This window comes from Nocardioides sp. TRM66260-LWL (genome assembly GCF_020075545.1).
GTDB lineage: Bacteria > Actinomycetota > Actinomycetes > Propionibacteriales > Nocardioidaceae > Nocardioides.
This window is the reverse complement of the sequence record NZ_JAIQZK010000003.1, coordinates 168195-375244: the sequence shown is the minus strand read 5'-3', so window position 1 is coordinate 375244 and position 207050 is coordinate 168195. Positions and strand designations below refer to the sequence as shown.

Below are 207050 nucleotides of genomic sequence, written 5' to 3'. Positions count from 1 at the left end.
GGGGAAACTGGACGTTGTCAGGCGAAACTTCCCCTGACAACGTCCGGTTTCCCCGGATATCCGGGGAAACCTGCGCGAACCACGCACCCCACCTACCCCTCCAGCACCACGACGGCGGACGCGATGCCGGCGTCGTGGCTCAGCGAGACGTGCGCCGAGACCACGCCGAGGGCGTCGGCCGCGGCGCGCACGGTGCCGCGCAGCTCGAGCCGCGGGCGTCCGGACGGCTCGGTGACCACCTCGGCGTCCAGCCAGGACAGCCCCGGAGGGGCGCCGAGCGCCTTGGCGAGCGCCTCCTTGGCGGCGAACCGCGCGGCCAGCGACTCCACCGGACGCGTCGCCTCGCCGGGGCGGAACAGGCGAGCGCGCAGCTCGGGCGTCCGCTCCAGCGAGGCGGCGAAGCGGGCGACGTCGCACACGTCGTGGCCGACGCCGAGGATCGCCATGACGCGGCTACTCGACGGTGACGGACTTGGCGAGGTTGCGCGGCTGGTCGACGTCGTGGCCGAGCCGCGTGGCGAGCTCGCAGGAGAACAGCTGCAGCGGGATCACCGACACCAGCGGCTGCAGGAGCACGGGCACGCGCGGCAGCCGGACGACGTGGTCGGCGTACGGCTCGATGCGGGCGTCGCCCTCCTCGGCCAGGCAGAGGGTGCGGGCGCCGCGGGCGCGCACCTCCTGGATGCCGGAGAGCATCTTGTCGTGCAGCTGGTCGCGGCCCTGCGGGGGCACGATGCAGAAGACCGGCAGCCCGTCGTCGATCAGCGCGATCGGGCCGTGCTTGAGCTCGCCGGCCGCGAACCCCTCGGCGTGCAGGTAGGCGAGCTCCTTGAGCTTCAGCGCCCCCTCCAGCGCGACGGGGAACCCCGCGTGACGGCCCAGGAAGATGAACGACGACGACGTGCGGTACTCCTCGGCCAGCGCGTACACCTCGTCGGCCCGCTCGAGCACCTCGGTGATCGCGGCCGGGATCTGCTCCAGCTGCGCCATGATCTGGGCGATCTCGTCGCCGTACCGGGTGCCCTTGACCTGCGCGAGGTAGAGCGCGAGCAGGTAGCAGGCGACGAGCTGGGTCGTGTAGCCCTTGGTCGAGGCGACGCCGATCTCGGGCCCGGCGTGGGTGTAGATGACGGCGTCCGACTCACGCGGGATGGTCGAGCCGTTGGTGTTGCAGATGGCCAGCACCTTCGAGCGCTGGGTGCGGGCGTGGCGGATGGCCTGCAGGGTGTCGGCGGTCTCGCCGGACTGGCTGATCGCGACGACGAGGGTCGAGTAGTCGAGGATGGGGTCGCGGTAGCGGAACTCGCTGGAGAGCTCGACCTCGACCGGGATGCGGCACCAGTGCTCGATCGCGTACTTGGCCACCATGCCGGCGTAGAAGGACGTGCCCGCCGCGATGATGATGATCTTGTCGATGTCGCGCAGCTCCTGGTCGGAGAGGCGCATCTCGTCCAGCTGCAGCAGGCCGTTGCGGCCGCGGCGGCCGAGCAGGGAGTCGGCGACCGCGCGCGGCTGCTCGAAGATCTCCTTGCGCATGAACCAGTCGTGGCCGTCCTTCTCGGCGGCCGAGAGGTCCCAGTCGACGTGGTACGGGCGGCCCTCGGCGGGCGTGCCGTCGAAGCCCGAGACGCTCACGCCCTCGCGGGTGATCGTGACGACCTGGTCCTGGTCGAGCTCGAGGGCGTCGCGGGTGAACTCGATGAACGCCGCGACGTCGGAGCCGAGGAAGTTCTCGCCCTCGCCCAGGCCCACCACCAGCGGCGAGTTGCGCCGCGCGGCGACGACCCGCTCGGGGTCGGCGGCGTCGACCGCGACGAGGGTGAACGCGCCCTCCAGCACCCGGCAGACGTTCTGCATGGCCGTGGTGAGGTCGGCGCCGGCCAGCACCTCGCGCTCGAGCAGGTGCGCGGTGACCTCGGTGTCGGTCTCCGAGAGCAGGTCGTGGCCCTCGGCCTCCAGGCCGGCGCGCAGCTCGGCGAAGTTCTCGATGATGCCGTTGTGGACGACGCCGACCCGCCGCTGCTCGCCCAGGTGCGGGTGGGCGTTGCGGTCGTTCGGGGCGCCGTGGGTGGCCCAGCGGGTGTGTCCGATGCCGGTGGTGGCCGACGGCAGCGGCGTCTCGTCGATCGCCTTCTCGAGGTTGGCCAGCTTGCCGGCCCGCTTGTCGACGGCGAGCGCGTCGGCGTGCACGAGCGCGATGCCGGCGGAGTCGTAGCCGCGGTACTCCATCCGGCGCAGGCCCTCGATGACGACGTCCTGCGCGGACCGGTTCCCGACGTATCCCACGATGCCGCACATGGCGAGCGAGTCTAACGACCCGTGGGCCCGTCCCCGACATGCGCGCCGGGGCTGCAAGAATCCCGGCCATGAGCGAGGACCCGCGTCCGGCCGCGGACGGCGGACCCCCGCACGCGCCGCACGCCGACCACCCGGCCCACGCGCCCCACGGGTCGCACGGGTCGCACGGGTCGCACCGCGAGACCTCGCCGTACGTCGAGCTCGATCGCGCCGCCTGGGCGGCGCTGGCCCGCGAGACCCGCAACCCGCTCTCGGCCGAGGAGATCTCGCGCCTGCGCGGCCTCGGCGACTCCCTGGACCTCGAGGAGGTCGAGCAGGTCTACCTGCCGCTCTCCCGGCTGCTCAGCCTCTACGTCAGCGCCGCGCGCCAGCTGCACCGCGACCAGGAGAGCTTCCTGCACGACCGCACCCCGCCGCGCACCCCGTTCGTCATCGGCCTGGCCGGCTCGGTGGCCGTCGGCAAGTCGACGACGGCCCGCGTGCTGCAGCACATGCTCGCCCACTGGCCCGAGCACCCCAACGTCGCGCTGGTCACCACCGACGGCTTCCTCCACCCCAACGCCGAGCTGGAGCGCCGCGGCCTGCTCCAGCGCAAGGGCTTCCCGGAGTCCTACGACCGCCGCGCGCTGCTGCGCTTCGTCGTCGACATCAAGTCGGGCAAGGACGAGGTCGAGGCGCCCATCTACTCCCACCTCGTCTACGACGTCGTGCCGGACGAGAAGGTCGTCGTCCGCTCCCCCGACATCGTCATCGTCGAGGGGCTCAACGTCCTGCAGCCCGCCCGGGCCCGCGAGGACGGTCGCACCGGGCTGGCGGTCAGCGACTTCTTCGACTTCTCCGTCTACGTCGACGCCGGCACCAGCCACATCCGCCAGTGGTACGTCGAGCGGTTCCTGCGGCTGCGCGAGACGGCGTTCCGCGATCCCGGCTCCTACTTCCGCAAGTACGCCTCGTTGACGCACGACGAGGCGGTCGCCGAGGCGGGCCGCATCTGGGACACCATCAACGGCCCGAACCTCGCCGACAACGTGCTGCCGACGCGCTCGCGGGCCACGCTGGTGCTGCGCAAGGACGCCGACCACTCGGTGCGCTACGTCCGACTGCGCAAGCTCTGACGCCCGCGTCCGCGGCGACGTCGCTCAGAGCGCCAGCCGCTCCCGGACGACCTCGGCGAGCCGCTCGGCGACGTCGCGCGCCTCGGTGGTGGTGGGCGCCTCGACCATGACCCGGACGAGCGGCTCGGTGCCGCTGGGCCGCAGCAGGATGCGTCCGCGCTCGCCCAGGCCCGCGGTCTCGGCGGCGACGGCGGCGGCGAGGCCCTCGTCGGTGGCCGAGCGGTCGCGGTCGACGCCGCCGACGTTCACCAGCACCTGCGGCAGTCGGGTGACGACCCCCGCGAGGTCGGCGAGGGTGCGCCCCGTCGCGGCCATGCGGTGCATGACGTGCAGCGCGGTGAGGATGCCGTCGCCGGTGGTGGCGTGCTCGGCCATGATCACGTGGCCGGACTGCTCGCCGCCGAGGCTGTAGCCGCCGGCGCCCATCTCCTCGAGCACGTACCGGTCGCCGACCGCGCTCTGCCGCACGGCGACGCCCGCGGCGGACATCGCCTGCAGCAGGCCGAGGTTGCTCATGACCGTGACGACGAGGGTGTCGTCGTGCAGGCGCCCGGCGTCGCGCAGCGCGAGGGCCAGGACGGCCAGGATCTGGTCGCCGTCGACGACCACGCCGTGGTGGTCGACGGCCAGGCAGCGGTCGGCGTCGCCGTCGAGGGCGAAGCCGGCGTCGGCGCCGTGCTCGAGCACCGCGCGACGCAGCGGGTCGAGGTGCGTGGAGCCGCAGCCGTCGTTGATGTTGAGGCCGTCGGGGGTGGCGTTGATGACGACCACCTCGGCGCCCGCCTCGCGGAGCGCGCGGGGCCCGGCCTCCGAGGCCGCGCCGTGGGCGCAGTCGAGGACGACCCGCAGGCCCGCCAGCGGGCGGCCGGCGGCGGGGTCGCCCCCGCCGGGCAGGGTGCCGACGAGGTGCGCGACGTACTCGCCGACCGCGGTCGGGTAGGCGGTGACGCGACCGACGTCGCCGCCGGTGGGACGCTCGGGGCGCGCCGACTCGTCGTCGAAGAGCGCCTCGATGCGGGCCTCGAGCTCGTCGGGCAGCTTCGTGCCGCCGCGGGCGAGGAACTTGATGCCGTTGTCGGGCATGGCGTTGTGCGACGCCGAGATGACCACGCCGAGATCGGCGTCGAGGGCGTCGGTGAGGAACGCGACGCCGGGCGTCGGCACCACGCCGAGCCGGACGACGTCGACGCCGGCGGCCGCGAGGCCGGCGATCACCGCGTGCTCGAGGAACTCGCCGGACACGCGGGTGTCGCGGCCGACGACGGCGCGCGGGCGTCCCCCGCCGCGGCGGGTGTCGGCGCCGAGCACCAGGGCGGCACATGAGGAGAGGTCCAGGGCCAGACCCGCGGTCAACCGACCGTTGGCCAGGCCCCGGACCCCGTCCGTGCCGAAGAGGCGACCCAAAGCGTCAGCGCTTGCTGAACTGGGGAGCCTTGCGGGCCTTCTTGAGACCGGCCTTCTTGCGCTCGATGACGCGGGCGTCGCGCGTGAGCAGCCCGGCCTTCTTCAGCGTCGGGCGGTTGGCCTCGACGTCGACGGCGTTGAGGCAGCGGGCCAGGCCCAGGCGCAGGGCGCCCGCCTGGCCGGTGATGCCGCCGCCGTGCACGCGGGCGATGACGTCGAAGCGGCCCTGCAGCTCGAGGCTGGCGAAGGGCTCGTTGACGACCTGCTGGTGCAGCTTGTTCGGGAAGTAGCTCTCCAGCGTGCGGCCGTTGATCGTCCACTGGCCGGTGCCGGGGACGACGCGGACGCGGGCCACGGCCTCCTTGCGGCGGCCGGTGGCCGCGGCGGGGGCGATGGTCGCGGGACGGGCGGCGACGGCCTCCGCGGAGGGGGTGCTCTCCGAGGTGTAGGCGACGCCGGCCTCGTTGGTCTCGAAGGTCTCCTCGACCTCGGTGGTCTCGGTGGTGCCGGTGGTCTCAGCCACGATGATCCTCTGCGCTCTCGTCGACGATTACTGGGAGATCTGGCTGATCTCGAACGGGACGGCCTTCTGGGCCTGGTGCGGGTGGTTCGGGCCGCTGTAGACCTTGAGCTTCTTCAGCATCTGCCGACCCAGCTTGTTCTTGGGGAGCATGCCCCACACGGCCTTCTCGACGGCCTTGCGGGCGTCCTTCTCGAGCAGCTCGCCGATGGGCGTCGCGGAGAGACCGCCCGGGTAGCCGGAGTGGCGGTAGGCCATCTTCGTGGTGCGCTTGGTGCCCGAGAGGGCGACCTTCTCGGCGTTGATGATGATGACGAAGTCGCCGGTGTCGGCGTTGGGCGCGAAGATCGGCTTGTGCTTGCCGCGGAGGAGGTTCGCGGACTGCACGGCGAGACGGCCGAGCACGATGTCGGTGGCGTCGATGACGTACCACTCGCGCTGGATGTCACCCGGCTTGGGGGCGTACGTACGCACGGCTGATTCACTTTCTCGTTCGTGAGATCCGGGGCGACGGCGCCGCCCGGATGGTGCTCACGCCCTCTGACGAACACGGCCCGGCTCGGGGGCCGGCCGGACGACCGGCGGGCCCCGTCCGGGACTGCCAGGGCCTCTCAGCGGAAAGGCACCAGGCGGCAGGGGACGCGACCGGCAAGACTACGGGCGTCCGAGCGGGCCGGTCAAAACCGTCGCGCCCGACTATCACCCCGCCCGGCGTTCCTCCGCCGCGACGCGCCCACTAGGTTGTCGGACGTGACTGAATCTCTGACCGTCCGCGACAACCGCACGGGCCAGGAGTACGAGGTCCCGATCGTCGACGGCACCATCAAGGCCGCCGACCTCGGGAAGATCACGGCCGGCGAGGACGCTCCCGGTCTCGCGGTCTACGACCCCGGCTTCGTCAACACGGCGTCGTGCCGCTCCGCGGTGACCTTCATCGACGGCGAGAAGGGGGTCCTGGAGTACCGGGGCTACCCCATCGAGCAGCTCGCCGAGAAGTCCTCGTTCCTCGAGGTCGCCTACCTGCTGATCCACGGCTCGCTGCCCACCAAGGCCGAGTACGAGACCTGGGTGCACGAGATCACGTACCACACGTTCGTGCACGAGAACATCAAGGAGTTCATGCAGGGGTTCCGCTACGACGCGCACCCCATGGGCATGCTGATGGCCTCGGTCGGCGCGCTCTCGACCTTCTACCCCGACGCCCGCCACATCTCGGAGGCCGACAACCGGCACATCCAGATGGTCCGCATGATCGCGAAGATGCCGACGCTGGGCGCCTGGTCGTTCCGCCACGCGCAGGGCAAGCCGTTCGTCTACCCCGACAACGACCTCAGCTACACCGCGAACTTCCTCTCGATGCTGTTCAAGATGAGCGAGTCGAAGTACGAGGCCGACGAGCGGCTGGTCAAGGCGCTCGACGTGCTGTTCATCCTGCACGCCGACCACGAGCAGAACTGCTCCACCAACGCCGTGCGCTCGGTCGGCTCCTCGCAGGTCGACCCGTACTCGGCGGTCGCGGCCGGCGTCGGCGCGCTCTACGGCCCGCTGCACGGCGGCGCCAACGAGGCGGTGCTGCGGATGCTGCGCCGCATCGGCAGCGTCGAGAACATCCCGTCGTTCATCGAGGGCGTCAAGGCCGGCAACGAGCGGCTGATGGGCTTCGGCCACCGGGTCTACAAGAACTTCGACCCGCGCGCCACGATCATCAAGAAGGCCTGCGACGACGTCTTCGAGGTCACCGGCGTCAACCCGCTGCTGAAGATCGCCCAGGAGCTCGAGCGCATCGCGCTGGAGGACGAGTACTTCGTCAAGCGCAAGCTCTATCCGAACGTCGACTTTTACTCCGGGCTCATCTACGAGGCCTTCCAGTTCCCGCCGGAGATGTTCACCGTGCTGTTCGCGATCGGCCGCACGCCGGGCTGGCTGGCCCAGTGGAACGAGCTGGTGCAGGACAAGGAGCAGAAGATCGCGCGGCCGAAGCAGATCTACACCGGCGACCGCGGGCTCACCTTCGTCCCCGCGTCCGAGCGCTGGAGCTGACGCCCCGCCCCACCGCACGTCTCGACGCCCCGCACCGGTTCGCCGGTGCGGGGCGTCGTGCATGACGGGCTGCCGTGGGGACGGGCCCGGGCCTCGGGGTCCGGTTCGCTCAGTTTCAGGGGCCTCAGGAGTACTGCGGTTTCCCCGGGCGCCCGGGGAAACCGACGCTCCGTGACGTCCACGGCACCTCTCACTGGCCCTCACGGTGCTGTGCGCGTCACGCAACGCCGCGCGAAGCGGCCGCCCGTCGGCGCAGCGCCACTCTTGCCCCACCAGCCCCGCGCGTCCCGCTGGCCTCAGGAGTGGTGCAGGTTTCCCCGGATATCCGGGGAAACCTGCACTTCGTGACGCCCACGGCACCTCTCGCCGCCCGCCACGGTGCCGTACGCGTCACGGAACGGCCGGCGGACGAGCGGCCGGCCCGCGCGGCAGGTCGACGCCCCGCGCACAGGCGGAGCCGGGCGAGGCCGCCGTCAGGACGCCGGCGGCAGGTCGGGCAGGTCGGTGTCGTGCAGCCAGGGACGCAGCAGACCGGTGACGTCGTGGCCGGTGCGGGCGTCGGCGAAGGAGAGCAGGGCGTCGGTGGTGACCGACGTGCCGAGGTGCTCCCCGACCCAGCCGCGGAGGAGGTCGAAGAAGGCCTCGTCGCCGAGCGTCAACCGCACCGCGTGGAGGGCGAGCGCGCCGCGCTTGTAGACGCGGTCGTCGAACATGAGCTCCGGGCCGGGGTCGGCGAGCAGCAGGTCCTGGTCGAGGTCGGCGAGCCGGGCGTGGTGCTCGCGCGCGTGCTCGTCGGTCGGACGTCCGCCCGCCGCCTGCGACCACAGCCACTCGGCGTAGCAGGCGAAGCCCTCGTGCAGCCAGATGTCGCGCCAGCCGGCGACCGTGACGGCGTTGCCGAACCACTGGTGCGCCAGCTCGTGGGCGATCAGCCGCACCTGGGCCCAGTCGGGGTCGGCGTGGTTGCGCCCGAACGTCGAGAGGCTCTGGCTCTCGAGCGGGATCTCCAGGTCGTCGTCGGTGACGACGGCCGTGTACGCCGCGAACGGATACGGGCCGAAGAGGTCGGCGAACGCCTCGAGCATGGCCGGCTGCAGGGCGAGGCTGCCGTCGAGGTCCAGGCCGGCGGGCGCGGCGGTGCGCACCGCCACCCCCGCGACCTCGCCGTGCTCGGTCGTCTCGTAGCGCCCGATCTGGACGGTCGCCAGGTACGGCGCCATCGGCACGTCCATCTCGTGCACCCAGGTCTCGCTGCTGCCGCGGCGCCGGCGCGAGGTCAGCTCGCCGTTGGCGACCACCCGGTAACCGGCCGGGGCGGTGATCGCGATCCGGTAGGCGGCCTTGTCGTCGGGCCGGTCGTTGCAGGGGAACCAGGTCGGCGCGCCGTGCGGCTGCGCCGCGACGATGACGCCGTCGGCCAGCTCCTCCCAGCCGGCGTCGCCGAGATGGCGGGCGCGCAGCGGACGCGGGCTGCCGGAGTACCGCACCCAGACGACGAGCTCGGCGCCGACGTCGGCCGGCTCCCCCAGCGTCAGCACCAGGCGGTGCCCGCGGTGACGGTGCCGGGCGAGGCGGGCGCCGTCGACCCGCACCTTCTCGACGCCCAGGTGGGCGAGGTCGAGCACCAGCCGATCGGTGCGCTCGAGCACCTCGACGTCGAGCACCGCCTCGCCGGCGAGCCGGTTGCCCTCGACGCCGTAGGCGAGCTCGAGGTCGTAGCGGCGCACCGCGTACGAGCGGTCCCCGTGGTCGGGGACGTACGGGTCGGCGGTCGGCAGGCTCATGCGGTCACGTCCGCGGGGACGGCGGCCGTCACGACGGGACGCACGCGCGCGGCGTCCTCGCTCCACGGCCCGATCGGGTTGCCGATCCAGATGGTCCGGTCGGGCACCGACTCGCCCCTCATCACCAACGACACCGGGCCGACCGTAGCGTGTCGGCCGATCGTCGCCGACGGCAGCACCACCGAGTTGGGGCCGAGGGTGCCGCCGCGCTCCACGCGCACCTCGTCCATGGCCAGCACCCGGTCGTGGAACAGGTGGGTCTGCACGACGCTGCCCTGGTTGACGCAGGCGCCGTCGCCGAGCACGACCAGGTCGGTCTCCGGCAGCCAGTGGCTCTCGCACCACACGCCGCGGCCGATCCGCGCGCCGAGCAGCCGGAACCAGGCGACGAGGACGGGCGTGCCCGTGACGTGCTGGGTGAACCACGGCGCGGCGAGCGTCTCGACGAAGGTGTCGGCCAGCTCGTTGCGCCACACGAACGAACTCCACAGCGGACGCGAGCCGGCCCGGTGGCGTCCGACCAGGATCCACTTCGCGGCCGCGGCCAGCAGCGCGGCCACGGCCCCCGCGAGCACAAGGGCGACGCCGACCGCCAGCGTCGCCAGCAGCCCGCCGAGCGGCCCGTCGACGGTGGCGAGCACCTCCGCGCCCACCAGCCCGACGCCCAGCGGCAGCAGCACGGCCAGGGCCATCGGCACCAGCCGGGCCACCTCCCAGGCGGCCCGCGCCACCTTCAGCCGGCGCGCGGGCGCGTAGGTGCGGGCGTCGTCGCCCTCGCCGTCGGGACGCCGCAGCGGCGCCGGGGGGCTGCCGAGCCACGAGACGCCCGCCTTGGCGACCTTGCGCGCCGGCGCCGCGGAGAGCACCGCCACCAGGGAGCGCTTCGGGATGCGCCGACCGGGCGCGGCCATGCCGGAGTTGCCGAGGAACGAGCGCTTGCCGATCTTGACCCGCTCGACCCGCAGCCAGCCGCCGCCGAGCTCGTAGCCGCCGACCAGGGTGTCGTCGGCAAGGAACGCCAGCTCGCCGACGGTGGTCAGGCTCGGGACCATCAGCACGGTCGAGGCCTCGACGTCCGCGCCGATCCGCGCGCCGAGCAGCCGCAGCCAGGCCGGGGTCAGCTGCGAGGAGTACAGCGGGAAGAGCCAGGTGCGGGCCTCGTCGAGCACCCGCATCGTGGCCCAGACCTGCAGCGCGACCCGGCCGCGCACCGGGTGGACGCCGGGCTCCAGGCCCACCCCGGCGAGCCGGACGACGGCCGCCACCAGGACGGCGAGCACGACGGATCCGAGCAGCGCCGCGAGCAGGGCCAGCGGCACCAGCCACGGGACGAGACGGCCCGCCGCCTCGGCCGTGCCGTCGACCGGGACCTCCGGCGCGATGCCGAGCGGCCCGGCGAGGGCGAGCAGCACCAGCGCCGTGACGCCGATCGCCACGGCCGGCAGCGAGGCGAGCACCAGCCCGACGGCGCCGTAGAGCAGCGACCAGCCGCGGCGGGAGTCCGGACGCGCCGACCACGGGCCGCGGGCCGACGAGCTCGCCAGCGCCGCCGGCGCGCCGGACCAGAACTCGCCGTCCGGCACCGCCCCGACGACCGCCGAGCCGGGCGCGACCTCGGCCTCGTCGCCGACCACGGCGCCCGGGCACAGCGTCGAGCGCGTGCCGACCCGGGCGCGCCGACCGACGCTGAGCGCGCCGAGGTGCAGCAGGTCGCCGTCGATCCAGTAGCCCGAGAGGTCGACCTCGGGCTCGATCGAGCAGCCGTCCCCGAGCCGCAGGAAGCCGGTGACCGGCGGCAGCGTGTGCAGGTCGACCTCGCGGCCGACCGTCGCGCCCAGCAGGCGGGCGTACCAGGTCATCAGCGCCGCGCCGGCCAGCGTCGTCGCGCCGAGCTGGTCGACCGAGCGCTCGGCGGCCCACAGCCGCAGGTGCACGCGGCCGCCGCGGGGGTGGTCGCCGGGCACCACGCCGGCCAGCCACAGGCGGGCGACGCCGGCGGCGAGCAGCATCCGACCCGGCGGGCTGACGAACACCAGGAGCGCCGGCACCAGCCAGGCCCAGCCGACCGCCGGCAGCGCGTCGGTCAGGGTCGCGGCTCCGACGGCGGGGCCGAGGTCGTGCGCGAGCCGGGCGGCGAGCGCCGTCCAGGTGAGCGCCCGCGGCGCGGCCAGCAGCCGCAGCCCCAGCGCGGCGGCCACCTGGGCGCTCTGGGTCTTCAGCGGGGTCGGACGGATCGTCCGGTCGCGCGCCGCTCCCCCGCCCTCGGAGTCGGCCGCCAGCTCCTCCAGGAAGGCCGCGAGCGAGCCGAGGGTGGGATGGTCGTAGAGGTCGCCGACGGCGAGCTCGGGGTGCTCGGGACGCAGCCGGGTCAGCACCTGCGCCGCGCTGAGGCTGCCGCCGCCGAGGTCGAAGAAGTCGTCGTCGGGGCCGCGGCCGCCGGTGCCGAGCACCTCGCGCCACACCTCGGCGACCCGGGCGGCCATGCCGCTGAGCTCGGCGCCGGCGGGGTCGTCGGGCAGCGGCCACGGCAGCGCGTCGCGGTCGACCTTGCCGGAGGTCCGCGTGGGCAGCTCCGCGACGACGGCCAGCCGCGGGACGAGGGCCGCGGGGAGGTCGCGCCGCAGCGTCGCCAGGGCGGACGCGCCGTCGTAGCCGGCGCCGACCGTCAGGTAGCCGACGAGGAGCGGGTTGCCGGCCGGCGTGCGGCGCACCGCGGCCGCCGCGGAGACCACGCCCGGCAGCGCGAGCAGCGCGGAGTCGATCTCGCCGAGCTCGATGCGGCGTCCGCCGACCTTCACCTGGTCGTCGGCGCGGCCGGCGAAGAGCAGGCCCTCGGGGTCGTGCACCACCCGGTCGCCGGAGCGGTAGGCCCGCTCCCAGCCGAGCGTCGGCATCGGCGCGTAGGCGACGGCGTCCTTCGCGTCGTCGAGGTAGCGCGCGAGCCCGACGCCGCCGATGATCAGCTCGCCGGTCTCGCCCGGCGCCACCTCGTGGCCCTGCTCGTCGACGACGGCGAGGTCCCAGCCGGCCAGCGGCAGGCCGATGCGCACCGGCCCGTCGCCGTCGACCCGAGCGCCGCAGGCGACGACGGTGGCCTCGGTGGGCCCGTAGGTGTTCCACACCTCGCGGCGCCGGCCGTCGCGCGTGGTGCCGACCAGCCGGGCGGCGACCTCCGGCGGGAGCGCCTCGCCCCCGAGGATCAGCAGCCGCAGCCGGGCCAGCGCCGACTCCGGCCACAGGCTCACCAGCGTGGGCACCGTGGAGACCACCGTCACCCGGTTCGCCTCGAGCCACGGCGCGACGTCGAGCCCGCTGCGGACGAGCGCGCGCGGCGCAGGCACCAGGCAGCCGCCGTGCCGCCAGGCCAGCCACATCTCCTCGCACGAGGCGTCGAAGGCCACCGAGAGTCCCGCCATGACGCGGTCGTCGGGGCCGAGCGGGTCCTCGGCGAGGAACAGCGCGGCCTCGGCGTCGACGAACGCCGCGGCGCTGCGGTGGCTCACCGCGACGCCCTTGGGCGTGCCGGTGGAGCCGGAGGTGAAGATGATCCAGCAGTCGTCCTGCGGAGAGGGGTCGACGTGCTCGACCGACTCGCGCCCCGCGGCGCCGCGCGGCTCGATCCGCAGCTCGGCGCCGACGACCGCTGCGACGTCGGCCTCGCCGAAGACGACGCGGGCGCGCTCCTCGGGGTCGTCCGCGTCGACCGGCACGTAGGCGGCGCCGGCCAGCAGCGTGCCGAGGATGGCGATGTAGAGCTCGAGCGTGCCGCTGGGCACCCGCACGCCCACCCGGTCGCCGCGCCCGACGCCGAGCGCGTGCAGCTCCTCGGCGAACGCCCCGGCCGCCTCGGCCAGGCCCTCGTAGGTGAGCTGCTCGACCCCGTTGTCCAGGGCCATCGCGTCCGGGTGGGCGGCCACGGTGGCGCGCAGGACGTCGACGAGGGTGCGGGGCGGCGGGGCGGCGGCGGCGCGGCGCAGGGGACTCGTCACGCCCGACATCCAACCGGGCGCAGGTGAACGGCAGGCGCCCGGTCCGCGTCAGCCGACGGCGCGCTCCTCCCGCGTCCAGTAGGGCGCCCGCAGCTCGCGCTTGAGGATCTTGCCCGTCGGGTTGCGCGGCAGCGCCGGCACGAGGTCGACGCTGCGGGGGCACTTGTAGTGGGCCAGGTGCTCGCGGCAGTGGGCGATCAGCTCCTCCGCGGTGGCCACGGCCCCCTCGCGCAGCGCCACGACGGCCTTGACCGACTCGCCCCAGCGCTCGTCCGGCACGCCGATGATCGCGACCTCGAGCACCGCCGGGTGCTCGGCGAGCACCCGCTCGACCTCGGGGCTGTAGATGTTCTCGCCGCCGCTGATGATCATGTCCTTGAGCCGGTCCTCGACGAAGAGGAACCCGCCGTCGTCGAGCCGGCCGATGTCGCCGGTGCGGAACCAGCCGTCGGCGGTGATCACCTCGGCGGTGGCCTCCGGCCGGTTCAGGTAGCCCTTCATCAGCTGCGGCGTGCGCAGCCAGACCTCGCCGGGCGCTCCCTCGGCGACGTCGTCGAGCGTCCCGGGATCGACGATGCGCACCTCGACGCCCGGCACCGCGCGACCGGCCGAGCCGAGGCGCTCGGGACGGGCGGCGTCCCGGTGGTCCTCCGGCAGCAGGTGGGTGGCGACGCCGGAGACCTCGGTGAGCCCGTAGACCTGCATGAACTCGGTCTGCGGCCAGGCCTCCATCGCCGCGCGCAGCAGCGGCGCCGGCATCGGGGCCGCGCCGTAGGTGTAGGTCTTGAGCGCGCCGAAGAGCCGGATCGCGTCCGCCCCGGCCCCCAGCACCTGCTGGAGCACGGCCGGGACGAGGAACGTCCGGTTGGCCCCGGCGAGGATCGCGCGGGCCAGCGAGCCGCCGTCGGGGTCGCGGGTCATCACGGTGCGGACGCCGTCGTGCAGGCCGAAGAGCACGTAGGAGGAGCCGCCGACGTGGAAGAGCGGCATCGAGACCATCGAGGCGTCGCCGGGCTCGAACGTCCAGCCGTCGTGGCTGTGGACGGTGTGGGCCACGAGGTTGGCGTGGCTGAGCATGACGCCCTTCGGCCGCCCGGTCGTGCCCGACGAGTAGAGCACCAGGTAGGTGTCGTCGGGGTCGGTGCCGGGCTCCCGGTCGCGCGGCTCGGCCTCGGCGAGGAGCCGCTCGTAGGCGTCGCCGTCGGCACCGTCGGGCGTCACCTCGACGACGTGGCGCACGTGCGGGAGCGCGTCGCGGATGCGCTCGATCGCCGGCAGCAGCTCGCTGCCGACCACCAGCACCGACGCGCCGGAGTCGTTGACGACGTAGTCGAGCTCGTCCGCGGCGAGCCGGAAGTTGACGATGGCGGTCGCGGCGCCGAGCAGGCCCGCGCCGAGCGACACCTCGACGCCCGCCGGGTGGTTCTTGTCCAGGAAGGCGACGACGTCGCCGCGTCCGACGCCGAGGCCGGCCAGGGCGCCCGCAGCCCGGCGCACGCGGTCGTGCCACTCACTCCACGTCCAGGCGCGCTCGCCCTCGGCCGGCAGGTAGCGGAAGCACTCCTCGTCGGGATGCAGGGACGCCCAGTGCGCGAGGCGGTCGTCGACGAAGCGGGGGTCGGGGGCCGTCTGTGCCGTCATGGGGAGAGTGTGACGGAGCGCACACTCCGGTTTCAATGCTCGCAGCCGGATCGAGCCGCGCGGATCTCGTCCGACTTTCAAGGACCATCCCAGGGGTGACTCAGGGTGATCACAGGGTCGGCGGGGAAGGTGGAGGACATGACCGACCACCCCGACGGCTCGTCCAGCACCCCGGGCGAGCACCCCCAGAGCGATCCCACCCGGAGCGAGCCCGCGCCGCACGTCCCGTCCGCCGAGGCCCCGGGCGACCCGCACGGCCCGACGGCCCACGACGACACCGCGCCGATCCAGCCGGTCCAGCCGGTCCAGCCGGCGCACCCGGCCCCCGGCGCCGGCGCCCCCGGCTGGGGCGAGCCGGAGCCGACCACCGCCATCGCGGCGGCCGGTGCCTACGGCGCCTACGCGCCGTACGGCTCCCCGGAGGCCGCCTCGCCGTTCGGCCCGACCGACGTCGTCGCCGGCAGCGCGTCCCCGCGGCCGGCCTCGCGCAAGCGCTTCGTGGCGGCAGTCGTCGCGGCGGCCGTCCTCGCGGGCGGCGCGGGAGGCGTCGGCGGCGCCGCGGCCTGGAGCGCCCTGACCGGCGACGACGGCGGCAGCGGCATCACGATCGGCTCCGGCCCCGTCACGGCGTCGAAGGTCGTCGACTCCACCGACGCGCCCGCCGCCGACGGCTCGGTCGAGAAGGCCGCGCAGGACGTGTTGCCGTCGGTCGTGAAGATCTACGTGCAGGGCAGCCAGGAGTCCGGCTCCGGCTCGGGCATCATCCTCAGCTCCGACGGCAAGATCCTCACCAACGACCACGTCGTCGAGGTGGCCGGCCAGGGCGGCACCATCACGGTGGCGTTCTCCGACGGCTCCACGCACACCGCCAAGGTGCTGGGCACCGACCCGCTCACCGACACCGCGGTGATCCAGGCGTCCGGCGTCTCCGGCCTGACGCCGGCCACCATCGGCAAGTCCTCCGGCCTCAAGGTCGGCCAGGACGTCGTGGCCATCGGCTCGCCGTTCGGCCTGGAGTCGACCGTCACCAGCGGCATCGTCAGCGCGCTCAACCGCCCCGTCGACGTGGGCTCCGACAGCGACAACAACGCCACCGTCTACCCCGCCATCCAGACCGACGCCGCGATCAACCCCGGCAACTCCGGCGGCCCGCTGGTCGACATGGCCGGGCACGTCGTCGGCATCAACGCCTCGATCCGCACCTCGGGCTCCTCCGGGCTCGGCGGCTCGGAGGGCGGCTCGATCGGCCTCGGCTTCGCGATCCCGATCGACGAGGTGCTGCCGGTCGTCCAGCAGATGCTCGACGGCGAGACGCCGACCCACGCGCGGCTGGGCATCTCGGTGGCCGACGCCGCGAGCAGCAAGGCGGCCGCGGCCGTCGGGCTGACCAACGGCGCCGAGGTCAAGGAGATCGGCGACGGGTCGACCGCCGCGGCTGCGGGCCTCAAGGTCGGCGACGTCATCACCAAGGTCGACGACACGCAGGTCACCGGCTCCGACTCGCTGGTCGCGACGGTGCGGTCCTACCGGCCCGGCGACACCGTCAGCGTCACCTACGTGCGCGACGGCGACACCAACACCGTCCAGCTGAAGCTGGACTCCGACGCGAAGGTCACCAACTCCTGACCTTCCGATGAGCCGACCTGGCGGGCGGAATGGGGCGTGGGGTCCCGTGGGGCCGCCCGAGCAGGTCGATCCCGACGCCCCCGGCGGCCGGCCCCGAGCCGGACGCCCGGGGGCGTCGGCGCGTCTCGAGCCGGCCCGATCGGGTCAGAGCCGCCGCTCGAACCATCCGGCCCGCTCGACGGGCCGGAAGCCGAGCAGCTCGTTGACCCGGATCATCGGCGCGTTGACCTCGGCGTTCCAGGTCAGCACGTGCCGCACGCCCGGGCGGTGCTCCTGCAGCAGCCGCAGGGCCGCGACCTTCACCGCGAGGCCGAGCCGATGGCCCCGGTGATCGGCGCGGACGAGCGTGCCGTCCTGGTACGCACGATCGGGCTCGTGGTCGGTGGCCACGACCTCGGTGTAGGCGACGAGGTCGCCGTCGGGCGCCAGCGCGAGCGCGCGGAACGGCGTGCGGCCCAGGCGCACGAGCATGGCCTCGGCGGAGTCGAGCTCCTCCGGGCCCAGGGTCTCGGGCTCGACCTCGATCGAGCCGGTCGGCGCCTCCGCCTCGATCGCGCCCGCGAGCACGCCCCAGGCGAGGCGGTGCGGCTCGGGCACCGCGCCGGCGAAGGCGACGACGCGATAGCCGGCGTGGTGGCGCGCCGCGTCCGCCGCGAGAGCGTCGAGGTGCGCCTCGCCGACCGGGAGCGACAGCGACCGGACGATCTCCACCACGCCCAGCGAGAAGCCGTGGCGCTGCAGGAACGCGGCGTCGGCCGTGCCGGCGCCGTCCGCGGGCGCGTCGATCGGCCAGTGGCCGTCGGCCGTGAGCCGCGGACGTCCGAGCTCGCGGACGCGGGCCACGGCGTGGTCCAGGAGCCGCGAGCCGTGGCCGCGCCGGCGGTGGGCGGGGTCGACGCCGACGGCCACTGCGGCGCGGTCGAGGTTGTCGAGGGTGCGCCACTCCAGCAGGCTCGCGGCGAGGATCGTCGGGCCGTCGCGCAGCATCCACGGCTCCAGGACGCTGCCGCGCACCGGGTCGCGCAGGCGCTCGAGCATCTCGGGCGTCGTCCAGGGGGTGGCCGTGGCCTCGCGGCCGTGCCGCTCGGCGCGCTGGACGACGTCGTTCCAGGCCGCGACGGCGGCGACGTCGGTCGGCGTCACCGGCTCGATCACCGGCCCCGCGGCGCTCACCGGGCCCGCTCCACCCGGGTCTCGTCCCACACCGGCTCGGACGACTCGTAGACCTCGCCGTCGGCGCCGTAGACCAGGTAGCGGTCGAAGCCACGGGCGAACCAGCGGTCGTGGGTGACGGCGACGACCGTGCCCTCGAAGGCCTCCAGCCCCGCCTCCAGCGCCTCGGCCGACTGCACGTCGAGGTTGTCGGTCGGCTCGTCCAGCAGCAGCAGCGTCGCTCCCGACAGCTCGAGCAGCAGGATCTGGAACCGCGCCTGCTGGCCCCCGCTGAGTGAGTCGAAGGTCTGCTCCGCGCTGCCGGCCAGCTCGTAGCGGTCGAGCACGCGGCTGGCCTGCTCGCGCGGAAGGCCGGGGCGGCCTCGCCCGTCCGGGGCCTGCTCGCCGCGGTGCAGGATCTCCAGCAGGGTGCGTCCGATCAGCTCCGGGTGCCGGTGTGACTGGACGAACCAGCCGGGCTGCACCCGCGCGCCGAGCCGCGCCCGGCCCGTGTGGGCGACCGGCTCGACCGGCACGTCCCCGACCGGACGGTTGCCCGGCTCGGGATCGGTGCCGCCCGCCGCGAGGAGCCGCAGGAAGTGCGACTTGCCCGAGCCGTTGGAGCCGAGAACCGCCACCCGCTCGCCGGACCAGACCTCGAGGTCGAAGGGCCGCATCAGGCCGGTGAGCCCGAGCTGCTCGCAGACCACCGCCCGCTTGCCGGTCCGACCGCCGCGCAGCCGCATCGTCACCTGCTGCTCGCGAGGCTGCTCGGTGGGCGGCCCCGCCTCCTCGAACCGCCGCAGGCGGGTCTGCGCCGCGCGGTACTGGCTCGACATGCCGTCGTTGTACTCCGACTTCACCTGGAGTCGGTGCACGAGCGCCTTCAGCTTCTCGTGCTCCTCGTCCCAGCGGCGCCGCAGCTCCTCGAACCGCTCGAACCGGTCGCGGCGCGCCTGGTGGTAGGTCGCGAAGCCGCCTGGGTGCGTCCACACGGTGTTGCCCCGCTCGGGGCCGCCGGCGCCGAGCTCGACGGTGACGACCCGGGTGGCGACTGCGTCGAGCAGCGCGCGGTCGTGACTGACCAGGAGCACGGTCTTCCCGCAGGTGCGCAGGCGCTCCTCGAGCCACACCTTGCCCGGCACGTCGAGGTAGTTGTCGGGCTCGTCGAGCAGCAGCACCTCGTCAGGGCCCCGCAGCAGCACCTCCAGCACGAGCCGCTTCTGCTCGCCGCCCGACAGCGTCGCCACGTCGCGATGCCGCGCGCGGTCGTAGGGGACGCCGAGCGCCGCGACAGTGCAGACGTCCCACAGCACCTCGTGGTCGTAGCCGCCGGCCTCGGCGTACTCGGCCAGGGCCGTCGCGTAGGCCATCTGGGTCGGCTCGTCGTCCCGGTCCATCAGGGCCAGCTCGCAGCGATCGACCTCGGCCGCGGCCCGCCGGACCCGCTCCGGGGCGACCGACAGCAGCAGGTCGGCGACGGTGGGGGCCGAGCCGTCGCTCGCGTGGTGCACGCCCACGAACTGGCCCATCACCCCGAGCCCTCCGGACCGGGTGATCGCGCCTGCGTGCGGGGCCAGATCGCCGGTGACCAGCCGCATCAGAGTGGTCTTGCCCGCGCCGTTCGCCCCGACCAGCGCGACGATCGCGCCGTCGCCCACCCGGAACGAGACGTCCTCGAGCAGCACCCGGCCGTCCGGGAGGTCGAAGCGGACGGCGCTGACGTCGACGTGCCCCACGACGGACCATCCTCACAAACCGCGCCGCCGCGGTCGAACGGATTGCGGCAGGCGCCGATCGACGTGGCCGGGGACGACAGCGGGGGCAGGCCCGCCTGGGCCCGCCCCCGCCTCTCGTGTCGTCGGCCGGGGTCGAGGCGGCCAACGCTCATCACCGTCCGGGGGTGCCTCCCGGACGGGACGTCTCAGTCGACCGGCACCGCCAGTCGCTGTCCGGCGCGGACCACGCCGCCGTCGAACCCGTTGAGCTCCTGCAGGTGGCGCACCATGCCGGTGACGTCGCCGTCGACGGCGTGCTCGGCCGCGATGCTCCACAGGGTCTGCCCCGAGCGCACGACCACGATCTCGGTCTGCTCGGGCTGACCGGCCTGCTGGGTGGCCATCGAGCCGGCGGCCCAGAGCACGCCGGCCGCCAAGGCGACGAGGAGCGACGCCACGAAGACGACCAGCCGGCCGCGGCGGGTCAGACGCAGACCGCCGGAGCGGGTGCCGGCGGCGACCGGCCGTGCCGGAGCGCCGGTGCGGGCGACGTGGACCGTGCGGACGGGCTCGAGGATCAGCGTGCTCATGGGAGCTCCTGGGGAAGTAGGAGGGGCGTCGTTCGGGAGCGGGGCTCGGTGCCCCGGCTCGGGATCTGTCTAGTGGCGACCACCGACATTTCCGCTCCGGGACGATCTCGCTCATGCGTTCGAACACCTCGAACGATAGAGCAGGTGTTCGATCGAACACAAGAGCGGAGCCGCACGGATGTTCGAACGACGCCCGCCGAGACGCGCGACACGCCGGTTCGAACAGATGTTTGGTCCTGTCGGCGCTCTCCCCTACGGTCGGTCCATGCCGACCCGCAAGCCTCCGTCCTCCTCCGCCGACCCGGCCCGCGCACTGAAGGCGGTCGCCGGCGACTCCGTCGCCGAGCTGCCCGACGGTCCGCCGGACGCCTCCGGGCTCACCCAGCGCCAGCTCAAGGTGCTCGCCACGATCAAGGACTCCATCGAGAAGCGGGGCTTCCCGCCGAGCATGCGCGAGATCGGTCAGGCGGTCGGGCTGACCAGCACGTCGAGCGTGGCCCACCAGCTCCGGTCGCTGGAGGAGAAGGGCTTCCTCAAGCGCGACGGCAACCGGCCGCGCGCCCTCGAGGTGTTCCTGCCCGAGGTGCTAGCCGCGCGGCGCACCCTCTCGTCGGCCGACGACTCCGGCATCGACGAGACCGGCATCGGCGACGCCGCACCGGAGGCCGCGCTCGTCCCGGTGGTGGGACGCATCGCCGCGGGCGGCCCGATCCTCGCCGAGGAGCAGGTCTCCGACGTCTTCCCGCTGCCCCGCCAGCTGGTCGGCGAGGGTCAGCTGTTCCTGCTCGAGGTCGTCGGCGACTCGATGATCGACGCCGCGATCTGCAGCGGCGACTTCGTCGTCGTGCGCCAGGAGCAGACCGCGACGAACGGCCAGATGGTCGCCGCGCTCATCGACGGCGAGGCCACGGTCAAGATCCTGCAGCGCGACGCCACGGGCGTGTGGCTCATGCCGCGCAACGCCGCCTACGAGCCGATCGACGGCACGCACGCGCGGATCCTCGGCGTCGTCACCGCGGTGCTCCGCCGGGTCTGAGCGATCCCGGGCCGGTCACCCGCGCCGTGGTGCGCCTCGCTGTGAGGCGCACCACGGCGCGGGTGACCAGTCGGTGAACTTCGGGTGCCGTTCGCCCCCGATCGCGTCACCCCTCTCGCACGGGTGCGTTGATGGAGGCGTGACCTCCTCCAACGTCCCCGCGGTGCGCCGTCGCACCGTCCTCGCCTCCGGGTCGCTGCTCGGCGCGGCCGGCGCGGTCAGCGCCACCGCCGGTCTCGACCCCGCCGCGTCGGCCGCCCCGGCCGCGCACCGCGTCTTCCAGCACGGCGTCGCCTCGGGCGACCCGCTGCCCGGCGCCGTCGTCCTCTGGACCCGGGTGACACCGACCCGCGGCGCGACCCCGGGCAGCGGTGTCGGCCCGCGCACGACGGTCGCGTGGGAGGTGGCCACCGACGCCGGGTTCCGCCGGATCGTCCGCAGCGGCTCGGTGGTCACGACCGCCGCGCGCGACCACACGGTCAAGCTCGACGCGACCGGCCTCAAGCCCGCCACCTGGTACTTCTACCGCTTCAAGGCAGCCGGTCAGACCAGCCGCGTCGGCCGCACGCGCACCGCCCCGGCGCTCGACGCCGAGCTCGAGGGCCTGCGCCTGGGCTTCACCTCGTGCGCCAACTGGCAGGCCGGCTACTTCAGCGCGTACCGGGGCCTGGCGAAGCGTGACGACCTGCAGCTGATCGTCCACCTCGGCGACTACTTCTACGAGTACGGCCCTGGCCAGTACGGCAACGGCAGGAACGACGTCGACATCCGCCCGCACGTGCCCGACCACGAGGTGCTCTCGCTCGCGGACTACCGCCAACGGCACGCCCAGTACAAGACCGACCCCGACCTCCAGGCGCTGCACGCGAAGTACCCCTGGATCATCACGTGGGACGACCACGAGGTCGCCAACGACCAGTGGTCCGGAGGCGCGGAGAACCACCAGCCGGCCACCGAGGGCGACTGGGGTCGACGCCGGGCCCGAGCCCACCGGGCCTACGACGAGTGGATGCCCGTGCGGATGAACGGCACCGCGCGTCTCGGCGACGGCGACCGCCTCTACCGGCGCTTCCGCTTCGGCCAGCTCGCGGAGATCAGCATGCTCGACCTGCGCTCCTACCGGTCCGAGCAGGTCAGCTCGCCGGGCCCCGACACCGGCAAGGTCGACGACCCCAGCCGCACCATCACCGGCGCCGAGCAGATGGCCTGGCTGAGGGAGTCGCTGGCCAGCACCGAGGTGCAGTGGAAGATCATCGGCAACCCGGTGATGATCGCGCCGGTCACCTTCGCGGCGCTGCCGCAGGCGGTCTCCACGCAGCTGCACGACGCGCTCGGCGTCGTTCCCACCGACGGCATCCCGTACAACGTCGACCAGTGGGACGGCTACACCGCCGACCGCAAGACGGTCTTCGCCCAGCTCGCCGACGGCCAGACCCGCGACGTCGTCTTCATCACCGGCGACATCCACTCCGGCTGGGCTGCCGACCTGCCCGCCGACACCTCGCTGTACCCCGCCGTGGGCGACTCGCTGGCGGTGGAGTTCGTCGGCGCCTCGGTCACGTCGAACAACCTCAAGGACATCACCGGCACCCCGCCGCGCACCACGAGCGTGGCGGTCGAGACCGCGATCAAGGCGGCGAACCGGCACATCAAGTACCTCGACTTCGACAGCCACGGCTTCTGCGTGCTCGACGTGACGCCCGAGCGCACCCAGTGCGACTGGTACGTCATCGGCGATCGCGCGACGAAGGGCTCGCCGAGCACGTGGTCGGTGTCGTACCAGACGCTCGCCGGCTCGAACGCCGTCAGCGACGCCGCGGGCCCGGTGACCGCCTGATGTGCACCGAGTCGCGGCGCCCCGAGGGCGCCGAGTCCCCGTTCGAGGCGGGCGCCCGCGAGATCCGGGCCGGTCGACGCACCGTCGTGGCGGGCGCCGCCGCGGCGGCCGCCGGCCTGGTGTTCAGCACCGACGCCGTCGCCGGCGCAGCCACGAGCGGTGGCCGCGCGGTCGCGAAGCCGTCGACCAGGACCCGCGTCTACGTCCTGGTGATCGACGGCTGCCGTCCGGCGGAGATCTCGCCGCTCCTCACGCCCAACCTGCACGCGCTCAAGTCCGGCGGGCTCAACCTGCCCCGGGCCCGCTCCCTGCCGATCATGGAGACGATCCCCAACCACGTCATGATGATGAGCGGCGTGCGGCCCGACCGCACGGGCGTGCCGGCCAACAGCGTCTACGACCGGGCCGAGAAGGTCGTCCGCGACCTCGACCGGCCCACCGACCTCAAGGCCGTCACGGTCATCGAGCGGCTGCGCAAGGCCGGCTTCCGCACCGGCACCGTGCTGTCGAAGGACTACCTCTACGGCATCTTCGGCACCCGCGCCGGCCAGCGCTGGGAGCCGGCCCCGCTGCTCCCGATCACCAACCACGCACCGGACCTGTTCACCATGCAGGCGGCGCTGGCGATGCTGCAGGACTACGACCCGCACCTGATGTTCGTGAACCTCGGCGACATCGACCGGTTCGGGCACGCCGACCTCACCGGCACCACGCTGCAGGTCGCGCGCCGACTCGCGCTGGCCGACACCGACGTGCAGGTCGGACGCTTCGTGCAGGCCGTCAAGGACGCCGGGCACTGGGACGACGCGGTCGTCTGCGTGCTCGCCGACCACTCCATGGACTGGTCGCTGCCGAACCGCTTCGTCAGCCTCTCGCCGGTCTTCGCCGCCGACCCGCTGCTGGCCGGCAACGTCGTCATCGCCGACAACGGTGGCGCCGACCTCTGCTACTGGACGGGGCCCGCGGCCCAGCGCGACGCCGCGGTGCAGCGGATGATCGCCCTGGCGACGCCGGTCGACGGCGTGCTGGCCGCGTACGACCGCCGCGACCTCTCGCTGCGCCTGGGCGCGAACGCCGGCGAGGTGGTCGTCTACTGCCACGCCGGCTGGCGGTTCTCCGACCCCAGCAGCACCAGCAACCCGATCCCCGGCAACCACGGGCACCCGGCCACCGCGCCGATCCCGTTCTTCCTCGGCGGGGGCCACCGGCGGGTGCCGAAGGGCCGCGCCTCGGTGCGTCAGGCGTTCACCTTCGACGTCGCCGCGATCGTGGCCGACGCGTTCGGGATGTCGACGATCCAGTACGAGGGCCGCTCGCACCTGGCCTGAGCCCGACCCGGCAGCACCCGCGCCCGCCCCGGACCGACCCCGTCGGTCCGGGGCGGCGTGCGTCGGGACGCCTCAGCGGGCCGGAGCCGCCGCCAGCCGGGCGAGGGCCTGCCGCACGAGCCGCGGATCGGTGGTGGTCCACATCGGCGGCAGGCTGGCGCGCAGGAAGCCGCCGTAGCGCGCCGTGGCCAGGCGCGGGTCGAGGATCGCCACGACGCCGCGGTCGCCGGACGAGCGGATCAGCCGGCCCGCGCCCTGGGCGAGCAGCAGCGCCGCGTGGGTGGCCGCAACCTGCATGAACCCGTTGCCCCCGGCCTCGTCGGCCGCCTTCTGGCGCGCGCTCATGAGGGGGTCGTCGGGCCGCGGGAACGGGATGCGGTCGATGAGCACCAGCTGGCAGGTGTCGCCCGGCACGTCGAGCCCCTGCCACAGCGAGAGCGTGCCGAACAGACAGGTGTGGGGGTCCTCGACGAACTGGCGCGCCAGCTCGGGCAGCTGGGCGTCGCCCTGGACGAGCGTGGTCAGGTGCGGGAGGCGCGCCCGCACGACCTCGGCGGCCGCCTCGGCGGCGCGGCGCGAGGAGAAGAGCCCCAGCGTGCGGCCCTCGGCGGCGTCGATCAGCCCGACGATCTCGTCGAGGGTGGTCTGGCCGAGCCCGTCACGGCCCGGCTGCGGCAGGTGCCGGGCGACGTAGAGGATGGCCTGCTGGCCGTAGTCGAACGGGCTGCCGACGTCGAGGCCGCGCCACGGCTGGGCGTCGTCGGACGCGGCCGCGCCGGCGGCGCTGCCGGACGACCCCAGCTGCTCGCCCGGCTTGAGCCCCAGGCTGCCGGCGACGGCGCCGAAGTCGCCGCCGAGCATGAGGGTGGCCGAGGTGAGCACGACGGTCTTGTCGGCGAGGAGGCGGTCGCGCATCGGCCCCCACACCTGCAGCGGAGCGACGCAGAGCCGCGGCGGGATCCGCTCGCCGCCCTCCGCCACCCACAGCACGTCGTGCTGGCCGTTCGCGGCCATCCGCTCGGCGATCTGGAAGACCTCCTGCACGCCCCCGCGGGCCTGCTGGCGACCGGCGTCCGCGTCGTCGCCCGAGGCCTCCTTGGGGAACGCCGAGACGCAGGAGCGGGCGGCGTCGCGGACCAGCTGCAGGGCGTCGCCGAGATCGGCGGAGAGCCGCTCGATCCGGCCGGCGGTCGCGGCGCCGAGCGCGTCGCGCAGCGCGGTGGCCGCGTCGGCGAGGTCGTCGGCCTCGCTGCCGTCGACGTGCCGCTGCGCGCGGCGGGCGGCCCGCTCGACGTCGCCCGCGCCGAGCTCGTCGGTGGCGGCCTGGGTGACCCGGGCGACCAGCTCGTGCGCCTCGTCGACCACCACGGCGTCGTAGTCGGGGATCATCGGGACGCCCTCGATGGCGTCGATCGCGAGCAGCGAGTGGTTGGTGATCACCAGGTGGCTGCGGTGGGCCTTCTCGCGGGCCTGCTCGGCGAAGCACTCCTGGCCGAACTGGCAGCGGGTGGCGCCCAGGCAGTCGCGGTGGCCCACGCTGACCTGGCGCCACTCCCGCTCGGTGTGGCGCGGCGCGGCGTCGCGCTCGCCGGTGCCGCCCCGCTCGGCCTCCTCCTCGGCCCACGACCGCAGCTCGAGGACCTTCTCGGCCATCGAGCCCTGGGGCACGTCGACGAGCACGCCCTGGTCGTCGGGGACGCCCTCGCGGATGCGGTGCAGGCAGGCGTAGTTGGACCGACCCTTCAGCACGGCGTAGGACGTGTCGACGCCGGCGGTGCCCTTCAGCGCGGCGACCAGCCGCGGCACGTCGCGCTCGACGAGCTGGTGCTGCAGCGCGAGGGTGGCGGTGGCCACGACGACCCGCTGCCGATGCAGCAGCGCGGGCACCAGGTAGGCCAGCGACTTGCCGGTGCCGGTGCCGGCCTGGACGAGCAGGTGGGTGGCGTCCTCGAGCGCCGTCGCGACGGCCTCGGCCATCGCGACCTGCCCCGGTCGCTCGCTGCCGCCGAGCCCGCGCACGGCCGTCGCGAGCACGGAGCGCACCCGCGCGAGGTCGGCGTCGGCGGGGGCGTCGGGGGAGGTCGTCATGGCCGCCTCAGCCTAGGCGAGGCCGCCGACGTCGATGCGCCCGCGCCCACAGGCGACGAGCGCCCGCGACGCCTCAGGCGGCGCTCTTGCGGTGCCCCACCAGGACGACGCCCTCGACGACCTTGACGTCGTAGGCGGGCACCGAGACGGTGCCGTCCTCGAGGCAGCGCCCGGACCGCAGGTCGAAGGCGTGACGGTGGGCCGGCGAGGCCACGAACGGCACCTCGCCGCGCCAGCCGACGATGCCGCGGGCGATCACCGACGCCTTGGCGAAGGGGTCGTGGTTGCCCAGCGCGTAGACGTGCTCGTCGTCGAGCCGGAAGATCGCCACGGCCTGGCCGTGGACGAGCGCGGTCGCGCCGCGCTGCACCTCGAGCTGCTCGAGCTGGCAGACCGGCTGCCACTCCTCGGCAGCCCGCGATCGCGGGCTCATCGCTCGCTCCCCTCCGGCCGTCCGTGCACGCTCGGGACGCTAGGCGAGCGAACCGACCTCCTCTGTTTCGCCGTGTAACACCTGGGAAAACCCTTCCCGGGCGCCCCGGTAGGTTGCGCCCGTGCAGCAGCAGGCGGACGCGCGGGTGGCGGTGGTCGTGCTCGGCGCGGGCAGCGGCACGCGGGTGGGCGCGACGGTCGACGGCGTCCCGCTCAACAAGGTGCTCCTCCCGCTGGCGGACGTGCCCGTGCTCGCGCGATCGCTGCGCACCGCGTGCGCTGTGGCGGACCGCGTCGTCCTGGTCGTGCGGGAGGGCGAGGCCGGCGCCGTGGCGGCCGCCGTCGAGCCGCACCTCCCGGAGGACGCCGAGGTCGAGGTGGTCGTGGGCGGCGCCAGCCGGCACGCCTCGGAGCGGGCGGCCCTGGCGCACCTGGCCCCGGACGTCGACGCGGGTCGGATCGCGCTGGTCGCCGTCCACGACGGCGCCCGCCCGCTGGCCTCCGAGGCGCTCTACGCCGCGGTGCTGGCCGCCGCGCAGGAGCACGGCGGAGCGGTGCCGGTGACGCCCGTCGACGCGGTGGTCGACCGCGACCTGACGCCCGTCGTCGGCCCGGTCGCGGGCATGCAGACCCCGCAGGCCTTCGCCGCCGCTCCCCTGCTGGCGGCCTACCGGGCGGCCGACGCCGCCGGCTTCGAGGGCACCGACACCGCCACGTGCGTCGACCGCTTCGCCGACGGGGTGCGGATCGTCGCGGTGCCGAGCACGCCGCTGAACCTCAAGGTCACCTACCCCGAGGACGTCGCGCTGGCCGAGCGCCTGCTCGACTGATCCGCGACCGGCCCGGCGGCCGACTCGGCGTCAGCGCGGGTCGAGCGCCTCCAGCAGCCGCAGGTCGTCCTCGCCGTGCACGCGGCGGCCCTGGGGCGGAGCCCACGCCAGGCGCACGGGCAGGCCGAGGTCGCGGATCGTGCGGGCGAGCGTCGCGAGGTCGGCGGCGCCGTCGAGCGCGACCCCGCGCTCCGCCAGGGCCGCGACGACCGGAGCCGGCAGGGCGAGCGGGGAGGCGACGGCGAGCAGCGCGTCGCGGTCGAGGGTCTCCCCGAGCGTCACCACCCCGGCGGCGTCGGCGTCGAGCTGCTTGACGGTGTCGGAGACGGGGCGCACGCCGAGCACGGCGACGCCCTGCGCCTGGGCCTCCCGCAGGCAGGCCGCGAGGAACGGCGGCGGGGTCAACGGGCAGAGCGCGTCGTGGAGGACCACCGGCTCGTCGAGGTCCGCGAGGACCTCCGCCCCGAGGCCGAGGTCGACCAGGTCGACGCCGGCCTCGCCGAGCGCCCAGGCGGCGCAGGCGACGAGCGGCTCGCCGTGGACGAGCGCGAAGACCAGGGGGCCGCGGCCGGCGTCCAGGACGACGCCCCGCGCGGGCGGCTGCTCCTCGGCGTCGAGGTCGGGCTCGGCGAGGTCGACGACGTCCATGCCTCCGACCCTAGGGCCCGCACCCGGACACGACGACGGCCCCCGGGTGGATCACCCGGGGGCCGTCGTGAGGAGGCAGGTGGATCGTGGGATCCGGTGAGCCGAGGCTCAGGAGGCGAGCACCTCGTCGAGGATGGCCTCGGCCTTGTCCTCGTTGGTGTGCTCGGCGAGCGCGAGCTCGGAGACCAGGATCTGGCGGGCCTTCGCGAGCATCCGCTTCTCGCCGGCCGACAGGCCGCGGTCGCGCTCGCGGCGCCACAGGTCGCGGACGACCTCGGCCACCTTCATGACGTCGCCGGAGTGCAGCTTCTCCAGGTTGGCCTTGTAGCGGCGCGACCAGTTGGTGGGCTCCTCGACGTGCGCGGCGCGCAGGATGTCGAAGACGCGGTCGAGACCCTCCCGGTCGACGACGTCTCGGACCCCGACGAGGTCCAGGTTGCAGGCGGGCACGCGGACCACGAGGTCCTGCTGGGCGACGATCCTCAGCACCAGGTACTGGCGGTCCTCGCCCTTGATGGTGCGGGTCTCGATGTCCTCGATGACGGCAGCCCCGTGATTCGGGTAGACGACCGTTTCGCCGACGGTGAAAGTCATATGTCAGGTTCCCCTTCCTAGATCTCCATCTTAACACGGCCTAAGAAGTGGTTCCAGCATGTTTTCGCAGGTCAGAGGCCTGATGCCGAGCCAACTCAGGGTTGACAGGCGGCCATGGGCTGTGGTGGGCGCACACGCGTTCCCCGTTTCCGCCGGTCTCAAACCCGTCGGAAGTGACATGTTTCGACGCGGCCTCGGGGCCTCGTCGCAGGGCGTCGTCCTCACCTGCCGCCCGCCCTGGTCGATACTGACGCCATGCGTCCTCGGGCCACCCCGCACGACCCCGCCACCCTCGAGTCCTCGCACGAGCCGACCGCGCCGGAGGAGCCGAGCCGGCCCGGCGAGCCGGCCGCGGCGGGCCGCGCACCCGGCTGGCGCGGCTGGACCCCCGTGCTGCTCGTCCGCGCGGCGCACCCGCGCCAGGGCGTCGTGACGGCGGCCGTCCTCGCCCTCGCGGCGGCGCTGGCCGGACGCCCGGGGCGCGAGGTCGGGCTCGTCCTGGTCACCGTCCTCGTCGGCCAGACCGTGCTCGGCTGGCACAACGACCTAGTCGACCGCCGCCGCGACGCCCGGCACGCCGCCGGCCGCAAGGCGACGACCCTCGGCCTGGACGCCGGCACCCTCGGCTACGCGCTCGCCCTGGCCGTCCTGGTGCTCGTGCCGCTGTCGATCGCGCACGGCGTGCGCGCGGGCCTGGCCTACCTGGCCTCGGTGGCCGTGGCCGGGCTCGGGAACCACGTGCTGCGCCGCGGGCTGCTCAGCTGGGTGCCGTGGGCGGTCGCCTTCGGGCTCTACCCGGCGTTCCTCTCCCTCGGCGGGTGGGGCGGGGCCACGACGGGGGTGCCGCCGGACGCCGTCATGGTCGTCGTGGCGGCCCTCCTGGGCGTCGGGGTGCACCTGCTGACCGGCCTGTGGGGCCTGGTGCCCGATCACGAGGAGGGCTGGCGGCACCTGCCGCTGCGCGTCGGGCTGCGAATCGGCGCCGGGCGGCTGCTCACCCTCGCGACCGCCTGGGTGGTGCTCGGCCTCGTCGGCCTGGCCGTCGTCGGCTCGACCCGGGGGCTCAGCGGCTGAGCCGGTGCGTCGGGGAGGTCGGCCCGGCGATACTCTTGGCCTCGCCTCGCCCGACGACACCGAAGGTCATGCCCATGCAGCCCCACCGCCGGCCCGTCCGTCGCACCGCCGTCCTGGCGGTCGCCGCGCTCGCGTTCGCCGCCCCGACCCTCTCGTCGTGCGGCTTCCGGTACGCCACCGACCGCGTCTACACCCCCGCCGCCGGCCTCAACGACCGCTCCGGCGAGGTCGACATCCTCGGCGCGGTCGTCGTCGCCTCCCGCGCGGGCGAGGGCACGCTCGTGGCCAGCCTCTCCAACGGCTCGGCCACCGATGCGATCTCGCTGCAGTCGGTCACGCCGGCCAGCGACGCCAAGGTGCAGGTCGCGACCTTCCCGGCCATCGACGTCGCCCCCCGGCGCGACGTCGACCTCGCCACCAAGCGCATCGCCGTCACCGGCGACTTCGGCGCCGGCGACGTCCTGACCCTCACCTTCGCCTTCAGCAACGGCCAGTCGGTCACCACCGGCGTCACCACGGTCACCAACTGCGACGAGTTCGCGGGCTTCGACACCGCCTTCGCCGACGCCCCCAAGGGCGGCGCCACGACCGGGTCCCCGTCCTCCAGCGCCGAGGCGACGCCGAGCGCCTCGCCGTCGGCCTCCGCCGCGGCCGAGGGCGAGCCCTACAGCTGCGACTTCGCGACGCCGAACCAGATGCCGGGCGCCTCCATCGGCTCCGACGGCGGCGAGCCCGAGGGCTCGAGCATCGACTCCAGCCCGACCCCCGCCGAGTGAGCGGAGACGCCCCCGTGAGCCACACCCTCGTCCTCCTCCGCCACGGCGAGAGCGAGTGGAACGCCAAGAACCTCTTCACCGGCTGGGTCGACGTCGCGCTCACCGAGAAGGGCCGCGGCGAGGCCGTGCGCGGCGGCGAGCTGCTGCGCGAGGCGGGCGTCCTCCCCGACGTCGTGCACACCTCGCTGCAGCGTCGCGCGATCAACACCGCGGCACTCGCGCTCGACGCCGCCGACCGCCACTGGATCCCGGTGCGTCGCTCGTGGCGGCTGAACGAGCGCCACTACGGCGCCCTGCAGGGCAAGGACAAGAAGCAGACGCTCGAGGAGTTCGGCGAGGAGCAGTTCATGCTCTGGCGACGCAGCTTCGACGTCCCGCCGCCGCCGCTGGCCGACGACGACGAGTTCTCGCAGGTCGGGGATCCGCGCTACGCCGACCTCGGCGCCGAGCTGCCGCGCACCGAGTGCCTCAAGGACGTCATCGCCCGCCTCGTCCCCTACTGGGACGCCGCGATCGTGCCCGACCTGCGGGCGGGGCACACGGTGCTGATCGCCGCGCACGGCAACAGCCTGCGCGCCATCGTCAAGCACCTCGACGGCATCTCCGACGACGACATCGCGGGCCTCAACATCCCCACGGGCATGCCGCTGGTCTACCGGCTCGACGACGAGCTGCAGCCGACGGTCGCGGGCGGCGAGTACCTCGACCCCGAGGCCGCCGCGGCCGCTGCTGCGGCCGTCGCCAACCAGGGACGCTGAGGGCTCACTCGGCCCCTGCGGCCCGGGGGTTCTCGCCGGTGACGGCGAAGACGACCCGGTTCGCCACCGAGACGGCGTGGTCGGCGATGCGCTCGTAGTAGCGGCCGAGGAGTGCGACGTCGATGGCGGCCTCGACGCCGTGCTGCCACTCGTCCGAGAGCAGCTGGGCGAAGCTGGTGCGACGCAGCTGGTCCATCATCTCGTCGTCGCGGCCGAGCTCGATGGCGGCGCCGACGTCGCGGGCCAGGATGATCGCGCTCACCCGGCGCACCATGTCCTCGGCGATCGCGGCCATGCGCTCGAGCGTCGGGCGGATGTCGTCGGGCACCGCGAGCTCGGGCACCCGCAGCCGGGCGATCTTGGCGACGTGCACCGAGAGGTCGCCCATCCGCTCGAGCTCGGTGACCATGCGCAGCGCCGCGACGACGACCCGCAGGTCGCCGGCCACCGGCGCCTGGAGGGAGAGCAGCGCGAAGGCGTTGTCCTCCACCCGCTCGCGCGCCCGGTCGATCGCGACGTCGTCGCTGATGACCTGCTCGGCGATCGCGGCGTCGCCGGTGAGCAGCGACCGCGTCGCCTCCCGGACGGCGGTCTCGACCCGGGCGCAGATGTCGGCCAGGTCGGCGAAGACGGCGTCGAGCTGCTCGTGGAAGACCTCTCGCATGGCGGCAGCCTACGGATGGTAGGAGGCCTGACGACCGACGGGTGTGAACGGTCGATGAACAACCGGAAGGTCGTTCGGGATGGTGAACCGGCGGTGTGCGCCGTGCGTACGATCAGCCACGTGGATCCGACGATGCAGGCGTTCCTCGCCGCGCTCATCGGAGCCGTCGTCTCCGGGGCCGCCGTCCTGGCCTGGCACGTCAGCGACCGCCAGCAGCGCGGCCCGGCCCCGGTCGTCGAGCCGCTGCTGCCGCCGGGGGTCGCCGCCGTGCTCTCGGTGCTGCGCAGCAGCGCCGTCGTCGTCGACGACAGCGACGCCGTGCTCAAGGCCTCGGCGCCCGCGTACGCCCTGGGGCTGGTGCGCGGCTCGGAGCTCTCCTCCGACGAGCTCGCCACCCTGGTGCGCCAGGTGCGCCGCGACGGGCAGATCCGCGAGACCGAGCTGGTGCTGCCGCTGCGCGAGGGCGGCGCGCGGCACGTGACGGCCCGGGTCGCCCCGCTCGGGTCGCGCGTCGTGCTCGCGCTCGTCGAGGACCGCACGCGCGAGCGCCGCGTCGAGGAGGTCCGCCGCGACTTCGTCGCCAACGTCAGCCACGAGCTGAAGACGCCGGTCGGCGCGATCCGCCTGCTCTCGGAGGCCGTCGCCGACGCCGCCGACGACCCCGACGCGGTCAAGCGCTTCGCCGGCCGCATGCTGCTGGAGAGCGACCGCCTCTCCAACCTGGTGCAGCAGATCATCGAGCTCTCCCGCCTCCAGGCCGACGACCCGCTCGACGCCCCGGTCGCGGTCGACGTCGACGACGTCGTCCGGGTGGCCATCGACACCAGCACCATCGACGCCCAGGCCAAGCGCATCGCGGTCGTCGCCGACGGCGAGTTCGGCCTGCGGGTGTGGGGCAACGAGCAGCAGGTCGGCGCCGCCGTCACCAACCTGGTCGCCAACGCCGTCGCCTACAGCGACCCCGAGTCGACCGTCACGGTCGCCACCCGGGTCGAGGGCGACCAGGTCGAGATCTCGGTGGTCGACCAGGGCATCGGCATCCCGACCACCGAGCTGGACCGCATCTTCGAGCGGTTCTACCGCGTCGACCCCGCCCGTCACCGCTCCACCGGCGGCACCGGCCTCGGGCTCTCGATCGTCAAGCACGTCGCCGCCACCCACGGCGGCGAGATCCGCGTCTGGTCGGCGGAGGGGCAGGGCTCCACCTTCACCCTGAGCCTCCCCCGCCACGTCGCCACCGCCGCCACCCCACAGATGCATCGGATGCAGGAGGTTCGCCCGTGACCCGCGTACTCGTGGTCGAGGACGAGGAGAGCTACAGCGAGGCGCTCTCCTACATGCTGCGCAAGGAGGGCTTCGAGGTCGCGATCGCGGCCGACGGGCACGAGGCGCTCAGCGAGTTCGACCGCAACGGGGCCGACATCGTGCTGCTCGACCTCATGCTCCCCGGCATCCCCGGCACCGAGGTCTGCCGCCAGATCCGCGCCACCTCCAGCGTCCCGGTGATCATGGTGAGCGCCAAGGACGACGAGGTCGACAAGGTCGTGGGCCTCGAGCTCGGCGCCGACGACTACGTCACCAAGCCCTACTCGCCCCGCGAGCTGGTGGCCCGCATCCGCGCGGTGCTGCGCCGCGGCGCCGAACCGGACCTCTCCCCCTCGACCCTCGAGGCCGGGCCGGTGCGGATGGACGTCGAGCGGCACGTCGTCACGGTCGACGGCAGCGAGCAACGGCTCCCGTTGAAGGAGTTCGAGCTGCTCGAGATGTTCCTGCGCAACCCGGGCCGGGTGCTGACCCGCGGCCAGCTCATCGATCGCGTGTGGGGCTCCGACTACGTCGGCGACACCAAGACCCTCGACGTGCACGTCAAGCGGCTGCGCGCGAAGCTCGAGCCCGACCCGAGCGAGCCGAAGTACCTCGTCACGGTCCGCGGGCTCGGCTACAAGCTCGATCTCTGAGCCGCCGGCGGCCGGACGCGGCGTCCGAAACCCGCGAGCCCCTGCCCACACCCACGCCCTAGGGTCGGGTCCGTGACCTCGCCGCCGACCGCCTCCGAGCCGACCGTGCCCGCTCCCGCCTCCCCGGCCTCGACCGAGCGTCCCTGGCTGCCGGTGGTGGCCGCGGGCACGACGCTGCTGCTCTGGGCGAGCGCCTTCGTCGCGATCCGGCACCTCGGCGAGGACGTCACCCCGGGCGCCCTGAGCCTGGGTCGGCTGCTGGTCGCGGGCGTCGCGCTCGGCGCGCTCCTGCTGACCCGGCGCGAGCGACGGTGGCCGACCCGCTCCCGGGCGCCGCAGCTGCTCGCGTGCGGCGTGCTCTGGTTCGGGGTCTACAACATCGGGCTCAACGCCGCCGAGCGGCGCATCGACGCCGGCACCGCCGCCCTGGTCGTGCAGATCGGCCCGCTGGTCGTCGCGCTCCTGGCCGCGGTCTTCCTCGACGAGCCGCTGCACCGCTGGCTGGTGGTCGGGATGGGCCTGGGGTTCGCGGGCGTCGTCGTGATCGCGCAGGGCTCGTCGGGTCACGCGTCCGGCGACGTCGTCGGGGTGCTGCTGGCGCTGGTCGCCGCGGTCGCGTACGCGATCGGCGTGCTCACCCAGAAGCCGGTGCTCGCCACCGCAGGGGCGCTGGAGACGACCTTCACCGCCACCGCCGTCGGCGCCGCGGTCTGCCTGCCGTTCGCCGGCCAGCTGCTCGACGTGCTCCGCCACGGCTCCGCGGGCACCCTGCTGCTGATCGCCTACCTGGGCGTCTTCCCCTCGGCGATCGCCTTCACGACCTGGGCCTACGCGCTGGCGCGCACCGGCGCCGGGGCGCTGTCGCTGACGACGTTCCTGGTGCCGGTGATCGCCACCCTGCTGGCCTGGGGGCTGCTGGACGAGGTGCCGCCCGCGCTGGCGTTCCTCGGCGGGGCCCTCGCGATCGGCGGCGTGCTGCTCACCCGACGCCGCCCGCGGCCCACGCCGGCCTGAGGACGGGCGTCAGGCGCGCGGGGGCTCCGGGTCCGAGCCGGCCTCGAGCCAGCCGCGGAACGCCTCGAGGTTGTGCGTGGACTCGCCGCGCAGCCGACGCCACTCCCACTCCTTGCGGATCGAGGAGGCGAAGCCGAGCTCCAGCAGCACGTTGAACGACTCGTCCGCGTAGCTGAGCACCGAGCCGAGCAGGCGGTCGAGCTCGTCGTCGGCCACGGCCGCGAGCGGCAGCCGCGCGTCGAGGTAGATGTCGCCGAGGGCGTCGACGCCGAAGGCCACGGCGTACATCCGCAGGTTGCGCTCGAGCAGCCACCGGTAGACCTGCAGGGTGTTCTCGTCGGGGCGCCGGCACACGAACGCGTGCACGCCGAGCGCGTGCGGCCCGACGTCGAGCCGGACGGCCGTCTGCAGCTTCTTCTCGCCGGGCAGGGTGAAGGAGAAGACGCCCTCGGCGATCTCCTCGAACTCCAGGTCGTTGGCGCGCAGGTAGGCAGCGACGGTCTCGCGGGCCCGGTCGCGGGCCGGCGAGGTGGGCGTCGACAGGTCGGCGGGGTTCTGAGCGGTCTCGGGGGTCTGGGCGGTCATGCGGTGGCCTCTCGGTCCGTGCGGAGCTGGCGGCGGGCGCGGTCGTAGACGTCGAGCATCCCGGCGGCGGTGGCGTCCCAGGAGAACCCGGCGGCCTGCAGCGGGGCGCCGGCGCGCAGCCGGGCCAGCAGGACGGGATCGAGCAGGAGCCGCTCCAGGGAGGCGGCCCAGGCGTCGGTGGCGTGCCCGTCGACCAGCAGCCCGGAGTGGCCGTCGCGCACCACGGTCGTCAGGCCGCCGACCGCGGCGGCGAGCACCGGGGTGCCGGAGGCCTGGGCCTCGGCGGCCACCAGGCCGAAGGACTCGTTGTAGGAGGGCACGGCCACGAGCGAGGCGGCGGTGTACCAGCGGGCGAGCGCGGCCTGGTCGACCGGCGGCACGAACCGGACGACGTCGTCGAGCCCGAGCGCGGCCGAGAGGTGGGCGAGCTCCTCGGGGTGCTCCAGTCCGCTACCGGACGGCCCGCCGACGATCGGCACGACCAGGCGCGACCGCAGCTCGGGGCGTCGCTCGAGCAGCGCGGCGACCGCCCGGAGCAGCACGTGCGGCCCCTTCAGCGGCTGGATCCGGCCCGCGAAGAGGACGACCAGGGCCTCGGCCGACAGGTCGAGCTCGCGGCGCAGCGCCGCCTGCGGGCGGGGCCGGAACCGCTCGAGGTCGACGCCGGGATGGACGACGTCGACCCGGCCGGGGTCGGCGTCGTAGAGGTTGATCAGCTGCTTGGCCTCGAGGTCGGTGTTCGCGACCAGCGCGTCGGCGGCGTCGACGACCTGCTGCTCGCCGATCACCCGCACGGCGGGCTCGGGGGCGTCGCCGAGCGCGAGGGCCTCGTTCTTGACCTTCGCCATGGTGTGCATCGAGTGCACGAGCGGCACGCCCCAGCGGTCGCGGGCCAGCGCGCCCACCTGGCCGGAGAGCCAGTAGTGCGAGTGCACGACGTCGTAGTGGCCGACCGGCTGGGACGCCTCGGCGCGCAGCACCTCGCGGGCGAAGGTGCACAGCTGGGCGGGCAGCTCGGCCTTGGTGAGCCCCTCGAACGGCCCGGCCGGCACGTGCCGGACGGTGACGCCGTCGCCGCAGGGCGCGGTCGGCGGCAGGGACGAGCGGGTGGCGCGGGTGAAGACGTCGACCTCCACGCCGCGCTTGGCCAGCCGCTGGGCGAGCTCGACGACGTAGACGTTCATCCCACCGGCATCGCCGGTGCCGGGCTGGTCGAGCGGCGAGGTGTGCACGCTGATCATGGCGACGCGACGGACCGGTCCCGGCTCCGCGGGCAGCACCATGGGCGTCCTCCGGCTCGTCTGGCTCCTCGACTCAGCGAACCAGAACCGCCCAACCCCGCGGACCATTCCCACCCCTCCGGCGCGCACAATGGGCGCCATGAGCGCCGAGACCCGTCCCACCGCCGTCGTCACCGGAGCCAGCAGCGGCATCGGGGCCGCCACGGCCCGTCACCTCGCCGCGGCCGGCTTCCAGGTGGTCTGCGCGGCCCGGCGCGCCGAGCGCGTGCAGGAGCTGGCCGGCGAGATCGACGGCGTCGCGGTGATCTGCGACGTCACCGACGAGGCGTCGGTCGCGGCGCTCGCGCAGACCGTCGGGGGGCGCCTGGACGTGCTGGTGAACAACGCCGGCGGCGCCTTCGGGCTGACGCCGGTCGCCGAGGCGGACTCCGCCCAGTGGCGGGCCATGTACGAGGTCAACGTCCTGGGCCTCATGCAGGTCACCCGGGCGCTGCTGCCCGCGCTGGTGGCCTCGGGCGCGGGCGTGATCGTCAACGTCGGCTCCACCGCCGGACGCACCGCCTACGAGGGCGGCGGCGGCTACACCGCGGCCAAGCACGGCACGAAGGTCGTCACCGAGACGCTCCGCCTCGAGCTCTTCGACCAGCCGGTGCGCATCTGCGAGATCGCCCCCGGCATGGTGCGCACCGACGAGTTCTCGCTGGTGCGCTTCGACGGCGACCAGGCGCGTGCCGACGCGGTCTACGCGGGCGTCCGCGAGCCGCTCACGGCCGACGACGTCGCGGAGGCGATCACCTGGATGGCCACCCGACCCGCTCACGTGAACATCGACGAGCTCGTCATCCGACCGCGGGCCCAGGCGGCGCAGCACAAGGTGCACCGCGAGGGCTGACCCGCTTCGCGGCCCGGTGAGGCCGATCGGCGCTCAGCCGGCCTCGACGACCGGCGCCGGACGTGACGGCTCGGGCGCCTGCTCGCGCTGCGCGAGCCCCGCCGCCTCGTACGCCGGCGCCCACAGCCGGGCGCTGACCCACAGGCCGGCGAGCACCAGCAGCGAGCCGGCGACCCCGTCGAGCAGGTAGTGGTTCGCGGTGACGACGACCACGACCATCGTGATGACCGGGTGGGCCATCCACAGCCAGCGCCAGCGGGTGCGACACGTGCGCACCAGGACGACGGCCAGGAGCAGCGCCCACCCGACGTGCAGGCTCGGCATGGCGGCGTACTCGTTGGCCAGGCCGCCCACCGGCGAGGTGCCGGCGTAGACGCTCTGGCCGGCGCGCGCCCCGGTGTCGACCATGTCGAGGCCGGTCAGCAGGCGCGGCGGCGTCATCGGCACGACGATGTGCACGACCATCGCGACGGCGGTGGCGAGGATCAGGCCCCACTTGGCCCAGGTGTAGGCCGGGCGGCGGAAGGCGTAGAGCCACACCAGCACCGCGACGGTCAGCGGGAAGTGCACGCTGACGTAGTAGCGGTCGGCGAAGGCGATGAGGTCGGGCACCTTGAACGCCAGGCGCTGCAGGACCTCCTCGGACGGCAGGCCGAGCCAGCGCTCGAGGTCGAGCAGCTGGCGGGCGTGGTCGTCCGCGGTGGCGACGCGGTTGGTGGCGATCAGGCGACCGACGTTGTAGACGCCGAACAGCGCGAGCACCGTGGCGATCTCGAGCACGGCGGCGAGCACGCCGGTGCGGCGGCGCGCGCGAGCGGCGCCTGCCAGCTCTGCGTAGCCCATGGGGTCTCCTGTCCCTGCCGCCCACCGTGGGCGCACCTGCACTGCCTACCCGAGCCAGCGGTACCTTACACGTGTAAGAATGGCCGACGAACGGAAGACATACGAGGGGGTGAGGGAGATGCGCGCCGCCGCCACCGCCCCGTCGCCCGCCGCACGACCGGCCGCGACGTCGTCCGCGACGTCGTCCGCAGCCCCCATCGGCCAGCGCGCCGCCCGCGTGAGCCGCAGCTGCGCCGCCCTCAGCGAGGCGATGCTCCAGCTGATCACCGAGGGCCGCGGACCCGAGCTCACCGTCAGCGCCCTGTGCGAGCGCGCGGGCGTCAGCCGTCCGACCTTCTACCAGCACTTCGGCAGCGTCGAGGGGCTGCTCGCCGCGTCGCTGCGGCTGCGGCTCGACGACCTCGGCCCGCCCTCCGACGGATCGCTCGCCCCGGTGCTCGAGGGCCTCGCGGCCGATCGCGCGGCCTACGGCGCCCGGCTCGACGACGCCGGCCTGGTGCCGCGCGTGTCCGCCACCCTCGGCGAGTGGCTGGCCGACCGGCTCCGGACGGCGCACCCGGACGCCGACCCGCTGGCCGTCGAGTTCGCCGCGGGCGGGGCCGCCCGGGCCGTCCTGCAGTGGCTGGACGAGCCCCGCGAGGAGTCGGCGGCGTCGCTCAGCGCGCGCCTGCTGACCCTGGTCGAGCGGGTCGTCCGCCCCGACCACGGCTGACCCCGGTCCCGTCCCGCGACCGCCCCGCACGGCGTCATCGACCGGGTGCCAGACTCAGCGCATGCAGACGATCGGTGTCATCGGTGGGATGAGCTGGGAGAGCAGCGCCGTGTACTACGAGGCGCTCAACGTCGGGGTGCAGGAGCGGCGCGGCGGCCTCGCCTCCGCCCGGGTGCTGCTCTCGTCGGTCGACTTCGCCGAGGTCACGGCCCTGCAGGAGGCCGAGGACTGGGACGCCGTCGCGGCCGTCCTGGCCGAGGCAGCGCAGGGTCTGGAGCGCGGCGGCGCCGACTTCGTGCTCCTCGCCACCACCACCTTTCACCGGGTGGCCGACCAGGTCGCGGCGGCGATCGACGTCCCGCTGCTGCACCTGGCCGACGTCGTCGCCGAGGCCTGCCTCGCGCAGGGCGTCACGTCGGTGGGCTTCCTCGGCACGACGTTCGCCATGTCGCGCGACTTCTTCACCAGCCGCCTGGCCTCGCACGGCCTCACCGTGCACGTGCCGGACGCCGAGGCCCACGCCGAGATCAACCGGATCATCTACGAGGAGCTCGTCGCGGGTCGCGTCGTCGACGCCTCCCGGCGCACCGTGGTCGCCCAGATCGAGCGGCTCTGGGACGCCGGGGCGGGCGGGGTCATCCTCGGCTGCACCGAGCTGGAGCTGCTGGTGCGGCAGGCCGACTCCGAGCTGCCGCTCTTCCCGTGCACCACGCTGCACGTCGCGGCGGCGCTCGACCGCGCGCTCGGCTGAGCCTCGGCCGCGGCTCGCGCCCTGCGCAGCGCAGGGCCGACGGGCCTGGGTGGCCTCACCACGTCCTCACGCGCCGCTGGCCCGATCACCGGGGAGGTGTCGGGCTGCGGGGCTGTCAGTGGTGGAGCGGGGCTGTCGGTGGTCGAGCTGAGCTGTCGGTGGTCGAGCTTGTCGAGACCGGGGTTTCGACAAGCTCAACCACCGGAGTGCGGCTCAACCACCGGGGTCAGGCTCGACCACCACCAGGGTGGTGCCGTGACGGTCGCGGCGGAATCGGACGCCGTTCGGCGATCGCCACAGGTAGTTGCCGGGTGGGCCGTCGGGGTCGGGCTTGTAGCGCCAGCCGTCGTGGGTCTTGTGGCGGTGGTGCTTGCGGCAGAGTGGCGCCAGGTTGGACGACGCCGTCGGTCCGCCTGACTCGTAGGGGTCGATGTGGTCGGCGTCGCAGGCTCTCGCGGGTCGGCGGCAGTACGGGAACACGCAGGTGTGGTCGCGGAGGACGATCTGCTCGCGCATCAGGTCCGGCACCTCGTAGGCGTCGGAGTAGCGCTCCGCCGCGACGTCGAGCACCGGTCGGACGGTCACGGTGGTGCCGGCGGTCTGGCACCAGGCCTTGATGACGTCGACGCCGAGGGGCGACCGGGACGCCTCGGAACGCGCCACGTCGCCGAGGGCGCCGGTGACCGCGTCCACCGACAGGTGGACGTAGAGCGTGAGATGCCTCGACCGGCTCGGAGCGTTCCGGGTGGGGGTCTCGCCGGTCTCGAGCGGGAGGGCCTGCTCGCCGCGTGCGAGCATGCCGGCGGCCTTCGCGCGCCGGACGTTCAGCGTCTCCTGGGATCCGGCCTTCTTCAGCTGCTCGGCGAGGGCCGCGATGGCGCGTTCCAGGTCGGCGGCATCGGGCTGGTCGAGGATCGCGCTGACGTCGACGGTGCCGTCGAAACCGGTCTGGCCGAGCCAGACGTCGAAGCGACGGTGCTCGGCTTCGCGCGCCTGACGCAGGACCGCGTCCCCGGGGTCGGCGTGCTCCTGCGCGACCCGGCAGATGTTGCTGATCTGGGTGCGCGAGACCTGGTGGGCGTACGCCGCGATCCGCGCGTCGACCAGGTCAGCGGCTTCGGCGGAGAGCGGGATGGTGTCCTCGGTGATCCGACGCACCTGCCAGACCGCGAGCTCGCCCTTCACTAGACGAGACCAGACGCGCGGCAACCGCACACACGCCTCCAGGGCGTGTCCGACGTAGAACGAGCCGGCCTGCTGGGTCATGCCCAGCGCGGTGATGAACTCGGTGACCGCGTGCTCCTGCACCTCGGGCGCACCGGCACCGGCCAGCGGGAGCATCATCCCGGTGTCGATCACGTACCCCGCGACGTCACCGGACCCGGCGACGTGGGCGATCGCCCAGTCCGCGGCCGCGATGAAGACCTCGCGGGCCGACTGCTCTTCAGCAGCCCGCGCGGCCATCGCCGCGCGCAACGCGTCACTGTCGCGAAGCAGCCGTGGGGTCCGAGAGGGCATAGCGTGATTCTATGCGAACACGCGTTCGAAGAGAAGTGGATATCCCCAGATCAGATGAGGGTTTTGAGAACCTCAGCCAAAGACAACTGAGAGATGCAAAGGTGCAGCCGGCGACGGCGAAAGGGGAACACCCGAGCTACCGAGACGGCGGGCAACCACCGAGTGCCATGACCGCCACAGCGACCACCGCCGAACAGTGAGCCGACCGCCGGTGTTCGGGTGCGGGGGTCTCGACAAGCTCGACCACCGATCCGCGAGGGTCTCGACAAGCTCGATCGACCACCGCGTCGGGTGCGGGGGTCTCGACAGGCTCGACCGCCGTGCCGCGCCCGACCGCGCCCCGGCCTGAGACCGGCGTCACCCCGGGCTCCGGCGAATCGGCCCGCACCCGACCCCGGCCCTAGACTCACCGGGGCCCTCGGGCCCGTTCGCACGCGCCCCCGACGCCCGGGAGCGCCCCTCTCGCCGGAAGTCTCGCCATGTCTGGATCCACCACCGCCCACCTGCGCAACGTCGCGATCGTCGCGCACGTCGACCACGGCAAGACCACGCTGGTCGACGCGATGCTGCGTCAGGCCGGCGCTTTCAGCGCCCACGAGGCCGAGTCGGTCGCCGACCGGGTCATGGACTCCGGCGACCTCGAGCGCGAGAAGGGCATCACGATCCTCGCGAAGAACACCGCGATCCGCTACACCGGACCGTCGGCACCCGAGGGCCTGACGATCAACATCATCGACACCCCCGGCCACGCCGACTTCGGCGGCGAGGTCGAGCGCGGCCTGTCGATGGTCGACGGCATCGTGCTGCTCGTCGACGCCTCCGAGGGCCCGCTGCCGCAGACCCGCTTCGTGCTCCGCAAGGCGCTCAACGCCGACATGCCGGTGATCCTCGTCGTCAACAAGACCGACCGCGCCGACGCGCGGATCGAGGAGGTCGTCGACGAGACCTACGAGCTGTTCATGGACCTGCTGGACGACAGCCACAGCCAGGACGCGCTGGACTTCCCGGTGGTCTACGCCTCGGGCAAGGCCGGCGTCGCGTCGCTGACCCGCCCGGCCGACGGCACGCTGCCGGAGGACTCCGCGGACCTCGAGCCGCTGTTCAAGACGATCCTCGAGACCATCCCGGCGCCCACCTACGTCGAGGGCGCGCCGCTGCAGGCCCACGTCACCAACCTCGACTCCAGCCCGTTCCTCGGCCGGCTCGCGCTGCTGCGCATCCACCAGGGCACCCTGCGCAAGGGCCAGACGGTGGCCTGGATGCGTCGCGACGGCGAGGTCAAGAACGTCCGCATCACCGAGCTGCTGATCACCGAGGGCCTCGAGCGCAAGCCCGGCGAGCAGGCCGGCCCGGGCGACATCGTGGCCATCGCGGGCATCCCCGACATCACCATCGGCGAGACCCTCGCCGACCCCGAGAACCCGGTGGCGCTGCCGCTGATCCACGTCGACGAGCCGGCGATCTCGATGACCATCGGCACCAACACCAGCCCCATGGTCGGCAAGACCAAGGGCTCGAAGGTCACCGCTCGCCTGGTCAAGGACCGCCTGGACGCCGAGCTCATCGGCAACGTGTCGCTGCGCGTCCTGCCCACCGACCGTCCGGACGCCTGGGAGGTGCAGGGTCGCGGCGAGCTGGCGCTGGCCATCCTGGTCGAGCAGATGCGTCGCGAGGGCTACGAGCTCACCGTCGGCAAGCCGCAGGTGGTGACCCGCGAGATCGACGGCAAGATCCACGAGCCGATGGAGCGCCTGACGATCGACGCCCCCGAGGAGTACCTCGGCACCATCACCGAGCTGCTCGCGGTGCGCAAGGGCCGCATGGAGTCGATGAGCAACCACGGCACCGGCTGGGTCCGCATGGAGTTCATCGTCCCGGCCCGCGGTCTGATCGGCTTCCGCACCGAGTTCCTCACCGCCACCCGCGGCACCGGCATCGCCCACCACATCTCCGAGGGCTACGAGCGCTGGGCCGGCGAGATCCGCTCCCGCGCGTCCGGCTCGCTGGTCGCCGACCGCGCCGGCGCGGCGTCCGCCTACGCGATGACCTCGCTGCAGGAGCGCGGCGTGCTGTTCGTCGAGCCCGGCACCGAGGTGTACGAGGGCATGATCGTCGGCGAGAACTCCCGCGCCGACGACATGGACGTCAACATCACCAAGGAGAAGCAGCAGACCAACATCCGGTCGGCCACCTCCGACAACTTCGAGAAGCTCATCCCGCCGAAGAAGCTCAGCCTCGAGCAGTGCCTGGAGTTCTGCCGCGAGGACGAGTGCGTTGAGGTGACGCCGGACTTCGCGCGCATCCGCAAGGTCGTCCTCGACGCCAACGAGCGGGCGAAGATCACCAGCCGAGCCCGCAAGGCGAACAAGTAGGCCGGAGCCGGGGGACGGATGGCGTCGTGAGCGAGCGCAACGTCCTGGGCGGCGAGCTGGAGGAGTGCGGCACGGAGCCGATGACCGGCTTCCACCGCGACGGCTGCTGCGCCACCCGCGGCGACGAGCGGGTCATGCACACGGTCTGCGCCGTCGTCACCGACGCGTTCCTGGCCCACCAGGCGTCGATCGGCAACGACCTCGCGACGCCGCGACCGGAGTACGGGTTCCCCGGCCTGCGTCCGGGCGACCCGTGGTGCGTGACGGCGCACAACTGGCTGCGCGCCCACCACGACGGCGCGGCCGCCCCGGTGCGGCTGGCCGCGACGAACGCCTCGGTGCTGCGGCTGATCCCGCTCGAGGTGCTGCGCCAGCACGCCGTCGACGTCCCGGGCGACCTCAGCGGCCTCGAGCCCTGAGGTCCGGGCCGGGCGATGCGGCCCGGGACGATCGGCCCGGACCGGCGCCTCGACGCGTCAGGAGGTCACCGCGTCAGCGGCGGCGGGCTCGTCACCGACCTGCCACCGCACGCTGGACGCGACCGCGTCGAAGAGCGTGCGTCCGACCGCCCGCTCGGCACGGTCGTCGAGCGGGACGCGGTCCCAGCCGTCCGGCGCGATCAGCCGGTAGCCGAGGGTCACTGCCGGGCCTCCACGAGCAGGGTGTCGGCGATCTCATCGACCTGCGCGACGATCTCCTCGGCGAGGTCGAGCTCGGCCCACTGGGCCTCGAGCAGCACGAACCCGGGCAGGTCGACGGGCGTGATCAGGTACGCGAGCGCCTCGGTGACCTGGGACGACGTCGGGTCGTCGAGCCCCGGCATGGCCGCCAGCAGGCCGCGATGACGCAGCGCGCGTCCGGCCGGCAGCTCGACCTCGGTGGTCTCGACGTCGCCGAGGATGCCGCCGTGGTCGGACCCGATGCCGAGGATGCGGTCCGGGGTGAGCGGGAGATCCTCCATCGGGAACAGGCAGGCGTCGACCACGGCGTACACCCGCCCGAGCGGGTCGGGCTGCAGCGCGAGGGAGACCGGTGCGGCGAAGTCGCCGTCCCACAGGTGCTGGGCCCGTCGGGCGGCGCTGGCGAGCAGCTCCGTCGCGGTCTCGAGCCCGACCGAGGAGCCTTGGGGACGCAGGCCCGCGGACGCCGAGCGGGTCTCCTCCGCGGCCCACGCGTCGGGGTCGACGTCGAGCGGCAGGCGCACCCAGCCGGGCGGGGCCAGGAGCTCGAGCCGGACGAAGGGGTCCGACGGCTGCGCGGTCACTGCCTGCCACCTGCCTCGTACTCGCGGTCGAGCTCGGCCAGGAAGGCCTGACGAGCCGCTCGCTTGCGCCTGTCACCCCAGGTCATCGAGATCAGCACCTGCACGGTGAACGCGATGCCCGCTGCCCCGGCCAGCCAGGCCGCCCAGGCCCAGTCGGCCGCTGCTGCGGGGACCACGATCAGGACGGCGACGCTCGCGCCGTGGATGCCGGGCACCACCACCGGGCCATTGGGGCCGATGCGCACCAGGTCGCGGGCGGCCAGCGCCGAGCACAGGAGGATGACCGAGGCGATGAGACAGGTGGTCTCGGAGTCCGCGATGACGGCGGCGAGCAGGAGCAGCCCGGCGATCGTCGAGGCCACGAGCCTCCAGAACATCAGCGGCACCTGCCGCAGCCCACGGCGCCCGTCGTCGTCCACAGCAGCGGCCTGCCGTCGGTTCCGGGGGAGACCCGGACGGTCACTCATCGGCGCTCCCTTCGGCTGTGGAGTCGGCGACCGTCGGATCGGGCGATCACCGCTCACCGCCTGCCTCGTACTCCCGGTCCAGCTCGGCCGCGCATCCGGCGGCGCTCGATACGCTGCAGAGCGGGATGAGGTGATCGCTCACGCGACGGACCTACCCGATCGAGTAGGCCGGCAAACGAGCCCGGACGAGCCCGGCCACGACCGCGTCGAGACCCATGACCCGCGCAGATCGCGCCACCCCGTGACCCGGCGTGGCGCCGGGGCCATGATGGAGGCGGCACCCGGCATTGCAGAACCATGATTCCGGTATTCTATTGCTGCTGATCCCGCCTGCTCGAGGAGGAGCCCCATGACCGCGTCGCCCGACACCCCCCTGACCATCGCCCGAGGCGACGGCATCGGCCCGGAGATCATGGACGCCGCGCTGCGGGTCCTGGACGCCGCGGGCGCGCGCCTGGCGATCGAGGAGATCCAGATCGGCCAGGCGGTCTACCACCGTGGCCACAGCGCCGGCATCGAGCCGGACGCGTGGGAGTCGCTGCGTCGCACGCGCCTGTTCCTCAAGGCCCCGATCACCACGCCGCAGGGCGGTGGCTTCAAGTCGCTCAACGTCACCGTGCGCAAGTCGCTCGGCCTGTTCGCCAACGTCCGCCCCTGCGTCGCCTACTCCCCCTTCCTGCCGACGAAGCACCCGACGATGGACGTCGTCATCGTGCGCGAGAACGAGGAGGACCTCTACGCCGGCATCGAGCACCGGCAGACCGACGAGGTCGTGCAGTGCCTCAAGCTCGTGAGCCGCCCGGGGTCGGAGCGGATCGTGCGCTACGCCTTCGAGTACGCGCGCCGGCACGGCCGCTCGAAGGTCACGTGCATGAGCAAGGACAACATCATGAAGCTCACCGACGGGCTCTTCCACGCGGTCTTCGACGAGGTGGCCGCGGAGTACCCCGAGATCGAGGCCGAGCACTCGATCGTCGACATCGGCGCCGCGCGCCTGGCCGACACCCCGGAGATCTTCGACGTCGTGGTCATGCCGAACCTGTACGGCGACATCCTCTCCGACGTCGCCGCGCAGGTCGCGGGCTCGGTGGGCCTCGCGGGCTCGTCGAACATCGGCCGCGACTGCGCGATGTTCGAGGCCATCCACGGCTCGGCCCCGACGATCGCCGGCCAGGACGTCGCCAACCCGAGCGGGCTGATCCTGGCCTCGGCGATGATGCTCGTGCACGCCGGCCAGGGCGACGTCGCCGAGCGGCTGCACAACGCCTGGCTGCGCACGGTCGAGGACGGCGTGGCGACCGCCGACATGGGCTCGCCGGCCTCCCCCGTGGGCACGCAGGCGTTCGCGGACGCCGTGGCCGCGCGTCTCGGCGAGGAGCCCACGCGGCTCCCGGTGGTGCGCTACCCGCAGGTCGAGGAGGCGATCCGGGTCGAGCCGAGCGTCCGCGTGCGCGCCACCAAGACGATGGACGGCGTCGACGTGTTCGTCGACCACCCCGACCGCGACCCCGACGCCCTGGCCGCCGCGCTCGCCGCGGCCGACGACGGCCCGCTGTCGCTGGCGCTGATCACGAACCGGGGCGTCAAGGTGTGGCCCGACGGCCTGCCGGAGACGTTCTGCACCGATCACTTCCGCTGCCGCTTCCTGGCCGCGGACCCGGGCACCGCGACCCAGGCCCAGGTCGTCGCGCTGCTGCACCGGCTCGAGCAGGCGGGCGTCGACGTCGTGAAGACCGAGGGCCTCTACCGCTTCGACGGCGAGCTGGGCTACTCGCTGGGCCAGGGCCAGTAGGGCCGGGGCCTACGCGGCCGGGGCGTCGGACGAGCCCCGGCTGCTCGTCCCTTGGATCCATTCCCTACTGTGTTGATCGGCATTGTTCTCTACCCGCTACCGACCCGATCGGAGACTCCCCATGTCGATCAAGCCCAAGGAGACCGTCGTCCCCTTCGTCCTCGAGGCGGAGGGCACCGGCGTCGCGCAGACGCTGACCGTCCCCGGCTCGCACGTCTTCCACACCGACGCCTACCCGGCGTTCGGCGGCAAGGACGCCGCGCCCAGCCCGCTCTTCTACGCGCTCGGCGCGCTCACGTCCTGCAACCAGGTGACCGCCAGCATCGTCGCCAAGGACCTCGGCATCACCCTGGGCCGGCTGGAGTTCCGCGTGCAGGGCGACCTCGACACCGCCGTCTTCGTCGGCGGCGCCGAGGGCAACGCCAACTTCGATCGCGTCGAGGTGGTCGCCAAGATCGAGTCCGACGCGACCCCTGAGCAGTTCGCCGAGCTCGAGCGCGAGGTCGACCGCCGCTGCCCCGTCTCGCAGCTCTTCCGCCGCAGCGGCACCGAGTTCGTCACGAACTGGAGCCAGGTGCAGCTCGAGAGCGCCGACGCCTGAGCCGAGGCTCGCTCGCCAGCAGCGGCCCCCGTCGGACCTCGTCCGGCGGGGGCCGTCGCGTCCGCCGCTCGGTCGGATCACGGCGTCCGCCGACGGCCGGGGGACCATCAGGGCGATGACGCGATCGCGAGGGCCGGTGCGCCCGCTGCACCTCCGGGCGCGCCGGGCGATCCGGCGTCGGCTGCGACCGGGCGCCGCGGCGGGCGTCTTCTACCTGCCGCACCCCGACGACACGATGCTGGTGTCGTACCCGCGGTCGGGCAGCACCTGGATGCGCTGCCTGCTCGCGGCCGCCCTGGACCCGGGGCTGGACCTCCAGGGGGTGGTCCTCGGGGACGTCGTCCCCGACATCTACCAGTCGACCGAGGGCCACCTCCGCTCGCTGCCCCGCCCGCTGGTGGTGAAGTCGCACCAGCCGCCGCAGCCCGGCTACGGACGGGCCCTGCTGCTGGTCCGCCATCCTGCGGACGTCGTGGTCTCGTACCACCGCTACCTTCGACTCGCCGACTACCCCGTCACCGACGACCCGGCCGCCTTCGCACGGGAGGTGGTCGTCGGCCCGGCGCCGCTCCCCCGGTTCGACACCTGGCCGCGGCACACCCGCGCCTGGCTCGATCGCGGGGTTCCCGTGGTGCGGTACGAGGACCTCCTGGCCGACCCCGAGCGCGGGCTCGGCCAGGCGCTCGACGCCCTCGGCCTGACGGCGTCGGCAGCGGCGATCCGCGGGGCGGCCCAGCGGGTCACGCCCGCGACGCTCCGCGCGATCGAGTCCGCGCAGCCGCGTCACCTGCGCAGCCACGTCGGCGCCGGCGGTCGCGGCACCGGCCTGCGGACGCTGGACGACGCCACCCTCGCGCTGCTGCGGCGGGAGACCGCCGAGCTCACCGATCTTCTCGGCTACGAGGTCTGGTGAGCGCCGCCGCGGAAAGCCGCCCGGGAGGAGCGGGGACCTCCTAGGCTGCAGCCGCCCTTCCCGTTCCGACCCCCAGGACGTCCCGTGCGCCCACCCCTCCCCGGACGGACCCGCCGCGCCGCGCGCGATCTCGCCCTGCGCTCCGCCGCGTCCCGCGGGCTGTTCGTCGGACGGCGCCCGGCCGAGGGCGCCGTGCTCGACGCCCTGGGCCTGCTCGCGCCCCGGCCGGTCGGGCACGGGTTCGTCCGGCTCGGCGCGGCGCAGGACGGCGGCTACGTCGTGCCGGACGACCTCGACGGGATCACCGACCTGGTCTCCCCCGGCGTCTCGGACGAGATCGGGTTCGACCTCGCGGCGCTCGACCGGCTCGGCCCGGACGCCCGGGCGCATCTGTTCGACGCCTCCGTCGAGGGTCCCCCGGCCGACGACCCCCGGCTGCGCTTCACCCGCCTGCATCTCGACAGCCGCACCGACGAGGGCGTCACGACGCTGGCCGACGCCGTCGCCGGGATCGACGCCCCGGGCGACCTCATGCTGCAGATGGACGTCGAGGGCGCCGAGTACCGGATCCTGCAGGCCACGCCGTCCTCGGTGCTCGAGCGGTTCCGGGTCGTCCTGATCGAGCTGCACCACCTGCAGGACCTCTGCCTGCACTCGCGGCTCCACGACCTGAGGGCCGCGCTGCTGCTCCTGCACCGCACCCACGTGCCGTGCCACGTGCACCCGAACAACGCCGAGGCCGCCTTCCCCGTGGCGGACCAGTGGATCCCGCGGCTGCTGGAGACGACCTGGCTGCGCCGCGACCGCGTCCGGGACGGGGTGCCCCTGATGTCCGAGGCGCGCCGCTCGCTGGACCGCGACTGCGTGCCGACGCGTCCCGGCCTGGCCCTGCCGCCCGTCCTCGCCGACCGGGCGCCATGACCGGGACGGCCGCCGCGCCGCCCGCGGCCGGCGTCGCGATCGTGCTGGTGCTCGGCGACGGCCACCGCACGGGGTACCTCCGGATCCTGCTCGAGCACTGCCATCGCGCCGGGACGCCGGTGCGGCTCTACGCCACTGCCGCGGTCGCCGCCGGCGCCGACCTCGCGGCCCTCCGCGCCCGTCCCGACGCGCCGCCGGTGCCGGAGCCGATCGTCGCCGACGACCCGGTCTCCGCGGCGCTCGCCCACGAGCCGCCGGAGGTCCAGGTCGTGCTGCCGGAGGCGGACCACCTGCTGCGCCGAGGCGACCTGCTGCGGGTCGTCCGACGGCGCCGTCGGCCGGTGACGCTGCTGGTGATGCGCGGTCGGCGCGAGTCGCACCAGCCGTGGGGCGGCGTGCCGCGGTTCGTGGCCAAGCGGCTGCTGGTGCTCCTGCTCACGCTGGCGCCCGGTGCCCGCGTCCGGCGGCTGTCGTCGGGGCTGCAGCCGCCCCGACGCGGCTGGGTGCGCGACCCGGTGGCCCTCGCCGGCGGGGCCGACGAGGTCGCCGCGGTCCGTGCGGGGCTGGACCTGCGCGACGACGTCGTCTGGGTCGGCCTGCTCGGGGCGCTCCACCCGCGCAAGAACGTGCTGCTGGGCCTCGAGGCGCTCGCCCGCTGCCCCGACCACGTGGGCCTCCTCCTGGCCGGCCGGCTGCAGCCCGAGGACCACCGCGCCGCCGTGCTGCGCCGGGTCGACACCCTGCGCGAGGCCGGACGTCCAGTGCGGGTGGAGGACGGCTTCCTCGACGACGCCCGCTTCGACGCACTGATCCGCGCCGTCGACGCGATGCTGCTGCCCTACGCGAACCAGGGCCCCAGCGGGCTGGTCGGCAAGGCCGTGCTGGCCGGCACCCGCGTCGTCGCCTCGCCCTCGGCGACGCTGCGCGGGGACGCCCGGGGCCGGTCGACGATCACCGTCGCCGCCCTCGACGCCGACGCCCTCGCGGCGGCGATCACGGACGCCGCCGGGCGCACCCATCGGCCCGGGCCGGTGACCGCGGACCCCTCGGTCGCACCGCTCGCGACCGAGACGGAGTTCGCCACGGACCTGCTCGGCTGGTGAGCGATCGCGGTCGGGGTCCCCGAGCGGGGTTCCCGATCGGGCGCCCGGCTGCGAGCATGGCCCCATGATCGGCGGAGACTCGGGGTCCGTCCGGTCGCTCGCGCGGAGCGTGCGCGAGCACCGGCAGGCCGTGCACGACCAAGCGGGAGCGCTGCGCAGCGCGCAAGGCGTCGAGTGGCGCAGCAGCGCCGCCGCGCACTTCCAGGCGCAGCTGGAGCAGCGGGCCGGCGACCTCGCGGGCGTCGTCGGACGCTTCGAGCACCTCGAGGACGCCCTCGACCGGCTCGCCGACACCATCGACGAGCGCCAGCGCGCTCTGCTCGAGGCCTTCCAGCGCGCCGCGGCGGCCTTCGAGCGCACCCTGGACGACGTCACCGACGCTGCGGGCGACGCCGTCGAGGCCGTGGAGGACGCCGGGCGACGCACCTGGGAGTACGCCGACGACGCCGCCGGGTGGGCGCGCGACCACGTGCGGAGCCTCTTCTGATGGCCGCCGACGACCCCCGCGCGTCGCACGCGCGCCGCTGGCGCCCCGACGAGGACGACTGGGCGGCCTGGGTGCAGGCGTCCGGCGCGGAGCCCGCGGGCGCGGTCGTGCCGCTGCCCGGCACGGCGCCGTCCGACGCGGTCCCGACCGACCTCGCCGCCGACGCGATCCGCCTGGTCGCCGCCGGCGCCGTGCAGGTGCAGGTCGCGAGCAGCCGCACGGGCGGGCCGGCCCTGATCGCGCGGCTGGGCAGCGACGGACGCTCGGCCGGCGGGGCGGTGCGCCGGGTCGCGCCGCGCGCGTCCGGCGGGGACGATCCGCGCGAGGCGGCCCTCGACCTGCTGCCCGGCGTCGAGCTGTCGCTGACGTGGGCGGCCGCGCTCGCCGAGGAGGCGCTGCGGCTCCTGCCGCCGGCCCCCGGCTGGGGCGAGGAGGCCGACCCCGTGCAGGTGGCGCCGGAGATCGCCGACGCGGCCGTCACCCACGCCCGCCGCGGCGACGACGCCCGCCTGGCGGCGCTGTGCCGCCTGGCCGGCTGGGACGACCTCCCGCCCGTGCTCGGCAGCCTGCGCCGGCTGCAGGGCGAGGCGACGATCGTGGTCGCCGCGCCCGGCCGTCCCGCGCAGGCGCTGCGGCTGCTGCTCGGAACGCGCGGCTGGGTCGAGCTCGGCCTGGCCGCGCCCACCGACGTCGTGCACACCCCGGTCGACCACGGCGCGCTGCTGCGTCGCCTGGCCGCCGCGCTCGCGCCCGCCCTCGTCGACGCCGCCGGGGGGCCGCGATGAGCGGCGACATCTCGGTCGCGGGAGGCGCCGGCGGGGTCGAGGCCCGCTACGACGACATGCTGGCGGTGCAGGCGCGGCTCGACCTCACCGGCGACGTGCTGCGCGACGCCGGCGCGCGCGCCCGCTCGGTCAGCGTCGACGGCGCCGTGCTGGAGGCCGTCGTGCTCTGCCCGGGCGAGGTGGCGGCGGTCGAGGACGCCGCGGCCCGGGCCGGCTGGCTGCCGGGCAGCGCGACGTGGCTCGGCGTCGAGCTCGAGGTCGTGAGCGCGGTGCTCACCGACGCGGTCGAGCTCTACCGCGGGGCCGACGCGCTGCTGGCCGACCTCCAGGACGACCTGCTCGCCGTCGGCGGCATCGTGCTGGGCCCCACGCTCCTGGCCGGCGGGCTCGCGGCCGGCCTCGTCACCTTCGGCTCCCCCGCCGGTCCGGCGCTGCTCCTCACCGCCTACCTCGAGCGCGACCGGCTCCTCGACGGCGCCATGGACACCCTCTACGAGAGCCCCTGGCTGCTCGAGGGCCTCACCCGCGCCGCGCCGGGTCTGGTGCAGGGCACGGCGCTGGGCGTCCTCGGCCCCTGGGCGCTGCTGCTCAGCGGGGGGCACTGGCCGACCACCGACTACGGGGAGTCCGTCCGCGGCCTGCAGGCGCTGGCGGGGCTGACCGGCCAGCTGCAGGACGTCGGGGCCCCGGTCATCGGCTGGCCGCACAGCGTCCCCCCGGCCTCGCTGCCCGAGGGACGCTACGTCGACAGCCTGCTCGCCGCCGAGTGGAACACCTACGGCGACCCGCAGATCCGCGTGAACCAGGTCGTCACCGAGGAGCACGGACAGGCCTACGTCGTCACGATCCCCGGCACCGAGGACTGGGGCCTGACCCACCAGGGCAACTACTTCGACTTCACCAGCAACGTGCAGCTCATGGGCCGACGCGACGCGCAGGTGCAGGCGGCCGTCGAGGAGGCGATGCGCCGGGCCGGCATCAAGCCGGGCGATCCGGTGATGCTCGTGGGTCACTCCCAGGGCGGCATCATCGCCGCGTCGATCGCCGCCGACCGCGACTTCGACGTGCGCGCGGTCGTCACCGCCGGCTCGCCGATCGCCCGCATCCCGATCCCCGACGACGTCCAGGTGCTCTCCTTCGAGAACCGGCAGGACGCCGTGCCGAAGCTCGACGGCCGCGACAACCCCGCCAGCGCGAACTGGACCACCGTCACCGGCGACGTCGAGGGCACCGCGGCGATGCGCCGCGACCCGAGCGTCGGCGGCGCCCACGGGGAGGAGCCCTACCGGCAGACCGCCACGCGAGCGGATTCCGCGGGCGCGCTCGACGACTGGAAGCGGCGCACCGGGGAGTTCATCCCCGACTCCGGCACGGCCACCACCACCTTCGCGGTGCCCATCGGGACGGCGACCCCCGGTGGCTGAGCCGTCCCGCCTCCGTCGGCGGGGGCACCGGCTGGTGCGGCTGCTGCCGCTCGCGCTGCTCGCCCTGCCGTCCGGGTGCGGCTCCTCGACGCCCGACCCGGGCGCCGACTACCGTCCGGCCCTCACCGACGAGCAGATCCGCCAGCGCATCGCCGCGCTGCCGCACGTCGTCAGCGCCGAGGTGCGCCACCGGGACGGCTTCGGCGTCGGCAGCACCTACGCCGGGCTGGTCGAGGTCAGCGGCAGCCGCTACGTCGTGCCGACGCTCGACCGCGTGAACGCACTGCTGCGGCAGGGGCGGTACGCGGCGTACCTCACCGTCGAGGTCGCCGCCGGGCGCGACGCCATCGCGATCTCCAACCCCGACGTCGGGCTCGCCGACGGCGACGCCGTCGAGCAGCGGTACGGCCCCCAGCCCGGCGACGGGCGTCCGCCGGCCGGACCAGCCCTGCCCACGCCCGACGCCCTGCGCTGAGCCCGACCGTCGGCGCCCGTACCCTCGGCGGGTGTCGGCCCTCCCTGCCTCCAGCCGCGACACGCTGCTGCTGACCGCGCTGGTGCTGCTCACCACGGTCACCGCGATCGTCAGCAGCCTCGGCGCGCCGCTGGTGCCGGCGATCGCACGCACCTACGACGTGCCGCTGAGCAGCGCCCAGTGGGTGCTGACGACGGGCCTGCTCTCCGGCGCGGTGTCGACGCCGATCCTGGGCCGGCTCGGCAGCGGACGGCTGCGCAAGCCGGTGATCGTGGCGGGGCTGACGATCGTCACCCTCGGCAGCCTGCTGGCGGCGCTGCCGGTGCCGCTGCCCGCGCTGGTGCTAGGCCGGGCCTGCCAGGGCGTCGGCATGGGCCTGACGCCGCTGGCGATCGCGGTGGCGCGCGACGTCGTCCCGGCGGCGCGACTGCCGCGCGCGGTGGCGCTGCTGTCGGTCACGACGGTCACCGGGGCCGGGCTCGGCTACCCGCTCTCGGCGTGGGTGGCGCAGCTCGGCGGCGTCCACGCGGCCTACGCGCTCGGCGCGACGCTGGCCGCCGGCACGCTGGCCATGGCGGTGCTCGTCGTCCCGCACCTGCCCGGCGCCGACCCGCAGCCGGTGGACTGGACGGGCGCGCTGCTGCTCTCGGCCGGCATGGTCGCCCTGCTGCTCGGCGTCAGCCAGGGCGAGCACTGGGGCTGGGACGACGCGCGCGTGCTCGCGCTGCTGGGCGGCGGCGCCGTCGTGCTCGCCGCCTGGACGGCGTGGACGCTGCGGCGCGCGCAGCCGCTCGTCGACCTGCGACTGGCGACCCGCCCCGGCATGATGAGCCCGAACCTCGTGGCGGTGCTGGCCGGCGTCGGCATGTACACGCTGCTCACCACGGCCGTGGTGCTGGTGCAGGCCGACCCGGCGCGGCAGGGCTGGGGGCTGGGCGAGCCGGTGGTCGTCTCGGGCCTGCTGCTGGTGCCCTACGCCCTGGCGAGCGTCGTCGGCAGCCGCCTGGCGCAGCGGGTGCGCGAGCTCGCCGGCCCGCGCGCGCTGCTGCCGATCGGCTGCGCGGTGTTCGGCGTGGCCACCCTCGGGCTCGCCACGTTCCACGGCAGCCTCGCGCTGGCGCTGGTGTGGATGGGCCTCGGCGGTCTCGGCAGCGGCTTCACGTTCTCGTCGCTGGCCGTGCTGATGCTGCCGTTCGTGCCGGCCTCGGAGACCGGCAGCGCGATGGCCTTCAACCAGGTGCTGCGCTACCTCGGCTTCGCCACCGGCAGCGCCACGGCGATCGCGCTCATGGCCGCCTTCGGCGGCGGCGAGCACGGCTTCGTCGCCGCGCTGTGGACGACGTCGCTGGTGTGGCTGCTCGCCGGCGGGGCCGCCTTCGTGCTCGATCGGCGGGCGCTGGTGCGGGCCCCGGCCGGGTCCGCGTCCGGGAGGTGACGCGGGGCCGGGGCCCGGCTCAGCGGCGCACCGACACCGAGACGCCCCGACCCCGGGTGCTCAGGCGGAGCACGGCGCGGGTGAGGTCGTCGCTGGCGAAGGCCAGGCGCCCGGCGCGGGTGGACGCGAGCCGCAGCGTCGTGGCCCGTCCGGCCGCGAGGCGGTAGGACGCACGGGCCAGCACCGTGCCGCGGCGCACCAGGTGGCCGTCGAGCCGCTGCGTGCGGGCGGCTACGACCACCGCCGTGCCGCGGCAGGCGCGCACCCCCGGGCAGCGCACTCCGGCCGCGACGACGCGGGGCGAGGCCCCGACGACGATCCGCGGCGCGACGGGCACGGCCGGGGTCGGGCTCGCGTCGACCGTCACGTCGGCGGCGTCGGCGTCGTCGGCGGGGTTCGCCGTGACCGAGGAGGTCGTGGCCGAGGCGACGTTGCGGATGCTGCCGCTCGGGCCGCCGTCGCCGGTGCGGGCGGTGAGGCAGAGCAGGTGGACGGTGCCCTCGAGCGTCTGGTCGGTGGTGTTGACGACCTTGAACGCTCGGGTCTTGGGCCGAGGGTCGTTGCCGAGCGACACCAGGCCGCGCGGCAGGTCGTAGCCGGCCACGATGCCCTTGCCGCCGGCGCCGGACGCGTCGTCGGGGCAGCTGAGCTGCACCTCGGCGATCTCGCCGGGCTGGACCCGCGCGGTCGTGCGCAGCGCGCCGATCGTCAGCGGGTGCGTGTGGCCGGCGGCCTCCGCGGTGCGCCGCTCGAGGCAGTCGAGCGTGAAGGTGCCCTGCGCCCCGGCCGGAGCACCGGCGGGCACGCTGAACCGCCAGCCGCTGGCGCCCTCGGGACGCGAGGCCACCGGGACGACGCCGCCCTCGAGGCGGATGCCCGGGGCGATCGGGACGGCGGTGGCCGGGCAGGCGAGGTCGACCTCGGCGCCGCCCTCGAGGTCGACGGTGCGCGCGGGCACCGGGGTGACGACGAGCGCGTGCCGGTGGCCGGCCGCCTCGGCGGTCTCCTCCGCCACGCAGACCGCGAACGCCTTGGCCTGGGCGCGGCCGGTCGCGCCGTTCACGGCCGTGACCCGCCACGTGTCGGCGCCGACGGCCCGCGACTCGGTGACGGCCACCGACGCGAGCGTCCCCGTGCCCTGGTCGACGGCGTCGACGCGGCCGGAGCCGTCGGTGACGCGGTAGCCGCTCGGGCAGACGACGTCGAGGGTGCGGGTCTGGCCCGGCTCGAGGTCCAGCTGCGCCTCGGCCTTCTGCACGTCGATCTCGTGCGGCACCGCCGCGACGCCGACCGCGGGGCTACGCACCACGACGACGACCTGCACCTGCGCGGACGCCCCGGCGGCCAGCGTCCCGAGGGCGCAGGAGACGGTCGCGGGCGTGCCGGCGACGTCGCACGTCGCCCCGCCGTCGCGCACCTCGTCGAGGCTCACGCCGGACGGCAGCGGGTCGCGCAGCACGACGTCGCGCGCGGCGCCCGGCCCGGCGTTGCGCACGGCGAGCGTGTAGACGACCCGCTCGCCCGGTCGGGCGCTGGCCCGGTCGGCGCGCTTGGTGACGACGAGGTCGGCGGTGGTGGAGACGATCGGCGTGCGGGTGGAGTCGCTCGCGGTGACGTCGGCGCCGACCGGCGGACGCCCGGTGGCGGTCGCGGTGTTGTCGACGTGGCCGCGGGCCACGTCGGCGCCGGTGATCGTGTAGGTCGCGCCGTCGCAGGTGACCTGGGCGCCGGGGGCCAGGGGGCCGGCCGGGCAGCCCAGCGGGCCGAGCAGCGGGTCGCGCAGCGTCACCGGGTCGAGCGTCAGGTTGCCGGTGTTGGTGACGGTGAACGCGTAGGCGATGGTGTCACCGACGCCCTGGTCGCCGTCGCCGGAGGCGTCGTAGACCGGGCTCGCGGTCTTGTCGAGCACCAGGCGCGGGGTGCGGACGACCGGCGTCGTGACCGTGTCGTCGTCGCTGACCCGGGTGCCGCCGATGCCGGCGGCCGAGGCCGTGGCGGTGTTGACCACGCGTCCGGCGACGACGTCGTCGGCGGTGAGCACGTGGGTGGCGGGGCTGCAGTCGACGCTGGCGCCGGGCGCCAGGGTGCCGGACGGGCAGGCGATCGGGCCGACGGCGGGGTCGCTGACGGCGAGGTCGCTCACGGACACGGTGCCGGTGTTGGTCACCTTGAAGCCGTAGGCGATGGTGTCGCCGGCGCTGTCGAGGCCGTCGCCGTTCGCGTCGACGACCCCGGCGGAGCGCTTGTCGAGGCGCAGGGCGGCGCGCTGCGCGACCGGCACGGTGACGGTGTCGGAGTCCTTGACGCTCGTGCCGCTGGGCGGCGTGCCCTCGGCGGTGGCGGTGTTGACGACCGAGCCGGCGTCGAGGTCGGCCTGGGTCAGCGCGTACGCCGGGGCGGTGCAGGTGAGCGAGTCGCCGGCGGCGAGCGGGCCCGACGGGCAGGTGACGGAGGTCAGGCGCGGGTCGCTCACCGTCACCGGGCTCAGCGGCACGGTGCCGGTGTTGGTGACGACGAACGAGTAGGCGATGGTGTCGCCCGGGTCGACGCCGTTGCCGTCGGTGTCGACCACGCCGCCGGCGCGCTTGTCGAGCTGGATCGAGGCGTACTGCGGGATCGTGACGCGCTGGGTGTCGTCGTCGCTGACGCTCGCGCCCGTCGGCGGACGGCCGGTGGCGACGGCCCGGTTGACGACCGTGCCCGCGGCGACGTCGTCGCGGGTGAGCACGTAGGCCGCGGCGGTGCAGGTGCGCGAGGCGCCCGGGGCGAGGGCGCCGCTCGGGCAGGTGACGGTGCCGACCTTGGGGTCGCTGACGGTGACCGGGTTGAGCGAGACCGTGCTGGTGTTGGTGACCTTGAAGGAGTACGCGAGGGTGTCGCCGGCGTCCTCGCGGCCGGTGCGGTTGGCGTCGACCGTGCGGCCGACCGACTTGTCCAGCTGGATGCCGGCGCGGCCGGCGATCGGCGTGGTGACGGCGTCGGTGTCGCGGACGACCGGGCCGGCCTCCGTCGTGCCCTGCGCGGTGGCGGTGTTGAGCACCGACCCGGCGTCGACGTCGGCCTGGGTGAGGGCGTAGGTGACGGTGGAGCAGGTGCGCGAGGCGCCCGGGGCGAGCGGCCCGGTCGGGCAGGTGACCGGCCCGACCTTCGGGTCGGTGACGGTGACCGGGTCGAGCGCGACGGCGCCGGTGTTGGTGACCTTGAAGGAGTAGGCGATCGTGTCGCCGGCGTCGGGGCCGTTGCCGTCCAGGTCGGCGATCGAGCCGCCGGACTTGACCAGGTCGATGCCCGGCCGCTGCGGCAGGTTGGTGAAGGTGCACACGACGTCGGCCGCGGTGGCGGGCGTCGTGACGGTGCCGGTGCTGCCGGTGCCCGAGGCCAGGACGGTCGACGTGCCGGCGCGCACGCACTGCCACGTCGTGACGTAGGTGGCGGGGATCGTCGTGCCGGCGGCGCTCTGGGTGATGGTGTAGGTGGCGCCGCGGGTGGTGAGCACCGGGCCGCCCTGCTCGCCGGCGTCCGTCTGCAGACCGGTGTCGGTGCCGGCGGTGGTGCCGGTGTTGCCGGCCGCGCCGGCGGTGACCCCGTTGCCCGAGAGCGTCACGGTGAACTGGTCGCCCGCCGCGTAGCGGCCCTGGGGGAGGTCGACCCGGACGGTGGTGGACGACGGCGCGCTGCACGAGGCCATGTCGACCATCGGCGCGGACGTCGTCGTCTGGCTGACGATCGCGCCGGTCGACGGGGTGACCCGCAGGAGGTTGCCGCCGCCGGTGCCGATGACCAGCAGGCCCGTGACGTCGAAGGCGATCGAGTTGTAGGAGCCGTACCCGGAGGGCGTCGAGGCCAGCGCGACGACGGGGAGCGTGGCGGTGCTGGCGGTGCTCGGCAGCCGGCCGTCGACGCGGGCCAGGGTGCCGGCCGCCGACGCGTTGTTCTCGCTGGAGTTGGTGACCAGGTAGAGCGTGCCCTGCTCGTCGAAGGCCATGTCGCCGTTGCCCTGGAGCGCGCTGCCCGACAGGGTCGCGACCTGGCCGATCGCGCGTCCGGCGGCGATGTCGTAGGCGAAGACCGCCCAGGTGCCGCTGCTCGACGACGCGTAGTAGTAGAGGCCGTTGACGGGGTTGATCGCGCCGGCGACGACGCCCGCCGCGGTGGCGTTGTCGGGCGCGCTGAAGGCGCTGACCGCGCCGGTGGTGGCGTCGAACCGCAGCACCTTGTTGTCGCCGCGGGCGAAGGCGTACGCGTACCGCCCGCCGCCCGGCGGCAGCGCCAGCGCGTTGGTGGCGTCGACGCCGAACGTGCCGTTGCTCGCGGCGGAGCCGGTGACCGGGTCGACCTTGGAGATCTGGCCGCCTGAGCCGACGACGTACACGTCGGTGCAGGTGAAGGGGCTGGTGCCGGACGACGTGGCGGCGGCGGGCGCGAGCGTCCCGACGCCGGTGGCCACGGTGGCGACGGTGAGCAGGGCGACGCCGGCCGCGACGCGGGAGCGCAGGCGCGAGGCAGGGACGAGGGAGCGCAGCATGGGGAGACCTCTGGACGCGAGGGTCGGCGCGCGGTGCTGGGGATGCGGGGTCGCGCGACGGCAGGTGCCCCGGGGAGCGGGGCCGGACGGGGAGGGGTTGGGGGGGGGAGGGCAGGGGCCGAGAGACCCGGGTCGGACGGGGGAGCGTCCGGAATCTAGCAGGGTCCGGCGAGCCCCGTGACCGCTCGGAGCACATCCGTGCTGTGGGACCGGCCACGCCGGGTGGGGCTCGGGCCGGTGATGATGGGACGGTGCCGTCCCCCTCCGAGCCCTCGTCGCCCGCCCTGCCGGACGTCGTCCGGCGCCGGCGCGGGGTGCCCGAGACGCTGGTGCGTGGACGCCGGGTGCTGCTGGCGGCGGACGACGAGCTGGTCTCGCTGGAGGGCTCCGGCGCGCGGATCTGGGAGCTGACGCTCGCCCCGATCGCGGTCGCCGACATGGTCGTCGCCCTCGCCGAGGAGCACGGGCTCGACCCGGATCAGGTGCGCACGGACGTCGAGGGGTTCGTCGCCGACCTGCTGCGGCGTGGGGCCTTGGAGGCGTGCGGGGCGGCCGGGGCGGCCGGGGCGTCCGGGGCCTCAGCCGCCGGCTGAGGACGCCCGCCCCCGGTCGCCCACCCGGTGTCCCAGCCGGTGACGCAGCAGGCCGGCGAGGGTGCCGCTGCCGTCGTCGGCGACGCCGAGCGCCTTGAACGCCGCGAACCGCGCGACCTCCCGGGGGTGGCGGCTCTCGCGGAACCGGGCCTGGGCCTCGAGCCGCACCCCGCCCCGCCAGTCGGCGGCGCGCACCGCGTCGTCCTGCCAGCGCAGCGCGAGCGCGACGTCGGCGCCGGTGCGTGCGGGCGACGTCCGAGGACGGGCGCGCGGATCGTCCGGTCGCACCCCGAGGAGCGCGTCGACCAGCGCGATCGTCCGCTCGACGGCCGGGGTGCGCACCGCCGGCGCGGCACCGGCCCGCAGCAGCGCCGCGACGTCGAGCAGCGAGCGCAGCGACGCCCAGTGGTCCTTCGCGGCGTGGTGGCACAGGTGGGTCAGGGCGTCCTCGGGCGCGAGGGTGGGCAGGCTCGCGCCCGCGATCGGCACGTTCGCGCCGCGCGCCCTCAGCGCGGGCACGTCGGGCAGGCCGGTGCGCACGGGCCCGAGGTCCCAGTGCAGGTCGACGGTCTCGGCGCCGCGGCGCAGCTCGATCTCGTAGTACGACCAGCCGAGGTAGCGCCACGCGGCCCCCGGCCCCGGCCGCAGGAAGGTCGGGTCGGGCGTCCAGCCGGCGGCCTCGAGCGCGGCCACCGAGCGCGGGACGTCGGCGCGCGCCACGAGCACGTCGAGGTCGCCGGGGTCGCGGGACGCGGCGTCGCCGTAGGCCTGCACTGCCAAGCACGGCCCCTTGAGCGCCAGCGACGGCACGCCGGCGGCCTCGAGGACGTCGTGCACCTCGACGGCGCGACGCATCTGCACCAGCGAGGAGAGCCGGGCCGCGTCCGCGCGGGACGCCAGCTCGTCACGCAGTCGCACGGGGGCCTCGATCGCCGCCGCGTGCCGATCGAGGAACGGCGCGACGCGGTGGCGCGCCACGGCCCGCAACAGGGCGTCGACCTCGGCGTCGTCAGCCGTCGTGTCGAACGGCCGCCAGGTGCGGTCGGCCAGCAGCTGCCGCAGTCCGTGGCGCAGCCGGCCGACCGGCGTCGTCACGACGAGGCGGCGGCCTTCTGCGCGGGACGCTGGCCGCGACGCCGCAGCCGCCGGGGACGCAGGCGGGCCAGCGGTCCCTTGTCGCCGGCGGTGTAGTAGCCCTTGCGGTAGTAGTACAGCTCGGGCGCGCTGCGCTCGATGCGGTTGAGCACCACGCCGAGCACGCGGCCGCTGACCCGCTCGATGTTGCCGAGCGCGGCCCGCATCTCGTTCTCCGAGGTCTTGGCGTACGACACCGCCAGCAGCACGCCGTCGCAGAGCGGGGCCAGCACGGCGGCGTCGGTGACGGGCAGCAGCGGCGCGGCGTCGACCAGCACGATGCCGTCGTCGGCCAAGGTGCGCAGCAGCGAGCTCATCGCCTGCGAGCCGAGCAGCTCGCTCGGGTTGGGGGGGACGCTGCCGGCGGGCAGGATGCGCAGACCCGGCACGTCGGGCGACTCGCGCAGCGCCTCGTGCACCTCGACCGAGCCGATGAGCACGTCGGTGAGGCCCACGACGTCGTCGACGTGCAGGCGGCGGGCCACCGTGGAGCGGCGCAGGTCGGCGTCGACGAGGGTGACGGGGCGGCCGGCGCTCGCGATGGTCGCGGCGAGGTTGACGACGATCGTCGACTTGCCGTCGGACTCGCGCGGGCTGGTGATGACGATGACCCGCGGCGGCGAGTCGACGTCGGAGTAGGCGAGGTTGGTGCGCAGCTTGCGGAACGCCTCGCCGGCGCTGGACGGCTCGCCGGCGAAGGCGGTCTGGAGGGCGACGCCGGCCTCGCCGTGGTGGGCGTCGAGCTCCTTCGCGATCGGGATCTCGCCGAGGACGGTGTGGCCGTAGTCCTCCTCGATCTGGCTCGCGGTGCGCAGGCGTCGGTCGAGCTGGTGGCGGGCGATGGCGTAGACGACGCCGAGCAGCAGGCCGAGCAGCAGGCCGATGGCGGTGTCGCGGCGCGGCTGGGGCGAGATCGGCGCACCGGGCAGCGCCGCGGTCTCGACCGGACGCACCGACGCGGCCTGGGTGGCCACGCCGGTGGGGTCCTCGATGCTCTTGACCTCGGCGGCGAGCGCGACGACCCAGGCGTCGGCGAGCCGCTGGGCGGCGAGCGCGGTGCTGGCCCGCGTGGTGATCTTGATCTGGACGGTGCCCTCGGGCTGGCTGACCGAGACGCTGCCGATCAGCGCGCTGGGGCTGGTGTCGAGGTCGAGCGCGGTGATGACGCGCTGGGCGACGGCGCGGCTGGTGGCCACGGCGACGTAGGAGACTGCGCGGGACTTCGCCAGGCTGTCGCTGACCGAGGCCTCAGCCGGGTTGTCGGTCGGGCCGCCCGCCACCACGAAGCCCGTGGCGTCGGCGGCGTAGACCTTCGGCTGGGAGTGGGAGTAGTACGCGGCTCCTCCGGTGGCGAGCACCAGGATCAGGAGCGCCCCGATCCAGTGCCGTCGCAGCGCCCGCAGGTACTCTCTCGGTTCCAATGGTTTCCCCTCGCGATGCGCGTCGATCCGCGCGACTCAGCCGCCGATGACGGACGGGATCCGTCTGCAGGTGCTCGGCGCGCAGGTCGACGTCGTCCCAGCCGGGGAGGCGATCGACCCGCTCACCGACAGCATCAGGCATGGGTGGCGGCGGTGTCTGGTGAATGCTGGTGAGGCTCAGGGTACGGAACCGACGCGGCCCGACCGCATCGCGGTCCACCTCGACGACCCCGCCGATCTCGCCGACGCGCTCGAGGACCTCACCCACCGCGTCACGCGCGCCGCGATCGCCAGCGGCGTGGGCCGGCTCGTCATGCTGCACGCCGCGGCGCTGGCGCACCCGACGACCGGACGCACCGCGGTGCTCGTCGGCCCGTCGGGGCGCGGCAAGACCACCGCCACCCGCGAGCTGGCGCGCACGCTGGGCTACGTCTCGGACGAGACCGCCGCGATCGACGTCGACGGCGCCCTGCTCCCCTACCCGAAGCCGCTCTCGCTCCTCGGGCCGGACGGTCGGCGGCCCAAGGACACCGTCTGCCCGGACGACCTGGGCCTAGCGCCGACCCCGGCCGAGGCGCGGCTGGGCGCGCTGATCCTGCTCGACCGCGACCCCGACGGCCCGGCCGAGCCGGTGCTCGAGCCGGTGCCCCTGCTCGACGGCCTGCTCGGCCTCGCCGAGCAGAGCTCGTCCTTGGCGGCGCTGGACGCGGGGCTGCACCGGCTCGCCGATCTCGCGGCGTCGGTCGGCGGGGTGCGGCGACTGCGGTACCGCGAGGCGGCCACGCTGCTGCCCGTCGTCGAGGGGCTCCTCTCGTGAGCGGCCAGGGCGACCAGAGCGACCCCAGCGGCGCGAGCGCCGTGTGGCAGCGCGGCACCTGGGACGACCTGCTGGTCGACGACGCCGGGGAGTCCCTGGTGCTGGTCGGCGACCAGGTGGCGCGGCTCTCGGTGCTCGGCACGCTGCTGCTGGAGCTGCTCGCCTCGCCCCGAACGTCGACCGAGCTCGCGACGCTGGTGGTGGAGCGGCTCGGCGAGGCTCCCCCGGCCGAGGTCGAGGCCGCGCTCGACGCCGCGCTGGAGGCGCTGGCGGGGCTCGGCGTGGTGCGAGCCGCCGAGTCCTGAGAGCCGGAATCAGGTGACGACCGCTCTCGAGCACGCCTAGGCTCACGGCATGGCCCTCCCCGGCTCCGGCTCCGCCGGCCCCTCCGCGTCCCTGCCCACCGCCGCCGACGCCAGCAGCGCAGGCCCGTCCCGCCGCGCCGTCGTCGGCGCCGCCGCCTGGGCCGCGCCGGCGATCACGATCCTCGGTGCCGCACCCGCCTTCGCGGTCTCGGGCGCCAGCGTCACCGTGCCCACCGCGACGGGGCTGATCGGCGCGGGCACCGGGGCGATCTACCTGTCCTTCTCCCCGGCGCCGACCACCGCTCCCGCGCCGGCGGTCACCTTCTCCGACCGCGGCGCCACGGCCGGCACGCTGCGCGCGGTCGGGGTCTCCGGCGGTGCGGCGGTCTACCGGCTGCCGTTCAGCACGACGACGAGTCCCGTGCCGCCGGCCATCACCGTCACGGTGTCGGTGCCGGGCTACGGCATCGCGACGACGTCGGTGACCATGAGCGTGGGCGGCACCCACGACGCCCGCCTCGGCCTGCAGCTCGACGGACCCGTCAACGCCCTGGCGCGGCAGGCCGACGGACGGCTCGTCGTCGGCGGCGCCTTCGCCTCGGCGTCCGGCCAGACCCGTCGCGGCGTGCTGCGCCTGACCCGCGACGGCGTCCTCGACCTGCCCGACCCGGCGATCGTCGGCGAGGTGCTCGCGGTCGCGGTGCAGGCCGACGGCAGGATCCTGGTCGCCGGCAGCATCACCTCCGTCGCCGGTCAGCCGCGGCAGTGGCTGGCCCGTCTGACCGTCGACGGGAGCCTCGACACCTCCTTCGTCCCCGCGTCCCTTCCCGGCCTCGCCCGGGCCGTGGTGGCCGCGCCGGACGGCACCGTCTACGTCGGCGGCGAGATCGCCGGCGACCCGGTCCAGGGCTACGTCGCGCGGCTGACGAGCAGCGGGGCGGCCAGCCCGGCGTTCACCCGGCCGGCGCTCGACGGCGCGGTGCACGCCCTCGCCCTGGTCCCGCGGCCGGGCGCGGAGCCGGCCGTGATGGTCGGCGGCGACTTCGCCGAGGCCGATGGGACCTCGGTCTCCCGCCTCTTCCGCCTCCTGCCCGACGGGTCGCGCGACCCCGGGTTCGGCGACGCCGGGGTCACCGGGCCGGTCCACGCCGTCGCGGTGCTCCGGGGCGGCGGGGTGGTCGCCGTCGGGGACTTCACGATCGTCAGCAGCTACAACATGTCCGGGATCGCCCGGTACGACTCGTCGGGCATGTTGGACGACAGGCTCGACAGCGCCGGACTGGGGCAGGTGGGTCGCACCGCGGTCGGCCGGGCCGTCCTGGTGCAGCCGGACGGCGGCGTGGTGGTGGCCGGCGACTTCAACGGGGTCCTCGACTCGCAGATGGAGACCCGTCCCCGCTCGTTCGTCGCGCGCATCCGGCTCGACGACGGGCTCGAGGTCGACGCCACCTTCGTCGACGCCGGCCTCGACGCCGAGGCCCGTGCCCTGGCGCTGGACGAGGACGGCCTGATCACCGTCGGCGGCGCGTTCACCCAGGTCGGCGTCAGCCCGCGTCCGATCCGCGCGGCCCAGCGGATCGTGCGGCTCTTCGGCTGACCCGCCGCTCCCCGACGCCGAGGGGATCGCCGGCCCCTACAGGGCGCCGGCGACCAGCTCCACCTGCGTCACGTCGGAGTCGGTGGGGATGAGCTGCACCTCGTCGGCGCCGAGGTCGGCGAGCGTCGCGAGCAGCGACCGCAGCTGGGGCAGGGTGCCGGCGAAGCCGGCGGTGGGGGCGAGGGCGTCGACGAGCGACGCCGGCAGCCAGCTCATGTAGTGCCGCAGGTGGCGGTGGATCTGGGCGCGGGACGCCTCGGCGCCGCCGGCGGTCTCGTCCAGCGCGAACCAGAACGACGTCGTGAGCCGCGGCGCGGGACGTCCGGCGTCGGCCCAGGCGGTGCGGGCGAGACCGAAGACGCGCTCGATGCCGGCGGGGTCGGCGTCGAGGCTGACCCCCGCCAGCCCGTCGGCCCAGTGGGCGGCATGGGCGAGGGTGCGCGGACCCAGGGTGCCGACCAGGATCTCGGGTCCGCCGTCCTGCACCGGCGGCGGGCCGACCGCGCGCGACGCGCCCTCGGGGGGCTCGCCGGCCCACACCGCGCGCATCGCCGCGACGGCTCCGGCCATGGCCGCGATCGTCTGGTCGGAGGGGTCGGCGCCGGCGGCGCGGTAGTCCTCCTCGCGTCCGCCCACCCCTACGCCCACGGAGAGGCGTCCGCCGCAGAGCCGATCGGCGGTCGCGAGCGCCTTCGCCAGGGGCACGGGCCGGTGCAGCGCCGGCACGACGACGGTGGTGGCCAGCCGCACCCGGGACGTCCAGGCGGCGGCCGCGCCCAGCAGCGTCAGGGTCTCGGGGTTGTCGAAGGCGACCCGCTCGCCGAAGCACAGGCTCGCGAACGGCCCGGCGTCGACCGCGCGCGCCCAGCGCTCGAGGGTGTCGGGAGCCGCCCACAGGTCGGGCTCCATGACGGGGAGGGTCATGCCCACGTGCATGGGCGCACCCTAGGGGCGCCGGGCGGCGTCGGCCAGGCCCGCGGCACGTGAGACGGCATGTAACGCGGAGTCCCGTGAACCTCCCACCAGTCAGGAGTGGTGGTCAGTTCACGGGACTCCGCGTTACAAGGGGCCTGGCCCGTCGGGACCCGCGAGGAGGAGCCGGCTCAGGAGCCGATCGTCCAGCGGCCGAACAGCGTGCCCTCGTCCTCGAGCAGGAGCGCGAGCGAGAGCGGGGCGTCGACGGGCGCGCCCTCGGTGATGCGGGGGTAGGTGCCGGCGACGATGCGCGGCACCGAGGTGGCGGTCAGCTCGTCGGCCGCGCCCTGGTGGACGAGGTCGCGCAGCAGGTGCGGGCCGCCCTCGCAGAGCTGGTGGCCCCAGCCGCGGTCGGCGAGGGTCTGCTTGAGCTGGGGGAGGTCGACGCGGTGGCTGCCGAGGGTCAGCACGTGCTCCTCGCCGAGGATCTCGCGGGCCTCGTCGATGCCGTCGGACTTCGAGCAGGTGGCCAGGTACACCGAGCCGGCGGGCGCACCGCGGAGCGTCTCGGGCACCTGCGCCTTGCGGCTGACCAGCACGATCGGACGCTGCGCCGGACGGTAGCCCTCGGCCTTCGCGGTGCCGGCTCCCACGACGATGACGTCGGCGAGGTCGCGCAGGGCGTCGAAGACCCGCTTGTCGGCGGCGTTGTTGATCGAGCCCGAGCGGCCGTTGGCGCCGGTGGCGCTGCCGTCCACGGTGCTGACCATGTTGACGCGCAGGAAGGGCGTCGTGGGCGCGGCGTAGAGCGCGCGCAGGTCGTCGTCGGAGAGCTCGCCGGTCTGATCGGCGCCGGTCAGGACTCGCATTGCCACCTCATCACCCAGTACTGGACGCCGAAGGGGTCGTCGGCGTAGTCCACCCGCGCCGGGTGTGCGTCGGTGAGCAGCTCGGCGAGGCGGGCGAACCCGTCGGGGTGGCCGACCATCAGCTCCCGGGCGAGTGCGCCGTCCCACTGTCTCAGGTGCTCGACGTCGGCCGCGCGCAGGGCCTCCCCCAGTGCCTCGTCGAAGCCGACGGCACGCTCGTCGAGGTGGCCGGGAGCCTTCTCGGTGCGCTTGGCCGAGCCGTTGGCGACGACGACGACCGCCGGCCCGACGCCCTGCTCGAGCCGGTCGCCCGCGGCGTCGCGCAGCGCGGCGACGACGCGCTCGCCCTGCGGCTCGGCGACGACGACGGCGTCCGGTCCGGCCCAGGCGACGGCGGCGACCGCGGCGTCCCGCAGCTCGGCGACGGGGTCGGTCTGGCCGGCGTACTCGGGCAGCAGCGCGAGCACGCCCGGCACGAGGACGACCCGGCGGGCGGGGACGGGCTGCTCGGACGTGCTCACTGCAGGCCTCGGATCGCTCGGCGGGGCAGACGCACCCCGGTGATGACGTCGACCATGTCGACGGTCTGACGGGTCTCGACGACCTGGTGCACCCGGTAGATCCGGGCGCCGGCGGCGGCGCAGAGCGCGGTGGCGGCCAGCGTGCCGATCAGGCGCTCGCCGACGGGCAGGTCGAGGGACTCGCCGACGAAGTCCTTGTTCGACAGCGACACCAGCACGGGGCGTCCGTGCCCGGCCTCGACCATCTCGCCGATCCGGCGGGTGATCTCGAGGGAGTGAAAGGTGTTCTTGCCGAAGTCGTGCGCGGGGTCGATGACCACGCTCTCCTCGGCCACCCCCGCGGCGACGGCGCGGTCGGCGTAGGCCATCGAGTCGGCGATCGCGGACGCCACGACGTCGTCGTACTCCAGCCGGTAGGGCCGGGTGCGGGGCGTGACCCCGCCGGTGTGGGTGCAGATGATGGCGGCGTCGTGCTGGGCGGCGACGTCGACGAGCTCGGGGTCGGCGCCGCCCCAGGCGTCGTTGAGGACGTCGGCGCCGGCGCGGCACACCGCGTCGCCCACCTCGGCGCGCCAGGTGTCGACGCTGATCACCAGCTGCGGGAACGCCTCGCGCACCCGGGCGACGAAGTCGACGACGCGCGACTTCTCCTCCGCCGCGTCGATCTCGACGCCCGGCGCGGCCTTGATGCCGCCGATGTCGACGATCTCGGCGCCCTGCTCGACGACGGTCGTCACCCGCTCGAACGCCTTGTCCTCCGCCCAGGTCGCGCCCTGGTCGTAGAAGGAGTCCGGCGTCCGGTTGACGATCGCCATCATCAGCTTGTGGTCGTCGGCGAACTCGTGCCGCCGCAGTCTGAGGGTCACTCCACGCTCCTCGCGGGTGGTCGCTCGCCGACGCGCACGACGCGCTCGGCGGGCTCGATGCGCCCCTCGCGGGGCCGGTACTGCCGCAGGACGACGCTCTGCTCGAGGTCATCGTCCGGGGCTGCGGACGTGGCGGGCGTGGCGGGCGTCGGGGTGCGCCGCCGGTGCACGGCGGCGAGCAGCTGGGTGGCCATGGCGCCGAGATCGAGCAGCGGCTGGTGGGAGTGGGCGCGAACGCCTAGCCCGACCTGCGCGATCGCGTCGACGCCGAGCAGGCGGGCGGTGTCGACGAGCGAGGCGATCTCCACGGCGTACCCGGTGGGCACGTGGAGCTGCTCGAAGAGGGAGCGGCGGATCGCCCACTCCCCCGCCAGGGGCTGCACCAGCCCAGCGAGCTCCGGGTGCTCGAGGGCGATGACGGGACGGGCGACGAGCTCGGTGACGCGGCCGCCGTCCAGCGGACCGTCCTGGCCGGGGCGCTCGTAGTAGCCCTTGACCAGCGCGACCTCGGGGCGGGTGAGCAGCGGGCCGAGGAGGCCGGGCACGAAGTGGGTGTCCCAGTCGGTGAGGTCGGCGTCCATGAAGACGATCAGCTCGCCCCGGGTGACGAAGAGCGACTTCCACATCGCCTCGCCCTTGCCGGGCACCGATCCGAGGTCGGGCCGGATCTCGCGGGCGGCGTGCACGGTGGCCCCGGCGTCGGCGGCGATCGCCGCGGTGGCGTCGGTGGAGTCGGAGTCGATGACCACGATCTCGTCGACCAGGCCAGCGGTGTCGAGCAGCGCCTCGCGCACCCGCGTGACGACGTCGCCCACCGTCGCGGCCTCGTTGCGGGCCGGCACGACCAGCGAGACGCAGGTGTCGCCCTTGACCGCCTGGAGCCGCTCGATCGGGAACTCGTCGAACTGGTGGGTGTTGCGCTGGAACCACGCGGCAGCGGGGGACGTGGTCACGTCGGCGAGGGTAGCCAAGCGGTCCCGCCCGTCCCGGGCCGACCGGGTGAGGCCCCGGGGGTCGAGCCTGTCGAGACCCCTCCGGTGGTCGAGCCTGTCGAGACCCCTCCGGTGGTCGAGCCTGTCGAGACCCCTCCGGTGGTCGAGCCTGTCGAGACCCCTGCACCCAAGCAGGGCCGCACGTCGACCCGTCAGGCGAGGCGTGGGTCGGAACGAGATCGCGACAGCTCCGGCAGATCCTCGAGGCGCCCCTCCATCAGCGCCAACCGCTTGGCCCGGCTCCAGCCCTGGATCTGCTTCTCGTAGCGGAACGCCACCTCGATCGAGTCGAACTCGGCGGACCACGCGAGCGTCACTGGTCGACGTCGCCTGATGCGCGTGTAGGCGGCGCCGTCGCCACGCTGGTGCTCCGCGAGTCGTCGAGGCAGGTCGACGGTGGAGCCGACGTAGAAGGAGTCGTCGGCGCAGCGGAGGATGTAGACCCAGGGCACGCTCCCAGCGTTCCCGCAGCCGGCGTCACCTGGCGTCCGGCTTCAGGACCTGTGGATCGGTGCGGGGATCTCGACAAGCTCGATCACCGTGTCGCCGCTCGATCACCGTGTCGCGGTGGTTGAGCCTGCCGAAACCACCGCCCCGCGGGCCGCCTCACGGGTGCGGGGATCTCGACAAGCTCGATCACCGTGTCGCCGCTCGATCACCGTGTCGCCGCTCGATCACCGTGTCACCGCGCGATCGGCGGCGCTCACACCTCCGCCAGGTCGGCCCACTCGACGACCCGGAACCGCGAGCCGTCGCGTTCGATGCGGACGGCGCCGTGGCCGGGCAGGTGGGCCGGGACGAGGAGCGCCTGCTCGTCGGCGGCCTGCTCGAGCACCCGGCGGCGGGTGCGGGCGGCGGCCACCGGGTCCTCGCAGAAGCAGGAGCTCCAGTCGGGGTGGGCGAGCTGCAGGGGCGTGTGCAGCAGGTCGCCGACGAGCACCGCGGTCTCGCCGGCGGAGCGGATCCACAGCACCGACGAGCCGGGCGTGTGGCCGGGCGTCAGCTCGAGCGCGAGCTGGTCGTCGAGGTGGACGCTGCCCTCCCACGCGTCGACCAGCCCGGCGTCCAGCACCGGCTGGACGCTGTCGGCCCACAGCTGCAGCGAGCCCTCGCGCCGCACCCGCTCGGCGTCGCTGCGCACCGGCGGACGCAGCCCGGCGCGCGCGGGGTCGAACCAGGCGACGTCGGGCGCCGCGATCAGGTAGCGGGCCTGCGGGAAGGTCGGGACGAAGGCGTCGCCGTCGAGCCGGGTGTTCCAGCCGACGTGGTCGTGGTGCACGTGGGTGTCGATCACGACGTCGACGTCCTCGGGCGCCGCGCCGGCCGCGGCCAGGGCGGCGAGGTGGTCGGTGGCGAGGTGGTCGAGCGCCGGGGCCTGCGGACGCGTCCGGTCGTTGCCCTCGCCGGGGTCGACGACGATCGTCGCGCCCCGGCTGCGCACGACCCACGCCTGCAGCGCCATCGGCACGAGCCCGGCGTCGCCCCAGTCGTCCGGCGTGGAGTCGGGGAGGAGGTCGGGGCCGGCGAGCAGCCCGCCGGTCCACTCGACGACGCGGGTCACCGTCACGTCGCCGATCTGCAGGGAGTCCGAGAGGATCATGACCGGCTCAACGAGCGGGGGCGGCCGGGCTGTTCCGGGGCAATGCGCCGATCCGGGAGAGCGAGCGGCCCGGGAGCCCTACGCTCAGCGCAGCCCGCCGAGCCGAAGGTCCCCCATGACGCCTCCCTCCCCCACCCCGTCCCGACGCACCGTCGTCACCGCCGTCTGGGCCGCGCCCACGATCACCGTGCTCTCCGCCGCACCGTCCTTCGCCGCCTCCGGCACGATCGCGCCCGGCGCCAGCAACGGCATCGCCCGCACCCGCACCCTCAACCTGCTGCTGACCCTGACGCCCGCCCCGGCAGACCCGCTGACCGTCGCCGACGTCGCCGCCCTCTACAGCGCGCCCGACACCACCACCACCGCCTTCGCACCGACCGGGAGCGGCACCGGACCGGGCGCGACCTATCTGCTCACCGCCACGACCGCCACCACCCCCGCACCCGACACCATCACCGTCTCCGGCGCGATCCGCGGCTACGGCACGATCCCCTCCACGGTCGTGGAGCTGGTGAAGGCCGGCAGCCGGGACAACGCATTCAGCACGGCTCTGGCCGGATCGATCGGCGGGCAGGTCTTCGCGTTGGCGGTCCAGCCCAACGGGGGCATCATCGTCGGCGGATCCCTCGCCGATGCGCAGGGTCGCGACGCCCGGTCGGTCCAGCGACTCGACCCATCAGGCCGCCCGGACCCCGCTTTCGACGTCGGGGCCTTCGATCGCGTGGTCTCCTGCCTCGCCATCGACGCCGCCGGGGGGATCCTGGTCGGCGGCACCTTCACGCAGGTCGGAACCCGTGCCACCGGACCGTTGGTGCGCTTCACCTCGGATGGCGTGCTCGACACCGACTTCCTCGCTGCACTCGGCGCCGGCTTCGCCTCGCTCGGGGGTGGCCCGATCGTCAGCGTGCAGAGCCTCGCGGTCCAGGCGGACGGCAAGATCGTGGTCGGCGGCGTCTTCACCCATCTCGACGGACAGCCCAGCGGATGCGTCGCGCGCCTGCACCCCGACGGGCGACCTGATCTGGCCTTCCTCGCCGAGGTGGGCGTCGGTGCTGAGTATCCGGGCAGCCGGGCCTACCTCCCCGGATTCATCGCCTCTCTCGACGTCGACGCGGCGGGCCGCATCCTGGCCGCTGGCTCCTTCAGCTCCTTCGCTGGTGATCGCGCCGTGAACAGCCTCGTTCGGCTGCAGCCCGACGGCAGACGCGACGCCGACTTCCGGTCGGCCAAGGGGCCGGGCATGTTCGATGTGATCTGGGCGGTTCGTGCCCAGCCGGACGGACGCGTGCTGATCGGCGGCGGGTTCCGCACCTTCGACGGGCAGGCGGCTGTCGGCCTGACGCGGCTGATGCCCGACGGCACCCGCGACGCGGACTTCACCGCAGCCCTCGGCACGGGCTTCGACTACAGCTCGGTCCGGGCGATCGCGCTGCAGCCCGACGGTCGGATCATCGTGGGCGGCGGCTTCTCCACCGTCTCCGGCACGACGGGCATCAACCAGATCGTCCGCCTGGATCCTTCCGGCACGCGGGAGACGATCTTCAGCGTCAACACCGGCAGCGGATTCACGGGCACAGCAGGCGTCGGGTCCGGAGCCCGCGGCGTGAACGTGATCGTCCGGCAGGCCGACGGTCGCTTGATCGTCGGCGGCGTCTTCACCGCGCACGACGGCACCACCGGGTTGGGCAAGGTGGTGCGCCTCTTCGGCTGACGCCCGGTGGTCGGACCCGACCGGACCGACCACCGCCGATGGTCCGCTCAGTCGGCCATGACGTTGGTGGTGATCACCGGCGTCGCGATCGCGAGGGTCCCCGAGCCGACCGTCGTCTGGGTGCCGGTGACGCCCGTGTTGAGAGCGCCGTTCCAGGTGTAGAGGGTCCCGTCGTCGGCGAGGGCGAGCTGGAGGCTGTTGTAGCCGACGGCGATGTCGGTGAACCTGCGGCCGGCGACCTGCAGCCGGACGGCGAGCCCTGCGTTCGGCGCGGCGTCGCCGTTGCCGGGGCGCAGCCCGCCCCACGTCCAGACCTCGCCGGTGCTGCTCAGCACCATCGCTCCGCTGGCGCCCGCGACGACCTTGACCCAAGTGCGGCCGGACGGCAGCACGCTCACCGGCGCGATCCGGAAGCCGTTGGCGTCGGTCGTCGACCCGTTGCCGAGGCGTCCGCTCGACGCCCCGCTGCCCCACGCGTACAGGCCGGTGACGCCGTCCTTGACGCCCAGCGCCACGAAGAAGGCCGAGCCTCCGGACACCTGAGTGAACGTGACCCCGGCGGCGGCGGTGTTGACCGACGCGGTGACCAGCGCCTTCGGTACCGAGCGCGCCGTCGTGGCGGACGATCCGGCGGCGAGGTAGGCCTCGCTGCCCCAGCCGAAGAGCCTCCCGTCGGCGATGGCGACCACCGCCTCCGGGTAGCTGTTCTGGTTGCCGAAGCCGGAGATGGCGACGGCCGTGGCCCGGCCGGCCGGCAGCTCGGAGCCGTTGCTCGGACTGCTGCTCACCGCCCGCATCACCGACGCCGGCGCTCCGACGGCAGCCACCGTCCCGTTGCCCAGCTCGCCGGACTGGCCGAGCCCGCACACGTAGACGGTGCCGTCGGCGATGACGGCCTGGTGGAAGTAGCCGAACACCCCGAGCGGCGCCGCCGCCGCGGGCAGGTCCGAGTCCGGCCGGCGCACCATCGCACCCGCCGACGTCGGCCTCGGGCCGTTGCCCAGCTGTTCGCCGCTCTCCGTGCCAGCACCGACGATCACCGAGCCGTCCGACTGCAGGACGGCCCAGCCCTGGTAGGCGCCACTCGCGCCCGCGCCGGACCAGCTGCCGGCCCACACGGCCACCGCCGAACCGGTCACGAGGTCCATCGGGGCGGGAACGTAGTCCGTGGCCGTGCGGCTCGTGCCGCGGAAGGCCGCGTTGCCCCAGGTGAAGGGCCTGCTCCCGGCGATCGCGAAGGTCGCGGCGCCGCCGTTCGTGCTGGGGCGGCCGCCGAGCGGCAGCACCCACCCGCGGAAGCGCGTCGACCACCGGGTCGACACCGTGCCCGACGGGGTCGACACGCTCGCCGTCGTCTCCAGCAGCGCCTGCCGTGTCGGCTTGGCGTAGGAGTACGCCGCCGAGGCCACGCCGGCCGCGTTCGTCGTCGCCGTGGCGGTGAGCACGCCCGCGGACGCGGACGACCCGAACGACACCGGCCACTCGGCGTCCGGCGTCAGGGCGAACGTCACCACCGCCCCCGCGACGGCGGCGCCGTTCACATCGGTCACCTTCGCCGTCAGCGTCACCCCGGACGCCGTGGCCGCGTCGGTGACGTAGGTCGTCGACGGCGTCACCGCGGTGATCGCCGCCGCCCGCCCCGCGGACGCCGCGAAGGCCGGAGCCGCAGCGAGGGTGGTCACCACCGGCGCGGCCCAGACGGCACCGGTGGTGGCGACGACGGCGCGCCGGGTCAGCGGCGTGGGGGCGGGACGGTCGGTGTCGGACATCGGGGAGGGCCTCCGCGGTCGGGTCAGGACGAGATCAGCGATCGACCGTAGGAGCAGTCCCGCCACCTCGTCCGCGGAACGACGACGGCGTCCAGGTGACGTGCATGTGACATGCATGTCACCGCGGGCAGGAGGGTCCTCCCGCCCACATCGGCTCTCGGCCCGCCCCTGGAGGCCGCGCAACGGCACCTCCGGCGTCAACCGGCCCCTGCGGCTGAGGTCCACCGGCAGTCTCGACGACGGCTTCCGCGTGAGCCTGGGCACGGGCCTCGACGCCGAGGTGCTGGCGGTGAGCGCCTCGACCTCGACGGCGCTGGTCGGCGGGGTCTTCACGACGCTGGACGGGGTCGCGGCCCGGGGCGTCACGCGGATCCGGATCTGACCGACGCGCCTGCGTGGCCGGCCGCGGGATCGGCCCGCGAACCACCGGCGGCTCCCGTACCCTAGGAGCCGCCCTCCCCCGGCCGCCGGTGCGCGCGCCGGCGACCCCCCGAAAGGCCTGCGCCATGACGCGACCTGCCGCTCTGCCGTCCCCCGACGCCCCCGACTCCCCCTCGGGCGCCACCGCGCCGACGTCCGCGTCCCGCCGCGCGGTCGTGGCGGGCGCCGTCTGGGCCGCGCCCACCATCACGGTGCTCTCGGCGGCGCCCGCCTTCGCGACGTCGGGCGCGGGCCCGACGTCGATCTCCAGCGTCGGAGGCAGCGGGAATCGCGCCGCCAGCAGCGGCTCGGTCGTCCTGCTGCTCAAGCCGGCACCGGCGAACCCCCTCCCGACGTCGTCGGCGGTCGTCGCCTACAGCGACCCCGGCGCCTCCACGGCCGGACTCCAGGAGCTGTCACGCACCGGCACCGGCGCGACCTCCGCCGCGCTGTACCGCCTCGGCTTCACCACCACCACCAGCCCGGCCCCGTCCGCCGTCTCGCTGCAGGGCACGATCGCCGGCTACGGCGCGATCCCGCCGACCACCGTCGAGCTGGGAGTGGCAGGCACCCGGGACGCGGCGTTCGCGGCATCGCTCGGCAACCTCGTCACCGCCATGGCGATCCAGCAGGACGGCTCGATCCTGGTCGCGGGAGCCTTCACGACCAGCACGAGCCCGGCACGGAACGGTCTCGTCAGGCTGCGGCCCGACGGCAGCGTCGACGCTGACTTCGTGACGAACCTGGGCGGCGCCTTCAACAAGCCGTCGGTGCTCGCCCTCGCCGTGCAGGACGACGGCAGCATCCTCGTCGGCGGCGGCTTCAGCACGCTGGGCGCGTTCGCTCGGAAGTTCATCCTCCGACTCCAGCCGGACGGGACGCCGGACCCGACGTTCCCGGCGGGGACGAAGCGCCCCGAGCCGAACAACGCCGTCCAGAGCATCGTCGTCGAGCCGAGCGGCACGATCCTCGTGGGCGGGCAGTTCACCTCCTTCGGCGGGGCGGCCGAGAGGCTGGTCCGTCTTCGCCCCGACGGGACCCGCGACGAGACCTTCCTTCCCGGGACGGGCGCCGGGTTCGGCTCCTCGGTCAGCGCGGTGCTGCGCCAGCCTGACGGCATGATCATCGTGGCGGGCTCGTTCCTCACCTTCGCCGGCACGTCGGCCAATCGCATCGTCCGCCTGAACACGAACGGAACGCGCGACGCCGACTTCGTGGTCGGCACCGGCTTCGACGGTGGCATCGGCCGGGTGCAGTGCCTCGCCCTCGAAGCCGACGGCAGCATCCTCGCCGGCGGCTCCTTCACCTCCTACGACGGCGCGCCCGCTCCGTCGATCGCGCGGCTCAGCGCGACGGGAGCGCTCGACACCGCGTTCTCGGCGGCGGTCGGGAGCGACGACACGCGTCTCGTGAACTCGATCGTCGTGCAGGAGGACGGGCGGATCCTCGTCGGCAGTCAGCCCACGGCGCTGGGAGGCGGCGCCGCCGCGACGCTGGCCCGGCTGCGCTCGGTCGGATCCGCCGATCCTGCCTTCGGCCCCGGTGTCGGTCCGGACGCACAGGTCACGGCTTTGGTGGTCCAGCCGGACGGCCGCCTCGTCGCCGGTGGCGCGTTCACGGCCTACGACGGGGCGTCGGCCCAGCGGATCGTGCGCGTCTTCACCTGACGCCCGGCGTCGGGTGCGGGGGTCTCGACAGGCTCGACCACCGACGCCTGCTCGACCACCGACGCCTGCTCGGCCACCGGGCTCAGCGCACCGCGCGCACGAGCCTCCGCAGGGCGTCGCTGCTGCGGGCCCGCCGCTCCAGGCGCAGCCGCGCGAGGTCGCGCAGCCAGGCGGCGCGCGAGCCGCGGACGTCGTCGGGCAGGTGGGGCCGGGCGAGCCGCGCGTAGGTGGTGCGGGCGTGGCGCACGTAGGCGGGCGTGATCAGGCCGGCGTGCACGTGGGAGAAGTCGCGGCGCTCGGGCGCCGCCCACAGGTGCTCCCACAGGTGCAGGCTGACGGCGTCGGGGGGCAGCGGGACGTCGCGCTCGAGCAGGTCGGCGAGGTGCTCGGCGGTGTAGCGCAGCGCGAACAGCGCCGACTCCGGCAGCACCCGCACCAGCTCGGGGTGCTGCCGGCTGAGGCGGTAGGGCAGCAGGGTGGAGTGGTTGCTCCAGGAGCCGTCGAAGGCGGCCGGCATCTCCCGCAGCCACTGCTCGACGAACGCCGACCCGGGCTCGGCGGCGATCCAGGCGTTGCACAGCGAGCCCTCGGCGCCGTCGGGAGGCAGCTCGTGGCCCATCACCGCGGGCGCGTCGAGCCAGGCGTCGGGCAGGGACCGGACGAAGATCGAGTCGATGTCGGCGTAGACGCCGCCCTCGGCCAGCAGGATCTCCAGCCGGACGACGTCGGACTCGTGGGCGTAGCGGTAGGCCTCGAGCTCCGGGGGCGAGTCGCCCAGCCGGACGCCCGGCTCGGCGATCGGCGCGATCCGCACGCCGGGCTCGGCGACGAGCCGCTCCCACCACGGGCCCCACGGCGTCGCGCGCACGTGCACCACGACGTCGAAGCCGGCGTTGACCCGCCGGCACGAGCGCACCGCCAGGAAGTGGTGCAGCGGGAACGGGTCGGTCTGCGGACGCAGCCCGTAGACGAAGTGGACGGTGCGCGGGATGGCCACGTCAGCCGTCCTCTCCTCGTGCGGTCACCGGACGGACGGCGAGCCGCACCAGCGTCATGGCGCCCGCGCCGAGCAGCACGCCGGTGGTGTTGGCGACGACGTCGCTGAAGGCCGGCACCCGGTGCGGCAGCGCGACGGCCTGGGTGATCTCGACCCCCGCGGCCACGGCGAACTCCGCGACCACCCAGCGCTCCCACGGCACCCGCGGCCACAGCAGCACGAGCGCCCCGGCGAAGGGCAGCATGATCGCGATGTTGCACCAGAAGTCGACGTAGGCGAAGTCGCTGACGACCCGCGGCAGCCCCTCGGCGGCGAGCCGGCGGCTGATCGCGGCGATGCTGCGCGAGGGCACGTCGTTCGACGGCTCGAAGAGCACGAACGCGAGGAAGGCGGCGTAGCCGGCGGTGGCGGCCAGCAGCAGCCACCAGAGGCGTCCGCGACGCGGGGCGTCAGCCATGCGTGCGATGCAGGAGCCGCTTCGCGCGGTCGACGACGTCGTCGACGGCGCTGGCGGCGGCGGGGCTGAGCACGCCCATGTCGATGAAGCCGTGCACCAGGCTGTCGTAGCGCACGGCGTCGACCTCGACGCCCGCGGCCCGCAGCGCGTCGGCGTAGGCCTCGCCCTCGTCGCGCAGCGGGTCGAGCTCGGCGGTGACGACGACCGCCGGCGCCACGCCGTCGAGGTCGCCGTGCAGCGGCGCGAGGCGCGGGTCGGCGAGCACCGAGGCGTCCTCGGCCAGCGTGGGGACGTAGTGAGCGAAGAACCACAGCATCGTGGCGGCCTCGAGGAAGTAGCCCTCGGCGTTCTCGGTGCGGCTGGCGTAGTCGCCGCCGGGGTCGACGGCCGGGTAGATCAGCAGCTGGCCGGTCACCTGGTCGCGCAGCTCCTGGGCGAGGACCGCCGCGAGGTTGCCGCCGGCGCTGTCGCCGCCGACGCCGAGCCCCTGGCCCGCGCCGCCGTAGGCGTCGAGGTCGTCGGCCACGGCCCGCGCGACGGCGAGCGCGTCGTCGACCGCCGCGGGCCACGGGTGCTCGGGCGCGAGCCGGTAGTCGACCGAGACGACGACCAGCTCGGCGCCGCTGCACAGCCGTCGGCAGGTCTGGTCGTGGGTGTCGAGGTCGCCGATGACGAACCCGCCGCCGTGCAGGTAGACCAGCGTCGGCACCGGGCCGGACGCGGCGGGCCGGTAGACCCGCACCGGCACCCCGGCGACGGTGGTGTCGACGACGTCGTCGACGGCGACGACCTGGTCGGGCTGGACGGAGTCGACCGTCATCGCCCGGAAGCCGCGGCGGGCGGTCTCGGGCGTGCCCTCGTGCATCGGCGGGTAGCCGGACTGGGCGATCAGATCGAGAAGGACGGCGATACCGGGGTCGACGGGCACCCGGTCAGCCTAGACGCGACCGCCGACGGCCCGTCCGGTGCCGCTCGCGGCGGTCAGGCTGAGATCAGGCGGAGGTCAGGCGGCGTGCGAGCCGGCGTCGAGCACCGCGACCGGACGACGCACGTCGTCACCGCGCTGGTGGCGGTCGACGTGGCGCCCGAGGACGACGGCGAAGGGCAGCGCGGCGCACGTCCAGGCGGCGAGGCCGCCGGCGATCCAGGTGAGCAGGTGCATGCCAACGAGTGTGCGCCACGCCACACCGTCCGAAACTCCACCGCGCGCACGAAACACGGACGCCGTTCGGGGGGCTCCCCGAAACCTGACCGTCACTCGGGCCTGGCACAGTTGAGTCACCCCACCTAGTCCGTCCGGGCCAGATTCCCTGAGCACCGGTGCCTAGCGGCGGACCTGACCGAGAATCAGGGTGCGGGCCCGCCCGCCCCTCCCCCACGCCACCACCGTTGGAGCCCCACTTGTCGATCCTGGCCGATCGCACGAGCAGGTTCGTGCAGACGCGCACCGCGAGCCGCGCCCTGCGGTTCCTGCCGTCCACCGCCGTGGTGCTCGACGCGGGCGCGATCGTGCTGGCCGTCGTCGTCGCCGTGGCCGCCCGGCAGCAGCTGTCGGTCGGCATCGGGCAGGTCGACCTCACCAGCTCCGCCCTCGTCGTCGGGCCGCTGATCCTCGCCGCCTGGGTGACCATCACCTACCTCCTGCGCGGCTACCGCGAGAACGTCTTCGGTGCCGGCACCGACGAGTTCAAGCGGGTCGTCAACGCCGGCATCTACACCGCCGCCCTGGTCGGCGTCGCCTGCTACCTGGCGAAGTTCCAGCTCAGTCGGGCGTTCTTCGCCACCGTCTTCCTGCTCGGCACCGTGCTGATCCTCCTCGCCCGCCTCGGGCTGCGCCGGCTGCTGCACGCGGCGCGCCGCCACGGCATCCTGCGGCAGCGGGCGCTGCTGGTCGGCACCCCGGCCCAGGTCGACGAGGTGGCCGCGGTGCTGCGCCGCGAGTCGTGGCTGGGCTACGACCTCGTCGGCGCGCTGAGCGAGCAGCCCGTCGAGGAGACCCACGGCGGCATCCCGGTGCTCGGCACGCTGGGCGACGTCGTCGCGCTGGCCGAGAGCGACACCATCGACACCGTCTTCCTCGCCGGCGGCGGCATCGGCTCCAGCGAGGAGATGCGGCGCCTGGTGTGGAGCCTGGAGAGCCACGGCGTGCGCATCATCATCGCGCCGAGCGTCAACGAGATCTCCAGCGACCGCATCCGCGTGCGTCCGGTCGGCGGCCTGCCGCTGATGCACATCAGCCCGCCCACGGCACGTGACGCCGGCAGCCTGGCCAAGCGGCTCTTCGACGTCGTCGGCGCCACCGCGCTGCTCACCTTCTTCGCCCCCGTGCTCGCGCTCATCGCGCTCTCGATCTGGCTGGACGACCGCGGCCCGGTGCTCTTCCGCCAGACCCGCACGGGACGCCACGGCGAGGAGTTCTCCTGCCTGAAGTTCCGCACGATGGTCGTCGACGCCGAGGCGCGGCTGGCCGCGCTGAAGGAGCAGATGGGCTTCGAGGGCGGCCTGTTCAAGATGACCGACGACCCCCGCATCACCAAGGCCGGCAAGCTGCTGCGCCGGCTCTCCCTCGACGAGCTCCCGCAGCTGGTCAACGTGGTGCGCGGCGACATGAGCCTGGTGGGCCCGCGTCCGCCGCTGCCGTCCGAGGTCGCCACCTACACCGGCGACATCGCCCGTCGCCTGCACGTGCGCCCCGGCCTCACCGGCCTCTGGCAGGTCTCCGGCCGCTCCGACCTCTCCTTCGAGGAGGCCGTGCGCCTCGACCTCTACTACGTCGACAACTGGTCGATGATGCAGGACCTCACCATCCTGGCCCGCACGGTCAGCGCCGTGCTCGGCAGCAAGGGCGCCTACTGAACCGCCACGAGCAAGCCCTCCCCAACCCTCCGCTGACCCCCCACGTCAGAAGGAACACATGAAGCGACGCACCGTGGCCATCATCGGGACCCGCGGATACCCCAGCTACTACGGCGGATTCGAGACCGCCGTGCGCAAGCTGGCGCCGACGCTGGTCGACGCCGGCTGGGACGTCGTCGTCTACGGCCGCCCCGGCCAGATCAAGCTCGACGACCCCGACCTCGACCCGCGGGTGCGCGTCGTCACCACCCGCGGCGTCGACTCGACCGCGTTGAGCACCCTGACCTTCGGCCTGACCGCCTGCCTGCACGCGTTCTTCCACCGCCCGCACGTGGCGCTCGTCATGAACTGCGCCAACGGCTACTGGCTGCCGCTCCTGCGCCTGCGGCGGGTGCCGATCGTGCTGAACGTCGACGGCATCGAGTGGGAGCGACAGAAATGGGGTCCGTGGGCGAAGCGGATCTTCCGCTGGGGCGCGGTTCTCAGCGGCCGGATGGCGCATTCCCTCGTGTTCGACGCGCACGCCATCGGCGATTACTGGCGCCGCACGTTCCGACGGGACGGATATTTCATCCCCTATGGCGGTCAGCCGGTCGGAGAGCTGCCGGTGGAGCCTGGATTCACCAGCGGTGGATATGTCCTGATCGTGGCCCGATTCGTGCCCGAGAACACCATCAACGAGTTCCTGACGGCAGCCGAGACCATCGCCGAGCACCACCCGGTGATCCTGGTCGGCACCTCGGGTGCCGGCAACGAGATCGACGCCCGCGCCGAGCGGCTCGATGCCACTCATCCGAACATCCACTGGATGCGTCACATCAGCGACGATCGTCGCCTCTTCGCGCTGTGGCAGCACGCGGGCGTCTACTTCCACGGCCACAGCGTGGGCGGCACCAACCCCGCGCTCGTGCAGGCGATGGCCTGCGGAGCCCGCATCGTCGCGCGTGACACCGTCTACAACCGCGAGGTGCTGGCCGACACGGCCGTCTACTGCGCGCCCGATCCGGCCTCGATCGCCTCGACGGTGCTGGCCGAGATGGCCACGACGGACGACCGGGGGGCGCGGGCCCGCGAGCGCGGAGCGGCCCACTACAACTGGCCGGACGTGTGCGCGGCCTACGAGCAGGCCATCAGCGAGACCCTCGGACGACCGCGGATCGCGTGGGTGGAGGCTCAGTCGCGGACGTTGGACTCCGCCTCGTCCAGAAGCCCGAGCAGGTAGCGGCCGTAGCCGCTCTTCACGAGCGGCTGCGCGAGCTCGGCCAGGCGCTCGTCGTCGATGTAGCCCATCCGCCAGGCGACCTCCTCGGGCGCGCCGATCTTGCTGGCCTGCCGGCTCTCGATGGCGCGCACGTAGTTGGCGGCGTCGTTCATGTCCTCGACCGTCCCGGTGTCGAGCCAGGCGCTGCCGCGGGGCAGCACCTCGACGTGGAGGCGTCCCTGCTCGAGGTAGATGCGGTTGAGATCGGTGATCTCGAGCTCGCCGCGGGCCGACGGGCGCAGGTGGGCCGCGTGCTCGACCACGCTGGAGTCGTAGAAGTACAGGCCGGGCACGGCGTAGGGGCTCTTCGGCTGGGCTGGCTTCTCCTCCAAGGAGAGTGCGCGGCCGTCCTCGCCGAACTCCACGACGCCGTACGCGGTGGGGTCGGCGACGCGGTAGCCGAAGACGGCGGCGCCGTCGAGGTCCTCGAAGCGGCGCAGGCGGGTGCCCAGGCCGGCGCCGTAGAAGATGTTGTCGCCCAGGATCAGGCCCACGTGATCGTCGCCGACGTGCTCGGCACCGATGACGAACGCCTGGGCGAGGCCGTCGGGCGACGGCTGCTCGGCCCAGGTGATCGAGATGCCGAAGCGGGACCCGTCGCCCAGGAGCCGCTTGAAGCCGTCCGCCTCGTGGGGCGTGGTGATGATCAGGACGTCCTGGATGCCCGCGAGCATGAGCGTCGAGAGCGGGTAGTAGATCATCGGCTTGTCGTAGATCGGCATCAGCTGCTTGCTGATGCCGAGCGTGATGGGGTGCAGGCGCGAGCCGGTGCCACCGGCGAGGATGATCCCTTTCACTCTCGAAAGCGTAGGGATGCCTGACGGGGCATGCCCCGGATTCCCTAGCATTCAGCCATGGATCACATCCTCGTGACCGGTGGCGCCGGCTTCATCGGGTCGAATTTCGTGCACCACGTCGTGGCGAACACGGATCTGCGCGTCACCGTTCTCGACAAATTGACGTACGCAGCGTCACGGGAATCCCTCGACGGCCTGCCGGCCGACCGCGTCAGCCTGGTCGTCGGCGACATCGTCGACGCGCCGCTGATGGAGCGCCTGGCCGGCGAGCACGACGCGATCGTGCACTTCGCCGCCGAGTCGCACAACGACAACTCCCTCCATGACCCGTCGCCGTTCGTCCAGACCAACGTCGTGGGCACCTTCAGCGTGCTGGAGGCGGTGCGCAAGGCCGGCATCCGCCTCCACCACATCTCCACCGACGAGGTCTACGGCGACCTCGAGCTCGACGATCCCGAGCGGTTCAGCGAGCGGACGCCGTACAACCCGTCGAGCCCTTACAGCTCGACGAAGGCGGGCTCGGACCTGCTGGTGCGCGCCTGGGTGCGCAGCTTCGGCGTGCAGGCCACGATCTCGAACTGCTCGAACAACTACGGCCCGTGGCAGCACATCGAGAAGTTCATCCCTCGGCAGATCACCAACGTCATCGACGGCGGCCGGCCGAAGCTGTACGGCGCGGGCCAGAACGTCCGCGACTGGATCCACGCCGACGACCACTCCTCGGCGGTCCTCGCCGTCCTCCGCGAGGGCGCGATCGGCGAGACCTACCTGATCGGCGCCGACGGCGAGCGCAACAACCTCGAGGTCGTCCAGCAGATCCTGCGCCACTTCGGACGCCCGGCCGACGACTTCGACCACGTGACGGATCGTCCCGGGCACGACCTGCGCTACGCGATCGACTCCACGAAGCTGCGCACCGAGCTCGGCTGGAGCCCGCGCTTCACCGACTTCGAGCAGGGCCTCGCCGACACGATCGAGTGGTACCGCGCGCACGAGGACTGGTGGCGGCCGCACAAGCAGGCCGTCGAGTCCGCCTACGCCGCGAAGGGACAGTGACGGTGGAGCTGGCGGTCGAGACCACGACCATCCCCGGGCTGCTCGTGGTCCGGATGCCGGTGCACGGGGACGACCGTGGCTGGTTCAAGGAGAACTGGCAGCGGGAGAAGATGGTCGCCCTCGGGCTGCCCGACTTCGGGCCGGTGCAGAACAACATCTCGTTCAACACCCGTCGCGGCGCGACCCGGGGCATCCACGCCGAGCCGTGGGACAAGTTCGTCTCCGTGGCCACCGGGCGGGTCTTCGCCGCCTGGGTCGACCTGCGGGCCGGGGAGTCGTTCGGCGCGACGTTCAGCGTGGAGATCGACGAGGGCGTGGCGGTCTTCGTGCCGCGCGGCGTGGGCAACTCCTACCAGGCGCTCGAGGACGGCACGGCGTACACCTACCTAGTCAACGACCACTGGCGTCCCGGCGTGGCCTACCCGGCGCTCGCGCTCGACGACCCGAGCGCCGCGATCGCCTGGCCGATCGACCTCGCAGAGGCCGACGTCTCGGAGAAGGACCGCGCCAACCCGACGCTCGACGCCGTCGTGCCGATGCAGCCCCGACGCACCCTGGTCGTCGGCTCGCGCGGCCAGCTCGGCCGGGCGCTGCTCGAGGTGTTCCCCGACGCGGTGGGCGTCGATCTCGACGAGCTCGACATCACCGACCCCGAGGCGGTGGCCGGGTTCCCCTGGTCGGAGTACGGCCTGATCCTCAACGCCGCCGCGTACACCGCCGTCGACGCTGCGGAGACGACCGAGGGGCGGCGGGCGGCCTGGGCGGCGAACGCCGTTGCGCCGGCGCTGCTCGCGGCGGCGGCCGCGCGGCACGGGCTGACCCTGGTGCACTACTCGTCCGACTACGTCTTCGACGGCATCGCCGAGACGCACGACGAGCAGGAGGGGTACGCGCCTCTCGGCGTGTACGCCCAGACCAAGGCCGCCGGCGACATCGCCGTGGGCGTCGCTCCGCGTCACTACGTGCTGCGCACCTCGTGGGTGGTCGGCGACGGCAAGAACTTCGTGCGGACGATGGAGCGACTCGCCCACGACGGCGTCTCGCCGAGCGTCGTGGCCGACCAGTTCGGCCGGCTGACCTTCACCACCGAGCTGGCGCGGGCGACCCGCCATCTCCTCGACGTCGAGGCGCCGTACGGCGTCTACAACCTCACCGGCGACGGCCCGACGATGAGCTGGCTCGAGATCGCCCGCGAGGTCTTCGAGCTGTGCGGTCGCGACCGCGAGGACGTCTCCCCGACCGACACCGCGTCGTACGGAGCCGGCAAGGATCTCTCACCGCGACCGGTGCACAGCACCCTCGACCTCAGCCGCATCCGGGCCACCGGCTTCGTGCCGGAGGACGCACGGGTGACGCTGCGCCGCTACCTGCAGGGCTGAGTCGAGGCGCTTCCGGACGGCAGCTGCCGTCAGCGCCGGTACAGCCCCCGCAGCGCGGGCCGCACGTCGAGGATGAACACGAACGCGGCGATGAGGAAGCCGATGCTGACGAGCGGGCCGATCGAGATCAGGTGCGTGACGATGCCGAGGCCGGTGATCAGCACCCAGGCCGGCTTGGTGAGCTTGTTCGCGGCCTCGTAGGCGCGGGCCTCGAAGAGCAGCGCGGAGACGAACGCGAAGAGCTTCACCGCCAGGAAGGCCACGAAGACGATCAGGCTCAGGCCGCTCTGCACCTCGTACACGCTCTCGAACACGCGGCGAGCCTAGCGAAGCGCGCCGCACAGGTGCCTCACCCGCGGGCTCCGGGCGCGGACGCAGCGACGCGGCCGGCTCCCGGAGGGGCCGACCGCGTCGCGGGTGGTGCGGGTCGCCGCCGCAGCGGCGGGGTGGGTCAGGCCTTGTCGACGGCGTCCGCGGCCTTGGCGGCGGCGGTCTCGGCGGTGCCGGCGGCCTTCTTGGCGGCGGTCTTGGCGGTGCCGGTGGCCCTCTTGGCCGCGGTCTTGGCGGTGGTGGCGGTCTTGGTGGCGGCCGACTTGGTGGCGGTCGCGGCCTTCTTCGCCGGGGCCTTCTTCGCAGCCGGGGCCTTCTTGGCGGCGGGCGCCTTCTTCGCGGCCGGCGCCTTCGTCGCCGGAGCCTTGCGGGCCGGGGCCTTCTTCGCGGGGGCCGGCTTCTCGATGGCGCCCTCGATCGCGTCCTCGACGGCGTCGAGCGCGTCCTCGACGGCCTCGACGGCCTCCCGGGCGCTCTTCAGCAGGTCCTGGACGCCCTCCTGCTTGCGGATGCGGGCGACGACGACCTGGCCGCGCTTGGCGAGGTCGGTGTAGGCGGCCGACGCGGTGGCGACGTTCTCGGAGACGGCGGTCTGCACCTTGGCCGGCAGGGCGCGGGCCTCGGCCTGCAGCTCGGCGACGCGGGCCTCGATGGCGGCGCGGCGGGCCTTGGCCTCCTCGGTGAGGGCCTCGACGCGCGTGTTGACGGCGCCGGTGGCCTGGGTGCGCACCTTGGTGGGCTCGAGCTCGACGCCCGAGACGGTCTTCTGCAGGTCGGCGAGCTTGCCGGAGACGACCGCGAGGCGCTCCTCGAGGTCCTTCTGCACCTCGAGCAGGCGGGTCTGCACGTCGTTGACGTACTCGGTGACCTGGGCGCGGACGGTCTCGAGCGCGAGGTCGAGGGCGCCGGCACCGGCGTAGAGGCCCTTGGCGGCCTCGGTGCGCAGGTCGAGGTTCGACAGGTCGGGGAGCTCGAGGGTGGGGAGGTCGATCTTCTTGGCCATGGCGGTGGCACTCCTTCGTGTCCGAGGTCGGACGGATGGTGGCCCGGCGGGTCGCCGGACCGGACGGTCAGGCGGGCGTGGGCCCGTCCTGGGCGGGGGCCGGCTCGTCCGTCGGGTCGGGCCCGGCGGCCTGGGCGGCCTGGTTGATGGCGAGGAAGGACTGGTAGACGTCGAGCAGCGACTGCCGCTGGCGCTCGGTGAGCGCGGTGTCGGCCAGGATGGCCAGCTCGACGCTGCCGCCGACGCCATCGTCGGGGCTGACGATGCCGGCGCGGAGGTAGAGCTGCTCGGCCGAGATGCGCAGCGCCTTCGCGATCTGCTGGAGCACCTCGGCGGAGGGTCGACGCAGTCCCCGCTCGATCTGGCTGAGGTAGGGGTTGGAGACGCCGGCCTGCTCGGCGAGCTGACGCAGCGAGAGCTGGGCGCCGACGCGCTGCTCCCTCAGGTAGTCGCCGAGGGTGCCCACGGTCTTCGACACCTTGCCCTTCGCCATGCCTCCAGTGTGCTAGCAACAGTTAGCAAACCTCAAACCCACAGGCTGTGGATCGAGTCACAAAGGCCAGTTCGCAGGCGTAGAGGCCGCTGCTAGCGCCGCTAGCAGACCACCCCTCGGCGGCGTCGAGATCCTCAGAAAACCGCGCGCAGCAGGCCCACGCGACGGGCCCCGCCGAGCAACGGCTGCTCGATCAGCTCGTCGAGCACGGGCGCCTCGAGGCCCATCCGGCGCAGGGCTGCGGCGGCGACGAGCGGCCAGGCGCGGTCGGCGCCGTCCTCGATCTTGAGCGCGAGCGCGCGGCCGTCGGGCAGGGCGAGCACGAAGCAGGCCTCGGCGCCCATCTTGGCGATCGCGCCGGGCAGCTCGGCCAGCAGCCGCCGCTCGGGACGGGTGGTGCCGGAGACCATCTCGGGGTGGTGGCGCACGGCGTCGGCGATGCGTCGCTCGGGGCCCTCGGCAGCCAGGGCGAGGGCCCGGAAGCCGCGGGCCAGCGACGCCGGCGAGGTGGCCAGGAGCGGGGCGCCGCACCCGTCGGTGGTGTGGTGGGCGACCGGCGCGCCGGTGAGGCGCTCGAAGGTGGCGACGATCCGGTGCTGCAGCGGGTGGGCGGGGTCGAGGTAGTCGTCGGTGCTCCAGCCGCGCTGCACGCAGGTGAGCAGCATCGCGGCGTGCTTGCCCGAGCAGTTCATGACGATCGGCGCGGCCTCGCCGCCGGCGCGCAGGATGGCGTCGCGCACGCGGGGCTCCAGCGGCAGGTCGGGCGGGGTCTGCAGGGCCGACGCGGGCAGGCCGGCCCGCTCGAGGATCGCCCGCACGCCGTCGAGGTGGATCTGCTCGCCCGAGTGGGAGGCGCAGGCCAGCGCCAGCAGCCGCTCGTCCGGCAGGTCGAGACCGGCCTCGAGCATCGCCAGCCCCTGCAGCGGCTTGTTGCACGAGCGGGGCAGGAAGGGCGCGTCGGGATCGCCGAGCGCCCAGTCGACCGACCCGTCGGCCGCGAGCGCCACGACCGTGCCGTGGTGGCGGCCCTCCAGGAACCCGTCGCGTCGGATCTCGACCAGGGGCACGTGGGACGTCATGGCGTCCAGCCTCGCAGGTCGCCGGCGCCTGACCCGCCCCGGTGGTCGAGCATGTCGAGACCCCATCCGATCGCGGGTTTGTCACCGAAGCCCGGAGGGAACCAACCGATCGTTCGGACGGCGGCCCCAGACGGTCGCTGGTCCAGACATCCAGACCATCGCGCGGCTTCCCGGACGATCCCGGACAACCGCAGGTCAAGGGGCCTAAGACCTGTCTTGACTGGTCAGCCCGCCCGAGCCGGAAAGCAAAACACTCGTACACCCAGATCGATGCGTAACCCGCGTCATGGAGAGGCAGTTAGACGGTTATGGGGGGATTGATTGTCCACGAGTGGATCGAGCCAACCGGGGGGGCCGAACGCGTCGTCGACGCGTGGGCCGAGCACTTCCCGGACGCCGACATCTTCTGCCTGTGGGACGACGACGCGGCACGGTACGAGGGACACACCGTGCGGGAGTCGTGGCTCGCGGGCTCGGCGCTGAGGGGACGCAAGGCGCCGGCGCTGCCGTTCATGTCGCGCATCTGGCGGCACCTCGACGTGCGGGGCTACGACTGGGTGCTGGCCTCGAGCCACTCCCTGGCCCACCACGTCGGGCGCGCGGGCGATCGGGCCGGCGTGCCCGTCTACGTCTACGCGCACACCCCGCCGCGCTACCTGTGGGCCCCCGAGCTCGACGACCGCGCGCAGACGCCCGTGGCCCGGCTGGTCTCCCCCATGCTGCGGCGGCTCGACCGCAAGCACGTGAGCCCGAAGACCCACTACGCCGCGAACAGCGCGTTCGTCCGCGAGCGCGCCGCGCACGCTTGGGGCGTCGACGCCGAGGTCATCTACCCGCCCGTCGAGCTCGAGGCGCTGCGCACGCGGCAGCCGCTCGATGCCCACGACCAGGCCGTCCTGGCCTCGGTCGGCACCGGCTACCTGGTGGCCGCCTCGCGGTTCGCGCACCAGAAGCGTCTCGACCTCGCCATCCGCTTCGCCGCCACCGCCGGGCAGCGCCTCGTGGTCTGCGGCCGGGGCCCGGAGGAGGACGCGCTGCGCCAGCTCGCGCGCGAGCTGAAGGCCGACGTCGAGTTCGTCATCAACCCCTCCGACGCGCTCATGCGGGCGATCATCCGCGGCGGCGACGCGTTCCTCTTCCCGCCTGTAGAGGACTTCGGCATCGTGCCCGTCGAGGCGATGGCGCTCGGCGTGCCGGTGATCGTCAACCCGCGCGGCGGCGCCGCGGAGAGCCTCGACATCGTCGGCGGCGGGGTCACCTTCCCCTTCGACGACGGCTCGTGGACCCCCGAGGCCGCCCGCCAGGCGATCACCGCGGCGCAGCTGACCTCCGAGCGGCTCTCGGACGCCGAGCGGTGGCGCCGGCTCTCGCGCTTCGACGCCGCGGCGCACGTCGACCGGCTCGTGGCCTGGATGGGCCTGCGCGAGCGCGTCTGCGGCTGACACACTGCGGGGCGTGCCAGCCCTTCCCCAGCACTGCCCCCGTCCGCGCGAGCTCGACGACCTGGAGCTGCTGGTCAGCGGGGCGTTCTCGCCGCTGAGCCGGTTCGGCGAGCACCCGCTCGTCACCCTCGAGCTGCCGGACGAGGTGCGCGCCGCGGCCGAGGCCGCCGGCGGGGTCGAGCTGGTCGACCCCGAGGGGCTGCCGCTGGCCCGCGTCACGCTGCCGGGCGGCGCGATCGAGGCGCTGGGCCGTCCGGCGTACGGGCCGTTCCGGCGGCTGCGGCTGACCCCCGCGGAGTCGCGCGAGCGGTACGCGGGACGCACCGTCGTCCCCGTCACCGGCCCGCTCACCCGCACCGATCTGGCCCGCATCGGCACGCGCCCGGTCGTGCTGCTGGCGCTCGTCGGCGAGGGCACTCCGCAGGAGGCGGCCGGACTGAGCCCGGTGACGCTGCTGCGCGCCACGCTCGCGGCCGCCGCGCTGCTGCCGGACGCCGCCGTGGTGGCGGTGCCGCTCGCGGCGCACGGCGACGCCGAGGCCGACCACGCGCTCGGCGTCACGGTCGTCGAGGCCTACGCGGGCGGAGCGCCCGTGCTGGCGCTGCCCGGCCCCTCGGCCCCGGCGGTCGGCGGCACCGGCGAGCTGCCCGACGAGGTGGCCGCGGTGCTCGACGGCGCCGAGCAACAGCGACGCGGGCTCGTCCTGTTCTTCACCGGCCTCTCGGGCAGCGGCAAGTCGACGCTCGCGCGGGCGCTGATGGACCGCATCCTCGAGCAGGGCCGCACCCTGACCTCCCTCGACGGCGACGTCGTGCGGCGTCACCTCTCGGCGGGCCTGACCTTCTCGAGGGAGGACCGCGAGACCAACATCCGGCGCATCGGCTGGGTGGCCGCGGAGATCGCGCGGCACGGCGGGCTCGCGGTGTGCAGCCCGATCGCCCCGTTCGCCGCCACCCGCGCGCAGGTGCGCGAGCTGGTGGAGGACGCCGAGGCCGACTTCTTCCTGATCCACGTGGCCACGCCGCTGGAGGAGTGCGAGCGACGCGACCGCAAGGGCCTCTACGCCAAGGCCCGTGCCGGGGAGATCCCCGAGTTCACCGGCATCTCCTCTCCCTACGAGGAGCCCGACGATGCCGACGTGCGCGTCGACACCACCGGCCGCTCGATCGACGACGCGCTGGAGGACGTCGTCGCGGCGCTGCGCGACGCGGGCCTGCTCGACCTGCCGCCCGTGGCCCCGGAGGCCGAGGCCGCGCCGGTGAGCCAGCCGCGACGTGCGGCGAGCACCGCGGCGCCGTTCAGCGTGCTGTTCGTCTGCACCGCCAACATCTGCCGCTCCCCCTCGATGGAGCTGCTGGCCACCTCGCTCGCCGGCCCCGACGCCGGCCTGGAGTTCGCCTCCGCCGGCACCCAGGGCTTCGTCGACGAGCCGGTGGACGGCGACGTCGCCGCCACGCTCGTGGCCCGCGGGGTGTCGGTGTCCGGCTTCCGCAGCCGCCCGCTGACCCGCGAGCTGGTGGCCCAGGCCGACCTGGTGCTCACCGCGTCGGCCAACCAGCGCGCGGCGATCCTGCAGGAGACCCCGGCGCTCTTCCGCAAGGTCTTCAGCCTCGGCCAGTTCGTGGCCACCGCCGAGACCCTCGACGCCACCCCGCCCGACCGCGCCGCCTTGCTCGCCGCCGTCGCCACCCGCATCGGCCGCGCCGAGCCCGCCGATCTGCCCGACCCCTTCAACAGGGGCGCCGAGGCCGCCGAGGCCTCCACCGCCCGCATCGAGGAGCTCATCCGCGGCCTGCTGCGCGTCCTCGGCGGTTGAGCCTGTCGAAACCCGGTGGTCGAGCCGAGCCGCGGTGGTCGAGCCGGGCCACGGTGGTCGAGCCGGGCCACGGTGGTCGAGCTTGTCGAAACCCGGTGGTCGAGCCGAGACCTGGTGGTCGAGCTTGTCGAGACCCCCGCACCTACGCGTTCTGCGCGCGGACCAATGGCACCAGCAGCGCGCTGACCACGTGCACGTGGCCGGCGATCACGTCGGCGACCTCCCGGTGCACCTCGACCGACCGACCCATGGGGTCGGGCACGTCGAGGTCGTAGGCCGCGGCGACGCTGCGGTGCTTCGCCGCGAAGGCGACGAGCTCGGCCACGGTGTAAATCCGGGCGTCCTGCTCGACGGCATACCGGCACAGGTGGGCGAACTCCGCGATGGTGAAGGTGCGCTTGATCGCCCGCGGCTGCACCGTGAGCACCTCCGAGCGCACCTCCCGGGTCATCGCGAGGATCAGGTCGGCGCCGTCCGCGATGTCGGCGTCGATGCGGCGGGCGACGAACCCCTCGGCGTCGCCGCCGAGCCGCTCGAGCTCGGCAGCAGCGTGCGGCTCCATCGAGCGGCCGGCGAGCCCCTGCACGCCGGCGCTCTCGACCGTGACGAGCCCGGGCGGCAGCGACGCGGCGAAGCGCTCGCGCAGCAGCCGCTCCGCCAGGGGCGATCGACAGATGTTGCCGACGCAGACGGTCAGCAGTCGCATCGGAGCCGCCGCCTCGCCGTTGACACTCACGACGGGGACGCTAGCGCCCCGCCACTGGCTTACACGCGCGGTTGGCGGTCGTTCTTGTCAAGATCGGTGGTCGAGCGCTTCAGGCCGGTGGTCGAGCTTGTCGAGACCCCCTTCACAGAACCGCTCTGCCAGGTCCGCCGACACGGAGGCCTGAGCCCTCCTAGGCTGCTGCCCATGTACCGGCTTCGCAACGGCGTGCAGAACTACTCCTGGGGCTCCCCAGACGCGATCCCGCGCTTCCTCGGCGAGCGATCCGACGGCACCCCGGTCGCCGAGGTCTGGATCGGAACGCACCCGCTCCAGCCGTCGACCGCGATCGACGCCGACGGCACCGAGAAGCCGCTCTCCGATCTCTGCGGCGACCTGCCGTTCATGCTGAAGGTGCTCGCCGCCGACCAGCCGCTCTCGCTGCAGGTGCACCCCTCGAAGCCGCTGGCCGAGGAGGGCTTCGCGGCCGAGGAGGCCGCCGGCATCCCGCTCACCGCGCCGAACCGCGTCTTCAAGGACGACAACCACAAGCCGGAGATGGTCTACGCGCTGACCACCTTCGACTCCCTGATCGGCTTCCGGCCCACCGTCGAGATCCTCCGCGTGCTGGCGCCGCTGGAGACCCCGCTGACCCAGCGGCTCGCGGACGACCTGCGTGCCGACCCCGGCTTCGCCGGCATCGTGCGCCGCGTCGAGTGGCTGCTGACCCAGGACATCTCCGCCTCCCAGGTCGGCGAGGTCGTGGGCGCCTGCCGCGCGCTGGCCAAGCTGGGCCTGGACATCAAGCGTGCGTACGCCACCGCCACCGAGATCTCCGAGTACTACCCCGACGACGTCGGCGTGATCATCTCGTTGATGCTCAACCGCATGACGCTCCAGCCCGGCGAGGCCGCCTACCTTGGCGCCGGCATCATCCACGCGCACCTCAAGGGGCTCTGCCTCGAGGTGATGGCCTCGAGCGACAACGTCCTGCGGGCCGGCCTGACCAGCAAGCACGTCGACCCGGCCGGCCTCGTGAGCTGCCTCGGCGGCACCGGCATGGCTCGCATCGCCCGCGTGAACCCCGAGTTCGCTCTCGCCGACACCGAGGTGTTCAGCCCCTCCGACGTGGAGTTCGCCCTCGCACTCACCCAGGTCTCGCATGCGGAGCCTGACGGCGTGCCGCTGGTCGCCAGCCGTCGCTCACTGCTGATCTGCACCGGGGGCGACGTCGAAGTCGTCAATGCGCAGGGCGACCACGTCGTTCTCGCCCGCGGCGACTCGGCCTACCTGACTCCTGAGGACGGTGCCTGCCTTGTCGCGGGTCTCGGTGAGGTAGCGCAGGCATACGAACCCGCCCGCAGGGCAGTTCATTCTCGGCTCGTTGACGTCGTCTAACTGATGCGCGTCCCACGAGATCGGAGAGAGGCGATGCAAATGGACCAAGGTGGTTCAGATCGTCGCCCTCCTTCAACGGAGCTTGCGGGCCGAGAGCTGTCAGTCCTAGGCGCAGTCTGGCTGGCGCTCGCAATCGCGACTCCGGTCCTCAGCTATTCACGTGAAGCCGTCTTTGCGATCATCATTGCAGGCGCCTTAATCCTCACTAGGACGCGGTCGGGTCGCGCGCGACCTACAGCCGCAGGCGCGCTTTATCTCCTGACATTCAGCGTCGGGCTCGCGCGTGGTAGCGATAATCAGGACTTCAGATTCTCCGCAGCCATCCTGGCAATTGCCCCTATCGCCTTTGTGTTGGGCCGACGAATCGGCACGGATCCCCGGGCGTCCCGAGCGATCTTCAGGACCTTCCTCGGTCTCGCGGTCGCCGCCGCGGTCCTGGCACTTCTTGAGCGCGCTGGAGGAGATTATCTATTTCGGGGGAGTTACTTCATTGACAGTGCCCGCCGAGGAGGTGAGTTGCGGGCGAGAGCATTCCTTCCTCAGACTCTAGTCTTGGCTTGGTTTTGCGTCGTCGCGGTTCCATTCGCTGCGTCAAGAGAGCTCGTACGCGACTTTGCTGTTCGCGCGAGCTTGGTATCTCTACTCATCGCGGGTGCGCTCAGCACTGGCTCACGCAGTTCTATCGCTTGGCTTCTAATTGGCACTGGGACTGCCGTCGCCGTATCCTCGATCCAGCGTACTCGCGCCGCTGGCGCACTCGCCCCAGCACTTCTTCTAGTAATCTTGATCGCAGCCGGGCCCAGCGTAATTCGAGGAATCTCAGAAAGTAGCGCAGTTTCTTCGTCGGACCCAGTCGTTGCGTCCGCAGAGTATCGGACGGCGCTTTACGGTCAACTGTCGTCAGAACTACAAAGAAACCCTCTTGGAACCGGGATGGGAAGGATTCCCATCGGCCACCTAGTCATCCCGACTGCCCTAGGGCCGATTGACGCCAGCAAAACCGTTGACAGCGAATATGTCTTTGCAGCCATTCGGTTTGGCCTGCTAGGGGTCGCATTTTGGGCAGCGGTGTCCCTCGGGGTAATTCGACGGATCGGAACTTCGGTTCGAGCTCTTCACGTAGCGACGATAACCGGCCTTGCCTTCGGATCAATACTCGCTCTAGAGGTCTGGATTCCGATCGTCGCTCTACTTGCCATTCTCCTTGGCATATCTCATAGCGATTTGCCGCATCGATCTCGGATAGGTCACCGAGGCCAAAGAGCCACTGTCGACCACTCCGGCAAGGATTCCGCAGCGGGCAGCGCCATCAGCAGCCCGCACTGAACTGGCGGTTTCCCGACAGTTATCGGAGCGGTAGCAATTTCAGGATCGTCCTCCGCTCCGGCCAACGGCCGGTCCTCGCGGCGAGCGAGACTGTGTAGCCCAAACCGCAAAGCATCATGGCTCCCGCCGATATCGCAACCTGAGTGGATGCCGCCGAACTTAGCAACCACCCCGCGGTCCCGGACAATGCCGGCGAAGCCAGAATTGCAATCCATGGCCCTCGCCTGATGCCCGCGTCGACAGCGAGTGGACCGAACGATCCGAGCGCCACCGCGAAAAGAAAAGCGGCCAAGAGCATGAACCACGGGGGATCGAATTCTCTTCCGAATACGATTGGCATGACTGGTTTTGCAACCAATAGCCCGCCCCCAGCGAGGGTCACAGACACCGCCAAGGAGATGGCATAGAGATTGACCGTTCGCTTGGCCAAATCAAGCTCGGGCGCTACAGAATACGACCGCTGCACGATCGTCAAGATCGTTTGCGTAACGACCTGAGGCACAAGCGCGACGATCGCATAGATTCCCAAAGTCGCACGCGCCCCAGACATTGCGAACAAGATTGAATCAACACGCCCGGCTGTCGAATCCGCGATCTGACTCGCGGCCGCTGGAGCGACTGCCCGAGGGCCACAGGCCACTGGGCCCTGCCGCGGAATATGGAGCGCACCTATCGATCGGAATATTGAAAAATGCTGGGCCGCGATTCCTAGTGTCGTTGCGAAAACAGCGCTCGCTACCGTCAGTAGCCCCAGCGCAGCCAAACCAAGGATTGCAGCAACGGTCATTAGTGTTTGGCGTATGTTCGCAGTCCCGTACTCGTCCTCCTGCGATAAGCAGATCAAGACGTTTGCAGCTACTGTTCGCCACGGGCTCGCCCCGGCGACCGCACATAGAAACGTCGAGGCGGCCGCATCGATCAAATTGAGGCCAAGCAATTTTGAGAAGGTGAGCCCGACAAGGATGGACACCAGAACGGCGAAGTAGGTTTGCCGCCGCGCGTATGCCAACCACGCCCCAGCCTGTTGTCGATCGGCGCTAACTGCAGCTCGCGCGAGAACCCCAGCACCGAGATTCATCGCCACCGCGAGGACGCTGGCCACGAGTAGAAGGATCGCTAGGGTGCCTCGGTCGTCAGCACCAAGCGCTCGCGCGGTGAAAGGTGCCGTCAATACGCCGGATACCAACGGAGCGACGTTGCCAACCAGATGTCGGCTCGGTCGCGAGCGACTCATTAGGCCGACCTCGCCCTCACGAAGGTGCCCCGACTGAACCGAAGATTTCGAATCGGGTGCCGAACCACGTGAAATCCGAGGCGGAAACCGACGAACCTCGGCAAAGACTTGCCGGCTGCAGCGGCTCCAAGTCGGCGGCCATACAATGTGGTCAGGCGCTCGACTTGGAGTGGCTGAACCGCGGCAATTTCGGTGGCTTCAGCTTTCGTTGCGTGGATGGTTCCGTTTCCAAGCGCTGCCTCGACGAGCCGCTGACCCCTATCGGTCCGAGCGATGAGCGCGCTGACGCCATCACTTTCGACAAACTGCGGATAGCCGCGGCTATCTGCTTGCCAGAAGTCGCCCGCGACGACGTCCGCGCTCCAGCCCGTCCCATCCGGACAGACCTTGCACCGCCACTGCACCGTTGGGCCTAGCGCTCTACCCCATGACTCCTCGTAGGAGGTTTCTCCCGCCCAATCTCCAGCTTCAGCTCTGAAGGTTCCGGGCCAGCCACCTCCGCGATAGCGGAGCCTGGTCGGCTCACCCATGCTCGGCATGCCGAGATCGACGAGAAGACGATCGGTGGCATGCTGCGAAGGCGTGCCCGCGCAGAAAAACGACATCAGCAGGGGTGCATCAGGCCCACTTCCGACCACGGACCTGACTGCGGACACCTCGCAGGGCTTGCCGATGAAGATGTCCTGAGGCCCGTTCGGCAGCACCGACGCGTTTCCCACGGGCGCATAGCGACTCCCAGCCATCGAGGCTGCGTCCTCGGCTCGTTCTGCGCTGACTGTCGTCGTCAGCCGTGGCCTCTCGGGGGATCCCTTCGCGCCGATCACACGGCTCGCAGCACCACTGGCAAGGAGCGATGCGGCGATCGCAGTGAGCACCCCGCCGCTGCTGCCTGCCGTCCGTTGCTCGGGGTCGGTTGCGAACGCCGAGAGGACCGCTCGGTAGGGCCCGAGAATCGGGTGCCGTTTGCCGCCCGGATCCACCGGCGCCCGAACGATCCGGCCCGGGCAGGCTGCGGCGAATGTCTCCGCGGCGCCCGCCGGCGCCGGGGCATTCTCGGGCGCCAGGGGACGCAGGTAGCCGTCGCCGTTGAGCTCGAGAGTGACCTGGGGGTCGAGAGCAGCGCAAAGTCCGCAGCCGCTGCAGTTGTCCGCGGCCAGCACGTCGCGAATCTGGTCGTGAAGACCCCGGGGGCTGCTCACAGCGCCCTCAGAACGTTGCGTGCCTCATCCAGAAGCTCCTCGGCTCGCAGCCTCACGTGAGCCAGCGCCACGTCATCGGATTCGGCGCGGTCTAGGGCCGTGAGCACTTCAGGCACCGTGGGCCCTTCCCGGAGATCAACACCATGAGCCCAGCCGACCCCGGACATGAGCGGCGCGAATTTGCGCGAGTACGCGAGCGGCACGGTCGGCCGACCGGTGCTCAAGGCATTGAGGCACGCGTGCATGCGCGAACCCAGGACGACATTCGAGCGCGACACCACCTCGCGCGCGTCCCACAGATCTGTGGGGACGATCGCCTCGACCTCGAAGGCCTCGGCGAGCGCATTGAGCTCGGCCTCGTCGTCGTCGGCCGACGGGTTCGCGAGGACGTGGGCGAGCAGCGTCACGTTGCGGTCCTGTTCGCGGAGTTTGCCGATCAGGTCGCGGATCAACGACCGATAGTGGTCGGGATCGACGTGGTCGGAGGCTCCCCACAGGAGGCCCGACACGTTCAGGACGACGTCATGGGTAGGAGCCGACGCGTCCGTCCGCGGCTGCGGAAGTGCGAAGACGACGTCGGTGGACAAGACAGCGGTGGTGCCGCGCCTCGCGCAGTAGTCACGACTGGTGGCATCGCGAGCTATCACTGCGGCCGCCGACCTCAGGGTCTTGGCGGATCGCCAACGACCCAGCCTGGTGTCGAAGGGACCGATCGTCTGCGGCATCAGCACGAGCGGCTTGCCCAGACGTCGGCAGAGAGCCTGGGTCTCCGTCATCACGAGCATGCGTTCCGCGCCGTAGATGTCAGCGAAGCTGTCTCCCGCCCCTGTGTCGACGATCAGGTCGAAGTCGCCGACCACCTCACGGACGGAGGTGTCTCGGTGGATCCGGTCAAACACCAGCGACTTCTTGGTCAGCTTGATTCCGAGCTCCGGACTTCCGAAGTCCTGGAAGTGCACCTCCGCGTCCGGGAAGACGTCGCGGATCAGCGCGGCGGCGCCGTGCGCGAGCACGCGGACTCCCAGGTTTGCGCTGTGGTCGTCCGCCCACAGAACCAATGCCTTCATCGCCCCGCCCCGATCCGTCGTACCGATGTACCTGTGAGGACGGCTGATCCGTCCCGCTTGGCCGAAACGCCGTGGAGCGCGCCCAGAAGCCTCTGCCGCCGTAGGAGGGGCGAACGCTTTCGCAGGCCGGCCTCGACGACCGCCTTGAGGGCGTGCTCGGCAGCAACCCTCGCCGCGAGCATGGGCCGGCCTCGGCGACGGGCCAACAGCACCCGATTGCGCACGGAGAAGTAGAGACTCATGCCTCCAGGCTCCTGCTCCGCGCCCGCTTCCGGGATGACCGCCACAGACCGTCCGGAATCGGCGAGGCGGAGGAAGAAGTCGATCTCCTCCATGTAGAGGAAGAACCCCTCGTGCATCCCTCCGATCGCCCGGAAGGCGGCGAGGTCGACCAAAAAGCAGCAACCGTCGACCCAGGACGGCGGCTCATCGCGAAACGCGCTGCGGGCAACCGGCATCAACTGGCCGTCCAGGTCGCCGCCCGCCGACCAGACCTCCTGAGTGGATCGACGCAGCACCAAAGGCGCCGTAGCGGCGACTCCCCGATCGCTGCCTCGAGCGAGCCCATCCGTCAGCAGGGAGAGCGCGCTCGGGGCAAGGCGAACCTCATGGGTCATGACCAGGAGTCGCTTCGCCCCTTGGGCAGTGGCCCACGCGGCGCCGGCGTTCACCGCATGGGCGTATCCGAGATTCTCGTGCTTCTCGACGACGGTGACGCCCGGGAATCGCCCGGCGACGGCAGCACCGAAGCCATCGTCCGAACCGTTGTCGATCACGCAGACCATCCCAGGATCGACACCTTGCTCGAGCGCCGAGGCGATGGTGTCGAGGACATCCGGGAAATGGTGGAAGTGGATGATCGCCACGGCCACCGAGCCGTCTGAAGCCGCGGCGCTCATCGCACCGACTCGAGGATGCGGCCGACGCCATTGCGGAAGGCCTCGTGCGAGAAGTGCTGGTCGAAGAGCTCAGGAGGCACCGGAGCGGCCCGAACCGCAGCGCCCGCGAAGAGCGCATCCGCGGAGAGCAGATACGGCGCGAACTCAGGGCTGAAGCCCTCCCGCACGTGAGGAGTGGTGAAGACGGGTCGGCCGTAGGCCAAGGCCTCAATCGCCTTCACCTTGATGCCTCCTCCGTGTTCGATCGGCACGACGGCGGCGTCGATGCTCTCGTAGAACTCGTCTAGGTCGCCGATCTCGCCGATCACCGTGACCGGGAACCCCCAGGTAGCGGCTGTCTCGCTGCCGTACCCGCCCACGACGAGTTCGATTCCAGCTTGCTCGAATCGAATCGCATTCTGACTGAGGTACGACCGGAGCGAGATCACGTTCGGCGGATAGTGGAGGTTCCCGATGAACCCGACCCGCCGGAGCCCGACGTGCGAAGCAGGCTGCGGACGTCGACGCACCGGTGTCGGGAGCCAACTCGACTTCACAGAACGCCGGCCGCCAGAAGCGACTAGGTCGCCGTAGCCAGCGAACGCACTCGGCCACCGGTCCGTGAGACCGATCTCCACGCGTCTCCATCTGGTCGATTGCAGCCGGCCTCCAAGCCGACTCAGGTTCGAGGCGTCGCCGATGTTGCGCGCGTTCACGCTCCAGAGATCCATCCAGTCGAAGACAAGCGACCCCGGGGTTCGGACCTTGGCTGCATGCGGCATGACCGCTGGAACCGTCACCACACAGATGTCGGCGTCCAGCGCGTCCGGCGGTAGGTGGCGCGCGAATGGCATCGGCAGAACTGCTCGCTTGAGGCTACCCAGGCGTGAGCCTGCAGTGTCATCACCAGACGGCGTCGAGTCATGGATCGACACCAGCTTGGTGTCGAAGCCCAGGCTGCGCAGTGCAGCGAGCCATGCAGCCGCGCGCTGCCCGCCACCATCCATCGGAAGGCCGTCCTCGGGATACCAATAGACGACCGCGGCAGTCACCATGCGATGACCTCCTCAAGCGAGAGCCGGATTCGCGCAGCCACTGACGGCCAAGCGAACGATTCTGCAACCAACTGCCGGGCGCCGTCATCCGCAGGCCGCCCCGTGTGATTCCTGACAGCCGAGGCCAGAGCGGCCGGGTCTCTGGGGTCGACGAACTGGACATTGGGGAAAGCCCCGAGCGTCTCCCGGAAGACACTGATGTCACTCGCGATGACCGACGCGCCGCTTGCCAGTGCTTCCACGGGCGGAAGCCCGAAGCCTTCGTCGAGCGAAAGACAAATGAACACCGAGCAGGAGCGCAACAACCACCGGAGCTGCGCGTCGTCGACGAAGCCGGTGAACCGCACCCGCCGATCTTCGACGGCTGCCAGCACGGAGCGATCCAGGTCCTCCCAAGCGCCGTCGCGCTCGCCCACGACGACGAGGGGCATGTCGGCGTCGAGCCGTCCGGAGTCGAGGACCCCGTCGACCACGGTCTGGAGGTTCTTGCGGACGTTCAGTCGGCCGACCGTCAGGACGAACCGGCCTTCGAGAAGATCGGCGACGGGGGTGACGGACGCTTCTGGATCGAGAAGTGCGGGCTCCAAGCCCATGCCTACCGTCGCGACTGAGGCCCGCGGAGCCTGGGACCTGATCCGCTGGCCTTCGGTGACGCTCGTGGAAAGCACGAGATCGGCTCGAGGGGCGAGTCTAGTCATCCAGCGGAAATATGACAGTTCCCTGCTCGTGAACCATTCCGGGTTGGTCTCGAACATCAGGTCGTGAATCAGCGCCAAACGGCCGCGACCGAAGAGAGGGGCGAAGTTGTGGACCAGCATTCCATCGGCACGGTGAAGGAACGCGACAATGGGAATGACGACCGAAGCCACGAGCGCCTGCGGGTAAAGGCGCGTCGCGACCACCGAGCAGTTCGGCCCTGGAAGATCGACGTTGGCAGCGTCACGCCGACGGACCACAAGAATCAGACGATCCCGAGGGAACCGCTGAACCCATGCCTCGATGATGCCGCGTTCGACGTTCTTCAAAGACTGCGGGCCGCTGACCCACCAGAACGCGTCCATCACGACAGTGCGCGGCCGGTCACGGCGTGGACGAGTGGTCGTCCTCATTGTGCGGTGCGCAGCAGGCAGGCTCTTCAGCCCCCATCCGACGCGCCGAAGGCGTGCCGCCAGGAGTCCGCGGCGAGTGGGCGAGATGCCTGGCTGCTTCTCCCGGATCTCGTCATCGGTGAGCCAGATCGTGCGCCAGATCAGGCCCGGCCACCGACGGACGGACTCCCGACGCAGCTCCGCTAGCGCCGGGACTGCGAGTGCGTCGCCGGCGGCCACCTTCAGACGCCAGTCCTCGAGCTTCTCCACCAGGGGGGGCGCGGGAACAGCCTGCGATCGCAGGCCAAGAAGTTCGCGCTCTCCCTCGAGAGCCTCCCAGGCTCCCGTGAGTTGCGCGAGTGCTGCGAGCTCATCGCGCGCCGACTCGTCCAGCGTCCCCAGACGATCGATCAACCAGGCCAGCCGCGGGCGCCGCTGCGGGCCTCCTCGAAGGTGGTGCAGGAGCTCGATCAACACCGACGACGGACGGTCACAGCCGACGAGCTGCAATCCAGCTATCAGCGAAGGCGCGCGCCGCTCCCAGAGAGTGTCGAAGACCAGCTGCGGCTCGGCTAGGAATCCGGGGAAGCGGTGGTGCACATCGATCTCGCATGGCCAGAGCGGGTGCACGAACGCATCGGAGTGGATCGGAAGGATGCTGGCTGAGCGATGCAGCACTCCGATCTCCCAGCCGGCGTCGCGCAGCACGGCGCAGTAGGTGTCCCAGGACGCGGGGTCGACCCACACGTCGACGTCGATGGAGCGATCTCCAGGCGGCCTCACGCCGTGTGAGCGAGCGACAGGTCCCTTGATCGCCATCGCGCGAATGCCGTGCGACTCGGCCAGCTTCAGAGCAAGCACGTAGCCCAGCTCGACGGCCTCGTCAGGGTCGAGGGTGAGCCGCTCTTCCTGCTGGGTCACCATGCGCGGTCCTCCAACAGTCGCCGCCCCCTCAGGCCCTTCACCACCTCAGCGACCAGAGGACGCACCTGCTCGATCGGGAGATCGGTGGGCGCCACGTGGTCGGCGATCTGCTCGATAGTGCGGATGCCGTCGATCGCCATCCAGACATCCGCGGCGAACCCGACGAGGATCGTCGGCGCCTCGGAAGGTCGCGACGGGTCGAGCAAAGCGACTCGTCCGGGCCGCTCGACGAACGCAATGCCCTCAGCGCGCACGGGGACGTCCACCGAGATCTCCGTCGTCACCCTGCTCCTCCCCTTGTACCGACCTTGCGATTCTCGACCATTCCTTCAATGGCCGTGCGAGAACGTTTCCCATTTCCCCGAGATTTCCTGTGATGAGCGCCGCTCGATTCCGTCATCGCTGAGAACGCCGAAGGCCCCCGCCGCTCCGGAGAGCAACGGGGGCCTTCAACAGGCGGAAGCGGAGCCGATCAGAGGCTGATGGAGCCCAGGATCGCCGGGAGGCCCGAGCCCGGGTTGGCGGTGCCGCCGACCAGGTAGAGGGGCTTCTCAGCCGGAACCGTGATGGTCGGCTCGAGGACGACCGTTTGGCCCGGGGCGAGCTGGGTCTGGGCAACGAAGCGGAACGTCACGGAGCCGAGGAGCGACTCGGTGAGGTTGCCGACCAGCGGGACCATGCTGCCGGTCTTGAAGACCGACCAGCCAGCGGGGGTGGTGGAGGTGGCGTCCGTCAGCGAGCCACCGAGGAGGCCGCCGACGACCGGCACGAGCTCGGCCACGGGGAGCGAGCTGAGGCACTTGTAGGTCAGGGAGACCGACAGGCCGAGGGTCTTGTAGGTGCCGCTGTTCGTGATGGTCACGATCGTGCGGAGCTTCTTGTTGGCCCGGAACACCTGCAGGTTGGCGGCCAGGGTGGTGGCGCCGCTGTCGGTGGCGGAGGTCGTCGCGGCCAGCGCGGGGGCGGCCGAGGCGATCGTGATGGCGGGGACCGCGACGGCGCCGATGGCACCGGTGCGGACGAGCGAACGGCGGGAGAGCCCAGAGTCGCCGGCCGCGTCCTCAGCAGGCGTGGGGTGGTCGAACGTCATGGGGGTGCTCCGATCAGGAAACCGCCCGCGGTGGGCGGTCAGGCAAACTCAGGGGAGGGTTAGGCATCCTTGCCTAGGCAGAAGAGTAGGGGTGGGGGCACGCGCAGCGCCAACGCTCTGACGGCATCTGGGACACCGGTCTAGTCCATCGGATTGCCGGGGTGTTACACGCCGGATGCGTGCTGGTCACCTGGGATGAGAATGCCCAGGTCAGCGAGCTGTTGAACGATCGAGGCCGCGACCTCGGACGCCGAGGTGCTTGACAGACATCCCACCCACTCGAGGGCGGCTGCGGCCCCGGCCGACGTCACCGAGCCCTGCTCGTAGGCGTGCGCGAGCACCGCGCCGGCCTCCGGGGAGGTGACGAGGTACTGGTCGCCGCGCAGGAGCGCGGCGCGTCCGTCGGGGGCCACGTGGAGGTCGTGGAAGGGCGCCAGGCGATAGGTCGGGGCTTCGGGTTGGCTTCGGGGTGCGGGGGTCTCGACAAGCTCGACCACCGAGGACGCCGGCTCGACCACCGACGTCGGCTCGACCACCGACGTCGGTGCGGGGGTCTCGACAAGCTCGACCACCGGCTCGAGCCACTGCTCGATCAGGGGGGCGAGGTCGTCGGCCTCGGCGTAGCGGACGCGGCGGACGGGGCCGGCGGCGTCCACCAGCGCGGCGAGGCGGCGCAGGGGGAAGGGGCGGGCAGCGAGGAAGGCGCACTGAGCGGCGAGCAGGCCGATCGCCTCGAGGGGGTCGAGCTCCTCGACCTCGACGCCCACCTGCTCGGGACGACGGTCGAGGACGACGATCGCCGCCGCCCGGGCGGCCGCGGGGGTCGGCCCGGCGCCGAGGTCGTCCGGGGCGTGCTGCGACTTCCAGCGGTCGCGGCGGTCGAGCACCGAGAACGGCTTGGGGTACGGCGTGATGGAGAGGTCGTCGGCCACCGGGATGGTCTCGTCCGAGACGTAGCCGAACCGCGGCGCCAGGCGGCGCACCGCCGTGGTCTTGCCGGCGCCCGACGGGCCGACGATCAGCGCGGTGCGTCCGGCGGCGTCGCACACTCCCCCGGCGTGCAGGAGCAGCACGTCGTCCAGGGCGCGGACGCGCAGCGCGAGGTCGGTGACCCGCGGCGACACCTCGTGCACCACCGCGGCGAGATCGTCGTAGGCGACGTCGCCCGCGGCGTAGGCGCCGGCCACGACGGCGGGGTCGTCGTCGAGCACCACCGGCAGCACGGCGTCCGGCTCGACGGATGCTCCGGCGGGCATCAGGCAGCGGACCCAGGCGCGGCGCAGCGCGGACTCCGCGAGACGGTTGCCACTTCCGCGGATTTCGACCCTGACGTGCACGCCGATCGCCCTAAGATCCAGGCCTACGGGCCGGTCGGACTCCTCACCCACGCCGCCGATCCTCGCACTCTCCCCGAGCCAGTCCCCCAGAAAGGGCGCCCGCGCCGATGGAACTCAGCGACTACCTCCGCGTCCTGCGCACCTACTGGATCGGAGTGCTGGTGCTCACCGCGCTCGGCGCCGGGCTCGCCGCGGGCTACACGCTGACGCAGCCGAAGGTCTACGCCGCCAACGCCAACGGCCTGGTGACGATCGCGAACCCGACCAGCAACGGCAGCGCCGGTCTGCCGACCAACGACCCGAACATCGGCGTCATCAACGACACGCTGGCCCGCTCGAAGGTGAAGGCGTACGTCGAGATCGCCACCAGCCGCTCGGTCGCCCAGCGCGTCATCGACGACCTCGGCCTGAAGAGCGACCCCGCCGGCCTGATCGGCTCGATCAGCGTCGACCAGCCGCTCGACACGCCGCTGCTGAAGATCACCGCCAAGGCCTCCAGCCCGCGCCGCGCGCAGGACCTCGCGGACGCCTGGGTGAAGGCCACCGCCGCCGAGATCGCCAACATCGAGAACCCGGACGGCGCCGACCAGCCGAGCGCGGTGCTCCAGCCCGTCGAGGCCGCCGAGCTGCCCACCGCTCCGGTCTCGCCCAAGCCCTCGCGCAACCTCGCCCTCGGCATCGCGCTCGGCCTGCTGCTGGGCGTCGCGTACGCCGTCGTCCGCTCGCGCCTCGACCGTCGCCTCAAGTCGTCGACGAACTTCGACAAGGAGTACGGCGTCGCGGTCGTCGGCCGCGTGCCCGGCATCAAGCAGCTCGAGACCGAGGAGCGCACCGGCGTCGCCCAGCTCGCCGTCTCGAAGACCGCCGGCTCGTCGGGCTGGGAGGCCGGCGAGGCGTTCCGCAAGCTGCGCACCTCGATCTCCTACATGGACGTCGACCAGCCGCCGAAGATCATCGTCGTCACCTCGCCGCAGCCCGGCGACGGCAAGTCGACCACCGCCGCCAACCTCGCCGCCGCGATCGCGATCTCGGGCCAGCCCGTGACCCTGGTGGACGGCGACCTGCGCCGCCCCTCGGTGGCCGACGGCTTCGGCCTCGTCGAGGGCGCCGGCCTCACCGACGTGCTCATCGGCCGCGTGACGCTGGACGACGTGCTGCAGGAGAGCCCCGACTTCGAGGGCCTCACCGTGCTGGCGGCCGGCTCGATCCCGCCCAACCCTTCCGAACTGCTCGGCTCGAAGGCCATGGAGGGGCTGATCCAGGAGCTCGCCCGCGACGGCATGGTGATCATCGACGCCCCGCCGCTGCTGCCCGTCACCGACGCCGCGGTGCTCTCGCGCGAGTGCGACGGCGCGATCGTCGTCGTCTCGCACAACCGCACGCTCGACGCCGAGCTCACCGACGCCCTGACCGCCCTCACCGCCGTGCAGGGCCGCGTGCTGGGCGTGGTGGTGAACCGGGTGCCGCGCAAGGAGTCGGGCACGGGCTACTACACCGGCTACTACACCACCGACGTCGGCGCCGCGCCTGCGAAGGCCGGGGGGCGACGCCGGGGCTGACGCCTCCTCGGACGGCCCTGTCGTCGAGCTCCTGGTCGGGGTCGCGGACGCCGCCGCTGGTCGAGACCACTCGCCTCGGATCGCCGCGAGCGCCCGACGGCACGGCGTCGCGAGTCCTACGCTGGACTGCGCCTCGCACCCCTCCCCCAGGGCCGGCCAGCCAAGCGAAAGGCCTCCTCCGCCGCCATGCCCGAGATCCCCCGCATCCACGGCACTGCGATCCGACCGACGCGACGCTCGGTCGTCAGCGCCGCCGTGTGGGCAGCCCCCACGATCACCGTGCTCAGCGCCGCCCCCGCCTTCGCCTCCTCCGGACGCAGCGCCACCGTCACCGAGACCACCGGCCTGGCCTCGAGCGGCACCGGCGTCGTCTACCTCGCCCTCGACCCGGCCCCCACCACCGCGCCCGCACCGGTCGTCGTCTACGACGACCGCGGGGCCTCCACCACCGGCTTCACCATCGCCGGCGCCCGAGGAACCGCCGCGATCTACCGCCTCGCCTTCCGCACCACCACCCGTCCGATGCCGGCCACCATCACCGTCACCCTCGACATCCCGGACTACGGCACCGCCAACGCCGTCGTCCCGATGACCCTCGGCGGCACTCTCGACACCCGCGTCGCCGACCTCGGCCTGAACGCCGGGTCGCTGAGCAACGGCAACGGGCTCCTCGTCCAGCCCGACGGCAAGATCCTCGTGGCCGGTGACTTCTCCCAGGCCGGGACCCCCCAGGTCGCGAGGAGCCGCGTCGCTCGCTTCACGCCGGACGGCACGCTCGATCCCGGCTTCACCAGCCCCCAACTGAGCAGCAGCGTCTTCGCCATCGCCCTCCAGCCGGACGGCAAGATCCTCGTCGGGGGCATCTTCTCCACCGTCGGACCCGACGCGACGCCCCGACAGGGTCTGGTCCGCCTCAACGCCGACGGCACGCTCGACACGAGCTTCGCCAACCCCGGGCTCAACGACGCCGTCTACGCGATCGCGGTGCTGCCCGACGGCAAGATCCTCGTCGCCGGCAGGTTCGGGACCGCCGGGCCCGATCGCACGACGGTCGGACGCCTCGCACGGCTCAACGCCAACGGCACCCTCGACACCGGCTTCGCCGACCCGAACCTGCTCAGCACCACCATCAGCTTCACCAACGTGATCGCGTACGACCTGGCGGTGCAGCCCGACGGCAAGATCCTCGTCACCGGCAACTTCAACACCGCCGGCCCCGGCGACACCCCTCGCGGGGGACTCGCCCGGTTCAACTCGAACGGAACCCTCGACACCGGATTCGGCGATGCGAGTCTCGGTGGCACCAGCTTCCCGACGGGCACGGGGCTCGCGCTGCAGTCGGACGGCAAGGTCCTCGTCGCCGGCCGCTTCACGACCGTCAAGTCGCAACCGCGGGTCGGGCTCGCACGCCTCACCGCCAACGGCACCCTCGACACCGGCTTCCAGCCCACGCAGCTCGACGACCTGGCCTACGGCGTGACGCTGCAGGCGGACGGCAAGGTGCTGCTGACGGGCGACTTCACCACGTTCGGCTCGGGCAAGGTGTCGCGCAGACTGCTGCTGCGGCTGAACGCCGACGGCTCCCTGGACACCGGCTTCGGCGACCCGGCTCTCACGGGCGGCGACCGGCCGCGAGTGACCGCCGCAGCCGTCGACCAGGACGGCCTGATCTACGTCACCGGCACCTTCAGCAGCGCGGGCAGCCCCAGCACCGCCCGCGGCAACCTCGCGCGGTTCTACGGCTGAGGCCCGGTCGGGCTAGCAGAGGGAGCGGTAGGCCGGGCCGGGCACCGCAGGCGCCGGCAGGACGACGCGGCTCACCGGCGGCGTCCCCGACGGGCGCCACCGCACGGGCAGGGTGATCGAGGCGCCGGGGGCCAGCGCGACCGACACCCGCCTCACCTCGCGCCCCTGCCAGCGTCCGACCGACGAGCCCGCGCCGCGCACGGCCCCGCCGCGCGGGCCGAGCACGAACACGTCGGCCCGCAACCGCACCGCAGCACCACGGGCCACGCCGGTGACCGACGGGGTCAGCGACCGGGCGCCGGCGGCGCGGTCGAGGGTCAGCCGCACCCGGGCGTCCTGGGTGGCCCGGCCGCAGGAGCCGGGCACCACCTCGACCCGCAGGAACCGTCCGAGCTTGGAGCCGAAGCGGTTGACCGTGTCGTCGACCAGCACCGCCGCGTCCGCGGGCTCGAGGAGCCGGGTCGCCGGCACCGCCGCGGCCACCGAGGCCCGCTGCGGAGCCCACTGCAGCCGCTCCTCCTCGAGGCTGCGCCGCAGGGCCTCGAGCAGCGCGGCGTCAGGGCCCGCGTCGCGGAGCCCGAGGACGACCGCGGCGCCGGCACGCGCCAGGAGGCGGTCCTGACGCACCGGGTCGGGGTCGCGGTAGACGCCGGCCTGGACGAGATCGCGGAAGCGGGTGCCGTCGAGCGTGCGGCCGTCGACCCGCACCCCGCCGACGGCGTCGACCAGGTAGCCCAGGGACACGGTGTCGAGCATCAGCACGCCGTCGACACGCTCGTCGAACCGCGCCGCCCACATCGCCGCCCACTGCCGGCCGACCTCGGTGACGCCGGGCACGCGGTTGGCCTGGGTGAGCTCGGCGGTACGCGCGTCGAAGACCCGTCGCGTCGCCGCCGACAGCCCTCGGTAGCGGACGCCGTCGAACGCGTGGGCTGTGGTGGTGCGGCCCAGCACGACCCGACCGTCCCGCACACGGACCTCGAGCAGGCTGCCGGCGTAGCCGCCGAGGGAGCGGACCCCGGCGTTGGACTGCACCACCACGAGGTAGCGGCGCTCCTCGTCCGCGCCGAGCAGCGTGGGGGCGGCCGCCGCGGTCCGCGCGGCCCGACGGAGTCCTGCCACGGCCGGCCCGAGCTCGGCGACCGCGTTCTCCCGCCCGGAGGCCACGGGGCCCAGCCGGTCGTCGTCTGCGGACCTGAGGTCGGCGAGGGAGGAGTCCGCGACGCCGGCCGCGGACCTCAGCAGCGGCGCGATCCGAGCCACCGCGGCGACGTCCAGGCCGTCGGACGGCGAGCCGAGCGCGCCGCGTCCGTCCGCCCGCGCCACCGCGTCCACCAGCGGCAGGCCGGCCGCGGTCAGCCGCGCGGACGCCTCGGCGAGCGTCGCCACCGTGCGGGCGTCCCCACCCACCAGCGGCAGCCGCTGCAGCACGGCCCACACCCGCCCGGTGGTGCCGGCCTCGGCGTCCAGCGCGTGGCCCCGGGCGTCGCGCACCGCCCCCTGGACCCCCGCGAGATCGCCGGCCGACGCGGCGTCGCGCGCACGCGCCCCCGCCTCCCGCACCGCCGAGAGATCGCGCGCCACCTGCACCACGCGCCACCCGGCGACCAGCACGACCAGCCCCACCACACCGGCCACGATGCGCACCAGGCGGCGGTTCACTCGTGGACGACGCATGGTCTGGAGCGTGACAGAGCGCGAGGGCCAGGGCCGTCCGATCGCTGTGGCGCGAGACATCCCGGATTGGCGGCACCGCGGTGGTCGAGCCTGCCGGAGTCACCGCCCTGCGCGGGTGCAGGGGTCTCGACAGGCTCGACCACCGATGCCGCGCTCGACCACCGATGCGGCTCTCGACCACCGGGCCCTGCGCGGGTGCGGGGGTCTCGACAGGCTCGACCACCGGGGCCGCGCTCGACCACCGATGCGGTAGTCGAGCACCGCAGGCGTCAGCAGGCGGAGTCGCCGGCGATCGCGTCGACCGGGGAGGCGCCGGGGGTCACCTGGAGCTCGGGGGCGAGGCGCTGGTTGGCGCCGGTGGTCATCGTCCACTCCAGGTCGACGCTCTCGCCCGGGGCGAGGGTCAGCGCGCTGGTGGCGGTCGGACGGTCGCCGTCGTCGAGCGTGCTCACCGGCTCGATCGGACGACCGTCGACGGTGAGCGTGTCGATCGAGCCGCCCACCGGGCCGTAGGCCAGCACGTTGAGCACGTAGGTGCCGCGGGTCAGGCCACGGCGGGCGAAGGACCCGGCCGGGTAGTCGGGCAGGGTCCGCGCCTGCTGCGGGGTCAGGGTCGAGGTGAGGCGGGCGGCCAGGCGCAGCACCTGGTGGTTGCCGACGCACTCGGTGCCGGCCACCCGCACCTGCGAGCGCAGGTAGTAGGCGACCTTCGAGGCCGAGCCGTCGTTGAGGTAGAGGCCCACCTGGGGCACCGGACCGGGGCGCCGTGGCAGCGCGCCGGCGATGCGGGTGGGCGCCAGCAGCCGCTGCTGCGCGGCGTCGGCGCTGTAGACGAACAGCCGACGCTGGTCGACGCCGCGGGCCAGGACGCCCAGCAGGCCGCCCGCGTCGTCCGTGCCCTGGGTGACCCGCTCGAACACGGTGGAGGCGACGCCCTGGAAGAAGGCGTCCTGCCGGTCGGGGTCGGGGAAGCGACGGTAGGTGTCGGCGAGCAGCAGGCGCACGGCGTCGTCGCCGGTGAACCGCACGCCCTCGACGGTGACGGGGCCGGTGACGCGGAGCAGGTCGGCGAGCACGACGGCGTCCATCGTGACGACGCCGTCGACCCGGCCGGCGTACCGCTCGCGCCACAGCGCACGCCAGATCTCGGCGGCGCGGGGCAGGTCGGGGGTGGAGTTGGCGTCGCGGAAGTCGCTGGTGAGCGTGGGGCCGAAGATCGCGGTCTCCTGGGCCGTCTCCGGCAGCACCGGCCGCGGGAACACCAGGGTGTTGCCGGGCACCTGCCGCTTCAGGCTGATCTTCCCGCCGCGCGCGTCGAGCTCGACCACGGCGCCGCCCAGGCCGCCGGTGGCCCGCGCCTCGCCGGAGTTCTGCACCACCAGCAGGTAGCGTCGGTCGCCCTCCGCGCCGAGCATCGGCGGCAGCAGGCGCACTGCCAGCCGGGACGCGCGCATCGCGTCGTCCAGGTCGGCGATCTCGGCGACGGCGTCGCGCACGCCCGAGGCGACCGGCCCGAGCAGGCCGTCGGCGTCGATGCGCTGCACCCGGAACCGCGCCCGGGAGGTGGCCTGCGCGGCGGCGTCGACCGGATCGCGGAGCTCGGCGATCGCGGCGAGGTCGAGGCGACCACCCCGCGGCACCAGCCGCGCCCGCTGCTGGGCCACCTCGGTGACCGACGGCAGCGCCGAGGCCGCCAGGTCGTCCGCGGCCCGCGCGATCGTCCGCACGGCGCGGGCGTCGTCGCCGACGAGCGGCAGCCGCGAGAGAGTCGACCACACGGGCCCGCTCACCGCGGAGCCGGCGCTCGACGCGTGCTCGAGCAGACGCTGCTGGGCGGCGGTGACGCCGGCGGGGTCGTCCTCGCTCAGCGCCCGCCGCAGGTCGGAGGCGTCATCGCGCGCCGCGTCCAGACCGCTGCGCACCTGGTAGGCGCGCCAGGCCACCAGCAGCACCAGGACGACCGACGCCGCCGCCGCGACGCCGACGAGCAGTCGGGTGCGGCGACGGCGTGGAAGGCCGAGCCGGGTGGAGCGGAGGCGTCGGAGCGAACGACGAAGGCGCCGCTGGAGGCGCCGACGCTGCTGCCCGAGACCCACCGATCAGCGGACGCGGATCTTGAAGCGCGTCGTCGACTTGTTGTAGACGGTCGAGCTGTACGGACGGAACAGGGCGACGACGCGGTACGTGCCCTTGTACTTCAGGCGCGGCGTCGTGAACGTGTACTTCTTGCCGATCGTGACGATCTTCGAGTACGCCTTGCGCTGCTTCCACTTGCCCTCGGGGCCGATCTTGACGACCAGCTTCAGCACGCCGCGCTGGCTGACCCGGGCGGCACGCGCGCCGGGGGCGGCGACCACGCGGGGCGAGTTGGACGCGCCGATGGTGAGCGAGATGTCGACCGGCTGGTTCTGGCCCGACGAGGTGGGCGTGGAGAACCGGGCCGACGTCGAGCTGGCGCCGTCGTAGGCCTCGGCGTGCGGCATGGCGAGGAGGGAGGCGGGCAGCACCAGCGCGGTGGCGCCGGCGGCGAGGAGCTTCTTCATGGCTGGTCCTTCGGGGGTTCGCGGGAGCATGGGGAGGCGGCCCGGGGAGGCTGACCGGCCAAGTGGCCTAGACCGGATGCGTAAGGAACCGTCTCACGGAAGGCGAGCGGCTCTTTGCATTCGATCAGAATCCGGACGACGACTCGCCGCTGGTCTAGACCACTGTCCGGAGATGAACACCGCGCGTCATCTCGGTGAAACCGGAACTTCGCCGGCCCGCAACGAAGCAGCACGGCCCGGCTCCCCTTGCTGGGGGAGCCGGGCCGTGCAGGCGCGGTCCGTCAGATCTCGACGGTCACCTCGGCGACCGAGCCGACCGACGCGACCACCGCGCGGTCGACCGGGTCGGCCTTCGGCGCGAGCGTGCGCAGCGTCCACTCGCCCTCGCCGGCGAAGAACCGGAAGTGGCCGGACGCCGACGTCGGGACCTCGGCGGTGAACTCGCCGTGGCGGTCGAGCAGGCGCACGTAGGCGTTGGGCACGGGCTCACCCGCGCGCAGCACCTGGCCCTGCACCACGGCCTCCTTGGCGACGTTGACGCCGTCGAGCGAGAGACCGCCCGCGGTAGCGCCGCACATCAGGCCTCGCCCGCCTCGTCGCCGAGGACGACCGGGACGCCCACGAGGGAGCCGTACTCGGTCCACGAGCCGTCGTAGTTCTTGACGTTGTCCTGGCCGAGCAGCTCCTTGAGCACGAACCAGGTGTGCGAGGAGCGCTCGCCGATGCGGCAGTAGGCGATGGTGTCCTTGCTCCAGTCGACGCCGGCCTCGGTGTAGATCTCGCGCAGCTCGTCGTCGGACTTGAAGGTGCCGTCGTCGTTCGCGGCCTTGCTCCACGGCACCGACGCGGCGGTGGGGATGTGGCCGGCGCGCTGCGCCTGCTCCTGCGGGAGGTGGGCCGGGGCGAGCAGGCGACCGGCGTACTCGTCGGGGCTGCGGACGTCGACCAGGTTCTGCGTGCCGATCGCGGCCACGACCTCGTCGCGGTACGCGCGGATCGAGGCGTCCTGCTCCTGCGCGGTGTAGGAGGTGGCCGGACGGGAGACCTCGTCGTCGACGAGCTCGCGGGAGTCGAGCTCCCACTTCTTGCGGCCGCCGTCGAGCAGCTTGACGTCCTGGTGACCGTAGAGCTTGAAGTACCAGTAGGCGTACGCGGCGAACCAGTTGTTGTTGCCGCCGTACAGCACCACGGTGTCGTCGTTGGCGACGCCCTTGGCCGAGAGGAGCTCCTCGAACTGCTGCTTGTTGACGAAGTCGCGCCGCACCTGGTCCTGCAGGTCGGTGGTCCAGTCGAGCTTGATGGCCCCCTTGATGTGGCCCTTGTCGTAGGCCGTGGTGTCCTCGTCGACCTCGATCAGGACGATCTTGTCGTCGCCGAGGTGCTCCTCCACCCACTGGGCGGTGACGAGTGCGCTCTCGCGGCTCATGGTGATCTCTCTTTCGGTTGCTGGCGGTGTGATGGCGGGCTGTGCTGGGTGGTCCGGGGATCTCGACGAGCTCGATCACCGAGGTGTCCGGGGATCTCGACGAGCTCGATCACCGGCAGGGATCAGGCGGTGACGCGCTTGATCAGCAGGTACATCTCGCAGCCGAGGCAGAAGCGGAAGACCGCGTTCAGCACGGCGGCGACGAGGGCGAAGCCGACGGCGATCTGGCCGAGCAGCGTCGCGCCGGCCAGGTAGCCGACGAGCGCGACGGCCAGGAACACCAGGCCGACGCCCTGCGCGAACCGCGGGGGCTCGGGCGCCTCGAGCTCGGTCGGCGGCGCCAGGCGCGGCCGGACGAACCGCTTGAACGCCCAGGCGTGCGGCGTGTGCTGCACGCCGCGGACGGCGCCCAGCGCGAACAGCGCCGTCTGGAGCGCGACGAGCACCGTGGCGGGAGTGCTCGGGAGCGCCAGGATGGCGACGAGCACCACCACGGTGATCGAGGCGGTGAACTGCGGGCCCCGCGGGTCGATGCCGGCGGGGGTGGCGCCGGTGGTGCCGGCGCCGGGCTGGGACTGGACGGACATGGGTCCTACCTCGTGGTCGCTGCTGCCTGGGGAAGGGGCGTCGGACGGAGGCGGGTCGACGGGTGCGGAGCAGGGCTCCGGCCGGGATGCGCGTCCGTCAGCGGCGCCGACACAGGCTCGAGCGCACGCGGCAGTGATCCACTGCGCGTCGCTTCGTGAGCCAGGTCGAGGACATGGGTCGAGAGTAGGCCGGGCGGGGAGACGGGTCCCAATCGGATGTTCGGATGATGGGACGGCTGTCCGTCATGTGGGATTCCCGGGGTCGATCAGGCTCAGCCCCATGCCGCGGAAGTCGCGGACGTTGCGCGTCGCCACTCTCGAGACAGCCGGGGTCACAGGTCGGCCGCGCCGGGGACGTCGCGACTGACGACCGGCTCGACGTCGATCTCCTCGTCCATGCGCAGGGCATCCCGGAGGCTCTGCGCCCCGGTCAACCGCTCGTACTCGGCGATGTCGAGGACGACCAGGCTGAGCCGGCCACGGTCGGTGACGAAGACCGGCCCCTCCCGAGCCATCCGCTTGGCCGCTGACGGTGACCGATGGAACTCACGCGCGCTCACGACGGACATGTCGATCACCTCCACGTCGACGCTACGTCAGGACGTCGGACGAGCGCGCCAGCTCAGATGCCGCGTCGCACCCGCCACCGCTGCACCGGGCCCTCGACCAGCTGCCAGGAGGCGGTGGCCACGGCGAGCGTCAGGACGAGCACCAGCAGCGCGTCCAGCCCTTCGGGGTCGCGGAACGGCGAGACCCACCGGACGAGCAGGTAGTTCCACAGGTAGGCGGCGTACGAGATCGTGCCCAGGCCCACGAGCAGCCGGGCCGGCGCCGAGCGCACGTGCGGCCGCGCACGGGCGGCCTGGATCAGCACGACGGTGGCCACGCCGATCACCGGACCGACCAGCAGGTAGGCCAGCGGCTCGTCTCGCAGGTCGGGCAGCGACAGCCCGAGCAGGACGACGAGGGCCACCGCTGCGGCGAGCACGGTGCGGCGGGCGCTCGGGGGCAGCAGGCGGTCGAGCCGGGCGCCGGCCACTGCGGAGGCGGCGCCGACGACCATGACGACGCCCCACGACGTCGGCCACGGGTAGACGTCACGCACCCGCTCGACGCTCAGCACCGTGACCAGCGAGGCGAGCCAGAGGGTGGAGCCGGCGACCACGAGCAGCGCCACCAGCGCCCGCCGTGGGCGCGCCGCGCGGGTCGCCAGCGCCAGGAGCGCCGGCCAGAGGAGGTAGAACTGCTCCTCCACCGCGAGGGTCCACAGGTGGCTCAGTCCCGGCGAGGGCCGCGGGAACCACGGCAGGTCGATGACGTAGGTCAGCGCCAGCACGACGCTGCGCACCACGCGCGTGCGGTCGCGCGGGATCGGCTCCCACACCAGCGTCACCACCACGAACACCACGAGCAGGACGACCAGCGCCGGCAGCAGCCGCAGCGCCCGGTGCAGGTAGAAGCGGCGCAGGTCGAGCCGGTCGGTGCGCTCCAGGCCGCGCAGCAGCACCCCGGTGATGAGGTGGCCCGAGAGCGCGAAGAACACCACCACGCCCACCAGCCCCGCCCCGCCGAAGACGCCCGGGAAGGAGTGGCGCAGCAGCACCAGGCCGATCGCCAGGCCGCGCAGCATCGTCAGGCCGTCGATGCGCCGCGGGACGGTCTCGGCGGCGCTCACGGAACCGCAGGCTAGGCGACCGGCACCCCCCTACGATTCAGCGCATGCGCGATCTCGCCGGGTTCACCGGAGCCGGCTACGAGATCGGCCGGCCCCGCTGGGTGCAGGCCGCCTGGCTGCTGGCGTCCGGCGTCGTCCAGCAGTGGTGGGTGCCCGCCCGCGTGCGGATCGCGGTGCTGCGGGCCTTCGGCGCGACGATCGGTGACGGCGTGCTGATCCGCCACCGCGTGCGGGTGCACTGGCCGTGGCGGCTCACCGTCGGCGACCACTCCTGGATCGGCGAGGGCGCCTGGCTGCTCAACCTCGAGCCGATCCGCATCGGCGCCCAGGTGTGCGTCTCGCAGGACGTGCTGCTGTGCACCGGCAGCCACGACCGACGCAGCCCCACCTTCGAGTTCGACAACGCCCCGATCGTGCTCGAGGACGGCTGCTGGGTCGCCGCCCGCGCCACCGTGCTGCGCGGCGTGACGATCGGCGCCGGCGCCACCGTCGGCGCCACCGCGCTGGTCACCCGCGACGTGCCCGCCGGGGCCACCGTGCTCGCGCCGGCCGCCGGCGTCGTCGGGGGCTAGCCGGATACGGCTCCGCCCGGCGGGGTCTCGACAGGCTCGACCACCGTGACGAGCTCGGCTGACGGGCTCCGTCAGCCTTCCGTGACGCGTACGGCACCTCGCAAGCCTTCCGGAGGTGCCCAGCGCGTCACGGAGTGCAGGTTTCCCCGGATATCCGGGGATTCCTGCGCTGGCCGGCCCGACCAGCGGCTCAGCCCGCGAGCCGCGCCAACCACGCCTCGTAGCGGTCGAGCGCGGCCGACTCCGAGAGCACCTCGCGGCAGTACAGCGGACCGTTCTGCGACCACAGCGGTCGCCGCTCGTCGACGACGATCTTGCGCACGCCCTCGAGCAGCTCCTCGGGGTCGCCGGGTGCGATGACCAGACCGGCGTCGGCCCGGGCGATCTCCTCGGCGGTGGTGCTGTGCTCGTCGGTGGCGGCCAGCACGGGCACGCCGACGCTGAAGTACGAGGTCAGCTTCGAGGGCACCGCCATCTCGACGACGCCGGGACGCTCGTGCACCAGCAGCACGTCGGCGGCGGAGAGCACGTCGGCGAAGTGGCGCTCGTCGACGGGGTCGAGGAAGGTCACCGCCGACAGACCCGCGGCCTGCGCCTCCAGGCGGGCCCGCTCGCCGCCGTCGCCCATCAGCACGAAGCGCAAGGCGAGCCCGCGACGCTCGGCGAGCCGGGCGGCCTCGACGACCGCGCCGAGGTCCTGCTTCTGGCCCATCGCGCCGGAGTGGAGCACCACGGTCTCCTCGCCCCAGCCCATGCGGGCCCGGACGGTCGACCGCTCGGCGCCCACGGGCTGGCGCACGTGCGTCCAGTTGCGCAGCTCGACGATCCGCTCGGGGTCGACGCCGAGGCTGGCGACCAGCCGGGCGCGGAACCGGTCGTGGATGACGCCCACGCCGTCGGCCGCCTGCAGCGTGCGCCGCTCGATGCGGCTCATCGCCCGTGCGGCGCGGCCGCGGGAGGTCTCCTGGAGCCCGACGAAGTAGATGTCCTGCACGAGGACGCCCACCGGCACCCCGGCCGCACGGGCGCGGGCCACGACCATCGAGGACGAGAGCAGCGCGGGGCTGATGCTCAGCACGACGTCCGGCCGCGACCACGAGCTGGCGACCGCGCGGGCGCCGAAGCTGACCTCGGAGAGCGCCCGCGGGACGCCCACCGGATCGGCCGGCACGTAGTGACGCACCCGCTTCAGCGGCACGCCCTCGACCACCTGCCGCCGCGTCCAGCCGGCCCACTCGGGGCCGATGCGCCACTGCGGGTAGTGCGGGAACGTCGTGGTGACGCGGACGTCGTGACCGCGCTCGATGAGGCCCGACGCGATGCGGGTCGTGTACGGGGCGATGCCGGTCGGCTCCGGCGAGAAGTTGATGCCGACGATGTGGACGCGCATGAGGGCGGCCTCCGGGGGAGAAGGGCCGGGACGGGGAGGACTGCACCTCAGTGTGGCAGGGTCCGGCCGCTGGCATGCGGTAACGGCCGAATCGGCGGACGTCCGCCGCGTCACTGGGCGGCGATCGCGCGTTCGCGGGACGCGGCGCCGACCGTCCGCTAGGTTCGGGTCCCTAGGCCTCCCCAGCGCCCGCGTTCCCCCACGCGTGCATCGACCCGACGGAGCATCGTCATGCCCCAGCCCACCAGTCCCTCCCCTGACGCCAAAGCCACCACAGCAGCGGGCACCGCCGGTCCATCCCGACGCAGCGTCGTCGGCGGCGCCGCGGCCGCCGTGTGGGCGGCCCCCGCGATCACCGTGCTGGCCTCCGCGCCCGCCTTCGCCGCCTCCGGCCAGGTCCAGGTCACCGCGTTCCTGCCCGACGCCACCCGACCCGTCTCGGCCTACCAGCGCGGCACCACCCAGACCTTCACCGCCACCGTCACCCAGGGCGGCTCGCCAGTGGCGGCCGGCACCGCCGTGGTGTTCAGCCTCGAGCGCCTTCCGGGCAACACCACCGCCACCACCGACTGGCTCTCCCTGCACCCCACCAACGCCGCGACCACCACGACCACCACCACCGACGCCAGCGGGCAGGCCACCATCACCGTCCGCTACCTCCCCGGCGTCGTCCCGACCATCCCCACCACCCTGCGACTGACCGCGACGACGAGCACCGGCTCCGCCACCCTCGCCACCTGGGACCTCAACTACCGCCCCGGCCGACCCGGCACCCCCGACCCCCACGGCGCGTTCTCCGTCGCCAGCTCCAGCACGGCGGACCACACCCTGGTGCTGCGCAATGGAACCGGCTACGCCTTCGGCTCCAACAACCTAGGTCAGCTCGGGATCGGCTCGACCGCGAGCAGCCAACCCAGCCCCACCGCGATCTCCACCACCAGCACGCTGAACGGCAAGACCATCACCGCCATCGCCGCCGGCGGCCGCCACAGCCTCGCCCTGGCCTCCGACGGCACCCTCCACGCCTGGGGCTTCAACGCCTCCGGCCAACTCGGGAACCCCAACGCCTCCCTCTTCGAGAGAACTGCGATCGCGGTCACTGTCGCTGGTACACCGCTGGCCAACAAAGCCATCACCGCCATCGCCGCCGGCGACTCCCACAACCTCGCCCTCGCCTCCGACGGCACCCTCTACGCCTGGGGCGACAACGGAAACGGCCGGCTCGGCGACGGCACAGGTGCCGCCCGCATTCTCCCGGTGCAAGTCACCGTGCCAGTCGGCAAGACCATCACCGCCATCGCCGCCGGCGAAACCCACAGCCTCGCCCTCGCCTCCGACGGCACCGTCTACGCCTGGGGCGCCAACACTTTCGGCCAGCTCGGCAACGGCACCAAGGGCAGCGCCACCGCGATCGCCGTCCTGGGCCTGGCCGGCACGACCATCACCGCCATCGCCGCCGGCCGCCTGCACAGTCTCGCCCTCGCCTCCGACGGCACCGTCTACGCCTGGGGCGCCAACGCCAGCGGCCAGCTCGGCAACGGCACCAACCAGAACAGCAATGTCGCGATCGCCGTCACCGGCCTGACCGGCAAGACCATCGCCTCCATCGCCGCCGGCAAGGAGCACAGCCTCGCGCTCGCCTCCGACGGCACCGTCTACGCCTGGGGCGCCAACGGCTCCGGCCAGCTCGGCATCGGCAGCAACACCAGCAGCACCGCCGCTGTCGCCCTGACCAAAGGCACGCTGGCCACCAAGACCGTCGTCGCCATCGCCGCCGGCAACTTGCACAGCGTCGCCCTGACCTCCGACGGCACCCTCCATGCCTGGGGCGACAACGCCAGCGGACAGCTCGGCAACGGCGGCACCACCGGCGTCACCACCGCCGTCCAGGTCAAGCCGCTGCCCGCCTGACGGTCTCGACAGGCTCGACCACCCGACTGCGCCACGAACACCGATGGCGGTGGTAGTGGTGGTCGAGCATGTTGAAGCCACCGTCCTGGCGCGAGCGAGACCGTCACGGCCCGGATCGAGGAACGAGACGGAGGACTGTCGTGTCGAACGATGGTGGGCATCCAAGGACGGCGATCGCGCATTCGCGGGATGCGGCACCGACCGTCCGCTAGGTTCGGGTCCCTAGGCCTCCCCACCGCCCGCGTCCCCCCACGCGCGCACCGACCCCGACGGAGCATCGTCATGCCCCAGCCCACCAGCCCCTCCCCCGACGCCGCAGCCGTCATGGGGACCGGCCCGTCCCGACGCAGCGTCGTCACCGGCGCAGCCGCAGTGTGGGCGGCACCCACGATCACCGTGCTGGCCTCCGCCCCCGCCTTCGCCGCCTCCGGCCAGGTGCAGGTCACCGCGTTCCTGCCCGACGCCACCCGACCCGTCTCGGCCTACCAGCGCGGCACCACCCAGACCTTCACCGCCACCGTCACCCAGGGCGGCTCGCCAGTGGCGGCCGGCACCGCCGTGGTGTTCAGCCTCGAGCGCCTTCCGGGCAACACCACCGCCACCACCGACTGGCTCTCCCTGCACCCGACCAACGCCGCCGCCATCGCGACCACCACCACCGACTCCAGCGGACAGGCCACCATCGCCGTCCGCTACCTCCCCGGCGTCGTCCCGCCCCTCCCCACCACCCTGCGCCTGACCGCCACCACCAGCACCGGCTCGGCCACCCTCGCCACCTGGGACCTCACCTACCGCCCCGCACGACCCGGCACCCCCGACCCCCATGGCGCGTTCGCCATCGCCACCTCGAGCGAGGCCTCCCACAACCTGATCGGCCGCAACGGCATCGGCTACGCCTTCGGACAGGGCTTCAGCGGGCAACTCGGCCAGGGCATTGCTGCCTCCGGCTCGCCGGGCACGATCGCCACCAGCAACTCCCTGAGCGGCAAGACCATCGCCACCATCGCCGCCGGCAGCAGTCACAGCCTCGCCCTGGCCTCCGACGGCACCCTCCACGCCTGGGGCTCCAACTCCGGCCAGCTCGGGAACGGGAACTTCATCTCGCGGAGCATTGCCGTGCCGGTCACCATCGACGGCACCTCCCTGGCCAGCAAGACCATCACCGCCATCGCCACCGGCACCAGCCACAGCCTCGCGCTCGCCTCCGACGGCACCCTCCACGCCTGGGGCGGCAACGTCACCGGACAGCTCGGCGACGGCACGACCAACCCTCGGGCCACCGCGGTCGCCGTCACCACCACAGGCTCGTCCTTGGCCGGCAAGACCATCATCGCCATCGCTGCCTTCAGTGATCACAGCCTCGCGCTCGCCACCGACGGCACGCTCCACGCCTGGGGCAAGAACAACGCCGGTCAGCTCGGAGACGGCACCACCACCGACCGGGCCACCGCCGTCGCCGTGAAGATCGCCGGCACCTCCCTGGCCGGCAAGACCGTCACGGCCATCGCCGCCGGTGACCGCCACAGCGTCGCCCTCGCCTCCGACGGCACCCTCCACACCTGGGGTTACAACCTCTATGGGCAGCTCGGCGACACCACCACCACCGACCGCAGCACCGCCGTCGCCGTGAAGATCGCCGGCACCTCGCTGGCCGGCAAGACCATCGCTGCCATCTCCGCAGGCAGTGACCACAGCCTGGTGCGGGCGTCCGACAACACCCTCCATGCGTGGGGCCGCAACGGCAACGGGCAGCTCGGCGATACCACCACCACCAACCGTAGCGCCGCCGTCGGCGTCGCCACTGCCGGCACGTCCCTCGCCGGCAAGACCATCACCGCCATCGCTGCCGCCGGTTCCCACAATCTGGCCCTGGCCACCGATGGCACCATCCACGCCTGGGGCACCAACGACAGCGGTCAGCTGGGCGACGGCACCACCATCCAACGCACCGCGGCGGTCGCCGTCACCACCGCCGGCACCTCGATGGCCGGCAAGACCATCACCGCCATCTCCGCGAACACGCGCCACAGCCTCGCTCTGGCCTCCGACGGCACCGTCCACGCCTGGGGCGGCAATGGCGCCGGCCAGCTCGGCGATGGCACCACCATCCAACGCACTGCCGCCGTCGCGGTCGCGACCGCCGGCGCCTCCGTGGCCGGCAAGACCATCACCGCCATCGCCACGGGAAGCACGCACAGCCTGAGCTTGACCTCCGACGGCACCGTCCACGCCTGGGGCGGCAATGGCGCCGGCCAACTCGGCGACGGCACCACCATCCAACGCAACATCGCAATCGCCGTCACCACCGCCGGCACCTCCCTGGACGGCAAGACCATCACCGCCATCGCCGCCGGCACCAGCCACAGCCTCGCGCTCGCCACCGACGGCACCCTCCACGCCTGGGGCGACAACAGCCTCGGGCAGCTCGGAGACGGCACCACCACCAACCGGGCCACCGCCGTCGCCGTCACCACCACCGGCACCTCCCTGGCCGGCAAGACCATCACCGCCATCGCCGCCGGCACCAGCCACAGCCTCGCGCTCGCCACCGACGGCACAATCCACGCCTGGGGCTCGAACAGCGCCGGTCAGCTCGGAGACGGCACCACCACCAACCGGGCCACCGCCGTCGCCGTCACCACCGCCGGCGCCTCCCTCGCCGGCAAGACCATCACCGCCATCGCCGCGGGCAGCCTGCACACGCTAGCGCTCGCGTCCGACGGAACCCTCCACGCGTGGGGCAACAACGGCAGCGGTCGTCTCGGCGACGGCACCACCACCAACTGGAGCGCCGCCGTCACCGTGCGCACCGCCGGCACGTCCCTGGCCGGCAAGACCATCACCGCCATCGCCGCCGGCAACTCCCACAGCCTCGCGCTCGCGTCCGACGGCACGGTGCACGCCTGGGGCTTCAACACCAGCGGCCAACTCGGGGACAGCACCCGGGTTGCCCACGGCACCGCGGCGCAGGTCACCACAGGCACGTCCCTTGCCGGCAAGACCATCATCGCCATCGCCGCCGGCAGCTCCCACAACCTCGCATTGGCGTCCGATGCCAGCCTGCATGCCTGGGGCCTCAACTCGGACGGCCAACTCGGTGACGGCACCCCGACCCGTAGGACAGCCCCGGTCCTCGTGAACCGTCTGCAGAGCTGACGAGGTCTCGACGGGGTCGACCGATGAACTCAGGCTCGACCACCGCCCGGGGCTCGGTCCCACGGCTGTGTCCGGGCCGCTCGAACCGGGTCCATAACGGATCCGCGCCCTCTACGATCGAGTCCGGCCGGCCGTCGCCGTCCCCTCCCCCTTCGCGATCTCGGCGCGCCCTCCTGAAGCGAGCACCTGCCGTGACCGACGACGCCCTGGCACCCCACACCGACACGGCCGACGACACCAGCCCCGGCCCGTCCCGCCGGGCGATCGTCGCCGGCACCGGCGCGATCTGGGCCGCTCCCGCGATCACCGTGCTGGCCTCCGCCCCCGCCTTCGCCGCCTCCGGCCAGGTCCAGGTCACCGCGTTCCTGCCGGACGCGACCCGACCCGTCTCGGCCTACCGCACCGGCACCACCCAGACCTTCACCGCCACCCTCACCCAGGGCGGCTCCCCCGTCGCAGCCGGCACCTCCGTCGTCTTCACCCTCGACCGCCTTCCCGGCGACACCACGAGCGCCACCGACTGGCTCTCCCTGCACCCCACCACCACAGCAACGACGGCGACCACCACCACCGACGCCGACGGCAAGGCCACCGTCGCCGTCCGCTACCTCCCCGGCGTCGTCCCCACCGTCCCCACCACGCTGCGCCTCACCGCCACCACCAGCACCGGCTCCGCCACCCTCGCCACCTGGAACCTCACCTACCGCCCCGCCCGACCCGGCACCCCCGACCCCCACGGCGCCTACGCCCTCACCACCTCCAGCGAGGCGTCCCACACCCTGATCGGTCGCAACGGCGTCGGCTACGCCTTCGGCCTGGGCAACAACGGACGGCTCGGACGCGGCACCACGGCGTCCTCGAGAACACCGACCACCATCGCCACCACGAGCTCCCTGGCAGGGAGGACCATCACTGCGATCGCCGCGAGCAACGGGAGCAGCCACTGCCTGGCGTTGGCCTCCGACGGCACCCTCCACGCCTGGGGCAACAACTCCGGCGGGCAACTGGGGGACGGCACCACCACCGACCGCTCCGTCCCCGTCCAGGTCACCACCAACGGCACCTCTCTCGCTGGCAAGACCGTCGCCGCCATCGCCACTGGCGTCAACCACAGCCTGGCTCTCGCCTCCGACGGCACCCTCCACGCCTGGGGCCTCAACACCTACGGCCAGCTCGGTGACGGCACCACGACCCAGCGCACCACCGCCGTCGCGGTGACCGTCGCCGGTACCTCCCTCGCCGGCAAGACCATCACCGCCATCACCGCCGGCACCAGCCACAGCCTCGCCTTGGCCGCCGACGGCACGGCCCACGCCTGGGGCGACAACAGCCGCGGACAGCTCGGGACCGGCACCAACACGCAACGCACCTCTGCGGGTGCGGTGACCGTGGCCGGAAGCTCCCTGGCCACCAAGACCATCACCGCCATCGCGGCCGGCGACACCCACACCCTGGCCCTGGCCTCCGACGGCACCGTCCACGGCTGGGGCAACAACAGCAACGGGCAGCTCGGCGTCAACACCGCCGCGCAGACGAGCACCGCCGTCGCCACCACCGTCACCGGCACTTCCCTGGCCACCAAGACCATCACCACCATCGCCGCCGGCTTCACCCACAGCCTCGCCCTGGCCACCGACGGCACCCTCCACGCCTGGGGCGCCAACGGCGGCGGCCAGCTCGGCGACGGCACCACCAACATCCGCGCCGCAGCGGTCGCCGTCGCCATCACGGGCACCTCGCTCGCCGGCAAGAACATCGTCTCCATCGCCGGCGGCTACGCCCACAGCCTGGCGCTGGCGTCCGACGGAACCGTGCACGCATGGGGCAGCAACAGCGCCAGCCAGCTCGGTGACGGCACCACCACCCAGCGAAGCTCCGCCGTGGCTGTCCTCGTCGCCGGCACCTCCCTGGCCGGCAAGCGGATCACCGCCATAGCGGCCGGCTTCGCCCACGGCCTCGCCCTTGCCTCCGACGGCGCCGCCCACGCCTGGGGCGCGAACGCCGCCGGCCGGCTGGGCGATGGCACCCTCACCAATCGGGCCACCGCCGTCGCCGTCCTGACGACCGGCTCCTCCCTGGCCGGCAAGACCGTCATCGCCCTCGCGACGGGGTCGAGCCACAGCCTGGCCCTCGACTCCGACGGCACCGTGCACGCCTGGGGTGGGAACAACTTCGGTCAGCTCGGTGACGGCACCACCACCGATCGGCTGACCGCGATCGCCGTCGCCACCACAGGCACGTCCCTGGCCGGGAAGACGATCGTGGCGATCGCCGCCGGAGCGCTGCACAGTCTGGCGCTGGCCTCCGACGGCACCCTCCACGCGTGGGGCTACAACTTCCTCGGGCAGCTCGGCGACGGCAGCACCTCCGACCGCACCACCGCCGTCCGGGTCGCCACCGCAGGCGCCTCCCTGGACGGCAAGACCGTCACCGCCATCGCCGCCGGCAACATCCACAGCCTCGCCCTGGCCACCGATGGCAGCCTCCACGCCTGGGGGAGCAACGGCGCGGGCCGGCTCGGCGACGGCACCACGACGAACCGCAGCACGCCCACGCTCGTGAACGTCAGCGGAACGGCCTTGGAGAGCAAGACCGTCACTGCCATCGCCGCCGGCACCGCCCACAATCTCGTCCTGGCCTCCGACGGCACCGTCCACGCGTGGGGCGACAACGGCAACGGGCGCCTCGGCGACAACACCACCACGCAGCGCGCCACCCCCGTCCCCGTCACCACCGACGGCACCTCCCTGGACGGCAAGGCCGTAACCGGCATCGCCGCCGGCGCCACGCACAGCCTCGCGCTGACCTCCGACGGCACCGTCCACGCGTGGGGAGACAACGGCAACGGGCGCCTCGGCGACAACACCACCACGCGGCGCACCACCGCGATCTCCGTGACCACCCCAGGAACCTCCCTGGACGGCCGGGCCGTGGTCGCGATCTCCGCCGCCAACGCCCACAGCCTGGCGCTGGCCTCCGACGGCACGATGCATGCCTGGGGCATCAACATGGACGGCCAGCTCGGTGACGGCACGAGCCTGCAACGCACCACGGCGGTCCTGGTCCGCCCGCTGCCGGCATGACATCGCTGGTCGAGCACCTGGGCCGGGTGGTCTAGACCCTGCGCCTCCGCGTCATCGCGGACCACCTCGGTGGCGCGCCGGGCGCCTACCCTTGAGGTCCCCCCAGCTGAGGACCCTGGCGTGACCCTCCCCTTACCTCCGCGATCTCGGCGCGCCCTCCTGAAGCGAGCACCTACCGTGACCGACGACGCCCTGGCATCCCTCACCGACCCGGCCGACGCCACCAGCCCCGGGCCGTCCCGCCGGGCGATCGTCGCCGGCACCGGCGCGATCTGGGCCGCTCCCGCGATCACCGTGCTGGCCTCCGCCCCCGCCTTCGCCGCCTCCGGCCAGGTCCAGGTCACCGCGTTCCTGCCGGACGCGACCCGACCCGTCTCGGCCTACCGCACCGGCACCACCCAGACCTTTACCGCCACCGTCACCCAGGGCGGCTCCGCCGTCGCCACCGGCACTGCTGTGGTGTTCAGCCTCGACCGCCTCCCCGGCGACACCACCAGCGCCACCGACTGGCTCTCCCTGCACCCCACCAACGCCGCGACGACGGCGACCACCATCACCGACGCCAGCGGCAAGGCCACCATCACCCTGCGCTACCTGCCGCCGATCGTGCCGAGCATTCCCACCACCCTGCGACTGACCGCGACGACGAGCACCGGCTCGGCCACCCTCGCCACCTGGGACCTCACCTACCGCCCCGCACGACCCGGCACCCCCGACCCCCACGGCGCCTTTGCCCTCGCCACCTCCAGCGAGGCATTTCACACCCTGATCGCCCGCAACGGCGTCGGCTCCGCCTTCGGCGAAAACGGCTTCGGCCAACTCGGGACCGACTCGACCGACAACACCCAGGCCCGCCCCACCGCCATCGCCACCACCAGCTCGCTGATCGGCAAGACCATCACCGCCCTCGCCACCGGCGGCAGCCACAGCCTCGCCCTCGCGTCCGACGGCACCCTCCACGCCTGGGGCGCCAACTACAGCGGCCAGGTCGGCGACGGCACCGCCCTCAACCCCGCCACAGCTGTCGCCGTCACCGCCCTGGCCGGCAAGTCGATCACCGCCATCGCCGCCGGCAACGAACACAGCCTCGCACTTGCCTCCGACGGCGCCCTCTACGCCTGGGGCTGGAACAGCAGCGGTCAGCTCGGCGACGGCACCACCATCCCGCGCAACACCCCCGTCGCCGTCACGACCCTGTCCGGCAAGACCATCACCGCCATCGCCGCCGGCAACCGCCACAGCCTCGCACTTGCCTCCGACGGCACCGTCTACGCCTGGGGCAACAACGCCTCTGGTCAGCTCGGCGACGGCACCACCAACAGTCCCGTCACGGCCGCTGCCGCCGTCAAGACCATCAACACCTCCCTGGCCGGCAAGACCATCACCGCCATCGCCGCCGGCGGCACCCACAGCCTCGCGCTCGCGTCCGACGGCACCCTCTACGCCTGGGGCTCCAACAGCAGCGGTCAGCTCGGTGACGGCACCAATGTCAGCCACAGCACCGCCGGCGCAGTCACATCCCTCGCCGGCAAGACCATCACCGCCATCGCCGCCGGCTCTGACCACAACCTCGCACTGGCGTCTGACGGCACCCTCTACGCCTGGGGCTCCAACAGCAGCGGTCAGCTCGGCAACGGCAGCTCCAGCGGCTCCGTCACCACCGCCATCACCGTCCGCACCACCACCTCCCTGGCCAACAAGACCATCGTCGCCATCGCGGCCGGCAAACTGCACAGCCTCGCGCTGGCCTCCGACGGCACCCTCCACGCCTGGGGCTCCAACAGCAGCGGCCAGCTCGGCAACGGCACCACGAGCAACACCGCTGTGCCCGCACTCGTCAACGCGCTGCCGAGCTGACGGTCTCGACAGGCTCGACCACCGTCCCGGGCTCGGCCACCGAGTCCGCGGTGGTCGAGCCGGGCAGGACCTCAGTCGGTGCCGTAGATGTCGCGCGTGTAGACCTTGTCGGCGACGTCGTCGAGCACGTCGGTGCGACGGTTGGCGATGATCACGTCGGAGCGCTTCTTGAACTCCTCGAGGTCGGAGATGACCTCGGAGTGGAAGAACTCGGACTCCTCGAGCGCGGGCTCGTAGATGACGACCTCGATGCCCTTGGCCTTGATCCGCTTCATCACGCCCTGCACGGAGGACTCGCGGAAGTTGTCGGAGCCCTCCTTCATGATCAGCCGGTAGACGCCGACGGTCTGCGGGTCGCGGGCGAGGATGTCGGTGGCGATGAAGTCCTTGCGCGTGGTGTTCGACTCCACGATCGCGCTGATCAGGTTCTGCGGCACCTCGCGGTAGTTCGCCATCAGCTGCTTGGTGTCCTTGGGCAGGCAGTAGCCGCCGTAGCCGAAGCTCGGGTTGTTGTAGTGCGTGCCCACGCGCGGGTCGAGTCCGACGCCCTCGATGATCTGCGCGGAGTCCAGGCCCCGCACCGCCGCGTAGGTGTCGAGCTCGTTGAAGTACGCCACCCGCAGCGCCAGGTAGGTGTTGGCGAACAGCTTGATCGCCTCCGCCTCGGTGGAGTCGGTGAGCAGCACCGGGACGTCGTCCTCGAGCGAGCCCTCCTTCAGCAGGTCGGCGAAGCGCTGACCCACCTCGTCGCGCGAGCCGACGACGATCCGCGAGGGGTGCAGGTTGTCGTGCAGCGCGCGGCCCTCCCGGAGGAACTCGGGGCTGAAGAGGATCGTGACGCCCGGGATCTCCTCGCGCACCCGCTCGGTGAACCCGACGGGGATCGTCGACTTCACGACCACCACCGCGGACGGGTCGACGCTGGCGACCTGGCGGATCACCGACTCCACCGAGCCGGTGTTGAAGTAGTTGGTCTCGGGGTCGTAGTCGGTCGGCGTCGCGACGATGACGAAGTCGGCACCGGCGATCGCCTCGGCGGCGTCCGTGGTGGCCCGCAGGTCGAGCTCGCGACCGAGGTACTCGGTGATGTCGGCGTCGACGATCGGGGAACGGCGCTCGTTGACCGCCGCCACCTTCGCGGCGTCCAGGTCGACGGCCACCACCTCGTGGCGCTGGGAGAGCAGCACGGCGTTCGACAGGCCGACGTAACCGATGCCGACGACGGCGATCTTCATCTGATCCTCCGGGATCTGCGGGCGGGTGCGGCCGCAGCCTATCGGCCCTGCCCGGTGGTGGCGGGCGGGTCGGCGCGGAGGTCGTGCTCGTCACGGAGGCCTCCCGGCTCGGGCGGTCTCCGGCGCGGCTCGATCAGCCTCGCGGCGCGGAGTAGAGCCGCACCCGCAGCCACCCGTAGCGCCGCTCCTCCAGCAGGTCGCGGTGGCGCAGGGCGTCCGCCTGCGCCACGCCGAACGGGGACGGGTCGACCTCGTCGCCCGGCCCCGTGATCCGGCTGACCAGCCACAGTCGTCCGCGGTGCTCGGCCATCCGCCGAACCAGCACCTCCGGGGCGACGAGGGACCGCATCAGCTCCGGCTGACGCAGGGTCGACTCGCCCAGCACGGGCAGATCGGCCGCCACGCCGCCCTCTCGCCTCAGGACGTACGCCGTCGGCACGCCCAGCTGTCCGGTGCCCGGGTAGTCCAGCGCGTCGCCGGGGCGCGCCTGCTCCCCGATCTGTCGGGCCAGGGCCGAGAAGTCCTCGTACCGGCTGTAGTACGGCCGCAAGGGCTGCGCCTGCAGGTTGAGCGCCAGCACCCCCAGGACCCCGAGCGCCATCGCCGCCGCGCCGGACCGGAGCACGACGGTCCGTGCCGGCCCCCCGGCAGCGGCGGCGTCCCAGGCCGCGGCGACCGCGACGCCGAGGATCAGCGCGACCCCGGGCAGGCAGAACGAGAAGTAGCGGCCGACGACCAGCGGCCGGACGAACGAGATCGCGACCAGCGCCGCCGGGGCCCCCGCGCCCCACAGCAGGACCAGGAGCGCATCGTCCGGCGCCACCCCCGACGACCACCGGCCCCGGAGCTCGGCGAGAACGACGACCGCCAGCGTGATCGCCGCGGCGAGCGCCACGGGTCCCAGCACCCCGACCAGGTGACGGCTCCCGACGATCGGCTCGAAGGCGCCGAGGAGCGTGTCGACCCGCGTCGGCGGGATCCAGTCGACCTGCCCCGTGTCGGCGCTGATCGCCCACGCCCACATCCCGACGCCGGTCGCGAGCGGGATCGCCAGCGCGGGCCCCGCCTGTCTCACCCGCTGCCGGAGCACGCTGTGCGTGGCCAGGGCCAGCAGGAGCAGCAGCGGGAGGATGTTCACCAGCACCATGACGGTGCCGGCGACGCCCACGCAGACGCCCGCGGCCCGGCGCCGTGCGCCGCCGTCGAGCAGGCCGACGTAGGCAGCGACCACGACCGTCGCCAGCAGGGTCGAGATCGCGTACCCGCGCACGTCGAGCGCGATCGACCACACGCCGGCCATCGACAGCCAGGCCAGCAGGGTCGGCGCGACGGCGACCCGCCCGCCCCAGCGATGGGCCAGCGCGGCGAGCACCGGGATCGTCAGGATCGTCGCCGCGACCGTCGGGAGCCGGAGCCAGAGGTCGCCCTGGCCGAACGGCACCCACGCGCGCAGCAGCACGTAGAAGCCGGCGTTGTTGACCTCCTGGGTGTCGACGGCGTGGCGCAGCACCGACCACGGCGCGGTGGCCATCGCGGCGCTGAAGGCGTCGTCGAACCACAGTCCGGGCGCACGGCGCAGCCCGACCGCGGAGAGGACCCCCAGGAAGGTCATCGCCACCGTGGTCTCGATCAGCGGAGGTCGCAGCCGGGGCCGGCCGCTCGGCGGCGCCGCGGCCGGGGCGGACTGGGAGGGGACGGACGCGGACGGGGAGATGGTGGTCATGGGGCACCTGCGCTGATCCGGGGAGGGAGGGACCATCGTAGGGACGCCACGGGCCGCCCCGGGGCGGATCGGTGCGGATCGGCCGCTTCGACGGTCGGGGGCGCGGCCGAACCGACTCCGGTCCGACGGGTCTCGACAGGCTGGACCACCGACCAGGGGACTCGCCCAGCGACCAGGGGCTCGACCAGCGACGGTCAGCCGCGCCGCGCGGAGTACAGCTGCACGTGCATCCAGCCGAACTGTCGGTCCAGCAGCAGGGTGCGGCGTGCGAGGTCGGCGTCGCGTGCCTCCACCACCGGGCCGGACGTCGGGAGCTCGCCGGTCACGGTCTGACGCGAGACGACCCAGAGCCGACCGGGCGCGGCCGCGAGGGCGGGGGCATAGGCCGCCGGATCGATCTCGGCGCTTCGCTCGCCGCCGACGTCCCACCGCGCCGCGGAGGGGTTGCGGGTCACGTCGACCAGCGGCGACGGGCCGCCGAAGGCGGCCCGCAGCATCTGGTCGAACGGCGTCCGCGCGATCGGCGTGAGGTAGTCGAGGGCATCTCCGGGACGCTGCTCGTCCCGGATCAGCGCAGCCGCGGCCGAGAGGTCCTCCCTCTCGCCCCACGGCGGGGAGCCGAGGGAGCGCTCGACGTTGCCCGCCACCGCGACGAGCACGAGGACGACGACGGTCACCCCCGCCGTCCGCACCAGGCGTCGCCGGTCGGCCAGCGCAGCCCCGGCCGCCACGCCGAGCAGCAGCGCGATGCCCGGCACGCAGAACAGCAGGTACCGACCCTGCAGCAGCGGCTTGACCAGCGAGAGCACCAGGATCCCTACGACGCCGCCCGCCCCCCAGGCGAACGCCATGGCCAGGAGCCGTCGTCGCTCGAGCGTGGCGGAGCCCATCGAGACGGCGGCGGTGCCGAGCGCGAGCACGCCCGCCAGGACCAGCGCCACGAGCCCGACCAGGGAGCCGACCAGCAGACCGAGCTGGATCGCGATCGACATCGGGCCCAGCGACGGGATCCAGTCGACCTGGCCGCGGTCCGCCGAGACGGCGAGCAGCCACATCGCCGCACCTGGGAGCACCGCGACCGCCAGCGCGACCGTCGCCGGGCGGCTACGACGTGCCGCCGCGACGACGAGCAGGGCCAGCACGAGCAGCAGCAGGAGGAGGTTCACGATCGTGGCGAGAGCTGCGACTCCGATGAGCACCAAGGCCCGCGCCACGGACCGGGCGCGGGACGTGTCGGGACGGTCGGTCAGGTCGAGCAGCAGGACCACGGCGAGCGCACCGAGGAGCATCGAGAACGGGTAGCCGCGCATCCCGAGCATGCCGTCCCAGGTGCCGTAGAGGCCCACCATCACCAGCAGCGAGACGCGCAGCGTCCAGCGGTCGCCCGCGCGCCCCGCGACCCGGGCCAGCAGCACCGTGGTGGCCAGAGCCGCGAGCACCCCCGGCAGCCGCAGCCACCACAGGTCATGGGACACCAGGGCCCACAGGTGCAGGAATCCGTAGTAGCCGGCGTTGTTCACCTCCTGCATCCGCACGTCGACGAGGAGGTCGCCCCAGGACTGGTCGGCCATCGCCAGGCTGTACGCGTCGTCGTACCAGAGGCCCGGGCCGCGCACGAGGCCGGCCACGCCGATCCCGCCGAGCACCGTCAGGGCGACCAGCAGCTCCCAGGTCAGGAGCGGGAGGGCGGCGGGACGCGGACGCGTCGCCTCGGCGTGGGGCGGGGACAGCACGGACATGGCTCAGCTCCTGCGGGCCGGGGAGGGGGACCCGTCCGTGGAAGCCTAGGCGCGCACGCGGGTCGTCGTCGGTGGATCCGCCGAACCGTCCGGCTCCTGCGCACGCAGGACGAGCCGGCCGTCTGCGGCCCTACGATCGCGGCGTGCCCCGTCCGTCCCCTTCCCGCTGATGGCGCGGGTCGCGATCCTGGCCGGCTGCGTCGCGCCCGGCCGTGACGGCGTCGGCGACCACAGCCGGCGGCTCGCCGAGGAGCTGGTGCGCGTCGGGCACGAGGTGCTGCTGATCGGCCTGACCGGCAACGAGCCGAGCGACGTCGTGGCCGGCCCCCTGCGGATCCGGGCCTTCCCTTACGCGCTCGACGACAGCCCGGGCGCCCGCGAGGTCCGCGGGCTGCTGGCTGACTTCGGACCCGACCTGGTCTCCGTGCAGTTCGTGCCCTGGAGCCACGGCCCCCGGGGCACCGGCCGCCGCCTCGAGCGGCTGCTCCGGACGATCGACGCGCCCCGCTGGCAGATCATGCTGCACGAGCTCTGGCTGCACGACACCCCGATCCGACGCCAGCGGCTGCTCGGACTCCTGCAGCGGCGCGCGATCCGGCAGCTCCTCCGGGCGCGCCCCTGGGACGTCGTCCACACCTCGATCGAGCACTACCGCCGGCTGCTCGCGAGCGTGGGCGTCGAGGCGCGGATCCTGCCGCTCTTCGGCAACATCCCAGTACCGGGCGGCGCCGAGCCGCTCCCTGATCCGGACGGCCTGCTGCACTTCGGCACCCCGCCCTCGCCCGAGCGGTGGCCGGCGATCGCGGACGAGATCGCGCAGATCGCGCCCGACCTGCCGATCCGGCTCGTCGGCGGCGCCGAGGACGCGCGCGCCGCCTTCGCCGCGACCCTGCGTGCCGCCGGCCTGGACGTGCACGACCTGGGTCGGCTGGACGACCGGGAGCTGGCCGGCGAGCTGGCGCGGGCCCGGGTGGGCCTGGTCCGGATCAGCCGACGCTACGCCGGCAAGAGCGGCGTGCTCGCGGCGATGCTCGAGCACGGTCTGCCCGTGTGGGCGCCCGGGCTGGTGCCTCCCGATCCGCCAAAGGTGCACGATCGGCTGACCGACGCGCTCACCGCTCCCCGCCGACCGGCTCGGTCACGCCTCCACGCGGTCGCCTGGCAGATGATGCACGACGCAAGGGTCGACACCCAGGGCCTCCAGCCACCGTCCTGACGTGCGGCGCTCATCGACCCGGGGAGAGGACATCAGGGAGCGGCGCGGTCAGGCGATCTCGTACAGATGCACCTGCACAGATCCGAAGCAGCCCTCGAGGAGGGCCTGTCGTCGGGTGCTGGCAGTCCGACGCGCGGCATCCAGCTCGCCCTGGCCGGTGCCCGCGGTGCCGCAAGGCGTCCGCTCGATCGTCCAGATCCGGCCACCCGTGCCCGGAAGCCGACTGCGGTAGACCGACACGGTCACCGGGGGATCGTCCAGACGCGGCATGCGCTCGTCGTACGACGACACGATGGGCAGGGACGCTGCCGTCTGACGACGCAACACGAACCCGACCGGCACGTCGAGCCCGGAGGTCACGACGTCGACGACATCGCCCGGCTGAGCATGGGCGCCGATGAAAGCCGCCGCCTGCGACAGATCCTCCGGGCGACGCCAGGGCGATTCCTCCACCGCTCCCGCCGCATTGCACACCAGGATCCCGACGAGGCCAGCCACCGGAACCGCGCGGACGAGCCGTGCCCGGCGCTTCGCGGTGCGGGCGCCGAGCTCCAGGTGCTCAGCAGCCCAGGCGGCGACGAGACCCAGCGAGAGGGCGATCCCGGGCACGCAGAAGAGCAGGTAACGGCCCTGGAGAACCGGCTTGCCCAACGAGATCGCGACGATGGCCGCCGGTACGGCCAGGCCCCATCCGAGCGCGAGTCCGATGTCGCCGGAGGCGATCCGGCCTGCATCGCCGCGACCGGATCGGACGACCGTCAGAGCCACGCCGAAGAGGACCACTCCGACGGCGACGAGCAGGAGGACGCCGGCTCCCGATCCGACCACCTGCCGAGCCACGATCGCCAGATACGCCGGCGAGACCGGCGGCAGCCAGGACACCTGCCCCCGATCGGCCTGGGCCGCGAGCAGCCACATCCCGGCACCCGCCAGGCCGGGCGCGGCGAGCCAGCCGATCGAGCGGGCTGCCGACCGGGTTCCGAGTGCATGCGCAGCAAGCACGACGACGAGGAGGAGCGAGAGCAGGTTCGTGAGGACCATGAGGCAGCCGCTGAGCACGAGGACCGCTCCGATGCGGCGGGCCGACCGGGATCGGCGAACCCCGACGTAGGCGCGTACGAGAACCGTGGCCATGAGGGCTGCTAGCGCGTAACCGCGAGCCTCGACTGCCAGCGACCAGACGGAGGCGAAGGAGACGTACGCCAGGAGTGAGACGCGAACCGCTCGACGGCCGCCGAGGACGGACGCCAACGAGGCGAGCACCGGCACCGTCACCACGGTTGCCAGCAGGCTCAGCATCCTTGACCACATGTCGCTCTGCGAGGCCGTGGTCCACAGGTGGAGGACTGCGTAGTAGCCCGCGTTGTTGACCTCCTGGTACGAGACCGCTCGCACGAGATCACCCCACGACAGCCTCGCCATGGCTCCGCTGTAGGCCTCGTCGAACCAGAGCCCCGGCGAGCGCATGAGGCCGAGGCCGCCGATCGACAACAGGACGAGACACGCGGCGAGCGTCTCGGCGGTCGGACGGCGGTTGCCGCTGACCGCTCGCGGGACGGCGGCGACCGTCCTGCGCGACATCAGCAGGTCCTCCCCGGATCGACTCGTTGAACGACCCGAGAGGACGTGACCCGCTTGCGCGCGCCCCGCTGGCCTGGCGTGGCTCGAGGTGGACGTCCCAGGAGGTAGAGAGCGGCCAGGATCACGAAGGCACCGGCTACCAGGGACGGCGCGAATAACGCGCCCTGGAACAGCAGCAATGAGCCCGGAAGTGCCACCAACGCGAGCAGCGGATCGTTGCTGCGTCGGGCGGCCCCGACGCCGTGGACGAGAAGGAAGACGGCGGCCAGCTGGCGCAGCGCCGCCAACGCGAGCCCCAGCAGGCCGAACTCGGCCACCAGACGTGGCATCTCCAGTTCGATCCACGGGCCCGGGGACCCAGCGCTCAGCCCGGCGAGCGTGTGGCTGCCGATTCCGTCCCCTACCCAGCTGAAAGGCTCACCCAGGTAGCCGAACGCAGCGTTGAGTATGCGCTGAACCGGATCCTCCCGGGCTCCAGCCTGATCGATGCGCACGCGGAAGGCCGCGATCACCTGCGGTAGGAAGCGGACCGCCGCCCCCACCCCGACAGCACCGATCACGACCGCCCCGATCAGGGTCACCAGGCGACTGCGTCCGCCGTTCGAGCGGAACAGCGACGACCCGCTCCACAGCATCAAGCCGATCAGCACCAGCGCCACGTTCAAGATCGCTCCTCGCGAGCCGCCTACGGACACCAGGAAGAGCACCGAGGCGAGCGCCAGCCCGGATCGCAGGCTTATCCGGCGGCTTGCGTAGTCGCTGAACGCCGCCACGGCAGCGACCGTCACGAAGGCGGTGAGGCCGACCGGAGCAGTGAAGGTGCCGGTTGCCCGGACGACGCCGTCAGCCGTGCTGAGGCCGACGTCCCCCGTAGCCCCCACCTGGTTCCAGACGCTGTCCAAGGGGCTGAAGGTCTGCAGCGCGGCGAGGCCTGCCTGCACTGGCGTGGACCAGAGGATCACCCACATGACCTGCCGTCGGGCGCGCTCCCGGTCGCGGACGAACGAGACCAGGAGGAGCGCCACCGCGGGGGATCCGTAGGTGATCACACCCACCGCCGTCGCCGTCGCGACTGCGCCCGCCAGGATCTGCACGGTTCCCAGGAGCACCAGCGCTGCCAGGAGGGCGAGTCCTCCGATGAGTCGCCGACCCACGACCGCGGGGCTGCGACGGAGCAGGAGGAGACCGAAGGCTCCGAAGGTCACTGCGTCAGCAACGAAGTACAGGGGCTGAGCGAGGCCGGGCGGCCCCCACTTGCGCAAGGCGCCACCGAAGATCCAGGCACCTGCGTAGAGGACCAGCCACCGGCGGGCCAGACGGTCGACGCCCGCCTCCCGCTGCGCCTCCTGCTCGGCGACGCGCTCCGCCGCGGTGAGGGTCATCGGTGCTCCTGGGGCGTGGTGTGCGGGGCGCGGGTTCCCGGCGCAGAGGACGAGCGTAGTCGTTCGGCGTCCCGCAGATCGGCGAGACCCAGGAGCCGCAGGTGCGCCCGCAGCTCCACCTCCGGGGCGTGGGCGGCTAGGTGCTCGGCCGACGCTGCCGTCGGCCATCCGGGCCCGGCCGCGCGTTCGAGGGCGACGACGAGGGCGTCCGCGAGCGCGGCGACGTCGCCGTTGGGGAAGACCACCGCGTCGGGGCCGGCGGCCTCGGGCAGGCCTCCCCCCGTCGAGACGACCGGCAGGCATCCGGCGGCCAGGCCCTCCAGCGCGACCAGCCCGAAAGGCTCGTCCCAGCGCGAGGGCACGGCGATCACGCGGTGCCGTTGCAGCAGCCCGGCGAGCTCGGGTCCGCGCGCGACGCCGTGGAACCGGACGCCGTCCAGGCCCTCGGCCTGCCGCTGCAAGGCGGCCCGCTCGGGCCCGTCGCCGACGACGGTGAGACCGACGGGCCGACCGCGCCGGCCCAGCTCGGCGACGGCGTCGACCAGATCACCGACGCCCTTGTCGCTGACGAGGCGGCCCACGACGACGACGTCGCCGTCGCGCGGCTCCGGGGCCGCGTCCGCCGGCACGGCGAAGCGCTCCACCCGCACCGCGTGCGGGACGACCGCGGCCGGGAGGCCCAGGTGCGCCGCGACGGCTGCGCTCGGCGCGACCACCCGGGTGCGTCGCAGCGCCGCCCGCTTGAGCCGCTCCGGCCGGCCGACGCTGCCGTCCGCGCGGCGCAGCCAGGTGGCGACCACGCAGACCACGCGGCGTCGCAACAGCAACGGCGCCCAGAGGGTGCGCAGGGAGACGTTCACCTGGAGCACCGCGTCGGAGCGCCAGGCGAGGCGCAGCAGCGCGAGCGGGCCGGGGCCGCGCACCACGCGCAGACCGTCGACGTCACCGCCGGGCGTCGCCGTCACGACCACGACCTCGTGTCCCGCGGCCACGAGTCCGCGGGCGAGCTCCTCGGCCACGGACTCGATGCCGCCGATCGCCGGGGCGAAGGAGTGACTGGTCACCAGCACCCGCGCGGGTCGGCGAGCGCCCCGGCTCCCCAGACGCAGACGGGCCCAGCCCATGCGCCGCTCCTGCTCGGCGAGCCCCCATTCGAAGCCGAGCGAGCGGACGATCTCCTCGGCAGTCGTCCGTCCGGCGATCAGCAGCGGCAGACGCCGTAGCGCCCGCACGAACGCCAGGACCTGACGGGCGATCGCCATGCCGAGGCTCGATCGCTGGACGACCCAGGGGTGGTCGGCGACTGCACCGTGCTTGACCCGCATCCGAGCGAAGCCGTGACCGTAGCTGCGCTGCTGGCGCAGCAGCGCGCGCAGCCCGTCGCGCTGGACGTAGTCGACCACCGCCTCCGGCACCAGCACGCCCGTCGCGCCGGACTGCGCCAGGCGGATGAAGAAGTCGACCTCGTCGCATCCGGCGGACAGGGCATCGTCGAAGCCACCGACCTCCTGCCAGAGGGCCCGGTGGTAGCCGCAGTTCGCGCCGAGCGCATAGCGGGCTCCGGCGAAGCCGCTGCGGGGCAGCTCGCTCACCTCGCGCAGCAGCCGTCCGTCCGTGGCGACGTGCCGCAGGGTGCCGCCGACCCAGTCGGCGCCGGCCAGCAGGGCGTCCGCGAACGCCTGCATCCAGCCGGGACGCACCTGGTCGTCGGCGTCGCAGTGCAGGATGAGCGACCCCCGCGCCGCCTCGACGCCGCGGTTGCGCGCGTGGTTCGAGCCCGCCCGCTCCGACGCGTCGACGAGGCGCACGCCCCGATCGGCGTACTCGCGGACGATCCGCGCGGTGGCGTCCGTCGAGCCGTTGTCGGCGACGATCACCTCCCACGGGTGGTCGCACTCCTGGGTGACGAGCGCGTCGAGCTGGCGGGCCAGCGTCGCCGCCCCGTTCAGGCAGGGGATGACCACGCTGATCACGGGGGTCACGACGTCACTCCCTGCGATCTCCCGGCCGGACGCTCGTGGCGCCGCCGCGTACGCCACCAGCTGAGGCCGAGGACGGCCCACAGCGCGTGCGCCACGAGGGTCACGGCGTGGCGCACGCGGCGCCGGCGGATGGCGATGAGCGCCACCCGGAGGTCGCGCAGCGGCACGTGCACGGAGTCGTGGTGGCGCGCCATCGCCCGGAGCCGGGGGTCGGCACCCGGCTCCAGCGCCCTGCCCCGCCAGGTGTCGAGGAAGACCCGCTCCGAGCCGCTCTCCTGACCCACCGTCGTCATCGAGCCGGCCCGCTCCCGCTTCACGTAGAGCCGCTGCGGCAGCACGTGCACCGGGCCCGCGAGGGCATAGCGCAGCAGCAGGTCGGCGTCCTCGTGCGCACGCAGCCGCTCGTCGTACCCGGTACCCCAGCGACCGCTCCAGCAGTCGCCGCGCAGCAGGTAGAACGGGCCGTTGCCGGTGACGCAGAAGAACGTGACGGCGGGGGTGAGCTCCTCGTCGTCGCGCAGGTCGCGCGGGAGCGGCCGGGCGGGCACGTACCGGGACCGCCGGGCCGGGACGCGGCGTCCGTCGGGGAGCAGCGCGTCGTACTGGCAGCCGATCGCGACCGCGTCCGGGCGCTCGGCGACGGCCGCCCGCATCTCGGCCAGCGCGGTCGGCACCAGCAGGTCGTCGCCGTCCAGCGGCCAGATCCACCCGCACGTCCGGAGCAGCACCTGCGCGCCGACGTTGCGCGCCGCCGACTGGCCCACGTTCCGCTCCAGCGCGATCGCCTCGATCCGCGGGTCGCGTGCGGCCCAGGCGCGGGCGCGGGCCGCGGTGTCGTCGCGGCTGGCGTCGTCGACGACCACGCAGCGCCAGTGCGGATCGGTCTGCGCCACGAGCGAGGCCAGGCACTCGTCGAGCATCGGTCCGAGGTCGTGGGCCGCGACCAGGATCCCGATCGGGCCGGTCACGGCGCCGCCCCTTCGACCCCAGCACCGTCGCGACGTGGGGCGACGGCGCCCCGCAGGAGCGCGAGCTCGGCCTGCGCCGCCCCGACCTGGAACGCCGCCCGGGCCCAACGGTCGAGCAGCGCGCGGTCGCGTCGCGGTGCGACGAGCAGACCGACGACCACCAGCACAATCGCGAACGCCCCGCGCCCGCCGATCCTGAGCGCACGCGGGACGACGCCGATCTCCGCGGCCCCGTGCTTCTCCGCGACCAGCGCCCAGCCCCGGCCGTAGCGTCGCTGCTGGCGCAGCAGCGCCCGCAGGCCGTCGCGCTGCACGTAGTCGAGCACCGCCGCCGGGACCGCCCGACCGTGGTGGCCGTGCTGCTCGAGGCGGACGAAGAAGTCGACCTCCTCCGCGGCGGGCAGGCTCGCGTCGAAGCCGCCCATCTCGGCCCAGGCCGCCCGGTGGTAGCCGCAGTTGCCGCCCATCGCGTATCGGTGGTCGCCGAGATCCGCCCGCCGCAGCCCGGTCTCCTCGCGGAGCAGGGCGCCGCCGGGGAGGACGTGACGGGTCGTCCCGCCCACCCAGTCGGCCCCGGCGAGCAGCGCGTCGGTCAGCGCCTCGACCCAGCCGTCGTGCACGACGTCGTCCGCGTCGCAGTGCAGGACGAGGTCGGCGCGAGCCGCCCGCACGCCGGCGTCCCGGGCCGGTCCCACGCCGCGGACGGCGGAGGCGTCGACCACGCGGACCCCCTGGTCGGCGAACCCGGCGGCCACCTCGCGCGAGCCGTCGGTGGATCCGTTGTCGGCGACGATCACCTCGAACGGATGGCGGCACACCTGTGCGGTCAGCGCCGCGAGCTGACGCCCGAGCGTCGTCTCGGCGTCCAGGCACGGCACCACCACGGACACCACCGGCCGACTCACCGGGAGCCTCCTCCCGCACTCGCCATCGGGGGGAGCGGGCCGTCGAGGGCGAGCGCCTCGTGGAGGACGCGCCGCGCCGCCTCCGCCCTGGCCCTGGCCGCCCTCGGCTGCTCGAGGACCTCCTGCACGGCCTCGGCGAGGCCGCGCGCGCTCCGGGCGATCCGCACGTGCTCGCCGTCGCGCAGCGGGAGGCCCCGGAACGCCTCCGGCAGCCCGACGACCGGCACGCCGTGGAGGACCGCCTCGATGGTCTTGAGCTTCGTGCCGCCGCCGGCCCGCAGCGGGACGACGGCGCACGCGGCACGTGCGTGGAGGGGGGCGGTGTCGGGCACGGCCCCCAGGAAGTCGACCTCGGGGCGACGGGAAAGACGCGCGGCGAGCGCGTCGGGGGCACCGCGGCCGGCCAGCACCAGACGCCACGACTCCGGCGGCAGCAGCCGATCGAGGCGTCGCGCGACCGGCCCGACGAGCAGCTCGGCCGCCTCGACGTTGGGCGGGTAGTCGAAGGACCCGACGAAGAGCAGCTCGGCAGGGCCGTCGGCGACGCCGGTCCGCTCGGCGGCCGTGCCTGGCCGGCCGGCGAGCGGACCGACCAGCCGATTGGGCCGGACGTGCACCGTCGCGCCCGGAGCCACTCGCCGCACCCCGCGGACGTCACGGTCCGCCGCGACGCACACCTCGTCGAAGCCTCGCACCACCGTCCGCTCCAGCACGCGGTACTGCACCGCCGTGCTGGTGGCGCTCAGCGCAGCACCCCACCTCCGCTGGCGCAAGCAGGACCAGGCGACCGACCGGACGGTGGCGCTCTCGGCGTCGTCGAGGTCGAGGATGACGCGGGAGGGACGGCTGGCCCCCTCGACCAGCACCGTGCTGCGGAGACGGAAGAGGACGACGAGATCGGCCTCGGCGAGCGCCGTGCGGACCGCCGGAGGCAGGTCGGCCGCGGGGACCCGCCACCCTGTGACCGCTGCCGGCCGCCGCCGCACGAGCGGCGGCCACGCCTTCGCCAGGAGGCGGTCGCGGCGGGTCGCACCGACGGAGGGGACGCGGTGGACGCGGGTGCCATCGGGCAGCCGCTCCCCCGGCGCGCCACCCTCGGCGTCCGGGACGAGAGGCTCGTCGACCGGGACGACGACGTCGACGTCGTGAGACCGGCCCAGATCCCGGAGCCAGTCCGCGGCGCGCAGGCCCGGACCCCCGTGGGCCCCGGGGACGACCGGCGTCACCAGGACGGCCCGCGGTCGCGGGGACGAGCCGGTCACGATCCGCCTCAGGACGAGGCGACGACCGGCGCGGCGAACGCGGTCAGGCCGCGCGCGACGAGCCGCTCGGCGAAGTAGGCGATGGTGCGCTCGAGGCCCTCGACGAGCTGGACGGTCGGCTCCCAGCCGAGCGTCTCCTGCGCGCGGGTGATGTCGGGACGACGCCGCGTGGGGTCGTCCTGCGGCAGCGGCAGGTGCTCCACCGGCGCGTCCGAGCCGACGATGCGCAGCACCTCGGTGGCCAGCTCGAGCATGGTGAACTCGCCGGGGTTGCCGAGGTTGATCGGCCCCGTGACCTCCTCGCCGGTGTCCATCAGCCGGATCAGGCCCTCGACGAGGTCGTCGACGTAGCAGAACGAGCGGGTCTGGCTGCCGTCGCCGTAGACCGTCAGCGGCTGGCCGGTGAGGGCCTGGACGATGAAGTTCGAGACGACCCGGCCGTCGTTGGCCAGCATCTGCGGGCCGTAGGTGTTGAAGATGCGCGCGACCTTGATGCGGGTGCGGTGCTGGCGGTGGTAATCGAAGAACAGCGTCTCGGCGGCGCGCTTGCCCTCGTCGTAGCAGGAGCGGATGCCGATCGGGTTGACGTTGCCCCAGTACTCCTCCTGCTGCGGGTGCACGGCGGGGTCGCCGTAGACCTCGGAGGTCGACGCGAGCAGGATCTTGGCGCCCGTGCGCTTGGCCAGGCCGAGCATGTTGATCGAGCCGTGCACGCAGGTCTTGGTCGTCTGCACCGGGTCGGCCTGGTAGAAGACCGGCGAGGCCGGGCAGGCCAGGTGGTAGATCTCGTCGAGCTCGACGTACAGCGGGAACGTGACGTCGTGGCGCAGCACCTCGAGGTGCGGGTGGTCGCGCACGTCTGCGAGGTTGTCGCGGGTGCCGGAGTAGAAGTTGTCGATCACCAGCACGTCGTCCCCCCGCTCGAGGAGACGACGGACGAGGTGCGAGCCGATGAAGCCGGCACCGCCGGTGACGGCGACGCGCTTGGGGCGGAGGTCGATCATGGGGGGCTCTCGGGTCGACGTGGACGGGCGCGGACGGGCTTCCTGGGGAGGTGTCCACCACGGTCGACGGTAGTCGAACGGACGCGTCCGCGCGGCCGAACGGACCGGATGAGACGGTCCCGACACCCGGCTCTCACGCGGGGTGGATCATCGCGCCATGCGATCGAGCGACGCGGCGGGGCAGGCGCCCCCGCCGACGACCCTCGACGCCCTGCGCGCCCGGATCGACGCGGAGCTGCGCGACCTCGACCTCGCCGAACGCCGTTGGTTCGTGCACGACCACCCGGCCTACCCGAACCCGGGCGACGCCCTGCTGTGGCTCGGCGTCCGCCAGGCTGCGGCCCGGCTCGGCGCGGAGGTCGTCGGCTGCGACGCGCTCGGCCTGCCTTCCCCGGCGGCCGGGGCGGCCGGGGCGGCACCGCCGGACGTCGCGGTGCTGCTCCAGCCGGGCGGCAACCTCGGCGGCCTCTACCCGGCCCACGACGAGCACCGCATCGCCGTCCTGCGGCGCCACGGCGACCGGCCGGTCGTGCAGCTGCCGCAGTCCGTGGAGTGGGTCGAGGGCCCCGTGACCGATCGGCTGGTCGAGGCCGTACGCCGCCACGGGCGGTTCGTGCTGCTCGTCCGAGACCGGCGCAGCCTGGAGCGCGCCCGGGCCCGGCTGGCGTGCGAGGTGCGACTGGTGCCCGATCTCGCCCTCGGCGTCGACGGGCTCGTGCGCTCGGCGCCGCAGGCGGCCACGGCGGTCGTCGCCCGGCGCGACCGGGAGGCGGGTGCTCGTCCTGACGACTCGGCGCCGGGAGCGGACTGGGACGCGCCCGACCCGCTCGAGCGGATCGTCCGACGGCTCTGGCCCCGCGTCGCCCGACGCGACGCGCACCGGGCGGTCGCGCTCGGCACCTGGCTGGCCCGGCGGCAGGTCGACGGAGCCATCGGCCGGGTCGGCGGCGCGCAGACCCTCGTCACCGACCGGCTCCACGGCCACGTGCTGGCCCTGCTCCTCGGCGTCCCCCACGTGGTCGTCGACGACGCCCACGGCAAGGTGGCGGCCCTCGTCGACACCTGGACGCGGCCCCTCGGCGGCTTCGAGCAGGCCGGCTCCTGGGCCGAGGTGCCTGACCGACTGGCCGCCCTGGGCCGGCGGTCAGATCGCTGAGCGGGCGGCCCGGCGAGCCCGGAGACCGCGGACGAGCGGCCGCACCGCGGACTCCGCGGGGAGGAGCAGGCGGTTGCGCCGCACCGCCCTGACGGCGGCCCGCGCCCACGGGTCGCGCAGACCGCGCCGACGGATCTCGACGGTCGCCAGCCGCCACAGCTCCCACTCGATCCAGCCGCCCATGCGCACCCGGGCGACGCGCCGCGGATCGATCTCCGGGAAGGCCTCCAGCGCGGGCGCGCCGGCGAGCAGGAAGGTGACGTGGGTGCGGAGGCACTTCGGACACGCGCCGCAGTTGGCGCCCGCACCAACCTGCTTCCAGCAGACCCGCACGTGGCGGGTGGCGGCCTCCCACCGCGCCAGCGCGTCGATCTTGGCGACCCGGCCCAGGCCCGAGGAGTCGTTGCGGATCTCGAGGGCGCCGGAGAGGTGGTGATCGATGATCACGCTGCTCCCCCAGGGGACCTCCAGCTCGTCGTAGGAGCCGCTGGAGGCGATCAGCCCGACGCCGTGCTCGTCGGCCAGCAGGCCGAGGGTCGCGGCGAGCGCCAGGCCGTGCTCGTCCTCCCAGTCGACGGTGTGGTCGCGCACGTTGGTGCGCAGGGTCGTCAGGCGCAGACCGGTGCCGGCCAGCAGGAGACCCGCCCGGTGCACCGCGCGCTCGAAGTCGTCGGGCCGGTCGAGGGGGACGTCGAAGCCGTGCACCATCAGCGCCGTGCGAAGCGGCACGGTGCGACGACCCGCGGCGCCGGTCAGGTGACGGTGCACGGTGAACGAGGCGTCGACGCCACCGGAGAAGGCGACCACGACGTCCGACGGCCCCGGCCCGGCCGGCTCGACGACCTCGTCGGCGGTGATCGTCACGGCGCGGTAGACCTCCGGTCGCCACAGCGCCCAGGCCTCCTGCCACTCCTCCAGCCCGCGCAGCAGACGCGCGGAGACCGGGCCGTGGACGTGCACCGGCAGACCGGCCCGCATGGCGTGCATCAGCCAGCCGAGCAGGTGGGCGTCGGCGAGCGCCCGTCGCTCCGCGCCCTCCGCCGGGACGTCGGCGGCCGGCCGCGCGAACCAGAGCTCGCGCTCGACGTCGTCCAGCACCGCACGGGAGCGCCAGACGAGCTCGCCGCCCTCCACGGCGGGCGGCTGGGGACGGATGTCGACCCGGGGGGCGCGCTGGCTCACACGCCCAGTGTGGACGCTCACCGCCCCGATCGCCGGACGTCGCCGCGCCCAGCAGACGCTTCCGGGGAGGGCGGTGCACCGCCGAGGCTGGTCACTCGCTCCGCTCGAACCGCCTGCGCACCGTCCGGGCACAGTGGCGCACGTACTCGGTCCGTCTCTCGGGAGCCCGCAGCAGCCGCCCGTAGGCCGAGCGAGCGGGGCGGCGAGCCGACGAGCCGTCCAGGAGCCGATCGACCGCAGCGGCCAGCCAGTCCACGGCTCCGGAGCCGCCGCACCATCGCTCCCACTCGCGACGGGCCGCCGCTCCCATCGCGAGGTCGTCGAGGTCCTCGATCAGGCGCGGGACCTCGGCCACTCGCGACTCGGGCACGCGCACCAGGAACGCCTCCCAGTCGATGAACGGCGGCGGAGTCCAGTCGTCGCTGAGGACGACGGCCGGCCGACCCATCTCCATCGCCTCGTAGAGGCGATAGGTCGAAGGCCCGATCCCACGCGGTGCCAGGACGAAGCGCGACCGCCGCACGAGGTCGGCGAAGCGTCGCTGGTAATCGACTCGCTCCGCGCCGCTCAGCCGCCAGCCGTCGGACCCGGTGGAGTCGACCAGCCGGCCGCGAGCATCGCCGGCCAGGGCCTCGAACATCCGAGCACGCACGTCGCAGTTGACTGCGCCGGCGAACGAGAAGAGGAGACTCCGCTCGACGTCCTCGTCGTATCCGGCGGCACGGACCTGCTCGTGCTGGTCCAGCCGCGCGAAGTACGGCGCCGCGAGCGCGTTCTGCACCGTCGCCTCGCTCGCCCGGAGCGAGGGATAGAGCCCAGGGACGAGGGGCATGACGTGATCGCCGTCGTGGTAGAGGAACGCCTTGTCGGGGTGGAGCCGCCGGAGTGGATGGCGGACAGCACGCTCACCGAACATGGTGGCGTGGTTGTCGAGAAGGAGGATCGCGTCGGCGTCGACGGCGACCTCGGTGATCTCCACCGCCGGTCGGCCGTCGCGTGGAGCGGCACCGATCTCGCGCGTCCACCAGGCGTGGCAGTTCAGCCCCTCGGGGTGCTCAGGGTGGAGGGGCACGAGCATGAGCCTCCGGGGCTGACGGGCAGGGGTCACCGCAGGACCTCGAGATCTCGGCTGTCTCCGCTGCCGTCGCTCAGGACGGTCCGGATCTCACGACGGCGCATGCGGACGAGCTGGATCAGCTGGAAGGTGGTCTGTCCGATCGCGCTGGCGAGACCTGTCACGATCACGCCCCGTGTCGTGTCGACGCCCACGACCGCGATCGCGATCACCTGCGATCCGACCGCGAAGAGGATGTTGACGAACTGACCCTGACTGAATCCTCGGGTCATCAGCACGCGGAACAGGAAGCCGGTGAAGAAGTAGAGGACCGTGCTGAGGACGGCGATCCAGATCAGCCCCGAGGCGTTGGCGTACTGCCCGCCGATCAGCAGGAGCCACAGCTGGGGGAAGGCCAGCGCGGAGCCTGTGGCGAGGACGAGCGTGAGCGCGTAGACGCCGAGACCGAAGCGCGTGAGTCGGTCGAACTGCTCCGCGGTCGTGCACCGCGCGAGGCGCGGCATCAGCAGCACGCTGAGCACGCGGTCGACGATGATGAGGAGCATGGCGAGGCGCCCCAGAGCGCCCACGTCGGCGACGACGGAGGCCGTCCCCGCCATCGTCGCCAGCAGGACCGTGACGTAGCCCTGGAGCTGGTAGTAGACGCCGGGGACGATCAGCGGCCGCACGATCTCCACGACCCGACGGTCGATCGCGCGCCGCTCCTCCGGGCTCGCGTCCGGGATCGGGCCGAAGCCCCGGATGTGCCGGCGATGGATCGCGACCGCCAGGGCCGTCGCGACGACGGCCGAGCCCATGAGCAGGGCCAGCCGCAGATCGCCCCACCACGGCAGCAGGGCGAGGCAGATGAGCACGGCACGCGACGCCGTCTGCGCCCAGCCCGCGCGATTCAGCACCCGGATGGACTGGGTGATCCCGAGGATCTCGCCGGTGAACTGCTGGGTCAGCATCGTCCACGCCCAGGCCGCGGTCAGCGCGAGGGCCACCACGAACCACCATTGGGTCCAGTCGTGACGACGCATGCTGATCACCGCATAGGCCGTCACGGCGGGGACGCCGACGCTGAAGAGGATCCAGCGCTTCTGGTAGATCCGGCGACACACCGCGACGACCCACCTGCGGTCGTCCGCCCGTGTGCCGACGATCGGCAGGGCGCAGTAGACGAGGCCGAGGTCGGTGATCCCCACGAGGAGGATCGCGGTGGAGACCAGGAACGTGTACATCGCGTACTGCTCCTTCGGGAGCTCGTGCACGATCAGCAGTCCCGTGATGCCGACGACCGCCGTGGACGCCGACTCCTGCGTGAAGGTCGCCACCGCGCGCCGGATCAGGTCGCGGCGTCGCTCGAGCCAGCCGGAGACGGCCGTCCTCACGGGACGGCCCTCCCGACGGCCGCCAGCAGGATCCGGGCGGCGGCGTCCCAGGTGAGGTGCTCGCGGGCGTACGCGGCACCGGCCGCGCCGGCACGACGGGCCGCGTCCGGGTCGGCCAGCAGCGCGTCGATCGCCGCGGCGACGCTCCGCTCGTCGACCTCCCGCAGCACCGTGCCCGCGCCGGCGGCGACGACGTGCTCACCGGCCGCCGTCTCGGTGGTGGTGACGACCGCGCAGCCGCGCACCATCGCCTCGCCGACCGCGATCGCGAAGTTCTCGTTCAGCGAGGGCAGGACGAAGATCGCCGCCTGCTCCAGCAGCCAGGCGCCGGTGGCGGCGTCGACCGCCGGCGCGACGACGACGCGGGACGCGCCGGCCTCGGCGGCGAGCGCCTCCAGGTCGGCGACCGTCCAGTCCTCCTCCGGCCCGACGACCAGCAGCGTGCCGCGCCCGACGGCGGCCCACGCGCGCACCAGCAGGTCGGGCTGCTTCTTCACCGCCAGCCGGCCCAGGAAGACCACCCGCTCCTCCGCGGGCGCGTCCAGCCACGGCCGCAGCCGGGCGGCGAGCGCGGCGTCGGGCGGCGTCGGCTGCACGTCGGCGACGCCGAGCGGCATGACCACGCGCGGCACCTCCGGGTAGAGCGCGGCCAGGTGCGCGGCCTCGCTGGCCGAGGCCGCGACCAGGAGCCCTGCGCGCCGCACGATCCGTCGCCCGACGACGGTGTCCCACACGCGCTTGTGCCGCACGCCGAAAGCGCGCTGGTACGGCTCGAGGACGCCGTGCGGCTGGACGACGAGCGGACGACGCCAGATCACCGCCGCGAGCCAGGCCCACACGGTGTGGGCGAGGTAGAGGCCGTGGAGGTGGACGACGTCGCAGCGCCGCCCGGTGCGGAGCACCGCCCACGCCTGGGCCCACGACGCCTTGAGCCGCAGCGGCCGGCTGCGGGGGTACACCGCGACCTGGGGGTACGCCGCGGCGATCTCCGCGCGCTCGGTGGCGGACAGCCGTCCGGTCGGCCCGTCGGCGTCGGTGGCGAGCACGACCGAGTGCGCATGGTCCAGCAGCGCGTGGTGCAGGGCCAGGCAGCCGGTGGTCGGGCCCCCGTCGGAGCGAGCGACCGAGGCGATCACCTGGAGGATCCTCACGGTGCGGCGCCGTCGCGCAGCTGGCGCGTCTTCAGCCCGATCTGCCAGTAGTAGAAGCTGTTCGCCAGCGCGTAGTGGAACCCGGCGGAGCCGTCGCGGAAGCCCTGCCGGGCCACGAACGAGAACAGGAAGAACACCAGCGGCTTGAAGGGCACCTTCGCCCAGAGCTTGCCGCGGGCGGTGCGCTCGACGGCGTCGGCCCGCTCGGCCTTCTGCCGCAGCACGGCCTCCCAGTCGGAGTAGCGGTTGTGCCGGTCGAAGTAGTGCGTCAGGGGCTCGAGGTCGTCGTGGACGATGCTGCGGTCGGTGACGCCGATCGTGCCCGCCACCGTCGGCTGCACGTGCAGCTCCATCTCGAAGGGCCGCTCGACGGAGAGGTCGTCGAGCGGCTCCCAGGCGCAGCGCCGGCGGTCGAAGAGCACCCGCTTGCGCACCTTGTGGCCGTGGCGCAGCGTGCGGCCGAGGAAGACGTAGTCGAGCGGCACGTCGTACGCGGCGTGCTCGGGCGCGGCGACGACGCGCCGCACCTCCTCGTCGAACTCGGGCGTCACGTACTCGTCGCCGTCGAGGTAGAGCACCCAGTCGTGGGCCAGCGGGAGGTTCTCCAGCGCCCACTGCTTCTTCTTCGGGTAGCGCCCGTCCCAGGTGAACGGGACGACGGTCGCGCCGGCTGCCGTCGCCAGCTCGGCCGTGCGGTCGGCGCTGTGCGAGTCGACGACGAAGACCTCGGCGTAGGCGCCCAGCGAGCTGATGCAGCGGTGGATGGCGCGCTCCTCGTCCTTGGTGATGACGACGACGCTGACCGGGATCGGCGGGAGGACGGGGAGGGCTGACACAGCGGAGAGGGCCTCGCTTCGGGGGACCGGACGTGCGGCTCCAGCGTCCCACAGACCGCGGGAGCGCCGGGGCGATCCGCGCAATCCGGACCCGCCCGTCCGCGACTCAGCCGGCCGGGGTGAGCGCCGACAGCAGCCGGCGGGCGGCGGCGTCGGGATCGAACGCGACCCGCAGGTGCTCCCGGGCCGCGACTCCTCGCCGCGCGGCCTCCGCAGGGTCCAGGACGATCGACCGGAGCCGCGACGCGAGCGCGTCGACGTCCTCCGGCTCGACGAGGTACCCCGCCGGCCCGGCGGTCTCCGGCAGGCCGCCGATGCGAGCGGCGACCGTCGGCCGACCCCGGGCCGCCGCCTCGAGCGGCGTGAACCCCGCCGGCTCCTCCCACCGGGCCGGCTGCACCACCGCCGTGCACGCGTCGACCAGGTGGGGCACCTCCTCCGGCGGACGTCGGCCCAGGAACCGCACCGTGCCCGCCGGGAGGGCCGCCGCCCCCGCCTCGAGCGCCGCGCGCTCCGGTCCGTCGCCCGCGACGACGAACCGGGCCGCCAGACCCTCGTCGTGCAGGCGCGCGGCCGCGGCGATCAGCAGGTCGCAGCCCTTGTCGGGCGCGAGGCGACCGAGGAACAGGAAGGTGGGCTCGCCGGGCGGCGGCACCGGATCCGTGCCGATCGCCATGGGGTAGTCCTCGCCGACCACCCGCCGCAGCCCGGTGCTCGCGGCGAGGAAGCGGCTGCACGCACGGACGTCGTGCGCCAGACCGATCGCCACGAACCGCGCGACGAGCCGCACCATCGTCTCCCAGAAGTACCGAGAGCCGAGGCCGCTCTTGGCCGCGACGAAGCGCACCTCGCGTCGCACGCTGCGCCCCCAGGGCAGGGGCTCGCAGCGGTCGTGGGTCGACTGGAACACGTGGTAGTGCAGCTTCAGCACCACGCGTCGGCGCCGCAGACGGCACAGCAGCGCGAAGACCGGATCGTTGCTGTTCATGTGGACCGCGTCCGCGCGACCGATCGCACGCCACTGCTCCGAGCGCGACGACGCGGCGGTCGAGATCAGCTCGACCTCGCAGCCGGACGCACGGCGCAGGGCCGCGCCGATCTCGTGCACGTAGGTGAGGACGCCGCTGATCTCGTCAGCGGCGTGGGGATGCTGGAGGAGCAGGCGCATGGCGTTCCTGTGGACGACCGGGGAGGAGCAGGGGTCAGGCTCCCACGGTCCGGCGACGAGCGCGGACGGTCCGTCGAATCGGCGCCGACCGGGCATCGCCGGCCCTACCCTGGGGCGATCCCTCCCCGAGCCGAACCGGAGCGTCATGACGAGCGAGCCGCTGCGCGGCCTCTACGCCACCAACGTCTTCCACTACCGGCACGTGCTCGAGGCCATGGGCGCGCTGTGCGACGACGTCGCACTGGTGCGCCGGTTCGAGGTCACCCCGGCGCAGCTGCGCCGGGCCCGCGCGCTGCCGCCGCGCGCGCGGGCCCTGCTAGAGCGCCGGGTGGTCGAGCAGCCGGCGGGCGTGGACGTCCACGGGCTCGGCGCGGCCCAGTTCCTGCTGCCGCTCAGCGCCCGCACCGGCCGACTCGACCCGGCGCGCACCTACCGCCGCTCGGTGCTGGCGCAGTCGCGCCGGGTGGCCCGCGTGGTGCGCGGCACGCGTCCGGACCTGTTCCAGTTCGCCGAGTGCCTCGGCGTCGAGACGCTGCGGTCCGGCTTCGACGGCGTCGCGGTGTGTGAGCGCCGCCACCTGCACCACGCGGCGCTGGAGGGGGACCCCGGCGCGGTCGGCGACTTCCCGCACGTCGACAAGCCCGACCCGGTGGCCGACGTGCTCGCCGAGGAGTACGAGCGGGCCCACCTGATCGTGGTCTACTCCGACGTCGCCCGCCGCTCGTTCCTCGAGCGCGGCTTCGCGCCCGAGCGCGTCGTCGTCACGCCGCTCGGCGTGCCGACCCCGCCCCCGCTGCCGCCCGCGGACCGACGGCCCGCGCGCGAGCGGCATCGCATCGCCTACGTCGGCCGCACCGACGCCTACAAGGGCATCGACCTCGCGGTGGCGGCCGTCGAGCGGCTCGGCGCCCCCTTCCACCTGCACGTCGCCGGCCCGTCCTCGCCGCGCGTGCTCGACTGGCTGGCCACCAAGCCGTTCGTCACCCACCACGGCATCCTCGGCCGCGAGGCGCTGACCGAGCTCTACCTGCGCAGCTCGGTGCTCCTGGCCCCGTCGATCGAGTCCTTCGGCTACGCGCCGATGGAGGGCGCCGCCCTCGGCGCCCACCTGGTGTGCGCCGACACGACCGGCGCGGCGGAGTTCCTGCCCGCGGACGCCTGCGTCCTCGGCTCGACGGCCGGCGACGGGCGCGACCCCGCCGCGTGGGCCGCCCTCGTCGAGGCCGCCTCGGTGGTCGACCCGGACGCGGAGGTCGAGCGGGTCGCCCGCGTGCGCGGGGCCCTCGAGGCGCTGGCCTGGGACCGGGTGGCGGCGCCGGCCGCCGACGCCCTGCGCACCGCGATCGACCTCAGTCGACGAAGCCGCGCGTCCGGGTGAGGTAGCCCGCGTCGGGCGGGATGTCCTTGAGCCGCCGGGCCGGCTGGCCGCCGTACAGCCCGAGGGGCTCGTCGAACGCCTCGGTGAGCACCGAGCGCGCCGCGAGCACGCTGCGCTCGGGCAGGGTCGCGCCGCCGAGGAGCAGGCAGCCGGTGCCGACGAAGGAGCGGTCGCCGATGCGGATCGGCGCGCTGTGCTGGCGTCCGGCCTCGATGTCGATCGAGTGGGTCAGCAGCTCGCTGCGGTAGCCGGCGACCGTGACGAACGACCCGATCTCGATCGGGCTCGTGCAGTCGAGGTGGTGGCCCTTGGTGATCGCGCTCTCGGCGCCCACCACCAGCGTCGAGCGGCGCTCGGGCTGGTGTCGGAAGTGCGCGGAGTCCGTGCCGCTCGGGAAGCCGGTGACCCAGTTCGAGCGGCCGATGGTGGCGTTCTCGCCGAGCCGCACCTCGTCGAGGTGCACCGCGACGTTGAGGTGGCCGACGCGCGCCCCGGGGCCCATCACCAGGTGCCGCGGGTAGAACCACGCGAGCCCGATGCGGGCGGTCGGGTGGATCTCGTAGCCGAGCAGCCGGGTGAGCAGCAGGCGCCGCCACCACCAGGGCCCGACGGCCGCGAGCACACGCCAGATCACGCCGCCCCCTCCCGTCCGGCCGCCGCGGCCCGGTGCACGTCACGATAGGCGGCGCGGACGTCCGCGTCGGCGAAGCGGCGCACGTTGGCCAGACCGGCGGCCGCCTGGGCGGCACGGGCCCCGGGCTCGCGCAGCGCCTGCAGGTGGGCGGCGAAGCCGGCGACGTCGTCCGGGTCGGCGTAGCGCGCGTCGGGTCCTCCGACCTCGGGCATGGGCGGCCGGCTGCTCGCGACCACCGGCGTCCCGCAGGCCTGCGCCTCGGCCACGGGCCACCCGAAGCCCTCGGCGTAGGACGGGAAGACCAGCGCGTGCGCCAGGCCGTAGGCGGCGACCAGCTCGTCGTGGGTGGGATCGACGAGCTCGTGCAGCCGATCCGCGACGTCCAGCTCCTCGGCCAGTGCACGCAGCGCGGGCTCGATCGGACGTCCCGCGAGCACCGCGTCGCCGTCCCAGCCCGCCGCCAGCAGGCGGACGACCAGCTGCCGGTTCTTCCGCTCCAGCGCCGAGCCGACGTGCAGCACGTAGGGCGCCTCCGCCAGCCGGGGCAGCCCGCGCGCGGCGAGCAGCTCCCCTGCGGCGGCCGGCTCCGGCGGCGCGAAGGGGGCGTTGAGCGCGTTGGGCACGACGACCCGCGTCACGGGCCCCACGGCGGACGCCGGGGCGAGCCGCTCGAGACCGGCCAGGGTGGCCGCGGAGACGCACACGACCCGGCGGGCCCGGCCCAGGTGCCGCAGGATCCACCGCTGCAGCCACACGCCGGTGCGCGAGGCCGGGCAGTGCGCGTCGGCGTCGCCGAGCGCGCCGGCGATCGCGAGCACGTCGTGGCAGGTGATCACCGACCGATCCGCGGGCAGCACCGCCAGCCAGGGCGCGTTGGAGTGGTCCGCGACGTGGTGAACGGTCCGACGGCCGCGCAGCCGATCGGACGCCGCGTCGAGCGGGCGGCGCAGGAGCAGCAGCAGCGGGAAGACGACGAGCTTGTCGAGCCACCCGCCCCACTTGTGCCGCGCCGACCCCTCGGCCGCTCCCCGCCCGGCGATCGCCGGCGGGACGCGCAGCTCGACCTCGGCCCCGCTCGCCCGGGCCGCCTCCACCAGCCAGTCCGCGAAGCGACGCATGCTCTGCTGGGCGTCCGGCCCGTAGTTGCCGAGGACGACGACGCGCAGGCTCATGCGCGGAGCAGCTCCCCGCGCTCCACCTGCTGCCGGTACCAGGCGATGGTGCTCTCCAGCCCGGTGCGCAGGTCGATGCGCGCCCGCCAGCCGAGGCCGTTCAGGAGCGAGACGTCCATCAGCTTCTGCGGCGTGCCGTCGGGCTTGGTGTCGTCCCAGCGCACCTCGCCGTCGTAGCCGACCAGCTCGGCGACGACCTCGGCGATCTCGCGGATCGTCACGTCGCTGCCCACCCCGACGTTGACCTGCGCGTCGCCGTCGTAGTGCTCGAGCAGGAACAGGCAGGCCTCGGCCATGTCGTCGACGTGCAGGAACTCGCGCCGCGGCGTGCCGGTGCCCCAGTTCTCCACGACCCGGGCCCCGGTGCGGACGGCCTCGTCGTAGCGGCGGATCAGCGCCGGCAGCACGTGCGAGCCGGTGGGCGAGAAGTTGTCGCCGGGGCCGTAGAGGTTGGTCGGCATCGCGGAGATCCAGCGCAGCCCGTGCTGGCGGCGCACCGCCTGCACCCCGAGGATGCCGGCGATCTTCGCGATCGCGTAGGCGTCGTTGGTCGGCTCCAGCGGCCCGGTGAGCAGGTACTCCTCCCGCAGCGGCTGGGGCGCGAGCCGCGGGTAGATGCACGAGGAGCCCAGGAACAGCAGCCGCTCGACGCCGTGCTCGAGCGCGGCGTCCATGACGTTCGTCTGGATCTGCAGGTTCTCGGAGAGGAACTCCACCGGGTAGGCGGCGTTCGCGGCGATGCCGCCGACCTTCGCCGCGGCCAGCGCCACGTGCCGCGGGCGCTGCTCGGCGAAGAACGCGAACACCGCGCGTCGGTCGCGCAGGTCGAGCTCGGCGGACGTGCGGCCGATCAGCCGCTCGAACCCCGCGGCCTCGAGGGTGCGCCACAGCGCGCTGCCCACCAGGCCGCGGTGGCCGGCGACGTAGAACGGCGCCGAGCGGTCCAGCGGGGTGCTCACGCGGTGCCCCAGCTGGGCAGCCGGACGCGGTCGACCCACGGCCGGCCCTCGTGCTCCAGCGCCTCGACGTCGGCCTCGACCATCAGCCGCGCCAGCGCCCGACCGTCCACGCTCGCCTCCCAGCCCAGCCCCTCCCGCGCCTTGGACGGGTCCCCGATCAGCGCATCGACCTCGGTGGGCCGCAGGTACCGCTCGTCGAACCGCACGTGCTCCTCCCAGTCCAGGCCCACGTGACCGAAGCTGATCTCCAGGAACTCCCGCACCGTGATGCCCACCCCCGTGGCCAGCACGAAGTCGTCCGGCTCGTCGACCTGGAGCATCCGCCACATGCCCTCGACGTACTCCGCGGCGTACCCCCAGTCGCGCACCGCGTCCAGGTTGCCCATGTACAGGTGCTGCTGACGCCCCGCCTTGATCGCCGCCACCGCGCGGGTGATCTTGCGGGTCACGAACGTCTCGCCCCGCCGCGGCGACTCGTGGTTGAACAGGATCCCGTTCACCGCGAACATCCCGTACGCCTCGCGGTAGTTCTTCGTGATCCAGTAGCTGTAGAGCTTCGCCGCCGCGTACGGCGAGCGAGGGTGGAACGGGGTCGTCTCGCTCTGCGGGGGCTGCGTGGAGCCGTAGAGCTCGCTCGAGGACGCCTGGTAGAACCGCGCGTCGACGCCGGACTGCCGCACCGCCTCGAGCATCCGCACCGTGCCGCTGCCGGTCACGTCGGCGGTGTGCTCGGGCTCGTCGAAGGACACCCGCACGTGCGACTGCGCCGCCAGGTTGTACACCTCGTCGGGCCGGATCTCGCTGACCAGCGCCGCGAGCCGGGAGCCGTCGGTCAGATCGGCGTAGTGCAGGAACAGCCGGGCGTCGTCGTCGTGCGGGTCGACGTAGAGGTGGTCGATCCGGGAGGTGTTGAAGGTCGAGGCCCGCCGGATCAGCCCGTGCACCTCGTACCCCTTCGCCAGCAGCAGCTCGGCCAGGTACGACCCGTCCTGCCCGGTGATGCCCGTGACGAGCGCGCGGCGCGGGGCGGTGGAGCCGGCGGGCGGCGGGGAGGCGTTCGGGGTCACGGGGAGATCCTCACAGGGTCGGGGAGGGTTGCGGGGAGGGTTCGGCGGAACGGGATCGGTGGGGAGGTGGCCGCGGGGCGTCAGCCGCAGGTGCCCGCGTACGCGGCGGTGGAGGTCGCGCCGGCGACGCCGGGGGTCACCACTGCGCGGGTCGCGGGCGCGTCGGCCGCGCCCGGGAGGTCGTAGGAGACCGTCGTGGTCTGCCCCGGACGCAGCTCGATGAAGAGCGTCGTCGTCGAGCGTCCGTCGAGCTCGACCGGCGGCACCTCGCGCACGGTGCGGTCGATGGTGACGCGCTCCAGCGTGCGTCCCGGCGGCGCGAGCAGGTGCACGCGGACGACCTGGTTCCCGGGCGTGACGTCGAAGGCTCCCCCGCCGGTGACGTAGGACGGCAGCGAGCGGCCCGCGTCGGCCGGCGCGATCGAGGTGAGCCGCACCGAGCCGCGCAGCGTGCGGACGCCGTCGGCGCAGGTCTGCGGGCGCAGCCGCATCGAGGTGCGCAGGTAGGTCGACATCTTGGCGCCGGTGGCGTCGTTGAGGGCCACGACGACGTCGTCGCGGTGCGGGCCGCGGGCCAGGTCGCCCCCGACCGCCGCGGCCGCGAGCACCTGCTGCTCCTGCTCGTCCTGCGACGCCACGAGCAGCCGGCCGTCCCCGGCCGCGTCGGCCAGCGACTCGACGAGCCGCCGCGCGTCGACCTGACCGGAGGTGATCTTCGCGAAGACCGCGCTCGTGACGCCCTGGAAGAAGGCGTCCTGGCGGTCGGGGTCGGGGAAGCGGCGGTAGACGCCGGCGAGCAGCTCGTCGACCGCGTTGTCGGCGTCGAGCCGCACGCCCTCGACGTCGACCGGCCCGGTGGCGCGCAGCAGGCCGGCGGTCGTGACGGCGTCGAGGGCGACCACGCCGTCGATCCGGCCGCCGCGGGCGGCGAGCCAGCGATCGCGCATCAGCTGCGCGGCCCGCGGGAAGTCGGGGGTGAAGCCGGCGTCGAGGAAGTACTGGCCCATCTGGGGGCCGAAGACCGCGGCCTCGGCGCGGGAGATCCGCTGGTCCGCCCCGCCCACCTCGCGCCCGGCGACCTGGGGGCCGAGCGAGATCCGGCCCCGGTCGGCGTCGAGGACCGCCACGGCCCCGGGGAGGCCGCCGGTCGCTCGGATCTCGGCGTTGTTCTGGAAGACCAGCAGGTACCGGCGCTGGCCGTCGCCGCCGAGCAGGCCGGGCAGGACGCCCAGCGCGCGATCGGCGGCGTCGAGACCGCTGCGCAGGTCGTCGACCTGGGTGCGCAGCTCGTCGAACCGCCCCCGCAGCGCCGGCACGAGCCCGCCGGAGGCGACGCCGTCGAGGTCGGCGGCGGCCGCCCGCGCGGCGGCCGCGCCGTCGGCCACGGGCGGGCGCAGCGCGGTGAGGGCCTCGACGTCGATCCGGCCGTCGCGCGGGGTCAGCGCGTCGACGCCGTCCGAGGCCTTCAGCAGGCCGGGCACGCCGTCCTCGGCGAGGCCGGCGAGGGCGCGGCTGGCGGCTCGCACCGCCGCGGCGTCGTCGCCGTAGCGCGGCAGCAGGGTCGCGAGGCCCCACGCCCAGCCCCCGGTCGCGTCCGCGGCGCCGCGGGTGTGGCCGCGCAGGTCGGCGGCGGCGGCGTCGGCGGCCCCCCGGTCACCGGAGGTGACGGCCGCCCGCAGCCGCTGGGCGTCGGCGCTCGCGCTGGTCAGGTCGCCGCGGGCCGTCCAGGCCAGCCAGCCGGTCCACGCCGCCCACGCGCCGACGAGCACGACCGCGACGAGCAGGACCCGCAGCAGGCGGCGCCGACGACCGCGACGGGCGGCGACGTCGGCCGGGGAGTCGGAGGACGGTGCCGGCTCGGACTGGCTCATGGCGCGACTGCTCCTGGCGGGGCGTGGTGCGGGCAGGACGAACGAGCCCCGGTCCGCGTCACGCGGACCGGGGCTCGACGAGGTGGATCAGCGGGAGACCCGGATGACCAGGGCGGCGCTGGCGCGCTGGTAGCGGGTCTTGTTCGACGGCGAGAACGTCGCGCGGACGGTGTAGCTGCCGCTCGCGAGGGCCGGCACGCGGATGTAGCCGCGGCCCTGGCGGATGACGACGCGACCGCTGAAGGAGGTGGCCGAGGCCTTGGCCTTGGCGCCGTCACGGACGACCGAGACGGTCAGGACGCCGTTCGGGCGGCTCGGGCTGGCCGCCCGGGCGATGACGCTGGCACCGATGCGGAACGCCTTGCCGGGCTTCGGCGAGGACAGCGGCTTCAGGAACAGCTCGGTCTTGGCGCCCGGGCCCGGGTAGGGGTCCGCCGCGGTGGCGGTGCCCGCGGTCGCGAAGACGCCGGCGACGAGCATGAGCACGACCGACAGGGCCGCGAGGATCTTCTTCATGGGGTGCTCCCGGGGAGGTGAGGCCGGGGGGCCTCGGACGGACACTGCGGCCAAGGAAACCACAGCGGGCAGGTCCCGCGTGCAGGAACGCCGCAGCCTGGACGGGTGAGACACCTGCTCCGGGGGGAACGCGCACGGACCGGGCCGCCGATCGGACGCTCGGGGGGCCCGCGCGGCGGTGCCGTAGGGTCCGCCTCCATGTGGCAGCAGCGGACCCCGTCGAGCGCCGACGCCCGGCTCCCGGCGTCGGTCCACCTCGTCACGGGCGTGACGGGACAGGACGGCGTCCACCTGGCCCGCGCGCTGCACGCCGCCGGGCACGTCGTCGTCGGCACCTGGCTGCCGGAGCACCGCTCGCCCCACCTGGTGCACCTGCCCCGGTCCGACCGCCTGCGGCTGGCCGCGCTCGACGTGCGCGACGACGCCACGTTCGCGCAGCTGCTCGAGCAGCACCTGCCCGACGTCGTCCACCACCTCGCGGCGCTCAGCTCCGTCGGCGACTCCTGGCAGCAGCGCGACCTCACCGACGAGGTCAACCACCGTGCGGTCGTGCGGATGCTCGCCCGGCTGGAGGAGCACGCCCAGCGGCACGGCCGCGCCCCGCGCCTGCTCTTCGCGTCGAGCTCGGAGATCTTCGGCGCCGCCGTCCCCGGCGCGCTGCTCGACGAGCACAGCCCGCTGCGCCCCGTCTCCCCCTACGGCGAGGCCAAGGCCCGCGCGCACGAGGCCGTCGTCGCCGCGAGGTCGCGGGGCCTCGACGCCACCAGCCTGGTGCTCTTCGGTCACACGAGCCCGCTGCACGCGCCGCGCTTCGTGCTGCGCCAGATCGTCCGGCAGAGCGCGGAGCGCGCGCTCGGACGCCGCGAGGTCGTGGCGGTCCGCGATCCCTCGGTGGCCCGCGACTGGGGGTCCGCCCCCGACCTGATGCGCGCCTTCGCGGCCGCGGCCGCCGTCGAGCGCACCGAGGACCTCGTCGTCGCCACCGGCCGGGCCCACACGCTCGGCGAGATCGCGGAGTGGGCGGCCGACGCCGCCGCGCGCGAGTCCGTGGACACCTCCGGCGGCCGCACGGACGCCGCCCTGGTCGTCGGCGGCCCGGACACCGCACGGCCCCGCGACGTCACCGGCGTGTGCGGGGACGCCAGCCGCGCCGAGGCGGTCCTCGGGTGGCGACCGACCGTCCCGCTGCGCGCCGAGGTCGAGCGGATGGTGCGCGTCGACCTGCGCCGCCTGCGCACCGGGGTCGAGGAGGATCCCGCGCTGCTCGACCTGCCCGCCCTCGCCCCCGCGGGGGCCCCGGACTGAGGTCGACCGCCGGCGCGTCCCGCGTCTGGGCGGGCATGACGGAGGCCTCAAGGGACGGATTCGTGCCTCGCCCGACGGAGGGCTGGTCTAGCGTCGTCCCATGAGCAGCGCGCCCCCAAACCCCGACGAGCCCGAGCGGACCCGCCTGGACCCGATCGCCGAGGCACGCGCCGTCCTCATGCAGGCCGAGGAGTCCGGCGCCCCGGCGAGCCTGCCGCCGACCCGCACGACCCGGCTCGACCCGATCGCCGAGGCCCGCGCCACGCTCTTCGCCGACGAGACCGGCGAGACGCCGGCCGTGACCACCGAGCGCGAGCCCGGTCGCCGCCGCGGCCGCGAGGTGCCCCGCCGGCGACGCCGGGGCTCCGACGCCGCCGCGGCGCCCGAGGCCGCCCTCGGGACGACCTCCGAGCCCGCGGGTCCTGCTCCGGTCGAGCCGCCCGCCCCGCGCGGAGGCGACCCGGTCGCCCGCGCCCAGGCCGAGATCGTCGCCCGTCGCCGCGCCCGCGGCGTCGACCCGCGACCGGCACCCGAGGCGTCGGCGGCCGAGCCGGTCGAGCCGCCGCTGGCGGAGACGGGCGAGCCCAGGGCCGCGGTCGCCGAGCCCCGGGCCGCGGTGGTCGAGCCTGCCGAGACCCCGGCGCGCGTCGTGCCGAGCCGGGCGTCGGCCCCCGACGCGCCGGTGCGCAGCGAGAGCGTGCTGCCGCCTCCGGTCGCCCCGCTCGCCCCGGCACCGGTCCCGGCCCGCCCCGTCGATCCCGACCCGCGCGAGCTGCAGGAGGCCCGCGAGGCGCTGCGCCAGGCCGAGGCCCGCGCCGCCGAGCAGGCCGCCGCCCGCGTCGAGGCCGAGCGCCACGCGGCCGACCAGGCCCAGGCCCGCGCGGAGGCCGAGCGGGTGGCCGCCGACCGTGCCGCCGAGCTCGCCGCGGTGCACGCCTCCCGCGTGCAGGCCGACGTCGCCGCCGAGGAGCACGCGCGTCAGGCCGCGCAGGCCCTCCAGGCCCGCACCATCGCCGAGGAGGCCGCCGCCCGGGCGGCCGTGGCCCGTCAGGCCGCCGAGGACGCCGCCGCGCACCAGGCCGCCGCCCGCACCGCCGCCGATGCCGCCGCGCAGCGTCAGGCCGAGGCCGCCGAGCGCGCCGCCGAGGCCCGCCGCCGGGTCGAGGACGAGCTCGCCCGCACCGCCGAGCAGCTCCTCGCCGCCCAGCAGGAGCGCGAGGTGGCCGAGCGGGCCGCCGCCGACCAGGCCCGCACCGCCCGCGAGGCGCAGGAGTCGGCCGTCACGGCGCACCGCCGCTCCACCGAGCTCGCGTCCGGCCTCACCGCCGCGCACGAAGCCCGCCGGGAGGCCGACGCCGCGCTGGCCCGCGCCACCGAGCAGGCCCGCCAGACCACCGACGCCCTCGCCGACGCCGAGCGGCGCGCCGCCGACGCCCTGCGCCGCGCCGAGGCCAGCGCGGAGGCGCGCGGCCGCGTCGAGGAGAGCGTCCGCTCGCTGCTCGACGACGCCGCCGACGCCCAGCGCGCGCGGGTCGAGGCCGAGGAGCGGGCGCGGATCGCCGCCGAGGCCGCCACGGCGGCCCTGGAGGCGCGCGCCGCCGCCGAGGAGGCCGCCGCCCGTGCCAGCGCGGGCCGTGAGCGCCTCGACCTCGCCATCGCCCAGCACGCGGAGCTCGCCGAGCGCGCCACCCGCCAGCGCGCCGAGGCCGAGGCCCGCGCCGCCGAGCTGGCCCTCGAGCTGGAGGAGGCCCGGGCCGCCCTCCTGGAGGCCACCGCCGGCGGCTCCGCGCCGACGACGCCCGCGGGGCGACGCGGGCCGCTGCGCCGTCCCGCCGTCGAGCGCCCGGTCGCGCCGGACGCCACCCCGCCGTCACCGGCCGCACCCGCTGCCGAGCTGCCCCCGGTCGCGCCGGTGGCGCCCGTGACGCCGGTCGCGACCCCGAACTCGGTGCTGCCGCGGGCGTCCGCCCCGGCGGCCGGACGCACGTCAGGACGCTCGGCCGGCGAGGAGCCGATCGAGTGGAGCGCCGGCCTCGAGCCCGCCGCCCCCCGTCGTCCCGGCGCCACCGCCCGCGAGGACGCCCCGACGGCCGACGCCGGATCCGCGGCCGCTCCGAGCCCGACGCCGTCCGCCCGGGTGGCCGACGCACGCCCGACGCCGCCCGACCTGCCGCCGCTGAGCCGCGGCTCGCGCTCGGGCGCACCCCGCGAGGCGGCCGCTCGCTCGTCGAGCGAGCGTCCCCGCCCCCGGCGCGAGGAGAGCCTCGAGCGGGTGGAGCTGCGCCGGCCCTTCGACCTGCGGGGCGCGCTGCTGCTGCTCGCCGTGGTGCTCGGCTTCGGCGCCTTCACCTACCTGGCCGTCACCGGCGACCTGCTGAGCGTGCCGTCCGGCGCAGCGATGCTGATCGCCGCGGTGAGCGCGGGCCTGTGGACGCGCCTGCGCGGCGAGCGCCCCCGGCTGTGGCTCGAGGGCGACGTGCTGCACGTCGTCGCGAAGGGCGCCCGGCGCTCCTTCGACCTCTCCTCCGAGCACACGCGCATCCAGATGCACGGCGAGCCGGGCGAGCGCGGCTGGCGGGTGCACTTCCTGCGTCGCAGCCTGCCGGCGTTCGTGATCGACCCCTCGATGGTCGACCCCCACGAGCTCACCGAGGAGATCCGGGAGCGACGCTCCGACGTCTGACCGTCAGAGGATCTGCTCGAGCCCGGCCAGCACCGCCTCCCGGCGCGGCGCGCCTGCGGCCCGCAGCCGCTCGACGCCGGAGCCGTCCAGGACGATCGTGGTCGGCGTGCGCAGCACCCCGAGGTCGCGCACGAGCTGCAGCTGCGACTCGGCGTCGACCTCGACGTGACGCACGCCCGGCACCAGCTCGGCGACCTCCGTCAGCACCCGTCGGGTGGCCCGGCACGGCGCGCAGAAGGCGGAGGAGAACTGCAGCAGGGTCGCCCGCTCGCCCAGCGCCTCCTGCGGCAGGGCGGCCCGGACGAGGGCGCCGACGTCGGTCGCGGCCTGATCGGCAGCCTGGTCCGCGACCGGGGCGGCCGCCTCGGTCGCCTCGGACTGCGCCGGCAGGGTGCGGGTCCCGCGGAACCGTCCGTCGGTGGCGGCGCGGTAGAGCCCGAACCCGAGGGCCAGCACCACCGCGACGAGCGCGATGACCGGGCCCGGCGAGAGCGACACCAGGGGCAGGACGGCGGCGGAGGTGGACACGCCACGTTCAACGGGGGGCCGCGGCATCCGATTCCCGGGGTGCTCCGAACACCTCCCGCAGCCCGCCAGCCGCGCCGACGCCGACCCGGCGTCGCTCCGCCCGCCCCGACGGAGAGGTCCCCATGTCCGCCCTGCTCATCACGGCCGCCCTCGCCTGGCCCCCGCTCGCGCTCGTGGCCGCCTCGGTCGTCGGCAGGGCACTGCGCGAGAGCAACCGGCGCGCCGGCCTCTGAGGCCAGCCCGCCCGGCTCAGCCGCCGGCGAACGGCGGCAGGAACTCGACGCTGCGCCCCGGGGCCACGCCGACCTCCGCCGGGTCGCGCGACCCCGCCGGCTCGTCGTCGACCAGCACCGAGCAGACCGCGAGCACGGACGCCAGCGCCGGACGTCCCTCGACGACCCGTCGGCGCACCTCGGCGAGCGTCACTGGTCCAGACACCTCCAGGCGCTCCTCGGCGACCCCGGCCGCCGCCTTCGCCGCGGCCCAGTAACGAATTCGGATGAATTCGGTCTCAAAGCCGTTGGAACCTTCCAAAGTCACCGCCACGTTTCCTACTGTTCCATCCACAGCACCAGACCGGGGCCCAGCGTTGCGTTTCGGTAGCCACCCTGAACCGGGAGGAGACCCGTCATGAGCACCCTGCTCCTGCTCACCAGCGCGCTGCAGCCGTCCGCCGAGGTCCTGCCGGGCCTCGCCCTCCTGGGCCACCAGGTCCGCATCCTGCCCGCCGAGGGCTCGGCCCTGCTCGAGGCCCCCGACTCCGACCTGCTGCTCGTCGACGGCCGCCAGGACCTCGCGCACGCGCGCGACCTGTGCCGCCTGATCCGCACCACCGGCACCGACGTGCCCGTCGTCCTGATCGTCACCGAGGGCGGCCTCGCCGTCGTCCACCACGACTGGGGCATGGACGACGTCGTCCTCCACACCTGCGGCCCTGCCGAGCTCGAGGCCCGCATCAAGCTCGCCATCGGTCGGCTCGCCGCCAAGCGCGAGGCCGCCGACCCCGAGGCCCACGTCATCCGCTCCGGCGAGGTCGTCGTCGACGACGCCACCTACACCGCGAAGATCGGCGGCCGCCCGCTCGACCTCACCTTCAAGGAGTTCGAGCTGCTCAAGTTCCTCGCCCAGCACCCCGGCCGGGTCTTCACCCGCCAGCAGCTGCTGCAGGAGGTCTGGGGCTACGACTACTTCGGCGGCACCCGCACCGTCGACGTCCACGTCCGCCGCCTGCGCGCCAAGCTCGGCCCCGAGAACGAGACTCTCATCGGCACGGTGCGCAACGTCGGCTACCGGTTCGTGCTGCCCGCCAAGGAGAAGACCGCCGAGGCCGACGCGCGGCTCACCGAGGCCGCTGTTCCGCAGGACGCGTGAGGCCGGCGGCCCCGTCGGTTTCCCCGGTCGACCGGGGAAACTGATCGATGACGGGCGAAACATCGCGCGTCATCGATCGGTTCTGCCTGTCATGACCACCCTCGACGCCCTCCAGCACCTCGCCGCCGCCGCCGAGGAGGCCGACGGCGTCGCCCCGCTCGACGAGGCCACCTGGCGACTGCTCCGCCGCCATCCCGACGCCGTCTCGCTGCACGTCACCGCCGACAGGCCGGACGCGGGCGTGGCGGCGGTCCACGACGGCGAGCTGGCGCTGGTGGTGCACCCGGAGCACCGCGGACGCGGACTCGGCCGGGCCCTCCTGGCGACCGCGACCGACGCCGACGCACCCACGCTCGCGTGGTCCCATGCCGACCACCCGGCGGCCCGCGTGCTCGCGGCGTCGGCGGGCTGGGACGTCGTGCGCGAGCTGTGGGTCATGCGCCGACCCGACGTCGCGCTGCCGCCGGTCGCCGTGCCGGACGGCGTCGTCGTCCGCGGCTACGAGCCGTCCGATCGCGACGAGCTGCTGCGGGTCAACGCCGCCGCGTTCGCCCACCACCCCGAGCAGGGCTCGATGGACGTCGACGAGCTCGCCGAGCGGATGGCCGAGCCCTGGTTCGACCCCGCCGGGCTGCTCGTCGCCGCCCCGGCCGACGCGCCCGGGCAGCTGCTCGGCTTCCACTGGACCAAGCGCCACTCCGCGGCTCTCGGCGAGGTCTACGTCGTCGGGCTGGCACCCGAGGCGCAGGGACGCGGCCTCGGTGGCGTCCTGACCCTCGCCGGACTCCACCACCTGCGCGACGGCGGGGCGCGCGAGATCCTGCTGTACGTCGAGTCCGACAACGCCGCGGCGATCGCGGTCTACCGGCGGCTCGGCTTCGAGCACCACGTCCGCGACACCCACGTCATGTACCGGCGTCGCTGACGATCGCGGTCGAGCGAGCCGGCCAAGTCCCACGCGCCCCACGCGTCGCGACTGGTCAGGGAGAACTGGACGTTGTCAGGGGAAACTTCACCTGACAACGTCCGGTTTCCCCGGATATCCGGGGAAACCTGCCCGCACGCGCCTCAGCGCAGCGGCCGCACGTGCAGCCCCACGTCGGGGTCGACCACGACCTCCTGGGCGGCGGGCATGCCGTCGACGTCGAGCACGGCGTCGAGGGGGACGTTGCGCTTGACCAGCCCGAGCGCGATCGGGCCGAGCTCGTGGTGGCGAGCGGAGGTGCCGACGACGCCGACGGCGCGGCCCTCGAGCGTCAGCGGGGAGCCGACGGCGGGGAGGCGGTTCTCGGTGCCGTCGAGGTGGAGCAGCGTGAGCCGACGCGGGGGGCGGCCGAGGGTGTGGACGCGCGCGACGGTCTCCTGACCGCGGTAGCAGCCCTTGTCGAGGTGCACCGCCGAGCCGATCCAGCCGGCCTCGTTGGGGATGGTGCGGGCGTCGGTGTCGAGCCCGAGCCGCGGCACCCCGCGGGCGATCCGCAGCGCCTCGTACGCCCACAGACCGCACGCCGGCTCCGCGGCGCGGGCGTAGGCGGCCAGCTCGGCGCGCGGCACGTACTCGTAGCCCGGGGCGTCGAGCGCCGGCCGCCACATGACGGCGAGCTCGTCGGAGACGTCGGCCAGCTCGACGCGGCTCATGAAGACCATCCGCTCGAGGAAGCCCAGCAGCGCGACGGCGGCGCCGGGCTCGGTGTGGACGGTGAGCGCCGTGCCGTCGTCGACGCCCTCGAAGGCGTGCTCGACGTGCCCCTGCGGGTCGAGGATCAGCGCCGAGGTCCACTGCCCGGGGGCGAGCTCGAGCAGGTGCTGGGAGGTCAGCGCGTGCAGCCAGGTGAGTCGGTCGGGGCCGCTGATCCGCACGACGTCGCGATGCGAGAGGTCGACGAAGCCGGCACCCGACTCCAGCGTGCGCTGCTCGCCGTTGAACGAGCCGTAGTGGGCGGCGACGCCGGCGTCGCGACCGTCGCCCGCGACGGCGCCGGGCAGGTCGAGCAGCGGGGACGGGCGGGTGGCGCTCATGCGTGGCTCCCGGGATCGGGGTCGGGGTGGTCGGGGTGATCGGACGGGTCGGCCGCGCAGCAGGTGCCGAACACCGTCAGGTGCGGCAGGTCGGCCTCGAAGCCGTGCAGCTCCCGCAGCCGGGCCGCGAAGCCGCGCGCGACGTGTGTGTCAACGGAGATCGTCCGGCCGCAATTCCGGCAGACCAGGTGGAAGTGCTCGTGGTCGGTGACGGCGTGGTAGGTGGGCGCCCGGTCGGCGAGGTGGGCGTGCCGGATCAGGCCAACGTCCTCGAGGACCTCCAGGGTGCGGTAGACCGTGGAGAGGTTGACGGCCGACGACGTGGTGCGCACGTGGGCGAGCACCTCGTCGGGCGTCGCGTGGCCGAGGTGCTGGACGGCGTCGAGGATCAGCTCGCGCTGGGGGGTGAGCCGCAGCCCGGAGTCGCGCAGGCGCGCGCGCAGCTCCTCGCGCACGGCTCAGCGCCTCTGCAGCCGGGCCCACAGGTGGGGCTGGAGCTCGTGCTCGCCGGCGGCCATGTCGTAGGCGTAGAGGAGGTCGCCCTCGACGTTGCCGTAGAGGCGGTGGCCGCCGGTGACCTCCTTGGCGGTCTCGGTGAACCCCACGCCGGCGGTGCGCAGCTCGAGCTTGCCGCCCTCGGCCTGGCCGTACCAGATCTCGCTCAGGCCGGTGCTGTGGCTGAGCACGAGCTCGAGGCGGCCCTCGGGCAGGCAGCGCAGGAAGCCGGTCTCCTGCGCCGCCTCGCGGACGGTCGCGCCGGACTCGTCGACGATCCAGGAGCGGGACAAGTAGTGGAGGAACGGACGGCCGTCCTGCTGGAAGACCAGCTCCTGGCCGAACTGGAACGGCTCGATCGACGGGTAGTCGCCGTGTCCGTTGCCGGCCCATGTGCCCAGCAGCCAGGCGACCGGGCCGCAGTTCGGGTGGAGGTTGGACGGGATCGTGAAGGCCACGGCCGCAGCCTAGTGCGGCGCGCCGACTAGCCTCGGGCCCATGCCGCGAGCCCTCGTCGTCAAGGTCACCTGCGCCCAGGACGACCCCGAGCGCGCCAACCAGGCGGTCACCGTCGCGGCCGCCGCGGTCGCCTCGGGCGCCGAGGTGTCGCTGTGGCTCACCGGGGAGGCCGCCGCCTGGGCGGTGGCCGGACGCGGCCCCGACCTGGGCCTGGCCCACGCCAGCCCGGTGGAGGACCTCCTGCAGGCGGTCCTGGCCGGCGGCCGGGTCACCGTGTGCACCCAGTGCGCCACCCGCCGCGGGATCACGCCGGACGACGTGCGGCCTGGCGTGCGGGTCGCGGGAGCGGCGGCCTTCGCCGAGGAGGTCCTCGCCGACGGCGTCCAGGCGCTCGTCTACTGAGCGCTCCGGACGACGGCGCGCGGTGGGTAGGGTGCCCCCGATGAGCAGCGCCGACCGCAACCCGCCCCCCGGGGACGCCTCCGGGCGTCGCTGGCGCCGTCGCCACGAGCCGGACGCCGCGGTGCCGCAGGCCGACGTCCCGCCGTTCGACCTCGACGACCTCGAGCGGCGCGCGAGCGAGCAGGCCGTCGCGGCGGAGCAGGCCGCCCGGCTGCGCGGCCTGGCCGAGCGGGCCGCCGCCGAGCAGGCCGCGGAGCGGCTGGTGGCCGAGGAGTCCGCCCGCACCGCGGCGCTGGCCCGGGCCGAGGCCGACGCGGCCGCGGCCGAGCAGTCCCGGCGCGCCGCCGAGGCCGACTCCGCCCTCGCCGCGGCGCAGGCCGTGCTGGCCCGCCACCAGGAGGAGCTCGCGGCCGCCGTCGAGGCCGCCGCCGCCAGCGCCCGCGCCCTGGACGAGGCCCGCCGGGCCGCCGAGGAGGCCGAGCGCGCCCGCCGGGCCGCCGAGGAGGCGGCCACCGCCCAGGCCGAGTCCCGCGCCGCCGTCGAGGACCGCGTCGCCGCACTCGCCGAGCACGCCGCGCGCGCCGAGGACGCCCGCCGCCTCGCCCAGGACGACGCCCGGATCGAGCAGGAGCGGGTCACCGAGCTCGTCGCCGCCCGCGCGGACGCCGAGCGCGCCGCGGCCGACGCCGCCCGCGCCGCGCAGGAGGCGGTCGACGCCCGCCGGGTCGCCGACGAGACCGCGCGGCACGCCCAGGAGGCCGCGATCGCGGCCCACGACGCCCGACGTGCCTCGGACGCCGCCGCCGCCGAGCGGGTGCGTGAGGCGGCCGACGCCCGCGCCGAGGCCGATCGGGTCGCCGCCGAGCACGCCGCCGCGCGCGCCGCCGCGGAGGAGGCGGGCGTCCGGGCGGCCGTCGAGCTGGCCGCCGCGTTGGAGGCCCGCGCCGCCGCCGAGACCGCGGTCGCCGAGGCGATCGCCCGGGCCGCCGAGGCCGAGCGACGTCGCGCCGACGCCGAGACCAGCGCCGCCGAGGCCCACGAGGCGGCCGCCCGCGCCGCTCGCGACCGTGAGACCGCGGAGCAGGCGGGTCTGGCCGCCCGCCGGGCCGCCGAGGACGCCGAGCAGGCGCGCGCCGCAGCCGACCGCGCCGCCGCCGAGCAGGCCGAGGCCCGCGCCGCCGCCGAGCAGCGCGTCGCCGAGCAGGCCGACCTGCGCGAGCAGGCCGAGCGCGCCGCCGCCGAGCAGGCCCGCCTCGCCGACGCCGCCCACGCCGCCCGTCGCGAGGCCGAGGACGCCGCCCGCCGCGCCCTCGCCGACGCCGAGTCCGCCGTCCGGGCCCGGGAGGACGCCGACCGCTCCGCCGCGCTGCGGATCGCCGACGCCGAGGCCGCCGCCCTGGCGCGGATGGCGGCGGCGGACGCGGAGGCCGAGCAGCGCATCGAGGCCGCCCGCGCCGAGGCCGCCCGCACCGAGGAGCAGGCGCGCGCCCGAGCCGCCGCAGCCGAGGCCGACGCCGAGCAGCGCGTCGAGGCCACCCGCACCGCCCTCGCCGAGGCCGAGCAGCACGCCGTCGCGCAGACCGCGGCCGCCGGCCTGGCCGCCGGTCAGGCCGCCGCCGCGCACCGCGCCGCGGGCGAGCGGGCCGAGGAGACCCGCGCCGCCGTCGAGGCGCGCCTGGCCGCCGAGCAGGCGGCCGCCGACGCCGGCCGCCGGGCCGAGGCCGCCGAGTCCGCCCGGGCCGCCGCCGAGGCCGCCCTGCAGGCCGCCGTCGAGGCCCGCGAGGGCGCCGAGCGGCAGGCCGTCGAGCTCGCCGAGCAGGCCGCCCGCAGCGCCGCCGACCGCGACGCCGCCGAGCGCCGCACCACCGAGGCGCTCGACCAGCTCCGCGCGGCGCTCGAGGCGCGGGCCGAGGCCGAGCAGGCGGTCGTCCGCGAGTCGGAGGCCCGGGCCGCCGCCGAGGCCGAGGCCGCCCAGCGGGCCATCGACCGCCAGGCCGTCGAGTCGTCGGTGCGCCGCTCCACCGAGCTCGTCGAGCTCGCCAACCAGGAGCGGCTGGTCGCCGAGCAGCGTGCCGCCGAGCTGGCCGAGCGGCTCGCCGCGCTCACCGAGGCCGCGGTCGAGGGCGGCGAGCCCTCCGCGTCCGCCACCACCCGGGGCCTGCGTCGGCCCTCCGCGCGGCAGCAGCCGTCGCGCGCCGAGGCCCCGGTGCCCGCACCGGTGCAGGAGCGCACCCGCGAGCCGCGCGTCCCGGAGCCGACGGCCGCCGCCGTCGAGCCGCAGCCACCGACGCCGGCCGCTCCCCGCTCCGCCAGCGCCGGAGCCGGGTCGGAGTCGGCGTCCGAATCCGGGTCCGTGAGCGCCCGCCGGCCGGCCGACCTCCCGACGCCGCCCCCGACCGAGCTGAGCCGTGCGCTGGCCGAGGAGCCGACCCGACCGCGTCCCTCGGTGCTCGACAGCACCGCGCGCCCCGCCGCGGCGGAGTCCCTCGACCTCGGCGGCGCCCCCGGACGCGCCGCGCTGCGGGCCGTCGCTCTCGTGCTGGCGCTGCTGGCGGCCGTCGCCGCCGGCGCCACGGCCGTCACCGACCGGCCCACGGCACCGCTGGTCTACGCCGCCGGTGGCGTCGCGGCCGTGCTGCTGCTCCTGGTCCTGGTGCCCCTGCCGGGCCGCCGCGGGCGGCGCGGTCGGGTGCGGGTCGACGACGCCGGCGTCGTCGAGATCGTGCACGGCGACAGCCGGCACCGCTTCGACCTCTACAGCCCGAGCACCCGCATCGAGGTGCGCGGCGAGCCGGGCTCGTCCGGCTGGGAGGTGCGCTTCCTGCGCCGCAGCCTGCCGGCGGTGGTCGTCGACCGCCGCATGGTCGACCCGCAGGCGTTCACCCGCGAGCTACGACGCTGGCGACCCGAGCTCTGAGCCCGGCCAGCGGCTCGACCGGCCGCCTGACTCAGGCGAGCCCGGCGCGCAGGGCGTCGGCGATCTCGAGCACGCAGGCCCGGGAGCGCCGACCCACGCCGACGACGTTCAGGAAGCCGTGGATCTGGTCGGGGAAGCGCTGCAGCCGCACCTCGACGCCGGCGTCGGAGAGCCGGCGCGCGTAGGCCTCCCCCTCGTCGCGCAGCGGGTCGAAGCCCGCGGTGCACAGGTAGGCGGGCGCGAGCCCGTCGGGGATCTCGGCGTTCAGCGGCGAGAGCCGCTCCTCGGCGGGGTCGGCGTCGGCGGGGATGTAGGAGTCGGAGGCGACGTCCATGAACCGCTGGGAGAGGAAGAACCCCTCGTTGAACCGGCGGGCCGAGTCGGTGTCGTGCACCGCGTCGGTGGTCGGGTAGACCAGCAGCTGGAAGGCCAGCGGCAGCCCCTCCCGCGCCGCGGCCAGGGCGACGTTGGCCGCCAGGTTGCCCCCCGCGGAGTCGCCGCCGACGGCGAGCCGCGCAGGGTCGGCGTGCAGCTCGGCGGCGTGCTCCACGACCCAGCGGAACGCGGCGACCGCGTCGTCGCACGCGGCGGGGAACGGGTGCTCGGGCGCGAGCCGGTAGTCGACGGCCAGCACGCGGACGCCGGCCCGCTCCGCGAGCAGCCGGCAGGGGGCGTCGTGGGAGTCGAGGTCGCCGTAGACGAACCCGCCGCCGTGCACGAACAGCAGCAGCGGGCCGACCTGGCCGCGGCCCAGCCCGCTCGGCCGGTAGAGCCGGGCCGGCATCCCGGCCACCTCGAGGTCGCGGGTCTCCGCGATCGACAGGGCGCCGCCGGCGAGGCGGCTCTGGTGCAGCAGCGCGACGCGGCCCTGCGGGATCGGCAGGGTCTCGACGGCGGGGATGCCGCTGACCCTCTGCAGCCGCAGCATCAGCTGGGTCTCCGCGGCCAGCGTCTGGCCGTCGCGGACGACCGGGCGGCCCGCCAGGCGGCGCTGCACCGGCTCGGGCAGCCCCATGACCCCGGCGAACACCGCCTGCTCGACGCGGCCGCGCACCTGCTGGAGGGCGGCGAGGGGCGGGGACGGCCGGGTGCCGGGACGAGGGCTGCTCACGGGTCGTCAACCTAGCCCGCGGGGCCACGTCCGGGTGACACCGACCGTTCACCGATCGGTGGAAGGATGCCGGGCATGACCGCCGAGCTCACCGCCGACGCCGCCCACAACCCCGACGGCCCCCCGCACGAGAGCTTCGACGTCGAGCCCCCCTACGAGCCGGACGACGCCGCGCTCGCCGCCGTCGAGCGGTTCGACGACCGGTTCCTCGACCGCGAGCTGTCGTGGCTGCGGTTCAACGAGCGGGTGCTCGAGCTGGCCGAGGACCCCTCGCTGCCGCTGCTCGAGCGCGCCCGGTTCCTGGCGATCTTCGCCAGCAACCTCGACGAGTTCTTCATGGTGCGGGTGGCGGGCCTGAAGCGGCGCATCGCCGCCGGCCTCGCGGTGCGCGCGGCGTCCGGCCTGATGCCCCGCGAGGTGCTCGACCGGATCTGGGCGACCGCCGCCGAACTCAGCGCCCGCCACGCCCGGGTGCTGCACGACCAGCTGCGGCCCGCGCTCACCGAGAGCGGCATCGACCTCGTCCGCTGGGAGGAGCTCACCAGCGACGAGCAGCGCACCTGCAAGCGGCTGTTCAAGGAGCGCATCTTCCCCGTGCTCACCCCGCTCGCGGTCGACCCCGCCCACCCGTTCCCCTACATCTCGGGGCTCTCGCTCAACCTGGCCGTCGTCATCGAGAACCCCCGCTCGGGCAAGGAGCACTTCGCCCGGGTCAAGGTGCCGCCGATCTTCAGCCGCTTCGTGCCCGTCGGCAACGACCGGTTCGTCCCGCTCGAGGACGTCATCCGCGAGCACCTGAAGAAGCTGTTCCCCGGCATGAGCATCGTCGAGGTGCACACCTTCCGGGTCACCCGCAACGAGGACCTCGAGGTCGAGGAGGACGACGCCGAGAACCTCCTCACCGCGCTCGAGAAGGAGCTGCTGCGCCGCCGGTTCGGCCCGCCGGTGCGCCTGGAGGTCGAGGAGTCGATCTCCGACGCCGTGCTCGACCTGCTGGTCACCGAGCTCGGCATCGGCGAGGCCGAGGTCTTCCGGCTGCCCGGCCCGCTCGACCTGCGCGGTTTGCACGGCATCGCCGACCTCGACCGCGCGGAGCTGAAGTACCCGGCCTTCGTCCCGACCACCCACCCGCGGCTCGCCGAGGTCGAGTCGGCCAAGCCGGTCGACGTCTTCAAGGCCGCGCGGCGTCACGACGTGCTGCTGCACCATCCGTACGACTCCTTCTCCACCTCGGTGCAGCGGTTCATCGAGCAGGCGGCCGCCGACCGTCACGTGCTGGCGATCAAGCAGACCCTCTACCGCACGTCCGGCGACTCCCCGATCATCGACGCCCTCATCGACGCCGCCGAGGCCGGCAAGCAGGTGCTGGTGATCGTCGAGATCAAGGCGCGCTTCGACGAGGAGGCGAACATCCGCTGGGCGCGCAAGCTCGAGCAGGCCGGCTGCCACGTCGTCTACGGCCTGGTGGGGCTCAAGACCCACTGCAAGCTCTCGATGGTCGTGCGGCAGGAGCCCGACGGCATCCGCCGCTACACCCACATCGGCACCGGCAACTACAACCCGAAGACCTCGCGCATGTACGAGGACCTCGGGCTGATCACCACGAACGAGCGGATCGGCGAGGACGTCGCCCACCTGTTCAACAACCTCTCGGGCTGGTCGCGCAACGCCTCCTACGAGGAGCTGCTCGTGGCGCCCGACAACGTCCGCACGGGCCTGGTCGAGCGCATCCACCGCGAGATCGCGCACCACCGCGCCGGCCGCCCGGCACGCATCCGGCTCAAGGCCAACAGCGTGGTCGACGAGGCGGTCATCGACGCCCTCTACCTGGCCTCCCAGGAGGGCGTGCCGGTGCAGCTGCTGGTGCGCGGCATCTGCGCGCTGCGGCCGGGGGTCCCGGGCCTGAGCGAGAACGTCGAGGTGCGCTCGATCCTCGGCCGCTTCCTCGAGCACAGCCGCGTCTTCGACGTCGAGAACGGCGGCGAGCCGGAGGCGTGGATCGGGTCGGCCGACATGATGCACCGCAACCTCGACCGTCGCGTCGAGGTGCTGGTGCGCCTGCCCGGCGAGTCGACCCGCGGCCCGGTGCGCGAGCTGCTCGACCTCGCGTTCGCCCCCGACACCTCGGCCTGGCTGCTCGACGCCGAGGGCAGCTGGTCCCGCAACGGCGGCGAGGTCGACCTGCAGGCGGCGCTGATCGAGCGGCAGCGCTCGCGCCGGAGCGCGCAGGCCTGACGCCGACCCGGCAGCGACCGGGCAGCGACCGGGCAGCGACCGGGCAGCGACCCAGGGCTCCACGGCGTGGCCGGGGTCACTGGGCGACGGGGCGAGCCGTCGGACGGTTGCGTCCGTCCACAGTGGCCCGCCTAGAGTGACCCCCGGTTCATCTCCGCCTCGCCCCCGCCTCAACAGGAGCTCTTCCGTGGGTCTGCGCTTCCGGCCGGTCGACTCGTCGTTCTACGACCTGCTGACCGCGTCCGCCGAGCACCTGGTCACCGGTGCCTCGCTGCTGGCGCAGATGCTCGGCGACCGCGAGCACAACGCCGAGGTGGCGGCCGCGATGCGCGACGCCGAGCACGCCGCCGACGAGACCGCCCACAGCCTGTTCAAGCGGGCCACCTCGAGCTTCGTGACGCCCTTCGACCGCGAGGACGTCTACGCGCTGGGCTCGGCGCTCGACGACGTCATGGACCACCTCGACGAGGCCGTCGAGATGATCCTGCTCTACGAGGTGAAGGTGCTGCCGACCCAGCTCTCGGGCCAGGTCGAGGTGCTCCAGCGCTGCGCGGAGCTGACGGCGGCCTCGATGCCGCGGCTGCGCACGCCGGCCGCCATGGAGGAGTTCTGGATCGAGATCAACCGGCTCGAGAACGAGGGCGACCGCAACCACCGACGGATCCTCGCCCACCTGTTCTCCGGCGAGTACAAGGCGCTCGAGGTGCTGAAGCTCAAGGACATCGCGGAGTCGATGGAGAGCGCGATCGACGCCTTCGAGCGGGTCGCGACGATCGTGGAGCAGATCGCCGTCAAGGAGACCTGACGAGGTGGATCCCCTCGTCCTCCTCACCGTCGTCACCATCGTCGTCGCGCTCGGGTTCGCCTACACCAACGGCTTCCACGACGCCTCCACCGCGGTCGCGACCTCGGTGGCCACGCGCGCGCTGACGCCCCGCATCGCGCTCGCGATGGCCGCGGTGATGAACCTCGTCGGCGCCTTCCTCGGGCAGGGCGTGGCGGCGACCGTCGCCTCGGTCGTCGTGCCGCCCGACGGCGAGGCCGGGCTGCGACTGCTGCTGGCCGCGCTGCTCGGCGCGATCGCCTGGAACCTCCTCACCTGGCGCGCGGGGCTGCCGTCCTCGTCGTCCTACGCGCTGCTGGGCGGGCTGGCCGGCGCGGCTCTCGCGGCGGGGGCGACGGTGCGCTGGGACGTCGTCCGCGAGACCGTCCTGGTCGCGATGGTCGCCTCGCCGCTCGTCGGCCTGCTGGGGGCCGCGGGCCTCATGGTGGCGCTGCTGTGGGTCTTCCGGAACCGGCCGCTGCACCGCACGCAGCGCGGCTTCCGCGTCGCGCAGACGGTCTCGGCGGCCGCCGTGGCGCTCGGCCACGGCCTGCAGGACGCCCAGAAGTCGGCGGCGGTCATCGTCCTGGCTATGCTGGCGGGCGGCTACTCGATGGGCACCACCGAGGACTCCGCCGACCTCCCGGTCTGGGTGATCTCCCTGGTCGCGCTGGCCCTGGCGGCCGGCACGCTCAGCGGGGGCTGGCGGATCATGCGCACCCTGGGCCGACGCCTGGTCGATCTCGACCCGGCCCGCGGGTTCGCCGCCGAGACCGTCGCCGCCGGCGTGCTCTACACCGCGGGGGTCGCCTTCGACGCCCCCGTCTCCACGACGCACACCCTCACCGCTGCCGTCGTCGGCGCCGGCTCGACGACCCGGCTCTCGGCGGTGCGCTGGCGCCTCGCACGACGGATCCTGCTCGCCTGGGTGGTCACCGTGCCGGCGGCCGCGCTCGGGGCCGCCGCGATGTGGTGCGCGCTGGGCCTCGTCCTCGGCTGACCGTCCGGGCCCTGCGGCCCGACGCCCCCTCCGGCCCCGCGCGCCGACGTCAGCCGGCGAGGTGCTCGCGGGCGAACTCCAGCGACTCGCGCAGGTCGGCCAGCCGCTCGCCCCGGTCGGCGCAGCGCCGGGTGTTGATCTCGAGCACGACGTCGCCCTCGAACCCGCTGCCGGCGAGGTGGCGCAGGAACCCGTCGGCGTTCATGACGCCGCGCCCCGGCACCAGGTGCTCGTCCTTGACCGAGCCGGTGCCGTCGGTGAGGTGGACGTGCCGCAGCCGCGGCCCCAGGCGTCGGGCCATCTCGACGACGTCGTCGCCGGCGATCGCGGCGTGGGAGAGGTCGATGGTGGTGTTGGCGTACGGCTCGTCCGAGGGATCCCAGCCCGGCAGGTACATCTCGACGCCGCGGCGCGACGAGGCCCGCCACGGGTACATGTTCTCGACCGCGAACCGCAGGCCGGTGGTGGCCTCCAGCGCGGCGATGCCCTCGACGAAGCCGCGCGCGTACTCCTTCTGCCAGCGGAACGGCGGGTGCACCACGACGACCTCGGCGCCGAGGTGGTGGGCCATCTCGGCCGACCGCTCGAGCTTGCCCCACGGGTCGGTGCCCCAGACCCGCTGGGTGAACAGCAGGCACGGCGCGTGGACGCTGCACACCGGCACGCCGTGGTGGTCGGCGAGCTTGCCGAGGGCGACCTGGTCCTGGCTGAGCCGGTCGAGGGCGACCATCACTTCGACCGCGTCGTAGCCGAGCTCGGCGGCGTAGGCGAAGGCGTGGGCCGCCGACTCCGGGTAGGCGGAGGAGGTGGAGAGTCCGATGCGGGTCATCACGGGAGCCGGGTCAGCCCAGCACGCCGATCTGGTCGATCCGCTCGAGGATGACGCCCTCGCGCAGCGCCCACGGGCAGATCTCCAGCGCGGGCAGGTCGAAGATGTCCATGCACGCCTCGGCGACGAGCGCGCCCGGCACGATCTGGTGCGCCCGCGACGGCGAGACGCCGGGCAGCCCGGCCAGCTCGGCGAGGTCCATCGTCGCCAGCTTCGGGATCCAGGTGGCCAGGGCGGCCCGCTCCAGCGCGCGCGGCACCAGCAGGCCCTCCGAGGACGGCGCCGCGCCGCAGATGCGGGCCAGGGAGCGGAAGGTCTTCGACGTCGCCGCCGCCCGGTGCGGGGCGCCGCCGCGCAGCAACTGGCCGGCGTCGCGGGCGATCTCGGCGCGGATCCGCTTGCGCAGCTCGCGCAGCTGCTCCTCGCCGGGGTTGCGGTCGGCGAAGTAGGCGCGCGCCAGCCGGGCCGCGCCCAGCGGCATCGACCACGCGACGTCCGGGGCCTCGTCGCTGCCGGCCGCGATCTCCAGGGAGCCGCCGCCGATGTCGAAGACCGCCAGGCGTCCGGCCGACCAGCCGAACCAGCGGCGCACCGAGAGGAACGTCAGGCGGGCCTCGTCCTCGCCGGAGAGCACGCCGAGCTCCAGCCCCGTGCGCTCGCGCACGCGGGCCAGCACGTCGTCGCTGTTGACGGCGTCGCGCACCGCGGAGGTGGCGAAGGCGAGCATCTCCTCGCAGCCGCGGTCCTCGGCCACCACGATCGCGTCGGCGACGAAGCGGACGAGGGCGTCGATGCCGAGCTGGGTGACCGCCCCGGCGTCGTCGAGGTGCTCGGCCAGCCGCAGCGGCTCCTTGTGGGACGACGCGGCCAGCGGGGCCGAGCCCCCGTGGGCGTCGACGACGAGCAGGTGGCCCGTGTTCGAGCCGATGTCGAGGACGCCCAGGCGCATGACCCCAACGTACTGGCCGCGGCTGCGTACAGTGACGCGGTGCCCGAAGTGAGCCTGGACTTCCCCCGCGCGTGGGTCGAGTTCGTCAACCCCGACGACGAGTCCGAGGTGCTGCGCTGCGACCTCACCTGGCTCACCTCGTCCTACGCCTGCGTGTTCGGCTCGGGCTGCGCCGGCATCTACGCCGACTCCCCCGACGTCGGCTGCTGCACCCTCGGCGCCCACTTCGCCGACCGCGACGACGAGACGCGCGTCGCCGGCTTCGTCGCCCGGCTCACCCTCGAGCTGTGGCAGCGGCACCCCGGCCGCGCCGTGCGCACCCGCGACTGGGTCGAGATGGACGACGACGGCGAGCGCAAGACCCGCGTCGCGCGGCACGACGACGGCCAGCAGGCGTGCGTGTTCGCCAACCGTGCCGACCACCCCGCCGGCGAAGGCTGCGCGCTGCACGCCCTGGCCCTGCGGGAGGGACGCCACCCGCTGGAGACCAAGCCCGACGTGTGCTGGCAGCTGCCGATCCGCCGCACCTTCCGCGAGGTCGAGCGGATGGACGGCACCTCCTACACCGAGGTCGGCATCGGCGAGTACGACCGGCGCGGCTGGGGGCCGGGCGGCCACGACCTCGACTGGTACTGCTCGGGCAACACCGAGGCCCACGTCGCCCCCGAGCCGGTGTACCTCACCCATGCCGCCGAGCTGGTGGCGCTGATGGGTCGGGCCGCCTACGACGAGCTGGTCGTCCACTGCGACCGGCACCTGCGCTCGCGCTCGCTGCTCGCGCTGCACCCGGCCGATCCGCGGGCGTAGGCCGCCAGTTTCATCGGCTGGCCGATGAAACTGGCGCGCGCCGCGAAAGTTTCGGCGGCCGACCGCCGAAACTGCCGATCCCACGCACCCCACCCGCCCCACCGAACCTCTCGACGTCAAGAGACCCGCACCCCGGCGTCGAGCCGCTCTCAGGACGTGTTCAGAATCTAGGCATGCGCCTGGACCACCTCTCCTACGCCGCCGGACCCGACGGACTCGCCGGCACCGCGGCCCGCATCGGCGGCCTCCTGGGCGCCGACTTCGCCGACGGCGGCGTGCACCCGCGGTTCGGCACCCGCAACGTCATCCTCCCGCTCGCGGCGGGCACCTATCTCGAGATCGTCGAGGTGCTCGACCACCCGGCGTCCGACAAGGCCCCCTTCGGCCAGGCCGTCCGCGCCCGCAGCGCCCTCGGCGGCGGCTGGCTGGGCTGGGCCGTGGCGGTCGACGACATCTCCACGCCCGAGGCGCGCCTGGGCCGTCCCGCCGCGAAGGGCAGCCGCCACCGTCCCGACGGCGCCGAGCTGCGCTGGAAGCAGATCGGCATCAACGGCCTGATCGCCGACCCGCAGCTGCCCTACTTCATCCAGTGGGAGGTGCCGGCCGAGCTGCACCCCGGCTCGGGCAGCACCGGCGAGTTCTCGCTGGCCTGCCTCGAGATCGCCGGCGACCCGCAGCGGGTGAGCGAGTGGCTCGGCGAGTCGGTCGAGGCGCCGCTGGAGGACGTCAAGGTCGAGTGGGTCGCCCCGCACGGCACCCCCGGCATCATCGCCGCGCAGATCCAGACCCCGAACGGCCTCGTCCGTCTCTGAGTCCGTGACGCCGTCCCGGCGGCCCGCGTGAGCGGGCCGCGGCTGCCGCGCGGCGCCGTCCGCAGCCCGAACATCTGGGACCACCCCGACGTCTACGAGATCGAGAACCGGGCCGCCGACCCGCACGGACGCCTCGAGGCGGCGATGCGCGAGCTCGGCGACTGGTCCGGACGCACCCTGCTCGACCTCGGCTGCGGCACCGGCTTCCACCTGCCCCGCTGGGCCGCCGAGCCCGGCGCGGCCGCGCGGGTGGTCGGCGTCGAGCCGCATCCCGACCTGCTCGCGCTCGCGCGCCGCCGGGTGCGTCGCCGGGTCGCCGACCCGGCACGGGTGAGCCTGCTTCCCGGCACCGCCCAGGACGTCCCGCTGCCCGACGGCGCGGTCGACGTCGTGCACGTGCGCTGGGCGTACTTCTTCGGCCCGGGCTGCGAGCCGGGCCTGCGCGAGCTGCAGCGCGTGGTGCGTCGCGGCGGGGTCGCGTTCGTCATCGACAACGACGGCTCCCGCTCCACCTTCGGCCACTGGTTCCGGCGCGGCTTCCCGCACCTGCCCGAGCCGTCGACGATCGAGCGGTTCTGGGCGCGGCACGGCTGGAGCCGGCGACAGATCGACATGGGCTGGCGGTTCGAGCGTCCCGAGGACCTCGAGGCCGTCGTCCGGCTCGAGCTCCCGCCCGCCGCGGCCGAGCAGGCCCTCGCCGAGCACGCCGCCCACGGCGAGCAGGCGGGGGCGGGCGGGCTCGAGGTCGACTACGCGGTCAACCTCTGGTGGCGCACGTTCTGAGCAGCGCGTCCGCTCAGGACGAGCCGCGCAGCGCCAGGGTCGGGGTCAGCAGCACCTGACGCGGGGGCCGCGGCGGGTGCCCGAGCAGCCCCGAGAGCGCCTCGACGATCTCCACGGCCACCTGCTCCAGCGGCTGGCGCACCGACGTCAGCCCGGGCCGCACCACCTGGGCGACCTGGGAGTCGTCGAACCCGACGACCGCGACGTCGCGACCCGGCGTCCGCCCGCGCTCCTCGAGGGTGTGCAGCACGCCCATCGCGAGGGTGTCGGACGCGCAGACGAACGCCGTGGGGTCGGCCTCGTCGAGCAGCACCGCGCTGGCGCTGCGGCCGCTGTGCACGGTGTCCTCGACCCGCGAGGCCAGACCGGTGGTGGCCAGCCCGTGGGCGCGCATGGCGCGGGTCCAGCCGGCGCGGCGGTCCTCGCCGATCCAGGAGTCCTTGCGCCAGCCGATCCAGGCGATCCGCCGGTGGCCGCGCTCGATCAGGTGGGTCGTGGCCAGCTCGCAGCCGGCGGCGCCGTCGACGTCGACCCACGCATGGGGGGCGTCCGGCTTGTCCCAGGGCCGCCCGAAGGCGACGAACGGCGCCCGCCGGGTCTCCAGCCACCGGGCCTGCGGGTTGCCCAGGTAGGTGTCGGTGACGACGAAGGCGTCGACCGCCGTCGAGCGGAGCAGGTCGTCGTAGCCGGCCAGCGGGTCGCGGGGGTCCCCGGAGAAGAGCAGCACGTGGTAGCCGGCCTCGCGGGAGGTCTCGACGAGGGAGTGGACGAAGCGGTCCATCGTCGCGTTCGCCGTGCCCTCCTGCGCGGGGCTGAACCGCAGGCCGATCAGGTGCGACGAGCGGGTGCGCAGGTTGCGGGCGGCGCGGTTGGGCAGGTAGCCCAGCTCGGCGATCGCCTCCTGCACGCGCGTGAGGGTGTCGGGCCGCAGCAGCTCGGGGTTGTTGACCGCGTTCGACACCGTCTGACGCGAGACGCCGGCCCGCTCGGCGACGTCGGCCAGGGTCGGCGGAGCCGCCGGCACGCGTCCGGGGATGCGGGTCGGACCGCTCACCGCGCGCCTCCTCTGGTCGTGCCCGTCCGGCTTGGATCGTTCCAGTCGAAGGATAGTCCCGCCCGAGCCCCGCGGTCGGCAGGCGTCCGTCCGGCACTGTCGGCGCGCTCGTCTACGGTGAGCCGCGTGAGCCCGTCCGCCTCGTCCCGCGCCCGCCCGCGCAAGAGCTTCGTCTGCGGCGGCTGCGGCGCGGAGTTCGGCACCTGGTACGGCCGCTGCCCCAAGTGCGCCGAGTTCGGCACCCTCGCCGAGGCGGCCCCGGCCGCCACCGCCGCCGTCGGCCTGCGCGCCTCCGGCGCCGGCACCACGCCGGCGCGTCCGGCCCGCCGGCTCACCGACATCTCCGAGGCCGAGGTCGGGCCGCGGGTGGGCACGGGACTGGCTGAGTTCGACCGCGTGCTCGGCGGCGGGCTGGTCACCGGCCAGGTGCTGCTCCTGTCGGGCGAGCCGGGCGCCGGCAAGTCGACGCTGCTGCTCACCACCGCCGACGCGGTCGCCCGCGCCACCGGGCGTCCGGTGCTCTACGTCTCCGGCGAGGAGTCGGTGCACCAGATCGCCACCCGGGCCCGGCGCATCGGCGCCACCCACGAGCAGGTCTACCTCGCCGACGGCAACGACCTCGCCCAGGCCATCGGCCACCTCGACGCGCTCGGGCCCGACGTCGCGCTGATGATCCTCGACTCCGTGCAGACCGTCGCCTCGGCCGACGTCGAGGGACGGGCCGGCGGCGTCGCGCAGGTCATGGAGGTCGCCTCCACGCTCACCCGGCTCGCCAAGGCCCGCGGCATCGCGGTGTGCCTGGTCGGCCAGGTCACCAAGGAGTCCACGGTCGCGGGCCCGCGGGCGCTCGAGCACGTCGTCGACACCACGCTCTCCCTCGACGGCGACCGGCAGACCCCGCTGCGCCTGCTCCGCGCGGTCAAGAACCGCTTCGGCCCCGCCGACGAGGTCGCCTGCTTCGAGCAGACCGACGCTGGCATGGTCGAGGTGCCCGATCCGTCCAGCCTGTTCCGGGGCGTCCGCGACGAGCCGGTGGCCGGCACCTGCATCACCGTCACCGTCGAGGGCCGGCGTCCCCTGCTCGCCGAGATGCAGGCGCTGGTCTCGCCCAGCGGCACGCCGAACCCCCGCCGCGGGGTCAGCGGGCTCGACTCCGCCCGGGTGGCGATGCTGATCGCCGTCACCGAGCGCATCGCCGGCCTGCGGCTGGCCGACAAGGACGTCTACGCCGCCACGGTCGGCGGCATGCGCTCCTCCGACCCCGCCAGCGACCTCGCCATCTGCCTGGCCATCGCCTCCGCCGCCACCGGCAAGCCGCTGCCGCTCGACGTCGCCGCGATCGGCGAGGTCTCGCTGTCCGGCGACATCCGTCGCGTCACGATGGCCGGCCAGCGCATCGCCGAGGCCGCGCGCCTCGGGCACGGCCGCATCCTGGTGCCGGCCGGCACCCGCGAGGCCGTGCGCGACCTGCGGCTCGGGGCGGTGCCCGCCCACGTCGTCGAGGTCTCCACGATCCACCAGGCGCTCACCGCGCTCGACGCCTCGCCGCGGCCGCGGCCGGTCCGCCAGCCCGACGACCACTAGAGTTCCCCCAGACGCCCGCGCCAGGAAGAGGGATCCCGTGGCCGCCACCGAACGCTCCGACGAGAACCTCCGCCTCCGGGCGGTGCTGGCCTCGATCGCACCCGGCACCAGCCTGCGCGACGGGCTGGAGCGCATCCTCCGCGGACGCACCGGCGCGCTGATCGTCGTCGGGCACGACAAGACCGTCGAGTCGATCTCCACCGGCGGCTTCCACCTCGACGTCCCGTTCACCGCCACCGGCCTGCGCGAGCTGGCGAAGATGGACGGCGCGATCATCGTCGACAAGGACCTCACCCGCATCATCCGGGCCGCGGTGCACCTGATGCCCGACCACACCATCCCGACCGAGGAGACCGGCACCCGGCACCGCACCGCCGACCGCGTCGCCAAGCAGACCGGCTTCCCGGTCATCTCGGTCTCGCAGTCGATGCAGATCATCGCCGCCTACGTGGGCGACACCCGGCACGTGCTCGAGGACTCCGGTCAGATCCTCTCCCGCGCCAACCAGGCCCTCGCCACCCTCGAGCGGTACAAGCAGCGTCTCGACGAGGTCTCCAGCACCCTCTCCGCGCTCGAGATCGAGGACCTCGTCACGGTGCGCGACGTCGCCGTGGTGGCCCAGCGCCTCGAGATGGTCATCCGCATCGCCCGCGAGATCGAGGACTACGTGCTCGAGCTCGGCACGGACGGCCGGCTGCTGTCGCTGCAGCTCGAGGAGCTCATCTCCGGCGTCGACGCCGAGCGCGAGCTGGTCATCCGCGACTACCTCCCCACCGGACGACGCACCAAGGGCCCCGACCAGCTGATCGCCCGCCTCGGGGAGCTCTCCCCCACCGAGCTGGTCGACCCCGGCTCGATGGCCCGGGTGCTCGGCCTCGGCGACGGCGAGCACCTCGACGGCGCCGTCGCACCCCGCGGCTACCGCCTGCTGGCCAAGGTGCCGCGCCTGCCGGGCGCGGTCGTCGACCGACTCGTCGACCACTTCGGCACCCTGCAGAAGCTGCTGTCCGCGGGCATCGACGACCTCCAGGCCGTCGACGGCGTCGGCGAGCTGCGCGCGCGCAGCGTGCGCGAGGGTCTCTCGCGGCTCGCCGAGTCGAGCATCCTGGAGCGGTACGTCTGAGCCCGGTCAGCGGGCCGGGGTGCTGCTCGGCTTGCTGGGCCTGCCGCTCGGCTTGCTGCTGGGTCTGCCGCTGGGCGTCGCCGTCGGGCTGGCGGTACGCGTGACGACGACCGGTCCCGGGGTCCCGAGCTGGAACCGCGCCGTGGCGGGCTCGCCGGCGAAGGCCGCGGCGGCGACCCGGTAGGTGGCCGGGAGCGCCCAGGCGGTCAGCCGGCTGCACTCGTCGTCGGAGAGTCGGCCGTTCCACACGACCCGCACCCGGGTGGCCACGGCCTGACGCACCGTCACCTCGCCGCCGGGCAGGGCACCGGGGCACTGCCGGCTCGACCACACGTCGTCCGCCGCCCGGCTGATCTTCACCGTCAGGTGCTGCGCCGACGGGCTCCAGGTGCAGGCCGGGGTCGTGTCGGTGCGCAGCGACAGCGTGATGACGACGTCGCGCCCGGCCTCGGGGCGCTCGACGGTCGGCACGACCTTGACGTCGCGGTCGCGGCACACGCCGGTCGGCTCGGCGAGCGGCGTCGGGCTCGTCCGCGGACGCGCCGCGCGGGTCGGTCGCGCGGTCGGCGACGGGGAGGACGTTCCGGCCGGTGCGGACGACGAGGCCGGGGCGCCCACCAGCTGGGCCGAGCCGTCGGGCTGTCCAGAGCCGGAGCCGGAGCCACCGGCGCCGAGCAGCTGGGCGATGCCGACGACGAGCAGCGCGGCCACCACGCCGACGAGCGCGCGCCGACGCCAGTAGACCGACGACGGCAGGGGTCCCCGGGTGAGGCCGCGCGTGGTCATGCGGGCACGGTAGTCAGCGCGACGCCGATCGCGGGGGCGCCACTCCGGGGCCGGCGCCGACCCGCGAGAATGGCGGCGATGAGCCATCCCCTGCACGAGCCGGTGCTCGCCTGGTACGACGCGCACCAGCGCGACCTGCCCTGGCGCCGGCCCGAGGCGTCGGCGTGGTCGGTGATGGTCTCGGAGCTCATGCTGCAGCAGACCCCCGTCGCCCGCGTGCTGCCCGTGCACGAGGCCTGGCTGGAGCGCTGGCCCACGCCGGCCGCCCTGGCCGCCGAGCCCGCCGGCGAGGCGGTGCGCGCCTGGGGGCGTCTCGGCTACCCCCGCCGCGCCCTGCGCCTGCACGCCGCGGCCACGGCGATCGTCGAGCGCCACGGCGGCGAGGTGCCCGACGCGTACGACGACCTGATCACGCTGCCCGGCGTCGGCGACTACACCGCCGCCGCCATCGCGTCCTTCGCCTACGGTCGGCGTCACGTCGTGCTCGACACGAACGTGCGACGCGTGCTCGCCCGGGCCGTCTCCGGCACGGAGCTCGCCCCCGCGTCCGTCACGCGCGCCGAGCGCGACCTCGCCGCCTCGCTGCTGCCCGACGACGCCCCGACCGCCGCCACCTGGGCCGTGGCCGTCATGGAGCTCGGCGCCCTGGTGTGCACCGCCGCCTCCCCCCGCTGCGACGCCTGCCCGATCGTCGGACAGTGCGCCTGGGTCGCCGCCGGCCGTCCCGCCCACGACGGCCCGCCCCGTCGCGTCCAGGCCTGGGCCGGCACCGACCGGCAGTGCCGCGGACGACTCCTCGCGGTCGTGCGCGACGCCGATCGGCCCGTGCACGTCAGCGCGCTGGAGGCCGTCTGGGGCGAGGCCGCTCAGCGGACGCGCTGCCTCGAGGGCCTGCTCGCCGACGGCCTGCTCGTCCGGTCCGGACCCGAGACGTACGCGCTGCCCTGACCTCAGGTGCGGAACCTGTCGGTGGGAGTTCGAACCTACGAACGCCCACCGACAGGTTCGGCGGCCAGCCGCCGAAGCTTCAGCGGTCAGCCGCCGAACCTGTCGCGCCGGCCGACCCCGGACGCACCGACGCCCCGCGCTCGGACGAGCACGGGGCGTCGGGGTGGATCAGCGGGAGGTCACTGCTCCTCGGCGGTCTCCAGCGGAGGCAGGTCGGGGAGCTCGGCGACCTTCTGGCCGGCGAAGGTGAAGGTCGCGGACGGACCGGTGCCCTCCACGTCGACCAGCACGATCTGGCCGGGGCCGACCTCGCCGTAGAGCATCTTCTCGGCCAGGACGTCCTCGATCTCGCGCTGCACGGTGCGACGCAGCGGACGCGCGCCCAGCACGGGGTCGAAGCCACGCTCGGCCAGGAGGTTCTTGGCCGCCTGGGTGAGCTCGAGCTGCATGTCGCGGTCCTTCAAACGCACCTCGACCGAGGCGATCATGTTGTCGACCATCGAGATGATCTGCTCCTGCGACAGCGGCGGGAACACGATGATCTCGTCGACGCGGTTGAGGAACTCCGGACGGAAGTGCTGCTTGAGCTCGTCGGAGACCTTCTGCTTCATCCGGTCGTACGACCCGGCCGGGTCGCCGCCGCCGAAGCCCAGGCCCACCGACTTGCCGATGTCGCGCGAGCCGAGGTTCGTGGTCATGATGATGACGCAGTTCTTGAAGTCCACGACCCGACCCTGGGAGTCGGTCAGGCGACCTTCCTCCAGGATCTGCAGCAGGCTGTTGAAGATGTCGGGGTGGGCCTTCTCGACCTCGTCGAAGAGCACGACCGAGAACGGCTTGCGGCGCACCTTCTCGGTGAGCTGGCCGCCCTCCTCGTAGCCCACGTATCCCGGCGGCGAGCCGAAGAGCCGCGAGACCGTGTGCTTCTCGCCGAACTCCGACATGTCGAGCTGGATGAGCGCGTCCTCGTCGCCGAAGAGGAACTCCGCCAGCGTCTTCGACAGCCACGTCTTTCCGACGCCCGAGGGGCCGGCGAAGATGAACGAGCCACCGGGACGCTTGGGGTCCTTCAGGCCGGCACGGGTGCGGCGGATCGCCCGGGAGAGCGCCTTGACGGCCTCGTCCTGGCCGATGACCCGCTTGTGGAGCTCGTCCTCCATCTTGAGCAGGCGGGTGGACTCCTCCTCGCTCAGCTTGACGATCGGGATGCCGGTGGCGACCGCCAGCACCTCGGCGATCAGCTCCTCGTCGACCTCCGCGACCTCGTCCATGTCGCCGGCGCGCCACTGCTTCTCGCGCTCGGCCTTCTTCAGGATGAGCTGCTTCTCCTCGTCGCGCAGGCGCGCGGCGGCCTCGAAGTCCTGGCCGTCGATCGCGGCCTCCTTGCGCTGGCGCACCTCGGCGATCTGGTCGTCGTACTCGCGCAGGTCGGCCGGGGCGGTCATGCGCCGGATGCGCAGGCGCGAGCCCGCCTCGTCGATCAGGTCGATCGCCTTGTCGGGCAGGAAGCGGTCGGAGATGTACCGGTCGGCCAGGGTCGCCGCCGAGACGAGCGCCTCGTCGGTGATCGTGACGCGGTGGTGCGCCTCGTAGCGGTCGCGGATGCCCTTGAGCATCTCGATGGTGTCGGCGATCGACGGCTCGGGCACCTGGATCGGCTGGAATCGGCGCTCCAGCGCGGCGTCCTTCTCGAGGTACTTGCGGTACTCGTCGAGGGTGGTGGCGCCGATCGTCTGCAGCTCGCCGCGGGCCAGCATCGGCTTGAGGATGCTGGCGGCGTCGATCGCGCCCTCGGCCGCGCCGGCGCCGACGAGGGTGTGGATCTCGTCGATGAACAGCACGATGTCGCCGCGGGTGCGGATCTCCTTGAGCACCTTCTTCAGGCGCTCCTCGAAGTCGCCGCGGTAGCGGGAGCCCGCCACCAGCGCACCGAGGTCGAGGGTGTAGATCTGCTTGTCCTTCAGCGTCTCGGGCACGTTGCCCTTGACGATGTCCTGGGCCAGGCCCTCGACGATCGAGGTCTTGCCGACGCCCGGCTCGCCGATGAGCACCGGGTTGTTCTTGGTGCGCCGGCTGAGCACCTGCATGACGCGCTCGATCTGCTGGGCGCGGCCGATGATCGGGTCGAGCTTGCCCTCGCGGGCGTCCTGGGTGAGGTTGCGGCCGAACTGGTCGAGCACCAGCGACGACGACGGGGCGTCGCCCGACGCGCCCGTGGCGGCCGCGGCCGACTGCGCCGACTCCTTGCCCTGGAAGCCCGAGAGCAGCTGGATGACCTGCTGGCGCACGCGGTTGAGGTCGGCGCCGAGCTTCTGCAGCACCTGGGCGGCGACGCCCTCGCCCTCGCGGATGAGGCCGAGCAGGATGTGCTCGGTGCCGATGTAGGAGTGGCCGAGCTGCAGCGCCTCGCGCAGGGACAGCTCGAGCACCTTCTTGGCGCGCGGGGTGAAGGGGATGTGCCCGGACGGGGCCTGCTGGCCCTGGCCGATGATCTCCTCGACCTGCGCGCGCACCGCCTCCAGGGAGATGTCGAGGGACTCCAGCGCCTTGGCCGCGACGCCCTCCCCCTCGTGGATCAGCCCGAGCAGGATGTGCTCGGTGCCGATGTAGTTGTGGGAGAGCATGCGGGCCTCCTCCTGGGCCAGCACGACCACTCGCCGGGCTCGGTCGGTGAACCGCTCGAACATGCGCCACGCTCCTCGTTCTGATGGGGCGACTCGTGTGTGGTGGGGACGTCGCCCGACGTCCCGTACGAGGCTTCCAACCCCGCTGCCACCCTACGCGTTCCCGGAAAGCACCGGCGGCGCATCCGCTGAGAGCGAACACGCCGCCGGGGCGGTGCGGGTCGAGGTCAGTGGGCGGCCTCGTAGGCGCTGCGGACCTCGGCGGAGATGCGCCCGCGCTCGGGCACGTCGTAGCCGTTCTCGGCGGCCCAGGCGCGGATCTCGCCGGGGGTCGCGCCACCGGACGCGGCGGCCTTGCGGGCGCCGCCGCCGCTGCGGCGCGCGGCGCCGCCGACCTTGCGGGCGTGACCGACGTAGCCGGCGAGCGCCTCGCGCAGCTCGGCCGCGTGCTCGTCGTTGAGGTCGATCTCGTAGCTGGTGCCGTCGAGCCCGAAGCTGACGGTCTGGGTGGCCTCGGTGCCGTCGAGGTCGTCCTCGAGCACGATGTGGATCTTCTGCGCCATGGTGTTTCCCATCCCTCTCCTGGATCCGGCGGGTCCGGTGCCGGATCTGCGTCGGGCGGCGCCCGGAATGGGCGACGACCGATTCCTCGGGAACGTCCGTCGCGAACGCATGAAGTGCACTCGGGATCGGACACGTGAATCCCGGGGAATGTCCCCATGGTGCCATCTGCGGCCCGTATTCCGACATGCCGCGAAAGTGAAGAAATGTTGCGATGCAGATCACTGCAACGCTCGACCGGGCTTTCCTGAGAGGATTCTCAGGAATTGCGGCGGCGCGCGTTCCTGGCGAAGACCAGCGCCAGCCCCTCGAGGGTGAGCCAGGGGCGGTGATCGGTGAAGCACGCGCATTCCGCGATCACCAGCGGCGCCAGGTGCCCGGTCGCGACGACGGCCGGCTCGACGCCCGGCTCCAGTGCGAGCTCGGCGACGATGCGTCCGACCATGCCCTCGACCAGGCTGGCCATCCCGAGCACCAGACCCGACTGCAGGGCCTCGACGGTGTTGCGGGCGATCACGGTGCGCGGACGCACGATCTCGACGCTGCGCAGCTGCGCGCCGCGCCGGTCCAGGGCCTCGATCGAGACCTCCAGCCCCGGGGCGATCGCGCCGCCGACGTACTGACCGGCCGGGTTGACGACGTCGAAGGTCGTGGCGGTGCCCCCGAAGTCGACGACGATCGCCGGCCCGCCGATCAGCGTCGCCGCCGCCAGTGCGTTGACGATCCGGTCGGCGCCGACCTCGCGGGGGTTGTCGACCAGCACGGGCACTCCGGTGCGCACGCCCGGCTCGACCACGACGACGTCGAGGTCGGCGAAGTGCCGTGGCAGCATCTCGCGCCACTCGTGCAGCACCGAGGGCACCGTCGAGCAGACCGCGACGCCGTCGACCGCCGGGACGCCCGCGGCGTCGCCGACCAGCAGCCCGTGCACCAGCACGGCCCACTCGTCGGCGGTGCGCCGCGCGTCGGTGGCCACCCGCCACTGCGCGCGCACCTGCCCGTCGTCGAGCAGGCCGAGCACGGTGTGGCTGTTGCCGATGTCGACGGCGAGCAGGGCCATCAGTGCTCCCGGAAGTCCAGACCGAGGTCGAAGACCCGCACGGAGTGGGTCAGGGCGCCCACCGAGATGAAGTCGACGCCGGTCTCGGCGACGACCCGGGCGCGCTCGAGCGTCAGGCCGCCCGAGGCCTCCAGCGAGGCCCGGCCCGCGGTGCGCCGCACGGCCTCGGCGAGCGTGGCGGGCTCCATGTTGTCGAGCAGGACCTCGGTGCAGCCGGCCTCGAGCACGGCGTCGAGCTCCTCGAGCGTCGTCACCTCGACCTCGACGCGCAGGCCGGGGCTCGCCGCGAGCACGCGACGGTAGGCCTCGACGACGCCGCCGGCCGCGACCACGTGGTTGTCCTTGACCATCGCGCGGTCGACCAGCGAGAAGCGGTGGTTGAGCCCGCCGCCGCAGCGCACGGCGTACTTCTGCAGCGCGCGCCAGCCCGGCAGGGTCTTGCGGGTGTCGAGCACCCGCGCCCGGGTGCCCTCGAGGGCGTCGACCCAGGCCGCCGTGGCGGTCGCGACGCCGGAGAGGTGGCTGGCGAAGTTCAGCGCGGTGCGCTCGGCGGTCAGCACGCCCCGCACCGGGCCCTCGACGGTCAGGACGACGTTGCCCGGCGCGACCCGCGAGCCGTCGGGCGCGCGGTGGGCGATCGTCACGTCGTCGCCGAGCACGTAGCGGAAGGCCAGCTCGGCGATCGCAAGCCCGGCGACCACGCCGGTCTCCCGGGACGCGACGTCGGCGACCGCTCGGCCCATGTCGGGCATCGCGGCGCTCGTGGCGTCGTCGGCGCCTCCGGGCAGGTCCTCCTCGAAGGCCAGGGCGACGTGGGCGTGCACCGCCTCGGGGTCGAGGCCGGCCTCGCGCAGCTCGGCGACCAGCGCCGCGGGCAGGTCGGCGAGCGGCGTGCGGGCGATCATCGCTCGCCCGCCACGACCGGCTCGGCGACGGCGGGACGGTCCGACGCCGGTGCGGCCGAGAACGCCGCCGCGGGCACACCGTCGCGCAGGACGAGGTCGACGTGCCCGGCGAACCCGGCGTCGTCGCGCTCGGGGAAGTCCTCGCGCCAGTGCGAGCCGCGGGTCTCCTCGCGCAGGGTCGCGGCGACGGTGAGCGCGGACGCGACCGTGAGCAGGTTGGCGTCCTCCCAGGCGTGCACGTCGACGACCTCGGCGGGCGCGCCCGCCAGCGCGTCCAGCTCGGTCGCGGCGGCGTCGAGGCCGGCACGACTGCGCAGGACGCCGACCCGGGCGCTCATCGTGGCCTGGAGCGCGTCGCGCACGCCGCCCGCCACCAGGCCCGCCGGACGCGGGTCGTCGGGCAGCGGCTCGGACGCCCAGGGGCGCAGCTCGTCGGGCAGCACGTCGGCGATCCGCCGCGAGAAGACCAGGCCCTCGAGGAGCGAGTTCGACGCCAGCCGGTTGGCGCCGTGGACCCCGGAGCACGCCACCTCGCCGGTGGCGTACAGCCCCGGGACGTCGGTGCGCCCCCACAGGTCGGTGCGCACGCCGCCGGACGCGTAGTGGCAGGCCGGGGCCACCGGGATGAGCTGGGTGACGGGGTCGACGCCGTGCGAGCGGGCGGTGGCGAGGATGGTCGGGAAGCGCCGCTCCCAGAAGGCGGCGCCGAGATGGCGCGCGTCGAGCCACATGTGCGGTCGCCCGGTCTCGATCATCCGCCGCATGATCGCCTTCGCGACCACGTCGCGCGGGGCGAGGTCGGCGAGCTCGTGCACGCCCTGCATGAACCGCCGCCCGCCGTCCTCGGGCGGGCCGTCGACCAGCACCGCGCCCTCGCCGCGCACGGCCTCGGAGATCAGCGGCTGCTGCCCGTGGGAGTCGGGACCCAGCCACATGACGGTGGGGTGGAACTGCACGAACTCCAGGTCGCGCAGCGTCGCGCCGGCGCGCAGCGCGAGCGCCATGCCGTCGCCGGTGGAGACGGCCGGGTTGGTGGTCTGGCTGAACACCTGGCCGAGCCCGCCGCTGGCCAGGACGACGGCCCGGCACCGCACCGCGCCGACGCCGTCGCGCTGGCCCTCGCCGAGCACGTGCAGCGTCAGACCGGCGACGCCGCCGTCGGCGTCGAGCAGCAGGTCGAGGGCGAGCGCGCGCTTGACGATCTCGATCTCGGGCGCGCGTCCGACGGCCGCGATCAGCGCCCGCTGGATCTCCGCGCCCGTGGCGTCGCCGCCGGCGTGCGCGATGCGGTCGCGGTGGTGGCCGCCCTCGCGGGTCAGCGACAGCTCGCCGTCGGGGTCGTGGTCGAAGGTCGCGCCAAGCGCGATCAGCTCGCGCACGGCGTCGGGCCCCTCCGTCACCAGCGCCCGGACGGCCGCCGGGTCGCAGGCGCCCGCGCCGGCGACCAGGGTGTCGAGCTCGTGCTCCGCCGGGGAGTCGCCGGGCCCGAGGGCGGCGGCGATGCCGCCCTGCGCCCACTGCGTCGAGCCGGCCGCCAGCCGGTCCTTCGTGACGACCAGGACGCGTGCGCCCGCGCCGAGCCGGTCCTTGAGCCGGAGGGCGGCGGTGAGCCCGGCGATGCCGGAGCCCACGACGACGACGTCGGCGGCGATCGTCCAGCCGGGCTCCGGGGCGCGCAGGCGCCCGGGGAGCGGGGTGCGGGTCATCTCTCGAGGCTAGCGGTGGGCTCGCGGCGGTCCGGCCGGCTCAGCGGGCGGTGACGAGGTCGCCGCGCACCAGGCCGGAGCCCAGGACGGCCTCGGCCGGGTCGGCGCCCTCGTGGAGCACCCGGTTCTGCTCGTCGACGAACACCACGTGCGGCTGGTACGAGCGGGCCTCCTCGGTGGTCATCTGGCCGTAGCCGATGAGGATCACCAGGTCGCCGGGGTGCACCAGGTGGGCGGCGGCGCCGTTGATGCCGATCACGCCCGAGCCGCGCTCGCCGGCGATCGTGTAGGTCTCCAGCCGGGCGCCGTTGGTGATGTCGACGATGTGGACGAGCTCGCCGGGCAGCAGGTCGGCGGCGTCGAGGAGGTCCTCGTCGACGGTCACGGATCCGACGTAGTGCAGGTCGGCCTGGGTGACCGTCGCACGGTGGATCTTGCTCTTCATCATGGTGCGGAGCATCAGCGCTCTCCTCCGGGCTGGGCGGGCTGGGCGTCCTGGGCATCGGGACGTCCCAGGGTCAGGGGCAGGTTGTCGATCAGGCGGGTCGAGCCGACGCGGGCGGCGACCAGCAGGCGGGCCGGACGACCCGCGTCGGGCGACGCCGCGGGGTCCGGCAGCGGCGCCAGGTCGGGGTCGGCGAGCTCCAGGTAGTCGAGGTCGACGCCGTCGGCGCGCCGCAGCTCGGCGCGCGCGGCGTCGATGGCGGGGCCGCGGCCCTCGTGGGCGGCCTCGACGGCGGCGTGGAGCGCCCGGCTCAACGCCAGTGCGGCGGCCCGCTGCTCGGCGTCGAGGTAGCGGTTGCGGCTGGAGAGGGCCAGGCCGTCGGGCTCGCGCACGGTCTCGGCGCCGACGATCCGCACGGGCAGGCACAGGTCGGCCACCATCCGGCGGATCAGCACCAGCTGCTGGTAGTCCTTCTGGCCGAAGACCGCCACGTCGGGGCCCACGAGGCCGAGCAACTTGGCCACCACGGTGAGCACCCCGCGGAAGTGGCCGGGGCGGCTCCGGCCCTCGAGGACCGTGGCCAGCGGGCCGGGATCGACGGTCACGGCGGGCGCGTCGGACGTCCACGGGACGCCGAGGGGGTAGACGTCCTCGACGCCCGGGGCGTAGACGAGGTCGGCGCCCTCCCGCTCGCAGACGACGAGGTCGTCGGGCAGGGTGCGCGGGTAGCGGTCGAGGTCCTCGTCCGGCCCGAACTGCAACGGGTTGACGAAGACCGACACCACCACGCGCCCGTGCGCGCCGACCTGCCGCCGCGCCTCGCGGACCAGACTGGCGTGGCCCTCGTGCAGGGCGCCCATCGTGGGCACCAGCCCGATCGGCGCCCCCTCGCGGCGCGCGGGGGCCAGGCGCTCGGCCAGCTCGTCGCGGGTCGAGACCAGGAGCGGGGAGCCCATCAGGCGCGCCCCTCCCCGACGGCGCGCTCGGCCGCGCGAGCCTCACGCACGGCGCGCTCGGCCGGCCGCTCCTCGCCGAGTGCGGCGTCGAGCAGCGCGCTGATCCGGGCGGCGCGGATGGGCAGGAGGCGACCGTCGCCGACGGCCCGTCCCAGGGTCGCGCGGGCCATGGCCACGTAGGACGGCAGGGTCTGCGGCGCCTCGCGCAGCAGGTCGTCGAGGTGGCCGCGCACGGTCTCGACGTCACCGCGGACGATCGGCCCGGTGAGCGCGGCGTCGCCGCTGGCGAGGGCGTTGTCGAGGGCGGCGCCGAGCAGCGGACGCAGGGTGCCGGCCGGGTCGGCCGCCCCAGCCGCGGCGAGGATCTCCAGCGCCTCGCTCACCAGCGTCACGAGGTGGTTGGCGCCGTGCGCGAGCCCGGCGTGGTACAGCGTGCGCATCTCCTCGGCCACCGGCATCGGCCGTCCGCCGAGGTCGGCGACGAGCCCCTCGAGCAGGCGCATCTCGAGCGGGTCGGCGGTGAGGCCGAAGACGCAGCCGCCGAGTCGCTCGAGGTCGACGGCGGTGCCCGTGAAGGTCATCGCCGGGTGCAGCGCGCCGACGCGGGCGCCGACCGCGCGCGCCGGCTCCAGCACGGCGAGGCCATGGCGTCCCGAGGTGTGCAGCACGACCTGGTGCTCGCGCAGCGCGCCCGCCTGCGCGAGCACCCGCACGACGTTGCCCAGCATGTCGTCGGGCACGGTGAGCAGCAGCACGTCGCAGCCGCGCGCGACGGCGCTGGGCCGCTCGCGCGGGACGTCGGGCAGCAGCGCCTCGATGCGGGCGAGGGACGCGGCGGACTCGCCGGCGACGGCGGTAATCTCGTGGCCGGCGGCACGCAGGCCGGCGGCGAGGACGGCACCGACGCGACCCGCGCCGACGACGCCCACCCGGTGGTGGGTCATGTGAGCCTCTCGTTCCCGTCCCTCCGACCACCGATCCGCGGATCGGCCGGGTGGGGTACCGGACGTGGACCCCAGGGTCCTGGGGCGCGACCACGGTACGCCGCGGCGCCGCGCCCCACATCGCCCCTTCCGGTGCGTTGCGTCACACCGACGGGCGGCACCCCGGCGACGACCGGGGGGTCAGGCGTCGGTGGTCGTGACGTGCCGGTGCCACGACCACGTCGCGTAGGACGTGCGCCAGCCCAGCGAGCGGTAGAGGGCGTCGGCGCCGGTCGTGGAGTCGGCGTCGACCTCCAGCGCGACGCTGTCGCGTCCGCGCGCCGCGGCGTCGGCGACGACCGTCGTGAGCAGACCCCGGGCGACGCCGCGTCCGCGGGCCGCGGCGCGGACGCCGACGTAGGCGACGTAGGTGCTGGTCGAGCCGGCCGAGGCGGACCCGACCAGCGCACCGACGGGCAGGGGCGCGTCGCCGTCGGCCGCGTCGTCGACGTGCACCAGGAGCATCCGTCCCGACGCCCGGTCGTGGACGCTGCCCCAGGCCCGCACGAGGTCCTCCGCGTCGCGCACGACGAGGTTCTCGCGGGTGCGCAGACCGGCGATCTCGACCTCGACGTCGGCGGCGGACGCCGAGGCCCAGCCGCGTCCGTGCCGCTCGTGGTCGCGCAGCAGGCGGGTGAGCGCCGCGACGTCGTCCGCCGAGGCGACGTCGGGCACGTCGAGCCGCCAGCCCTCGGGCAGGGCCGGGCCGGCGGTCGGACGATCGTCGTCGAGCACCGCGCACGGGTCGCTCTCGAAGCGGGACTCCTCGGGGATCATGACCTCCGAGCGTGCCCCGATCGCGCGAGGATCGAAACGTGACCCTGACCGCGGGGTGGGCGTCAGGCGTGCTTGCGCTGCTCCCAGCGGGTCTCGGAGGCCCGCCACGCCTCGGTGACGGCGTCGAGCTCGCTGCGCAGCACGTCGAGCTCCTGCTCCAGCTCCGCCAGCCGGACGATGGCCGTGGCCGCGCGGTCCTCCGCGCTCTCCAGCGACGCGCGGAGGCGGGCGGCGTCGGCGCCGAGATCGTCGGCCCGCCGGGTCTCCGCCTGCAGGCGGACGGCGGTCTCCGCCGCCTGGCGCTGCGCCGCGACGACGGCCGACTGCAGCTCGCCGAGGGCCGACTCGCGCTCGGCGATGGTGGCGCTGAGCTCCTCGCGGGTGCGCTCGGCCTGCTCGCGGACGTCGCGCAGGTGGTCGGCGGCCTCCCCGGAGCGCTGCTCGGCGAGGCGCCGGTAAGCCTGGGCCTGCTCGGCGCGGTCGCGGGCGGCGTCGCGCCGCGACGCGAGCAGCTCGCTGTGGGTGATCCGGGTGGCGGCGGCTCCGAGGACGACCGCCAGCACTGCCGCGACCCCGACGAGCGCGCCGGCCCCGGACGCCAGCGCGCCGAGCACGACGACGCCGGCGAGCACGAGCAGCGCGGTGGCCACCGTCAGCCGCGTGCTGCGCTGCCGCCGTCGGGCCGCTCGCGCGTCGGCTGGGACGGATGCGACGGGTGCGGCTCCTGGGGTCGGCATGCGCTCAGGCTAGGCGTCGTCCTCGTCGGAGCGGACGCGACACGCGCGCTCGAGCAGCAGGCCCGCGACGACGATCGCGATCGAGAGCGCCGCGGCGATCGCCGCCCGGAGGATCCGCTGGCCGCTGAGCTCGGCGTCGACGCCCAGCCAGCTGACCCCGTAGCCGACGTACCAGCCGGCCACGACCGCGCCGACGTAGGCCGCGGCACGGCCCAGGGCCAGCCGGTTGACCGCCCGGTGCGCCTCGAGCCGCTCCCGCCGCACCTGGACGGCGCGATGGGTGTGGAAGGCGGTCCAGCCCAGGCCGATCGCGATGACGACCAGGGCGATCGGCTGCGCGGGCGAGATGGTCGGTGCCGGACGTGCGGACACGAGGTCGTGCACGCGGTGGAAGCCCCAGCCGGCCACCAGGCCGACGATCGCGCCGACGGCGAGGACGGTGCCCGAGGCCGGACCGAGGCGCGGTCCGCCGTCCTGGTCCCCGGAGCGGGGCCCGGGCTCGGGCGCGGAGGTCACTCGCGGTCGAGCACGAGGTCCGTGCGCGGGCTGACGCCGTCGAGGCCGATGGCGGCCAGCAGGTCGGCGATCGGGCCGCGACCGGGGATCTCGGCGTCGGGCTCGAGGTCGAACCACGGCTTGAGCACGAACGCGCGCTCCGCGGCACGCGGGTGCGGCAGGCGCAGGGCGGGGTCGTCGCTGCGACGGTCGCCGACGACGATCAGGTCGACGTCGAGGGTGCGGGGCGCGTTGGCGACCTCGCCGCGCTCGCGGTCGTAGGCGTCCTCGACGGCGTGCGCTCGGTCGAGCAGGCGTGCGGCCGAGAGCGTGGTGTCGATCAGGACGACGGCGTTGAGGAAGGAGTCGGAGCCCGGCGGGCAGTTGACCGGCTGGGTCTCGTAGACCGGCGAGACGCCGGTGACCCAGACGTCCGGGGTGTCGGCGATCGCGTCGACAGCGCCCTGGAGCGCGGCCAGCCGGTCGCCGAGGTTGGAGCCGATGGACAGGACCGCACGGCGGATCGGCCGCATCTCGCCGGTGAGCGTGTCGGCGTTGATGATGTGCGGGTTGGGGGTCTCCGTCATGCGACCTCACGTCCTCGGGTGATCGTCAGCGCGACGTCCCGGAACGTCGCGTCGATGGGGGCATCCGGCTTGTGGATCGTGACGCGGGTCCAGGCCACGCGCGCGTCGGCCAGGCAGACGTCCGCGATGCGCTGGACCACGGTCTCGATCAGGTCGACCGGATCGTTCTCCACGGCGGCCTTGACCGCCGTGACGAGACTCCCGTAGTCGACGGTGTCCTGCAAGTCGTCGGAGGCGGCGGCGGGGCGGGTGTCGATGCCGAGCACGAGGTCGACGACGAAGGTCTGCCCCTCGCGCTTCTCGAACTCGAAGACGCCGTGGTGACCCCAGCACTCGATGCCGAGGACGGCGAGCTCGTCGTGGCTCACGGGTGGTCCAGCCTCCTGCCGGGGGTGACGTCGGGACGCGGCGTCGCGACGGGGTCGACGGACGGGCCGTCTGGTGGTGCAGGGGCATCATGCCCTGCGGGGGCGAATCCGTCCGACGCGGGCCCGCGCAGCTCGCCGAGCGCCTCCTGCGCGGCGAACAGGTCGGCGGTGGCGCGCACGTCGTGCACGCGCACGCCCCACACGCCGCGGCGGGCCAGGTGCGCCAGCACGCCGAGGTGGGCCGCCTCGCGCTCGTGCGCCGGACGCGGACGACCGTCGGCGTCCGCGAGCAGCGCGCCGAGGAAGGACTTGCGGCTGGCGCCCACGAGCAGCGGACGCCCGAGCGCGGCGACGGCGTCGAGGCCGCGCAGCAGCGCCCAGTTGTGGTCCCCGGTCTTGGCGAACCCCAGCCCCGGGTCGAGCACCACCCGGGCGAGGTCGACCCCGGCCGCGGCGATGGCCTCGAGCCGCTGGGCGAGCTCGTCGCGGACGGCGCCGACGACCCCGCCGGGGCCGTCGTAGACCGCGAGGTCCTGCATGTGCCGGGCGTGCGCCCGCCAGTGCATGGCGACGTAGCCGGCGTCGTGGGCGGCCACGACCTCCAGGATGCGGGGGTCGGCGAGACCGCCCGACACGTCGTTGACGTACCGCGCCCCGGCCGCGAGCGCGGCCTCGGCGACCTCGGCGCGCATGGTGTCGACCGACACCGTCGCGCCGTGCCGGGCGAGCTCGGCGATCACCGGCACGACGCGGGCGAGCTCCTCGGCCACCAGCGGACGCGTCGCGCCCGGCCGGGTCGACTCGCCGCCGATGTCGAGGACGTCCGCGCCGTCGGCGAGCAGCGCCCGTCCATGGGCGACCGCCCGCTCGGGCTCCAGGAAGCGGCCGCCGTCGGAGAAGGAGTCCGGGGTGACGTTGACGACCCCCATGACCAGGGGCCGCGTCACCTCGGACGCCTGGGGCTCGGTCACCGACGGTCGGGCGGGACGGCTCGGACGGCTCGGACGGCTCAGTGGGTGCCGTGGATGAGCGCCATCGCCTCGCTGCGGGTCGCACCGTTGTGCATGATGCCCCGGACGGCGGAGGTGATGGTGCGGGCACCGGCCTTGCGGACGCCGCGCATGGTCATGCACAGGTGCTCGGCCTCGATCACGACGATGACGCCGCGCGCGTCGAGGATGGCCATGAGGGCGTCCGCGACCTGGGTGGTGAGCCGCTCCTGCACCTGCGGGCGCTTGGCGTAGACGTCGACGAGCCGCGCGAGCTTCGAGAGCCCGGTGATCTTGCCGGTGGCCGCCGGGATGTAGCCCACGTGGGCGACGCCGGTGAACGGCACCAGGTGGTGCTCGCACATCGACCACAGCTCGATGTCGCGCACCAGCACCATCTCGTCGTGGCCGAGGTCGAAGGTGGTGGCGAGGACCTCCTCCGGCTGCTGGCGCAGACCGACCGTGAGCTCGGCGTAGGCCCGGGCGACGCGGCCCGGGGTCTCGCGCAGGCCCTCGCGGTCGGGGTCCTCGCCGATGGCGAACAGCAACTCGCGAACGGCGGCCTCGGCCCGCTCGTGGTCGAACTCGGGGACGACGGGGGTGTCGTCGCCCCGCGCCGTGAGGATCGGGTGGGTGGTCATCGCGGAGTACCTCGCTCCTGCTCAGTCCTGCGTGGGGGTGCCGGGGGTCGGCGGGGCGGGCGGGATCTGGGTGGGCGGGACGGCGCCGGGACCGCCGTGCACGTCGCCGCCGGGGCCCGGCGGGGTCAGCACGGTGGCGCCGGCGTCGGCGGCCGGCGCGTCGGCCGCGGCGCGGGCGCGCACGGCCTCGGGGATCTCGACGGCGGGGATGTCGGAGGGCCGACGGTTCGGCGAGCCCGTCCAGGCCGGACGCTCAGGGCGGCGACGCAGCGGCTCGAAGACCCGCGCGATCTGCTCCTTGTCGAGCGTCTCCTTGTCGAGCAGCTCGAGCACGAGCGCGTCGAGGACGTCGCGGTTCTCCTCGAGGATGTCGAAGGCCTCCTGGTGGGCGGCCGCCAGCAGCAGCTTGGTCTCCTCGTCGACCATCGCGGCGACGTCCTCGGAGTAGTTGCGGCTGCTGCCGAAGTCGCGGCCCAGGAACGGCTCGGAGTTGGAGTCGCCGAGCTTGATCGCGCCGAGCCGCTCGGTCATGCCGTACTGCGTGACCATCGCGCGGGCCACGCTGGTGGCCTTCTCGATGTCGTTGCCGGCGCCGGTCGTCGGGTCGTGGAAGATGAGCTCCTCCGCGGCTCGTCCGCCGAGCATGTAGGCCAGCGAGTCGAGCATCTGCGAGCGCGTCTGGGAGTACTTGTCCTCATCGGGCAGCACCATCGTGTAGCCGAGGGCCCGGCCGCGCGGCAGGATCGTGATCTTGTGCACCGGGTCGGTGCCGGGCAGCGCCGCGGCGACGAGCGCGTGGCCGCCCTCGTGGTAGGCGGTGATGAGCTTCTCCTTCTCGCTCATCAGGCGCGTGCGCCGCTGCGGGCCGGCGATGACGCGGTCGATCGCCTCGTCGAGCGAGGGGTTGGTGATCAGCTTCTCGTTCGCGCGGGCGGCCAGCAGGGCGGCCTCGTTCAGCACGTTGGCGAGATCGGCGCCGGTGAAGCCGGGCGTGCGACGAGCCACCGAGAGCAGGTCGGTGTCGGGCGCCAGCGGCTTGCCGCGCGAGTGGACCTGCAGGATCTTGTGGCGGCCGGACATGTCGGGCGCGTCGACCTGGATCTGCCGGTCGAAGCGGCCCGGACGCAGCAGCGCGGGGTCGAGCACGTCGGGACGGTTCGTGGCGGCGATCAGGATGACGCCATCGCGCACGTCGAAGCCGTCCATCTCGACGAGCAGCTGGTTGAGCGTCTGCTCGCGCTCGTCGTTGCCGCCGCCCATGCCCGCGCCGCGGTGCCGGCCGACGGCGTCGATCTCGTCGATGAAGACGATGGCGCGGCCGTTCTCCTTGGCCTGCTCGAACAGGTCGCGCACCCGGGAGGCGCCGACGCCGACGAACATCTCGACGAAGTCGGAGCCCGACATCGTGTAGAACGGCACGCCCGCCTCGCCGGCGACGGCGCGCGCGAGCAGGGTCTTGCCGGTGCCCGGCGGGCCGTAGAGCAGCACGCCCTTGGGGATCTTGGCGCCCACGGCCTGGAACTTCGCGGGCTCGGAGAGGAACTCCTTGATCTCCTCGAGCTCCTCGATGGCCTCCTCGCAGCCGGCGACGTCGGCGAACGTCGTCTTCGGCATGTCCTTGGAGATCAGCTTCGCGCGCGACTTCGCGAACTGCATCGCGCCGCGTCCGCCCGCCTGCATGTTGTTGATCAGCCACAGGAAGACCACGAACAGCACGACGATCGGCAGGAAGGAGAAGAGGAAGGAGCCGAGGACGCTCGGCCGCGAGATCTCGGTGTCGACCTTCTCGATCGTGCCCTTGGTGAACTGCTGCTGGGCGGCGTCGAAGAGGTCGCGCTGGGTGCCCTCGATCCACTTGGTGGTGACCGCGGAGCCCTCGGGCCGGACGCCGTCGTCGAGGATCGCCTTGATCTGCTGGTCGCCGTCGACGAACGTGATGTCCTTGACCTGACCCGACGAGATGTACTTGCTCATCTGGGAGGCGGAGATCTCGTCGCCGCCGCTGTTCGGCAGGAGGAACTGGAGGGTCAGGAGCACGCCGAGGACGGCGACGACGATCCAGAACCACGGACCCTTGACGATGCGCTTCACAGGCTTCTCTCGATGCTGCTTTCCCTGGACGCCGCCCGGTGCGGCCGATACGAGCGACGGTACAGGCGAGCGGCAACGGCCGACGACTCCGACGGGGCGGGCCTCACCCGGTCGGTGACGTCGCCGGGCGGCGCGTCAGGAGTAGACGTGCGGCGCGAGCGTCGCGATGTCGCGCAGGTTGCGGTACCGCTCGCGGTAGTCGAGGCCGTAGCCCACGACGAACTCGTTGGGGATGTCCCAGCCGACGTACTTGACGTCGACGGGCATGGTGAGCGCCTCCGGCTTGCGCAGCAGGGTGCAGATCTCGACGCTGGCCGGGCTGCGCGAGCCGAGGTTCGAGGTGAGCCAGGAGAGCGTGAGGCCGGTGTCGATGATCTCGTCGACGATCACGACGTGGCGTCCGGAGATGTCGGCGTCGAGGTCCTTGAGGATGCGCACGACCCCGCTGGACTTGGTGCCCGAGCCGTAGGACGAGACCGCCATCCAGTCCATCTCGACGTGGCGGTGCAGCGAGCGGGCGAGGTCGGCCATGACCATGACGGCGCCGCGGAGGATGCCCACGATGACGAGGTCCTTGCCCTCGTAGTCGCGCTCGATCTCGGCGGCGAGCTCGCGGAGCCGCTCCTGGATCTGGGCCTCGGTGAAGAGCACCGAGACGAGGTCGTTCTCGACGTGGGCGACGTCCATGCGCCCGACCCTAGGCCATCGTCCGGGCCCGGGGCGCGTCGGGGCGGGGCGGTCTCACCGGCCGCGCGGCACGCGCACGACCAGCGGCCGGGAGACCGACGCGGCGACGCTCTCGCTGCCGGCGTACCGGGCCACGAGGGCGTGGCGTCCCGAGCGGAGGTCGCGCACGACGACGTCGACCCGCGACGCGCCCGCGCCCGGGCGCAGGCGCACCGTGGCGAGCACCTGTCGTCCCTCGGTGACCTGCACCCAGCCGCGCGGCACGGGCGTGCCGGGCACCCCGGCCGCACGGCGGACGACGAGGACCTCGGCGCGCAGCCGCACGGGCGAGCCGACGGGCACCGTGGTGCGCGCCGCCCCGAGCGTGGTGCGCGAGACCGCGGGGCGACGCCGCAGCTCCACGGCGCCGAGGCGCGTGTCGGCGCCCGCCGCGACCACCACGTCGGGCAGCCGGGTCGGGAGGTGGCCGAGGTGGGTGATCCGCACCGTGTAGGCGCCGGGCGGCACCTCGAGGAAGAAGAAGCCGTGCTGCGGGCCCGAGGCGAAGGCCGACGCGTAGGTCAGCGCGGACGCGCGGGTGACCCCGCGAGCGTCGACGGCGCGCACCAGCACGTCGTCGATCGGCCGTCCGGCGGTGTCGGTGACGACGCCGGTGATCAGCCGGGTGACGCCCGGGACGACGACCCGCGCGGCGTCGCCCGCGCTCGGGGAGCCGGCGGCGTCGGCGCCGGTGGCGCGGGCCTGGCTGGCGCCGAGCGCGAGGGCCGCGACGGTGCAGCCGACCAGGCCCGCCTGGCCCAGGAGCCGGGCCGCGCGACGCGGTGCCGGACGCCGGTCGGCGCGATGACGGGGCGGGATCGCAGCGGTCACGGAGGCCTCCTCGGGACGGCGCGACCCGCGGCGGGCCCGCGGGTCGAGCCCCCCATCGGCCGGCCCGGCTCCCGGCTGAGCCGGAGGCGCCGATCGGAGCGACTGGTCCGGACCAGCGCGCACGCTCAGCGCACGACGACGGCGATCGTCCGCCGGGCCGGGGCGCAGCGGACGTCGCCGCGGTAGGTCACCGTCACCACGTGCCGCCCCGGGGCCAGGCGCGGCAGCGTCAGCACCGCGCGGCCACCACGCAGCGTGCCGACGACCCGCCGGCTCCGGCCGCCGACCGCGACCTCGGCCTGTGCCCGGCCACCGGGCCGCAGTCCGGCGACCACCGCTCGCACCAGGAGCCGCGGCGCCCCGGACGCACGGAGCCGGGTGACGAGCAGCCGCGTCGGGGCGAGCACGGGCGCGGTGCTGGTCGTGGCGCGCAGCTCCGCGAAGCGGACGAGCGGCGCGTCGGGATCGCCGCCCTGGTGGACGGCGGGGCGGCGCGCGATCGTGACCAGGACCAGGCGCCGCCCGGCGTCGCGCACCGTCGGCACGTACGCCCGGTCGGTGCCGACGACGGGCCCGGACGCGCTGCCGCGACGCCACTCCCGGCGGATCACCGGGACCCCGTCCAGCCACGCGGCGTCACGCGCGACCAGGCGCCGCCCGACCCCGACCGCGCCGAGGATCCGCGGACCGGTCGCGGGCCGGGGCGTCCCCCGACAGACGAGCGGCAGCACGAGGTCGAAGCGGGCCGGTGGCACCGCGAGGGCGTCGGTCGTGAGCGACGCGCAGCCCGCATGGCTCGCCGTGAGCCGGTAGAAGCCCGGCAGCACGTCCCAGCCGAAGGCGCCGTCGGCGCCCGTCGTCGACGGGTTGGCCCGGTTCATCGGCGACATCAGGGCGCTGCCGTCGGGCACGTCGGCGGGCGTCCCGTCCGCGGCGTCCGAGCGCGCCAGCGTGACGCTCGCGCCGGTCAGCGGCAGGCCGAACTGGTCCGTGACGCTCCCGGACGGGTCGACGTAGAACGGCTCGACCGCGCCGGCGCCGTTCGATCCGCACGGGGCGACGTTCGTCTGCAGCACGCCGTAGCCGCTGAGGGGGAAGGGCGCGTCGAACCGCCCCCGGTAGACCCCCGGATCGGCCGGGTCCTCGACGAGGTCGACCGTCCCCGCCGTGGTGCCGTCGACCACCAGCAGGGCCGTCCGCCCGCTCGAGCCCGGGCAGCCGCGCACCTCGACGGCGATCGGCGCGCGGTAGAACAGGATCGGGACGCCGGTCGAGGTGAGCCGCAGCCCCGGCAGCACCCCGCCGGAGGAGAGGAACCGCAGCTGCTGGGGAGGCAGCGGGGGCGGGGGCGACGCGGGCAGGACCAGCGGCACGTCGAAGGAGGTCGAGCCGGGCGCGAGCGTGATCAGCCGCCGCAGGGTGCCGAGGGTCGAGCCGGCAGGCGGGCTCGCCCGCACGAGGTACTGGCCCGAGGTCAGCCCGTCGACCGCGAAGGCCCCGCCGTCGCCCGCGACGACGGGCGGACGGCAGTCACGGGCGTCCGTCCGCGCGCAGACGACCACCACCGCGCCGGGGACCGGGGCTCCCGACTCGTCGAGGACGACGCCGGCGACCGACCTGACCGCGCTGCTCCCCGGGACGCCGTCGCGGACCTCGACCAGATGGCGCCCCGGCGCGCCGCCCGACCCGCGGGTGCCGGCCACGAGCGCGTCCGGTCCGCCGTCGAGGAGGGCGCCCGGCACGCCGCTCCCGGGAAGGCGCACGGCGGTGGAGGCCGATCCGGCCGAGACGCCGACGACGGCCGCGCGCGCGGTGGCGCCGGCGAGCCCGCCGACCCCGCCGTCGAGGTCGGCGGCGTCCCAGGCGATCGCGTCGTAGCCGAAGGTCACGTCCACGTCGCCGGACGTCGTCCCGTCGCCGCTCGCCCGGGCGAGGACCACCTGGAAGGTGTCGCGACGGTCGGCGTGCGCCGAGCCGTACCCGACCTCGTGCCAGACCACGCACAGGGCATCGCCGGCTGGCGCGACGCCGTAGGTGACCGACCCCGACGCCGGGTCGGTGGTGTCGACGCCGGCGAGGAACGGCGCGATCACCGGCGGCACGTCCTGACCGGCGGCGAACGCCGCCCGCGGGTCGAAGGCCGGCGGGTCGCCGAGCAGCAGGTGGCCGCCGCGCGGCTCGATCCGCACCCGGCTGGTCCGGACGGTGCCGAGGTGCACCGGGAAGGGCAGGTCGACCGACGTCCCGCCGCCGGCGACGGGATCGATCTCGTGGTCGTCGCAGTACGCGTGCGCGGCGTCGTCCTGGACCCCGATGCTCGGCGCGGACGGCACGCGGGCCGACAGCGTCAGGGCTCCGAGCGCCAGGCCGTCGGTCGTCAGGGTCCGCTCGAGGACCAGCGGCGCCGAGCGCCGGCTGCGCTCGTCGAGCAGGCGCAGGGTGTACGGGCCGGTGGGCAGCGCGATGCGGAAGCCATCGGACGGGACGCCGGCGCCGACGCCGACCACGCCGTCGGCGACGACGCGGCCGGTGACGCCGTCCAGCACCGAGTACGTGCGCCGGGTCGGATCGCCGTCGTGGTGCTGGGGGTCGACGAGGGTGCCGGTGATCGTGCCGTAGCCGGAGTCCGCGAGCTGCAGGTCGGCGACGACCTCGGCCGCCCCCACGCGGAAGGTCTGCGCGCGGGCGAGCTCCTGGGTGCCGCGGTAGTAGGTCGTGAGCCGCGGCTCGGGCACCGCGGTGTCGAGCGCGGCGAGCGTGTAGTCGACCGTCGGGTCGAGGTGGTCGAAGCGGTAGCGCGCGGAGGCGTCGACCCGCTGCTCGGCGACCTGCACGTACGTGGGTCCGTCCGCGCCGGCGACCTGCTTCAGCAGGGCGACCTGCGCGGACGGGCGCGCGAACCCGGCCTGGTCGAGGATCCTGCCCGACACCGCGTCGGCGTCCACCGAGGCTCCCGCCGGGTCACCCGGCACGAGCAGGACGGCGACCAGGCCCAGCGCCGACGCGAGGACCGAGAGCGCCACGGGGCGTGTGCGCGTGCTGCCAGCGTGCATCGACACCGTCCGGGGGTGACGTGGGACGCGGGGAGGGCCCTTCGAGCGTAGGGAGGCCGCTGCCGGGGCGGAAGGGCGCGGCGGGGCGGTCTGGACCGCCGCGGGCCTACGGCTCCGTCGACGGCTACGGCTCCGTCGACGGCGCGGGCCCGACCTCCAGCCGCCCGTCGACCCGGCGGCCCCGCACCGGCCCCGGCAGGTCGATCCAGCGCTGGCCCCGCCAGTCGGTGAGCAGGGCGTCGAGCGCGACGACGTGCTCGTGGAAGGTCTCGGACGCCGGCGCCCCGGCGCGC

The 207050-nt window shown here is 73.9% G+C and carries 181 protein-coding genes (1 of these 181 only partly in view); 68 read left to right on the top strand and 113 right to left on the bottom strand.

Annotation, left to right across the window (positions count from 1 at the left end):
- Nucleotides 1-92 precede the first annotated feature (92 nt).
- Entirely contained in the window at nucleotides 93-446 is a 354-nt protein-coding gene (locus tag K8Z61_RS10975) for a holo-ACP synthase (protein ID WP_224129411.1), read from the bottom strand.
- A 7-nt stretch (nucleotides 447-453) separates the two neighbouring features.
- Nucleotides 454-2298: a glutamine--fructose-6-phosphate transaminase (isomerizing) gene (gene glmS / locus K8Z61_RS10970; protein ID WP_224129409.1), complete on the bottom strand. Its 1845-nt coding sequence runs from the start codon at nucleotides 2296-2298 to the stop codon at nucleotides 454-456.
- A gap of 68 nt (nucleotides 2299-2366) precedes the next feature.
- Here glmS and coaA point away from each other — a divergent pair, with 68 nt between their 5' ends.
- Complete coding sequence (gene coaA / locus K8Z61_RS10965; protein WP_224129407.1) at nucleotides 2367-3413, top strand: type I pantothenate kinase; 1047 nt, start codon at nucleotides 2367-2369, stop codon at nucleotides 3411-3413.
- A gap of 24 nt (nucleotides 3414-3437) precedes the next feature.
- Here coaA and glmM read toward each other — a convergent pair whose 3' ends face one another.
- From glmM to rplM, 3 genes are read right to left on the bottom strand one after another with little or no spacing between them, the layout of a single operon-like run.
- Nucleotides 3438-4817 carry a phosphoglucosamine mutase gene (glmM, locus tag K8Z61_RS10960; RefSeq protein ID WP_224129405.1) on the bottom strand — a complete coding sequence of 460 codons (1380 nt, stop codon included), beginning with the start codon at nucleotides 4815-4817 and terminating at the stop codon, nucleotides 3438-3440.
- A gap of 4 nt (nucleotides 4818-4821) precedes the next feature.
- Nucleotides 4822-5340 carry a 30S ribosomal protein S9 gene (rpsI, locus tag K8Z61_RS10955; protein WP_224129403.1) on the bottom strand — a complete coding sequence of 173 codons (519 nt, stop codon included), beginning with the start codon at nucleotides 5338-5340 and terminating at the stop codon, nucleotides 4822-4824.
- A 27-nt stretch (nucleotides 5341-5367) separates the two neighbouring features.
- A complete protein-coding gene (rplM, locus tag K8Z61_RS10950; protein ID WP_224129401.1) occupies nucleotides 5368-5811 on the bottom strand; it encodes a 50S ribosomal protein L13 in 444 nt (147 codons plus the stop codon).
- Nucleotides 5812-6087: 276 nt separating this feature from the next.
- Between rplM and K8Z61_RS10945 the strand changes: the two genes are divergently transcribed.
- Entirely contained in the window at nucleotides 6088-7377 is a 1290-nt protein-coding gene (locus K8Z61_RS10945; protein WP_224129399.1) for a citrate synthase, read from the top strand.
- Between the two features lie 473 nt (nucleotides 7378-7850).
- Here K8Z61_RS10945 and K8Z61_RS10940 read toward each other — a convergent pair whose 3' ends face one another.
- Genes K8Z61_RS10940 through K8Z61_RS10930 form a run of 3 tightly spaced genes read right to left on the bottom strand, consistent with a single transcriptional unit; the run spans nucleotide 7851 to nucleotide 14791 of the window.
- Entirely contained in the window at nucleotides 7851-9161 is a 1311-nt protein-coding gene (locus K8Z61_RS10940; protein ID WP_224129397.1) for a M1 family metallopeptidase, read from the bottom strand.
- Nucleotides 9158-13150, bottom strand: coding sequence for a Pls/PosA family non-ribosomal peptide synthetase (locus K8Z61_RS10935; RefSeq protein WP_224129395.1), 3993 nt, complete (start codon nucleotides 13148-13150; stop codon nucleotides 9158-9160). The genes K8Z61_RS10940 and K8Z61_RS10935 overlap by 4 nt, the downstream gene beginning before the upstream one ends.
- Nucleotides 13151-13198: 48 nt before the next feature.
- Nucleotides 13199-14791 carry a long-chain-fatty-acid--CoA ligase gene (locus K8Z61_RS10930; protein WP_224129393.1) on the bottom strand — a complete coding sequence of 531 codons (1593 nt, stop codon included), beginning with the start codon at nucleotides 14789-14791 and terminating at the stop codon, nucleotides 13199-13201.
- A gap of 138 nt (nucleotides 14792-14929) precedes the next feature.
- Here K8Z61_RS10930 and K8Z61_RS10925 point away from each other — a divergent pair, with 138 nt between their 5' ends.
- Nucleotides 14930-16417, top strand: coding sequence for a S1C family serine protease (locus K8Z61_RS10925; RefSeq protein WP_224129391.1), 1488 nt, complete (start codon nucleotides 14930-14932; stop codon nucleotides 16415-16417).
- A gap of 144 nt (nucleotides 16418-16561) precedes the next feature.
- On the opposite strand, the gene K8Z61_RS10920 is transcribed toward K8Z61_RS10925, so the two are convergent.
- The 3 genes from K8Z61_RS10920 to K8Z61_RS10910 all read right to left on the bottom strand — a co-directional run bounded on the left by K8Z61_RS10920 (nucleotide 16562) and on the right by K8Z61_RS10910 (nucleotide 19877).
- Complete coding sequence (locus K8Z61_RS10920; RefSeq protein WP_224129389.1) at nucleotides 16562-17590, bottom strand: GNAT family N-acetyltransferase; 1029 nt, start codon at nucleotides 17588-17590, stop codon at nucleotides 16562-16564.
- Nucleotides 17587-19308, bottom strand: a complete 1722-nt coding sequence (locus K8Z61_RS10915; RefSeq protein WP_224129388.1) for an ABC-F family ATP-binding cassette domain-containing protein — start codon at nucleotides 19306-19308, stop codon at nucleotides 17587-17589. Before K8Z61_RS10915 ends, K8Z61_RS10920 begins: the two co-directional genes overlap by 4 nt.
- 185 nt (nucleotides 19309-19493) lie before the next feature.
- Nucleotides 19494-19877: a LysM peptidoglycan-binding domain-containing protein gene (locus tag K8Z61_RS10910; protein WP_224129387.1), complete on the bottom strand. Its 384-nt coding sequence runs from the start codon at nucleotides 19875-19877 to the stop codon at nucleotides 19494-19496.
- Nucleotides 19878-20142: 265 nt separating this feature from the next.
- Here K8Z61_RS10910 and lexA point away from each other — a divergent pair, with 265 nt between their 5' ends.
- The 3 genes from lexA to K8Z61_RS10895 all read left to right on the top strand — a co-directional run bounded on the left by lexA (nucleotide 20143) and on the right by K8Z61_RS10895 (nucleotide 24078).
- Nucleotides 20143-20913 (top strand): transcriptional repressor LexA, encoded by a 771-nt coding sequence (lexA, locus tag K8Z61_RS10905; protein ID WP_224129385.1) that lies wholly within the window; start codon nucleotides 20143-20145, stop codon nucleotides 20911-20913.
- Between the two features lie 139 nt (nucleotides 20914-21052).
- The gene (locus K8Z61_RS10900; protein ID WP_224129382.1) at nucleotides 21053-22750 is read left to right on the top strand and encodes an alkaline phosphatase; all 1698 of its coding nucleotides are present in this window, start codon (nucleotides 21053-21055) and stop codon (nucleotides 22748-22750) included.
- Nucleotides 22750-24078: an alkaline phosphatase family protein gene (locus K8Z61_RS10895; protein WP_224129380.1), complete on the top strand. Its 1329-nt coding sequence runs from the start codon at nucleotides 22750-22752 to the stop codon at nucleotides 24076-24078. Before K8Z61_RS10900 ends, K8Z61_RS10895 begins: the two co-directional genes overlap by 1 nt.
- A 72-nt stretch (nucleotides 24079-24150) precedes the next feature.
- Here K8Z61_RS10895 and K8Z61_RS10890 read toward each other — a convergent pair whose 3' ends face one another.
- Both K8Z61_RS10890 and nirD read right to left on the bottom strand, forming a co-directional pair.
- Nucleotides 24151-26166 (bottom strand): ATP-dependent DNA helicase, encoded by a 2016-nt coding sequence (locus K8Z61_RS10890; RefSeq protein ID WP_224129378.1) that lies wholly within the window; start codon nucleotides 26164-26166, stop codon nucleotides 24151-24153.
- A gap of 73 nt (nucleotides 26167-26239) precedes the next feature.
- Nucleotides 26240-26599 (bottom strand): nitrite reductase small subunit NirD, encoded by a 360-nt coding sequence (gene nirD / locus K8Z61_RS10885; RefSeq protein WP_224129376.1) that lies wholly within the window; start codon nucleotides 26597-26599, stop codon nucleotides 26240-26242.
- A gap of 121 nt (nucleotides 26600-26720) precedes the next feature.
- On the opposite strand from nirD, the gene K8Z61_RS10880 reads away from it, so the two are divergent.
- A complete protein-coding gene (locus K8Z61_RS10880; protein WP_224129373.1) occupies nucleotides 26721-27428 on the top strand; it encodes a 2-C-methyl-D-erythritol 4-phosphate cytidylyltransferase in 708 nt (235 codons plus the stop codon).
- Nucleotides 27429-27458: 30 nt separating this feature from the next.
- Here the strand turns inward: K8Z61_RS10880 and K8Z61_RS10875 are convergent, their stop codons facing one another.
- Nucleotides 27459-28076: a 2-C-methyl-D-erythritol 4-phosphate cytidylyltransferase gene (locus K8Z61_RS10875; RefSeq protein WP_224129371.1), complete on the bottom strand. Its 618-nt coding sequence runs from the start codon at nucleotides 28074-28076 to the stop codon at nucleotides 27459-27461.
- A 108-nt stretch (nucleotides 28077-28184) separates the two neighbouring features.
- Nucleotides 28185-28670 (bottom strand): CarD family transcriptional regulator, encoded by a 486-nt coding sequence (locus tag K8Z61_RS10870; protein ID WP_224129369.1) that lies wholly within the window; start codon nucleotides 28668-28670, stop codon nucleotides 28185-28187.
- Nucleotides 28671-28925: 255 nt separating this feature from the next.
- Between K8Z61_RS10870 and K8Z61_RS10865 the strand changes: the two genes are divergently transcribed.
- The 3 genes from K8Z61_RS10865 (at nucleotide 28926) to K8Z61_RS10855 (ending at nucleotide 31278) form a co-directional block, all read left to right on the top strand.
- Nucleotides 28926-29744: a hypothetical protein gene (locus K8Z61_RS10865; RefSeq protein WP_224129368.1), complete on the top strand. Its 819-nt coding sequence runs from the start codon at nucleotides 28926-28928 to the stop codon at nucleotides 29742-29744.
- Between the two features lie 68 nt (nucleotides 29745-29812).
- Nucleotides 29813-30520, top strand: a complete 708-nt coding sequence (locus K8Z61_RS10860) for a hypothetical protein (RefSeq protein ID WP_224129366.1) — start codon at nucleotides 29813-29815, stop codon at nucleotides 30518-30520.
- A gap of 14 nt (nucleotides 30521-30534) precedes the next feature.
- Nucleotides 30535-31278 (top strand): phosphoglyceromutase, encoded by a 744-nt coding sequence (locus K8Z61_RS10855; RefSeq protein WP_224129363.1) that lies wholly within the window; start codon nucleotides 30535-30537, stop codon nucleotides 31276-31278.
- 4 nt (nucleotides 31279-31282) lie between these two features.
- On the opposite strand, the gene phoU is transcribed toward K8Z61_RS10855, so the two are convergent.
- Nucleotides 31283-31942, bottom strand: a complete 660-nt coding sequence (gene phoU, locus K8Z61_RS10850) for a phosphate signaling complex protein PhoU (protein WP_224129361.1) — start codon at nucleotides 31940-31942, stop codon at nucleotides 31283-31285.
- A 120-nt stretch (nucleotides 31943-32062) separates the two neighbouring features.
- On the opposite strand from phoU, the gene K8Z61_RS10845 reads away from it, so the two are divergent.
- From K8Z61_RS10845 to K8Z61_RS10835, 3 genes are all read left to right on the top strand, one after another.
- The gene (locus tag K8Z61_RS10845; protein ID WP_224129359.1) at nucleotides 32063-33226 is read left to right on the top strand and encodes a cell wall metabolism sensor histidine kinase WalK; all 1164 of its coding nucleotides are present in this window, start codon (nucleotides 32063-32065) and stop codon (nucleotides 33224-33226) included.
- The gene (locus tag K8Z61_RS10840; protein ID WP_224129357.1) at nucleotides 33223-33900 is read left to right on the top strand and encodes a response regulator transcription factor; all 678 of its coding nucleotides are present in this window, start codon (nucleotides 33223-33225) and stop codon (nucleotides 33898-33900) included. The genes K8Z61_RS10845 and K8Z61_RS10840 overlap by 4 nt, the downstream gene beginning before the upstream one ends.
- 72 nt (nucleotides 33901-33972) lie before the next feature.
- On the top strand, nucleotides 33973-34914 hold the full coding sequence (locus K8Z61_RS10835) for a DMT family transporter (RefSeq protein WP_224129355.1): 942 nt from the start codon (nucleotides 33973-33975) through the stop codon (nucleotides 34912-34914).
- Nucleotides 34915-34923: 9 nt separating this feature from the next.
- Here K8Z61_RS10835 and K8Z61_RS10830 read toward each other — a convergent pair whose 3' ends face one another.
- Nucleotides 34924-35499 (bottom strand): YbjN domain-containing protein, encoded by a 576-nt coding sequence (locus tag K8Z61_RS10830; RefSeq protein ID WP_224129353.1) that lies wholly within the window; start codon nucleotides 35497-35499, stop codon nucleotides 34924-34926.
- Nucleotides 35496-36782, bottom strand: coding sequence for a D-inositol-3-phosphate glycosyltransferase (mshA, locus tag K8Z61_RS10825; RefSeq protein WP_224129351.1), 1287 nt, complete (start codon nucleotides 36780-36782; stop codon nucleotides 35496-35498). The genes K8Z61_RS10830 and mshA overlap by 4 nt, the downstream gene beginning before the upstream one ends.
- Nucleotides 36783-36879: 97 nt before the next feature.
- Here mshA and K8Z61_RS10820 point away from each other — a divergent pair, with 97 nt between their 5' ends.
- Complete coding sequence (locus K8Z61_RS10820; protein ID WP_374227936.1) at nucleotides 36880-37632, top strand: SDR family NAD(P)-dependent oxidoreductase; 753 nt, start codon at nucleotides 36880-36882, stop codon at nucleotides 37630-37632.
- A gap of 33 nt (nucleotides 37633-37665) precedes the next feature.
- On the opposite strand, the gene K8Z61_RS10815 is transcribed toward K8Z61_RS10820, so the two are convergent.
- Entirely contained in the window at nucleotides 37666-38475 is an 810-nt protein-coding gene (locus tag K8Z61_RS10815) for a phosphatase PAP2 family protein (protein WP_224129347.1), read from the bottom strand.
- Between the two features lie 118 nt (nucleotides 38476-38593).
- Here K8Z61_RS10815 and K8Z61_RS10810 point away from each other — a divergent pair, with 118 nt between their 5' ends.
- Nucleotides 38594-39187: a TetR/AcrR family transcriptional regulator gene (locus K8Z61_RS10810; RefSeq protein WP_224129345.1), complete on the top strand. Its 594-nt coding sequence runs from the start codon at nucleotides 38594-38596 to the stop codon at nucleotides 39185-39187.
- Nucleotides 39188-39248: 61 nt separating this feature from the next.
- A complete protein-coding gene (locus tag K8Z61_RS10805) occupies nucleotides 39249-39938 on the top strand; it encodes an aspartate/glutamate racemase family protein (RefSeq protein WP_224129344.1) in 690 nt (229 codons plus the stop codon).
- A 213-nt stretch (nucleotides 39939-40151) separates the two neighbouring features.
- Here K8Z61_RS10805 and K8Z61_RS10800 read toward each other — a convergent pair whose 3' ends face one another.
- A complete protein-coding gene (locus K8Z61_RS10800; RefSeq protein ID WP_224129343.1) occupies nucleotides 40152-41456 on the bottom strand; it encodes an HNH endonuclease signature motif containing protein in 1305 nt (434 codons plus the stop codon).
- A 479-nt stretch (nucleotides 41457-41935) separates the two neighbouring features.
- On the opposite strand from K8Z61_RS10800, the gene typA reads away from it, so the two are divergent.
- Together typA and K8Z61_RS10790 are read left to right on the top strand one after the other, a co-directional pair.
- Nucleotides 41936-43828 carry a translational GTPase TypA gene (gene typA / locus K8Z61_RS10795; protein WP_224129342.1) on the top strand — a complete coding sequence of 631 codons (1893 nt, stop codon included), beginning with the start codon at nucleotides 41936-41938 and terminating at the stop codon, nucleotides 43826-43828.
- A 26-nt stretch (nucleotides 43829-43854) separates the two neighbouring features.
- A complete protein-coding gene (locus K8Z61_RS10790; RefSeq protein ID WP_224129341.1) occupies nucleotides 43855-44247 on the top strand; it encodes a DUF2237 family protein in 393 nt (130 codons plus the stop codon).
- Nucleotides 44248-44304: 57 nt separating this feature from the next.
- Here the strand turns inward: K8Z61_RS10790 and K8Z61_RS10785 are convergent, their stop codons facing one another.
- From K8Z61_RS10785 to K8Z61_RS10775, 3 genes are read right to left on the bottom strand one after another with little or no spacing between them, the layout of a single operon-like run.
- Entirely contained in the window at nucleotides 44305-44469 is a 165-nt protein-coding gene (locus K8Z61_RS10785; RefSeq protein ID WP_224129340.1) for a hypothetical protein, read from the bottom strand.
- Nucleotides 44466-45092 carry a hypothetical protein gene (locus tag K8Z61_RS10780; RefSeq protein ID WP_224129339.1) on the bottom strand — a complete coding sequence of 209 codons (627 nt, stop codon included), beginning with the start codon at nucleotides 45090-45092 and terminating at the stop codon, nucleotides 44466-44468. Before K8Z61_RS10780 ends, K8Z61_RS10785 begins: the two co-directional genes overlap by 4 nt.
- Nucleotides 45089-45511: a hypothetical protein gene (locus K8Z61_RS10775; protein WP_224129338.1), complete on the bottom strand. Its 423-nt coding sequence runs from the start codon at nucleotides 45509-45511 to the stop codon at nucleotides 45089-45091. Before K8Z61_RS10775 ends, K8Z61_RS10780 begins: the two co-directional genes overlap by 4 nt.
- A 397-nt stretch (nucleotides 45512-45908) precedes the next feature.
- Here K8Z61_RS10775 and K8Z61_RS10770 point away from each other — a divergent pair, with 397 nt between their 5' ends.
- From K8Z61_RS10770 to K8Z61_RS10725, 10 genes are all read left to right on the top strand, one after another.
- Entirely contained in the window at nucleotides 45909-47351 is a 1443-nt protein-coding gene (locus K8Z61_RS10770; protein ID WP_224129337.1) for an NADP-dependent isocitrate dehydrogenase, read from the top strand.
- 121 nt (nucleotides 47352-47472) lie between these two features.
- Nucleotides 47473-47952: an OsmC family protein gene (locus K8Z61_RS10765; protein ID WP_224129335.1), complete on the top strand. Its 480-nt coding sequence runs from the start codon at nucleotides 47473-47475 to the stop codon at nucleotides 47950-47952.
- Between the two features lie 115 nt (nucleotides 47953-48067).
- Nucleotides 48068-48865, top strand: coding sequence for a sulfotransferase domain-containing protein (locus tag K8Z61_RS10760; protein ID WP_224129333.1), 798 nt, complete (start codon nucleotides 48068-48070; stop codon nucleotides 48863-48865).
- 84 nt (nucleotides 48866-48949) lie between these two features.
- Nucleotides 48950-49786, top strand: coding sequence for an FkbM family methyltransferase (locus K8Z61_RS10755; RefSeq protein ID WP_224129332.1), 837 nt, complete (start codon nucleotides 48950-48952; stop codon nucleotides 49784-49786).
- Nucleotides 49783-50889 carry a glycosyltransferase gene (locus tag K8Z61_RS10750; protein ID WP_224129330.1) on the top strand — a complete coding sequence of 369 codons (1107 nt, stop codon included), beginning with the start codon at nucleotides 49783-49785 and terminating at the stop codon, nucleotides 50887-50889. The genes K8Z61_RS10755 and K8Z61_RS10750 overlap by 4 nt, the downstream gene beginning before the upstream one ends.
- A gap of 64 nt (nucleotides 50890-50953) precedes the next feature.
- The gene (locus K8Z61_RS10745; protein ID WP_224129328.1) at nucleotides 50954-51376 is read left to right on the top strand and encodes a hypothetical protein; all 423 of its coding nucleotides are present in this window, start codon (nucleotides 50954-50956) and stop codon (nucleotides 51374-51376) included.
- Nucleotides 51376-52161 (top strand): hypothetical protein, encoded by a 786-nt coding sequence (locus K8Z61_RS10740; protein ID WP_224129326.1) that lies wholly within the window; start codon nucleotides 51376-51378, stop codon nucleotides 52159-52161. Before K8Z61_RS10745 ends, K8Z61_RS10740 begins: the two co-directional genes overlap by 1 nt.
- Nucleotides 52158-53585 (top strand): GPI inositol-deacylase, encoded by a 1428-nt coding sequence (locus K8Z61_RS10735; RefSeq protein ID WP_224129324.1) that lies wholly within the window; start codon nucleotides 52158-52160, stop codon nucleotides 53583-53585. Before K8Z61_RS10740 ends, K8Z61_RS10735 begins: the two co-directional genes overlap by 4 nt.
- A complete protein-coding gene (locus K8Z61_RS10730; RefSeq protein ID WP_224129322.1) occupies nucleotides 53578-54060 on the top strand; it encodes a hypothetical protein in 483 nt (160 codons plus the stop codon). Before K8Z61_RS10735 ends, K8Z61_RS10730 begins: the two co-directional genes overlap by 8 nt.
- Nucleotides 54061-54091: 31 nt before the next feature.
- Nucleotides 54092-55495 carry an MFS transporter gene (locus tag K8Z61_RS10725; RefSeq protein ID WP_224129320.1) on the top strand — a complete coding sequence of 468 codons (1404 nt, stop codon included), beginning with the start codon at nucleotides 54092-54094 and terminating at the stop codon, nucleotides 55493-55495.
- 19 nt (nucleotides 55496-55514) lie between these two features.
- On the opposite strand, the gene K8Z61_RS10720 is transcribed toward K8Z61_RS10725, so the two are convergent.
- Nucleotides 55515-60020, bottom strand: a complete 4506-nt coding sequence (locus K8Z61_RS10720; RefSeq protein WP_224129318.1) for a DUF11 domain-containing protein — start codon at nucleotides 60018-60020, stop codon at nucleotides 55515-55517.
- A 251-nt stretch (nucleotides 60021-60271) separates the two neighbouring features.
- Between K8Z61_RS10720 and K8Z61_RS10715 the strand changes: the two genes are divergently transcribed.
- Complete coding sequence (locus tag K8Z61_RS10715; RefSeq protein ID WP_224129317.1) at nucleotides 60272-60613, top strand: PqqD family protein; 342 nt, start codon at nucleotides 60272-60274, stop codon at nucleotides 60611-60613.
- Here K8Z61_RS10715 and K8Z61_RS10710 read toward each other — a convergent pair.
- Together K8Z61_RS10710 and K8Z61_RS10705 are read right to left on the bottom strand one after the other, a co-directional pair.
- Nucleotides 60599-61708: a nucleotidyltransferase family protein gene (locus K8Z61_RS10710; protein WP_224129315.1), complete on the bottom strand. Its 1110-nt coding sequence runs from the start codon at nucleotides 61706-61708 to the stop codon at nucleotides 60599-60601. The two genes, K8Z61_RS10715 and K8Z61_RS10710, sit on opposite strands and share 15 nt — an antisense overlap.
- Nucleotides 61705-63168, bottom strand: a complete 1464-nt coding sequence (locus K8Z61_RS10705) for a polysaccharide biosynthesis tyrosine autokinase (RefSeq protein ID WP_224129313.1) — start codon at nucleotides 63166-63168, stop codon at nucleotides 61705-61707. The genes K8Z61_RS10710 and K8Z61_RS10705 overlap by 4 nt, the downstream gene beginning before the upstream one ends.
- 46 nt (nucleotides 63169-63214) lie before the next feature.
- On the opposite strand from K8Z61_RS10705, the gene K8Z61_RS10700 reads away from it, so the two are divergent.
- The 3 genes from K8Z61_RS10700 to K8Z61_RS10690 are packed head-to-tail and all read left to right on the top strand — an operon-like array spanning nucleotide 63215 to nucleotide 65887.
- Complete coding sequence (locus tag K8Z61_RS10700) at nucleotides 63215-63985, top strand: hypothetical protein (RefSeq protein WP_224129310.1); 771 nt, start codon at nucleotides 63215-63217, stop codon at nucleotides 63983-63985.
- Nucleotides 63982-64290: a hypothetical protein gene (locus tag K8Z61_RS10695; protein ID WP_224129308.1), complete on the top strand. Its 309-nt coding sequence runs from the start codon at nucleotides 63982-63984 to the stop codon at nucleotides 64288-64290. Before K8Z61_RS10700 ends, K8Z61_RS10695 begins: the two co-directional genes overlap by 4 nt.
- Before the next feature lie 49 nt (nucleotides 64291-64339).
- Nucleotides 64340-65887 (top strand): delta-60 repeat domain-containing protein, encoded by a 1548-nt coding sequence (locus K8Z61_RS10690; protein WP_224129307.1) that lies wholly within the window; start codon nucleotides 64340-64342, stop codon nucleotides 65885-65887.
- Between the two features lie 36 nt (nucleotides 65888-65923).
- Here the strand turns inward: K8Z61_RS10690 and K8Z61_RS10685 are convergent, their stop codons facing one another.
- The 7 genes from K8Z61_RS10685 to K8Z61_RS10655 all read right to left on the bottom strand — a co-directional run bounded on the left by K8Z61_RS10685 (nucleotide 65924) and on the right by K8Z61_RS10655 (nucleotide 71650).
- Nucleotides 65924-66823 (bottom strand): LLM class flavin-dependent oxidoreductase, encoded by a 900-nt coding sequence (locus K8Z61_RS10685; protein WP_224129306.1) that lies wholly within the window; start codon nucleotides 66821-66823, stop codon nucleotides 65924-65926.
- A gap of 167 nt (nucleotides 66824-66990) precedes the next feature.
- Nucleotides 66991-67671 carry a dihydrofolate reductase family protein gene (locus K8Z61_RS10680; RefSeq protein WP_224129305.1) on the bottom strand — a complete coding sequence of 227 codons (681 nt, stop codon included), beginning with the start codon at nucleotides 67669-67671 and terminating at the stop codon, nucleotides 66991-66993.
- Nucleotides 67659-68192: a hypothetical protein gene (locus K8Z61_RS10675; protein WP_224129303.1), complete on the bottom strand. Its 534-nt coding sequence runs from the start codon at nucleotides 68190-68192 to the stop codon at nucleotides 67659-67661. The genes K8Z61_RS10680 and K8Z61_RS10675 overlap by 13 nt, the downstream gene beginning before the upstream one ends.
- Nucleotides 68189-69058 carry a dihydropteroate synthase gene (gene folP, locus K8Z61_RS10670; protein WP_224129301.1) on the bottom strand — a complete coding sequence of 290 codons (870 nt, stop codon included), beginning with the start codon at nucleotides 69056-69058 and terminating at the stop codon, nucleotides 68189-68191. The genes K8Z61_RS10675 and folP (K8Z61_RS10670) overlap by 4 nt, the downstream gene beginning before the upstream one ends.
- The gene (locus K8Z61_RS10665) at nucleotides 69055-70011 is read right to left on the bottom strand and encodes a glucosyl-3-phosphoglycerate synthase (RefSeq protein WP_224129299.1); all 957 of its coding nucleotides are present in this window, start codon (nucleotides 70009-70011) and stop codon (nucleotides 69055-69057) included. Before K8Z61_RS10665 ends, folP (K8Z61_RS10670) begins: the two co-directional genes overlap by 4 nt.
- Nucleotides 70012-70202: 191 nt before the next feature.
- Nucleotides 70203-70502: a GIY-YIG nuclease family protein gene (locus K8Z61_RS10660; protein WP_224129298.1), complete on the bottom strand. Its 300-nt coding sequence runs from the start codon at nucleotides 70500-70502 to the stop codon at nucleotides 70203-70205.
- 251 nt (nucleotides 70503-70753) lie between these two features.
- Complete coding sequence (locus K8Z61_RS10655) at nucleotides 70754-71650, bottom strand: MBL fold metallo-hydrolase (RefSeq protein WP_224129296.1); 897 nt, start codon at nucleotides 71648-71650, stop codon at nucleotides 70754-70756.
- A gap of 115 nt (nucleotides 71651-71765) precedes the next feature.
- Here K8Z61_RS10655 and K8Z61_RS10650 point away from each other — a divergent pair, with 115 nt between their 5' ends.
- The gene (locus K8Z61_RS10650) at nucleotides 71766-73361 is read left to right on the top strand and encodes a delta-60 repeat domain-containing protein (protein WP_263430871.1); all 1596 of its coding nucleotides are present in this window, start codon (nucleotides 71766-71768) and stop codon (nucleotides 73359-73361) included.
- A gap of 47 nt (nucleotides 73362-73408) precedes the next feature.
- On the opposite strand, the gene K8Z61_RS10645 is transcribed toward K8Z61_RS10650, so the two are convergent.
- Nucleotides 73409-75130, bottom strand: coding sequence for a hypothetical protein (locus K8Z61_RS10645; protein WP_224129292.1), 1722 nt, complete (start codon nucleotides 75128-75130; stop codon nucleotides 73409-73411).
- A gap of 250 nt (nucleotides 75131-75380) precedes the next feature.
- On the opposite strand from K8Z61_RS10645, the gene K8Z61_RS18935 reads away from it, so the two are divergent.
- Nucleotides 75381-75512 carry a hypothetical protein gene (locus K8Z61_RS18935; RefSeq protein ID WP_263430870.1) on the top strand — a complete coding sequence of 44 codons (132 nt, stop codon included), beginning with the start codon at nucleotides 75381-75383 and terminating at the stop codon, nucleotides 75510-75512.
- Nucleotides 75513-75636: 124 nt separating this feature from the next.
- Entirely contained in the window at nucleotides 75637-77217 is a 1581-nt protein-coding gene (locus K8Z61_RS10640; RefSeq protein ID WP_224129290.1) for a delta-60 repeat domain-containing protein, read from the top strand.
- Between the two features lie 82 nt (nucleotides 77218-77299).
- Here the strand turns inward: K8Z61_RS10640 and K8Z61_RS10635 are convergent, their stop codons facing one another.
- From K8Z61_RS10635 to K8Z61_RS10620, 4 genes are all read right to left on the bottom strand, one after another.
- The gene (locus tag K8Z61_RS10635; protein WP_224129289.1) at nucleotides 77300-78214 is read right to left on the bottom strand and encodes a glycosyltransferase; all 915 of its coding nucleotides are present in this window, start codon (nucleotides 78212-78214) and stop codon (nucleotides 77300-77302) included.
- Nucleotide 78215: 1 nt separating this feature from the next.
- The gene (locus K8Z61_RS10630; RefSeq protein WP_224129287.1) at nucleotides 78216-78671 is read right to left on the bottom strand and encodes a VanZ family protein; all 456 of its coding nucleotides are present in this window, start codon (nucleotides 78669-78671) and stop codon (nucleotides 78216-78218) included.
- A complete protein-coding gene (locus K8Z61_RS10625) occupies nucleotides 78664-79599 on the bottom strand; it encodes an alpha/beta hydrolase (RefSeq protein ID WP_224129285.1) in 936 nt (311 codons plus the stop codon). Before K8Z61_RS10625 ends, K8Z61_RS10630 begins: the two co-directional genes overlap by 8 nt.
- 75 nt (nucleotides 79600-79674) lie before the next feature.
- Nucleotides 79675-79833 (bottom strand): hypothetical protein, encoded by a 159-nt coding sequence (locus K8Z61_RS10620; RefSeq protein WP_224129283.1) that lies wholly within the window; start codon nucleotides 79831-79833, stop codon nucleotides 79675-79677.
- Between the two features lie 272 nt (nucleotides 79834-80105).
- Here K8Z61_RS10620 and K8Z61_RS10615 point away from each other — a divergent pair, with 272 nt between their 5' ends.
- Together K8Z61_RS10615 and K8Z61_RS10610 are read left to right on the top strand one after the other, a co-directional pair.
- On the top strand, nucleotides 80106-81527 hold the full coding sequence (locus K8Z61_RS10615; protein ID WP_224129281.1) for a sugar transferase: 1422 nt from the start codon (nucleotides 80106-80108) through the stop codon (nucleotides 81525-81527).
- A 58-nt stretch (nucleotides 81528-81585) separates the two neighbouring features.
- Nucleotides 81586-82749 (top strand): glycosyltransferase, encoded by a 1164-nt coding sequence (locus K8Z61_RS10610; protein ID WP_224129279.1) that lies wholly within the window; start codon nucleotides 81586-81588, stop codon nucleotides 82747-82749.
- On the opposite strand, the gene rfbA is transcribed toward K8Z61_RS10610, so the two are convergent.
- The gene (gene rfbA, locus K8Z61_RS10605) at nucleotides 82701-83585 is read right to left on the bottom strand and encodes a glucose-1-phosphate thymidylyltransferase RfbA (protein ID WP_224129277.1); all 885 of its coding nucleotides are present in this window, start codon (nucleotides 83583-83585) and stop codon (nucleotides 82701-82703) included. The two genes, K8Z61_RS10610 and rfbA, sit on opposite strands and share 49 nt — an antisense overlap.
- A gap of 57 nt (nucleotides 83586-83642) precedes the next feature.
- Here rfbA and rfbB point away from each other — a divergent pair, with 57 nt between their 5' ends.
- Together rfbB and K8Z61_RS10595 are read left to right on the top strand one after the other, a co-directional pair.
- Nucleotides 83643-84641 carry a dTDP-glucose 4,6-dehydratase gene (gene rfbB, locus K8Z61_RS10600; RefSeq protein WP_224129275.1) on the top strand — a complete coding sequence of 333 codons (999 nt, stop codon included), beginning with the start codon at nucleotides 83643-83645 and terminating at the stop codon, nucleotides 84639-84641.
- A 53-nt stretch (nucleotides 84642-84694) separates the two neighbouring features.
- Complete coding sequence (locus tag K8Z61_RS10595) at nucleotides 84695-86020, top strand: sugar nucleotide-binding protein (RefSeq protein WP_374227938.1); 1326 nt, start codon at nucleotides 84695-84697, stop codon at nucleotides 86018-86020.
- A gap of 29 nt (nucleotides 86021-86049) precedes the next feature.
- Here the strand turns inward: K8Z61_RS10595 and K8Z61_RS10590 are convergent, their stop codons facing one another.
- The 4 genes from K8Z61_RS10590 to K8Z61_RS10575 form a co-directional block, all read right to left on the bottom strand.
- Nucleotides 86050-86334, bottom strand: coding sequence for a DUF2516 family protein (locus tag K8Z61_RS10590; RefSeq protein WP_224129271.1), 285 nt, complete (start codon nucleotides 86332-86334; stop codon nucleotides 86050-86052).
- Between the two features lie 137 nt (nucleotides 86335-86471).
- Nucleotides 86472-87353, bottom strand: a complete 882-nt coding sequence (locus tag K8Z61_RS10585) for a hypothetical protein (RefSeq protein ID WP_224129269.1) — start codon at nucleotides 87351-87353, stop codon at nucleotides 86472-86474.
- A 67-nt stretch (nucleotides 87354-87420) separates the two neighbouring features.
- Nucleotides 87421-87846 (bottom strand): helix-turn-helix domain-containing protein, encoded by a 426-nt coding sequence (locus K8Z61_RS10580; RefSeq protein WP_224129267.1) that lies wholly within the window; start codon nucleotides 87844-87846, stop codon nucleotides 87421-87423.
- A gap of 134 nt (nucleotides 87847-87980) precedes the next feature.
- On the bottom strand, nucleotides 87981-88925 hold the full coding sequence (locus tag K8Z61_RS10575; protein ID WP_224129265.1) for an asparaginase: 945 nt from the start codon (nucleotides 88923-88925) through the stop codon (nucleotides 87981-87983).
- 317 nt (nucleotides 88926-89242) lie between these two features.
- Here K8Z61_RS10575 and K8Z61_RS10570 point away from each other — a divergent pair, with 317 nt between their 5' ends.
- Nucleotides 89243-90367 carry a glycosyltransferase gene (locus tag K8Z61_RS10570; RefSeq protein WP_224129263.1) on the top strand — a complete coding sequence of 375 codons (1125 nt, stop codon included), beginning with the start codon at nucleotides 89243-89245 and terminating at the stop codon, nucleotides 90365-90367.
- Nucleotides 90368-90380: 13 nt separating this feature from the next.
- The gene (cysC, locus tag K8Z61_RS10565; RefSeq protein WP_224129261.1) at nucleotides 90381-92183 is read left to right on the top strand and encodes an adenylyl-sulfate kinase; all 1803 of its coding nucleotides are present in this window, start codon (nucleotides 90381-90383) and stop codon (nucleotides 92181-92183) included.
- A 142-nt stretch (nucleotides 92184-92325) separates the two neighbouring features.
- On the opposite strand, the gene K8Z61_RS10560 is transcribed toward cysC, so the two are convergent.
- Nucleotides 92326-92919 carry a hypothetical protein gene (locus K8Z61_RS10560; RefSeq protein WP_224129259.1) on the bottom strand — a complete coding sequence of 198 codons (594 nt, stop codon included), beginning with the start codon at nucleotides 92917-92919 and terminating at the stop codon, nucleotides 92326-92328.
- A 174-nt stretch (nucleotides 92920-93093) separates the two neighbouring features.
- On the opposite strand from K8Z61_RS10560, the gene manA reads away from it, so the two are divergent.
- Together manA and K8Z61_RS19480 are read left to right on the top strand one after the other, a co-directional pair.
- The gene (manA, locus tag K8Z61_RS10555) at nucleotides 93094-94284 is read left to right on the top strand and encodes a mannose-6-phosphate isomerase, class I (RefSeq protein WP_224129257.1); all 1191 of its coding nucleotides are present in this window, start codon (nucleotides 93094-93096) and stop codon (nucleotides 94282-94284) included.
- Between the two features lie 3 nt (nucleotides 94285-94287).
- Entirely contained in the window at nucleotides 94288-95610 is a 1323-nt protein-coding gene (locus K8Z61_RS19480; protein ID WP_374227935.1) for an O-antigen ligase family protein, read from the top strand.
- 1233 nt (nucleotides 95611-96843) lie between these two features.
- Here the strand turns inward: K8Z61_RS19480 and K8Z61_RS10550 are convergent.
- From K8Z61_RS10550 to K8Z61_RS10515, 8 genes are all read right to left on the bottom strand, one after another.
- Nucleotides 96844-98004, bottom strand: a complete 1161-nt coding sequence (locus K8Z61_RS10550) for a Coenzyme F420 hydrogenase/dehydrogenase, beta subunit C-terminal domain (protein ID WP_224129255.1) — start codon at nucleotides 98002-98004, stop codon at nucleotides 96844-96846.
- A 35-nt stretch (nucleotides 98005-98039) separates the two neighbouring features.
- Nucleotides 98040-99110: a polysaccharide pyruvyl transferase family protein gene (locus tag K8Z61_RS10545; protein WP_224129253.1), complete on the bottom strand. Its 1071-nt coding sequence runs from the start codon at nucleotides 99108-99110 to the stop codon at nucleotides 98040-98042.
- Nucleotides 99107-100009 (bottom strand): glycosyltransferase, encoded by a 903-nt coding sequence (locus K8Z61_RS10540; protein WP_224129251.1) that lies wholly within the window; start codon nucleotides 100007-100009, stop codon nucleotides 99107-99109. The genes K8Z61_RS10545 and K8Z61_RS10540 overlap by 4 nt, the downstream gene beginning before the upstream one ends.
- Nucleotides 100006-101043, bottom strand: coding sequence for a glycosyltransferase family 4 protein (locus tag K8Z61_RS10535; RefSeq protein WP_224129249.1), 1038 nt, complete (start codon nucleotides 101041-101043; stop codon nucleotides 100006-100008). The genes K8Z61_RS10540 and K8Z61_RS10535 overlap by 4 nt, the downstream gene beginning before the upstream one ends.
- Nucleotides 101037-103055, bottom strand: coding sequence for a glycosyltransferase (locus tag K8Z61_RS10530; protein WP_224129247.1), 2019 nt, complete (start codon nucleotides 103053-103055; stop codon nucleotides 101037-101039). The genes K8Z61_RS10535 and K8Z61_RS10530 overlap by 7 nt, the downstream gene beginning before the upstream one ends.
- On the bottom strand, nucleotides 103049-103339 hold the full coding sequence (locus tag K8Z61_RS10525; RefSeq protein ID WP_224129245.1) for a PqqD family peptide modification chaperone: 291 nt from the start codon (nucleotides 103337-103339) through the stop codon (nucleotides 103049-103051). The genes K8Z61_RS10530 and K8Z61_RS10525 overlap by 7 nt, the downstream gene beginning before the upstream one ends.
- A 188-nt stretch (nucleotides 103340-103527) precedes the next feature.
- Nucleotides 103528-104145: a hypothetical protein gene (locus K8Z61_RS10520; protein WP_224129243.1), complete on the bottom strand. Its 618-nt coding sequence runs from the start codon at nucleotides 104143-104145 to the stop codon at nucleotides 103528-103530.
- Between the two features lie 164 nt (nucleotides 104146-104309).
- The gene (locus tag K8Z61_RS10515; RefSeq protein ID WP_224129241.1) at nucleotides 104310-105401 is read right to left on the bottom strand and encodes an ATP-binding protein; all 1092 of its coding nucleotides are present in this window, start codon (nucleotides 105399-105401) and stop codon (nucleotides 104310-104312) included.
- 188 nt (nucleotides 105402-105589) lie between these two features.
- Here K8Z61_RS10515 and K8Z61_RS10510 point away from each other — a divergent pair, with 188 nt between their 5' ends.
- The gene (locus K8Z61_RS10510; protein WP_224129239.1) at nucleotides 105590-107041 is read left to right on the top strand and encodes a polysaccharide biosynthesis tyrosine autokinase; all 1452 of its coding nucleotides are present in this window, start codon (nucleotides 105590-105592) and stop codon (nucleotides 107039-107041) included.
- Between the two features lie 186 nt (nucleotides 107042-107227).
- Nucleotides 107228-108787, top strand: a complete 1560-nt coding sequence (locus tag K8Z61_RS10505; protein ID WP_224129236.1) for a hypothetical protein — start codon at nucleotides 107228-107230, stop codon at nucleotides 108785-108787.
- 12 nt (nucleotides 108788-108799) lie between these two features.
- Here K8Z61_RS10505 and K8Z61_RS10500 read toward each other — a convergent pair whose 3' ends face one another.
- The 8 genes from K8Z61_RS10500 to K8Z61_RS10465 form a co-directional block, all read right to left on the bottom strand.
- Nucleotides 108800-110464 carry a DUF4012 domain-containing protein gene (locus K8Z61_RS10500; RefSeq protein WP_224129234.1) on the bottom strand — a complete coding sequence of 555 codons (1665 nt, stop codon included), beginning with the start codon at nucleotides 110462-110464 and terminating at the stop codon, nucleotides 108800-108802.
- Between the two features lie 269 nt (nucleotides 110465-110733).
- On the bottom strand, nucleotides 110734-112560 hold the full coding sequence (locus tag K8Z61_RS19300; RefSeq protein ID WP_224129232.1) for a DUF4012 domain-containing protein: 1827 nt from the start codon (nucleotides 112558-112560) through the stop codon (nucleotides 110734-110736).
- A 3-nt stretch (nucleotides 112561-112563) separates the two neighbouring features.
- On the bottom strand, nucleotides 112564-113007 hold the full coding sequence (locus K8Z61_RS10490) for a hypothetical protein (RefSeq protein WP_224129230.1): 444 nt from the start codon (nucleotides 113005-113007) through the stop codon (nucleotides 112564-112566).
- Between the two features lie 281 nt (nucleotides 113008-113288).
- Nucleotides 113289-113585, bottom strand: a complete 297-nt coding sequence (locus tag K8Z61_RS10485; protein WP_224129228.1) for a DUF1416 domain-containing protein — start codon at nucleotides 113583-113585, stop codon at nucleotides 113289-113291.
- Entirely contained in the window at nucleotides 113585-114433 is an 849-nt protein-coding gene (locus K8Z61_RS10480; RefSeq protein ID WP_224129226.1) for a sulfurtransferase, read from the bottom strand. Before K8Z61_RS10480 ends, K8Z61_RS10485 begins: the two co-directional genes overlap by 1 nt.
- A 122-nt stretch (nucleotides 114434-114555) precedes the next feature.
- Entirely contained in the window at nucleotides 114556-115020 is a 465-nt protein-coding gene (locus tag K8Z61_RS10475; RefSeq protein WP_224129224.1) for a DUF4395 domain-containing protein, read from the bottom strand.
- Between the two features lie 332 nt (nucleotides 115021-115352).
- Nucleotides 115353-115589 carry a type II toxin-antitoxin system Phd/YefM family antitoxin gene (locus tag K8Z61_RS10470; RefSeq protein ID WP_224129222.1) on the bottom strand — a complete coding sequence of 79 codons (237 nt, stop codon included), beginning with the start codon at nucleotides 115587-115589 and terminating at the stop codon, nucleotides 115353-115355.
- Nucleotides 115590-115642: 53 nt separating this feature from the next.
- Nucleotides 115643-116695, bottom strand: a complete 1053-nt coding sequence (locus K8Z61_RS10465) for an acyltransferase (RefSeq protein WP_224129219.1) — start codon at nucleotides 116693-116695, stop codon at nucleotides 115643-115645.
- Nucleotides 116696-116739: 44 nt separating this feature from the next.
- Here K8Z61_RS10465 and K8Z61_RS10460 point away from each other — a divergent pair, with 44 nt between their 5' ends.
- A complete protein-coding gene (locus tag K8Z61_RS10460) occupies nucleotides 116740-117267 on the top strand; it encodes a DapH/DapD/GlmU-related protein (protein WP_224129217.1) in 528 nt (175 codons plus the stop codon).
- Between the two features lie 190 nt (nucleotides 117268-117457).
- On the opposite strand, the gene K8Z61_RS10455 is transcribed toward K8Z61_RS10460, so the two are convergent.
- Nucleotides 117458-118657: a glycosyltransferase gene (locus tag K8Z61_RS10455; RefSeq protein ID WP_224129215.1), complete on the bottom strand. Its 1200-nt coding sequence runs from the start codon at nucleotides 118655-118657 to the stop codon at nucleotides 117458-117460.
- 231 nt (nucleotides 118658-118888) lie between these two features.
- Here K8Z61_RS10455 and K8Z61_RS10450 point away from each other — a divergent pair, with 231 nt between their 5' ends.
- The 4 genes from K8Z61_RS10450 to K8Z61_RS10435 all read left to right on the top strand — a co-directional run bounded on the left by K8Z61_RS10450 (nucleotide 118889) and on the right by K8Z61_RS10435 (nucleotide 128664).
- Entirely contained in the window at nucleotides 118889-120568 is a 1680-nt protein-coding gene (locus K8Z61_RS10450) for a hypothetical protein (RefSeq protein ID WP_224129213.1), read from the top strand.
- Nucleotides 120569-120850: 282 nt separating this feature from the next.
- The gene (locus K8Z61_RS10445) at nucleotides 120851-123724 is read left to right on the top strand and encodes a hypothetical protein (RefSeq protein ID WP_224129211.1); all 2874 of its coding nucleotides are present in this window, start codon (nucleotides 120851-120853) and stop codon (nucleotides 123722-123724) included.
- A gap of 191 nt (nucleotides 123725-123915) precedes the next feature.
- A complete protein-coding gene (locus tag K8Z61_RS10440) occupies nucleotides 123916-126807 on the top strand; it encodes a hypothetical protein (protein WP_224129209.1) in 2892 nt (963 codons plus the stop codon).
- Nucleotides 126808-126984: 177 nt separating this feature from the next.
- The gene (locus K8Z61_RS10435; protein WP_224129207.1) at nucleotides 126985-128664 is read left to right on the top strand and encodes a hypothetical protein; all 1680 of its coding nucleotides are present in this window, start codon (nucleotides 126985-126987) and stop codon (nucleotides 128662-128664) included.
- A 71-nt stretch (nucleotides 128665-128735) separates the two neighbouring features.
- Here the strand turns inward: K8Z61_RS10435 and K8Z61_RS10430 are convergent, their stop codons facing one another.
- The 3 genes from K8Z61_RS10430 to K8Z61_RS10420 all read right to left on the bottom strand — a co-directional run bounded on the left by K8Z61_RS10430 (nucleotide 128736) and on the right by K8Z61_RS10420 (nucleotide 133361).
- Nucleotides 128736-129899 (bottom strand): nucleotide sugar dehydrogenase, encoded by a 1164-nt coding sequence (locus K8Z61_RS10430; protein ID WP_224129205.1) that lies wholly within the window; start codon nucleotides 129897-129899, stop codon nucleotides 128736-128738.
- Nucleotides 129900-130032: 133 nt separating this feature from the next.
- Nucleotides 130033-131622 (bottom strand): hypothetical protein, encoded by a 1590-nt coding sequence (locus K8Z61_RS10425; protein WP_224129204.1) that lies wholly within the window; start codon nucleotides 131620-131622, stop codon nucleotides 130033-130035.
- 194 nt (nucleotides 131623-131816) lie between these two features.
- The gene (locus tag K8Z61_RS10420; RefSeq protein WP_224129202.1) at nucleotides 131817-133361 is read right to left on the bottom strand and encodes a hypothetical protein; all 1545 of its coding nucleotides are present in this window, start codon (nucleotides 133359-133361) and stop codon (nucleotides 131817-131819) included.
- 169 nt (nucleotides 133362-133530) lie between these two features.
- Between K8Z61_RS10420 and K8Z61_RS10415 the strand changes: the two genes are divergently transcribed.
- Nucleotides 133531-134577 (top strand): glycosyltransferase, encoded by a 1047-nt coding sequence (locus K8Z61_RS10415; protein WP_224129200.1) that lies wholly within the window; start codon nucleotides 133531-133533, stop codon nucleotides 134575-134577.
- A gap of 48 nt (nucleotides 134578-134625) precedes the next feature.
- Here K8Z61_RS10415 and K8Z61_RS10410 read toward each other — a convergent pair whose 3' ends face one another.
- From K8Z61_RS10410 to K8Z61_RS10380, 7 genes are read right to left on the bottom strand one after another with little or no spacing between them, the layout of a single operon-like run.
- Entirely contained in the window at nucleotides 134626-136158 is a 1533-nt protein-coding gene (locus K8Z61_RS10410) for a hypothetical protein (RefSeq protein ID WP_224129198.1), read from the bottom strand.
- A complete protein-coding gene (locus tag K8Z61_RS10405) occupies nucleotides 136158-137540 on the bottom strand; it encodes a hypothetical protein (protein WP_224129196.1) in 1383 nt (460 codons plus the stop codon). Before K8Z61_RS10405 ends, K8Z61_RS10410 begins: the two co-directional genes overlap by 1 nt.
- Entirely contained in the window at nucleotides 137537-139522 is a 1986-nt protein-coding gene (locus K8Z61_RS10400; RefSeq protein WP_224129194.1) for a glycosyltransferase, read from the bottom strand. The genes K8Z61_RS10405 and K8Z61_RS10400 overlap by 4 nt, the downstream gene beginning before the upstream one ends.
- Nucleotides 139519-140490: a glycosyltransferase family A protein gene (locus K8Z61_RS10395; protein WP_224129192.1), complete on the bottom strand. Its 972-nt coding sequence runs from the start codon at nucleotides 140488-140490 to the stop codon at nucleotides 139519-139521. The genes K8Z61_RS10400 and K8Z61_RS10395 overlap by 4 nt, the downstream gene beginning before the upstream one ends.
- Nucleotides 140487-141395 (bottom strand): glycosyltransferase family 2 protein, encoded by a 909-nt coding sequence (locus K8Z61_RS10390; protein WP_224129190.1) that lies wholly within the window; start codon nucleotides 141393-141395, stop codon nucleotides 140487-140489. The genes K8Z61_RS10395 and K8Z61_RS10390 overlap by 4 nt, the downstream gene beginning before the upstream one ends.
- Entirely contained in the window at nucleotides 141392-142657 is a 1266-nt protein-coding gene (locus tag K8Z61_RS19295; RefSeq protein ID WP_224129188.1) for a glycosyltransferase, read from the bottom strand. Before K8Z61_RS19295 ends, K8Z61_RS10390 begins: the two co-directional genes overlap by 4 nt.
- An 8-nt stretch (nucleotides 142658-142665) precedes the next feature.
- Nucleotides 142666-143661, bottom strand: a complete 996-nt coding sequence (locus tag K8Z61_RS10380; protein ID WP_224129186.1) for a UDP-glucuronic acid decarboxylase family protein — start codon at nucleotides 143659-143661, stop codon at nucleotides 142666-142668.
- A gap of 157 nt (nucleotides 143662-143818) precedes the next feature.
- On the opposite strand from K8Z61_RS10380, the gene K8Z61_RS10375 reads away from it, so the two are divergent.
- Complete coding sequence (locus tag K8Z61_RS10375) at nucleotides 143819-144817, top strand: polysaccharide pyruvyl transferase family protein (RefSeq protein WP_224129185.1); 999 nt, start codon at nucleotides 143819-143821, stop codon at nucleotides 144815-144817.
- On the opposite strand, the gene K8Z61_RS10370 is transcribed toward K8Z61_RS10375, so the two are convergent.
- From K8Z61_RS10370 to K8Z61_RS10345, 6 genes are all read right to left on the bottom strand, one after another.
- Complete coding sequence (locus K8Z61_RS10370; protein WP_224129183.1) at nucleotides 144806-145999, bottom strand: hypothetical protein; 1194 nt, start codon at nucleotides 145997-145999, stop codon at nucleotides 144806-144808. The genes K8Z61_RS10375 and K8Z61_RS10370 overlap by 12 nt on opposite strands.
- Nucleotides 146000-146090: 91 nt before the next feature.
- Nucleotides 146091-147071, bottom strand: coding sequence for an exostosin family protein (locus tag K8Z61_RS10365; RefSeq protein WP_224129181.1), 981 nt, complete (start codon nucleotides 147069-147071; stop codon nucleotides 146091-146093).
- A 32-nt stretch (nucleotides 147072-147103) separates the two neighbouring features.
- Nucleotides 147104-148447, bottom strand: a complete 1344-nt coding sequence (locus tag K8Z61_RS10360) for a hypothetical protein (RefSeq protein WP_224129178.1) — start codon at nucleotides 148445-148447, stop codon at nucleotides 147104-147106.
- Nucleotides 148444-149583 carry a glycosyltransferase gene (locus K8Z61_RS10355; protein ID WP_224129176.1) on the bottom strand — a complete coding sequence of 380 codons (1140 nt, stop codon included), beginning with the start codon at nucleotides 149581-149583 and terminating at the stop codon, nucleotides 148444-148446. The genes K8Z61_RS10360 and K8Z61_RS10355 overlap by 4 nt, the downstream gene beginning before the upstream one ends.
- Before the next feature lie 11 nt (nucleotides 149584-149594).
- On the bottom strand, nucleotides 149595-150434 hold the full coding sequence (locus K8Z61_RS10350) for a glycosyltransferase family 2 protein (RefSeq protein ID WP_224129174.1): 840 nt from the start codon (nucleotides 150432-150434) through the stop codon (nucleotides 149595-149597).
- Between the two features lie 106 nt (nucleotides 150435-150540).
- Complete coding sequence (locus tag K8Z61_RS10345) at nucleotides 150541-151602, bottom strand: glycosyltransferase family 4 protein (RefSeq protein ID WP_224129172.1); 1062 nt, start codon at nucleotides 151600-151602, stop codon at nucleotides 150541-150543.
- Between the two features lie 145 nt (nucleotides 151603-151747).
- Here K8Z61_RS10345 and K8Z61_RS10340 point away from each other — a divergent pair, with 145 nt between their 5' ends.
- Nucleotides 151748-152980 carry a glycosyltransferase gene (locus tag K8Z61_RS10340; RefSeq protein WP_224129170.1) on the top strand — a complete coding sequence of 411 codons (1233 nt, stop codon included), beginning with the start codon at nucleotides 151748-151750 and terminating at the stop codon, nucleotides 152978-152980.
- On the opposite strand, the gene K8Z61_RS10335 is transcribed toward K8Z61_RS10340, so the two are convergent.
- The 6 genes from K8Z61_RS10335 to K8Z61_RS10310 all read right to left on the bottom strand — a co-directional run bounded on the left by K8Z61_RS10335 (nucleotide 152952) and on the right by K8Z61_RS10310 (nucleotide 159199).
- Nucleotides 152952-153614, bottom strand: a complete 663-nt coding sequence (locus K8Z61_RS10335; protein ID WP_224129168.1) for a hypothetical protein — start codon at nucleotides 153612-153614, stop codon at nucleotides 152952-152954. The two genes, K8Z61_RS10340 and K8Z61_RS10335, sit on opposite strands and share 29 nt — an antisense overlap.
- Nucleotides 153611-154786 carry a glycosyltransferase gene (locus K8Z61_RS10330; protein ID WP_224129166.1) on the bottom strand — a complete coding sequence of 392 codons (1176 nt, stop codon included), beginning with the start codon at nucleotides 154784-154786 and terminating at the stop codon, nucleotides 153611-153613. Before K8Z61_RS10330 ends, K8Z61_RS10335 begins: the two co-directional genes overlap by 4 nt.
- Nucleotides 154783-155745, bottom strand: coding sequence for a GDP-L-fucose synthase (locus tag K8Z61_RS10325; protein ID WP_224129164.1), 963 nt, complete (start codon nucleotides 155743-155745; stop codon nucleotides 154783-154785). The genes K8Z61_RS10330 and K8Z61_RS10325 overlap by 4 nt, the downstream gene beginning before the upstream one ends.
- A complete protein-coding gene (gmd, locus tag K8Z61_RS10320) occupies nucleotides 155742-156812 on the bottom strand; it encodes a GDP-mannose 4,6-dehydratase (protein ID WP_224129162.1) in 1071 nt (356 codons plus the stop codon). The genes K8Z61_RS10325 and gmd overlap by 4 nt, the downstream gene beginning before the upstream one ends.
- Nucleotides 156813-156892: 80 nt before the next feature.
- A complete protein-coding gene (locus tag K8Z61_RS10315) occupies nucleotides 156893-158683 on the bottom strand; it encodes a DUF4012 domain-containing protein (RefSeq protein ID WP_224129160.1) in 1791 nt (596 codons plus the stop codon).
- Nucleotides 158684-158770: 87 nt separating this feature from the next.
- Nucleotides 158771-159199, bottom strand: coding sequence for a hypothetical protein (locus K8Z61_RS10310; protein WP_224129158.1), 429 nt, complete (start codon nucleotides 159197-159199; stop codon nucleotides 158771-158773).
- A gap of 198 nt (nucleotides 159200-159397) precedes the next feature.
- Between K8Z61_RS10310 and K8Z61_RS10305 the strand changes: the two genes are divergently transcribed.
- Complete coding sequence (locus K8Z61_RS10305) at nucleotides 159398-160504, top strand: GDP-mannose 4,6-dehydratase (protein WP_224129156.1); 1107 nt, start codon at nucleotides 159398-159400, stop codon at nucleotides 160502-160504.
- 100 nt (nucleotides 160505-160604) lie between these two features.
- On the top strand, nucleotides 160605-163187 hold the full coding sequence (locus tag K8Z61_RS10300) for a hypothetical protein (protein ID WP_224129154.1): 2583 nt from the start codon (nucleotides 160605-160607) through the stop codon (nucleotides 163185-163187).
- Between the two features lie 3 nt (nucleotides 163188-163190).
- Here K8Z61_RS10300 and K8Z61_RS10295 read toward each other — a convergent pair whose 3' ends face one another.
- Both K8Z61_RS10295 and K8Z61_RS10290 read right to left on the bottom strand, forming a co-directional pair.
- On the bottom strand, nucleotides 163191-163715 hold the full coding sequence (locus K8Z61_RS10295; protein ID WP_224129152.1) for a thioredoxin family protein: 525 nt from the start codon (nucleotides 163713-163715) through the stop codon (nucleotides 163191-163193).
- 249 nt (nucleotides 163716-163964) lie between these two features.
- The gene (locus K8Z61_RS10290; RefSeq protein WP_224129150.1) at nucleotides 163965-164255 is read right to left on the bottom strand and encodes a MoaD/ThiS family protein; all 291 of its coding nucleotides are present in this window, start codon (nucleotides 164253-164255) and stop codon (nucleotides 163965-163967) included.
- Nucleotides 164256-164345: 90 nt separating this feature from the next.
- On the opposite strand from K8Z61_RS10290, the gene K8Z61_RS10285 reads away from it, so the two are divergent.
- Nucleotides 164346-165086, top strand: a complete 741-nt coding sequence (locus K8Z61_RS10285; RefSeq protein ID WP_224129148.1) for a response regulator transcription factor — start codon at nucleotides 164346-164348, stop codon at nucleotides 165084-165086.
- 91 nt (nucleotides 165087-165177) lie between these two features.
- Nucleotides 165178-166011, top strand: a complete 834-nt coding sequence (mshD, locus tag K8Z61_RS10280) for a mycothiol synthase (protein WP_224129146.1) — start codon at nucleotides 165178-165180, stop codon at nucleotides 166009-166011.
- Between the two features lie 143 nt (nucleotides 166012-166154).
- On the opposite strand, the gene K8Z61_RS10275 is transcribed toward mshD, so the two are convergent.
- The 3 genes from K8Z61_RS10275 to K8Z61_RS10265 are packed head-to-tail and all read right to left on the bottom strand — an operon-like array spanning nucleotide 166155 to nucleotide 168058.
- The gene (locus K8Z61_RS10275) at nucleotides 166155-167105 is read right to left on the bottom strand and encodes a folate-binding protein YgfZ (protein WP_224129144.1); all 951 of its coding nucleotides are present in this window, start codon (nucleotides 167103-167105) and stop codon (nucleotides 166155-166157) included.
- Nucleotides 167102-167560: a Fur family transcriptional regulator gene (locus K8Z61_RS10270; protein WP_224129142.1), complete on the bottom strand. Its 459-nt coding sequence runs from the start codon at nucleotides 167558-167560 to the stop codon at nucleotides 167102-167104. Before K8Z61_RS10270 ends, K8Z61_RS10275 begins: the two co-directional genes overlap by 4 nt.
- Nucleotides 167561-167563: 3 nt before the next feature.
- A complete protein-coding gene (locus K8Z61_RS10265) occupies nucleotides 167564-168058 on the bottom strand; it encodes an FABP family protein (RefSeq protein ID WP_224129139.1) in 495 nt (164 codons plus the stop codon).
- A 40-nt stretch (nucleotides 168059-168098) separates the two neighbouring features.
- On the opposite strand from K8Z61_RS10265, the gene K8Z61_RS10260 reads away from it, so the two are divergent.
- Nucleotides 168099-168461 (top strand): DsrE family protein, encoded by a 363-nt coding sequence (locus K8Z61_RS10260; protein WP_224129137.1) that lies wholly within the window; start codon nucleotides 168099-168101, stop codon nucleotides 168459-168461.
- Between the two features lie 40 nt (nucleotides 168462-168501).
- Nucleotides 168502-171378, top strand: coding sequence for a hypothetical protein (locus K8Z61_RS10255; protein ID WP_224129135.1), 2877 nt, complete (start codon nucleotides 168502-168504; stop codon nucleotides 171376-171378).
- Nucleotides 171379-171409: 31 nt separating this feature from the next.
- Here the strand turns inward: K8Z61_RS10255 and K8Z61_RS10250 are convergent, their stop codons facing one another.
- Nucleotides 171410-172489 (bottom strand): alpha/beta hydrolase, encoded by a 1080-nt coding sequence (locus K8Z61_RS10250; RefSeq protein ID WP_224129133.1) that lies wholly within the window; start codon nucleotides 172487-172489, stop codon nucleotides 171410-171412.
- A 75-nt stretch (nucleotides 172490-172564) separates the two neighbouring features.
- Between K8Z61_RS10250 and K8Z61_RS10245 the strand changes: the two genes are divergently transcribed.
- From K8Z61_RS10245 to K8Z61_RS10235, 3 genes are all read left to right on the top strand, one after another.
- Nucleotides 172565-174724: an RNA degradosome polyphosphate kinase gene (locus K8Z61_RS10245; protein WP_224129131.1), complete on the top strand. Its 2160-nt coding sequence runs from the start codon at nucleotides 172565-172567 to the stop codon at nucleotides 174722-174724.
- A gap of 187 nt (nucleotides 174725-174911) precedes the next feature.
- Nucleotides 174912-175529, top strand: a complete 618-nt coding sequence (locus K8Z61_RS10240; RefSeq protein ID WP_224129129.1) for a DUF47 domain-containing protein — start codon at nucleotides 174912-174914, stop codon at nucleotides 175527-175529.
- Nucleotides 175530-175533: 4 nt separating this feature from the next.
- On the top strand, nucleotides 175534-176547 hold the full coding sequence (locus K8Z61_RS10235; protein WP_224129127.1) for an inorganic phosphate transporter: 1014 nt from the start codon (nucleotides 175534-175536) through the stop codon (nucleotides 176545-176547).
- A gap of 49 nt (nucleotides 176548-176596) precedes the next feature.
- Here K8Z61_RS10235 and K8Z61_RS10230 read toward each other — a convergent pair whose 3' ends face one another.
- Complete coding sequence (locus K8Z61_RS10230) at nucleotides 176597-177376, bottom strand: sugar phosphate isomerase/epimerase (protein WP_224129125.1); 780 nt, start codon at nucleotides 177374-177376, stop codon at nucleotides 176597-176599.
- A 13-nt stretch (nucleotides 177377-177389) separates the two neighbouring features.
- Complete coding sequence (locus K8Z61_RS10225) at nucleotides 177390-178325, bottom strand: Ppx/GppA phosphatase family protein (protein ID WP_224129124.1); 936 nt, start codon at nucleotides 178323-178325, stop codon at nucleotides 177390-177392.
- A 39-nt stretch (nucleotides 178326-178364) separates the two neighbouring features.
- On the opposite strand from K8Z61_RS10225, the gene K8Z61_RS10220 reads away from it, so the two are divergent.
- The 3 genes from K8Z61_RS10220 (at nucleotide 178365) to K8Z61_RS10210 (ending at nucleotide 180727) form a co-directional block, all read left to right on the top strand.
- Nucleotides 178365-179132, top strand: coding sequence for a hypothetical protein (locus K8Z61_RS10220; protein ID WP_224129123.1), 768 nt, complete (start codon nucleotides 178365-178367; stop codon nucleotides 179130-179132).
- Nucleotides 179133-179305: 173 nt separating this feature from the next.
- Entirely contained in the window at nucleotides 179306-179944 is a 639-nt protein-coding gene (locus K8Z61_RS10215; RefSeq protein WP_224129121.1) for a VOC family protein, read from the top strand.
- A gap of 27 nt (nucleotides 179945-179971) precedes the next feature.
- The gene (locus K8Z61_RS10210; protein ID WP_224129118.1) at nucleotides 179972-180727 is read left to right on the top strand and encodes a class I SAM-dependent methyltransferase; all 756 of its coding nucleotides are present in this window, start codon (nucleotides 179972-179974) and stop codon (nucleotides 180725-180727) included.
- Nucleotides 180728-180740: 13 nt separating this feature from the next.
- Here the strand turns inward: K8Z61_RS10210 and K8Z61_RS10205 are convergent, their stop codons facing one another.
- The gene (locus K8Z61_RS10205; RefSeq protein ID WP_224129116.1) at nucleotides 180741-181781 is read right to left on the bottom strand and encodes a LacI family DNA-binding transcriptional regulator; all 1041 of its coding nucleotides are present in this window, start codon (nucleotides 181779-181781) and stop codon (nucleotides 180741-180743) included.
- Between the two features lie 126 nt (nucleotides 181782-181907).
- Here K8Z61_RS10205 and radA point away from each other — a divergent pair, with 126 nt between their 5' ends.
- Both radA and disA read left to right on the top strand, forming a co-directional pair.
- A complete protein-coding gene (gene radA, locus K8Z61_RS10200) occupies nucleotides 181908-183365 on the top strand; it encodes a DNA repair protein RadA (RefSeq protein ID WP_224129114.1) in 1458 nt (485 codons plus the stop codon).
- 37 nt (nucleotides 183366-183402) lie between these two features.
- On the top strand, nucleotides 183403-184488 hold the full coding sequence (gene disA / locus K8Z61_RS10195) for a DNA integrity scanning diadenylate cyclase DisA (RefSeq protein WP_224129112.1): 1086 nt from the start codon (nucleotides 183403-183405) through the stop codon (nucleotides 184486-184488).
- A 6-nt stretch (nucleotides 184489-184494) separates the two neighbouring features.
- Here disA and K8Z61_RS10190 read toward each other — a convergent pair whose 3' ends face one another.
- Nucleotides 184495-185274 carry a hypothetical protein gene (locus K8Z61_RS10190; RefSeq protein WP_224129109.1) on the bottom strand — a complete coding sequence of 260 codons (780 nt, stop codon included), beginning with the start codon at nucleotides 185272-185274 and terminating at the stop codon, nucleotides 184495-184497.
- Between the two features lie 69 nt (nucleotides 185275-185343).
- Between K8Z61_RS10190 and K8Z61_RS10185 the strand changes: the two genes are divergently transcribed.
- Nucleotides 185344-186222, top strand: a complete 879-nt coding sequence (locus tag K8Z61_RS10185; protein WP_308116771.1) for an A/G-specific adenine glycosylase — start codon at nucleotides 185344-185346, stop codon at nucleotides 186220-186222.
- A gap of 179 nt (nucleotides 186223-186401) precedes the next feature.
- On the opposite strand, the gene K8Z61_RS10180 is transcribed toward K8Z61_RS10185, so the two are convergent.
- The 20 genes from K8Z61_RS10180 to tilS form a co-directional block, all read right to left on the bottom strand.
- On the bottom strand, nucleotides 186402-188909 hold the full coding sequence (locus K8Z61_RS10180; protein WP_224129105.1) for an ATP-dependent Clp protease ATP-binding subunit: 2508 nt from the start codon (nucleotides 188907-188909) through the stop codon (nucleotides 186402-186404).
- A gap of 164 nt (nucleotides 188910-189073) precedes the next feature.
- Complete coding sequence (locus tag K8Z61_RS10175; protein WP_224129103.1) at nucleotides 189074-189409, bottom strand: Lsr2 family protein; 336 nt, start codon at nucleotides 189407-189409, stop codon at nucleotides 189074-189076.
- 257 nt (nucleotides 189410-189666) lie between these two features.
- Entirely contained in the window at nucleotides 189667-190467 is an 801-nt protein-coding gene (locus K8Z61_RS10170) for a type III pantothenate kinase (RefSeq protein WP_224129100.1), read from the bottom strand.
- Nucleotides 190467-191372, bottom strand: coding sequence for a carboxylating nicotinate-nucleotide diphosphorylase (nadC, locus tag K8Z61_RS10165; RefSeq protein ID WP_224129098.1), 906 nt, complete (start codon nucleotides 191370-191372; stop codon nucleotides 190467-190469). Before nadC ends, K8Z61_RS10170 begins: the two co-directional genes overlap by 1 nt.
- Nucleotides 191369-193078: an L-aspartate oxidase gene (locus tag K8Z61_RS10160; RefSeq protein WP_224129096.1), complete on the bottom strand. Its 1710-nt coding sequence runs from the start codon at nucleotides 193076-193078 to the stop codon at nucleotides 191369-191371. Before K8Z61_RS10160 ends, nadC begins: the two co-directional genes overlap by 4 nt.
- A 40-nt stretch (nucleotides 193079-193118) precedes the next feature.
- Entirely contained in the window at nucleotides 193119-193538 is a 420-nt protein-coding gene (gene panD, locus K8Z61_RS10155; protein WP_224129094.1) for an aspartate 1-decarboxylase, read from the bottom strand.
- Nucleotides 193538-194479: a pantoate--beta-alanine ligase gene (panC, locus tag K8Z61_RS10150; RefSeq protein ID WP_224129092.1), complete on the bottom strand. Its 942-nt coding sequence runs from the start codon at nucleotides 194477-194479 to the stop codon at nucleotides 193538-193540. Before panC ends, panD begins: the two co-directional genes overlap by 1 nt.
- Nucleotides 194479-195423: a Rossmann-like and DUF2520 domain-containing protein gene (locus tag K8Z61_RS10145; protein ID WP_224129090.1), complete on the bottom strand. Its 945-nt coding sequence runs from the start codon at nucleotides 195421-195423 to the stop codon at nucleotides 194479-194481. Before K8Z61_RS10145 ends, panC begins: the two co-directional genes overlap by 1 nt.
- A gap of 180 nt (nucleotides 195424-195603) precedes the next feature.
- Entirely contained in the window at nucleotides 195604-196239 is a 636-nt protein-coding gene (locus K8Z61_RS10140; RefSeq protein WP_224129088.1) for a GNAT family N-acetyltransferase, read from the bottom strand.
- A gap of 62 nt (nucleotides 196240-196301) precedes the next feature.
- Nucleotides 196302-196976, bottom strand: a complete 675-nt coding sequence (locus K8Z61_RS10135; RefSeq protein ID WP_224129087.1) for a hypothetical protein — start codon at nucleotides 196974-196976, stop codon at nucleotides 196302-196304.
- A gap of 9 nt (nucleotides 196977-196985) precedes the next feature.
- The gene (locus tag K8Z61_RS10130; protein ID WP_224129086.1) at nucleotides 196986-197492 is read right to left on the bottom strand and encodes a DUF3180 domain-containing protein; all 507 of its coding nucleotides are present in this window, start codon (nucleotides 197490-197492) and stop codon (nucleotides 196986-196988) included.
- On the bottom strand, nucleotides 197489-198058 hold the full coding sequence (gene folK / locus K8Z61_RS10125; protein WP_224129085.1) for a 2-amino-4-hydroxy-6-hydroxymethyldihydropteridine diphosphokinase: 570 nt from the start codon (nucleotides 198056-198058) through the stop codon (nucleotides 197489-197491). The genes K8Z61_RS10130 and folK overlap by 4 nt, the downstream gene beginning before the upstream one ends.
- Nucleotides 198055-198426 (bottom strand): dihydroneopterin aldolase, encoded by a 372-nt coding sequence (gene folB / locus K8Z61_RS10120; protein ID WP_224129084.1) that lies wholly within the window; start codon nucleotides 198424-198426, stop codon nucleotides 198055-198057. Before folB ends, folK begins: the two co-directional genes overlap by 4 nt.
- Nucleotides 198423-199373, bottom strand: a complete 951-nt coding sequence (gene folP / locus K8Z61_RS10115; RefSeq protein WP_374227934.1) for a dihydropteroate synthase — start codon at nucleotides 199371-199373, stop codon at nucleotides 198423-198425. Before folP (K8Z61_RS10115) ends, folB begins: the two co-directional genes overlap by 4 nt.
- A 62-nt stretch (nucleotides 199374-199435) precedes the next feature.
- Nucleotides 199436-200056 (bottom strand): GTP cyclohydrolase I FolE, encoded by a 621-nt coding sequence (gene folE, locus K8Z61_RS10110; protein WP_224129083.1) that lies wholly within the window; start codon nucleotides 200054-200056, stop codon nucleotides 199436-199438.
- Nucleotides 200057-200077: 21 nt separating this feature from the next.
- A complete protein-coding gene (gene ftsH / locus K8Z61_RS10105; protein ID WP_224129082.1) occupies nucleotides 200078-202147 on the bottom strand; it encodes an ATP-dependent zinc metalloprotease FtsH in 2070 nt (689 codons plus the stop codon).
- Between the two features lie 135 nt (nucleotides 202148-202282).
- On the bottom strand, nucleotides 202283-202834 hold the full coding sequence (gene hpt, locus K8Z61_RS10100; RefSeq protein WP_224129081.1) for a hypoxanthine phosphoribosyltransferase: 552 nt from the start codon (nucleotides 202832-202834) through the stop codon (nucleotides 202283-202285).
- A 54-nt stretch (nucleotides 202835-202888) separates the two neighbouring features.
- Nucleotides 202889-203704 carry a carboxypeptidase-like regulatory domain-containing protein gene (locus K8Z61_RS10095; protein WP_224129080.1) on the bottom strand — a complete coding sequence of 272 codons (816 nt, stop codon included), beginning with the start codon at nucleotides 203702-203704 and terminating at the stop codon, nucleotides 202889-202891.
- Nucleotides 203705-203829: 125 nt separating this feature from the next.
- Nucleotides 203830-206727 (bottom strand): nidogen-like domain-containing protein, encoded by a 2898-nt coding sequence (locus K8Z61_RS10090; protein WP_224129078.1) that lies wholly within the window; start codon nucleotides 206725-206727, stop codon nucleotides 203830-203832.
- Nucleotides 206728-206881: 154 nt separating this feature from the next.
- Nucleotides 206882-207050: the 3' portion of a tRNA lysidine(34) synthetase TilS gene (gene tilS / locus K8Z61_RS10085; protein ID WP_224129076.1), read on the bottom strand. 830 nt of this gene lie beyond the right edge of the window; 169 of the gene's 999 nt are visible here — the last part of the coding sequence; its start codon lies off the right edge, out of view — the gene reads right to left on this strand; its stop codon occupies nucleotides 206882-206884.

What these genes read in the sequence shown, in the direction of transcription:
- K8Z61_RS10975 (WP_224129411.1), bottom strand. Translation starts at nt 446, where the DNA reads ATGGCGATCCTCGGCGTCGGCCACGACGTGTGCGACGTCGCCCGCTTC.
- glmS (WP_224129409.1), bottom strand. Translation starts at nt 2,298, where the DNA reads ATGTGCGGCATCGTGGGATACGTCGGGAACCGGTCCGCGCAGGACGTC.
- coaA (WP_224129407.1), top strand. Translation starts at nt 2,367, where the DNA reads ATGAGCGAGGACCCGCGTCCGGCCGCGGACGGCGGACCCCCGCACGCG.
- K8Z61_RS10940 (WP_224129397.1), bottom strand. Translation starts at nt 9,161, where the DNA reads ATGAGCCTGCCGACCGCCGACCCGTACGTCCCCGACCACGGGGACCGC.
- K8Z61_RS10930 (WP_224129393.1), bottom strand. Translation starts at nt 14,791, where the DNA reads ATGACGGCACAGACGGCCCCCGACCCCCGCTTCGTCGACGACCGCCTC.
- K8Z61_RS10925 (WP_224129391.1), top strand. Translation starts at nt 14,930, where the DNA reads ATGACCGACCACCCCGACGGCTCGTCCAGCACCCCGGGCGAGCACCCC.
- K8Z61_RS10910 (WP_224129387.1), bottom strand. Translation starts at nt 19,877, where the DNA reads ATGAGCACGCTGATCCTCGAGCCCGTCCGCACGGTCCACGTCGCCCGC.
- lexA (WP_224129385.1), top strand. Translation starts at nt 20,143, where the DNA reads ATGCCGACCCGCAAGCCTCCGTCCTCCTCCGCCGACCCGGCCCGCGCA.
- K8Z61_RS10895 (WP_224129380.1), top strand. Translation starts at nt 22,750, where the DNA reads ATGTGCACCGAGTCGCGGCGCCCCGAGGGCGCCGAGTCCCCGTTCGAG.
- K8Z61_RS10890 (WP_224129378.1), bottom strand. Translation starts at nt 26,166, where the DNA reads ATGACGACCTCCCCCGACGCCCCCGCCGACGCCGACCTCGCGCGGGTG.
- nirD (WP_224129376.1), bottom strand. Translation starts at nt 26,599, where the DNA reads ATGAGCCCGCGATCGCGGGCTGCCGAGGAGTGGCAGCCGGTCTGCCAG.
- K8Z61_RS10875 (WP_224129371.1), bottom strand. Translation starts at nt 28,076, where the DNA reads ATGGACGTCGTCGACCTCGCCGAGCCCGACCTCGACGCCGAGGAGCAG.
- K8Z61_RS10870 (WP_224129369.1), bottom strand. Translation starts at nt 28,670, where the DNA reads ATGACTTTCACCGTCGGCGAAACGGTCGTCTACCCGAATCACGGGGCT.
- K8Z61_RS10865 (WP_224129368.1), top strand. Translation starts at nt 28,926, where the DNA reads ATGCGTCCTCGGGCCACCCCGCACGACCCCGCCACCCTCGAGTCCTCG.
- K8Z61_RS10860 (WP_224129366.1), top strand. Translation starts at nt 29,813, where the DNA reads ATGCCCATGCAGCCCCACCGCCGGCCCGTCCGTCGCACCGCCGTCCTG.
- phoU (WP_224129361.1), bottom strand. Translation starts at nt 31,942, where the DNA reads ATGCGAGAGGTCTTCCACGAGCAGCTCGACGCCGTCTTCGCCGACCTG.
- K8Z61_RS10830 (WP_224129353.1), bottom strand. Translation starts at nt 35,499, where the DNA reads ATGACCGCCCAGACCCCCGAGACCGCTCAGAACCCCGCCGACCTGTCG.
- mshA (WP_224129351.1), bottom strand. Translation starts at nt 36,782, where the DNA reads ATGGTGCTGCCCGCGGAGCCGGGACCGGTCCGTCGCGTCGCCATGATC.
- K8Z61_RS10820 (WP_374227936.1), top strand. Translation starts at nt 36,880, where the DNA reads ATGAGCGCCGAGACCCGTCCCACCGCCGTCGTCACCGGAGCCAGCAGC.
- K8Z61_RS10815 (WP_224129347.1), bottom strand. Translation starts at nt 38,475, where the DNA reads ATGGGCTACGCAGAGCTGGCAGGCGCCGCTCGCGCGCGCCGCCGCACC.
- K8Z61_RS10810 (WP_224129345.1), top strand. Translation starts at nt 38,594, where the DNA reads ATGCGCGCCGCCGCCACCGCCCCGTCGCCCGCCGCACGACCGGCCGCG.
- K8Z61_RS10805 (WP_224129344.1), top strand. Translation starts at nt 39,249, where the DNA reads ATGCAGACGATCGGTGTCATCGGTGGGATGAGCTGGGAGAGCAGCGCC.
- K8Z61_RS10800 (WP_224129343.1), bottom strand. Translation starts at nt 41,456, where the DNA reads ATGCCCTCTCGGACCCCACGGCTGCTTCGCGACAGTGACGCGTTGCGC.
- typA (WP_224129342.1), top strand. Translation starts at nt 41,936, where the DNA reads ATGTCTGGATCCACCACCGCCCACCTGCGCAACGTCGCGATCGTCGCG.
- K8Z61_RS10770 (WP_224129337.1), top strand. Translation starts at nt 45,909, where the DNA reads ATGACCGCGTCGCCCGACACCCCCCTGACCATCGCCCGAGGCGACGGC.
- K8Z61_RS10765 (WP_224129335.1), top strand. Translation starts at nt 47,473, where the DNA reads ATGTCGATCAAGCCCAAGGAGACCGTCGTCCCCTTCGTCCTCGAGGCG.
- K8Z61_RS10760 (WP_224129333.1), top strand. Translation starts at nt 48,068, where the DNA reads ATGACGCGATCGCGAGGGCCGGTGCGCCCGCTGCACCTCCGGGCGCGC.
- K8Z61_RS10750 (WP_224129330.1), top strand. Translation starts at nt 49,783, where the DNA reads ATGACCGGGACGGCCGCCGCGCCGCCCGCGGCCGGCGTCGCGATCGTG.
- K8Z61_RS10745 (WP_224129328.1), top strand. Translation starts at nt 50,954, where the DNA reads ATGATCGGCGGAGACTCGGGGTCCGTCCGGTCGCTCGCGCGGAGCGTG.
- K8Z61_RS10740 (WP_224129326.1), top strand. Translation starts at nt 51,376, where the DNA reads ATGGCCGCCGACGACCCCCGCGCGTCGCACGCGCGCCGCTGGCGCCCC.
- K8Z61_RS10735 (WP_224129324.1), top strand. Translation starts at nt 52,158, where the DNA reads ATGAGCGGCGACATCTCGGTCGCGGGAGGCGCCGGCGGGGTCGAGGCC.
- K8Z61_RS10720 (WP_224129318.1), bottom strand. Translation starts at nt 60,020, where the DNA reads ATGCTGCGCTCCCTCGTCCCTGCCTCGCGCCTGCGCTCCCGCGTCGCG.
- K8Z61_RS10700 (WP_224129310.1), top strand. Translation starts at nt 63,215, where the DNA reads ATGACGGACGGGATCCGTCTGCAGGTGCTCGGCGCGCAGGTCGACGTC.
- K8Z61_RS10690 (WP_224129307.1), top strand. Translation starts at nt 64,340, where the DNA reads ATGGCCCTCCCCGGCTCCGGCTCCGCCGGCCCCTCCGCGTCCCTGCCC.
- K8Z61_RS10685 (WP_224129306.1), bottom strand. Translation starts at nt 66,823, where the DNA reads ATGCACGTGGGCATGACCCTCCCCGTCATGGAGCCCGACCTGTGGGCG.
- K8Z61_RS10680 (WP_224129305.1), bottom strand. Translation starts at nt 67,671, where the DNA reads ATGCGAGTCCTGACCGGCGCCGATCAGACCGGCGAGCTCTCCGACGAC.
- K8Z61_RS10655 (WP_224129296.1), bottom strand. Translation starts at nt 71,650, where the DNA reads ATGATCCTCTCGGACTCCCTGCAGATCGGCGACGTGACGGTGACCCGC.
- K8Z61_RS10650 (WP_263430871.1), top strand. Translation starts at nt 71,766, where the DNA reads ATGACGCCTCCCTCCCCCACCCCGTCCCGACGCACCGTCGTCACCGCC.
- K8Z61_RS10645 (WP_224129292.1), bottom strand. Translation starts at nt 75,130, where the DNA reads ATGTCCGACACCGACCGTCCCGCCCCCACGCCGCTGACCCGGCGCGCC.
- K8Z61_RS10640 (WP_224129290.1), top strand. Translation starts at nt 75,637, where the DNA reads ATGACGCGACCTGCCGCTCTGCCGTCCCCCGACGCCCCCGACTCCCCC.
- K8Z61_RS10630 (WP_224129287.1), bottom strand. Translation starts at nt 78,671, where the DNA reads ATGGCTGACGCCCCGCGTCGCGGACGCCTCTGGTGGCTGCTGCTGGCC.
- K8Z61_RS10620 (WP_224129283.1), bottom strand. Translation starts at nt 79,833, where the DNA reads ATGCACCTGCTCACCTGGATCGCCGGCGGCCTCGCCGCCTGGACGTGC.
- K8Z61_RS10610 (WP_224129279.1), top strand. Translation starts at nt 81,586, where the DNA reads ATGAAGCGACGCACCGTGGCCATCATCGGGACCCGCGGATACCCCAGC.
- rfbB (WP_224129275.1), top strand. Translation starts at nt 83,643, where the DNA reads ATGGATCACATCCTCGTGACCGGTGGCGCCGGCTTCATCGGGTCGAAT.
- K8Z61_RS10595 (WP_374227938.1), top strand. Translation starts at nt 84,695, where the DNA reads ATGCCGGTGCACGGGGACGACCGTGGCTGGTTCAAGGAGAACTGGCAG.
- K8Z61_RS10585 (WP_224129269.1), bottom strand. Translation starts at nt 87,353, where the DNA reads ATGGCCAAGAAGATCGACCTCCCCACCCTCGAGCTCCCCGACCTGTCG.
- K8Z61_RS10580 (WP_224129267.1), bottom strand. Translation starts at nt 87,846, where the DNA reads ATGGCGAAGGGCAAGGTGTCGAAGACCGTGGGCACCCTCGGCGACTAC.
- K8Z61_RS10575 (WP_224129265.1), bottom strand. Translation starts at nt 88,925, where the DNA reads ATGACGTCCCACGTGCCCCTGGTCGAGATCCGACGCGACGGGTTCCTG.
- manA (WP_224129257.1), top strand. Translation starts at nt 93,094, where the DNA reads ATGTACCGGCTTCGCAACGGCGTGCAGAACTACTCCTGGGGCTCCCCA.
- K8Z61_RS19480 (WP_374227935.1), top strand. Translation starts at nt 94,288, where the DNA reads ATGCGCGTCCCACGAGATCGGAGAGAGGCGATGCAAATGGACCAAGGT.
- K8Z61_RS10545 (WP_224129253.1), bottom strand. Translation starts at nt 99,110, where the DNA reads ATGAAGGCATTGGTTCTGTGGGCGGACGACCACAGCGCAAACCTGGGA.
- K8Z61_RS10540 (WP_224129251.1), bottom strand. Translation starts at nt 100,009, where the DNA reads ATGAGCGCCGCGGCTTCAGACGGCTCGGTGGCCGTGGCGATCATCCAC.
- K8Z61_RS10535 (WP_224129249.1), bottom strand. Translation starts at nt 101,043, where the DNA reads ATGGTGACTGCCGCGGTCGTCTATTGGTATCCCGAGGACGGCCTTCCG.
- K8Z61_RS10530 (WP_224129247.1), bottom strand. Translation starts at nt 103,055, where the DNA reads ATGGTGACCCAGCAGGAAGAGCGGCTCACCCTCGACCCTGACGAGGCC.
- K8Z61_RS10520 (WP_224129243.1), bottom strand. Translation starts at nt 104,145, where the DNA reads ATGACGTTCGACCACCCCACGCCTGCTGAGGACGCGGCCGGCGACTCT.
- K8Z61_RS10515 (WP_224129241.1), bottom strand. Translation starts at nt 105,401, where the DNA reads ATGCCCGCCGGAGCATCCGTCGAGCCGGACGCCGTGCTGCCGGTGGTG.
- K8Z61_RS10510 (WP_224129239.1), top strand. Translation starts at nt 105,590, where the DNA reads ATGGAACTCAGCGACTACCTCCGCGTCCTGCGCACCTACTGGATCGGA.
- K8Z61_RS10505 (WP_224129236.1), top strand. Translation starts at nt 107,228, where the DNA reads ATGCCCGAGATCCCCCGCATCCACGGCACTGCGATCCGACCGACGCGA.
- K8Z61_RS10500 (WP_224129234.1), bottom strand. Translation starts at nt 110,464, where the DNA reads ATGCGTCGTCCACGAGTGAACCGCCGCCTGGTGCGCATCGTGGCCGGT.
- K8Z61_RS10490 (WP_224129230.1), bottom strand. Translation starts at nt 113,007, where the DNA reads ATGAAGAAGCTCCTCGCCGCCGGCGCCACCGCGCTGGTGCTGCCCGCC.
- K8Z61_RS10485 (WP_224129228.1), bottom strand. Translation starts at nt 113,585, where the DNA reads ATGTGCGGCGCTACCGCGGGCGGTCTCTCGCTCGACGGCGTCAACGTC.
- K8Z61_RS10480 (WP_224129226.1), bottom strand. Translation starts at nt 114,433, where the DNA reads ATGAGCCGCGAGAGCGCACTCGTCACCGCCCAGTGGGTGGAGGAGCAC.
- K8Z61_RS10475 (WP_224129224.1), bottom strand. Translation starts at nt 115,020, where the DNA reads ATGTCCGTCCAGTCCCAGCCCGGCGCCGGCACCACCGGCGCCACCCCC.
- K8Z61_RS10470 (WP_224129222.1), bottom strand. Translation starts at nt 115,589, where the DNA reads ATGTCCGTCGTGAGCGCGCGTGAGTTCCATCGGTCACCGTCAGCGGCC.
- K8Z61_RS10460 (WP_224129217.1), top strand. Translation starts at nt 116,740, where the DNA reads ATGCGCGATCTCGCCGGGTTCACCGGAGCCGGCTACGAGATCGGCCGG.
- K8Z61_RS10455 (WP_224129215.1), bottom strand. Translation starts at nt 118,657, where the DNA reads ATGCGCGTCCACATCGTCGGCATCAACTTCTCGCCGGAGCCGACCGGC.
- K8Z61_RS10450 (WP_224129213.1), top strand. Translation starts at nt 118,889, where the DNA reads ATGCCCCAGCCCACCAGTCCCTCCCCTGACGCCAAAGCCACCACAGCA.
- K8Z61_RS10445 (WP_224129211.1), top strand. Translation starts at nt 120,851, where the DNA reads ATGCCCCAGCCCACCAGCCCCTCCCCCGACGCCGCAGCCGTCATGGGG.
- K8Z61_RS10430 (WP_224129205.1), bottom strand. Translation starts at nt 129,899, where the DNA reads ATGAAGATCGCCGTCGTCGGCATCGGTTACGTCGGCCTGTCGAACGCC.
- K8Z61_RS10425 (WP_224129204.1), bottom strand. Translation starts at nt 131,622, where the DNA reads ATGACCACCATCTCCCCGTCCGCGTCCGTCCCCTCCCAGTCCGCCCCG.
- K8Z61_RS10420 (WP_224129202.1), bottom strand. Translation starts at nt 133,361, where the DNA reads ATGTCCGTGCTGTCCCCGCCCCACGCCGAGGCGACGCGTCCGCGTCCC.
- K8Z61_RS10415 (WP_224129200.1), top strand. Translation starts at nt 133,531, where the DNA reads ATGGCGCGGGTCGCGATCCTGGCCGGCTGCGTCGCGCCCGGCCGTGAC.
- K8Z61_RS10410 (WP_224129198.1), bottom strand. Translation starts at nt 136,158, where the DNA reads ATGTCGCGCAGGACGGTCGCCGCCGTCCCGCGAGCGGTCAGCGGCAAC.
- K8Z61_RS10405 (WP_224129196.1), bottom strand. Translation starts at nt 137,540, where the DNA reads ATGACCCTCACCGCGGCGGAGCGCGTCGCCGAGCAGGAGGCGCAGCGG.
- K8Z61_RS10380 (WP_224129186.1), bottom strand. Translation starts at nt 143,661, where the DNA reads ATGATCGACCTCCGCCCCAAGCGCGTCGCCGTCACCGGCGGTGCCGGC.
- K8Z61_RS10375 (WP_224129185.1), top strand. Translation starts at nt 143,819, where the DNA reads ATGCGATCGAGCGACGCGGCGGGGCAGGCGCCCCCGCCGACGACCCTC.
- K8Z61_RS10345 (WP_224129172.1), bottom strand. Translation starts at nt 151,602, where the DNA reads ATGCGCCTGCTCCTCCAGCATCCCCACGCCGCTGACGAGATCAGCGGC.
- K8Z61_RS10340 (WP_224129170.1), top strand. Translation starts at nt 151,748, where the DNA reads ATGACGAGCGAGCCGCTGCGCGGCCTCTACGCCACCAACGTCTTCCAC.
- K8Z61_RS10330 (WP_224129166.1), bottom strand. Translation starts at nt 154,786, where the DNA reads ATGAGCCTGCGCGTCGTCGTCCTCGGCAACTACGGGCCGGACGCCCAG.
- K8Z61_RS10315 (WP_224129160.1), bottom strand. Translation starts at nt 158,683, where the DNA reads ATGAGCCAGTCCGAGCCGGCACCGTCCTCCGACTCCCCGGCCGACGTC.
- K8Z61_RS10310 (WP_224129158.1), bottom strand. Translation starts at nt 159,199, where the DNA reads ATGAAGAAGATCCTCGCGGCCCTGTCGGTCGTGCTCATGCTCGTCGCC.
- K8Z61_RS10305 (WP_224129156.1), top strand. Translation starts at nt 159,398, where the DNA reads ATGTGGCAGCAGCGGACCCCGTCGAGCGCCGACGCCCGGCTCCCGGCG.
- K8Z61_RS10300 (WP_224129154.1), top strand. Translation starts at nt 160,605, where the DNA reads ATGAGCAGCGCGCCCCCAAACCCCGACGAGCCCGAGCGGACCCGCCTG.
- K8Z61_RS10285 (WP_224129148.1), top strand. Translation starts at nt 164,346, where the DNA reads ATGAGCACCCTGCTCCTGCTCACCAGCGCGCTGCAGCCGTCCGCCGAG.
- mshD (WP_224129146.1), top strand. Translation starts at nt 165,178, where the DNA reads ATGACCACCCTCGACGCCCTCCAGCACCTCGCCGCCGCCGCCGAGGAG.
- K8Z61_RS10275 (WP_224129144.1), bottom strand. Translation starts at nt 167,105, where the DNA reads ATGAGCGCCACCCGCCCGTCCCCGCTGCTCGACCTGCCCGGCGCCGTC.
- K8Z61_RS10260 (WP_224129137.1), top strand. Translation starts at nt 168,099, where the DNA reads ATGCCGCGAGCCCTCGTCGTCAAGGTCACCTGCGCCCAGGACGACCCC.
- K8Z61_RS10255 (WP_224129135.1), top strand. Translation starts at nt 168,502, where the DNA reads ATGAGCAGCGCCGACCGCAACCCGCCCCCCGGGGACGCCTCCGGGCGT.
- K8Z61_RS10245 (WP_224129131.1), top strand. Translation starts at nt 172,565, where the DNA reads ATGACCGCCGAGCTCACCGCCGACGCCGCCCACAACCCCGACGGCCCC.
- K8Z61_RS10230 (WP_224129125.1), bottom strand. Translation starts at nt 177,376, where the DNA reads ATGACCCGCATCGGACTCTCCACCTCCTCCGCCTACCCGGAGTCGGCG.
- K8Z61_RS10225 (WP_224129124.1), bottom strand. Translation starts at nt 178,325, where the DNA reads ATGCGCCTGGGCGTCCTCGACATCGGCTCGAACACGGGCCACCTGCTC.
- K8Z61_RS10215 (WP_224129121.1), top strand. Translation starts at nt 179,306, where the DNA reads ATGCGCCTGGACCACCTCTCCTACGCCGCCGGACCCGACGGACTCGCC.
- K8Z61_RS10190 (WP_224129109.1), bottom strand. Translation starts at nt 185,274, where the DNA reads ATGACCACGCGCGGCCTCACCCGGGGACCCCTGCCGTCGTCGGTCTAC.
- K8Z61_RS10185 (WP_308116771.1), top strand. Translation starts at nt 185,344, where the DNA reads ATGGCGGCGATGAGCCATCCCCTGCACGAGCCGGTGCTCGCCTGGTAC.
- K8Z61_RS10180 (WP_224129105.1), bottom strand. Translation starts at nt 188,909, where the DNA reads ATGTTCGAGCGGTTCACCGACCGAGCCCGGCGAGTGGTCGTGCTGGCC.
- K8Z61_RS10175 (WP_224129103.1), bottom strand. Translation starts at nt 189,409, where the DNA reads ATGGCGCAGAAGATCCACATCGTGCTCGAGGACGACCTCGACGGCACC.
- K8Z61_RS10170 (WP_224129100.1), bottom strand. Translation starts at nt 190,467, where the DNA reads ATGGCCCTGCTCGCCGTCGACATCGGCAACAGCCACACCGTGCTCGGC.
- nadC (WP_224129098.1), bottom strand. Translation starts at nt 191,372, where the DNA reads ATGATCGCCCGCACGCCGCTCGCCGACCTGCCCGCGGCGCTGGTCGCC.
- K8Z61_RS10160 (WP_224129096.1), bottom strand. Translation starts at nt 193,078, where the DNA reads ATGACCCGCACCCCGCTCCCCGGGCGCCTGCGCGCCCCGGAGCCCGGC.
- panD (WP_224129094.1), bottom strand. Translation starts at nt 193,538, where the DNA reads ATGCTCCGCACCATGATGAAGAGCAAGATCCACCGTGCGACGGTCACC.
- panC (WP_224129092.1), bottom strand. Translation starts at nt 194,479, where the DNA reads ATGGGCTCCCCGCTCCTGGTCTCGACCCGCGACGAGCTGGCCGAGCGC.
- K8Z61_RS10145 (WP_224129090.1), bottom strand. Translation starts at nt 195,423, where the DNA reads ATGACCCACCACCGGGTGGGCGTCGTCGGCGCGGGTCGCGTCGGTGCC.
- K8Z61_RS10140 (WP_224129088.1), bottom strand. Translation starts at nt 196,239, where the DNA reads ATGATCCCCGAGGAGTCCCGCTTCGAGAGCGACCCGTGCGCGGTGCTC.
- K8Z61_RS10135 (WP_224129087.1), bottom strand. Translation starts at nt 196,976, where the DNA reads ATGCCGACCCCAGGAGCCGCACCCGTCGCATCCGTCCCAGCCGACGCG.
- folK (WP_224129085.1), bottom strand. Translation starts at nt 198,058, where the DNA reads ATGACGGAGACCCCCAACCCGCACATCATCAACGCCGACACGCTCACC.
- folE (WP_224129083.1), bottom strand. Translation starts at nt 200,056, where the DNA reads ATGACCACCCACCCGATCCTCACGGCGCGGGGCGACGACACCCCCGTC.
- hpt (WP_224129081.1), bottom strand. Translation starts at nt 202,834, where the DNA reads ATGGACGTCGCCCACGTCGAGAACGACCTCGTCTCGGTGCTCTTCACC.